Genomic DNA, 220952 nt, shown 5'->3' with positions numbered 1-220952 from the left:
CGTTTCGGCCCCTTGCCGCGCGAGGTGAACACGCTTTTGCTGGTCATCCGCATCAAGGCCATGGCCAAGCGGGCGAATATCGCCCGGCTGGATGCCGGGCCCAAGGGCGCGACCATCCAGTTCCACGGCGACAAGTTCCCGAACCCCCGGCCGGGCTGGTCGAGTTCATCCACGACCAGCGCGGTCAGGCCAAGGTGACGGATAACCGCATCGTCGTCCTGCGCGACTGGCCGACCGACGCCGAGCGCATCAAGGGCAGCTTCGCCATCGCCAAGGAGCTGGCGGCGAAGATCAAGGAAGGCAGGGCCAAGGGGTAGAAGGCCGGGGCGGTCGGGATCGGGCCTTGCGGAGGATCGGGTGCGGCCGCGCCGGGGGCGCTGCCCCCGGACCCCCGGGATATTTCCACACGGAAGAAAAGCCGGGCGGCCCCTGCGACGCAGAGGACTTGCGGCGCAGAGGAAAGGCGGCGCGAGGAGTGCGCCGCCTTTGTCTTTCGGGGCCGGGGATCAGTCCGCCGTCAGCAGCGGCGGCTTGGAGTTGCTGATCCTGGGCGTCTCGGGGCCGGTGATGTCGAAGACGGGCTTGTCGTCCTCGATCCGCACCCGGACCACGCCGCCCTTGGTCAGGCGGCCGAACAGGAGTTCCTCGGCCAGGGGCTTCTTGATCGATTCCTGGATCACCCGGCCCAGGGGGCGCGCGCCCATCTTTTCGTCATAGCCGCGTTCGGCCAGCCAGTCGGCGGCCTCGGGGCTCAGCTCGATATGGACGCCGCGGTCGATCAACTGGGCCTCGAGCTGGAGGACGAATTTCTCGACCACCTGCACGATCACCTCGCGCGAGAGCGGCGCGAAGCTGATGACCGCGTCCAGCCGGTTGCGGAACTCGGGCGTGAAGGTGCGCTCGATGGCGGCGGTATCCTCGCCCTCGCGGCGTTCGCGGCCGAAGCCGAAGGCGGCCTTGGCCTGGTCCGCCGCGCCCGCATTCGAGGTCATGATCAGGATCACGTTGCGGAAATCCACCTGCCGGCCGTTATGGTCGGTGAGCTTGCCGTGGTCCATGACCTGCAGCAGGATGTTGTAGACGTCCGGGTGCGCCTTTTCGATCTCGTCGAGCAGCAGCACGCAATGCGGATGCTGGTCCACCCCGTCGGTCAGAAGCCCGCCCTGGTCGAAGCCGACATAGCCCGGAGGTGCGCCGATCAGCCGGCTGACCGCGTGCTTTTCCATGTATTCCGACATGTCGAAGCGCAGCAGTTCCACCCCCAGCGTCGAGGCGAGCTGCTTGGCCACCTCGGTCTTGCCGACGCCGGTGGGGCCGGCGAAGAGATAGTTGCCGATCGGCTTTTCGGGTTCGCGCAGTCCCGCCCGCGCCAGCTTGATCGCCGAGGACAGCGCCTCGATCGCCGCGTCCTGGCCGAAGACCAGCCGCTTGAGCGTCGCGTCCAGATCCTTCAGCACCGCCGCATCGTCCTTGGAGACGCTTTTGGGCGGGATGCGGGCGATCTTGGCCACCACCGCCTCGATCTCCTTGGGGCCGATGGTCTTGCGGCGCTTGCTTTCCGCGACCAGGTGCTGCGCCGCGCCGGCCTCGTCGATCACGTCGATGGCCTTGTCGGGCAGCTTGCGGTCGTGGATGTAGCGCGCCGAAAGCTCGACCGCCATCTTGATCGCGTCATTGGTATAGCGCAGGTCGTGGTGCTTTTCGAAGCTGGGCTTCAGCCCCATCAGGATCTTGATCGTGTCGGGCACGGTCGGCTCGTTCACGTCGATCTTCTGGAAGCGGCGCGACAGCGCCCGGTCCTTTTCGAAATGCTGGCGGAACTCCTTGTAGGTGGTCGAGCCCATGCAGCGCAGCTTGCCGCCGGCCAGCGCCGGCTTGAGCAGGTTCGAGGCGTCCATGGCGCCGCCGGAGGTGGCACCGGCGCCGATCACCGTATGGATCTCGTCGATGAAGAGGATGGCGTCGGGGTGGTCCTCGAGTTCCTTGACGACGGCCTTCAGCCGTTCCTCGAAATCGCCGCGATAGCGGGTGCCGGCCAGCAGCGCCCCCATGTCGAGCGAGAAGATGGTCGAGCCGGCCAGCACGTCCGGCGTCTCGCCGCGGGTGATCTTGAGCGCCAGCCCCTCGGCGATGGCGGTCTTGCCGACGCCGGGATCGCCGACCAGCAGCGGGTTGTTCTTGCGACGCCGGCACAGCACCTGGATGCAGCGCTCGACCTCGTCGGCGCGGCCGATCAGCGGGTCGACATCGCCCTTGGCGGCCTTCTTGTTCAGGTCGACGCAATATTTCGCCAGCGCCGATTCGTCCTTGGGCTGGGCGGTTTCGGCCTGGGCCTGCTCGGCCTGCTGCTCGGCGCCCTGGACCGGGCGGTTTTCCGAGAAGGAGGGGTTCTTGGCGACGCCATGGGCGATGAAATTCACCGCGTCATAGCGCGTCATGTCCAGCTCTTGCAGGAAGAAGGCGGCGTTGGATTCGCGCTCGGCGAAGATGGCGACAAGGACGTTCGCCCCCGTCACCTCGGTCCGGCCCGAGCTTTGCACATGGATCGCGGCGCGCTGGATCACGCGCTGGAAGGCGGCGGTGGGGACGGCCTCGGAGCCCTCGACATCGGTGATGAGGGTCGAAAGGTCGTCCTCGATGAACTCGACCAGCATGCGGCGCAACTCGTCCAGATCGACATTGCATGCCCGCATCACCTTCACGGCATCGGGTTCTTCCGTCAGCGCGAGCAGGAGGTGTTCAAGCGTGGCAAGCTCATGGCGATGTTCGTTGGCCAGCGCAAGCGCGGCATGGATGGCCTGTTCCAGCGAGGTCGAAAAGGACGGCACTTCAAGCTCCTGTCAGTCGGCTGGCGGTATGGGCCGCCAGATTTAGCGGTCCACCTGACCAGACTGTCACGATACAGTTAAGATTTGGTGGATTGCGGCGCAGTTCAAGCGGTATTTGCGTCCGCCCCTGCCGAATTTCCCGTGGTTGAGGCAGATGTGATGTTCCCCTGGCCGAATTTCAAGCATGTCGCCCTGGGCGAACGCCATGGCGGGACAGGGGGCCGGTTCCGGCCCTTTGTCCTTGCTGCGTTGCGAAAACACCTCAGAACCGATCCTTCCTGGCGCGCAGCTCGGCAAAGACCGCGGCCTCGGGCGCGCCGGCAAGGCCAAGGGAATCCGCCAGTTCCGCGACCCGCAGGAAGGGGTTGGTCGCCCGTTCCTCGGCCAGGGTCGAGGGGGCGCAGGGCCGGCCGCCGGCCGCCGTGTCGGCCAGCCTTTCGCGCAGCGCCGCATTGCCGGGATCGACCGACAGGGCGAAGGCGCCGTTGCCGCGGCAATAGTCATGCCCCGAGCAGACCAGCGTTTCCGCCGGCAGGGCGTTCAGGCGCGAGAGGCTGGCCCACATCATCGCGGCATCGCCCTCGAACAGCCGGCCGCAGCCAAGCGCCATCAGGCTGTCGGCGGTAAAGACCATGGCCGAGCCGGGCAGGTGGAAGGCGACATGGCCGACGGTATGGCCCGAGACGTCGATCACCTCGGCCTCCTCGCCGCAAAGCGCGAAGCGTTCGCCGGGCCGCACGGCCTGGTCCAGCGGCGGCAGCCGGGCGGCATCCTCGGCATTGCCGATCACCGCGGCGCCGGTCTGCGCGACCAGTTCGGGCACCGCCTGGATGTGGTCGGCATGGTGGTGGGTCAGCGCGATCTGGTCCAGCGACCAGCCGCGCGCCGCCAGTTCCGCCAGGATGGGCGCGGCCTCGGGCGCATCGACCAGCGCGGTCCGGCCGTTGCCATGCACGAGCCAGGCATAGTTGTCGGTCAGGCAGCGGACGGGGACCAGTTCCAGCGGCATTGGCAAATTCCTCTCTTTGCCGCAGTCTGGCCTCGCGAGGCGGGAGGCGCAATGCATCACGACGTCTATGAGCTGCGGAAATTCTATTACAACCGCCCCCTGGGCCGGGTGGTGCAGCGGGTGCTGCGCGACCGGCTGACCGGGCTGTGGCCGACCGAGCAGGTGCAGGGCATGACCGTGGCCGGCTATGGCTTTGCCGCGCCGCTGCTGCGGCCCTGGCTGGGGCGGGCGCGGCGGGTCGTCTCGCTGATGCCGGGGCCGCAGGGGGTGATGGCCTGGCCGGCCGGACTGCCCAATTGCTCGGTCCTGTGCGAGGAGACGGCCTGGCCGCTGGATACCGGCAGCGTGGACCGGCTGGTGCTGCTGCATGCGCTGGAGACGGCGGACCATCCCTTCGTCCTGCTGGACGAGGCCTGGCGCGTGCTGGGTCCGGGCGGGCGGCTGCTGGTGATGGTGCCGAACCGCGCCGGGCTGTGGGCGCGGTCCGAGACGACGCCCTTCGGCTTCGGGCGCAGCTATACCGCGGGGCAGCTGGAGGTGCAGGCCCGCGAGGCCGGCTTCGTGACCGAGCGCACGGGGGCCGCGCTCTACATCCCGCCCTCGGACCGGCGGTTCTGGCTGAAGAGCGCGCAGATGTGGGAACGCGCCGGGCTGCGCATCAGCCAGGTCCTGGTCGCGGGCGTGGTGCTGACCGAGTTCAGCAAGCAGGTGCAGGCCCCGGTCGGGCCGGGGCGGCGCGTCAGCGTGCCCAGCCCGCTCGACGTGCTGGGAGGCATCGCCCGGCCGCGGCCGGCGGGGCAGGGCGCCGGGCGCACGGCGCGGGGCTCGGGCTGAGCGGGCGGGCGGGCGAATCCCCCCACCTGCCGCGCGTCTGCCGGCACCGCGTCGTGGCTCTGCGCACGCGCGAGCGGCCGGAGGGGCGGGCTGTTTGCGCAATCGGTCGCAGGCTGTCCTCGGCCAAGGGCCGCAAACGCTCATTTTTCCGTGTTCAAGGCGGTTGCGGCAGGGAAAATCACCTGCTAGAGACGCCGCAGATTTCGGGAAGGCTCCAGCCGTATTGTGCCAGGGCCTGCCCTTGACCCGCGCTCCGCGACAGACCGGCCCGCCCGCCGGCCCGCCTGCGGAGCTTGCGCTAACCGGAAGGATGACCGTGGCCAATTCCGCTTCGATTTCCGCTGATATCGCCGGGCGTTACGCGCAGGCCCTGTTCGATCTGGTCAGGGACTCGGGCGGCATCGACGCCTTGTCCGCCCAGATCGACGATCTGGCCTCGGCCTATGACGCCAGCCAGGATCTGCGCGATCTGACCCTCTCGCCCCTCTACGACCGCCAGCAGCAGGAAACTGCGATCGGCGCGCTTGCCGGCCGCATGGGGCTTTCGCCCGAACTGGCCAACACGCTGCGCCTGATGGCCCGCAACCGCCGGCTGTTCGCGCTGCCGCAGCTGCTGGCCAAGCTGCGCAGCCTGATCGCCGATGCGAAGGGCGAAGTCACCGCCGACGTGGTCAGCGCCCAGGCGCTGACGGACGAACAGAAGGCCCGCCTTGCGGATACGCTGGCCGCGAAATCGGGCAAGAAGGTGAAACTGAACGCGCGTGTCGATGAAAGCCTCATCGGCGGCATGATCGTCAAACTGGGCTCGCAGATGATCGACAGCTCGATCCGCTCGAAGCTCGCCTCCCTCCAGAATGCTATGAAAGAGGTCGGATAATGGGAATCCAGGCAGCCGAAATCTCGGCCATCCTCAAGGATCAGATCAAGAATTTCGGTCAGGACGCCGAGGTGGCCGAGGTCGGGCAGGTGCTGTCCGTCGGTGACGGCATCGCCCGCGTCTATGGCCTGGACAAGGTTCAGGCCGGCGAGATGGTCGAGTTTCCCGGCGGCATCCGCGGCATGGTGCTGAACCTTGAAACCGACAACGTCGGCGTCGTGATCTTCGGCGACGACCGCGACATCAAGGAAGGCGACACCGTCAAGCGCACCGGCGCCATCGTGGAAGTCCCCGCCGGCAAGGAACTGCTGGGCCGCGTCGTGGACGCGCTGGGCAACCCGATCGACGGCAAGGGCCCGCTGAACGCCTCCGAGCGCCGCGTCGCCGACGTCAAGGCCCCCGGCATCATGCCGCGCAAATCGGTGCACGAGCCGATGGCGACCGGCCTGAAGTCGGTGGACGCCATGATCCCGGTCGGCCGCGGCCAGCGCGAGCTGATCATCGGCGACCGCCAGACCGGCAAGACCGCCATCGCGCTGGACACCATCCTGAACCAGGCGAACTACAACGGCCGCGAGGCCGACGGCATGAAGACCCTGCACTGCATCTATGTCGCCGTCGGCCAGAAGCGCTCGACCGTGGCCCAGCTGGTGAAGAAGCTGGAAGAGACCGGCGCCATGGCCTACACCACCGTCGTGGCCGCGACCGCCTCGGACCCGGCGCCGATGCAGTATCTCGCGCCCTATTCGGCGACCGCCATGGGCGAATATTTCCGCGACAACGGCATGGATGCGCTGATCATCTATGACGACCTGTCCAAGCAGGCCGTGGCCTATCGCCAGATGTCGCTGCTGCTGCGCCGTCCGCCGGGGCGCGAAGCCTATCCGGGCGACGTGTTCTACCTGCACTCGCGCCTGCTGGAGCGTTCGGCCAAGCTGAACGAGGCCAACGGTGCCGGCTCGCTGACCGCGCTGCCGATCATCGAGACCCAGGCGGGCGACGTGTCGGCCTATATCCCGACCAACGTGATCTCGATCACCGACGGCCAGATCTTCCTGGAAACCGAACTGTTCTTCCAGGGCATCCGCCCGGCCGTGAACACCGGCCTTTCGGTGTCGCGCGTGGGCTCGGCCGCCCAGACCAAGGCGATGAAGTCGGTCGCGGGCCCGGTCAAGCTGGAGCTGGCGCAGTATCGCGAGATGGCGGCCTTCGCGCAGTTCGGCTCGGACCTCGACGCGGCGACGCAGAAGCTGCTGAACCGCGGCGCGCGCCTGACCGAGCTGATGAAGCAGCCGCAATATTCGCCGCTGACCAATGCCGAGATCGTCATCGTCATCTATGCCGGCACCAAGGGCTACCTGGACGGCATCCCGGTCCGCGACGTGACCAAATGGGAGCAGGGGCTGATCCAGTATCTGCGCAACCAGAAGGCCGATCTGCTTGAGGACATGACCAGGAACGACCGCAAGGTGGCGGGCGAGCTTGAGGATGCGATCAAGGCAGCGCTGGACGGCTACGCCAAGACCTACGCCTGAGAGGAGGGATAGATGCCCAGCCTCAAGGATCTCAAGAACCGGATCGGCAGCGTCAAGAACACGCGCAAGATCACCAAGGCGATGCAGATGGTCGCCGCCGCGAAACTGCGCCGCGCGCAGGAAGCGGCGGAGGCTGCGCGTCCCTATGCCGGCCGGATGGCCTCGGTGATGGCCGGGCTGACCGCTGCGGCGGCGGGCTCGGACATGGCGCCGCGGCTGCTGGCAGGGACCGGCGAAGACCGCCGCCACCTGCTGGTGGTGATGACCTCGGAGCGCGGGCTTGCGGGCGGGTTCAACTCGTCCATCGTCAAGCTCGCCCGCCAGCGCCTGCAAGAGTTGCTGGCGCAGGGCAAGCAGGTGTCGATCCTGACCGTCGGCAAGAAGGGCCGCGAGCAGCTGAAGCGCGAATACAGCGACCTCTTCGTCCATCACGTCGACATGAGCGAGGTCAAGCGCATCGGCTACGAGAACGCGCGCCAGATCGCGGACGAGATCCTCGACCGCTTCGACGCCGGCGAGTTCGACGTGGCGACGCTGTTCTACAACCGCTTCGAAACGGTGATCAGCCAGGTTCCGACCGCAAGGCAGATCATCCCCGCCGTGGTCGAGGAGGGCGAGGCCGCGGCCTCGGCGCTCTACGATTACGAGCCGGATGAAAGCGCGATCCTGAACGACCTTCTGCCGCGCTCGGTCGCGACGCAGGTCTTTGCGGCGCTGCTGGAGAATGCCGCGTCCGAACAGGGCGCGCGGATGACCGCCATGGACAACGCCACGCGCAACGCCGGCGACATGATCGACAGGCTGACGACGGAATACAACCGTTCGCGTCAGGCCGCGATCACCAAGGAACTGATTGAAATCATCTCGGGCGCAGAGGCGCTCTGACACGTAGAGGTAGAGACATGGCAGAGGCCAATGGAAAAATCACGCAGGTGATCGGCGCCGTCGTCGACGTGCAGTTCGACGGCCAGCTTCCTGCGATTCTGAACGCTCTGGAAACCGAGAACAACGGCAAGCGCCTGGTGCTGGAAGTGGCCCAGCACCTGGGCGAGAACACCGTCCGCACCATCGCCATGGACGCGACCGAAGGTCTGGTCCGCGGCCTGCCGGTGCGTGACACCGGCGGCCCGATCATGGTTCCGGTCGGCGACGTGACGCTCGGCCGCATCCTGAACGTCGTCGGCGAGCCGGTGGACGAAGGCGAGCCGCTGGTCGCCACGGACAAGCGCGCCATCCACCAGCCGGCCCCGGACTTCGCCGCCCAGGCGACCGCGTCCGAGATCCTGGTGACGGGCATCAAGGTGATCGACCTGCTGGCCCCCTATTCCAAGGGCGGCAAGATCGGCCTGTTCGGCGGCGCCGGCGTGGGCAAGACGGTTCTGATCATGGAACTGATCAACAACATCGCCAAGGTTCACTCGGGCTATTCGGTGTTCGCCGGCGTCGGCGAGCGGACCCGCGAAGGCAACGACCTTTATCACGAGATGGTGGAATCGGGCGTCATCAAGCCGGACAACCTGGCGGAATCGCAGGTGGCGCTGGTCTATGGCCAGATGAACGAGCCTCCGGGGGCGCGGATGCGCGTGGCGCTGACCGGCCTGACCCTGGCCGAGCAGTTCCGCGACGCGACCGGCACCGACGTTCTGTTCTTCGTCGACAACATCTTCCGCTTCACCCAGGCGGGTTCGGAAGTGTCGGCGCTTCTGGGCCGCATCCCCTCGGCTGTGGGCTACCAGCCGACGCTGGCCACGGACATGGGCGCGATGCAGGAACGCATCACCTCGACCAAGAACGGCTCGATCACCTCGATCCAGGCCGTCTATGTTCCGGCCGACGACCTGACCGACCCGGCGCCGGCCACGACCTTTGCCCACTTGGACGCCACGACCGTTCTGTCGCGCGCGATCTCGGAACTGGGCATCTATCCGGCCGTGGACCCGCTCGACTCGAACTCGCGGATCCTCGATCCGGCGATCGTCGGCGAAGAGCATTACCAGGTCGCCCGCGACGTCCAGGGCATCCTGCAGAAATACAAGTCGCTGCAGGACATCATCGCCATTCTCGGCATGGACGAACTGTCGGAAGAGGACAAGCTGACCGTGGCCCGCGCCCGGAAGATCCAGCGTTTCCTGTCGCAGCCCTTCGACGTGGCCAAGGTCTTCACCGGCTCGGACGGGGTGCAGGTGCCGCTGGAGGATACCATCGCCTCGTTCAAGGCGGTCGTGGCCGGCGAATACGATCACCTGCCGGAAGCGGCCTTCTACATGGTCGGCGGCATCGAGGAAGTGAAAGCCAAGGCTCAGCGTCTCGCCGCTGACGCGGCGTAAGGGGGCGACATGGCCGACACGATGCAGTTCGACCTCGTCTCGCCGGAACGGAACCTGGTTTCCGTCCCGGTGCGCGAGGTGCGCCTGCCCGGCGCCGATGGCGACCTGACGGCGATGCCCGGCCATGCGCCGGCCATCGTCAACCTGCGCCCCGGTCTGGTGACCGTGGTGGCAGGGGACGGGTCCGCGACGGAATTCGCAGTGACCGGCGGCTTCGCCGAGATCAACAACGACTCCGTCACCCTGCTGGCCGAACGCGGGCATCCCCGCGCCGAGATGACGCAGGCGGTCTTCAACGAGATGATGGCCCAGGCCCGTCGTCGCGTCGAAGTCGCCAAGGAACGCGAAACCGCCGGCGAGGAATTGGTCGCCGCGGCGGTCAAGCTTCTGGCCGACATGGAGGCGCTTGGCACGCATATCGGGCTTGACCCGAACCAGGCGAATTTCCCGCACTGACCGGGAATTGATGAAAACTATGGTAAGCCCCGGTTTTCCGGGGCTTTATCTACTTGTGCCATCGTTTTTTCATGGCACGGGGGAGGGGTAAGGGGTGCGACGTTTCGGATATTTCGCCGTCGGTGTCGCCAATGGCTCGACCGAGATGTTCTCGGCCTTCGAGAGCGGCGGGCCGATGTGGACAGGGCAGGGGCCGCGGGTCGAGCTGCGTTCCGTGCGCTTCGACGAACGCTTCGTCGAGCCGCCCGTGGTGCATGTCTCGCTGAGCATGTGGGACGTGGATGGCAATGCCAACCAGCGCGCCGACATCCAGGCGGTGAACATCACCGCCGAGGGGTTCGAGCTGCAGTTCAGCACCTGGGGCGATACCCGCGTCGCCCGCGTGCGCGCCAGCTGGATGGCCATCGGCCCCTTGCGGCACGAGGACGACTGGGATCTGGACTGAACCCGGTCAGGCGCGGTCCAGGTTCAGCCCGATCAGCTCGGCCACCTGCCGCGGATGGGTGATCGGCAGCATATGGCCGGCGCCGGGAACGCGGGCGCGCGCGACATCGGGCAGCCGTGCCGCCAGCGCATCGGCGATGGCCGGGATCACGGCGGGCGAATCCTCGCCCATGACGATCAGCACCGGCGCGTCGATGGCCTCCAGCCCCTCGGGCCGCAGGATATTGGCGCTGTCCTGGCGCAGCGCTTGGTTGCTGGCCTGGACCAGGTGGATCTGCCGTGCCAGGCGGGCCTTGCCCGCGGCGGTCTGCGAATCCCAGTCGATCCCGCCCCAGATGCCAAGAAAGGCGCGCGCCGCCTCGGTATCCTCTCCGGCGGCGAGCCGGGCCGCGACATCCTCCATCAGCGCGTCGTTCTGTGCCTCGGGGGCGGCGGCGAACAGCACAGGCTCGATCAGGGTCAGGCTGCGCACGGCCTCGGGTGCGGCGACGGCGATGCGCAGCGCCACGGTCGCGCCCATGCTGTGGCCGATCAGGTCCAGCGGCCGGTCGATCAGCGCCGCGGCCGCGCGGGTGACGGCGGTGTAATAATCCGGCGTGCCGCCCGGCCAGTCCGGGCTTTGCCCATGGCCCGGCAGGTCCGGCGCGCTGATCCGCACCCGGTCGCGCAGCGCCTCGGCGATCGGCCCCCAATAGACCGCGTTGCCCATCATGCAATGCAGCGCCAGGGCCGGGCGGTCCTCGTTGCCCGGCCAGCGCCTCAGGTGCAGCGCGCTCACAGGCTTGCCAGGTGCCGGTCGAGGAAATCCAGCCGGTCCTGGCCCCAGAACCGCTCGCCCGTCTCGCGCACGATATAGAAGGGCGCGCCGAAGGCCCCGGCCTCGACCGCCTGTTCCAGGTTGCGGCCGAAGGTCTCGGCGCCGACGAACAGGCCCTTGTCGGCCAGGTCCGGGTCGAAGCCCGCCGCAGCCAGCGTCCGGCGGATCACCGCGTCGTCGGCGATGTCGGCGTCCTCGGCCCAGACGGCGCGCAGAAAGCCCTGCACCAGCCCGGCCAGGTCGCCGCCGCCCGCCTCTTGCGCGGCGATGATGGCATAGGACGAGGGCGCGGGATTCACCGGCCAGAAGGCGGGCTTCAGGTTCAGCGCCATGCCCAGGTGCTGGGACCAGCGGCGTAGTTCCTGCGCGCGGTATTCCATGCGCGAGGGGTGGCGGTTCGCGGGGCGCACCCCGCCGGTGCGGTCGAAAAGTTGCAGCAGATCGACGGGCTTGTAGCGGATCGTCGCCCCATGGCGGGCGGCGATTTCCTCCAGCCGGTTGCCGGCAAGATAGCTCCAGGGGCTGGGTGTGCCGAAGTAATAGTCGATATGCGCCATGGTTTCGTCCTCGGGGTTTGCGGGCAGGCTAGCCCGGTGCTAAGCGGGGTGCAATCGCACGAATCCAGACAGGGAAAGCCCATGCCGGCCATGACCGAACCCAAGCTCATCGCGGGAAATGCGAACCGGCCTCTGGCCAATGCCATTGCCCGGCGCATGTCGATGCATCGCGGGATGAACGTCGCCCCCGTCGAGGCGCGGGTCGAGCGTTTCAACGACCAGGAAATCTTCGTCGAGGTCTATGAGAACGTCCGCGGCGAGGACATGTTCATCATCCAGCCGACCTCGAACCCGGCCAATGACAACCTGATGGAACTGCTGATCATGACCGATGCGCTGAAGCGGTCCTCGGCGGCGCGCATCACCGCGGTCATCCCCTATTTCGGCTATGCCCGCCAGGATCGCCGCGCCAAGGCCCGCACGCCGATCAGCGCCAAGCTGGTCGCGAACCTGCTGACCGAGGCGGGCGTGGACCGGGTGCTGACGCTGGACCTGCATGCGGCGCAGATCCAGGGCTTCTTCGACATCCCCGTGGACAACCTTTATGCCGCGCCGGTCTTTGCGCTGGACATCAAGCATCACTTCCGCGAGCGGCTGTCGGACCTGATGGTGATCTCGCCCGACGTGGGCGGGGTGGCGCGGGCGCGGGAACTGGCGCAGCGCATCGGCGCGCCGCTGGCCATCGTGGACAAGCGCCGCGAAAAGCCGGGCGAGGTGGCCGAGATGACGGTGATCGGCGACGTGACCGGCAAGACCTGCATCATCGTCGACGACATCTGCGACACCGCCGGCACGCTGTGCAAGGCGGCGCAGGTGCTGACCGAACACGGCGCGACCGAGGTGCATGCCTATATCACCCATGGCGTCCTGTCCGGCCCCGCGGTCGAGCGGGTGCAGGCCTCGGTGATGAAATCGCTGGTCATCACCGATTCGATCGAGCCGAGCGACAAGGTGAAATCCGCCTCGAACATCCGCATCGTGCCGACGGCGCCGATGTTCGCCCAGGCGATCCTGAACATCTGGAACGGCACCTCGGTCAGCTCGCTGTTCGAGGTGGACACGCTGGGTCCGATCTACGAAGGGCTCTATTCCGGCGTGTGATCGCCGGCAGCTCAAAAGAAAGGCCCCGATCCTCTGGACCGGGGCCTTTTTCGTATCGCCATGGCCTTAAAGAAAGCGCGGGAACTCGATCTTCGGGCAACGATCCTCGATTACCGTCAGGCCGCGGGCGCGGGCGCGTGCGGCCGCCTGCGGATGGCGGACGCCCAGCTGCATCCAGATCGTGCCAGGCCGGGGCAGATGCGCCAGCGCCTGGTCGACGATGGCGGGCACGGCCTCGGCCCGGCGGAAGATGTCCACCATGTCCACCACCACCTCGGGCGGAATCGCCCGCAGGTCGGGATAGACCCGTTCGTCCAGGATGGTGCTGCCCGCATGGCCCGGATTGACCGGGATGATGCGATAGCCCTGCGATTTCAGGTAGCGGGCCACGCCCCAGGATGGTCGCGCCTCGTTCGGCGACAGGCCCACGATGGCAATGCAGCGCACCGTGCGGGCGATGCGCGCAATGTCGTCGTCGACCGGCGAGGTGCCGATGTCGCGAAGTACTGCCAGGTTCATCTGATCCTCCCCCAGATCTCAACCGAAAGTGGCATGGAAAAAGCGCCCGGTCCAGAGGTCTGGCCGGGCGCAAGTCGCGGAACGAGGGACAGTGATCTGAACATGACCGTTCCGTGGCCATGTTCAGTAAATAAATGGGAACCGTGGCTAAAAAGTTCCACCCCGCTCGCAAAAAAGTGAAATTTTAGGGATTCATGCGGGTCCAGACGGCCTTGGCGCGCATCAGGATCTGCTGCGGATCGGCAAGAAGCCGCTCACGTGCGCGTTCCGAGCGCAGGAAATAGGTGCGCTGGCCGATCACCACGAAATAGCGCGGATTGCCCGGCTCGGAGCGGCCTTCGGACAGGGCCAGGACGCAAAGCCCGCCCAGGCCGGGGGCGTAAGCCTTTGGATTAGCCTCGAAAAGGTTGCGGTTCTGTTCGCTGGCGAAATGCCAAGCCTGGCCGCGCCAGACCGTCACCAGGTCGGTGCGCCCCGGCACCGCGGCGTTTTCGGTGCCGTATGAGACCGGATCCATGCCGTCCAATGCCCAATCCTGCGCCAACGCCGCCGAAACGGGCAGGGCAAGCATCAGGCTGGCGAGAATCGGACGAATCATGGCGCGGCGGGGGTTGGTTGGACTGCTTTCGATCTGGCAAATCGGTTGGCGATTCTCAACCGGGGCGGGCGGGTTCTAGCGCCGATGTGAAGGCCGGGTTCAACTCTGTGAAGCCGCGTAAAGCGCCACCGCCGCCGCGTTCGAGACGTTGAGCGAGCCGAAATCCGCCGCGAAGGGAATGCGCAGGATACGGTCGCAGGTCTCGCGCGTGCGTTCGCGCAGGCCGGGGCCCTCGGCGCCGAGGACCAGGCAGATCGGCCGGCCCGAAAGTTCCGCCAGCGCCTGCGGCAGGGTTTCCGTGCCGGTGCCGTCCAGGCCCAGCACGACATATCCCATGGATTGCAGCTCGATCAGCGCATCGGCCAGGTTGACGATGCGCAGGTAGGGCTGCCGTTCCAGCGCGCCCGAGGCGGTCTTGGCCAGCGCCCCGGTCTCGGGCGCGGAATGGCGCGCCGGCGCGATGACCGCGCGCGCGCCAAAGACCTCGGCCGAGCGCAGGATGGCGCCCACGTTATGCGGGTCCGTCACCCGGTCCAGCGCCACCAGCAGCGGCCGGCCCGGCCCGGACAGCGCCAGGTCGGCCAGGCTGTCCCATTTCAGCGGCCTGACCTCCAGCGCCGCGCCCTGGTGGACGCTTTCGGGCGACAGCGGCACGGTCCGGTCGAAGACGCGGGCATCGATGATCTCGGGCGTCAGCTCCGCGGGCAGGGGGCCCAGCCGGTCCAGCGCGTTGCGCGTCACCACCAGCCGCAGCTTTTCGCGCCGGGGGTTGGCCAGCGCGTCGCGCACCGCATGCAGGCCGAACAGCCAGACGGTTTCGGCCGCGGCGGCGCGGCGGGCGCGTTCCTTGTCGATGACCCAGGCGGGTTTCTTGGATTTCTGTGGTTTCTCGGCCATGTCGCATTCCCGGTTGCTGTTTCGACTGCGCAGAAAATGTCGCCGAATGCAACCTTGGCGACGGGGTGGCGGCGGGTTGGCGGTGGGGCAAGGAACTGCGACTTTTCCGCGGTTCCCTGCTTGACGCCCCCCGACGGTCGGGATAATCACCGCTTCACGCCGAAAGCGCTCGGCGGGCGACGTGCTGCAAGGTGCGGCAGCGGACTGTAACTCCGCCGGGGAGACCCATGCCTGGTTCGATTCCAGGGTCGCCCACCACTTCTTCTGAAAACTGAACGAAATCAACGAAGTGGTGTCCCGCATTCGTGCAATGCGGTAACATGCAAATCAATAGGTTATGACGCAGGTGTCCCGCAGTTTTACGGCTTGCCCCCTGCGCAAAAGAAAGCCGCCGGAGGAGCTGGCACTCCATCCGACGGCACTGTCAAAGGTCTTCTGACAAAAGAATATGTCACAGCTTCCCGCCGCGCAACCCCGTGGGGAGGTGCAGCATGAGCTGGAAGGTCGCGAATCTTTGCGCCGGGCGGCGCTTCGGTAGTCCGGTCCGAAAGCAGATCATCATGTTTCTGGCCGACAAGGCCAGCGATGACGGGTCGGGCATCTGGTGTTCCAAGGGAACGATCCAACGCCACACCGAGCTTGGCGAAACCACCGTCAAGCGCACGATCAACGAATTCCTGAACGAAGGCATCCTGATCGAGACTGGCCGCCGTGCCTGCAAGAACGGTTTTACCGTCGTCTATCGCATTTCCCTTGCCGCCGTCCGCACCCTGGAGGGCATTGCCGAACCCGATGATGAGACGGGGTCCACAGAGGACGGGGTCTACCGTGAACCCGGAACGGGGTCCGCTGCGGACCCGGTACCCCGTCCACAGCGGACCCCAAACCATCCTGAAACCATCCATAAACCACCTTCGCGCGCAGGCGCGCGCGAGGCGGCGGCTGAATCTCTTGAGATATTGAAGGCCTATCCAACCGACCGATGTCGCAACGAAGCGGCCTGCCTGCACCACGTTGAGGCTGCCATGCAGGAGGTCGGGTATGAAAAGCTTCTCTCGGCTGTAAAGCGCTATGCGCTGGAGACCGCAGGCTATACGCGCTCAAAGGTCTGCTTCTCGGATAACTGGTTCAGGGTGGGCCGCTGGCGCGATTACATCGAGGACGAGCCGGAATCGCCTCAGGTGCCCACCCCGGCGCATGTGGCAAAAACTGCCGACTGGATCAAATCCCGTCACCCTTTGTGTCGAACGCTCAGCGTCGGGCAGGTCCGTATGGCGCTGGACCTGGAGCTGGTTTCCCGCAGCCAAGTGCGCGCCGCGGGCTTCAGCGAGGGATTGCGTTATGTCTGATCGCGGCGGGAAATCCATCTTCGCGCATAAGCAGACCTATTCGCGCAAGGGCAACAGCAAGAGCAGATCCGTTAGCGAGGTCGCGGATGAGGCCGAGCGGCTGGACGGGGCCTGCCCGCATGTCGAGAACCCGCAGCCGCCCACCATCCTCGAAGGCATCCGGCCTTCGGAGGTGGTCGCGCTGATCGAGCAGCGCATCACCGAACAGAACAGGCTTTTGCGTCAGCTGCGCAAGGAGCAGCCGGATCGAAAGGAGTCGCTGCGGGGCATCCGCAGCGACACCCACGTGATGATCGGCAGCGTCTTTAGTTTTCCCGACCCGGTCGAGGATATGGATGAGGCCGATTATCTGCGCTGGCGCAAGGACGTGATCGCCTTCGCCAGGGACGATGCCGCGCGCAACGGGGCCGAGGTGCTGAGCATCGTCGAGCATCGCGACGAAGCTCACCCACATGTGCATGTGCTGGCCGTGCCCCTATGTGCAGAAGACAATATGCGCATGGACGCCAAGCGCTGCCACGAGGGTCATCGCGAGCAGGACCGGCACAAGGATCACGGCTGGTCCGGTTCGCCGTCGCGCAGCTACAAGCAGGCGATGCGCGGCTGGCAGGACCGCTATCATGCCGAGGTCGGCGCGAAGCATGGCCAAGCCCGGACGGGGCCGCGCCGCCGCCGTCTGGACCGGGCGGCGTGGAAGGCCGAACAGGAGCGGCTGAAGGCGCAGAAGGACGCAGAGATTGCCGTCGAACGTGCCGCACAAGCCCGTCGCCTTGCCGACGAGGAAGAGCGCCGCCGCGACGCAGTCATGCAGGACACCGTCAGCAGGCGGCTTCAGGAGGCCGAGACGGTGCATACCATCGCCACCGGCGGGCTGATCGCCGCCATCCGGCAGATCGATCCCAATCCGGTGCTGCTGGAACGGCTGGAGACCCCCGGGCAGATGGGCAGCTGGACGAGCCACGACGCGGATCGCAACCGCGAGATGTCCCTCGCGCTGGCGCCGGTGCTCAGCGACGGATTGGAGGCCTTGCGCCAGCCGCCGACAGTACCGGGGTTGCTCGGAGGGCTCTCCGGCTTCCTGCGCGGGATCGCGGGTTGGGTCAATCGCCTCGCCGGTGCCAGTCCGCGCTGGCTGAAATGGCCGGAAACCGTGGCCCATGCGGCGCAGGGAGCGAAGCAGGCCTTCGGCACGACTTATACGGCCTCGACCCTCGCCGGGGTCATCGAGAGCTCTCCGGCATGGCAGTCCTTCGCCGGCGAGGCCAGGGCGCGGCTGGATCAGGCGCGGGCGGTGCAGGCGCTGACGAATCCGCACGACTCTCGGCCAGACGCTTCATCGCAAAGGGGCATATGACAGCATGCGCTTATGCCAATATGCACATCCGGCGGCGGAGAGCCGGCAATTGCGGCTGATACGATTTTTTGGTAATATCCGGTATCGACGCACAGGAGGCCCGCATGTCCCGCAACACATCGGTTTCGCTCGGCGATCACTTCGTCAGCTTCATCGACGCGCAGGTGAAGGGCGGCCGCTATGGCTCGGCCAGCGACGTGGTGCGGGCAGGGCTGCGGCTTCTGGAGGAACACGAGGCCAAGGTAAAGGCCCTCCAGGACGCCCTGATCGCCGGAGAGGACTCCGGCTGGGCGGAAGGCTTCGACCTCGACCGGTTCATTGCCCGCAAGATGGCCGGTCGCAACGCATGAAGGCATTGGCCTTCAGCGTCGCGGCAACAGTCGATCTGGAGGATATCTGGGATTATACGGAAGGCGAATGGGGCCTCGCGCAAGCCCGGCGCTATGCGGAGGAGCTGCGCGACACCTGCCACGCGCTGGCATCAGGCGAAAGGCGCAGCAGAAAAGTTGACGTTCGGCCCGGCTATCTGAAGTGCCTGAGCGGATCGCATGTCATCTTCTTCGGGGATCTGGGCGACACGCTGGAAATCGTCCGCATCCTGCACGGCGCGCAGGACGTCGAGCGGTATCTGTAGCGGCATGGGTTTGTGCGATGGCACGATGCTCGAAGGGTAAAATTGCAATATTGGCATATGCGCCCCTTGGGCGTGGAGAACTTGGTGATGTCTTATCTGCTCAGCGATTATCCGGTCCTGGCGCGGCTCGCGGCCGGCAGAACCAAGGCCACGCGGCTTGACGTCCGCGCCTGCCGGCGACTCTACGCACTGGCGACGGTCGCCGATCTGGGCGCGATGAGGCCGGAAGAGCGCGGGTTTTACGACAGCTTGGCCACCAGCGAGCCGGTGCCGGGCTCCGGCGTGCTGATTGCAGCGCTTCAGGCGCAGGTCAAGGCCGATGGCTTCCGGCGCATGGCCGACGAAAAGGCCTTCATGGACGATCTGTCCGGCGAGCCGGACATGGTCCCCGGTCCCTTCAGGGTGAAATGTCTGCTTTGCGATAGCGTCGTTGAAAGCTGGCATCGCGACTTTCCCGCCCCCGCAAAGGCAAGGATTGGCATGGCCAGTTGTGCATGCGGGAATGTCAGCGCCGATTCGATGGGGTTTCTCGGCTATGGGCGCATCCTGTCGCGCCAACCCGATAGTTTCGAGGTCCTGGATCTTGCCTGATCCGGGCGGTGCAAAGCTGTCCTGCGCCGGCTGTAGGCCATGGCCCAGAGTGGCCTACTTTTCGCGATTTCGCCAAATATTAGTGACCGACTATTATTTTGCGGGGCCCGGTGCAAAGCACCACCCGCAAAATGTCGGACCAGGCGCTGCGCCCCGGTACCCCGCTTTCTCCGCCCAGGAAGAAGATCGATCCCCGACGCCGCCCGATGGGCGGCCGCATTGCTTACGGATGAAGCGCCAGCAGATCCTGCCCGAACTGGTGCAGCGACATGACCTCGATGCCGTTCGGCAGCGGGAAAGCCTCGTCCCCCGGATAAACCACGATCCGCCGCGCAGGTTGCAGGTCTTCGCAGGCCGAGTGAAAGCCGCGCTCGACCTTCGGCGCCAGATTGCGCTTGACCTCGACGGCCCAGACCGCGCCGCCCGGCAGGGTCAGCACCAGATCGACCTCGGCCCCCGCACCGCTGCGATAGAACTGGGCCTGCGTCCCATCCGGCATCAGGGCATGGGCGGTCTCGATGATCAGACCTTCCCAACTGGCGCCCGCGACGGGGTGGCCGAGAACGTCGTCCAGCGTCGTCAGTCCCAGCAGGGCATGCAGGATGCCGGTGTCGCGCACATAGATGCGCGGGGACTTGACCAGCCGCTTGCCGATATTCGCGTGCCAGGGCTCCAGCCGGCGCACCAGCATCAGATCGACCAGCAGGTCGAGATAGGAGGCGACGGTCTTGGCATCGACCCCGAGCGCGCGGGCAAGCTCGGCGGCGTTCGACAGGCCGGACTGCCGATGCGCCAGCATGGTCCAGAAGCGCCGCAGCGTCTCGGCCGCGATGCGGGGGCCGAGTGCGGGAATGTCGCGTTCCAGATAGGTGCGGATGAAGTCGCGCCGCCAGCGCAGGCTGGCCTGATCGCCCTTGGCGAGGAAGCTGTCGGGAAAGCCGCCGCGCAGCCAGAGCCGGTCCAGATCGGCGGCGGGAACCTCCAGCGCATCGAGGGGGGTGAGTTCGGCATAGGCGATCCGGCCCGCCAGCGTCTCGCCGGATTGCCGCAGCAGCTCGATGGAAGCCGAGCCGAGCAGCAGGAACCGGCCCGCCCGCAGCCCCTTGCGCCGCCCCCGGTCGATCAGGCCGCGCAGATTCTGGAACAGGTCCGGCACCCGCTGGACCTCATCGAGGATGACCATCTTGTCCTCATGCGCCGAAAGGTAGAGTTCCGGGTCCGAAAGCTTCGCCCGGTCGGCACTGGATTCGAGGTCGAGATAGAGCGAGGGGCGCGCATCGCCCAGCTCCTGCGCCAGTGTGGTCTTGCCCACCTGGCGCGGCCCCAGCAGGGCAACGGCAGGACTGTCGTCCAGCAGGGACTTTACGGTTGCGGTGATACGGCGCTCGATCAACATCCTTGCAATTATGGAAATTGATTCCCGATTTGCAAGATTAATTGGGGGCATGTCTTCGGGCTTGTGCATGACAACCAACAGTGCGGCGCATGCACAGTCAAAGCGCGATGGAGATGTAGGGTATCTTGACCGGCGGCAGCTTAAAGGGTGCCGCCCGACGGGCGGCAGCAAACCCCATTCCGCCCCAGCCTCGTGGAGGGCGGTCGGAATGTGGTTTGCGCGCAGCCTGACCCCGGCCCGCTCGCATCACGACGGGCCGTAGGGACGGGGTCAGGCGAATTCGTTTTCCCAACAGGCCATCATCCAGCGCTCGTCGCTGTCGGGCAGGTCGATGCCATAGAATTCCAGCACCTGGGTCAGGTCGTAGATGCGCTCTTCCTGCTCCGGTTCGGTCAGCGCGGTCCACCAGTTGCGAGCCTTGACCTCATCCGGCTCAAAGATCGATGCGGGCAGTTCGCCTTTGAACGGTTGCGGGGTCATCAGGTGTTTCCTTTCATCTGTCGCTGGGTCGTATCCAGCGCAGCCGCTGATCCGGCGAGGCGGTGGCGGTGGCCGGAACCCCGCCTGAGTAATTCCTAGGCGGGGACCCCGTTCAGCGCACGAGGTTCCCGCCCTCAGCCCTTGAACCGGGAAGCGCCCGGAGGTTCCGGGAGATACCGCAGGGCTGCCAATGCCATCTCCGCATTCACGCCTGCCGGCAGATCGACGGTATCTCCCTCAGCAATATGCATCAGTCGCGCCCGCAGCGTGTTCCAGCTGAGGGGGCGGCCGGTCGTCATCTTGGCCATCACGACCCGCCCGATGGTGAAGGCAACCATGTCCGGGCTGTTCAGGTAGTCAGGCCCTTTGCGCCGATATCCGCTGGTTGCGTGCATGGTCCCATGGGAGGTCACCGCTTGCCTCCTGTCATCCATGGCCGGATCGCGTCCAGAGCCGCCGCCGATCCGGCGAGGCTGAAGCGGTGGCGCTTGTCGCCGAAGCCGATCTCGACCCATTCCGCCCGCCGGACATTGTGGACGAAGAGATTGGTCGCGCCCATGCCGGCGGTGTCGAAATTGCTCAGCAAGATGTCGCCACCATCAGCGACGAAATTCAGCTTCTCGCCATTCGAGAACAGGATGCTGACCCGCTCGCCCGCCTCGGCGTTGCGGCCGTCCAGCGTCACGCTGACGCGGCAGTTGTTGAAGTCGCAAGTGCCGTTGGCGTCGAGGTCGTTCATCTGGTCGGTGCGGGTGATCCAGATCTCGTTGCCGCGCACCCGGCGCGGGCTGACCTCGCCGGTCTCGTTGGTGAAGGTCCAGTATTCCGCGCCGCCCTCGACGGAGGCCTCGAAATACCAACCGGCAGCGAAGGCCGGGCTGGCAAGGGCGATCAGCGCGGCCGTGAACAGGTGCTTCATGCTTCCAAATCCTCCGGGGGAATGTCGATGCCGGCATCCGCCAGCGCCTATGCGATCAACTGGCTCATGGTGATGTCGCGCCGCAGTGCCTGCGATCCGCAGGGATCTGTGCGCCTCGGCGCTGAGGCAGATCGAGGTGCGCTTCGGGCCGCCGGTTGGTTTCCGCTTCGCGGCTCTCATCGATACCAACCCTCCTGCATCCGGGGGATCACGTAGCGCAGGAACAGGCCGACACCGCCGGCGAACAGCATGAAGGGCGACAGGAACAGGAAGGCGATCAAGCCGTCGAATGCCGTCGTTTGGTCATCGACTGATGCAACCCAGGTGCCAAAGACTATACCGGCAAGAACGAAGAATGCGGCCACGCCGAGCATGAAGGTCGATGCCTGGCGCCAGCTTTCGACCGAGCGACCCCACACCCCGCGGATCGCCCCGCAGGCGTGGCAGGTGGAGGCCTCGGCGTGAATCTCGGTCATGCAATGCGGACATTGTTGGGGCATGAAGGGCTCCTGGATGTCGAATGAATGTTAAAACAGGTAGAGTTAAAAGCGTCGACGCACAATAGCATTGTGCATGAAGACGACGCCCAAGAGCCCTCTGCGAGACATCGTGGCGCGCAACATGCGCAGGCTGCGGGCCGAGCGCGGCTGGTCGCAGGAGTATTTGGCGCACGAATGCGGGTTGAACCGAACCTATCTCAGCGCGGTGGAGCGGTCGGAGCAGAACATCTCCATCGACAACATATATCGCGTGGCACAGGGTTTAGGGGTGGAGAGTTGGACATTGCTGAAGGCCGAGTAGTCGGTGGTAAGGGCGGAAAGCAGACATTCACCGCGCCTCGAACCAACAACGGCGATGCGCATTAGCCGACATCCGGGATTTCCTGATGGTATCGCACTGAGGCAGTACGTATCCCAGCGCTCCCATTGAAAGTAGACACAATTGCGATCTGCGCAGCATTTGCCACTGGCGGCCTATCTCGGCCGAACTAACTGAGCCTATACAGGGGATTCCCATTGGACAAATGCGATCACCAATTAGCCGAGTGTGATGCCTAACATCCGTAGCGCCGCAATCTCTACAGTTGGGAGGATGGCTAAAATCGCCGCATCGCCATCGGTAAAGTTTTCAAAGATCATGTCCTTCTCTCCTGCATGAACAACAGCGCAGCGAATCTGATAAATGAGCGCGGCACCGCTCTGCCACTTACCTTGGCCATTCGCCTTTTTATTATCCAATCGCTTAAAGAGAGCTGTCACAAAGCGATTAGTATTTTTAAGATCATTAAGGTTTGTCCAGCATTCTTCGAATAGTTCCTTGTGGGGCTCGGCAAGCGCGACGATCTGGCTGAGTTCTGACTGAAGAGCGTTCGATGCAGCGCTCAATGCTAAGGCTGGCTCTGCGTCGAAGTTATCTAACAACCTTTTTTTCACATCCGCGAGGAAAAGCGCCTCCATCACGCGATAAAGTTCCAGAAAGCGAAATTTCAGGGGAGAGGTGGCATAGGAGTTCAATAGGCAGTCCAACGCGACTCTCGCACCCCTCCCTGCTCCTGGTGCAATGAACGCGCTTGCGGCATCATCGAATACGGTCGTCTCTCCGACCATCGGGTTTTCCGCGGCGGCGGCAGCCTTTCGAAAATCTGCGCAGGCGTTTGCAGAACCGATTATTAACTCGTTACCTCCAGCCAGGACCGCAGCGTGATGCTCCGGCGAGAGGCCAGCGATTGCTCTGACTAGTGCCTTCTCCATGTCGGTAGGCAGCTTATCCTTCCAGCCTACTGGGAAACCAACAATCTCAGCACGACCTTCAATTGCGTGTTCTACGGTCCAGTACACAGGCCGCCGGAATTCCCGGACTGTTAGGGTAACAACAGGCGGATCTTCGTCCCCGGCGAGAATGGCCGCCGCCACAGCTGCTGCCTCTTCTCCAAGCTCGATAGAGCCAATGACAATGGGCCGTGTAGGATCAATGTCACCGACGCCCCCCAAAGCGTCACGAAGGTGCATGTTTCACGCCACGCTGGCTGATTGGACCCAGCAGTCCATCATGCTGCTGGTCCCGTCCTGCATAATGTACTCACGGACGGCTCGGAACACGAGCCCACGGGTCCACTCACCGACGTTGCTGCGTTTGGTGTCGACCGTCCTTCGCACCTGCTCGAAGGTTTCGACACCGAGAGCTTTAGCCGCGTCGCCCTGGGCCTCCTCGATCAGCTTGGCCATGGCCGTCGGCAGACGCTCGTTCAGTGTTTCATTTTTGTGGGCGAACCCGATTGCAGCAGCGAAGCCAAGCACTACGGTGTCATTTCCGAAGAAGCGATGCTGTTCATCTCCAAGAGCTTGGTCAAGTGCAAGTAGCCATTCTACAAACTGCCGGAAACCGTCTCTCTGATTACCGTCTTCAGATGTCAAATCGATACCGAGAGATTCCAGGGCTTCGTCGACCACCATAGTCTCGACGACAAGGTTGGTTCTGTCGACGTTGGGGCTTCGCTGCATCCAAGCCTGAAAAGCCTGAGCAAGTGTGGAGAGGTGGTACTGCCCAGGACGGACTCGACGCTTGTGATCCTTGACACGAAAAATCTCGATGCCGTTCAGATCCTGAAGATCGTTGGCAAGACCCCCTGATAGAATGTCGATCTGGTGCTTCATCGACATCGGACGCTGGCCCGCGTTGAGCAGCAACATGCGGTAAGCAAGCGGGAAAAATGCAATGTTGACCCAGATCTCTAACCTAAGGGATCTCTTCAGGAATGGCTCGCGCTCCTCTGGACCGAGTTCGTCAAAAGTCTGACGGAGTGCATTGGTGCGCTGAAGGCCGTCGATGATGTCGAAGCTATCCGGATCACTCCGAGATATTACCCCCTGCAATGCATTTAGATCCTCTTGCGTCGCTTTAATAAACCCTATGTTCATATCGTATTTATCCAAAGCTGATTGGTCGACACCCCTGACCGCGAGCACGATAGTGGGCAGGATGCAACCGAGTTTTAGATCTGCACGAAGGTTCTTGTAGGGCTTGGATCCCCGGATAATATCTCTCTGGATCGCGAGGTTCTCTTCCGAGCCGAGTGTCTTTTCGAGATACCATTCATAGTCTGCGCGAGCGCTTACCATAAAGTTCTGAATCCGGTTGTCGTAATCTATTCCGATCACTTCAAACTGCATGAAATCACCCGCTCGCCACTAGTGGTGTTTGAATAGTCGACGCATACTGATGCGCCATCTTTTTTGCACCATGCCCCGTGCCGTACGAAAGGTCCAGTTGCGCATACCTTTTGCCGTTTCGAATACCGTTTGTCGAGGGTAGTCTGCACCACCTCGTCACCGGCGGAGTGCTCCGTAGCTACACCTAGCACAACTGACCGCTCAGAGACGCCTACAAATCTTCCCCGCGTTGTGCAGCAACGGCGGCTTTGGGCCGGGGATTGTTCGCGCTCGCTACGAGGCTGAGCAGCAGCAGTCCCCTCGGGTGGCGTTCTACCGACCGTCATCGGGCTCTTCAGCGAGAGCACGCCGATAACGCAGGCTGTACTCCGTGTGCTCCCAGACCGCATCGGCAATATCCCCTCGTGTGTACTGGGCAGAGGGATTTCCGGTAAGCTGCCGTCTTTCTTCACGCTCGGCAAGCACCCTGATGACAACTTCTTGGATGTCGTTGTAGGAGAGCCGTTCCTCACCGGCGTAGATATGCTTCGCAAGGTGCTCCGCCAGCCGAAATGCGTCGTCAAGGATCGGTTCATGGTCGATGCAGCGTGTGCGCCCGGTCAGGATGAACTCGGCATCAACGTCTGTTGTTGCCGCGATTCGTCTCAGTACTTCGGCGGGCACCTTGGCTGTTTCCTGCGTTTCGTAGGATATGTAAGTGCGCTTCGGGATGCCTAGCCGCTTCGCCATCTTTTCTTGGGAGATACCTTTAGGCCCGATCTGTTGCCTTACTTGCCTGAGGATAGCGCCGACCGGCGCGACAGGTGCGCGCTCACTCTGCACGTCTGGCGAATCAAAATCGGCGGTTATCCAATCGTCCCAGTCGAGATCGTCATCATCAAAGCTGAAATCCACGGCTGCTTCTGGCAGTTTCCCGTCCATCTCGCGACATCTCCCTGCAAAAGGTGCAAGTTTCTGCACTAAAATAAGGACCATTTTCCAAAGTCTTGACCAAAGCGAACCTTGCGTGGTTTCCAGCCTACAGGAAAGGAGACCTGCCATGTCGAAAATTTTCGATCTGGGCCGCACCCCCGAGGAGTGGTCGGCAAAGCTTCGCCCGCGCGGTGTCGAGCTGTCGCCACGGACGCTAAGGTCCAAGGCGCGGGAACACGGACAGTATTTTTCCATCGGGCGCGCCATCTTCATCACCCCCGATCAGATGGATGAGATCCTGCTGCGGGAAGCCGACCGCACATCGCGCTTTGCAGAGCTTCAGCACAACAGCGGTCCGAAGGGGGGATGACATGCCGGCACCAACTACGACTCAGGCTGCAATCCGCCGGGCGCTGGAAGCGGCTAAAGATATCGGGCTGAACGTCGCTGGCTATACTGTGGCGAAAGACGGTACGATTTCAGTGACGTTAGCCGGGGCCGAAGCCGGGCAACATGCACGTCCTGCGCTCCGTCAGACCGCCCCGAAATCCTGGGCAACGAGGTAAACCGTGAGAGTGGACTTCCCCGGATTGTTGATCGAAAGCCATCGCAACGGCTCTCCTCGCTATCGCGTCCGCGTCGAGGGTCGGAAGCATGTTCGTATTCACCTTCCGGTCGGACCGGAGGACAAGGACTTTGCCCACTACTATCACGCTGCGCGAGCAGGCGAGAGATGGTCTCCGTCTGAGCCGAAGGCGGTCAAGGGCTCGATTGACTGGCTCTGCGCCGAATACCTGTCCTTTGTCGCGCGGATGGTCGAGGCCGGGCAGATGTCGCCCGCAACGCTGAAGCAGCGGCGCAGCGTCTTGCGCCGTCTCTGCGACTATTCGGGTGAGGGCAGCGTGCGCTATGGCGATTTCGACATGGATGCCCCCGCTGCCGCTTTCATCGAAATCCGGGATGCCTGGGCTACGCATCCGGGCGCCGCGGATAATCTCATCAAGACTGTTCGGGCGGTCTATACGTGGGCGCAGGAGCGCGAGTACATCAGGCACAATCCGGCGGCGGCGATAAAGGCCATCAACGTCAATCCTGCTGGTGGCGCCGTCCCTTGGTCCGTCGCCGACCTGAAGAAATTCCGCGAACATCATCCGAAGGGAACGGCCGCGCATCTGTGGCTCACGCTGCACGCCTTTACCGCTTGCAGGATAGGAGATGCGATCTGGCTCGGCCGTGCACAGGAGGTGATGCGCGACGGACAGCTCTGGCTGGACTGGCAACCCAGAAAGCGCGGTTCAGCCTTCGTTTCCATTCCTATGATGCCGCCCCTGATCGCAGCCACACGTTCATGTGATGGCCCGGCATACCTTCTGAACGACAAGGGCAAGCCCTTCGCCAGCGTCGAGGCTCTACGCGTACGGGTCCAGCGTTGGTGCAGCGCGGCAGGGATACCGGATCGCTCGTCGCACGGCATCCGCAAAGCGGTGGGAGAGATGATGGCCCAGAACGGGTGCTCGCAGTATCAGGTCATGGCGGTCATGGCTCATACCCAGGCCAAGACCAGCGAAATCTACACCAAGGGTGCTGAACGACAAATTCTTGCGGCGGATGGCGTTAAGGTGCTGGCCGCGCTAGACTGGTGAGTGTCCCGCAGCATGGATTTGCGGGACACATATGGCAACAATCGCTGAGGGAAATGAGGGAATGGGATTCCAGGGTCGCCCACCACTTCTTCCAGATCAGCGACTTGGGTGGTGAGCTTCGCGGCTTGGGCATGATGCCGGCTGCGGCGCGCAGGGCAGCGGCCGGCCGGTGGGCCACAAGGCGCCCCCTGGCCTTGCCAGGACGCTTTTGCGGTCCCGAAAATGCGGCGCAAATCCCCTGCCGGCAGAAAATCCTGAAGCGGATTTGAACTTTTCTCACAGAACTGTATAGTATCGCCCACCGAAATCGGGGCGCATGCCCCATTCCACGCAACAGGGTCGCAATCGACCCGCGGAGGTGACCGGCGTCGCGCGTCGGTTGGTTTCGCCCCCTGCGCCGCGTCACGCGTGCGCGTTGAAAATCCGGAGATCATGTTTGATGGGCAAATTTCTTGCTTCGACTACGCTTGCCTTCGTGGCGCTGACCGTCCCCGCGCTTGCTGCGGATGAAGAATGCGGCAGCATCACCGTCGCCGAAATGAACTGGGCCTCGGCGGGATTGGCGGCTTGGGTCGACAAGATCATTCTTGAAGAGGGCTATGGATGCGACGTGGGGCTGGTCGCGGGCGATACCATGCCGACCTTCGCCTCGATGAACGAAAAGGGCGAGCCGGACATGGCGCCCGAACTGTGGGTCAACGCGGTCAAGGAACCGCTGGACCAGGCGGTGGAAGAGGGGCGGATCGTCATCGCCTCGAAGATCCTGTCCGACGGCGGGGTCGAGGGCATCTGGGTGCCGACCTGGCTGGCCGAGGAACACGACATCCGCACGCTCAAGGACGCGCTGGAGCATCCCGAGCTGTTCCCCGGTGCCGAGGACGGCAGCAAGGGCGCCTGGTTCGGCTGCCCCTCGGGCTGGGCCTGCCAGGCGATCAACCGCAACCAGTTCATCGGCTCGGGCGCGGCGGAAAAGGGGTTCGAGCTGGTCGATTCCGGCTCGGCCGCGGCGCTGGACGGCTCGATCGCGCGGGCGGCGAACCGCAACGAAGGCTGGCTGGGCTATTACTGGGCGCCCACCGCCATCCTGGGCCAGCATGACATGACCCGGCTGGAGCTGGAGGCCGATTTCGACCGCGAGCGCTGGGACAGCTGCATGGTCAAGCCCGATTGCGCCGAGCCCGAGGTCACGGAATGGCCGGTCTCGGACGTCTATACCGCCGTGACCAGGGAATTCGCCGACAAGGCCGGCGTGGCCATGGACTATGTCGAGTCCCGCGCCTGGAGCAACGACACCGTCAACGAGATGCTGGCCTGGATGGTCGAGAACCAGGCCAGCAACGAGGACGCCGCCTATGAGTTCCTGGAACGGCACGAGGAGATCTGGACCCGCTGGGTGCCCGCCGAGGTCGCCGACAAGGTCAAGGCCGCCCTGTAACCCGCGCCTTCGCGCCTGACGGGCAAGGCCGCCGCCGCGGTCTTGCCCCTTTCCATTTCCAAAGGACGAACGACATGGACCTGATCCGTTTCCCGGAGATGAGCCGCGGGAGCCTGCGCGCGATGCGCCAGACCATCGACGGCGGCTTCCGGGACTTCACCCGCGCCTGGGGCGACACGCTGGAGGCGATCTTCGCGCCGCTGCAAGACCTGCTGACCCTGATCGAGAACCTGCTGATCCGCTCGCCCTGGATCCTGGTGCTGGCGGTGCTGGCGGCCGGGATCTGGCTGCTGAGCCGAAGCTGGAAGATCGCGCTGGGTTCGGTGCTGGCGCTGCTGGTGGTCGGCTATTTCGGCATGTGGGAGGACACAATGCGCACCATCGCCATGGTCGCGGTCTGCACTCTGATCGCCGTGGTGGTGGGCATTCCCATCGGCATCCTGATGGCGCAGTCGAACCGCATGAACGCCATGGTGACGCCGATCCTCGACATGATGCAGACCATGCCGAGCTTCGTCTACCTGATCCCGGTGGTGATGATCTTTGGCCTGGGCAAGGTGCCCGGCGTGATCGCGGTGGTGATCTATGCCATCCCGCCGGTGATCCGGCTGACCAACCTGGGCATCCGGCAGGTGGCGGCGGATGTGCTGGAGGCGGCCGAGGCCTTTGGCTCGTCGAGTTGGCAGAAGCTGCGCGACGTGCAACTGCCGCTGGCGCTGCCGACGATCATGGCGGGCGTCAACCAGACCATCATGATGAGCCTCGCCATGGTCGTCGTCGCCTCGATGATCGGGGTGCGAGGCCTGGGCCAGCCGGTGCTGCAGGCGATCAACCAGCAATATTTCACCATGGGGGTGATGAACGGCCTGGCCATCGTCGCCATCGCCATCATCATGGACCGCACCACGCAGGCCTATGGCAAGCGGCTGCAAAAGCACACGGAGGCCGGCAAATGACCGAGGCGGGCACGCATGACATCGAGATCCGCGACCTTTACAAGATCTTCGGCCCCGAGGCCGGCCGCCATGTCGAGGCGGTCAAGGCCGGGCTGACCAAGACCGAGCTGAACGACCGGCACAATCACGTCCTGGGCCTGCAGGACATCAACCTGACCATCCCGCATGGCCGGATCACGGTCATCATGGGGCTGTCGGGTTCGGGCAAGTCGACGCTGATCCGGCACATCAACGGGCTGATCCGGCCGACGGCGGGGCAGGTGCTCTATGACGGGCTGGACGTGGTGACGATGACGCCGGCGCAGCTGCGCGACTTCCGCCGGCAAAAGACGGCGATGGTGTTCCAGAAATTCGCGCTGCTGCCGCATCGCACCGTGCTGCGCAACGTGGCCTATGGGCTGGACATCCGCGGCATCGCCGAGGCCGAGGAGCGCGCCCGGCACTGGATCGGCCGCGTCGGCCTGCAGGGCTACGAGGAATATTATCCCCGCCAGCTTTCCGGCGGCATGCAGCAGCGCGTGGGCCTGGCGCGGGCCCTGGCCAACGATGCCGAGATCCTGCTGATGGACGAGGCGTTTTCGGCGCTGGACCCGCTGATCCGCATGGACATGCAGTCGATCCTGCTGGAATTGCAGCAGGAACTGCGCAAGACCATCATCTTCATCACCCATGACCTCGACGAGGCGCTGCGGCTGGGCGACAAGATCGCCATCCTGCGCGACGGCGCCATGGAGCAGGTGGGCGACGGGCAGGAGATCGTGCTGCGCCCCGCCAACGCCTATATCGCCGAATTCGTGCGCGAGGTGAATCGCGGCCGCATCATCGAGGCGCGCACCATCGCCGCGCCCGCCGCCGAGGGGCGCGAACTGCCCGGCTTTGCCGTCAAGGCGCGTTCGCGGCTGGACCTAGTCGCGCGCCGCATGACCAAGGCCGGCGTGTCCGAGGCGCAGGTCCGCGACGGCGACAGGCTGGTCGGGATCATCGACCTGCCCTCGATCCTGGAGGCGATGGTCAACCCGGCCGATGCGGCCAGCGACGACTGAGGCCCTGCGCCCCTGACCCAGGCCCGCGGCAGGGTGGAAATCCTGCCGCAAGCCTGGCCTGCTGCCCCACCTGCCGCGCCTCCCGCGTCGATTTTATATCAGATTTTAAGTCAGCATATAGCTTTCTGTAAAAGTCACCCCCGGCTTATCCCGATAAGTTCCGCCAATCTTGAGGGGAGAGAGCCTGCTTGCGAGGAGAGAAGGGGGAGACGACCATGCAAACGGCAACGAATGCAGAAGCGGGGCCGGTCCGGCCCGAGGACGAACGGCTGGGCCTTGCCGCCAACCTGGCCTATGGCATGCAGCACATCCTGACCATGTATGGCGGCATCGTGGCGGTGCCGCTGATCGTCGGCCAGGCCGCCGGCCTGTCGCCTGCCGACATCGGGCTGCTGATCACGGCATCCCTGTTCGCCGGCGGCGTCGCGACCATCCTGCAAACCATCGGCCTGCCATTCTTTGGCTGCCAGCTGCCGCTGGTGCAGGGGGTTTCCTTTGCCGGGGTGGCGACGATGATCGCCATCTCGGGGAATGGCGGCATACAGGCGATCTTCGGCGCGGTCATCGTCTCGTCGCTGCTGGGCCTGCTGATCACGCCGATATTCTCGCGCATCACCCGCTTCTTTCCGCCGCTGGTGGCGGGGATCGTGATCACCACCATCGGCCTGACGCTGATGCCGGTCGCGGGTTCCTGGGCGATGGGCGGCGACCGCAACGCGGCCGATTACGGCAGCCCGGCCAACATCCTGCTGGCGGGCCTGACGCTGGCCATCGTGCTGCTGCTCAGCAAGGTCGGCAATGCCGCCATATCCCGGCTGTCGATCCTGCTGGCGCTGGTGATCGGCACGGCCATCGCCTATGCGACCGGCATGACCGATTTTTCCCAGGTCGGGCAGGGGCCGGTCTTCGCGCTGCCGCAGATCTTTCATTTCGGCTATCCGACCTTCGGCGTCGCGGCCACCATCTCGATGTTCATCGTCATCCTCGTGACCCTGGTCGAGACCTCGGCGGATATTTTCGCCGTGGGCGAGATCGTCGAGACCAAGGTGGACGGGCGGCGGCTGGGCGACGGGCTGCGCGCCGACATGCTGTCGAGCATGCTGGCGCCGGTCGTCGGCTCGTTCACGCAAAGCGCCTTTGCCCAGAACGTCGGCCTGGTGGCCGTGACCGGCGTCAAGAGCCGCTATGTCGTGGCGACGGGCGGGCTGATCCTGGTGGCGCTGGGGCTGTTCCCGGTCATGGGCCGGATCGTCGCGGCGATTCCCAGCCCGGTGCTTGGCGGCGCCGGCATCGTCCTGTTCGGGACGGTCGCGGCAAGCGGCATCCGCACCCTGTCCAAGGTCGATTACGCCAACAACATGAACCTGATCATCGTGGCGACCTCGATCGGCTTCGGCACCATCCCGATCGTGCTGCCGACCTTCTACCACCAGTTCCCGGCCTGGGTCGAGACGATCTTCCATTCGGGCATCAGCTCCTCGGCGCTGATGGCGATCACGCTGAACCTTCTGTTCAACCATTTCACGGCCGGCAATTCCGACCAGCCCTCGGTCTTCGGTGCCGCGGCGGAACGAACGATCCGCTACACCGACATCGCCCAGCTCGAGGACGGGGATTATTTCATGGACGGCCGGCTCTACGACGCGAATGGCAATGAGGTGCCGCTGGTCCGCCCGGCCAGCCACTGACTGCGAGGCGGGCCGCCTTGCCGGCGGCCTGCCTGAACCGCCGCCTCTTCGCGGCATGTTCCCGGCCACCCACGGGCGCGCGCCTGCATCGGGCGGGCGGCATCAGGCTAGCCGTGCAAGGGGATCAAAGGCAAAGGGGGCGATGGCAGCCCGTAGGGGAGTCGAACCCCTCTTTTCAGGTTGAAAACCTGACGTCCTAACCGATAGACGAACGGGCCATGCCTGCGCCTGCGCTTCGGCCGGCGACACGGCTGCTCTTAGGCCAGCTTCGGCGGCTGCGCAAGGGGCCGCGGCGCATTCCCCTGTGGGTAACTCGCGGCCGGCGCCGTCAGCCCTCGCGCACGCCGCGCATCAGCATCAGCGCGACCGCCGAGCAGACCAGCGTCGCCAGCACGATCGGCCGCGCCGTGCCGTCGTAAAGCAGCCCGACCGGCGCCGCGATCAGCACCGCCCCCAGCGTCGAAAGCGCGCCGACGACCGAGGCCGCCATCCCCGCCACATGGCCCATGCGCTGCAAGGCCATGGCGTTGAGGTTGCCGAAGGTCACGCCGGCCATGAAGAACACGCTGACCGCCCAGAAGAAGAAGGCCGGAAAGCGCAGCGCCTCGGGCAGCAGGTCGCAAAACACCAGCACCGTCATTGCGCCCGAGACCACGACCTGCATGGCATAGGCCCAGCCCACGATGCGCCGCATGCCCAGCCGCACGACATAGCGCGCGTTCAGCACCGTGCCGCTGCCCGACAGCAGGGCCATGGCGGCGAACCACAGCGGGAAGCTTTCGCCCTTGCCGTAGGTGTCGACGAAAAGCTGCTGGGCCGAACTCAGCAGCGCGAACATCTGCCCGAAGCCCAGCGTCATCACCACCGTCACCAGCTGCACCTGGCCGTTGCCCATCACCTCGCGCGCCGAGGCTGCCAGGCTGCGCAGGTTCAGCGGCCGGCGCGCGGCCTCGGGCAGGGTCTCGGGGCGGCGCAGGTTCAGCCACAGGCTGCCGATCAGCGCCAGCACCACGAAAGAGCCGAACACCCCGCGCCAGCCGACGAAATGGATCACCACCGCCCCGATCGAGGGCGCCACCGCCGGCACCAGGATGAAGACCATCATCACGAAGCTGGTGATCCGCGCCATCTCGCGCCCCTGGTACAGGTCGCGCACCATGGCCAGCGCCACGATGCGCGGCGCGGCGGCGCCGATGCCCTGCACGAAACGCGCCGCCAGCAGCAGGTCCAGCGAATCGGCAAAGATCGCCGCCACGGCGGCCAGCGCGTAAAGCGCGAAGCCGGCGGTGATGACCGGCTTGCGCCCCAGCGCGTCGGAAAGCGGCCCGCCGATCAGCAGGCCCAGCCCCAGCCCGCCGACGAAGGAGGTCAGCACAAGCTGCGCACGGTTGACGTTCTGGGGCGTCAGGGTGGCCGCGATCTCGGGCAGGGCCGGCAGCATGGAATCGATCGAAAAGGCGATGACGGCGAAGATCAGCGCCAGCATCGCGATGAACTCCGGCAGGGGCTGGCCGCGGGTCGGTTGGGGATTGGGCATGATGTCTTCCATCGGTGGACCTTCGGGGCGTAACCTCGCAAGCCCCTGGGTTCAACCCCTGCGGGCACCCCGCCTGATCCCGGCCCTTTCGCCTACAGGAAGCGGATTTCCCCCGTGGCGGTGCCGTGCATCGCGGCCACCACCACGATTTCGCCGGCATGGCCATGTCCTTCAGCGTCGGGCTTTCCGCAAGGATATTGGCCACGGTCAGTTCGGCATTCTTCTCGGCCACCTGCTGCACCAGCGCCTTGTCCTTCGAGGTGCGATTGGCCGGGGCGACCGCCGCGATGGCCGGTTCGATCCTCTGCAGCACATGCGTCAGATTGCCCAGTTCGACCTTGTCGATGGCGCCCTTGGCCGCGCCGCAGGCGCTGTGCCCCCAGCACGACGATGGCCCTGGAGCCCGAGACCTTGCAGGCAAATTCAAGGCTGCCGATGATGTCGGTGTTCACATAATTTCCGGCGATGCGCGCGGTGAACAGGTCGCCGACCTTCTGGTCGAAGACCAGTTCCGGCGGCACGCGGCTGTCGATGCAGCCCACGACCGCGGCAACGGGATATTGCCCTTCCGAGGTTTCGCGCGCCATCGCGTTCAGGTCGCAATGCTGCACCGCCCCGGCGGCAAAGCGGGCATTGCCCTCTTGCAGCGCGGCGATGACATCGCGGGGGTCATGTCGGCCTGGCGCTCCTTCGTCGGCATGACGCAGGCGGTTTCTGCCATGCCCGCGCCGGCGGAGGCCGGCGTGAACGAAGCGGTGGTGCAAAGAAACATGCGGCGGTTCATCATGGGGTAACCGCCCGGTTGCGACCATCTGCCTGAGTTTGGGCGGATCGGCTATGGGAGGTGCATAACGACGTCGTTAACGACGTGTCTTATGCGGGGTTGAGGATGCGTGGCGATGTCCTTGGGTTGGAACGGCGGCGGCGGTGGGATGACGAGGAGAAGCTCGGGATCGTGCTGTCGGTTGGCGCCGATGGCGCGACGGTCACGCAGGTGGCGCAGCGCCATGATGTGACGCGCCAGCAGATCTACGCCTGGCGGCCCGAGCTGAAGAAGAAGGGGCTGCTGTTTCCGACCGCCGATACGCTGTTTCTGCCGATCTCGGCGCCTGAGCCGATGGAACCGGCTTTGCCGGAGGCGGCGCTGGCCAGTCCGACCGCACCCGATCCGCAGGTCGAGTTGGTTCTGGCCAATGGCCGCTGCCTGCGCTTCGCGCCAGATCTGGAGCCTGCTGTTCTGGTGCGGCTGATCCGGGTGTGGAGGCGGCATGATCGGCCCCGGAACCGGTGTCAGGGTCTATCTGGCCTGCGGCGTGACCGACATGCGCAAGGGGATCGAGGGGCTGGCGGCGCTGGCCCGGGACGTGCTGCGCCAGAAGCCTGCCAGCGGCGCGGTCTTCGCCTTCCGCGGCCGTCGCGGCGACAGGCTGAAGCTGCTCTATTGGGACGGCCAGGGCTTCTGCCTCTACTACAAGATCCTGGAGCGGGGCTGCTTCCCTTGGCCCGGCAGTAGCGAAGGATCGATGCGCCTGACTTCGGCGCAGCTTGCCATGCTCTGGGAAGGAATTGATTGGCGCAGGCCGGATTGGGGCGCGCCGCCTGCGCGGGTCGGATGAACCGGAAGACGTTGTTTTTATGGCTGTTCGGACCGATCCGTGTTATCAGATCGCATGTCGAGCATGGCCGAACATCTGCCGGATGATCCTGCGCTTCTGAAGGCGCTGATTGCGGCCTTGCAGGCCGGGAATGCGCAGATATCGGCGACCCTGCGCGCCCCTGACCATCTGATCCAGACCCTGCGGGCGCGGATCGCCAAATTGCGCAAGCAGGTCTTCGGCCAGTCATCGGAGAAGATCGAACGCGAGATCGCACAGCTGGAACTGGCGCTTGAAGACCTCATGGTCGCGACAGCCGAAAGCAGCGCGGCCGCCGCCGAGGATGCCCCGGAAGTCAAGACCATCGCCGAGCCCGATACAGAGGACCGCCCCACACGCCGCCGCCCGCGGGTCTCGGCGGATACGCCGCGCGAGCGTCAGGAACTCGACCCCGGCAGCTGCTGCCCCGATTGCGGCGGCGACCTACGACTGGTGGGCGAAGACACCAGCGAGATGCTGGATCTGGTTGCGGCGCAGCTGAAGGTCGTGCAGATCGCCCGGCTCAAGAAGTCCTGCCGCCGCTGCGAGCACAGGGTGCAACCGCCCGCGCCCAGCCGTCCGATCCCCGGCAGCATGGCGGGCGCGGGGCTGCTTGCGCATGTGCTGGTCTCGAGGTTCGACGATCATCTTCCCTTGTATCGCCAGAACGAGATCTTCGCCCGCATGGGTGCGGACATCCCCGACAGCACTCTGGTCGACTGGTGCGGCCGGGCGATGCGGGTGCTGCAGCCGCTGATCGATCGCATCGAGATGTCGGTGATGGCCAGCGATCTGCTCCATGCCGATGACACCCCGATCCGGGTGCTCGACCGGTCCTTGCGCGACCGCGGCCTCGGCAAGGGGGTGAAGAAGGGTCGGATCTGGGCCTATGTCCGCGATCAGCGGCCCTGGTCCGGCTCAGCGCCACCCGGCGTGACCTGTCACTTCGCGCCGGACTGGAAGGAAGAGCATGTCCGCCATCACCTGCGACGGTCCAGCGGCATGCCTCACAGGCAGATGGCTACAAGGGCTACGCCAAGCTCTACCTTCCCGAACCGGACGGCAGCTCGGCCCGCTTCCGCGAGGCCGCGTGCTGGGCGCATCTGCGACGGGACTTCCATGGCGTCTGGCAATCCACCAAATCCGAGATCGCCCGCGCAGCCCTTGATCGGATCGGGGCGTTCTACGACATCGAGCGCGACATCACCGGCCAGACTGCCAAGGCGCGCCATGCGGCCCGCCAGACGCTGAGCAAGCCGCTGGTCGAAGCGTTCTTCGACTGGTCCGGGGTGCAGCTACGCCGGCTCCCCGGCAAGAGCGATCTCGCGAAGGCCTTCCGCTATGGCCTTAGCCGCCGCGCGGGCTTCAGCCTGTTCCTCGACGATGGCCGCGTTGTCATCGACAACAATCCGGCCGAGAGGGCCCTGCGGCCCATTGGAATCGGCAGGAAAAACTGGCTCTTCGCGGGTGCCGAGACCGGCGCCGCGACTCTCGCCCGCGCCATGACCCTGATCGAGACGGCCAAGATGAACGGCCTCGATCCGCAGGCCTATCTGGCCGACATCCTGGACCGCATCCACGACCACAAGATCAACCGGCTCGACGAACTGCTCCCCTGGAACTGGGCGCCACCGGCAGCACCGCGGGCGGCAGCCGCCTGATCATCGGCAAGCCGAGGCGGTAGAAACCGAGCGGTTACATCATAGGTTACTCCTCCCGTTGTGTTCATGGGCTCACAGCCCAAGGAGGTCGGGCGCGCAGACTGCACCGGACCAGACTGCACCGGACCAGACTGCACCGGACCAGACTGCACCGGACCAGACTGCACCGGACCAGACTGCACCGGACCAGACTGCACCGGACCAGACTGCACCGGACCAGACTGCACCGGACCAGACTGCACCGGACCAGACTGCACCGGACCAGACTGCACCGGACCAGACTGCACCGGACCAGACTGCATTGCTTTGCAAAATTTTTCCTGAATGATCGCTTTCTGGCCAAAGAATCGGATTCGGCCTAGCGTCCATGTTGTCGCAGGGTGGTCATCGCCTCGGGGGAAATCAGCAGGCCCCGGCCCGTCGCTGGGCCGGTCCTGCTTGCCCGGCCGCTGCGCTGCGGTCATGGCGGCTTGGCGCACAGGTCCATTGCGCCCGCCCGTCACAGAGCTATATCTGGCACATGAGCGCGTCCCTGAACCTGATGAAACTCTGCGTCGGCTGCGACGATCCCGCCGAACTCGCCGCCTGGCAGAAGCACCGTTTCGGCGGCGGCCCGGCCCGCCATGTCACCCGCATGTGGCCCAAGCGCGAGGCCGAACTGCTGGACGGCGGCTCGATCTACTGGGTGTTCAAGGGTGTGATGCAGGCCCGCCAGCGCATCCTGGAGCTGCATGAGGTGCAGGGCGAGGACGGCATCCGCCGCTGCGCGCTGATCCTTGCCCCCGAGTTGGTGCGTGTCGCGGCCGTGCCGCGCCGTCCGTTTCAGGGCTGGCGCTATCTGCCCGGCGCCGAGACCCCGCCCGACCTGCCGGCAGGCCGCGGGGCCGAGCCGGACCTGCCCCCCGAAATCGCCAGGGCGCTGGCCGAGATGGGCCTGCGCTGAGCCATCCGGGAAGGCATGCCGAAAGCCGGCAATGCGCTTTCCCTAGGTGGCGCGGCAAAAATTTCCCATGGCGGGGCGGAAAACCCTCTCGACAGGCGCGTCGGGCTTTCGCAGTCTCCAGGTCTCCAGGTCTCCAGGTCTCCAGGTCTCCAGGTCTCCAGGTCTCCAGGTCTCCAGGTCTCCAGGTCTCCAGGTCTCCAGGTCTCCAGGTCTCCAGGTCTCCAGGTCTCCAGGTCTCCAGGTCTCCAGGTCTCCAGGTCTCCAGGTCTCCAGGTCTCCAGGTCTCCAGGTCTCCAGGTCTCCAGGTCTCCAGGTCTCCAGGTCTCCAGGTCTCCAGGTCTCCAGGTCTCCAGGTCTCCAGGTCTCCAGGTCTCCAGGTCTCCAGGTCTCCAGGTCTCCAGGTCTCCGAGGGGGCTGTTGTATCCCACCCCAGCTTCCTGCGTGACCAGGTCCTGCCAGCACATTCCAGCGTCTTGGGCACCCGGAAACCTCACCTGGGATCCCGCGCCGACAGGCTTGACCCGGCAGAGCCTCGCCGTTTCCGGTGGCGTGGCGTGGCGTGGCGTGGCGCTGGAATCCGCTGCCAAATCCTGCGGCTGCAAGCCCTGGCGGGTGTTCCCTGCCGGGCAGAGCGTGCCAATCCGACGCAAGCGGGCACAGAAACCCCACCGGGCGCAGTGGCGTATCGCCCATCGCGGCCGAGGCGCGGTCCACGGCATGGCTCTGCAGGGGCCGGCAACCGACTGGGGAACCCTGATCAGCGTCTCGGGCGGTCCGCCCATCGCGGTTGCCGCGCCCGCACCCGACGCGGTCGGGCCTGGTGCCGGTTTTCGCCAGCAGGGCGGTCGCGATCCGCGCGTCCGGCCGGCTCGGGTCGTCCCGGCGCGCCTGTCGGCCCCGCGACCTGCACTCGGATCATCTGCCCTGGTCATGGCGCCGGCCGGCGCGCACCGTTTCATTGCGCACAAGCCAGAGGCCGTAGAAAAACATCGGCAGGACGAAGCCCACGGAAACGCCCAGTCGATGCAGAAAGGGCAACGCGACAGCCGGGTCTTCCGGCGCGCCGAAGCCGCCGAAGCCGCCGAAGCCGAGGACCAGGATGTTCCACAGGCAATGCAGCGCCATCGCCGGGACAAGCGACCGGCACCGGATGCGAAGGGCCAGCCAGCCGGTCCCGGACAGCGCGGCCGCGACGGACTGCACGATGCCGCCCTGCATGTCCCCAGTGCCGGCGACATCGGCCATGTGGGCGATTCCGAAAATCCCGGAAACGGCCAGAAAGGCCGGCCAGAACGGCATCGCCTGGCGCGCCGCGCCCCATAGCACGCCCCGAAAGGCAAGCTCCTCTGCGATGCCGATGGCGGTCATGTTGACCACTACATGGATCGCCGCCGCTTGCATTCCCTGGCCCGCCGCCCCGACCAGGGCCGCCATGGCGGCGAGATGCAGAAGCGGAAACCAGAGGAGCCGCCCGAGGGTGCGCCAGTCGGGCCACCGCAGCCCAGGCCGATCCAGCGCAGCAGCCGCACGGCAAGCAGCAGGAATGCCAGCGCCGCAAGGTTTTTCATGGCAGGGTGGTGGTCGTCGCCTGTTTCCGCGAAACCGGGGCATCGCGCGGCATCAGGCCGATGCTGGTCGTCAACACCAGCCGGGCCGCAACGACGCAAAGCGCGACGGCAAGGCGGCCGAGCCCGCCGGATCGCGACCCGGTCTCAAAAGCCTGGGTCAATCCTTTGTCCTTTCCCCGATCCGCCCTGCCGTGGCCGGTCGATCCGTCCCGACCTGCATCGCATCCGTTCTCTCCCGCCTGGAAGTCGATCCGCAAGGCGGCTGTGACCGCATGGTCCCCTCCGTTCCGTGTGAGCGCCCGGCATAGCGGGCGCCGATCGTCGCCGTCGGGCTGAGCGGCATCTCGAAACCGGCTTCGACAAGCAGGCGGCGCGCGCGACGAGGCTGCCGGCGACGGCAAAGGCATCGCCGGCGGCAAATCCGTGGATCGAGCGCGGCACCGGATCGCCGAAGACATGCTGCCAGCCGATCATCCCGCTGGTCCTGACGCGGAACCTGTCCAGGTCATGCGCGGCCTCGGTCCGCTGGCCCAGGGTCAGGACGGTGGCGGAGAGGGCGGCGGCCCGGCCCGCAAGCGCGCTCTCGCCGCCGGATTCGGCGAACCCGTCCCCGCACGTCCGCAGGTGGGCCAGGCCGAGGAAGGGCTCATGGCGGATGGTGCCGCGATCGAGCCTGTAGGCCAGTTTCCCGACGGCCTGGAGGGTGCTTCCTCCATAGGTGGCATGCAGGGTTTCGGACAGGTCCGGCAGCACGACCGCGCGCCCCGTCTGGATGCGGTGTCCGGCACGCAGCAGGCCAAGCCGCAGGTCCAGCCCGCCCCATTCGCCGCCGGCATGGAGGCCGGCATGCCAGGTTCGGGCCCTGGCGGTCGAGGCGCGTCCGGCGGCCGTCGCGCCGGTCCGGCTCCAGCCGGCCATGACGCCGACCCGCCAGTCGCCCAGCGGCCCGTCGAGCCCAAGAAGCAGCCCCTCGCTGTCCTGTTCAAGCGCGGCGGCATTGCGCCCGCCCTGCCGAGCGGCCGATGATCCATGGCCCCGCGCCCAGAACGCGCTGCCGGGATATGTGCCGGCCGCAAGGCGGAACCTCTCGGCGAAGGCGAGGCGGGAAAACGGCCCTCCTCGAACAGCAGGTCCAGCGCCGAGGCATGGATTTCTCCCGACAGAAGGTCCAGCCCGCGGCGCACCGCATTCTCGTCGCTCATCAGCGCGACCGTGTTCCATACCGCGTAGCCGCGGGGCAGGGCATCGATCCCCCGGCCGGTCGCGGACTGGTTGGCCGTGCGCGCGAGCGATGCGAAGGAGACGTCGTTTCGCACCAGCTCCAGCGTGACGTCATTGCCGTCCCCGCCGGCATGGTTCAGCTGCGGGTCAAGGAACAGGAGGTTCCTGTCCACCGCGGCGAAGGTTCCGCTTACGGCGCCGGTCCCCTGGTTGTCGATGATGGTGAAGGGGTGGGCGATTGCGCTCCAGCCCTCGGCCGCAGCGGGCGAGAAGCGCGGCTCGATGGTCGATCCGGCAATGTCGACGCGGCCCTGCACCACCGACCCGCCCACGGCCTCCGGGGCGCCGTCGATCTGCAACGTGCCGCGCAGGACATAATCGCCCAGGACCGCCTGCCGGCCCAGGCCGTCGCCCGGAGCGTGGACGCCCCCGGGCGGCGATGGTGACGGCGGCTCCCGCGTCGCCGAGCGTGCCCGAGCCGCCCAGCGTCCCGCCCGATTGCACGCTGATCGGGCCGCCCAGCCCGCCGGCGCCCACGGTCAGCCGGCCATCCGTGACCGTGGCGCTGCCGGCGAAGCCCGCATTGTCGCCGGCCAGCGCCAGCGTGCTCGCGCCGAGCTTGTAGAGCTCTCCGCCGCCAAGGATGCCCCGGCCCAGGGTAAAGACGTGGCCGGCCGCGGCGATGTCGAACCCGCCGCCGTCGACGCCCACCAGGACGGTGCGGTCCGTGGCCCGGTAGCTGTCGCCGGTCACGCGCAGGACGCCGCCGTCCAGGGTCAACGCGCCCCCGGCCTGGCCAAGCGCGCCGTCGGCGGCGACCGCGACCACGCCGTCCTCGATCCTGGTGCCGCCGGCATGGGTGTTGGCCCCGGTCAGGACCAGCGTTCCGCCCTGGGTCTTGACGATGGCTTACCTTAGCCACAGGGTCATTTCGCATCGTAATGGACCGTAACGTCCGGTGGAGCTTGGAGTGACAGGCATGGCCTGGGATTTTCAGAGCCTTTTCCGGCGGCACGCGCCGGGGATCGCCCGCTCGCTGCGCAGGCGAGGGCTGGATGCCGAAGCTGCGGCGGACCTGACCCAGGACACCTTCGCGAGGGTCATCGCCAGGGGGCCCGCCCAGGATGTTTCCGACTACCTGTCGAGGGCCTATCTTTACCGAGTGGCGCGCAATCTGGGCATCAACCACGCAAAGCGGCAGGCCTTGGTGCTTTCGCTGCCGCTGGAGCAATCTGAAGCCCAACGGGCACTCGCCCGCGAGCCCGACGCAGAAACGATCCTGGCCTCTCGTGAGCAGTTGCGGCTGGTGGCTGCCGTCCTGGCCGAGTTGCCGGAACGCCAGCGGTGCGCATTCCTTCTGCACCGGGTCGAAAATTGGCCCATCGCGCGCATCGCCGAGGAGATCGGGTTGTCCCCGACCCGCACATGGGAGTTGGTCCGTGATAGCTATCGCCGGATCGTGCTGCGGACAGGGGGGCTCTGAGATGGCCTCCGCATCCGAGAAACGGCCGGAACTGGACGACCGGACATCCCGCCTGCTGGACGAGGCCATCGACCTGGTGATCCGACGGCAGAACGCGCAGGAGAACTTTGTGACGCTTCAGACGATTTCGGCCTGGCGCGGGCGCAGCGCAGAGCACGAGCGCGTCTGGCAGTGCGTGGCCGAGGCGCATGGGTTGAGCGGTGCCGCCTTGGCCGAACCGGCGAAGCCCCGGCTGACCCGGCGCAATCTGGTGCTTGCGGGGACGCTCGGCCTGGGGGCTGGAGTGTTGGGTGCCTGGGGCTTGCCTTATATGCGATTGCGGTTGCAGGCGGACCAGTTGACCGCCACGGCCGAATTGCTGCCCGTGGAGTTGCGCGATGGCACGCGGATCACCCTGGGTCCGGCCAGTGCCATCGCAATGCCGGACCATGGCGAAACCCGCGCCGTGCGCCTGTTGCGGGGCATGGCCTGGTTCGATGTCGCACCCGATCCGACGCACCCCTTCGTCCTGGAATTGAACGGCGGCGTCGAGACGCGGACGGCAGGGGCATCCTTCGAGGTCTCGCAGGATGCGGGTGTCGTCAACCTTGCCGTTGCAAGGGACGAGGTCGAGTTGATCGGCACATCCCGTTACGGTATCGGCGCCGGGCGCTGGATCCGTCTGGATACCGAGACCGGCCACCCGGAGACCGGCAGCCGCGACGGGGCCATGGCTGGGGCTTGGCGGACGGGGATGGTCGTGGCGGAGGCCGAGCCGCTGGAAACGCTTGTCGCGCGGATCGCACGCTGGTTGCCCGGCCGTGTGATCGTCGCGGACGCTGCGATCGGTCGCGCGCGGATCAGCGGCCTTTTCGACATCTCCGACCCCGAGCGAGCGCTCGAGGCCGCCGTCCGCCCGACCGGCGGCCGGTTGCGCCGGGTCTCGGGTCTGTTGGCGGTCATCTCCAGCGTCTGAACTTTTTTCGATAATCGACCGAATGAATCGCCTGCCCGATTGTATCAGTCATAGGGTCGGGCAATACCCAATGCGCTCCGGCGAGCGAAGGCACGGCACACCCTCCAGTCCAGTTTGACCGAAGGAGAGGCTCGCCATGGCCGAAAGCTCAGTTTACTCAATGCTATATCCAACCGCGATCCGGCCGGCGCGGATGCTGGGGCACTGTTGCTTTCCACGCTGGTCCTGGCGGGCGGAACCATCGTGATCAGCCAAGCGGCATCGGCGCAGGAAAGCGCGCAAAGCGTGGAGTTCTCGATTCCGGCCGGGCCGCTGAGCCAGGCGCTGATGGTCTGGGGACGGCAGGCGGGGGTCCAGATCTCCTATCTGGATGCCGTCACGTCCGGCAAGAGCACGTCGGGCCTAGAGCACGTCGGGCCTTACGGGCAACCTGCGACCGGAACAGGCGCTGGCGCGGCTGCTGTCGGGCTCGGGCCTGCATTACAGCTTTTCCGATCCCCGCAGCGTCGTCATTTCAGGCCGTTCCGCCTCCGCCGGCATGACGGCGCCGGACGGCTCGATCCTGCTGGATACGATCACGCTCAACGCATCCGGTGCGGCGACCGAGGGCAGCGGTTCCTAGGGGGCCTGCGAGGCCAGCATCGCCAGCGGTGCGCAATCGCTAAAGGACGTGCCGCAGTCGGTCACGGTCGTCACGCGGCAGGCGATCGAGGACCCGAACCTGACCACGATGAAACAGGCCATGGCCCGGACGCCCGGCATCGTGGCAACGCGAGAGGCGACCAGCCTTCTATGCGCGTGGCTTCAAGATCAACAACTATCAGATCGACGGCATGGGCTCGGCCTATGAATCGTCCTTCCGGCCGGATTTCGACATGGCGATCCATGATCGCGCCGAGGTGCTGCGCGGCGCCGAGGGGCTGTTTTCCGGCAGCGGAGAACCGGGCGGCAGCGTCAACCTGGCCCGCAAGCGGCCGTCCGAACGGCTCCAGTCCAGCATCGCCCTGTCCTATGGCAGTTGGCAGAATCGGCGGATCGAGGCCGATATCGGCGGCCCGCTGACCCGCGACGGCGCGCTGCGCGGTCGCCTGGTCGCCTGGCAGGACCGGGACTTCTTCTACTCCCCGGGCGATGAGAAGAAGCATGTCCTGTATGGCGTGCTGGAATACGACCTGACGCCCGACACGACCGTCAGCGCCGGGGTCAGCTATCAGCGGCAAAAGGGCAACAAGTGGTTTCTGGGGCTACCGACCTGGGACGATTTCCAGCTTATGGACATTGACGCAGCCGGGCGCTGACCACCGACTGGGCCTATGTCGACCACAGGATCAAGGATGTCTTCGCCACGGTCGAGCATCGGATCAGCCCCGACTGGACGCTGAAGCTCTCGGCCATGCGGCAGAGTTTCGAATCCGACACCATGCGGATCAACCCGACCGGGCCGATCGACCGCGAGACCGGGAATTTCGCCGGTGTCTTTTCCCGCTACGAGGAAACCGGGAACCATTCCAAGGCGGCGGACCTCAGCCTGCAGGGCCAGTTTGGCCTGTGGGGGCGCCAGCACAAGCTGCTGATCGGCGCGGATTGGCGTGAAAGCAATGCGCATCAGTGGATGTATTCACTGGATCAGGTGCTTTATCCCGGCATGGTGGGGCTGGATAATTTCGACACGCTGAACGGCATCGACCCGACCATCCTGTATCCCTGGTATCTGTGGCCTGCTTAACCCGCGACCTGATTCCACGTCTTGCGCAGATCGCGGGAAAGCTGGGCGGGAGAGACCCAATAAACGGCGCAGACAAGCATCGCCTCGGGAGGCAATACCGCGTCGGGATCAAAGAGCCATTCCTCGACACGGGAATGGCCCCACAGCCACGCTTGCGCTTCCTCGTAGCTCGACACCGACTGTGGCGCAAAGACACGACCACGACGCATGTCAGCCCCCGAGTGGGAAGGAGATGCCGGGAAGGACAACACCGCCACAGACGGCGGCATGATAGGCCGGGAACATGGTCGCGGCCACGGCACCAGCCGCACCGAGGACGGGCGGCAGAACCGCTTTGACGATCAACGGGATAAGGGGTTTCACTGTGGACCTCGCAACTGAAAACGACGGAAGGCCCGTCGCAGCCAGTGTTCCTAGATCCCCCTATGGTTGAATTTCCCCGATAACCGGAGTTATGTAATCAAATATACCCCAACTCCCGCCATCACCATCCGGCCTCAGCCGCACAAATCCGCCGTTCCCCGGCTGATCCACCTTCATGATGGCGTGATCGTCGGTTGCGCCGTATTCCCACCCGGCAAGCAACCGCTCGAGCTGTCAAGGAATGCCCGGGCGCGGGCGGCCCTGTCGGAGCCGCTACAACCAGACGGCTCCTAAAAGCACCATCTCGTAGCGGTCCGATTATCATGCGCCCGAGGGCCAGGACAGGCCGCATCGACGCGCAGGCGCGGCATGACGCAAAAGCGCATGCGAACGGATCGGGCCAAGGGAAGCCGGCCCGATCAAGGGCTTCAGGCCATGTTCAGGGCCTGCTTGTAGATTTCCAGCACCGCCTCTTCTTCGGCGACCTGGTCCTTGTCCTTCTTTCTCAGCGAAATGATGGACCTCAGCGCCTTGGTGTCGTAGCCGCGCCCCTTGCTCTCGGCGTAGACCTCCTTGATCTGCTCGGCGATGTCCTTCTTTTCCTGCTCCAGATGCTCGATCCGCTCCACGAACTGACGCAGTTCGTCCGCAGTCACCTGATACGAATCCATTTGCTGCTCCATTTGCTGTTGCGGATCGCGATGCGCGGCGCGCAAGGCCGCGACACCATCTCCATGCTTTCCGCCGCGGGTCTAGGCGGTCTTGCGGCCGGGTGCAATCGCCGCTAGGCCGTCGCTGGCAGACGGAGGCGGAAGATGACGATCTGGGACGGGCTGATCTGGGGCGGAACCGGGCTGACGGTGATCGGGCTCGTTGCGCTGGCATGGTGCATCGTCACCGCCGCGCGGGCCAAGGCGCGGATCTCGGACGACGACCAGATGCGCGCCACCATGCGCAAGGTGGTCGCCGTGAACATGGCCGCGCTGGCCGCGTCGGTCCTGGGGCTGATGCTGGTCGTCCTGGGCATCATGTTGGGCGGCTGAGATGCGGGCCCTGGTCCAGCGCGTCGCCGAGGCCCAGGTCACGGTCGCGGGCCGCAGCATCGGCCGCATCGGGCCGGGCCTGCTGGTGCTGGTCTGCGCCATGCGCGGCGATCCCGAGGACGCGGCGGCGAAACTGGCCGCGCGCGTGGCCAAGCTGCGCATCTTCCGCGACGAGGCCGGCAAGATGAACCGATCGGTCCAGGACATCGGCGGCGCGGTTCTGGTGGTCAGCCAGTTCACGCTCGCCGCCGACACCAGCACCGGCAACCGCCCCGGATTTTCCACCGCCGAGGCGCCCGAGCGCGGCGAGGCGCTGTATCTGCGCTTTGCCGAGGCGCTGCGCGCACTCGGCCTGCCGGTCGAGACCGGCTCCTTCGGCGCCGACATGCAGGTGTCGCTGGTCAATGACGGCCCGGTGACGATCTGGATGGATTCCGCAGACCGCGCTTGACTTTCGCGGCAGGAAGCCTCATTTGCGACGGGTTGCCGCCCGCTGCCGCGTGAGCAGCCGGCGCCCTTGCGCCAAGGTCGGCACCGATTTTCCAGTTTCCCATTCACGCGGGGAGGCTGCGGGCATCACCGTATCCACGCCCGCCCCTCGCAACCAGCCGTGCGATCCGCGCGGCCCCAGCCATGCGCGCCGATACGCGGGCGACCTGGCCGAAAGACGACATGACGAACGAAACCACCCGCCCGAACCGTTCGGGCAATCCCCGCGCCCAGCAAGGCGGCAAGCCGCGCTTCCGCAGCGACAAGCCCAACACCAACCACCGCCGTCACCGCGCCGAGCCGGAAGAGAAGTTCATCCGCCGCGCCATCCCCGAGATGGACACCGCCTTCACCCGCATGGGGATCGACCCGCGCGTGGCGATCAACCTGCCGGGCCTGGGGATCGAGACCCCCTCGCCCATCCAGGAGAAATCCATCCCCGGCATCGTCGCCGGCCGCGACCTTCTGGGCCTGGCGCAGACCGGCACCGGCAAGACGGCGGCCTTCGGCCTGCCGATGCTGACCCGGCTGCTGAACATCGGCCGCAAGCCCGAGCCCCGGACCTGCCGGGCGCTGATCCTGGCGCCGACGCGGGAACTGGCGACCCAGATCGCCGAGAATATCGACAACTATGCCATCGGCACGCCGATCCGGCAGTTCCGCGTCGTCGGCGGCGCCTCGATCAACGTGCAGACCCAGCGGCTGGAACGCGGCGTCGACGTGCTGATCGCGACGCCGGGCCGGCTGATCGACCTGATCGAACGCGGCGCCGTGGACCTGTCGCAGACCAAGTATCTGGTGCTGGACGAGGCCGACCAGATGCTGGACATCGGCTTCATCCACGCGCTGCGCCGCATCGCCAAGATGCTGCCGCGCGAACGCCAGACGCTGCTGTTCTCGGCCACCATGCCGAAGCTGATGGAGGAGCTGGCCGACAGCTACCTGAACGATCCCCTGCGCGTGGCGGTGAACCCGCCCGGACAGGCGGCGGAAAAGATCGACCAGGGCGTGCATTTCGTCAACCAGGGCGACAAGGCGACCCTGCTGGCGGAATACCTGTCCAAGCATGTGGACGAGCTGGCCATCGTCTTCGGCCGCACCAAGCACGGTTCGGAAAAGCTGTCGAAGCTTCTGGAGAAATGGGGCTTCAAGGTCGCCGCGATCCACGGCAACAAGAGCCAGGGCCAGCGCGAGCGGGCATTGGCGAGCTTCCGCGCCGGCGAGACCAAGGTGCTGGTCGCGACCGACGTGGCGGCGCGCGGGCTCGACATTCCGCAGGTGGCGCATGTCTATAACTACGACCTGCCGAACGTGCCGGAAAACTATGTCCACCGCATCGGCCGCACCGCCCGCGCCGGGCGCGACGGCCGCGCCATCGCCTTCTGCTCGCCCACCGAGATCGGCGAGCTGCGCGCCATCGAAAAGGCGATGAAGGCCAAGATCGCCGTGGTCGGCGGCGAGGAACCCTTCGAGGCGGCCAAGATCCGCGAGCGCGGCGGCCCGGCCGGCCGCCCGGCCCAAGGCGCGGCGCGCAAGCGCCCTGCCCGGCGCCCCTCGCGCGCGCCGAAATCGACGCAGCGCAGCTGATCCCGCCGATATACGCGCAAACGTGAGCCGCCGCCCCGTCGCGGCGGCTTGCGACCATCGGGCCGTCGCGGCTATCTGCCGGCATGGCCAAGCTTTACTTTCATTATTCCACGATGAACGCCGGCAAGAGCACGCTCTTGCTGCAGGCGTCCTACAACTATCGCGAGCGCGGCATGGCGACGCTGCTGCTGACCGCGGCGCTGGACGACCGCGCCGGCAGCGGCCGCATCGCCAGCCGCATCGGCATCGCCGAGCCCGCGCTGGGTTTCACCCCCGAGGCCGATCTTTTCGCCCTGATCGAGGCCGAGGGCCGCGATGCCGCCTGCATCTTCGTCGACGAGGCGCAGTTCCTGACCGAGGACCAGGTCTGGCAACTGGCCCGCGTCGCCGACGATCTTGGCCAGCCGGTGATGTGCTATGGGCTGCGGGTCGATTTCCGCGGCCGGCTGTTTCCCGGCTCGGCGGCGCTGCTGGCCTTGGCCGACGACCTGCGCGAGGTGCGCACCATCTGCCATTGCGGGCGCAAGGCCACCATGGTCGTGCGCCAGGACGAAGGGGGCCGCGTGCTGCACCAGGGCGCCCAGGTCCAGATCGGCGGCAATGAAACCTATGTCTCGCTCTGCCGGCGCCATTGGCGCGAAGCGATGGGGGAAATCCGATGAAGGCCAGCAATACCGACCGCGCCTATGGCTGGGTCGCCCGCTTCTTCCACTGGACGGTCGCCGTCCTGATCCTGGCCGCGATCGCCGTCGGGCTTTACGCGGACAACCTGCCCGAGGGCGGCGACGCGCAGATGCAGGCGATCTTCGCCGCCTATTCCCTGCACAAGACCCTGGGCATGGCGGCGCTGGCCCTGGTGGCGGCGCGGTTGCTCTGGACGCTGGGGCAGCCGAAGCCCGGCCCCCTGCACCCCGAGCGGCGGCTGGAGACCCTTGGCGCCGAGGCGGTGCATTGGGCGCTGTGGATCGGCATGATCGTCATGCCGCTGTCGGGTTGGCTCTTGCATTCCGCGGCGCCGGGCGGCTTTGCCCGCATCCTCTGGCCCTTCGGCCAGCGCCTGCCCTTCGTGCCCGAGGACGCGGCCCTGTCCGAGCGTTTCGGGGTCTTTCACGAATTGGGCTGGTGGCTGCTGGCCGGGCTGATCCTGCTGCATGTCCTGGGCGCGCTGAAACATGCGGTCATCGACCGCGACGGCACCATGCACCGCATGGCCGGCGATCCCGCGCTCGCGCCCGAACCGACCGCCCCGGCCTCGGGCATCCTGCCGCATCTGCTGGCGGCCGTGGCGGGGCTGGGGCTTTGGGTCGGCATCGCCCTGGTGCCGGCCTTGGTGTCGACCTCGATTCCGGCCGACGCGCCCGCGGCGCAGCAGCCGGCGGCATCCGTGCCTGCGACCGCCTCGGGTGCGGGCTGGGCGGTGGAGCAGGGCAAGCTGGAGATCGAGGTCGCCCAGGCCGGCAATCCGGTCGCGGGCCAGTTCGGCCAATGGCAGGCCGATATTTCCTATGACCCGGACAGCCGGACCGGGCAGGTGCGGGTCGAGGTCGACATCGCCTCGCTGACGCTGGGCGCGGTCAGCGACGCCGCCAAGGGACCGGATTTCCTGGATGCCGCCGCCCATCCGACCGCCGTCTTCGAGGCCGAGATCCTGCCACCCGCGGCCGAGGGGCAGCCGCATGTCGCGCAGGGCCTGCTGACCGTCGCCGGCCAGGCGGTCGAGGCCGCCCTGCCCTTTGAGCTGGTCATCGAGGGCGACGTGGCGCAGGCGCAGGGCCGGATGCAGCTCGACCGCCGCGATTTCGGCATCGGAGCGAGCTATGCCGACGAAGGCACCGTGGGCTTTGCCGTGGCCGTGGGGTTCGAGCTGAGGGCCAGGCGGCAATAGGGCAAGGGCCGCCTCGACGGGCGGCCCTGCCTTGGGTATTCGGGAAACGGTGACGGCGCGGCAGGAAAAAGGCCGCCTCGGTGGGCGGCCTTTTCCGATGGGTATTTGGGGAACGAAGAAGCCGGGCTCAGCCGACCAGTTCGAGGCCCGAGAAGAAGAAGGCGATCTCGCGCGCCGCGGCTTCGGGGCTGTCCGAGCCATGGACCGAGTTTTCGCCGACCGAGAGGGCGAATTCCTTGCGGATGGTGCCCTCGTCGGCATTGGCCGGGTTGGTCGCACCCATGACTTCGCGGTTCTTCAGGATGGCGCCCTCGCCTTCCAGCACCTGCACCACCACCGGCTCGGAGGTCATGAATTCGGTCAGCTCGCCGTAGAACGGGCGTTCCTTGTGTTCGGCATAGAACTGGCCGGCTTGCGCCAGCGTCAGCTGGATGCGCTTTTGCGCGACGATGCGCAGGCCGGCTTCCTCGAACTTGGCGTTGATCTTGCCGGTCAGGTTGCGCTTGGTGGCGTCGGGTTTGATGATCGAAAGCGTGCGTTCGATGGCCATGGGATCGTCCTTTTCCTTGTTCCGGCCGCAGGTGGCGCGGAAATCCGCGCCCCGTTAGCATGGGCGGCGGCGCTTGAAAAGCCGGCGCGGCCCCGGCCCGCGCCTGGGCACGGGGCTTTGATGACGGCATTGACGGCGCGCGCGGCTTGCGCCATGCGGGGGCGCATGCTGCGCATCGACGACATATCCTATTCCATCGCCGGACGGCCGCTGTTCGAGCACGCCTCGGCCACCATCCCGGACGGCCACAAGGTCGGCCTGGTCGGCCCGAACGGCGCCGGCAAGACCACGCTGTTCCGGCTGATCCGGGGCGAGCTGGGCCTGGACGGCGGCGCCATCACCCTGCCGCCCCGCGCCCGCATCGGCGGCGTCGCGCAGGAAGCGCCCGGCACCGCGACGAGCGTGCTGGAGACGGTGCTGGAGGCGGACGCCGAGCGCGCCGCCCTGATCGCCGAATCCGCAAGCGCCGCCGATCCCGCCCGCATCGCCGAGATCCAGACCCGGCTGGCCGACATCGACGCCTGGTCCGCCGAGGCGCGGGCCGCGACCATCCTGCGCGGCCTGGGCTTTTCGACCGAGGACCAGGCCCGGCCGACCAGCGACTATTCCGGCGGCTGGCGCATGCGCGTGGCGTTGGCCGGCGTGCTGTTTTCCCAACCCGACCTGCTGCTGCTGGACGAGCCGACCAACTACCTGGACCTGGAAGGCGCGCTGTGGCTGGAAAGCTACCTGGCGAAATATCCCCATACCGTCATCGTCATCAGCCATGACCGCGACCTGCTGAACCGCGCCGTCGGCCATATCCTGCACCTCGAGGATCGCAAGCTGCTGCTTTACTCCGGCGGCTACGACACCTTCGCGCGGACCCGGGCCGAGAAGCGCGCCCTGCAGGCCGCCGAGGCCAGGAAGCAGGACGCCCGCCGCGCCCATCTGCAAAGCTTCGTCGACCGTTTCCGCGCCAAGGCCACCAAGGCGCGCCAGGCCCAGGCCCGCATCAAGATGCTGGAAAGGATGGAGCCGATCACTGCCCCCGAGGAGGCGAAGTTCCACCGCTTCGGCTTTCCGCAGCCCGACCAGCTGTCGCCGCCCATCGTCTCGCTGGACGGGGTTTCGGTCGGCTATGACGGGCGCGCGGTGCTGCGGCGGCTGAACCTGCGCATCGACCAGGACGACCGCATCGCGCTTTTGGGTCGCAACGGCCAGGGCAAGTCCACGCTGTCCAAGCTTCTGGCCGGGCGGCTGGAGGCGATGGAGGGGCGGATCGCGCGTTCGGGCAAGCTGCGCATCGGCTATTTCGCCCAGCACCAGGTCGACGAGCTGGAACTGATGGACACGCCGCTGGACCATGTCCGCCGGCTGCGCCCGGACGAGCCGCCGGCCCGGCTGCGCGCCCGACTGGCCGGCTTCGGGCTGATGGAGGCCCAGGCCGAAACCCGCGTCGGCCAGCTGTCCGGCGGGCAGAAGGCGCGGCTGTCGCTGCTGCTCGCGACCATCGACGCGCCGCATCTGCTGATCCTGGACGAGCCGACCAACCACCTGGACATCGAATCGCGCGAGGCGCTGACCGAGGCGCTGAACGACTATACCGGCGCCGTGGTGCTGGTCAGCCACGACATGCACCTGCTGAACCTGGTGGCCGACCGGCTGTGGCTGGTGGACCAGGGCGGGGTCAGCCCCTGGCAGGACGACCTGGACGACTATCGCCGCATGCTGCTGGCCGGCGAGGAGAAGTCCGAGCCGAAGCCCGAGGCGAAACCGGCGCCCAAACGCCCCGCGCGCGAGAAGGTTCTGGAGCTGCGCGCCGAGGCCCGCCGGGCCGAGGAGCGGGTCGAAAAGCTGACCGCCATGCTGGAAAAGCTGGATGCGATCATGGCCGATCCCGCGACCTATGACGACGCTCAGAAGGCCGAGGCCTGGGGCCGCAAGCATGCCGAGGCCAGCGAGGCGATGCAGCGCGCCGAGGGGCTGTGGATGGAGGCGCTGGAGCGGCTGGAGGAAGCCCAGCGGGCCTGAGCGCAACACCCGCGAATTATTGTCTAAAATTCGCTAGACTCCGCTTGCCCTGATGCCGGGTTTCGACGCAGGGTGCCGACCGATTTGATAAGGATTCGCCATGACCCGGATTGCCGCGCTTGCGCTTCTTGCCGCCACCGCCCTGACCTCGCCCGCCGCGGCGCAGTCGCTGGGGCTTGGGCGCGGGCTTTCGGTCGATGCCGGGCTGGGGGTGAAATACAGCCCCGAGTTCATGGGGTCGGACAACCTGGACGCCTCGCCCTGGATCATCCTGCGCAACGGCGATGCCGACCGCGGCAAGAAGGACGGGATCTCGATCCTGCCCTCGCTGAACTATGTGGGCAAGCGCGATGCCGACGATCACGAGGATCTGCGCGGCATGCGCGACATCGGCCGCGCCGGCGAATTCGGGGTGAAGCTGTCCTGGCGCATGGGCGACATGACCAGCTATGGCGCCATCCGCAAGGGTTTCGGCGGCCATCACGGCGTGGCGGGCGAACTGGGCGCGAAATACCGCTATGAGGTCAACGACAGGCTGACGCTTTGGACCGGGGCCGAGCTGGGCCTGGGCGACCAGGATTTCGTCGGCACCTATTTCGGCGTCGACGGGAACGAATCGCGGCCGGGCCGCGCCGCCCACAGCCCCGACGGCGGCGCCTATATCGCCCGCGTCAGCGTCGAGGCGCGTTACGAATTCATGCCCGACACGGCGCTGATGGGGCGGCTGACCTATGGCCGGCTGCTGGGCGATGCCGGCGATTCGCCCCTGGTGCAGACCCGCAGCCAGCCCTCGATCAGCATCGGCGTGGCGCGGCGGCTGAACTTCCGCTTCTAAGCGGCTCTGGACCCCGGAAGGCACAAGTCCTATATCATTGCCAAGATTTTACAGGACACGCCGCATGAGCACCGAGAATCTCAAGGAAGGCGACCCGCTGATCGCGCCTTCGACGACCGACCATCCCCTTTACGAAAGCGTGGTCGAGGCCTGCAAGACGGTCTACGACCCGGAAATCCCGGTCAATATCTTCGACCTGGGGCTGATCTATACCATCGCCATCGACAACGAGAATGCGGTGCGCATCGTCATGACCCTGACCGCGCCCGGCTGCCCCGTCGCGGGCGAGATGCCCGGCTGGGTCGCCGATGCGGTCGAGCCGCTGCCCGGCGTCAAGCAGGTCGATGTCGAGATGACCTTCCTGCCGCAATGGGGCATGGACATGATGTCCGAAGAGGCCCGCCTGGAGCTTGGCTTCATTTGACGGCGCGCGAGGACATGCTGGCCGGCCGGCCCTACAATCCCGGCGATGGCGAGTTGGTGGCGATGCGCAAGGCCGCGCAGGGATTGATGCGCGACTACAACGCCACCATCATCGGCGACAAGACCCGCGCCCGCACCCTGACGCAATTGCTGGGCACCTGGAACGGCGCGGTGATCCGCACGCCCTTTCATGTCGATTACGGCAAGCACATCCATTTCGGGCCGGATTGCTTCGTGAATTACGGCTGCTTCTTCATGGACATCTGCGAAATCCGCATCGGCGCGCGCTGCCAGTTCGGCACCGCCGTGCAATTGCTGACCGAGGATCGCCCGCGCGAGCGCGACAGCCGTGCCAAGGGCGTCGAATGGGGCAAGCCCATCACCATCGGCGATGACGTCTGGGTCGGCGGCGGCGCGGTCGTGCTGCCGGGCGTCAGCATCGGCGACGGCGCCATCGTCGGCGCCGGCGCGGTCGTGACCCGCGACGTGGCAGCCGGCGCGACCGTGGTCGGCAACCCTGCCCGTCCCTTGCCGGCGAAATCCTGAGCGTCAGAGAAACATCCGGTGCCGGCCGCGGCTGACCAGGTGCAGCCCGCCCTGGCTGACCGGCATTTCGGCCAGCCGCTCCAGCGGCAGGTCCATGGCTACAAGCCGCAGCATGCGCAGGGTGATGCCATGCGTCACGATCAGCGCCGGGCCGTCCAGGTCGTCCAGGAATGCGCGCACCCGCGCCTCGAGCCCGGCGAAATGCTCGCCCCCCGGCGCCATGTCATACCAATCCAGCGGCCCTCGGGCGAAGGCTTCCGGGTGCGCCGCGTGCAGTTCCGACGAAAGCCGGCCGCTGAAATCGCCGATATCGATTTCATGCAGGCGCTCGTCCAGGGCAAAGCCCTGCCCGCCAAAGGCAATGCGCGCGGTCTGCTGCGCCCGCCCCGCGGTGCTGGCAAGCCGCGCCATGCCGCGCAGATCGCGCACCAGCCAGGCCAGCCGCCGCGCCTGCGCCTCGCCCAGCGGGGTAAGCGGAGAATCCAGCCGGCCCTGCATCCGCCCCTCGGCGTTCCAGACCGTCTGGCCGTGCCGCATCAGGTAAAGGTCCGGCCAGTCCGGCATCAGGCCCATTTCGCCATGGGCGGCAGGCTCATCAGCACCGCCTCGGGGTCGTGGCCGGTGGCCAGGCCGAACTTGGTGCCGCGGTCATAGACCAGGTTGTATTCCGCATAAAGGCCGCGATGGATCAGTTGCGCGTCCTTGTCCGCCTCGTCCCAGGGCCGGGCCATGCGCTTTTCGGCCAGGGGCAGGAAGGCGGGCAGGAAAGCCTCGCCCACCGCCCTGGTAAAGGCGAAATCGGCATGCCAGTCGCCGCTGTTCAGGTCGTCAAAGAAGATGCCGCCGACGCCCCGCGCCCTTCCGCGATGCGGGACAAAGAAATACTCGTCCGCCCAGGCCTTGAAGCGGTCGTAGTAATCGGCGCCATGCGGGGCGCAGGCAGCGCGCAGGGTGGCGTGGAAATGCGCGGTATCCTCGGCATATTCCAGGCAGGGGTTCAGGTCGGCGCCGCCGCCGAACCACCAGGCGCCCGGCGTCCAGAACATGCGCGTGTTCATGTGCACCGCCGGCGCATGCGGGTTCTGCATATGCGCGACCAGGCTGATCCCCGAGGCCCAGAAGCGCGGGTCCGCCTCGATCCCCGGCACGCCGCGGGCCGCCATGGCCTGGCGGGCGGCAGAAGACAGTTCGCCATGCACCGCCGACCAGTTCACGCCGACCTTCTCGAAGACCCGGCCCCCGCGCATGACCGACATCAGCCCGCCGCCGCCATCCTCGCCGCGCCGGGTCTCGCGGACCTCGAAACGGCCGGGCGCGGCGCTGCCGGGGCCGCGATCCTCCAGCGCCTCGAAGGCGGCCACGATGCGGTCGCGCAGCTCGCGGAACCAGGCCGCCGCCTTCTGTCGCTCATCGTGCATTTCCATGGGCTTGCCTCCGCATTCGTGAATTGCCCCACCTGGGGGACGGGCTTATGCTTCGGACGAAACAACTAGAGATCCCGGCCATGACCCGCAACATCCTGCTTGCCCTGATGCCTGTTCTGGTTGTCGCATCCTGCGGAACCCCGCAAGAGCAATGCATCAGCCGCAACACCCGTGAATATCGCACCGTCTCGAACCTGCTGGCCGAGGTCGAGGCCAACCTGGCGCGCGGCTATGCCTGGGAAGAGCGCACGGTGATGCGCACCCAATGGGAAGATTGCCGCTATGTCTGGGTGGACAAGGACGGCAACCGCCGGCTGGGCTATCGCCCCTGCCTGCGCGACGTCGCCGATACCGAGCGCTACCGGGTGCCGATCGACCCGGCGGCCGAGACGCGCAAGCGCGACAACCTGCTGGCGCGCAAGCAGGCGCTGATGCCCGCCGCCCGCGCCGCGGTCGACGCCTGCAAGGCCGCCTATCCCGAAAAGGACGGATAACGCTCAGTAGACGCCGGGCGCCAGCGGGTCGCCCAGGCTGCGGCCGCCATCGACGCGCAGGATCTGCCCGGTGACAAAGCTCGACGCCTCGCTGGCCAGGAACTGCACCGTCGCCGCCAGTTCGTCCGCCCCGGCGATCCGGCCCAGGGGCGTCGCCGCGATCATGCGGTCGCGCAGGCCCGGATCCTCGCGCAGCTTCAATTGCAGGTTGTTCGACATGATGCTGGCGAAGGCCACGCCGTTCACCCTGATCCGCTTGGGCGCCAGGGCCGAGGCGAGCGAGCGCGTCGCCTGCGCCTGCGCCGCGCTGGCGATGGAATAGGCCAGCATCTGCGGCTGCGGCCAGTCGGCGGCCAGCGAGGTGACGTTGACGATGGCGCCGTGCTGGATCGCCTCCTCGCCCGCCTCCTCGGCCTGGGCCATCATCCGCTTGGCGACCATCTGCGACAGGCGCAGGCCGGAACTCATGTTCTGGCGCAGCATGTCGCCCAGCAGGTCGTCGTTCACCGTCAGCGGGTCGCAGCCCTGCACCATGCGATGCGCATTGACCAGGATGTCCACCCGGTCGAAGGCGTCGATGGTGGCCGAGACCAGGTTCGCCAGCGTCAGCTTCTGCCCCAGGTCGCCGGCGAAGGCGCGCACCGGCCCCTCGGCCGCGGCCTGGTCGCCCAGTTCGGTCATCAGCGCCGCCTCGTCGCTGTCGGCGAACATGACATTGGCGCCCGCCTCCTCGAAATGGCGGGCGATGGCCAGGCCGATGCCGCGGGCGGCGCCGGTCACGATGGCGGTCTTGCCCTGGATGGACAGGCTCATCTTTTCCTCGCTCTCGACAGGGGGGCTTTCGACTGCGGGCCTTTCGACTGGGGCCGCCCGGCCCCGCCGCGCCGTGCGCCCGAGGCGGTCAGGATCTTGAACCGCGCGTCGCCGCCCAGCTCGGTGACTTCGGCAAAGCATTCGCGCAGCGCCTGCTCATAGGGCAGGTGGCGGTTGGCCACCATCCACAGCCGCCCCGCCCCGGTCAGCAGCCCCGCCGCCGCGCGGATGAAGCCGGCGCCGAGCCTCGGGTCGGCCGCCCGCCCCTCGTGGAAGGGCGGGTTCATGATCACGCCGTTCACCGGCTCGGGCAGGCGGAAATCCAGCGCATCCGCCCAGTGAAAGCGCGCGCGCGGATCGGCAATGTTGCGCCGCGCGCAATCCAGCGCCGCGGCATCGGCCTCGACCAGGTGCAGCAGCTCGACGCCGGGATGGGTCAGGATCTGCGCCGAAAGCCAGCCCCAGCCCGCGCCCAGGTCGACGATGCGGGTCGGCAGTTTCTCGGGCAGCGCCGCCGCCAGCGCCTGCGAGGCGGGGTCCGGCCCATCGGCCGAGAACACGCCCGGCCGCGTCACCATGCCGGGCGCGGCCAGGTGATCCTGCGCCGCCCAGCCCTCGGGCAGCCAGCCCGGCTGGGGCAGCGTCACCCGGAAGATCTTGCCATGGGCGCGCGACTGGACCTCGTCCACCGGGGCCAGGGCGCGCATCTCCTTCATCACCGCATCGACGCCGTCGGTCTTTTGCCCGTCGATCCACAGCGAGGCGCCCGGCGCCAGCCGCGCCGCGGCCTCGGCGATGCGCGCCCGCGCCTCGGCCCGCGCCCGCGGTAAAAAGACCACGGCGCCGTCGAAATCGCCCGAGGCCGCCGTCTCGACGTCGTAGCCTCGCGATTTCAGCGCCCGGTGGTCGGGATAAAAGCCCTGCACGATCTGCACGCGGGCGGGATCGAAGGACGAAAGATCGGTCGCGGCGCCCGCGCCGATCAGCAGCATGCGCCCTTCGGGCGGCGTGCCGCCAAAGACAAGTTCCAGCCGTGATCCAGCCAATTTCTACTCTTTTTCCATGGTGCATTGCAGCGGATGCTGCTGGCGGCGGGCCAGTTCCATGACCTGCGCCACCTTGGTTTCGGCGATCTCGTGCGAGAAGACGCCGACGACGGCCACCCCCTTGCGATGAACCGTCAGCATGATCTCGATCGCCTGGGCGTGGTTCATGTTGAACAGCCGCTCAAGCACATGCACGACGAATTCCATCGGCGTGAAATCGTCGTTCAGCAGCAATACCTTGTACATCGGAGGCCGCTGCGTGCGGGGTCTGGTCTTGACCCCCAGTTCGACCTCTTCGCGGTCCCCAGGTCGGTTGGTCATCTGCGGTTTGGTCACGACGCTCGTATCAGGATATGGACGGTTCTGGGACCGAATATAGAGCCTTTCCCCGCGCTTGATAAGCCCCGCCCCCGCCGCCGGGATGCGAAAGCCCCGGCAACCTGCGGCAGATTGCGCGGCATGGGCGCAAACTTGCGGTTTCCGAACACGGGAATGCGTGTTATTGTCATTTCATTAATGAAGGGCCCGCATAATGAACGGACCCTCAGAGGCAGAAGAGACCGGGACAGTGAGCAGAATCACCAGAAAAGTCCGCTTGGGACTGATGATCCTATTCGCCTGGGCATTGCCCATGGCGGTGGCCGCCGCCCCCTTCGCGGCCTTCGTCATGGATGCGCGCACCGGGCAGGAAATCTATGCGCAGAACGCGGATACGCGGCTTCATCCGGCCTCGCTGACCAAGATGATGACGCTCTACATGGCCTTCAGCGCCGTCGAGCGCGGGCAGGTGCGGCTGGACAGCAAGTTCCTGGTGTCCAGCCATGCGGCCGCGCAACCGCCCTCGCGGCTGGGGCTGAAGCCGGGCCAGCGGATCGAGCTGCGCTACCTGATCCGCGCGGCGGCGGTGAAATCCGCCAATGACGCGGCCACGGTGATCGGCGAGGGGCTGGCGGGGTCCGAGGCGAAATTCGCCGCGCAGATGACCCAGATGGCCCGTGCCCTGGGCATGCGCAACACGCATTTCCGCAACGCCAACGGCCTGACGGCCGAGGGGCATTATTCCACCGCCCGCGACATGACGGTCCTCGGGCGGCGACTGTTCTACGATTTCCCGCAATATTACTCGATCTTCTCGCGCCGCTCGGCCGATGCGGGGATCGCCACCGTCGCCAGCACCAACAAGCGCTTCCTCGACAGCTACGAGGGCGCGGACGGCATCAAGACCGGCTATACGCGGGCGGCCGGCTTCAACCTGACCGCCTCGGCCAAGCGCGGCTCCAAGCGGATCATCGCCACGGTGCTGGGCGGCACCTCGACGGCGCATCGCAACCAGGTCATGGCCCAGCTGCTGGACGCCGGCTTCGGAAAGGCCCCCACTCGTGTGCGAGAGGTGAAGCCCGCGCCGCCGCAGCTGGTGGCCGAGAAGAAGGTGCGCCGCACCGTGCAGGTCGCCCGCACCGAGCCGCAGCAGGCGGCGACCGTGCGGCTTGCCAGCTCGGACCGTCCGGTGGCGCGAGCCTCGACCGTGGCGGTGGTGACGCCGGCGGCGATCTCGGCCGCGGTCTCGCGCGCCCAGGCGGCCGCGGCACCGGCCCCTGCCCGCAGCGGCAGCGCCCTGGCCGCCAGCGCCCGGCCGGCGCGCAAGCCCGGCACCGGCCAGTTCGCCAATGTCGCGACCGATCCCGAACTGCTGGCCCGCGCCGCCCGGCCCGAGGCGCGGCCGGAAGAAGGCGATGCCTCGGAACCCGCGGCCGTGCCGGTGAATGCCGTCCGCCCTGCCCCGGCACCGCGCGACGACCGTTCGGCCGGGCTTTCCGCGCCGGCGGCGGGCTCGCCCTCGCTGTTCGTGCAGGCGACCCAACCGCAGCCGGAAAGCATGGCGCTGTTGGCCTCGCCGGCCCCGGCGCAGCGGTCCGAGACGATCATCCTCGCCTCGCTCGACCCCGAAGAGGATGCCGCGCCCGCGCCGACCGAGATCGTCGCCCGCGGATCGGATTCGGGCGGCAAGGGCTGGGGCGTCTCGCTGGGCCTGTTCCGTTCGCAATACGAGGCCGAGCAGATGCTGCTGAAAACCGCGCTTCAGGAAAGCGGCGCGCTTGGCAGCGCGCTGAGCCGCGTCGCCAATACCAAGCGGGGCTTCGAGGCGAATTTCGTCGGGATGAACCGGGAAACCGCGGAACTCGCCTGCGGCCGGATCGCCGCGCGGCAGCAAAGCTGCCGGATCCTCGGCCCCTGACCCCACCGGCCGAGGGGTTCGCCGCCACCAAGCAACAAGGGCGCCATGGTCCGGCAGGACCAGGCGCCCTTGGCATTCCGCCCTCCCTGCAAGCCGGACCGCTTGGGCAACCTGTACCGCTGCATAGCGGGCGCGCGGCCGCGCGCCTGGTTGCATCCCCGCGGCAGGCCTGCGTTTCCAGATGCGCGGGCCCGACAGCCGCCGGGCTAAAACGGCCCCGGCCGGCGTTCTTCGGAAAGCATGACGTTGGCCTCGACCTGGCCCACGCCGGGCAGGGTCATGATGCGGCGGCGCAGGATGCGCTCGAAATCGGCGATGTCGCGGGCATGGATGCGCAGGCGGTAGTCGAACTGCCCCAGCACATGCTGCACCACCTGCACCTCGGGGATCGCCGTCACCGCGCGCTCGAAATCCTCCAGGCTGACACGGCCCTTGGCGGCCAGCCGGATGCCCAGGAACACGGTGACGCCGAAGCCCAGGGCGGGCTTGTCCACCACCACCCGGCGCCCGGCCACCACCCCCGCCTCGGTCAGCCGGCGGATGCGCCGCCAGGCCGCGGGCTGGGTCAGGCCCAGGATCCGGCCGATCTCGGCCGCGCCGCGCGTCGCATCCTCGGCCAGAAGCCGCAGGATCGCCAGATCCGTCGCATCGGGGTGAAAGCTCACAGCGGCAGCTCCTGCACGTCCTTGATGGTCGAGACCAGCATCAGCGCATCGCTGTCGGCCACATGTGGCAGGGTCAGGATGCTTTCGCGATAGAGCTGCTGCCAATGCGCCATGTCGCGGGCGATCACCGACAGCCGCAGATCGACCGAGCCCAGGAAGGTCTGGATCTCGGTCACTTCGGGCACGCGCCGGGCGGCGGCGATGAACTCGTCGAAGGCGCGGGGATGGGTCTTGTCCAGGGTAAAGCGCAGGCTGACCTGCACCTCGTAGCCAAGCCTGCGCCAGTCGATGCGGGCCTCGGTGGCGCGGATCACCCCCGCCTGGCGCAGCCGTTCCAGCCGGCGCCACAGGCTGGCCGGCGTGACCCCTGCCCGCTCGGCCAGCTCGGCGTTCGCGATGTCGGGATCGGCCAGAAGCTGGCGCAGGATGCGGCGGTCGGTCGCGTCTGGCATGAATTTTTCACCTTTATGGTATTTTTGGCATGATTATCGCCAAACTTCCAGCACATCCGCGAAGATTGCACAGAACTGCCGTCGGAACGCTGCTAGAACCCTCGCATCGAAACGAGGGAGATCCCGATGCGTGTCTATTATGATCGCGACTGCGATGTGAACCTGATCAAGGACAAGAAGATCGCCATGCTGGGCTATGGCAGCCAAGGCCATGCCCATGCGCTGAACCTGCGCGATTCCGGCGCCAAGAACCTGGTCGTCGCCCTGCGCGAGGGTTCCGCCTCGGCCAAGAAGGCCGAAGCCGAGGGGCTGAAGGTCATGGGCATCGCCGAGGCCGCCGCCTGGGCCGACCTGATCATGTTCACCATGCCCGACGAGCTGCAGGCCGAGACCTATCGCAAATACGTGCATGACAACCTGCGCGAAGGCGCGGCCATCGCCTTTGCCCACGGGCTGAACGTGCATTTCGGCCTGATCGAGCCCAAGCCCGGCGTGGACGTGATCATGATGGCGCCCAAGGGCCCCGGCCACACCGTGCGCGGCGAATATGTCAAGGGCGGCGGCGTGCCCTGCCTGGTCGCGGTGCATCAGGACGCCACCGGCAAGGCCATGGACATCGGCCTGAGCTATTGCTCGGCCATCGGCGGCGGCCGCTCGGGCATCATCGAGACGAACTTCCGCCAGGAATGCGAAACCGACCTGTTCGGCGAGCAGGCGGTGCTGTGCGGCGGCCTGGTCGAGCTGATCCGCATGGGCTTCGAAACCCTGGTCGAGGCCGGCTACGAGCCGGAAATGGCCTATTTCGAATGCCTGCACGAAGTGAAGCTGATCGTGGACCTGATCTACGAGGGCGGCATCGCCAACATGAACTATTCGATCTCGAACACCGCGGAATATGGCGAATACGTCTCGGGCCCGCGCGTGCTGCCCTATGAAGAGACCAAGGCGCGGATGAAGGCGGTGCTGACCGACATCCAGACCGGCAAGTTCGTGCGCGACTTCATGCAGGAGAACGCCGTGGGCCAGCCCTTCTTCAAGGCGACCCGCCGCATCAACGACGAACACCAGATCGAGAAGGTCGGCGAGAAGCTGCGCGGCATGATGCCCTGGATCTCCAAGGGCAAGATGGTGGACAAGGAGCGCAACTGAGCGCGATGCCATGGAAAGCCCCGCCCCGGCGGGGCTTTTCCATTTCGCGGGCGCAGAGGCGCGCGGCGGGAGCCGGCATATCGCGTCGGGCGAGCTTTCCCGATCGCGGAGGCCGCAGGCCACGCCGCCCTTGGCCGGGCATGCGCTAGCCCGGCAGGCCGGGCGTTTTCAGGGCAAGGAACATGCGGATCATCGACAGGCAGGCCGTGCGGGCCATTCTGCTGACGCCCGAGGACCGGGTGCTGCTGATGCGGGTCGATTACGGCGGCGGCGACTGGTGGATCACCCCCGGCGGCGGCATCGAGCCGGGCGAGACGCCGGAACAGACCCTGCGCCGCGAATTGGCCGAGGAGCTGGGCTTCGCCCTGCCCGCCCTGGGCCCGCTGGTCTGGCGGCGCCGCGTGACCATGACGCTGCACCGGCAGCGCTGGCGGCAGTCCGAGGATTATTTCCTGGTCGAGACCCCCGGCTTCACCCCGGCGATCCAGGACGCGCCCGAAGCCGCCACCATCCGCGAATTCCGCTGGTGGAGCCTGGCCGAGATGCGCCACACCTTCCAGCGCCTGGCCCCGGCCGGACTGGCGCGCATCGTGCTGGACTATCGCGAAAGCGGGCCGCCCGGCAGCCCGCCCGAGATAGAAATCATCGAGGGTTGATCGCTAAGCAGCGAAAACATCGTCGAAAAACGCCAGTTCCAGCGTGACGGCGCGGCGGAAGAAGTCCCGCGCCTGCTCTGCGGCCTCGGGGCCCGCCCGGTCGAATTCGTCGCGCAGGAAGCCGACGAAATCACGGAAGAAGGGATTGTCGTGCAGCGTGATCCATTCGGCATGGACGAAATTCGCCGGCAGCGGCTGGGTCGCGCGCATGGCCCAGTCGAGATAGAGCCCCTCGGCCACGTTCAGCACCGCCAGAACGGCGGGATAGGCGCGCGTCTCGGCCGCCTCGCGCATCAGTGCCTGGAAACCCGCGGTAGGGGCGCTGTCGGGAATGGCGGCGCGGTCCGCCTCGCCTACGCCAAGCGCGGCAAAGGCGCGCAGGAAATAGTCGTTCTCCTCGCCCGAGACCATGCCGGCGAAGCGGCCGAAGCGCAGCCGCGATTCGAAACGGTCGGCCGAGGCGATGGCGGCGCCCAGAAGCGTCAGGAAGGCGTCGAGGAAACGGTGGTCCTGCACCAGGTAGCGCGCCATCGCCGCATCCGCGATGCTGCCGTCGCAAACTTCGCGCACGAAGCGGTGGCCGACGGCGGCGGACCATTCCGTCGCGCATTCCCGGCGCAGGGTCTCAAAGAAGCTTTCGGTCATCATGCCCTCATGGCTTGGGGGCGAGACCGTCGGTGCGGCGGCCTCGCGGTGAGGCCGGCAAAAGGCAGGTGCGTCATTCCCATTCCTCCGCCGGCATGATCCGGGTCAGGTTCAAAGGGTCACCGCGCCGCCCGTTGCAGGTCGCGCCGGGCCAGCGGTTTCTCAGCCCCTTGCCGGGGCTCCCCTTGGTGGCGCCAGGTTAGCGCGGATGGCCGCGGCTGTCACGCGCCGCCCACAGGATCGTGAGCCGGGAAATCCGGGAGCGGCCGGGCCCGAGGCGGCATTCCGTCTTGCAGCCGGGGGCCAGATGTTATCTCGTTGCGACAGGGCGGGCGCGCGAGCCGCCCGCAGTCAGGACCGGGAACCATGACGACAGGCGAAATGCCGAAACCCACGACCACGACCGAGCCGAACCCCGCCGCCGCTGCCCTGCAGCAAAGCCCGAAACAGGTCGGTCTGCGCCTGCACCGGCCGCCCCTGCTGACCAATATCTCGGCCGCGCGCTGGCTGCTGCTGGCCATCGTGGCGGCCTCGATCTACTTCTTCCACGGCTTCCTGGTGCCGGTGCTGGCGGCCATGGTGATCGCGCTGGCCAGCTGGCCCCTGCGCGAGCGCGCGGCCCACCAGCTGAACCTGGGCCGCACCGGCGCGGCCACGCTGCTGGTGCTGGTGCTGGTCTGCTTCCTGCTGATCCCCATCGCCATGGCGCTGATCTATGCCTTCCGCGAGCTGCGCGACTGGATCAACTGGGCGATCGTGGTCAACAGCTCGGGCGCGCCGACGCCGGGCTGGATGGTCGAGCTGCCGCAGGTCGGCGACTGGCTGGACGAGAACTGGCAGACCTATGTCGGCCGCCCCGGCGGCATCAGCGAGATCGTGCAGCTGGTCAGCGGCTCGAACATCGGCGCGATCTATCGCGGCGCGGTGACGGCGGGCACGCTGGCCTTCCACCTGGCGCTGACGCTGCTGTTCATGCTGATCACGCTGTTCGTGCTATACCGCGACGGCGACAGGATCGTGGCGCAGATCGACCAGGTCGGCCGCCGCATCCTGCCCGACCGCTGGAGCCGGCTGTCGCGCGTGGTGCCCGCCACCATCAGCTCGACCGTGACCGGCATGACGCTGATCGCCATCGGCGAGGGGGTGATCCTGGGCATCGCCTATTGGCTGGCGGGCGTGCCCTCGCCGGTGACATTCGGCGTCATCACCGGCTTCATGGCGCTGATCCCCGGCGGCGCGCCGCTGTCCTTCACTCTGGTCTCGGCCTATCTGGTGGCCAGCGGCACGCCCTTTGCCGGGGCGGCGCTGTTCATCTGGGGCACCTGCGAGCTGTTCGTGGTGGACAAGACCATCCGCCCGGTCCTGGTCGGCGGTCCGGTCAAGCTGCCCTTCCTGCCGACCTTTTTCGGGTTGATCGGCGGGGTCAAGACCATGGGCATCGTCGGGCTGTTCGTCGGTCCGGTGCTGATGGCGCTGCTGGTCTCGATCTGGCGGGAATGGCAGCGCGAACTGTCGGAAGAGGAACAGCGGCAGGACAGCAAGCTCATCGGCCTGGAGTGACCGTCGGCCCCCGGCATGAAAAAGGCGGGACGCAAGCCGCGTCCCGCCTTTCCTTTTGCGCTGTTCGTCCCGCGGATCAGTCGGCCGGCGCCGGCGTCGCGGCGGGCGGCACCACCGGCTCTTCCTGCGGCGGGCTGGCCAGCGATTCCGGCAGCGGCGTCAGCGTCACCCCGGCGCTGGAGCCCAGGGGCTGGCCGGTGCGGTCGGTTTCGGCCGGCGCCGGGGTCTCGCCCGGTTGCAGCGCGCCTTCGGTCTGCGGCTCGTCCTCCGACTCGGACTCCGACTCGGGCTCGGTGGCGGCGGGCGTCGGCACCGGCACCGGATTGGCCCGGTCCGCGCCGTCATTGCGCAGATAGTCGAAGAACTCGCCCTGGGGCTGGATCACCAGCGAGCTGTTCTCGCCCTTCAGCGCCCGCTCATAGGAGGTCATCGAGCGGGTGAAGGCAAAGAACTCGGGATCGCGGCCGAAAGCGTCGGCATAGATGGCGTTGCGGCGGGCATCCGCCTCGCCGCGCACCACCTCGGCCCGCTTGCGCGCTTCCGAGGTCAGCTCGACCACGGTGCGGTCGGCGGCGGCGCGGACGCGCTGCGCGGCCTCGCCACCGCGGGCGATCTCGTCGGCGGCCTCGCGCTCGCGTTCGGCGCGCATCCGGGCATAGGTCGCGGTCAGGTTCTGCTCGGGCAGGTCGGTGCGGGTCAGGCGCACGTCGATGACCCGGATGCCCAGGTCGCGGGCGTCGTCGCGGGCCAGGTCGCGGATGCGGTTCATCAGCGGCGTGCGGTCGTCCGACAGCACCGTGGTCGAGGGCACCGAGCCCAGCACCTGCCGGATCGCATTGGTCACGATCGGCTCAAGCCGGCGCTGCGCGAATTCGATGCCGCCCGAGCCCACCGCGCGGCGGAACTGCACCACGTCGGTGATCTGCCAGCGCGCGAAGGCATCGACCACCAGGCGGCGGTCGTCCAGCGGCGTGACCTCCATCGGCGGGGTCGGCAGGCCCAGGATGCGGGCATCGTATTTCACCACGTTGTCGAGGAAGGGCACCTTGATGCCCAGGCCCGGCTCCTCGCGCACCTCGACCACCTCGCCGAAGCGCAGGACAAGCGCCTTTTCGCGCACGTCGACGATATAGAGCGCGGCGATGACCAGGACCGCCACCACGACCAGGAAGGGCAGCGCCAGAAGCGAGATTGCACGGTTCATCACTGGTTCCCCCCGCCGGTATTGGTGTTGCCGGAGCCCGAGGCCCCGCTGCGCAGCTGATCCAGCGGCAGATAGGGCACCACGCCCTGCCCGGCCTCGCCATCGAGGATGACCTTGTTCACCCCGCCCAGAACCTTCTCCATGGTTTCCAGATACATCCGGCGGCGCGTGACCTCCGGCGCCTTGACATATTCGTCATAGACCGAGTTGAAGCGCGCGGCCTCGCCCTCGGCGTTGTTCACCGCCTCGGCGCGATAGGCCTCGGCGCGTTCGATCACGGCGGCGGCCTCGCCTCGGGCGCTGGCCAGCACGCGGTTGGCATAGGCGTCGGCCTCTTTCTCCAGCCGGTCGCGTTCCTGCTGGGCGGCCTGCACCTCGCGGAAGCTGTCGATCACCTCGCGCGGCGGGTCGGCGCGGTCCAGGTTGACGCGCAGCACGTTGATCCCGGCCTCGTAGTCGTTCAGCGTGTTCTGCACCGCCAGCTTCAGGTCGTCGGCGATGGCGCCGCGGTCGCGGTTCAGGATCGGCGCCAGTTCCGAACGCGCCACGATGTCGCGCATGGCGGATTCCGAGACGGCGCGGATGGTGTCGTCGGGATCGGCCAGGTTGAACAGGAATTTCTCGGGGTCCGAGATGTTCCAGACCACCTGATAGGCCATGTCCACGATGTTCTGGTCGCGGGTCAGCATCAGCCCCGAATCCATCGGCCCGGCGCGGCCGGTGCCGATTTCCGTGGTCCGCTCGCCCGAGACCTGCACCACCTCGGCGGTGACGACGGGCCAGGGCGCGAAGTTCAGGCCCGGCTCGCCGGTGCCCACGGGCTTGCCGAACAGCAGCTCGACCGCGCGTTCCTCGGGCTTGACGGTGTAGAAGCTGGAAAAGGCCCAGACCGCCAGCACGGCCAGCGCCGCGATGCCCCAGGTGCCGCGGCTCATCTGGAATTGGGGGCCCTGCGGCCGGCGCGGGCCGCCGCCGCGGTTGCCACCGCCGCCGCCCTTGCCGCCCATCAGCACCCGCAGCCGGTCCTGGCCCTTGCGCACCAGTTCCTCGATCTCGGGGATCTGGTCGCCGCGGCGCGGACCCTGCGGCCGGTCGTCCCTGCCGCCGCCCGGACTGCCCCAGGGGGGCTGGCCGCCCCCTTGCGGCGGCTGCTTGCCGCCCTTGCCGTCATCTCCGCCGCCGCCCCAGGGGCCTTGTCCTGCCATACCTCTCGTGCCTCGCTTGATGTCTGTCTGGTTGAAACTGGTGCCTTCGGCCGGAAAATCAAGCCGATGCGGCGGGTTTGTCCATTTTTGCCGCCCCCACGCGGCGCGAAGGCTTGCGCATGGTCACAAGCTCTTCCGCCAGCGTCGGATGCACGGCGATGGCGGCGTCGAAATCGGCCTTGGTCGCGCCCATGCCCAGCGGGATCGCGATCATCTGGATCATCTCGCCCGCCTCGGGGCCGAAGATGTGGCAGCCCAGCACCTTGTCGGTCTCGCCGTCCACCACCAGCTTCATCACCGCCCGCGCATCCGAGCCGGCGAAAAGCGAGCGCATGGGCCGGAAGCTGGCGACATAGATGTCGGCGGGACCGCAGGCCTCGGCCTCTTCCTCGGTCAGGCCGATGGTCGCCACCTCATGCGGGCGGGTATAGACGGCGCTGGCCACCAGCCGGTGGTCGACCTTGCGCGGCCGGGCGCCGAAGACCGTGTCGGCAAAGCTGTGCCCTTCGCGGATCGCGACCGGGGTCAGGTTCACCCGGTCGGTCACGTCGCCCACGGCATAGATCGACGGCACCGAGCTTTGCGACCATTCGTCCACCGCGATCTCGCCCTTGCGGCCCAGCCGGACGCCGGCCTCCTCGAGCCCCAGCCCCTTGGTATAGGGCGCGCGGCCGGTGGCGAACATCACCGCGTCGAAGATCTCGCTGCCGCCATCCTCGAAGGTGACGCGGACGCCCGCCCCCTCGCGGTCCAGCCGCGCCGGGTTGGTGCCCAGCCGCACGTCGACGCCGATGGCGCGCAGCTGCTCGGTGGCATGGCGGCGCATCTCGGCGTCGAAGCCGCGCAGCACCGCATCGCCGCGATAGGCCAGCACGGTGGCGCTGCCCAGCCCTTGCAGGATGGTGGCGAATTCGCAGGCGATGAAGCCGCCGCCCACCACCAGCACCCGGCCCGGCAGCCTGTCGAGCGTGAACAGGTCGTCCGAGATCAGCCCCAGTTCCTTGCCCGGAATGTCGGGGCGCTGCGGCCGGCCGCCGACCGCGATCAGGATATGCTTGGCGCTCAGGCGCTGGCCGTCGGCCAGCTCGACCGTATGCGCGTCGTGCAGCCGGGCGCGCTGCATGTGGACCTCGACCCCGGCATTCACCAGCCCCGAGGTATAGGCGCCCTCGAGCCGGTCGAGTTCGCGCAGGAGCTTCCCGTGGAACTCGGCCCAGTCGAAGCGGCCCTCGCCCGCGCCCTGCCAGCCGTAGCCGCGCGATTCGGTCGCCGCGGCGCCGGCCTGCGAGGCGAAGATCATCAGCTTCTTGGGGACGCAGCCGCGGATGACGCAGGTGCCGCCCATGCGGCTTTCCTCGGCCAGGCCGACGCGGGCGCCGTATTCGCTGGCCGCGATCCGCGCCGCGCGCACCCCGCCCGAGCCGCCGCCGATGACGAAAAGGTCGTAGTCGAATTTCATGCCATGTCCTCGCGCCGCAACTCCACCACCGACCCGTCCGGGCAGCCGATGATCGCCAGCTCGCAGATATTCAGGAACAGCCCGTGTTCAACCACCCCGGCGATCGCGGACAGCTCGGCCGCCAGCGCCTCGGCATCGGGGATCGATTCCAGCGCCAGGTCCAGCACCAGGTTGCCCTCGTCGGTGCGCAGGGGCGCATCGGCCCGCTTGCGCAGCAGGATCGGGCGCTGGGTCAGCTCCAGCCGGTCCAGCGTGCGCTGGATCAGCGTCCTGGTCGCCTGCCAGCCAAAGGGAATCACCTCGACCGGCAGGTGAAAGGCGCCCAGCCGGTCCACCACCTTGCCCTGGTCGGCGATGACCACCATGCGGTCCGAGGCGGTGGCGACGATCTTTTCGCGCAGATGCGCCGCGCCGCCGCCCTTGATCAGGTTCAGGTCCGGGTCCACCTCGTCGGCGCCGTCGATGGTCAGGTCCAGCCAGCCGATGGCGTCCAGGTCCTCGACCGTCAGCCCCAGCGCGGTCGCCAGCTCCGCCGTCGCCTTCGAGGTCGCGGCGCAGCGCAGCGCAAAGCCTTCCTCCTGCACCCGCTGCGCCAGGCGGCGCACGAAGATCGCCGCGGTCGAGCCGGTCCCCAGCCCCAGCCGCATCCCCGGCTCGACCAGCGCCACCGCGGCGCGGGCGGCGGCATCCTTGGAAAGATCGGTGACGGCGGGATCGGTCATGACGGGAATCCTTGGCTGAATGGCAGGCGGCACATGGCCGTCCTTATAAGCACAAGCCGCGCCATGGGCCACTACCGGCTGCGTCTTTTGGCCGCGACGAAACGCCTGACCGGCGGCGATTGCCTCGGGGCGGCGGCTGACCTACATCTGGCGGCCATGACGATACCCGCCACATATGCCGCCATCATCACCGCCGCGGGCCGCGGCACCCGCGCAGGCGAGGGCCTGCCCAAGCAATGGCGCGGCCTGGCCGGGCAAAGCGTGCTCGAGCGCAGCATCGCCGCTTTTTCCGGTTTCCCGCGCATCGTGGTGACGCTCGCGCCCGAGGACATGGCGCGCGGCCTGGCCGAGCTTGCCGGCCCGGTGGTGCTGGTCGCCGGCGGCGCGACGCGCAGCGACAGCGTGCGCGCGGCGCTGGAAAGCCTGGAAGGCAGCGGCGTGACCCATGTGCTGATCCACGACGGCGCCCGGCCGCTGGTTTCGCCCCGCGTGATCGACGGCGTGGTCGCGGCGCTTGCCGCCGGTGCGCCCGCCGCCGCCCCAGCCCTGCCCGTCACCGATGCGCTGTGGCGGGCCGCGGACGGCCGCGTCACCGGCACCGCCAGCCGCGAGGGGCTGTTTCGCGCCCAGACCCCGCAGGGCTTTGCGCTGGACGCCATCCTGGCCGCGCATCGCGCCCATCCCGAGGGCGCGGCGGACGACGTGGAACTGGCGATCCGCGCCGGCCTGCCCGTCACCGTGACGGCGGGGGACGAGGACAACCTGAAACTGACCTGGCCCGAGGATTTCGCGCGGGCCGAGCGTATCCTGGGGGACGCGATGGACATCCGGCTTGGCAATGGTTTCGACGTGCATGCCTTCACCACAGGCGACCATGTCTGGCTGTGCGGGGTAAAGATCCCGCATGACAAGGCGCTGCTGGGCCATTCCGACGCCGACGTGGGGATGCACGCGCTGACCGACGCGATCTATGGCGCCTTGGCGCAGGGCGACATCGGCCGGCATTTCCCGCCCTCGGACCCGCAATGGAAGGGCGCGGAAAGCCACATCTTCCTGCGCCATGCCGCGATGCTGGCGCGGCAGATGGGCTATGAGATCTCGAACGCCGACGTGACGCTGATCTGCGAGCGGCCCAAGGTCGGGCCCCATGCCGGCGCCATGGCGCTGCGGCTGTCCGAGATCGTCGGGGTCGAGCCCGACCGGGTCAGCGTCAAGGCCACCACCTCGGAACGGCTGGGCTTCACCGGGCGCGAGGAAGGCATCGCCGCCATTGCCACCGTCACTTTGGTCAAGGGGTAATCATGGACAAGTTGATCGCGACATTCTTCGGCATCGGCCACCTGCGGCCGGCGCCCGGCACCTGGGGCTCGGCCGCCGCCGTGGTGCTGGGGGTCGCGGCCTATGAATGGCTGCATCCGATGCTGGTGCCGGCGGGTTTCGTGCTGGCGACCGTGCTGGGCTTCTGGGCGGTGCCGCGCGTGCTGGCGCAAAGCGCCGACGGCGACCCGTCCTGGGTCGTCATCGACGAGGTGGCGGGGCAATGGCTGGCCATGTGCTTCACCGTGATCCCGCTGGCGCAGAAGGGCGTCTCTATCCTGGCGGCCTGGCCGGGCTTCGTCGCGCCCTTCCTGCTGTTTCGGCTGTTCGACATCTGGAAACCCTGGCTGGTCGGGCGCGCGGACCGGCGCGGCGGCACGCTGGGCGTGATGGCGGACGACCTGTGGGCGGGGCTGTTCGCCGGCGTGGTCTCGGTCATCCTGGCCGGGCTTTACCATGCCGTGCTGGAGCCGATGCTGTGACCGACCCCGCCGAAGTCCTGGACCTGGCGCGCAGGCGCGGGGTGATGATCGCCACCGCCGAAAGCTGCACCGGCGGGCTGATCGCCGGGCGGCTGACCGACGTGCCGGGCTCGTCGGACGCGGTGGACCGGGGCTTTGTCACCTATTCCAACGCCGCCAAGGTCGAGATGCTGGGCATCCGCCCCGAGACGCTGGAGGCCCACGGCGCGGTCAGCGAGGAAATCGCCGCCGAGATGGCCTCGGGCGCGCTGGCCCGTTCGCAGGCCGGCGTCGCTGTCGCCGTCACCGGCATCGCTGGCCCCGGCGGGTCCGAGCACAAGCCCGAGGGCCGGGTCTGCTTCGGCATCGCCGATGCCGGCGGCGTCAGCACCGAGACGGTGGATTTCGGCCCCCGCGGCCGCGCCGCGGTGCGCGCCGCCACCGTGGACCACGCGCTGGCTTTGCTGAAGGCCGCCCTGGCCTAGGGGCGCGGCAATGCGGGGGCGAATGCCGGACGGTATACCCACACAGCAAGATCAGGTCGCGCCCGCCGGGCTGCCCAAGGCCAAGGCGACGCCGCCGCCTGCCGGGCGGCGTCAGGCCAGGGCCTGCAAGGCGCCGGTCACGTCCTCGAGCCGCGTGTCCCAGCCGCAGACCAGCCGGACGCCGACCGGCTCGTCATCCTCGGCCTTCTGGCTGTGCGGCCAGAGGTGATAGCAAAGGCCGCCGGCGCAGGCGCGGCGATGCAGATCGGCCGGGATGGTGGCAAAGACCGCATTCGATTCGACGCGCTGGTCGATGCGCACGCCGGGCAGCCGCGCCAGACCCAGCGCCAGTTCATGCGCCATGGCATTGGCGTGGCGCGCCAGTTGCAGCCACAGGTCGCCCTCGAGCCAGGCCAGCACCTGCGCCGCCAGATAGCGATGCTTCGAGACCAGCGCCCCGGCCCGCTTGCGGCGGAACTCGAACTCCTCGGATTTCGCGGGGTCGAAGATCAGCACCGCCTCGACCCCCATGCAGCCGTCCTTGGTGCCGCCCAGCGACAGGATGTCCACGCCCGCCCGCCAGGTCAGGTCGGCCGGCGCCACATCCAGCCCGGCCAGCGCATTGGCAAAGCGCGCCCCGTCCATATGCAGCCCCAGCCCGGCATCGCGGGCGACGGCGGCAAGGGCATCGACCTCGTCCGGAGTATAGACCGTGCCCCATTCGGTCGCGTTGGTCAGGGTCAGCGCAGCGTTCCGCCCGGCATGGACCGAATCGCGGCCATGGACCACCAGCGCCTCGGCCAGCGCCTCGGGGGTGATCTTGCCGCCGGCGCCGGGCACCGGGACAAGCTTGGCGCCGCCGGTCATGAACTCGGGCGCGCCGGTCTCGCTGGTCTGCACATGGGCGTCGGCATGGCAGAAGACCTTGCCCCAGCCCGGCGCCAGCAGCGACAGGGACAGCGCATTGGCCGCGGTGCCCGAGGCCACGAAATGCACCGCCGCCTCGGGCGCGTCGAACAGTTCGCGCAGGCGGTCCTGGGCGGCGCGGGTGATGCTGTCCTGGCCGTAGGAGGGCACATGGCCCTCGTTCGCGGCGGCAAGCGCGGCCATGATGCGGGGATGCACGCCGCCCGCATTGTCCGAGGCGAAATTCATGAAAGATCCTCGATGATATGCTCGTCCCAGTCGTCCTCGGTCACGGAAAGCTCGCTGACGGTCCAGCCGCGCACCGAGGCGCCGGCGCGATGCACCGATTCGCGATCGCCCGAGATCAGATAGTGCCAGTCGTAAAGCGGCTTGCCCTCGGCGCGCAACCTGTAGGCGCAGGTCGAGGGCAGCCACCAGGCGATCTCCTTGAGCTTTTTGGGCGTCAGGACGACGCAATCGGGAACGAAATCATGGCGGTTGGCATAGCTGGAACATTGGCAGGTCTCGCCGTCCAGCAGCCGGCAGGCGACGCGGGTAAAGGCCAGCTCGCCCGTATCCTCATATTCGATCTTGTTGAGGCAGCACTTGCCGCAGCCGTCGCAAAGCGCCTCCCATTCCTCCTTGTCGAGGCGCGCCAGCGGCAGTTCCCAGAACCGTTCGCGCATCAGCGGGTCGCCAGGATCTCGCGGGCCTGGGCACTGTCGCGGTCCATCTGCGCGACCAGCGCATCGAGCGTGTCGAACTTGGCCTCGGGGCGCAGGTATTCGACCAGGGCGACCGACAGGTGCTGGCCATAGAGGTCGGCGGCGAAATCGAAGACATGCACTTCCAGGTTGGGCCGGTTCTCGCCGAACATCGGCCGCACGCCAAGGCTGGCCACGCCCTTGTAGCTGCCGCGGTCCGGCCCGGTCAGCACGTCGACCAGCACGGCATAGATGCCGAGCGCCGGCAGGTGCAGCCCCTCGACCGCCATGTTCGCGGTCGGATAGCCCAGGTCGCGGCCGCGCTTGTCGCCATGCAGCACCTCGCCGTCGATGCGGTGCCAATGGCCCAGCATGCGCTCGGCGTCGCGGGTGCGGCCCTCGGTCAGCGCCTGGCGGATCGCGGTCGAGCTGTATTGCACCGCGCCGTCGCCGATCAGCGGCGCCACGGTGACGCCGAAGCCCATCTCGCGGCCCAGCCGGGCCAGGGTCTGCGCATCGCCCGACCGCTTGCGGCCGAAGCAGAAGTCGGAGCCGACGGTGACATGGCGCACGCCCAGCCCCTCGACCAGCACCTCGCGCGCGAAGGCCTCGGGCGCAAGCCCGGCCAGCACTGCGTCGAAGGGCAGTTGGTAAAGATGGTCCACCCCCAGCCGCGCCAGCCGGTTCGCCCGCGATTCCACGTTCATCAGCCTGAAAGGCGGCGCGTCTGGGGCGAAGAACTCGCGCGGATGCGGCTCGAAGGTGATGACGCCCAAGGCCGCGTCGCAGGCGGCGCGCGCCGCGTCGATCACCGAGCGATGGCCCAGGTGGACGCCGTCGAAATTGCCCATGGCGACGGTGGCCCCGCGGGCATCGAGCGGCAGAGCTTTCCAGTCGTGATGGATGCGCAATCGGGCCCCCGGTGGGCCGGCGGCCGGCCCTGTCAGTCGAATTTGCGGCTTGGCGCCAGAACGACCGCCTCGCCTTTCAGGACGACCGTATCGCCGACGAGGCAGCGGGTTGCAAGGGTCACGCGGCGCTTTGCGTGGTCGATCGCCTCGACCGCGACCTCGGCGCGCACCATGTCGCCGGGCCGGACGGGGGCCATGAATTTCAGCGTCTGGCCCAGGTAGACCGTGCCGTGGCCGGGCAGCTGCTCGCCGATCACGGCCGAGATCAGCCCGGCGGTCAGCATGCCATGGGCGATGCGCCCCTCGAAGATGGTGTCCTGCGCATAGGCCTCGTCCAGATGCACCGGATTGCGGTCGGTCGAGACCTGGGCGAACATCTCGATATCCTCGTCGGTCACTACCTTCTGCAGGTAGCGCATCATCCCGACCTCGAGATCCTCGATGACGATCGTGCCGCGCGGAAGGTTGTCCAGCATCATTCAATGCTCCCGATGAGTGGCTTCATGCTGCATAGCAGCAAAAGCATGGGCGCGCAACAAAATAACACGGGCACCATCCGAAAGGACGGATTGTTACCGAACCGTTCAGCGCAGCCGGCCGATGGCATAGGCCGGGTTCTGCGACCGCAGCGCCAGCCATTCCCCAAGCCGGGCCGGGTCGGGGTTTTCCACATCCGCGCCGAACTGGTCGAAGGCAAGGCCGCCGGTGATGAACAGCGCATCCAGCCCCTCGCCCGTCGCGCCGGCGATGTCGGTGGCGATGCCGTCGCCGATGGCCAGGATGCGGGCATCCTCGCCCAGCCCCAGCCGGCGGCGGGCAAGGTCATAGATCGGCGGATGCGGCTTGCCGAAATACAGCGAGGTGCCGCCCAGATCCTCGTAAAGCTCGGCCAGGGCGCCGGCGCAGTAAAGCCGCTTCTCGCCCAGGTCCACCACCACGTCCGGGTTGGCGCAAAGCAGCTTGAGCCCGCGTTCGCGCGCCAGCATCAGCCGGGCGCGGTAATCCTCGGGCACCTCGACCAGGTCGTCGAAAAGCCCGCAGCAGACGATGCCCTCGGCCTCGTCCAGCGCGACGCGGGAAATGGCCGGGGCATCGCGCCATTCCTCGGGGATGTCGGTGAAGAATCCCTCGTCCTTGGGCTGGGCGATGGCCCAGACCCGGCGGCCGACGGCGCCGGCGAACATCGCGTCCTGCGCCGCATCGCCCGAGCTGACGATGGCGTCCCAGGCATCGCGCGGCACGCCCATGGCGTCCAGCTGCGCCGCCACATAGCGGCGCGGGCGCGGCGCATTGGTCAGCAGCACCACCCGCCCGCCGCCGGCGCGAAAGCCCTGCAAGGCGGCGACCGCGGCCGGGAAGGCCGCGACGCCATTGTGCAGGCAGCCCCAGAGATCGCAGAACAGGACGTCGTAATTCGGTGCGATCTCGTCGAGCGAGCGGATGATCTGCGTCATGGAACTGCCCTTCGGTCAGACGGCCAGAGCCGGGATGATCTGCTTCTTGCGCGACATGACGCCGGGCAGCACCACGCTGTCGCCCGAAACCGTGGCGTTGAAGCTTTTCTCGGCCACCTGCCGGACGAAATCGTTCGGCACCAGCAGGGTGGCTTCCTCGTTCAGGATGTCGACGATGAACAGCAGCACCTCGTCGGCGCCATCGGCGGCCGCAACGGCGGGCATGGCGGCCATCAGCGCCGCCTTGCGGTCCAGCAGCACCTGCGGCGCGGTCGTCTCCAGCACCGAGACGCGCAGCTGCTTGCCGCCCAGCTCGTATTCCTTGCTGTCCATGCGCAGCAGGGCTTCCTCGGTAAAGGCCGACACGTCCGACTTGGCCGCGAACATCTCGGCCGCGTATTCGGGGATCGAGACGCCCAGATCCTTTGCCAGCTTCTCGGCCACGAAACGGTCGTGGGGCGTGGTGGTCGGGCTGCGGAACTCCAGCGTGTCCGACAGGATGCAGGTCAGCATCGCGCCCTTGATGGCGCGCGGCGCGCGGGCCAGATCCTCGTCGCCGATCAGGTCGTGCATGATCGTCGCGGTGCAGGCCAACGGGCGGATGGTGATGTTGATCGGCAGGCGCGTGCGGATGCCGCCGGCCAGCAGGTGGTGGTCGATGATCTCGATCACATCGGCCTCGGCCAGCGAATCGGGCAGTTCGGCGGGGTTGTTGGTGTCCACCACCACGCATTGCTCGCCCGGCGCCACGTCGGCGATGATCTGGGGCTGGTCGAGGCCCCATTTCGCCAGCATCCAGGCGGCCTCGGTGTTCGGCTCGCCCTGAAGCACGGCCTGCGCGGGGGTCTTGCGCACCTCGGACAGATACCAGGCCCAGATGATGGGCGAGCCGGTCGAATCGGTGTCGGGGGCCTTGTGGCCGAAAACCTTGATCATGGGGATCCCCTGAAGCTTGGGCGGAAAATTCGCCGGGGTTATAGGGGCGCGGCCCGGCAATGTCTATCAACCCGGCGAGACGGCCGCATTCACCGCCAGCGCCAGCAGCACGGTGTTGTAGAAGAACGAGAAGGCCGAATGGAACAGCGTCACCCGCCGCATCCGCGTGCTCAGCGCCGTCACGTCCGCGGTCTGCGCCGCCATGCCCAGCGTGAAGCTGTAATAGAGGAAATCCCAGATCCCCGCATCCGCGTCCGGGGCCAGGCCCGGAAAGCCCAGGCCTCGCGCCTCGGTCCCGTCCGGGCCGGGCGCATACCACAGGCTGGCATAGTGGAAGGCCATGACGGTATGGATCATCGCCCAGCCCAGCGGCACCGAGGCCAGCGCCAGCACCGGGCGCAGCGCGATCCCGGCATGGGGGTCGCGGATCGTCAGCAGGATGGCGGCCAGGCTGATCGCCACCGCGCCGACGGCCAGCGGCACGATCAGGATCATCCCCTCGTCGTCGCGGTCGGCCTGGCCGCGCAGATCCTGCGCACTGATGCCCCGCATCAGAAGCCCGGTCAGCAGCAGGTAGCCGGTGCAGAACAGCACGGAAAAAACCAGCAGCCGGTCCACCAGCTGCATGCGGTAAAGCGCCAGCCCCGCGGCAAGTCCAAGCGCAAAGCTCAGCAGGAAGCGCAGGTGCCTGCGCAGGTCTTGCAGCATCAGACCGGGGTCTGCTGGTGCTGCAGGATGCGCCAGTCGCCGGCGCGGCGGATCCAGGTCGTGGTGCAGAGCGCGCGATAGGTCTCGGCCCCGGCGCGGCGCGCGGTGGCGCGATAGGCCAGCACGCAGACCTCGTCGGTTTCGATGCTGGCGCGGTCGGCCATGGTCACTTCCTGCCAGCGCGGGGCGGATTGCAGCGCGGCGATCACCGCGGCGCGGTTCATGATGCCCCTGGGCTGAAAGGCCATCAGGCAGGAGCCGTCAAGCTTGCGCGCCGCCTCGGCCACCCCGGCCAGCCAGAATTCGCGTTCCTCGCGCCAAAGCTCATCCGCCATCGCCCGTCCCCTCCTCCAGCATGATCGGGCTGATGCTCCAGCCCCTTTCCTCCAGCAGCCGCAGCACGCCATGCTCTCCCGGCAGGTGCAGCGCGCCAAAGCCGATCACCACGCCCTTGCCCTGCCCGGCCGCCTCGGCCGCCGCCTGCTCAATCGGTTCGATCCAGCTTTCGTTCCGCCGGTCCATCAGCTTTTCCTGCGCCAGCCGCATCTGCTCGTCGACCGCGGCCCGGCTCAGGCCGGAATGGTCATAGGCGTCGAAACGGCCGAATTCCCAGATCAGCCAGCTGTCGCCGGCGAAATAGGTATCGGCCAGCGTCACCGCGTAATCGTCGGCATATTCGGCGGCGGGCATGGCGGCACGGATCATGTCCTCTTCTTCCCTGGGGGTCATGTCCGCGAACAGGGTCAGGACGGTGTCCCAGGGCTCCAGCGCGCGGACCGGCACCCCGGCGGCCTGGGCGCGTTCCACCAGCAGGTGATCGAGCCCGCCGGGATCGCCCCTTTCCTCGATCAGCCGCATCATGCAGGGCGAGACCCCCAGCATGACCGCCACATACCAGGGCCGCAGCCGGCTGGCGATCACCGCCGGCAGGCCCCGCGCCTCCAGCGCGGCCGCCAGCGATTTCCACTCGGCATCGGTGAAGCGCTCGGGCAGGGTCGGCCCCTCGGGATCGACCAGCAGGGACGGGTCCGCGGCCATGGCCTGGGTCAGCCGCGCCTCTTCCTCGGGGCCGGCCTCGACCATCAGCAGGGCGGCTTCGTCGAGCTCGGGGCCGAAGCGGTCCATGGCGAGGCCGTGGCGCGGATCGGCGAAGTGATAGGTGCCCAGCAGCGTCACCCGCCGCTCGCCCTTTTCGGCCCGCCAGAACAGGCCCTGGCGATAGGGCACGCCCTCGGCTGCCGCGTGCAGCTCGGCCAGCCGCGCGGGCGGCATGCGCTCGAACAGGTTCTGCCCCACGCAATCCTGCGCCGCCGCCGGCAAGGCCAGAGTCGCGGCGGCGAAAAGGGCGGTCAGGATCGGCTTGAGGCGCATGGGATCGGTTCCGGCATCGAGGATGGCGGCAGCATGGCACGGGCGCGCGCAGGGCGCCAGCCTAGCGCGGCAGCGGCAGCTCCTGCGGCGGGGGCGCCCCGGCCGCGACCGCGCGCCAGATGCGCTCGACCTGCGCGGCCTTGGCGGTCCAGGTGAAATCGCGCATGACGCGGGCCTGTCCCGCCGCCGCCATCGCGGGCAGCACCGCCGGATCGGCGGCGATGGCATCCAGCCGGGCGCGCAGCCCCGCCACCAGATCGGCGCGGCGGCCCATCGGAATGCGGAAACCCGTCGCGTCGTCGACCAGCTCGCCCGGTCCCGCGTAATCGGCGATCACCGGCACCACGCCAAGCGCCATCGCCTCCAGCACCACGCCGCCGCCGAACTCGCGCACCGAGGGGAACACCAGAAGCTGCGCCTGCGCCGCGACGCCCTGCACCTCGGCATGCGGCAGCCAGCCGTGGAAACGCACCGCCTGCCCCACCGCTTCGCGGGCGACCAGGTCGCGCAGCGCCTCGGCCTGCGGGCCGTCGCCGACGATGTCCAGCACCATCCGGCCGTCGCGCAGCAAGGGCAGCGCCGCCTCGATCGCCATGTCGGCGCCCTTGTAGGGCACCAGCCGGCCGATGAAGCAGCCGCGCAGCGGCAATGTGCCGGGCTGCGGCGCGGTCAGGCTGAAGCGCGAGGGCTCGATGGCGTTTTCCGGCAGCCAGACGGTCTTGGCCCGGTAGCGCGCCGGGATCTCGCCCAGCGTGTGCAGCGAGCCGCAGAGGATGGCCGAGGCATGGCGCAGCATCGCGCCGCGGCCCGGCAGCGCCTTGTAGGCGCCGCGGACATAGGACAGCCATTCCCTTTCCCGCCGCCGCTCGCTGTCGAATCCCCTGGGCCAGGGCACGCCGCCGTTCAGCGGCCCCAGGACGAAGGGCACGCCCGCGCGGGCGCAAAGCGGCGCGATGCGGCTGTTCGCCGTCGGCGTCAGCGGCGTCACCCGATGCACGACATCGTAGTGCCCTGCGCGGATCGCCGGGCCGAAGGCGCGCCAGACCAGCCGCTCAAAATAGCCGTAGCCCAGGGTCGAGACCGCGGTCTTCATCGTCCAGCCCACGCCCTTGCCCATGCTCAGCCGCTCGGCCAGCCGCCACATCGGCGCGGCCAGCTTCTCGCTGTCGATGGCGGTGAAATCGCGCCCCTCGACCAGGCCGGCGCGCAGGATCGCCTCGCGGTTGCGGACCTGGGTGACGATATGCACATCGGCCACCCCGCGCAGCGCATGGGCCAGCGACCAGCCGACCAGCGGCACCGAGACCCATTCCGGGTTCGCCGCCTCGGCGATGACAAGGGCCTTCAGACGCCGTTCCACCATAAGCTCCGCCCCCGCTGCTTTCCCTTCGGCCTAGCCGCGCCGCGGAAAGCCCGTCAAGCGGATTTCATGGCGGATTTCGCGATTGCAGACCGTTGACAGGCCGCGGGCAGGCGCCTAGATGGTTCGCCATTGGCACTCACCCGATCCGAGTGCCAACAGCTGCAACACTGCAACCTGAAACACCGGAGTGTTCTACAATGGCTTTCAAACCGCTGCACGACCGCGTTCTGGTCCGTCGCGTCCAGTCGGACGAGAAAACCAAGGGCGGGCTGATCATCCCCGACAGCGCCAAGGAAAAACCCGCCGAGGGCGAGATCATCGCCGTGGGCGAAGGCGCGCGCAAGGATTCGGGCGAGCTGATCGCGCCCGCGGTCAAGGCCGGCGACCGGGTGCTGTTCGGCAAATGGTCGGGCACCGAGGTCTCGGTCGATGGCGAAGAACTGCTGATCATGAAGGAAAGCGACATCCTGGGCATCATCGCCTGATCGTCCCCTTCCGATAACCCATTCAAGGAGCAGAACAGATGGCTGCGAAAGAAGTTAAGTTCAACAGCGACGCGCGTGACCGGATGCTGAAGGGCGTGAACATCCTTGCGGATGCGGTCAAGGTGACGCTGGGCCCGAAGGGGCGCAACGTGGTGATCGACAAGTCCTTCGGCGCGCCGCGCATCACCAAGGACGGCGTTTCGGTCGCCAAGGAGATCGAGCTTTCCGACAAGTTCGAGAACATGGGCGCGCAGATGGTGCGCGAAGTGGCCTCGCGCACCAATGACGAGGCCGGCGACGGCACCACCACCGCCACCGTTCTGGCCCAGGCCATCGTGCGCGAGGGCCTCAAGGCCGTGGCCGCCGGCATGAACCCGATGGATCTCAAGCGCGGCATCGACATGGCCACCGCCAAGGTCGTGGAAGCCATCAAATCCGCCGCCCGCCCGGTCAACGACAGCTCGGAAGTGGCGCAGGTCGGCACCATCTCGGCCAATGGCGAGGCCTTCATCGGCCAGCAGATCGCCGAGGCGATGCAGCGCGTCGGCAACGAGGGCGTGATCACCGTCGAAGAGAACAAGGGCATGGAGACCGAGGTCGAGGTCGTCGAGGGGATGCAGTTCGACCGCGGCTATCTCTCGCCCTATTTCGTCACCAACGCCGACAAGATGATCGCCGAGCTGGAGGATGCCTACATCCTGCTGCACGAGAAGAAGCTGTCGTCGCTGCAGCCGATGGTGCCGCTGCTCGAGGCCGTGATCCAGTCGCAAAAGCCGCTCCTGATCGTGGCCGAGGACGTCGAGGGCGAGGCCCTGGCGACGCTGGTCGTGAACAAGCTGCGCGGCGGGCTCAAGATCGCCGCGGTGAAGGCGCCGGGCTTCGGCGACCGCCGCAAGGCCATGCTGCAGGACATCGCCATCCTGACCGGCGGCCAGGTCATCTCGGAAGACCTGGGCATGAAGCTGGAGAACGTCACCATCGACATGCTGGGCCGGGCCAAGAAGATCTCGATCAACAAGGACAACACCACCATCGTCGACGGCGCCGGCGAGAAGGCCGAGATCGAGGCGCGCGTCGCCCAGATCCGCCAGCAGATCGAGGAGACCACCTCGGACTACGACCGCGAGAAGCTGCAGGAGCGCGTGGCCAAGCTGGCCGGCGGCGTGGCGGTGATCCGCGTCGGCGGCATGACCGAGATCGAGGTCAAGGAGCGCAAGGACCGCGTGGACGACGCGCTGAACGCGACCCGCGCCGCGGTGCAGGAAGGCATCGTGGTCGGCGGCGGCGTGGCGCTGGTGCAGGGGGCCAAGGCGCTGGAAGGGCTGGCCGGTGCGAACTCGGACCAGGAAGCCGGCATCGCCATCATCCGCCGTGCGCTGGAGGCGCCGATGCGCCAGATCGCCGAGAACGCCGGCGTCGACGGCGCGGTGGTTGCCGGCAAGGTGCGCGAATCCTCGGACAAGGCCTTCGGCTTCAACGCGCAGACCGAGGAATATGGCGACATGTTCAAGTTCGGCGTGATCGACCCGGCCAAGGTGGTTCGCACCGCGCTGGAGGATGCGGCCTCGGTCGCCGGCCTGCTGATCACCACCGAGGCGATGATCGCCGAGAAGCCCGAGCCCAAGGCCCCCGCCGGCGGCATGCCCGACATGGGCGGCATGGGCGGCATGATGTAAGCCGACCCGCCTTCGGCTAGGACCGGGCCGCCCCGCAGGGGGCGGCCTTTTTCGCGGGCGGACCGCGCCAGAACAAGGGCCTTGCCGCGCACCGGGGCCGCTCTGGGCCGCACCGGGGCCGCACTGGGCCGGGCTGGGGCCGCACCGGGCCGGGGTGGGCCGGGCTGGGGCCGGGGTGGGGCCGGGAACCCGTCGGGAAAGGACGGGCCGGGCCAGGGCCCATGCAAGGCCATGCGCTTTTCCTGGCAGAGGCCACAGCCCTCCCCCGGTCCTTTACCCGAAGATTTTCATGCCCGGGAAGACGGAGACGGCCTGGCGACCGCAGGCCGCGCCCTGTCGGGCCTTCAGCACCCTTCCGGCTGGTCGTAGAGCCCGGCGAAGCGCTGGCGCAGCAGGTTCTTTTGCACCTTGCCCATGGTGTTGCGCGGCAGTTCCTCGACGAAGAGCACGCGCTTGGGCTGCTTGAACCTGGCCAGCCGCCCTGCCAGCGCCGCCAGCACCCCCGCCTCGGCCAGCGCCGGACTGCCGCTCCCAACCACGACCGCCGTAACCCCCTCGCCGAAATCGCCATGTGGCAGGCCGATCACGGCGGATTCGACCACGCCGGGCAGCGCGTCGATCTCGGCCTCGACCTCCTTGGGATAGACGTTGAGCCCGCCGGTGATGATCAAATCCTTGCCGCGGCCGAGGATGTGCAGATAGCCGCGCTCGTCGAATTTCCCCAGGTCGCCGGTGATGAAGAAGCCGTTGTCGCGCAGCTCGGCGGCGGTCTTTTCCGGCATGCGCCAATAGCCCTTGAACACATTCGGGCCGCGCACCTCGATCATGCCGAACTCGCCCCGCGGCAGTTCCACGCCGGTTTCCGGGTCGGTGACGACGATCTCGGTGCCGGGCAGCGGCAGGCCGACGGTGCCGGCGATGCGCGCGCCTTGTCTTTCCAATCGAGGAGGACCAGGCACGGCTGACAGTCGGGATCGCCGATAGACGAGGGTGAAAAATCCTCGAAATGACTGAAGATATTTATCTCAAAATATTATTTGCATGAATCAATTTACCTAAAAATCATCAACCTCTCCGGCAGGTCGCGACGGGAAACGCGATGGCCGACACGCAAAATTCTCTGCCAGAGGCACTTTATCTCCCGTTCCCGGCCGCGGGCTTGCGGGCGGGCATGACGAAGCGCAGGCGCTTCGCGATGCGGTCCTCGGCATCGATGACGATCCTGAAGATGTGGCCGTCGTGATGGAAGGTCAGGCGGTGCAGGCCGATGTCGCTGCCTTCGCCGCGCTCGGTGCAGCTGGTGGTGCCGCCGTCGCGCATCAGGGCTTGGGTGGCCTCGGCCGGCTGCCGAAAGCCGTGGCAAGCAGGTCCGCGCCGACGACGAAGCGGCCGTCGGCAATCTCGATCCGCTCGGCTTGCTCAGCTTCGGCCGCAGGGGCGCCGTGCCCGCCTTCCCCCTCGTCGCCGGTCATCAGGACGCGCCATGCCGCCCCATCCAGACCCTTGAACTCGCGGTTGCGCAGCGCCCACAGGAAAGCCGCAAGCCCCGAAAGGCCCATGGCCAGCGAAAGCGGGATCAGCAGGGCCAGGCTCATGCCCGATCCCCCAGGATGGCACGGAACAGGTGCCAGGTGCCGTGGCCCAGGACAAGATCAGGATCAGCTCCAGAAGCCCGGTCGCGACGCTGTGCGCGATGCCCTGCGTGACGATCGCGCCCCAGGCCAGCGAGGGGCCGGGATTGCGCGCCAGCATCGCAAAGCTGAACCCCGGCGCGGTCAGCGCATCGCGCCGCTCGGACATCAGCATCGGCAGGGCATAAAGGCTGATGGCGAAAGCAAAGCCTGCGAACAGCCCACCGACCAGTCTGCCGGTCAGCAGCAGCATCCAGCCGCGCAGGGTGGTGAAGGTGTCGGCCAGCGCCTCGCCCGCCCCCGGATAGGATCGCAGCCAGAAGAACAGCGCGTAAAGCAGGTCCGCCGTGCGCAGCCAGAACAGCAGCAGGCACCGAAGCAATCCCGCACAGGCAAGCTGCGCGCCCGCAGCGGCGCGGGAATGGCGCATGTCGGCCAGATACGCGCCTTCGCCCCGTGCCAGCGCGCGAAAGCCCGATGGCCAGGACAGGCCCCAGGATCATGCGCCCGCCAGCGCGGGCAGCACCAGGTATATCAAGCCGAAGTGCCACAGGGCCCAGACCGCCGCGACCGAAAGCAGGAACAGCGCTACCCCAAGGTTGGCCAGGGGGTTGCGGCGGAAATCGCGCCAGCCCGCCGCAAGGCAGTCCAGCGCCACCCGCGCGGACAGGTTGCGGACTAGGACGTCCTGGGGCCGCGGGGACGTGCGTCGCATGGGAAGGGGTTCCAGCATTAACGCCCCTAACAGTTGTGCCGGTCGGGCGAGATCGCGGCGCATTCGGGCTGCGAGCGAAAGGCCACGGCGACCAGATGGACATTGGCGGCGGCAAAGACCAGCAGCGCCACGGCCGCGGCACAGATCGCCAGCCGCCTTTGCGACCCCGGCAGGCCGGCGACGTAAAGCGCCAGCAGGTTGCGCTCGGCCTCGGTCAGCCGGCCTTCCCATGTCGGCAAGACCCCGGCGCGGCCGTTCATCAGCGTGGCGCAGATGGCGGCGGGCGTGCCGCCATAGATCCATTGCTCGTCGGCCTATGAGGGCGCACCGATGCTCATGCCGCCCTCGCCCCGCTCGCCATGGCACGAGGCGCAGTTGTCGGCGAACAGCGTCGCGGCGGGGATGTCGGGATCGGCGGTGCCGTCGAAGGCGATGACATAGGGCACCAGCTGCTCGATCTCTGCGCGCGACAGCATCCCGTCGCGGCCGAAACCCATGATCTGGACGCTATTCGTCTCGGGGTGGTTGTTGTTGACGCCGACGCAGATCAGCTGGGCAATATCGGCGGGCTCCGTGGACCGCAGCCAGTCGCCGTCGTCCAGCGCCGGGAAACCCGTGCCGCCATGGCGGTCCCTGCCCTGCCCCTCGGCGCCGTGGCAGGCGGCGCAATTGTCGGCAAAGAGCCGCGCTGCCGCCGGGCGGGCCACGGTCATCAGACCGGCATCCGCCGCCAGCGCCTTGAAATCGCCCGTGGCGAAGCGGTCCTTCCAGCCCGCGCACAGGGCGGTCATGCGGGCATGGCCGGCCTCGGTCTCGGTGGCCTTGGTCGATGCCCAGTAGGCCGCGGGTATAGTCGCGGCCCAGGGGCCGGGCGGGCAGCAGCACCCAGGCGACGATCGAATAGGCGAAACTCAGCGCCGGCGCCCAGATCACGATGCGCGGAAAGGGCGTGTTCAGCTCCTTGATGCCGTTCCAGTCATGGCCGGTGGTTTCGTGGCCGGTGACGGGGTCGATCTCTTGCTTGCCGCTCATCCCCGGCCCCCTGCCGCGCCGAGGGGCGCCAGGCCAGCCACAAAGCCACGCCGAAGAAACCCATCATCCAAAAAGCCCGAAGGTCTTGGCCATCAGGACCAGGAAATCATGCAGCGCCATCACCCGCCCTCCCCGCTGGCGACCCCGGTCAGCCGGCCCAGGGATTGCAGATAGGCGGCCAGCGCATCCATCTCCGTCAGCCGCCCCGGATCGCCGTCGAAGGCGCGGATGGGCGGCCGCTCGCCGTGGCGTTCCGCGAAACCCGCCGCGTCGCCGTCGGGCATGGCCTGTCCGGCGGCGTCGCGGGCGGCATGGGCGACCATCCCGTCGTCATAGGGCACGCCGAGCCGCGCCAGCACGGCGATCTCCAGCGGCCGCATCAGCCAGGGACAGGCCGGCATGATCGAGGCCGGCACCACCTCGCGCGCGCGACGCGCCAGTCGTCGGAATACTTGCCCCCCAGCCGGGCAATGTCCGGTCCCGTGCGCTTGGAGCCCCACGGCATCGGGCAATCCCAGGCGCTTTCGCCCGCGACCGAATAGGGGCCGTGGCGGTCGATCTCATCGGCCGGGGTGCGGATCATCTGGCTGTGGCAGGCAATGGCAGCCCTCGCGCATGTGGATCTCGCGCCCCAGTTCCAGCGGCGTCGGCGGCGCAGATCCGCGGGGATCTCGACCGTGCGCTGGATGGTGAAAAGCGGCGCGATCTCGACGATGCCGCCGGTCGAGGCCGCGACGATGATCCCCGCCACCAGCCCCATGGACAGCTTTTCCAGGCTGCAATGCAGCCTCAGCATCGCGCTCCTCCGCCGCCATGGTCGCGTGGACTTGCTCCCGCGCGCGGCGCTGGCGGAAGGTGGCGAGGGTATTGGCCACGCAGATCAGCACCCCAAGCAGGAACAGCGCGCCGCCGAAGGTGCGCAGCAGGTCATAGGGCGCCATCGCCATCACCGATTGCAGGAAGCCGTGGGACCGCGCGCCACCTGCGTCATGGTGCGCCACATCAGCCCCTGGGGGACGCCCGCGTTCCACATGGCGACGACATGGACCAGCGTCGCCGGCACCCCCAGCCGGAAATGCCGCTCGACCGCCCGCGGCCAGCGCATCCCGTCCTGTCCGGCCAGATGGGGCACCAGCGTATAGAGCGAGCCGAAGACGATCATCGCCAGCCAGCCAAGCGTGCCGGAATGGACGTGCCCCACAGTCCAGTCGGTGCAACGCGACAGCGCGTTGACCGGCCGGATGGCCAGGAACGAGCCCTCGAAGGCCAAGAGCCCGTAGAACGCCGCCGTGACGGACATGAAACGCAGCGTGGCGTCGTCGCGCACCTTGTGCCCGGCGCCGTTCAGCGTGGGTTGCGCCCGTCAGACAGCCCGTGACCGCCCGGCAGCAGAACAGGTTGTAGCCCAGCAGCAGCACCCAGGGGCCCCGGCAGCCGCGCGCGCGTTGCGCTGGACGACATGGAACAAGGCCGCGATCAGCGCATTGCCGCCAAAGCCGAAGAGAATGCCGGTGGCATGGGCCGGCCGCTGCGGCCCGAAGCGGGTGGCGGGCCAGGGCGGCGTCGCCTCGGGCCAATAGAGTAGCCCCGCCGCCGTCAGGCTGGCGCAAGGTGCCGCCTTCGCGGCAAGATAGCTCCGCCGGCCCGGACCGGCGACGCACGCGTGTCCGGCCGGGGCAACCCCCCGCCGCGCTAGGCGGGCGCGCATGTCAGCCGGATCACCTCTCCGCCGATGCGGTCGCTGGCGACAAGGCGCAGCGGTGGCCGGGGGCCGGCGAAGAACGGCTTGCCGCGGCCCAGCACGACCGGGTGGAAATAGAGCCGATATTCGTCGATCAGCCCCCACTCGCCCAGGCTTTGCGCCAGCTCCGGCCCGGCGACGTCGATCTCTCCGACGGGTTCCGCCTTGAGGCGGCGGATCCGCGCCTCGATGTCATCCGAAACCAGCGCCGCATTGGGACCGACCGAGGTCAGCGAGCGCGAGACCACCCATTTCGGCTGGCGCCGCCAGGCATCCGCGAAGGCGCGGTCCTCGGCGCTCCATTCGGGATGGTCCTCGTCCCAATAGCGCATCACCTCGTAGATGCGGCGGCCGTAGAGGCTGCCGGCCAGGCCGCGCACCTGCCCGGTCCAATGGTGAAACAGCACCGGATCGGGCGCGAAGGCGTCGTGATCGACATAGCCGTCCAGCGACAGGTTCATTCCGAAGACGAATTTCGCCATGCTGCATATCCTCCCTGGCCGTTGGTTCAGCCCGCCGTGATCCTGCCGCAAGCGGTCCCTGCTCAGCCATTCGATGCCGTGAACACCGCCCGCTGCGCGTCGAAGGCGCGCTGATAGGCGGGACGCGCCTTGCCGCGCGCGACATAGGCGCAGAGGTTCGGAAATGCGTCCAGCATGCCGCTGCCCTCCAGCCTGCGCAGCACCGTCACCATCAGCAGGTCGCCGGCGCTGAAGGCGCCGTCAAGCCAGTCGGCATCGCCGAGCCGGTTGGACAGTTGTTCCAGCCGGCCATGGATGCGTTTTTCCAGCAGGGGAAGGCGGGCCCGGTGCCAGGGCTTGTCGTGTTCGTGGTAACGCGCCTGTTCGTGCTCGACGATGGGCGGCTCCATGGTGTTGAGCGCGGCGAAGATCCACATGATCGCCCGCGCCCGCGCATTCGCGTCCTCGGGCAGCAGGCCCGCATGGCGGCCGGCGATGTGCAGCACGATCGCGCCCGACTCGAACAGGGCCAGATCGCCCTCCTCATAGGTCGGGATCTGCCCGAAGGGGTGAAGCGCCAGATGCGCGGGCCGCTTCATCTCGTCGAAGGACACCAGCCGGGTGTGGTAGGGCTGGCCGACCTCCTCCAGCGCCCAGCGGACGCGCATGTCCCGCGCCAGCCCTTGGCCGCGATCCGGGGATTGCGCAAAGGCGGTGATGGTGGGCGTCATCGGAAGGCTCCGCGTGATGGGATCGCCGGGCCGGGCGGCCCGCGCCTATTGGTTGATTTCGGGCTCGACCAGCTTCGCCAGCTTGCGCAGCGAATCCTGCCAGCCGAGATAGCAGGCCTCGGCGGGGATCACGTCCGGCACGCCCTGCTGCTCGATGGTGATCTCGGTGCCGACGGAGACCTGTTTCAGGTCCACCGTGACCTTCATCTCGCCCTGCAGGTTGGGGTCGTCGAACCCGTCGGTATAGACGAGGCGCTGGCCGGGGATCAGTTCCAGATAGGTGCCGCCAAAGGAATGGCTCTGGCCGGTGGTGAAGTTGCGAAACGACATCCGGTAGCGACCGCCGACCTTCGCCTCCAGTTCGTGGACGGTGCAGAGAAAGCCGTAGGGCGGCAGCCAGCTTGCCACCGCGTCGGGCTCGAGGAAGGCGCGGTAGAGCTTTTCGGGCCTGGCCGCGATGACGCGGTGCAGTCGGATGGTGCTGGGCATGGTGTCCTCCGGTGTCTACCTTGGATATTCCAGTTGCATGGCCACCGCGTCGGCGGTGCCTGCACCGTAACGCGCGGCGATCGCGGCAAGGGTCCGGTCGAGGGCCTCGGCGGGCGGGCTCTCGGGAAAGATGGGGACGCGCCGCGCCTCCGGTCCGTCCGTGCCCTGCCGGTCGGGGATGAGGCGGATGCCGTTCCGAGTCTCGACCGTGCCGCTCGGGGCATATGCCGTCACCGTCGACCGATAGGTCCGCGACCAGGCATCGGCTGCCAACGCCAGCGAGACCTCGTCCATGCCCGGTGCAAGGGCGATGCCCAACTCCTCATGGTTCCAGAAAGCCAGCCGGTTGGCCAGAACTGTCACCGCGAAAGGCCGGCTCAGCGCGAAGGCGCCGCTGGCATGGCGTGCGTCCCATCGGGCGATGCCGAGATCGCGGGCGACCGCTTCCGCCCTAGGCCGGCCGGCGATGGCCTCGATCAGGGTCAGCATCATCGGCATCGAGGCAGTGATGCCGGTCGTCGTCACCACGCCGCCATCCGCGACCATCCGCCGGTCGGGGGCATGGGCGATGGTCGGGTCGATCTTCCGCAGCCGGTCCAGATAGTACCAATGCGTCGTCGCGCGCTTGCCCTTCAGCAATCCGGCGGCGGCCAGGGCCTTGGCGCCGGCGCAGATGCCGACGATCACCGCGCCCTTCCTCGCCTGATCCCGCAGCCAGCCCGTCACCACGGGGTCGTCGTCGCGGCTCATGGCGGGGACGATCACGTAGTCCGCGCCGCGCGGATGGGCGGCGTCGAATGCCGCGATGGTCGCGTCGGGCTGGACGGTCAGCGCGGGAAACAGCCGCACCGGGCCGGGTCCGGTGGCAAGCGACACCACCTCGGCCACATCGGCGCGCTTCAGGATGCCATGGGGCAGCAGGTAATCGGTGGTCTCGGTCGCATCGTTGATCCCGACGATGGCGATCAGGGGACGGGGGCGCTTCGGCTTCAGCGCCGCGAGCAGGGCGCCCCTTTCCGCTTGCGGCACCGGCGGGGCCAGGGCCACGGATGCGGGCGGCAACGAGGCGATCCAGAGGCCGAAGCCCGCCGTCGAGAGAACGGCCAGTCCCAGGATGGCCCCCAGGACGAGGCGACGTTTCATCGGCTTGCTGGGCCGTGCCGGGCGGTCAGGCTGCAGATCGCTCATGCCGGTTGCTCCTTCCTGCGCGGTGGCGGTCAGCTTTCGGCGATGGGGCAAGGATAGCAAGGCGCGCCTCTGGCAGAAATGACAGAAATGCCGTATTTTCGGCCAATGCACCAGGTCGCCTTCATCCTTTATCCGGGTTTCGAACTGCTGGACATCTCGGGGCCGGCATCGGTCTTCAACGGCGCCAATCGCGCCCTGGGCCAACGCGGCAGGCCGGCATTCTACAAGGTCGTGCCCCTGTCGGCCCAGGGCGGGGCCGTCGACAGCAGCAGCGGCATCGCCCTGGAAACCCGCCCCATCGCCGAACTGCCGGGGAAAGCCGGGACCGTGCTGGTGGTGGGCGCCGAACGGGAGCCCCTGCTGCAGGCGATGGCCGACCCCGTCCTGCGCTCCATGCTTCCGCGGCTGACGGCAGAGGCCGGGCGCTTCGGCTCGGTCTGCACCGGCGGCTTCGTCCTGGCCGCGTCGGGGCTGCTCGACGGGCACCGGGTCGCCACGCATTGGGACGCCTGCGAAGCCTTCGCGCGGGCCTTTCCCAGGGTCGCGGTCGAACCCGAGGCGCTTTACCGGGCCGAAGGCAGGCTCTGGACCTCGGCGGGGGTGACGACGGGCATCGACATGGCGCTGGCGATGGTGGCGCATGACCTCGACGCGGGGATCGCCGGCGAGGTGGCCAAGCGGCTGGTCCTCTATGCCCGGCGGCCCGGCTACCAGTCGCAGTTCAGCCCCCTTCTCAGGGCCCAGGCGCGGGGCGACAACCCGTTCGGGGATCTGATCGGCTGGATGCAGGCGAACCTCGACGCGCCCCTGGACGTGCCGTCGCTGGCCGCCCGCGCCGGGCTGTCCGAGCGCAGCTTCCACCGCAAGTTCACCGCGGTGACGGGCCAGACCCCGGCCCGCTTCGTCGAGACCGCCCGGCTGGATGCCGCGCGCATGCTCCTGTCCCGCGGGCTGCCGCTGAAGACCGCCGCCGCGCAGGTCGGCCTGTCCCCGGCCCCGCGGTTCGTGCAAGCCTTCGAGCGCCGCTTCGGCATCACCCCGCGCCTGTTCCGGGACATGCATATGGACCCGCCGGCCGAAGCGGACACGGTCGGCTGAACCGTCGCCATGCCGCAGATTTGCTGACCCGCGCATCGGTCCCTCGATTGTAGGAGTTTCGAGGGTTTGTAGGGCAAATTATTGATATTAATTGCTCCTAGCGCTCCATGGACGCTCCCGAATGCGGAAGGGTATCGAGCCCTCCGCGGCGGCCGGAGCTATGCCCAGGTATCGCCGACGGTGAAGCCTTCGGTGAAGGGATCGTCATGATCCAGCACCAGCGTGTTGAGCCCGTAGATCCAGCTGGTCCCCGAGATTTCCGGCACGACGGCGCGCCGGCCCGCGATCTCGGTCTCCTCGACCAGCCGCCCGGTATAGACATTGCCCAGGATGCTCTGGTGGCGGAAGCTCTGGTCCAGCGGCAACTCGCCCTTGGCATGCAGCACCGCCATCTTGGCGCAGGTGCCGGTGCCGCAGGGGCAGCGGTCCAGCGCGCCGGTCCAGGTCGCGGGATTGTCCCAGGAGAAATCCCCCGAGGCCATGGTGACGGCGTTCCTCCAATCCGCGTTCGGATCGTCCGTCGGCCCGGAAAGCTGCGAGATGGTGATGCCCACGCCCGGATAATCGGGATGCTCGACCGGAAGCTGCTCGATCGCCGCCTGCCGGATCATCGCCGAGATGCGGGCGATCTCGCGGCCATGCTGGGGGATGAGCTCGAGGCCGGGAAACTGCCGGACATCGGCAATGGCATAGAACATGCCGCCCCAGCCGACATCGACGCGGACCTTGCCCAGGTGCGGCACCTCGATCTCGACGTCCAGATGGGCGGCGAAGGCCGGCACGTTGCGGAATGTCACGCTCTTGACCTTGCCGCCCGCGCATTCGGCGCGGACCCGGATCAGCCCCGCAGGCGCCTCCAGCACCAGTTCGGTCATGGGCTCCTTCATCGGCAGCAGGCCCATTTCCAGCAGCACCGTGACGACCGAGATGGTGTTGCCGCCGGACATGACCGGATATTCGATCTGCTCCATGATGATGTATCCGGCATCCGCCTGGGGATGCGAGGGCGGCACGATGATGTTGCAGCAATGCGCCGAATAGCCGCGCGGCTCGCGCAGCATCAGCTTGCGCAGCTGGTCGTCGTTGGCCTCCAGCCATTTCATCTTCTCGTAGACCGAGTTTCCGGGGATATGCGGAACGCCCCCGGTAATCACCCGCATCGGCGTTCCGGCATGCGTATCGACGGCATGGATCATTCGCTTGAACGCCATTCCTGTTTCTCCTGAGGCAATTGTGTCGGGATGGGCTGGGACAGAGAGGGTTCGGTTCGCCCGAGGAATGTCCGGGCGAACCGAGGGGTTTTCATTCGCGGCCCTTGATCGCCCCCGCCGCTCGGCGCGGCCGGACGGCGGGTGTGAGTGCGAGTGCGATCAAAGCGCGGCTTCGATCTTTTCCGCGACCTCGGCCGGCACCCATTTCGTCCACATGTCCTTGTTTTCCTCAAGGAAGTGGATCGCGCCATCCTCGCCCATGGCCTGGCTCTCTGCCTGCCAGGCCATCAGCTTGGCCACGGTTTCGTTGCTCCAGCCGCGGGTGTTGAAATAGTCCAGGATCTGGGGGCTGGTGCGGTCGGCGAAATCCTTGGTCAAGACCGTCATCACCGTATCGACCGGCCAGGCCGTGACCTTGGGATCGGGGCAGTCGAGGCTGGTGATGCACCGCTTCCATTCGGCCGGATCGTGTTCCTGCGAGGCTTCCAGCAGCACCAGCTCGTATTTGCCCAGCAGCGCGGTCGGCGCCCAGTAATAGGTGATGAAGCCCTCCTGCCGCTCATAGGCCCTGGCGATGGCGCCATCGAGGCCGGCGGCCGAGCCCGGCCGCATCAGGTTGAACCCCTTGCTTTCGGCCTCGTAGGCCTTGAACAGCTGCGCGGTGACGACCGTGGCGCCCCAGCCTTCGGCGCCGTTGAAGATCACGCCCCTGTCGGGGTTTTCCGGGTCCGGGAAAAGCTCGGGATGGGCCAGGGCATCCTCGACCGTCTTGATGTCGGGATGCGCATCGGCAAGGTATTTGGGAATCCACCAGCCCTGGATGCCGCCGTCGGGCAAGGCCGGCGCGCCATAGACGATCTTGCCCTCCTCCAGCCCGCGCGGCACGATTTCGGGCAGCAGGTCCACCCAGGTCTCGGACGAAACGTCGGGCGAGCCCTTCTCGACCATCGAGGTGGTCGAGGGCACGGTGTCGCCGGGGATGGTCTCGACGCTGCAGCCATAGCCGTTCTCAAGGATGAACTTGTCGACATAGGTCAGCAGCTCGGCGCTTTGGACGTTGTGGAGCGCAAGCGTCACGTTGCCGCAATCCTGCGCCGAGGCCGACCAGGCCCCGCCAAGGAAGCCGGCGGCCAAAACGGTGGAAGCGAGTAGTCTTTGCACGTTCTTTCTCCCTGCATGCGGCGATTGATCGGGACAGGGCGCCGCTTGGTTCTGTCCCGTATGGGCGGCTGCATCTTCCCCAACAGGCTCGGGTGCGTTGGGGTCTTATTTTCGTATACGATATTTCAGATACGAAATCTTGCTGTCGCGCGCGATTCTGTCAAGCCGTTTTCCGGCCTGCCCGCCGCAGATCCCTTCGGCCGGCCCTTGACCTTCCGGGGGTGGAAAGCCCTATTCCTGTAGGCTGGAACGCAACGCAGGAGGGTTTTCCCATGAACTTCGCGCGTCAAGGCCATCACCCCCACCCGACGCGGCCGCAGGAGGGTCGGATGAACCGGCTGGCACCGATCCTTGCCGCGGGCGTCCTCGCGATCTCGGCCGGGCTTGCCCTTGCGCAGGATGGCGACGCCCATGGCGATCACATGCACGCCGATGCCGACGGCGCCGCGACCCAGGCCTATGTCGCGGCGATGGAGCGGATGCATGACGACATGATGATCGAGCATACCGGCGATGCCGATGTCGATTTCATGCGCGGCATGATCCCGCATCACCAGGGCGCCATCGACATGGCCAGGATCGTGCTTGAGCACGGCTCGGACCCCGAGGTGCGCAAGCTGGCCGAAGAGGTCATCAAGGCCCAGGAGGCCGAGATCGCCATGATGCGCAAATGGCTTGAGGAGCGCGGCGAGTAAGGCGCCGGACCGTGCCCGCCCTGCGACGTCACCCGGCCCGGACCGCGAACAGGGGCTGCCCGCCCGATCGCAGGGCGCGGGGGGCGTTCGGGGGGACGAAGAAGCCGCCGCCGGGCCGGACCCGGCCCGAGCCGTCCTTGCGGAACTGGCCGGGCGAGAGGACCGGGTAGGTCTCCTCGGGCGCGTGCCGGTGGTCGGGATAGCGCGTGCGCGGGGCGACCAGGCCGAGGCCCGGCCACAGGCCGCAGCGCTCGTCGATGCTGCCGGGGCGCAGCCGCATGGCATTGGCGGGGCTGTCTGAGACATTTGCGCTGGCGCTGGGGGCGCCGTTGTGCCGGCACCAGCACAGCAGCGGCGACAGCGCCCGGAGGGCGGCCACGTCCGCCTTGGCAACGGGTGGTCCCGCGCCGGCGCCAGCCAGCTGCGGGCCGGCTGCGCCGCCGGGCCGGCGCCGGCCTGGCCCTCGGCCCCAAGCGCCCCGGCGATGCGGCAGAGCGAAGCGGATGCCTGAATCGCCGGTTGGGCCGGATCGCGAAAGTCCCGCAGGGCTTGGGCTCGTGCCATGCTGATATCCCCCGTCGCTGTCGCCATCTTCCGGCCGCGCCGCGAAGCCGGTCGCGGCCGGATGCCTCGCCTCACAGATCCTTGACCAGCCGCAGCGCGTCGTAGATCGCCGCATGGGTGTTGCGCGCCGCCACCGCGTCGCCGATGCGGTAAAGGCGGAAACGGCCCTCGGGGTTCTTGCGGACCTCTTGCAACCCGCCGGTGGTCAGGGCCTCGTAATCGACCTCGCCCAGGTTCGAGGCCAGCGGCTTCAGCTCGAAATACAGGTCGTCCAGCGGCCTTGTGCCATGGTTGACGACGACCTGGTCGACGATGCGCTCGCGGGTGAAATCGCCATAGTCGCTGCCCAGGCGCGCACGCAACTGGTTGCCCTCGCGCGCCACCGACCTCAGCCGCCAGGTGACGGTGAAGGTGGTGTCGCGCTTTTGCAGGTTGCGCATATAGGGCACCAGGTTCATCGCCATCACCTCGGGCGAGAAGCTGCGGTCCGGGGTCACGATCTCGACCGCGGCGCCGGTGGCCGAGATCAGGTCGGCGGCCTGCAGCGCCGCATGGTCGCCCGCGTCGTCGAAGATCAGCACGTTGCGGCCCGGCTTCACGTCGCCCGCCAGGATGTCCCAGGCGGAACAGACAAGGTCGTTGCCCTGCTCCAGCACCTCGGTATGCGGCAGGCCGCCGGTGGCGATGACGACCTCGTCCGGCTCGGTGGCCAGCACATCCTCCATCTCGGCGAAGGTGTTGAAGCGGAACTGGACGCCGTGCTTGTCGCACATCGCCTGCCGCCAGGCGATGATCGAGATCATCTCGCGCCGGCGCTCGTCCTGCGCGGTCAGGCGGATCTGGCCGCCGGGCTGGTCGGCGGCCTCGAAGACCGTCACCGCATGGCCGCGCTCGGCGGCGACGCGGGCGGCCTCCATGCCCCCTGGACCGGCGCCGACGATGGTGATGCGCTTCTTGACCGGCGCGGCGGGGATGCTGTGCGGCATGGTCTCTTCGCGCCCGGTCGCGGCATTGTGCAGGCAAAAGGCCATGCCGCCCTGGTAGATGCGGTCGAGGCAGTAGTTCGCGCCGACGCAGGGGCGGATGTCGTCCTCGCGCCCCTCGATCACCTTGCGGACCAGGTGCGGGTCGGCCATATGCGCCCGCGTCATGCCGACCATGTCCAAGAGCCCGGCGGCGATGGCATGGCGCGCGGTCGGCACGTCGGGGATCTTGGCCGCGTGGAAGGTGGGGAAATTCGTGGCCTTGCGGATGGCGCCCGCGAATTCCAGGTGCGGGGCGTTCCTCATGCCCTGGATCGGGATGGTGTCGGTGATGCCCGCATCGGTGTCGATATGGCCCTTGACCACGTTCAGGAAATCCACGAGCCCGCTGTCCTTCAGCCGGCGCGAGATCTCGATCCCGTCCTCGGCGGTCAGCCCGCCGGGCAGGTCCTCGTCGCCGGTATAGCGCACGCCCAGGATGAAATCCTCGCCGCAGCGTTCGCGGATGCCGCGCAGCACGTCGAAGGTGAAGCGCAGCCGGTTGTCCAGGCTGCCGCCATAGGGGCCGTCCAGGTCATTGGTCAGCGGCGACCAGAACTGGTCCATCAGGTGGCCATAGGCCTGGATCTCGATCCCGTCCAGCCCCGCCGCCTTCATCCGCTCGGCCGCATCGACATAGTCGCCGATGACCCGTTCGATGTCCCAGTCCTCCATCTTCTTGGGAAAGGCGCGGTGGGCCGCCTCGCGCTCATGCCCCGGCGAGATCACCGGCAGCCAGTCGGCCTTGTCCCAGCGCGTGCGCCGGCCCAGATGGGTCAGCTGGATCATCACCGCGCAGCCATGGTCGTGGCATTCGTCGGCCAGCTTCTTCATCCAGCCGACCACCTCGTCCTTCCAGGCCAGGATGTTGTTGAACACCGGCGGGCTGTCGCGCGCGACCGAAGCCGAGCCCGCGGTCATGGTCAGCGCCACGCCGGCCCTGGCGCGCTCGACGTGATAGGCGCGGTAGCGGTCCTTGGGCATGCCGTCCTCGGGATAGGCCGGCTCGTGGCTGGTGATCATGATGCGGTTGCGAAGCGTCAGGTGCTTCAGCCGATAGGGCTGCAGGAGGGGATCGTTCGACATCGGATCTGCCTGTGAAAGGTGGGGAGTCGCATCTCAGGATCAAAGTAATGTTCATCTGTGTCAATTAAAAAATCAAACATGAACATGCCGGGATCATTCCAGGACATTTTTTCTTGCAGCGAATCGCGGGGCGGGCTAGGGCTGGGACATGAGAAATCGTGCAGCAACGGCGGAAACTGGATGGCGCGGGTCGCGCGAGGGCTGGCTTGAAACCGGCTATCAGGCGCTGATCGACGGCGGCATCGACGCGGTCAAGATCCAGCCCCTGGCCAAGCATCTGAACCTGTCCCGCACCAGCTTCTACTGGTTCTTCGAGGATCGCGAGGCGCTGCTGACCGCGCTGATCGACGGCTGGGAGGAAAGGACGACCGCGCCGCTGGTCCGCGCGACGCAGGAATATGCCGAGAGCCCGGCCGAGGCGATGCTGAACGTGCTGGCCTGCTTTCTTTGCGGCATCTTCGACAGCAAGCTGGAATTCGCCGTGCGCAGCTGGGCCTTGCAGGACGACAAGGTCGGCGCCCGCGTCGCCGCCGCGGACGAAACCCGGCTGTCGGCCCTGCGCGAGATGCTGATGCGCTGGGGCCACCAGGAACAGGGCGCCGACGTCCGGGCGCGCACCATCTACCTGACCCAGATCGGCTATATCTCGATGCGCGCGCAGGAAGAGGTGGATACCCGGCTTGCGCGCATCCCCACCTATGTCGAAATCTATACCGGGCAGGCTGCCGAGCCGCGCGAGATCGCGCGCTTCAATGCTCGGGTGAAAAGCTCGGCCAACCCGCCGTCATAAGAGCGGTCCGTCACCGATAAGGGGCGCGCGCGCCCCTTCCAGCCCCCGGTTTGCGCGACGGCTGGGGTTTGGGGGCCATGTTCGCGCCAGGGAGAAAGAGAATGGGAAGACGGTTTGTTTCCTGCGGTGCGGCGCTTTTGCTTGTGGGCTTTTCGGGCGCGGCCTGGGCGGATTGCGGCAGTCCGACGATTGCCAGCATGAACTGGCAGAGCGCCGAGCTTGCGGCGGCGCTGGATGCCTTCATCCTCAACCAGGGCTACGGCTGCAGCGCCGAGGTGATCCAGGGCGACACGGTGCCGACGCTGACCTCGATGGTCGAGAAGGGCCAGCCCGAGATCGCCCCCGAGGGCTGGGTCGACCTGGTGCCCGAAGTCATCCGGTCCGGCCTGGCCGAGGACCGGATCGTCGTCACCGGCGACATCCTCAGCGACGGCGCCGTGCAGGGCTGGTGGATCCCGAAATACCTCGCCGAGGCCAACCCCGAGCTGAAGACCATCGAGGACGTGCTCAAGCGCCCCGACCTCTTCCCCGATCCCGAGGATCCCGCGAAGGGCGCCATCTTCAACGGCCCGGCCGGCTGGGGCGGCACGGTGATCACCAGCCAGCTCTACAAGGCCTTCGGCGCCCGGGAGGCGGGCTTCAACCTGGTCGACACCGGCTCGGCCGCCGGGCTCGACGGCTCGATCGCGCGCGCCTATGAACGCCAGCAGGGCTGGGTCGGCTATTACTGGGCGCCGACCGCGCTGCTGGGCCGCTACGAGATGGTCAAGCTGGAGCACGGCGTGGCGCTCGACATGGACGAATGGCAGGGCTGCACCTCGAACGCCGATTGCGCCGAGCCCAGGAAGAACGACTGGCCGGCCGACAAGGTGCAGACCGTCGTCGCCAAGCGATTCGCCGACAGCGCCCCGCCCGAGGTGATGGACTACCTTTCCAAGCGGAGCTGGACGAATGCGACGGTGAACGCGCTGATGGCCTGGATGACCGAGAACCAGGCGCAGGGCGAGGAGGGCGCGCGGCAGTTCCTGCGCGAGAACGAGGCGACGTGGACCGAATGGGTCACGCCCGAGGCGGCCGAGAGGATCAAGGCCGCGCTCTGACCGCGCCCCCCGCGGCCGGGCTGGGTGGGCCGAAAGTCCGCCCCGGCCCGCCCTCCGGCTCTCGGGTCCGGGCCGGGCTGCCCGTCGGGCCGGCTTTCCGGTCCGGGCCTTGGCCCAGCCGGTTCTGCGGTCCGGCCTTGGTCTGGCGAGGCTCTCGGCTCTCGGGCCCGCGGTCGCGATCCGGCTCTCGGTCCGGGCCCTGGCTGCCCGTCGGGCCGGCTCCGGTTCCGGTTCCGGCCCAGGTCGGATCCAGGCCTGACCCCGCTCCGGCTCTCGGCTCGGGGGCCCGCTCCGGCTCCCGGTTCCGGGCCCTGGCCTGGCCCAGCCGGTTCTCCGGGCCGGCCTTGGCCTGGCGAGGCTCCGGCTCTCGGTCCCGCGGTCGCGGTCCGGCTTCGGTTTCGGCCCAGGACTGGCCCAGGTCGGACCCAGGCCTGGCCCCGCTCCGGCTCTCGGTTCCGGGCCCTGGCCTGGCCCAGCCGGTTCTCCGGTCCGGTCTTGGCCTGGCCACGCTCCGGCTCTCGGGCCCGCGGTCGCGGTCCGGCTTCGGTCTGGGCCCTGGCTGCCCGTCGGGCCGGCTCCGGTTTCGGCCCAGGACTGGCCCAGGACTGGCCCCGCGGAGCGGCTCTCGGGCCCGCGGACCCGCTCCCGGTTCCGGTCCCTGGCCCAGCCGGCGCTCGGGTCCGGGCCCTGACACCCCTTCGGTCCGGCTCTCGGGTCGGGCCCTGACCACCCCTCGGTCCGGCCTCCGGGCCGGTCCGCGGGACCGCCCCGACCCCCGGCCCGGCCCGATGCCGCCACCCTTTCCCGGTCCCGGCCGCCCAGGCCGGCCCCCAGCCCCATGCGCGAGGATCCCATGACCTGGCTCACCTCCTTCCCCCAATTGAAAAGCGCCTGGCTGCGCGAGTTGCAGCGCGTCATCGACGACGGCTTTCGCAGCTTCACCCGCAGCCACGGCGACATGATCGAGGGCCTCTTCAGCCCGCTGCAGACCATGCTGATCTGGTTCGAGCGATTGCTTCTGGGCACCCCCTGGCTGCTCGTCCTGGCCGTCGTCGCCGCCCTGGCCTGGGGCGCCAGCCGCAGCCTGCGCGTGGTGATCGGCTCCGTGCTGACCCTGGTGCTGATCGGGCTCTTCGGCATGTGGGACGACACCATGAAGACCATCTCCATGGTGCTGGCCGCGACGCTTTTGTCCATCGCCATCGGCCTGCCGCTCGGCATCCTGATGGCGCGCTCGCAGCGGGTGCAGCGCATCGTCAGCCCGATCCTCGACATCATGCAGACCATGCCCAGCTTCGTCTACCTGATCCCGGTGGTGATGCTGCTGGGCATCGGCCGGGTGCCCGGCCTGATCGCGGTGGTGATCTATGCCCTGCCGCCGATGATCCGGCTGACCAACCTCGGCATCCGCCAGGTCGACCGCGAGGTGCTGGAGGCGACCGACGCCTTCGGTTCGTCCTCGTGGCAGAAGCTGGTCAAGGCGCAGCTGCCGCTGGCGCTGCCCACGATCATGGCCGGCATCAACCAGACCATCATGATGGCGCTGGCCATGGTGGTGATCGCCTCGATGATCGGGGTGCAGGGGCTGGGCCAGCCGGTGCTGCGCGCGATCTCGAACCAGTATTTCACGCTCGGGCTCTTCAACGGCTTCGCCATCGTCGGCATCGCCATCCTCTTCGACCGCATCAGCCAGGCCTGGGGCAAGCGGCTGCAAAAACACCAGGAGGCCAGCCATGACTGATCCCGCCACCACGGATCCCATCGGCATCGAGATCAAGAACCTCTACAAGATCTTCGGCGCCAATCCCGAGGCGCATGTCGCGGCCGTCCGCGCCGGCATGACCAAGGCCGAGCTGCAGGCCCGCCACCAGCACGTGCTGGGGCTGAGCGACATCAACATCCAGGTCGCGCCGGGCAGCATCCAGGTCATCATGGGCCTGTCGGGATCGGGCAAGTCGACGCTGATCCGCCACATCAACCGGCTGATCGAGCCCACCGCCGGCGAGATCGTGATCGAGGGCCGCAACGTCGTCGCCATGTCGCAGGCGGAGCTGCGCGCGTTCCGCCGCCACAAGACCGCGATGGTGTTCCAGAAATTCGGCCTGCTGCCGCATCGCACCGTGCTCGACAACGCCGCCTACGGGCTCGAGGTGCAGGGCATCCCGCAGGCCGAGCGCTACCGCACCGCCATGCGCTGGATCGAGCGCGTGGGGCTTTCGGGCTTCGAGAAGAGCTATCCGAGCCAGCTTTCGGGCGGCATGCAGCAGCGGGTGGGCCTGGCGCGCGCGCTGGCCAACGACGCGCCGATCCTCTTGATGGACGAGGCCTATTCGGCGCTCGACCCGCTGATCCGCTACGACATGCAGACGGTGCTCTTGGACCTGCAGCAGGAGGTCAGGAAGACCATCGTCTTCATCACCCACGACCTCGACGAGGCGCTGCGCATCGGCGACCGCATCGCGCTTCTGCGCGACGGCTCGGTGATCCAGCAGGGCACGGCGCAGGACATCGTGCTGCGCCCGGCCGACGATTACGTGGCGAATTTCGTCCAGCATGTCGACCGCGGCAAGGTGCTGAAGGTCGGCGCGGTCATGCAGGCCCGGCACGGTTTCGACGCCCCCGAAGCCGCCCCGCCCGACGCCGCCCTGCCCGAGGCCGCCATCGCCCCCGAGGCCAGCATCGCCGAGGCGCTGCAGCAGATGGCCGCCAGCCGGCTGCAGGCGCTGCGGGTCCAGGATCCCCAGGGCCGGGCCATCGGCGTCATCCCCTTCCAGGCCGCGATCAACGCCTATACCGGCCAGCATGGCGGCCAGTATGGCGGCCAGCATGGCGGGCAGCATGACGGGCGGCAGGCATGAGGGTCGGCCTGATCGGCGCCACCGGCTGGCTCGGCTCGGCGCTCGGCGCGGGGCTGCTCGCGCGCGGCATCCTGGCGCCGGGCGAGCTGGTGCTGCTCAATCGCAGCGCCCCCCAGCCCAACTACCACGGCCATGCCGACGTGACATGGGCCCGGGACGCGGCCGAGCTGGTGGCGCAAAGCGACGTGATCGTGGTCTCGGTGCGGCCCGAGGACTGGCCGGGGCTGGACCTGCGCGCCGGCGGCCGGCTGGTCCTGTCCTTCATGGCCGGGATCGGGGCGCCCACGCTGGCGTGCTGCGGCGGCCGGATCGTGCGGGCGATGCCCAATGCCGCGGCCGAGATCGGCGCCTCCTATTCGCCCTTCTGGGCCGGGCCGGGCGTGACCGCCGCCGACCGCGCCACGGTGCGCCGCCTGCTCTCGGCCATCGGCAGCACCGACGAGCTGGAGACCGAGGCGCAGATCGACCTGATGACCGCCCTGCCCGGCTCGGGCGCGGCCTATCCGGCGCTGATGGCCACGGCGATGGCCGCTTTCATGCGCGCGCGCGGCATCCCCGAGGCCATCGCCTGGCGCGCGGCCGAGGCGGCGGTGGTCGGCGGTGCCCGGCTGCTGGAAGACCGCATCACCGAGGCCCCCGCCCTGCTCGCCGCCTACCGCGCCTATCGCGGCACCACCGCCGCCGGCCTCGACGCCGCCGAGGCCGCAGGCTTCCCCCAAGCCATCGAGACCGCCCTCGCCGCCGCAACCGAAAAGGCCCGGACCATGACGCAGACCACGGCCCCCACATGACCCGCAAGACGATCGAAACCCTCCACGACACCGACTACGACACCATCGTCATCGGCGCCGGCGCTGTCGGCTGCGCCACCGCACGCCAACTCGCAGCACGCGGCTTTCGCACCCTGCTCGTCGACCGCGGAGACTTCGGCGCAGGAACCTCGTCGCGATCCAGCCGGATGCTCTATTCCGGGCTCGGCTATCTCGCCGCGCGCTATCCCTTGTGGCAGATGCCATTCCGGCCCGCCGACATGATCCGGCGGCTGCTCTATACCCGCGAGGTCATGCGCTGCCGGGCCGAGCTGGTGCGCGACATGCCGGGCCACCTGACGAAACATCGCTTCCACTACCCGTTCCGCAGGGGCGACCGCTATCCGCCCTGGCTGGTCGACCTGGGCTTTCGCCTGGTCGAGGCGCTGGACGGCTGGCGGGTGCCGCTGGCCTATCGCCGGCTTGCCCCGGCGCAGGCGGCCGCGGACAGCGCCATGGCCGCGGCCCTGGGCGGACCGCTGCGCGGCGTGAGCGTGTTCGAGGAATACATGTATGCCTGGCCCGAGCGCATCTGCGTCGATACCGCCCTGGATGCCGAGCGGCGCGGCGCCACCATCCGCACCTATGCCGAGGTGACAGCGATTGCGCGCGACGGCGAGGACTGGCTGGTCACGCTGGAGGAACGCGCGCCCGAGATGCAGGGCCGGGCGCAGGTCCGCGCCCGCATGGTGGTGAACGCCGCCGGCCCCTGGATCGACCGGGTGCCGGGCGGCGGCTCGGGCCGGCGGCGGGTGATCGGCATCAAGGGCGTCAACGTCATGGTGCGCCTGCCCGAGGCGTTCCGCGGCCAGGGGCTGGAAGCCTTTTCCCGCAAGGGCGAGCCCTATTACGTCTTTCCCTGGCGCGATTTCCACTTCATCGGCCCGACCGAGACCGAAGTCACCGCCAACCCCGACGACATCCGCGTCGAGGAGGCCGAGATCGACTATATCCTGGGCGAGGCCAACCACCTGTTCCCCGGCCTGCAGCTGACGCGCGCCGACGTGCTGCATTGCTGGTGCGGGGTGCGGCCGACCTCGACCCGCGACGGCCGCACCACCAGCCTGCCGGTCGAGGTGGCCGAAGACCCCGCGATGCCCGGCCTGCTGGCCGTCACCGGCTCGACCATCATGCTGCATCGCCACGCGGCGCGGCAGGTGGCGCGCCGCGTCGAAAGGCGCCTGGGCAAACGCGGCCCGGCGCCGGAGGGGATCATTTCGCCGCCGCAGGACCAGGGCATCGGCCAGATGGCGGCCGCCGAACATGTGGTGCGGCTTGCCGACCTGATCCGCCGGCGGCTGCCCGACGGGCTGGAGCCCGACCTGGGCCGGGCCCGTGCCGAGGCGCTGTCGCGCATCGCCGCCGCCAGCCTGGGCTGGTCCGAGGCCCGCCGGCAGGACGAGTTGCGCCATTTCGAGGAGGACACGGCCCGGGTCTATCGCCAGCCCTGACCCGGCTCAGCCCGCCGCCAGCCAGTCTGCGAACAGCCTTGCCTTTGCGGAGGCGCGGGGATTGATCCTGAGCGAGAAGGCGGCGGGCGAGGGGATGCTCTCGGGCACCAGGCTGACCAGGCGGCCGGCTTGCAGGACGCGGGCCATCAGCCCCTCCCAGCCCAGCACCGCGCCGACATCGTCCTCGGCCGCCTGCAGGGCGATCATGTGGTTGTTGACGAAGAGGCTGCGCCCGGAGGGCGGCGGATGGCCGAGCTCGCGAAACCAGTCGGCCCAGCCTGTCCAGGCATTGTGGTCGTCGTTCATGTGGACCAGCGGCGCGCGCAGCAGATCCTTGATTCCCCGGATGCCGTGTTCCCTGGCGAAATGCGGCGTGCCATAGGCCAGGATGCGGTCGCGGAAGATTTCCCGCCATTCGTCGCCGTCATCGCCGGGAACCGCATAGCCGATGTGCAGGTCGTGCCGGCTGGCCGCCGTGGCCACGTCGCTGATGATCTGCGAGACGGTGATGCCGGGGTGGATCTTCCAGAAGGCGGTGATCTTGGGGGTCAGCCACAAGGCGCTGACCGCCGTGGTGGTGCGGATGGTCACGTCCACGGCATCGGGCCGGTCGCGCAGCCGGCTGACGGCGTCCGAGATCGTCTCGAAGCCGCGTTGCAGCGCAACCAGCAGGAAGGCGCCCTTCTCGGTCAGCTCGACCCCGCGGTGCCGGCGGATGAACAGCGCGCAGCCCAGGTTCCGCTCCAGCGCCTTGATCTGGTGGCTGATCGCGGCGGGGGTGACGTTCATCTCCTGCGCGGCGGCCTTGAAGCTCATGTTGCGGGCCGCCGCCTCGAAACAGATCAGCGCGGTCATCGAGGCGAAGTCATGGGGATTGGGCATGCCGGGCCGTATTCAGGTTACTTCACCTAATCCAGGATGAATTTTTATGCCGTTGTCAACGGGAAACGAGTCGGCGGAATATTAGGCCAGTTCAACCTCAGCGTGGAAGCCGACAATGACAGCCACCCAACCGAACATCCATGACCTGCTTGCGCGCCGCCGGCCCGGACATGCGCTGGAACAGCCCTTCTACACCTCGGCCGAGATCTATCAGCTCGACCTGGAGAATATCTGGTATCGCGAATGGCTCTATGCCATCCCGGCCTGCCAGCTGGCCAGGGCGGGCAGCTACGTCACCCTGAAGATCGGCGATTACAACGTCATCATCGTCAAGGGCCGAGACGGCGAGATCCGCGCCTTCCACAACTCCTGCCGGCACCGCGGCTCGATCGTCTGCAAGGCCCGCGAGGGCCAGGTGGCCAAGCTGGTCTGCCCCTATCACTCCTGGACCTACGACCTCGACGGCCGGCTGGTCTGGGCCGACAAGATGAATGCCGATTTCGACCCCTCGCAGCACGGGCTGCGCAGCGTCCATCTGCGCGAGGTCGGTGGCCTGGTCTATATCTGCCTGGCCGGGAACCCGCCGAACTTCGAAACATTCGCGCAAAAGGCGGCGCCTTATCTGGACGTGCACGACCTCGGCGACGCCAAGGTGGCCCATACCTCCTCGATCATCGAGAAGGGCAACTGGAAGCTGGTGTGGGAAAACAACCGCGAATGCTATCATTGCAGCGCGAACCATCCGTCGCTGTGCCGATCCTTCCCGCTGGACCCGGAAATGTCCGGCATCATGCCCGACGGCAGCGTCTCGGAAAAACTGCAGGCGCATTTCGACCGCTGCACCGCGGCGGGCGCACCCGCGCAGTTCTACCTGGGCGAGCACGGCCAGTTCCGGCTGACCCGCGCCCCGCTGGAAGGCGATGCGGTCAGCTATACCATGGATGGCAAGGTCGCGGTGCAAAAGAACCTGGGCCGGGTGCCCTTTGCCGACGCCGGCCCGCTGATGGTGTTCCACTACCCGACCACCTGGAACCATTTCCTGCCCGATCACTCGCTGACCTTCCGGGTGATGCCGATCAGCCCGACCGAGACCGAAGTGACCACCACCTGGCTGGTGCACAAGGATGCCGTCGAGGGGGTGGACTACGACCTCAAGCGCCTGACCGAGGTCTGGATCGCCACCAATGACGAGGATCGCGAAGTGGTCGAGACCAACCAGCTTGGCGTCAGCACGCCCGCCTTCGTCCCCGGTCCCTATTCGGACTATTGGGAAAGCGGCGTCATCCAGTTCGTGGACTGGTATGCGGATGCCATGGAGCGTGCGCTCGGCCCCAGCCGCATGGCGGCCGAGTGACGATGAACGCTGCGCTGAAACCGACGCTGGCCTTCTGGACCGACGCCGAGGAGCTGGAATGCGTCTCGTTCCTGCCCGAGGCGCCGGATGTCATGACCTTCTGCTTCCGCAGCCCCTCGGGCGCGCTCTTCAGCCATGAGCCGGGGCAGTTCCTGACGCTGGAGCTGCCCCTGCCCGACGGGGTGCTGCATCGCACCTATACCATCTCGTCCTCGCCCTCGCGGCCGACCTCGCTGACGGTGACGGTCAAGGCGCAAAGGGATTCCATCGGCACGCGCTGGATGTTCGACCACCTGCGGCCGGGGATGCGCATCCGCGCCAGGGGTCCGGCGGGCAAGTTCTCGATGATGCGGGATCCGGCTGCGAAATACCTGTTCATCTCGGCAGGATCGGGCATCACGCCGATGATGTCGATGACGACCTTCCTTTACGATTCCGGGCGGGCGCCGGACATCGTCTTCGTCAACTGCGCCCGCCGCCCCTCCGAGATCATCTTCCGCGAGCGGCTGGAGCACATGGCGACGCGCGTCGCCGGCATCGACCTGAAATGGATCGTCGAGGAACCCGACCCCTATCGGCCCTGGACCGGCTATCGCGGCATGGTCAACCAGCTGGTGCTGGGCCTGGTCGCGCCCGACTACCTGGAGCGCGACGTCTATTGCTGCGGCCCCGAGCCCTTCATGCAGGCGGTGCGCGACATCCTGCACGGGCTGGGCTACGACATGGCCCGCTATCACCAGGAAAGCTTCGGCGCCCCGCCGGCCGAGGCCGAGGCGGTGCCCGAGGACGTGGTGCCGCAAGAGGACGCGCTGGCCGAGGTCAGCTTCGCCGCATCCGGCAAGACCGCCCGCTGCGCGCAAACCGAGACCATCCTGGCCACGGCGCGGGCGGCGGGCATCCCGATCCCCTCGGGCTGCGGCATGGGCATCTGCGGCACCTGCCAGGTGCTCAGGCTCTCGGGCCAGGTCCACATGGTCCACAACGGCGGCATCACCGACGAGGATGTCGAGGCGGGCTATATCCTCGCCTGCTGCTCAAGGCCCATCGGAAACGTTACCATCGATCTGTGACGGGTTTCGGGGGCCGCCGGTCCCCGGAAACGCATCGCTCAAGCAACAAGCAAAATGACAGGGACAGGCCATGAAGATTGCCGAAATACACGTCTATGCCCATGACCTGCCGGTCAGGGACGGCCCCTATGCCATCGCCAGCTCTACGGTCTGGTCGCTGCAGAGCACGCTGGTCAAGATCGTCGCCGACAACGGGCTGGTGGGCTGGGGCGAGACCTGCCCGGTCGGCCCGACCTATGCGCCCAGCCATGCGCTTGGCGCCCGTGCCGCGCTGGCCGAGATGGCGCCGGGCCTGATCGGCGCGAACCCGCTGCAGCCGCTGGTCCTGCACCGCCGCATGGACGGGCTGCTTTGCGGGCACAATTACGCCAAGGCGGCCATCGACATCGCCGCCCATGACCTGATGGGCAAGCATTACGGCGTCCGCGTGGCGGACCTGCTGGGCGGCGTCGCGGCCGAGCGCCTGCCCTCCTATTACGCCACCGGCATCGGCCAGCCCGACGAGATCGCCCGCATCGCCGCCGAGAAGGTCGCCGAGGGCTTCCCGCGCCTGCAGATCAAGATCGGCGCGCGCCCGGTCGAGATCGACATCGAGACCGTGCGCAAGGTCTGGGAGCGCATCCGCGGCACCGGCACGCGGCTGGCGGTGGACGGCAACCGCAGCCTGCCCGCCCGCGACGTGCTGCGACTCAGCCGCGAATGCCCCGAGATCCCCTTCGTGCTGGAACAGCCCTGCAACACGCTGGAGGAGATCTCGGCCATTCGCGGCCGCGTCCAGCACGGCATCTACCTGGACGAGAGCGGCGAGGATCTGTCCACGGTGATCCGCGCCGCCGGCCAGGGGCTCTGCGACGGGTTCGGCATGAAGGTGACGCGCATCGGCGGGCTGCAACCGATGGCAGCGTTCCGCGACATCTGCGAGGCGCGCGCCCTGCCCCATACCTGCGACGACGCCTGGGGCGGCGACATCATCGCCGCCGCCTGCACCCATGTCGGCGCCACCGTCCAGCCGCGGCTGAACGAGGGCGTCTGGGTCGCCCAGCCCTATATCGCGCAGCCCTACGACCCGGAGAACGGCATCCGCATCACGGGCGGCCATATCGACCTGCCCAAGGGTCCGGGCCTTGGGGTCATTCCCGAAGAAAGCCTGTTCAACCCGCCGATTGCATCCTTTTCCTGAAGCGGTTTCACCAGCGACGCGCGCGGCCACCTGCCGGTCATGTCTCACGGGCCACGATCATCCGCCGGGTGGGGGATATGCGCGGGAAAGGACCGGCCGCGTATTGCGGCCGGTTTCCCCCTTGGCCGCAGGACCGGGCCGATGGACACCCCGGCCCGGCGGCTAAAGCCCGATGGCCTTGTAGGCCTGTGCCACCTCGTCGATGGCCAGCACGTAGGCGGCGGTGCGCAGGTCCGGGTAGCTGCCGTCGGGGCGGTTCCACAGCGCGCTCATCCGGCGATAGGCGGCGCGCATGATGTCGTCGAGGCCCGAGCGGACCAGCGCGATCTCGCTGCGCGCCTCCAGGAAGCGGGCATGCTCGCTGGGAAAGTCCCGGCCGGTCATCTGCTCGAGCGAGCGCGCAAGCAGCCGGTGCTCGTCCTCTTCCAGCCGCCGTTCCATCAGGCCGAAGGGGATGTGGCTGAGGTTCTTCACCCATTCGAAATAGGACACCACCACGCCGCCGGCATTGGCGAAGAGGTCGGGCAGGATGATCTTGCCGGCCTGGCGCAGGATGGTGTCGGCGGCCTTGGTCGTGGGGCCGTTGGCGGCCTCGACGATCAGCGCCGCCTTGATGGCGGCGGCATTTTCGCCCGTGATCGCGCCCTCGGCCGCGGCGGGGATCAGGATGTCGCAATCGTCGGCCAGCGCCCCCATGTCGGGCGGGCTGACCGCGCCGCCGGCAAAGCCCTCGACCGAGCCGGTCTGGACCAGATGCGCCTTGAGCGCGTCGATGTCGATGCCGTCGGGGTTGCGCACCACGCCCGTCCGCTCGATCACCGTGACGATGCGCACCCCGTCCTCCTGCGACAGGAACTTGGCGGCGTGGAAGCCCACGTTTCCAAGGCCCTGCACCACGCAGGTCAGGCCGGACAGGATCTCGGACTGGAAGCCGGCGCGGGCGCGGTCGGCGGGGTGGCGGAAGAATTCGCGGATCGCGTATTGCACGCCGCGGCCGGTGGCCTCGGTGCGGCCCTCGATGCCGCCGCCGCCGACCGGCTTGCCGGTGACGCAACCCAGCGCGTTGATGTCCTGCGGGCGGGCGCGGCGGTATTCGTCGGCGATCCACATCATGTTCAGCTCGCCCGTGCCCATGTCCGGTGCCGGCACGTTGGCGGCCGAGCTGAGGAATTCATGCGCCATCAGCTCCTGCGCGAAGCGGCGGGTGATCTTTTCCAGCTCGGTCTCGGTCCAGTCGGCGGGGTCGATCTTCAGCGCCCCCTTGGAGCCGCCGAAGGGCAGCCGCACCAGCGCGCATTTGTAGGTCATCAGCGCCGCCAGCGCCTCGACCTCGTCCTGGTCGGCATTGGGGGCAAAGCGGATGCCGCCCTTGGCCGGGCGGCTATGCGTAGAATGGACGGCGCGCCAGCCGGTGAAGGTATGCATGCGCCCGCGCAGCCGCACGCCGAAGCGGGTGACATAGGTCGCGTTGCAGACCTTGATCTTCTCGGCCAGCCCCTCGGGCAGGTCGCAGCGCGAGGCCGCGACGTCGAACATCTCGTTCACATCGGCCAGGAATGATTGATTGCTCATGGAACGCCTCCTCCGGGCTCTTTCTGGAAAACAGGGGGCCGCGGCGGGCCCCCTGCGGTCATCTCAGCCGGCCAGCAGCGCGGCGTTGCCGCCCGCGGCGGTGGTGTCCACGCAAAGGTGGCGTTCATGCGCGACATGGGCGAGGTCGGGCATGGCGCCGATCAGCGGCACGATGGCGCCTGCACGCCCAGCCAGCGCGCGGGCATAGGCGCGGCCCTGCGCCTCGTCGCCCCACCACAGCACCGCCGAAAGCTGCGGCAGCCGGGTCAGCGCCTCGGGCGGCAACTCGCCCTCGGCGCCGACGGCCTGGCCACCGAGCGCCTGGACCGCCGCCACCTGCGCCGCCACCGCCTGCGGGCCGGGGCCGAGGCAAAGGACCGGCGGCCGGCTATGCGCGGAAAGCCGGTTCAACTCGCCCGTGGGGCCGGGCATCAGCCGCTCGTCGATCCTTGTTGGGACGGTGGCGAACAGCGCGCCGCGCAGCCGCGCCTCGTCGGCCGGGCCCCGCCAGCCGCCCGCCGGGGCCGCGGGCTCGGCCGGCGCGAAGAAGCGCGGCAGGTAAAGCGGGCCGCCCGCCTTCGGCCCGGTGCCCGACAGCCCCTCGCCGCCAAAGGGCTGGCTGCCCACCACCGCGCCGATCTGGTTGCGGTTGACGTAGATATTGCCGGCATGGATGGCGTCCGACACCTCCTGCACGCGCGAATCGATGCGGGTGTGCAGCCCGAAGGTCAGGCCGAAGCCGCGCGCGTTGATCGCGGCGACGACGCGCTCCAGCTCGCCGGCACGGAAGGTCGCGACATGCAGGACCGGGCCGAAGACCTCGCGTTCCAGGTCGTCGATGCCCTCGACCCGCAGCAGCACGGGGGCGATGAAATGGCCCTGCTTCGGTGCCCAGATGCGATGCAGGATGCGGTTCGCCTTGCTCTCCAGGTAGCGCTCGATGCCGGCCTGCGCCTCGGCGTCGATCACCGGGCCGACATCGGTCGAAAGCCGCCAGGGATCGCCCAGCCGCAGCTCGTCCATGGCGCCCTTGATCATGGCGATCAGGTGCGGGGCGATGTCCTCCTGCACGTAAAGGCAGCGCAGCGCCGAGCAGCGCTGCCCGGCCGAGCGGAAGGCCGAGGCGACGATGTCGCGCACCGCCTGTTCCGGCAGCGCGGTGGAATCGACGATCATCGCGTTCAGCCCGCCGGTCTCGGCGATCAGCGGCGTGCCGGGGGCCATGTGCTCGGCCATGGCGCGGGCGATGGTCTGCGCCGTCTCGGTCGAGCCGGTGAAGACCACGCCGTTGATCCGCGAATCCGCGGTCAGCGCCGCCCCCACCGTGCCGCCCTGCCCCGGCAGCAGCTGCAGCGCGCCGGCCGGAACGCCGGCCTCGTGCAGCAGCCGCACGGCGATGGCGGCGACCAGCGGCGTCTGCTCGGCCGGCTTCGCCAGCACGGCATTGCCCGCCATCAGCGCCGCGGCGATCTGGCCGGTAAAGATCGCCAGCGGAAAGTTCCAGGGGCTGATCGCCGCGATCACGCCGCGCGGCCGGCCGGTCGCCCCTTCGCCCTCGGCGGCGTAATAGCGCAGGAAATCGGCGGCCTCGCGCAATTCGCCCACGCAATCGGGCAGGGTCTTGCCCGCCTCGCGCGCCAGGGCGGCGAAGATCGGGCCGAAATGCGCCTCGTAAAGGTCGGCGGTACGGCGCAGCACCGCGGCGCGGGTGGCGGCGGGCGCGTCCCAGGGCCGGGCGTCGTCGATGGCGCGGGCGACGGTCTCGGCATCGGCCTCGGTCACATGGGCGACCAGCTCGCCCGTGGCCGGGTTCGCGACCGCGACCCGCGTGCCCGAGCCGGCAGAGACGGTCAGCGGCGCCGTATCCGGCACCGGGCCGTTGCGGGCGGCCTCGATCCGGGCCAGCGTCGCCTCGTCGCTCAGGTCGAAGCCCTGCGAATTGCGCCGGGCCTCGCCGAAGATCGCCGCGGGCGCGGCCAGCCCGGCTGGCGGACGGGCGCCGGCCAGCGCCTCGAACGGGTCGCGCGCGACTTCCTCGGGCGAGACGGATTCGTCCACGATCTGATGCACGAAGCTGCTGTTCGCGCCATTCTCTAGCAGGCGCCGCACCAGATAGGCCAGCAGGTCGCGATGCGCGCCGACCGGGGCATAGATGCGGCAGCGGCCGTTATAGTCGCGCAGCACGATGTCGTGCAGCCGCTCGCCCATGCCATGCAGGCGCTGGAACTCGAAGGGGATGTCGCCGGCCATTTCCAGGATCGCCGCGACGGTCTGGGCGTTATGGGTGGCGAATTGCGGATAGATGCGGTCGGCATAGCCGATCAGCTTGCGGGCATGGGCGATATAGCTGACGTCGGTCGCGACCTTGCTGGTGAACAGCGGGAAGCCGTCGAAACCCTCGACCTGGGCGCGCTTGATCTCGGTGTCCCAATAGGCGCCCTTGACCAGCCGCACCATGATGCGCCGGTCCAGCCGCTCGGCGGTGGTGTAAAGCCAGTCGATGACCTGGCCCGCGCGCTTGCCGTAAGCCTGCACCACCACGCCGAACCCGTCCCAGCCGGCCAGCGAGGGGTCCGACAGCACCGCCTCGATCACCTTCAGCGAGATCACCAGCCGGTCCTGTTCCTCGGCGTCGATGTTCATGCCCATGCCGGCGGCCTTGGCCTGGCGGGCCAGCGACAGCACCACCGGCACCAGCTCGGCCATGACGCGGGTTTCCTGCGCCACCTCATAGCGCGGATGCAGCGCCGAAAGCTTGATCGAGATGCCGGGGTTCATCTCGACCGAGCCCTTGTCGCAAGCCCTGGCGATGGCGGCGATGGCGTCGGCATAGGCGCGGGCATAGCGCGCGGCATCGAGCCCGGTCATCGCCGCCTCGCCCAGCATGTCGTAGCTGTAGGTAAAGCCCTGCGCCTCGCGCTGCCTGGCGCGCTCCAGCGCCTTCTGGATGGTCTCGCCCAGCACGAACTGCCGGCCCATTTCCTTCATCGCCCGGCCGACGGCGGCGCGGATCACCGGCTCGCCCAGCCGCCGCACGGCGCCGCGCAGGGTGCCGGCGATGCCGCCCTGGTCGTCGTCCAGCACCTTGCCGGTCAGCATCAGCGCCCAGGTCGAGGCGTTGACCAGCGACGAGGACGCCTCGCCCAGGTGCCGGCCCCAGTCCGAGGGCGCGATCTTGTCCTCGATCAGCGCGTCGATGGTCATGCGGTCGGGGACGCGCAGCATCGCCTCGGCCAGGCACATCAGCGCCACGCCCTCGCGCGTGGACAGGCCGTATTCGGCCAGGAAATGCTCCATCATCGTCGGCTTGGCCTCGGCGCGGATGCGGCGCACCAGGTCGGCGGCGCGACCGGTGATGGCGGCGCGGGCCTCGGGGCTCAGCGCGGCCTGCGCGACCAGCCGGTTCAGCAGTTCCGCCTCGTCGGCGAATTTCGCCTGGGTGGAAAACGCGTCGGAAAGCTCGGTGGGGTTGACACGTATCATGCCGATCTCCTTATTCGATAGGACAGGAATACCAGATGGCTGCCAGGCGGTGCGCCTGAATATCGGCCACCGGGTAGGCCGATGGAACAAATTCGAGGCGATTTTCAGTATGGACCCGGATCTGGACACGCAGGACCGCAAGATCCTGGCGGAGCTGACGCAGAACGCGCGCATCCCCATCGCCGAACTGGCGCGCCGGGTCGGGCTGTCCAAGACCCCGGTGGCGCAGCGCATCCGGCATCTGGAAGAGATCGGCCTGATCACCGGCTATCGCGCCATCCTGTCGCCCCTGAAGCTGGGCCTGACCCATGTGACCTATGTCGAGGTCAGCATGAACGACACCCGCGAACATGCGCTGCAGCAGTTCAACGCCGCCGTCCGCGCCATTCCCGAGGTCGAGGAATGCTACATGATCGCCGGCGGCTGCGACTACCTGATGAAGGTGCGCTCGCGCGACATGGCCGATTTCCGCCGCATCCTGGCCGAGAAGATCTCGACCCTGCCCCATGTCAGCAACACCTCGAGCCATGTCTCGATGGAGGCGGTGGTCGAGCAGAACTTTCGCCTGGGCTGACCGCTTACGCCGCCATCACCCGCGCGATCCAGGACGCGATCATCAGGTCCAGATGCGCGCCGCCGCCGTTCTTGAACACGGTGATCTCGTCATCCGAGCGGCGCCGGCGGGCACCGGGGCGCAGCAGGTCGTAGAAGTCGCCCAGCACGCTTTCGGCCGTGATCGCGCCCGAGGCGATGGGCATCGTCAGCTCGCCGATATGGCCCAGCGTGGTCGCGCGGCTGTCCACGAACAGCGCGGCCTTGGCCATCAGCGCATCGTCGGCCTCGCGCATGTCGGCCTTGAAGGCGCCGATCAGGTCGACATGGGTGCCGGGCCGGACCCAGTCGCCCAGGATCACCGGCTGCCGCGCCATGGTGGCGGCCGAGACGATGTCGGCCTGCCCGACCGCCGCGCGCAGGTCCGGCACCGGCTGGAGATCGGCTGTGACGCCGCCCAGCCCGGCCACCAGCGCCTGCGCCTGCTCCGGCCGGCGCGACCAGACCGAGACGCGCTCGATCCCCGGCAGCACCGCGGTATAGGCCCTGACCAGGCTGGCCGCGACCGTGCCCGCGCCGACGACCAGCAGGTGCCGGCTGTCCGGCCGCGCCAGCAGGCTGGCGCCCAGGACGGAATCGGCGGCGGTCTTGATCTCGGTCACGAGCGGGCTGTCCACGATGGCCTGCAGCGCGCCCGTATCCTTGTCGAAGACCAGCATCGCGCCCTGCACCGTGGGCAGTCCCTTGGCCGCATTGCCGTCGCAGACGGTGAAGGTCTTGGCCCCGTAGCCCAGCCCCTCGATGAAGGCCGAGCGGCTCATCATCGTGCCGGTCGGCGGGCCCAGGAACACGTCGCGGATCTCGGCCAGGGGCAGCGCATGGCCCTGCCGCAGCGCCTCGACGGCATCGGCCCAGCTTAGCCGGCCGATCGCGGCCGCGTAGGACAGGAATTGCGGAACCTTCGCGCCCGTCATCGTGTCATGCCTCCGTCACATGTCCATCGGCCAGGTATCCGACAGGCGATAGCCGCCCTGGAAGGGGTCGGCGGGATCGACCATCAACTGCCGGGTGCCCACGACCCAGGCGAGGCCCGAGATGGTCGGGCTGATCGCCGGCCTGCCGTTCACCTCGGTTTCGCCGTCGATGCGGCAATGGAACTCGGTCCCGGACCGTCTCGCCGGGCGGCGGGGCCACCCCGCCGACGATGACGTCGCCGACCTCGCCTTCCGCATGGCAGGACACGACATGCACGAGTCTGGAGCTGCGCATCTTTTCCTCGATCCGGGGAACGGGTTTGGGGTTGTATTTTGTATACCATATTCCAAACCCAGCCTGCCGGTTCCGCCCCGACCTGTCAAGCGGCTGGGGCGCGCCCATCCCTTGCGGCCGAATATCGGCTACCATATCTTTCGCGGGCGGCCGAGGCCGCGGAATTGCGGGAGAGCGGAATGCCATTCAAGGACGCAGAGGTTCCCAACCTTGGCAAGGCGCCCACCGCCTCGGACATCATCCTGAAATTCATCCGCGATTCCATCGCCGACGGCTCGCTGGACGAGGGCGAGCCGATCCGCCAGGACGATGTCGCCAGGATGTTCAACGTCAGCAAGATCCCGGTGCGCGAGGCGCTGAAGCGGCTGGAGGCCGAGGGCCTGGTCGAGTTCCAGCGCAACAAGGGCGCCATCGTCACCGCGGTCTCCGAACCCGAGATCGCCCAGATCTTCGAAACCCGCGCCATCCTCGAATCGAACGCCATCCGGCTGTCGGTGCCGCATATGACGCCCGAAACCTTTGCCGAGGCCCAGGCTTTCTGCGACGCCTTCGCCAGGGAAACCGATGTGGCGCAATGGTCGGCGCTGAACTGGCAGTTCCACAGCCGCCTCTATCTGGATGCGCAGCGCCCGTTCCTGGTCAGCACGATCCGCGCGGTGAACGACCGGCTGGAACGCTATCTGCGCATCCAGCTGTCCCTGTCGCACGGGCAAGGCACCGCCGACCGCGAGCATCGCGAGATCCTTGCCGCCTGCCGGGCCGGCGATGCGGAAAGGGCGGGCGAGCTGGTCTATGCCCATATCATGGGCGCCTGTTCCTCGCTGCTGCACCACCTGCCGGCCGGCAAGGGCGCAAGCTGACGGCCACGGCACGGCTTGCACATGGCCGGGCCGGGAACGCCCCGGCAGCTTCGGCCGCCTATTCCTCCAGCACCTCCAGCACGCCGGGGATCACGCGCAGGGCCTGGCGGGCGGGCGTGGTCAGCGGCACGTCCTCGGCGATCTCGATATCCACCAGGTCGGCCCCGTCCTTCAGCCGCAGCGCGATGGGGCCGCGGGCGCGCGGCGGCACGTTCAGCTCGGCCAGGATGCGCTCCAGCGCCTCGGCGACGGCGGGGACGGCGTCCAGCCCGGCGATCTCGACCGCCAGGCGGTTCGCGCCGGCATCGGCCACCGCCTGATCCAGCGGCATGACCGAGCGCGCCAGCAGCTTGACCTGGTCGCCCGAAGGCTCGACCTGCACCTGCAAGACCACGTTCTCGCCCGGCTCCAGGTGCTGGCGATGCGCATCCAGCGTGTCGGAAAACACCGTGACCTCGTAAAGCCCGGTCGGGTCGGACAGGCCGACAAAGGCGAAACGGGTGCCGCGGGCGGATTTCTTTTCCTGCCGGTGCGCCACGGTGCCGGCCAGTTGCGCCACCAGCGCGCCGTCCTGCGCCGCCTGCGTCACCTCGGCGAGCGTCTGCACCCCCTTGCGGCGCAGCGCCGGCTGGTAGTCGTCCAGCGGATGACCGGACAGGTAGAAGCCCACGGCCGCATGTTCCTCGGCCAGTTTCTCGGCCGGCATCCACACGGGCGCGGCGACCGGGCGCGGCGGCGGCAGATCCTCGCCCCCGCCGAAAAGCGAGGACTGGCTGGAGGCCGCCGCCTCCTGCACCGCCGCCGACCAGGCCACCAGCCCGTCCAGCGCCTTCAGCACGCGGGCGCGGTTCGGCTCGAGCGCGTCGAAGGCGCCGGCGCGGGCCAGCATCTCCAGCGGCCGCTTGCCGACGCGGCGCATGTCCACCCGGCGGGCAAAGTCCTGCATGTCGGCAAAGGGCCGGTCGCCGCGGGCCTGCACGATCAGGTTCATCGCCTCGACCCCCACGCCCTTCAGCGCGCCAAGGGCATAGACGATCTTGCCCTCCTTGACGCTGAACATGGCTTCGGAGCGGTTGACGCAGGGCGCGACCGTCTCGATCACCATGCGGTCGGCCTCGCGCTTGTAGACGGCGAGCTTGTCGGTCAGGTGGATATCGCAGTTCATCACCGCGGCCATGAACTCGACCGGGTGGTTCGCCTTCAGCCAGGCGGTCTGGTAGCTGACCACGGCATAGGCCGCGGCATGGGATTTGTTGAAGCCGTAGTTCGCGAATTTCTCAAGCAGGTCAAAGACCTCTCCGGCCTTCTTCGCGTCGATTCCCTGCGCCTTGCAGCCTTCGACGAACTTGGGCCGCTCCTTGGCCATCTCTTCGGCGATCTTCTTGCCCATCGCGCGGCGAAGCAGGTCGGCGCCGCCCAGCGAATAGCCGGCCATGACCTGCGCGATCTGCATCACCTGTTCCTGGTAGACGATGATGCCCTGGGTTTCGGCCAGGATATGGTCGATGGAAGGATGAATGGATTCAAGGGGTCGCAGGCCGTTCTTCACCTCGCAATAGGTCGGGATGTTCTCCATCGGGCCGGGGCGATACAGCGCCACCAGCGCCACGATGTCCTCGATGCAGGTGGGCTTCATGCGCCGCAGCGCGTCCATCATGCCCGAGCTTTCGACCTGGAACACCGCGACCGTGCGGGCGCTGGCGAACAGGTCGTAGCTGGGCTTGTCGTCCAGCGGGATGGCGTTGATCTGGTTCTCGGCCCCTTTCGCCGGCTCGTAAAGCACCCGACCGTCGGCCGCGACATGCAGCGGCCGGCCGCCCGCGTTGATCAGGTCCACGGCGTTCTGGATCACCGTCAGCGTCTTGAGGCCCAGGAAGTCGAACTTGACCAGCCCCGCCTGCTCGACCCATTTCATGTTGAACTGCGTGGCCGGCATGTCGGAGGCCGGGTCGCGGTAAAGCGGCACCAGCCGGTGCAGCGGCCGGTCGCCGATCACCACGCCGGCGGCATGGGTCGAGGCGTTCCTGAGCAGCCCCTCGATCTTGGCGGCATAGTCCAGCAGGCGGCCGACGACCTCTTCGCGCGCGGCCTCGCGCAGGCGCGGCTCGTCGGCCAGCGCCTTGGTGACGCTGACCGGCTTGACCCCTTCGACCGGGATCATCTTGGAAAGCCGGTCCACCTGTCCGAAGGGCAGCTGCAGCACCCTTCCCACGTCGCGCACCGCCGCCTTGGACAAAAGCGCGCCGAAGGTGATGATCTGGCCCACCTTGTCGCGGCCGTATTTCTCTTGCACGTATTGGATCACCTCCTCGCGGCGATCCATGCAGAAGTCGATGTCGAAGTCGGGCATCGACACCCGCTCCGGGTTCAGGAACCGCTCGAAGAGCAGGCTGTAACGTATTGGATCAAGGTCGGTAATCGTCAGAGCATAGGCGACGAGCGAACCCGCGCCCGAGCCCCGGCCGGGCCCCACCGGGATGCCGTGTTCCTTGGCCCATTTGATGAAATCGGCCACGATCAGGAAATAGCCGGGAAAGCCCATCTGCTCGATGATGCCCAGCTCGAAGCGCAACCGCTTCTCGTATTCCTCGACCGAGGCGGAATGCGGGATCACCGCCAGCCGGGCGCGCAAGCCGTCCCAGGCCTGGCGGCGCAGTTCCTCGACCTCGTCATCCGCAAAGCGCGGCAGGATCGGCTTGTGCTTCTTGACGGCAAAGGCGCAGCGGCGGGCGATCTCGACGGTGTTCTGCACCGCCTCGGGCAGGTCGGCGAACAGGGTCGCCATCTCGGCCGCGGACTTGAAGTAATGCTGCGGCGTCAGCCGGCGGCGCGGCGCGGTCTGGTCGACATAGGCGCGTTCTGAGATGCAGATCAGCGCGTCATGGGCGTCGAAAAGCTCGGGCTTGGGGAAATAGACGTCGTTGGTCGCGACCAGCGGCAGGTCCAGCGCATAGGCGATGTCGATCATGCCGCCTTCGGAACCCGCCTCTTCGGGGACCGGCTGGCCCTCGGCGTCGTGATGGCGTTGCAGTTCGACGTAAAGCCGGGTCGGGAAGGCGGCGGCGAGCCTTTCCGCCAGCGCGCGCGCCTCGGCCTGCCGGCCTTGCAGCACCAGCTGGCCCAGCGGGCCGCCGGCGGCGCCGGTCAGGCAGATCAGCCCCTCGGCATGGGCTTCCAGTTCCTCGACCGTCACATGCGGCAAGGCGTGGTCGTCGCGCAGGTAAAGGCAGGTCGAAAGCGCCATCAGGTTCAGCCAGCCGGCCTCGTTCTGCGCCAGCAGCACCACCGGGCCGGTGACATCAGCCGCCAGCGTGACCTGGCAGCCGATGATCGGCTGCACCCCCGCGTCCTGGGCCTTGACCGAAAATTCCAGCGCCGCGAACAAGGCGTTGCTGTCGGTCAGCGCCACGGCGGGCATGCCGTTCTGCGCCGCGAGATCGGCGAGTTTCTTGACCGGCACCGCGCCTTCCAGCAGCGAATGTTCGGAATGGGTGCGCAGGTGGATGAATCGGGGGGAATTTTCAGGCATGGCGCCAATCTAGGGGCGACCTGCCCAACTGTGCAATTGCCCCTCGGCGGAAAACCGCTAATCTTGCGCAAAAAGCAGCGAGGCGCGCGACAGTGACGAATGTTTTCCGGGCCGAGGGCCTGGGCAAGACCTATCCCGGCGTGCGCGCCAATGACGACATCTCGTTCGGGGTCGAGGCGGGCGAGATCCACGCCCTTCTGGGCGAGAACGGCGCGGGCAAGTCCACGCTGGTCAAGATGATCTATGGCCTCGTGCGGCCGGACGAGGGGCAGATGGCGCTGCTGGGCGCGCCTTACGCGCCGCATGACCCGCGCGCGGCCCGTGCCGCGGGCGTCGCCATGGTGTTCCAGCATTTCAGCCTGTTCGACGCGATGACGGTTGCGGAAAACATCGCGCTGGGGATGGAGAATCCGCCGCCCCGGCCCGAGCTTGCCCGCCGCATCGCCGAGCTGTCGCAGGGCTACGGCCTGCCGCTGAACCCCGCCCGCCGCATCGCCAGCCTTTCGGCGGGCGAGCGGCAGCGGGTCGAGATCCTGCGCTGCCTGCTGCAGAACCCGCGGCTGCTGATCATGGACGAGCCGACCTCGGTCCTGACCCCGCAGGAGGCCGAGATCCTGTTCGCCACCCTGCGGCAACTGGCCGGGGCCGGCACGGCGATCCTGTATATCAGCCACAAGCTGGAAGAGATCCGCAGCCATTGCGACCGCGCCACCATCCTGCGCCAGGGCAAGCTGGTGGGCACGGTCGATCCGCGCGCCCATTCCGCCCGCGAACTGGCGGCGATGATGGTCGGGGCCGAGATGCGGCTGGTGGACCGTTCCGGCCGCAAGCCCGCCGCCCCGGTGCTGGAGGTCCGCGGCCTTTCGACGCCGGGCGGCGAGGGCATGGCGCTGAAGCAGATCGGCCTGACCCTGCGCTCGGGCGAGATCCTGGGCATCGGCGGCGTCGCCGGCAACGGGCAGGAGGAACTGCTCTCGGCGCTGTCGGGCGAGACGCTGACCGCCCCCGGCACCGTCGCGCTGGAGGGCCGCGACCTGTCCCGCGCCGGCCCCGAGGCGCGGCGCCGCGCCGGCCTGCTGGCCGCGCCCGAGGACCGGCTGGGCCATGCCGCCGTGCCCGAGTTCAGCCTGGCGGAAAACACGCTGCTGACCGCAGGCGCCCGGCAGGGCCTGATCCGCCGCGGGCTGATCGACCGCAAGGCCGCCACGGGTTTCGCGCAAGAGGTGATCCGCGCCTTCGACGTGCGCACCCCCGGCCCGGATACCGCAGCCGGCGCGCTGTCGGGCGGCAATCTGCAGAAATTCGTCATCGGCCGCGAGGTGCTGGGCCGGCCGCGGGTGCTGGTCGTCAACCAGCCGACCTGGGGCGTCGATGCCGGCGCCGCCGCCGCCATCCGCCAGGCGCTGCTGGACCTGGCGGCGCAGGGCGCGGGGCTGATCGTCATCAGCCAGGACCTGGACGAATTGCTGGAGCTTTCGGACCGCTTCTGCGCCCTGAACCAGGGCCGGCTGTCCGCGCCCCGCCCGACCGAGGGGCTGACGGTCGAGGAGATCGGGCTGATGCTGGGCGGCGCCCATGGCATGGAGGTGGCGCATGTTCCGGCTTGAGCCCCGCGCCAGCGCCCCGCTGCTCTGGCAGGTCGCGACGCCCATCCTGGCCGTCCTGGCCACGATGGTGGTCGGCGGCGGGCTGTTCGCCGCCATGGGCTTCGACCCGCTGGCCGCGATCCGCACCATCTTCTGGGATCCGCTGTTCGGCCCCGCCGCCGGCTATTCGCGTCCGCAGCTTCTGGTCAAGGCCGGGCCGCTGATCCTGATCGCCTCGGGCCTGGCGCTGGGGTTCCGCGCCGGGATCTGGAACATCGGCGCCGAGGGGCAATACATCATCGGCGCCATCTGCGGCGCGGCGGTGGCGCTGGCCGCCTATCCGCTGGACGCCTTCTGGATCTTTCCGGCGATGATCCTGGCCGGCGCGGCGGGCGGCTGGGCCTGGGGCATGGTCCCGGCGCTGCTGCGCAACTGGTTCGGCGCGTCCGAGATCCTGGTCTCGCTGATGCTGGTCTATGTCGCGCAGCGCATCGCGGCCTGGATGGCCTTCGGCCCGATGAAGAACCCCGAGGGCTTCAACTTTCCCGGCTCGCGCAACCTGCAGCAATACGAGCCCGCCTCGAACCCCGAACTCATCGCCAATTCCGGCCTGCATTGGGGCGGCGTGGCGGCGATCCTGGCCCTTGCGGCGACCTGGTTCGTCATGTCGCGCCATGTCCTGGGCTTTCACATCCGCACCGCCGGCGCCGCCCCCCGCGCCGCCCGCTTTGCCGGCGTCCGCCCCGAGCGGCTGGTGGCGCTGTGCCTGGGCGTCTCGGGCGCGCTGGCGGGGCTGGCGGGTCTCTTCGAGGTCGCGGGCCCGGCCGGGCAGATCACCGAAAGCTTCGGCTCGGGCTACGGCTTTACCGCGATCATCGTGGCCTTCCTGGGCCGGCTGCATCCGCTGGGCATCCTGCTGGCGGGACTGCTCATGGCGCTGACCTATATCGGCGGCGAGCTGGCGCAGATGATGCTGAACCTGCCCGCGGCGACGGTGCAGGTCTTTCAGGGGATGCTTCTGTTCTTCCTGCTCGGCTTCGACCTTCTGACCCGCTACCGCATTCGGAGGCGCGCATGATGATCGACCCGCTTTCCGTCTTCATCCTGCTGCTCGGCGCCGCGACGCCGATCCTGTTCGCCGCGCTTGGCGAATTGGTGGTCGAGCGCGCGGGCGTGCTGAACCTGGGCGTCGAGGGCATGATGATCACCGGCGCGCTGGCCGGTTTCGCCGCCGCCCATGCCAGCGGCAGCCCCGCCCTGGGCTTCCTGGCCGCGGCCCTGGCCGGTGCGGTGGTGTCCATGACATTCGCGGCGCTGACCCAATTCCTGCTGTCGAACCAGGTGGCGACGGGGCTGGCGCTGACGCTGTTCGGCCTGGGCCTGACCGCGATGTTCGGCAAGCCCTATGAGGGGATGAAGGCCCCGGCGATGATGCCCGGCCCGCTGGGCCTGAACTGGATGATCTGGCTGGGCATCGCGCTGGTGCCCGCGGTCTGGTGGTTCCTGGCCCGCACCCGGCCGGGCCTGATCCTGCGCGCGGTGGGCGAAAACCACGACGCCGCCCATGGTCTGGGCTATCCGGTGCGGCGGATGCGCGTCCTTGCCATCGGCTTCGGCGGCGCGCTGGCCGGGATGGGCGGCGCCTATATCTCGATCGCCACCGTGCTGCAATGGACCGAGGGCATGACGGCCGGCGCCGGCTGGATCGCGCTGGCCATCGTGGTCTTTGCGCAATGGAACCCCTGGGGCGTGCTGGCCGGAGCCTGGCTCTTCGGCGGCGTCACCGTCTTGCAGCTGCGGCTGCAGGCGGCCGGGGTCGCGGTGCCGGTGCAGCTGCTGTCCATGGCGCCCTATCTCGCCACGATCTTCGTGCTGGTGCTGATCTCGGCCCGGCAGAAATTCGGCCGCTCGGGCGCGGGCGCGGCCCCCGCCAGCCTGGGTCGGCCCTTCCACGCATTGAAATAGGCACAACCTGCAAGGAGCATGACATGAAACGCAGAACCCTTCTTGGCAGCGCCGCGGCGCTGGTGGCCAGCACGGCCCTGCCCGCCTTCGCGCAAGAGGAAAAGCTGAAGGTGGGCTTCATCTATGTCGGCCCGGTGGGCGACGGCGGCTGGACCTATCAGCACGACCTGGCCCGGCAGGCGGTGGAACGCGAATATGGCGACCGGGTCGAGACCACCTATATCGAAAGCGTCCCCGAAGGCGCCGATGCCGAGCGCGCCATCACGCAACTGGCGCTGTCCGGCCATAAGCTGATCTTCACCACCAGCTTCGGCTTCATGGACGCCACGATCAACGTCGCCAAGAAGTTCCCGGATGTGAAATTCGAGCACGCCACCGGCTACAAGACCGCCGAAAACGTCGCCACCTACGACGCCCGCTTCTACGAAGGCCGCGCGGTGCTGGGCACGATTGCCGGCCGCATGACCAAGTCGAACAAGATCGGCTATATCGGCTCCTTCCCGATCCCCGAGGTCGTGCAGGGCATCAACTCGGCCTATATCCACGCCAGGAAGGTGAACCCGGATGTCGAGATGAAGGTGGTCTGGGCCTATACTTGGTTCGACCCCGCGAAAGAGGCCGATGCCGCCGCCGCGCTGATCGCCGAGGGCGTGGACGTGTTCATGCAGCACACCGACTCGACCGCGCCGCTGGCCAAGGCGCAGGAAGCGGGCGCCTTCGGCTTCGGCCAGGCCTCGGACATGGCGAATTTCGCGCCCCAGCCCCGGCTCGCCTCGATCATCGACAATTGGGAGCCCTATTACATCAAGCGCGTCGGCGAGGTGCTGGACGGCACCTGGAAATCCCAGGGCGTCTGGCTGGGCATCGGCGACGGCGAGGTGGTGATCGGCGAGATCACCGATGCCGTCCCCGCCGAGGTCAAGGCCGAAGCCGAGGCGCTGCGCGACAAGATCGCCGCCGGCGAATACCACCCCTTCACCGGGCCGCTGAACAAGCAGGATGGCTCGGCCTGGCTGGCCGAGGGGCAGACGGCCAGCGACCAGGAACTCTCCTCGATGAACTTCTATGTCGAGGGGATCACCGCGCCGATGCCGAAATAGGCCGCGGCGCAAGCGGCACACCGGGGCCTCGGCCCCGGTTCACCTGGCGGAAAGCCTATTCCAGGTGGCTTTCCAGGAACCACAGGTCCTTGTCCGCCGTGCGCGAGGCGGCGGTGAATAGGTCGGCGGTATCGGCATCGCCGGCCTCGTCGGTCGCGTTGATGGCGGCGCGCACCTTCTCGCCATAATCGCGCATGCGCTCGCAGACGGCCTTGATGTGGTCCTCGGCCTTGGTCAGGTCGGTCGGGTATTCCTTGAGCGTGCTGGCCTTGGCCACCTTCTCGACCGTGCCGACGGCGACGCCGTCCAGCACCTGCACGCGCTCGGCCATCATGTCCACATGCTCGTCCAGCCGCGCCTTCACGGTGTCGAACAGCTCATGCACGGCGATGAAGTTGCGGCCCTTGACGTTCCAATGCGCCTGCTTGATCGCCGCCGACAGCGCCAGGGCGTCGGCCAGGCGGACATTCAGCTCGGCGATTGCGGTCTTGCGGGCATTGTCGCTGAGCCCTTTGACATTCACGGCCATGAAACTCTCCTTCGTCAGGTCCGCCCTTGAAACGACATGGGCCTTGCGGCGGTTCCCCGCGACGCTGGGTCAAACCGCCGCAGGCAAAGAAAAAGGGCGGCGCTTTCCACCGAAAGCACCGCCCCGAAAGCTGGTCAGAGCAGGATCAGACCGCGCCCTGGATGAATTTCACGGCATCGCCGAAGGTCTGGATGGTCTCGGCCGCATCGTCCGGGATCTCGATGCCGAACTCTTCCTCGAAAGCCATGACCAGCTCGACGGTGTCCAGCGAATCGGCGCCGAGATCGTCGATGAACGAGGCGGTCTCGGTGACCTTCTCTTCATCGACACCCAGGTGCTCGACGACAATTTTCTTCACGCGATCAGCGATATCGCTCATGTCTCTTCCTCGTTTTCGCGGGCAATCCGCCCAGATGTTCCAGCGATTGCCGGTCAGAGCCCAGGGCGGTTCCCCTGCGGCCTTGTTTGCGGGATATAGCACGGGAACGTGATCTTGCAACCCGCATAAACCACGTTCAGATCATCGCCATGCCGCCGTTGACATGCAGCGTGGCGCCGGTGACATAGCCCGCCTCGGGGCTGGCCAGATACAGCACGGCGGCGGCGATTTCCTGGGCGGAACCCATGCGCCCTGCGGGGATCTGCGTCAGGATCCGGCCCTTCTGCTCGTCGTTCAGCTTGCCGGTCATCGCCGTCTCGATGAAGCCGGGGGCGACGCAGTTCACGGTGATCCCGCGCGAGGCGACCTCATAGGCCAGGCTCTTCGACATGCCGACCAGCCCGGCCTTGGCGGCGGCGTAATTGCCCTGCCCCGGATTGCCGGTGGTGCCGACGATCGAGCCGATGTTCACGATCCGGCCCCAGCGCGCCTTCATCATGCCGCGCAGGACGCCCCGGCACAGCCGGAAGCTCGAGGTCAGGTTGACCTCCAGCACCTGCGCCCATTCCTCGTCGGACATGCGCATGAACAGGTTGTCGCGGGTGATCCCGGCATTGTTGACCAGGATGTCGACCGAACCCATCGCCTCGGCCGCCGCCTTGGGCAGGGCCTCGACCGCCGCCGCATCGGCCAGGTTGGCGGTGACCACATGCGCCCGCCCGCCCAGCCTCTCGGCCAGTTCGCGCAGCGGGGCCTCGCGCGTGCCCGACAGCGCCACGGTGGCGCCGGCGGCATGCAGCGCCTCGGCCACGGCGCCGCCGATCCCGCCCGACGCCCCGGTCACCAGCGCATTCCTGCCCGTCAGATCAAACATCACGCTCTTTCTCCGTTGTCCAAATACCCCGGGGGAATCCCGCAGGGATGGGGGCAGAGCCCCCTCATGCCTTCAGCGCCGCAATATCCGCCGGGACACCGATATTGCGCACCGCCGCATCCTTGGCGATGCGCTTGATCATGCCCGACAGCGCCTTGCCGGCGCCGATCTCCCAGAACTCGGTCACGCCCGCGCCGGCCAGGAACTCGACCGACTCGCGCCAGCGCACGGCACCCGTCACCTGCTCGACCAGCAGCCGGCGGATGGCGCCGGGCTCGGTCACCGGCTCGGCGCGGACATTGGCCACCAGCGGCACGGCCGGCGCGGCGATCTCGACCGCGGCCAGGGCCTCGGCCATCACCGCCGCCGCCGGCTGCATCAGCGCCGAATGGAACGGGGCCGAGACCGGCAGCATCAGCGCCCGCTTGGCGCCCCGCTCCTTGGCCAGCACCGCGGCGCGCTCGACCGCCTCCTTGTGCCCCGAGATCACCACCTGCGCCGGATCGTTGTCATTGGCGGCCTGGCAGACCTCGCCCTCGGCCGCGTCGCGCGCGATCTGGTCGACCGCGGCGAAATCCAGGCCCAGGATCGCCGCCATGGCGCCCTGCCCCACTGGCACCGCCTCCTGCATGGCCTGGCCGCGCAGGCGCAACAGCCGCGCGGTGTCGGCCAGGCTCAGCGCGCCCGCCGCGCAAAGCGCCGAATATTCGCCCAGCGAGTGGCCGGCGACGAAATCCGCGTCCCGGATGCCGAAGCCCTCGGCCTCCAGCGCCCGGAAGGCCGCGATCGAGGTCGCCATCAGCGCCGGCTGCGCGTTCCGGGTCAGGGTCAGCGTCTCGATGTCGCCGTTCCAGACCAGGTCGGACAGGCTCTCTCCCAGCGCCTCGTCGACCTCGGCAAAGACCTCGCGCGCCGCCGGATAGGCCTCGGCCAGCTCGCGCCCCATGCCGACGACCTGTGCGCCCTGCCCCGGAAATACGAATGCCCGCATCGCGGAATCCCTTCTGTCCTATGTCCTTGCGACAGCCTTAGCCCGCGACGCCCCTTGCCGCAACCGCGGCCGTCAGCGCGGAATCACGATCTCGGCCCGCAATCCCCCCAGCCGCTCGCCCTGGCCCAGCCGCAACTGCCCGCCATGGGCGCGGGCGATGTCGGCGGCGATGGACAGGCCCAGCCCCACGCCCTGGCCGCGGTTCTGGTTGCGCGCGGGGTCGAGCCGGGTAAAGGGCTTCAGCGCCTCCTCGCGCCTCTCGGGCGGGATGCCGGGCCCGTCGTCCTCGACCGAAATGCGGAAATAGCTCGGCCCCAGCGCCGCCTCGACCTCGGCGCGCTCGCCGTAGCGCACGGCATTGCCGATCAGGTTCTCGACGGCGCGGCGCAGGCTGTCGCGGCGAAAGGTGGCGCGGCCGGCGCCGTCGCCCGCGACCGAATGCAGGACCACCCGCTGCCCGCCGCGCTGCGCATCGGCGACGATGCCGCGCACGAAATCCAGCGCCGGCACCGGCTCGGGCGGGGCGTCCTGCGCCGCGTCGCGGGCATGGTCCAGGAAGGCGTCGACCATGGTGCCCATGGCCGCCACGTCGCTTTCCAGCGCCGCGATCTCCTCGGGTTCGGGCGGATAGTCCGGGCTCAGCATCGACAGGCCCAGCCGCAGCCGCGTCAGGGGCGTGCGCAGGTCGTGGCTCACGCCCGAGAGCATCTGCTTGCGCTGCTCGTTCTGGCGCTCGATGCGGGCGCGCATCTCCAGGAAGGCGGTGCCGGCGCTGCGGATCTCGCTGGCGCCGGCCGGGCGGTAGGAAATGATCCGCCCCTTGCCGTATTCCTCGGCCGCGCGTGCCAGCCGCCGGATCGGGCGCAGCTGGTTGCGCAGGAAGATCGTCGCGATCGCCGTCATCAGAAGCGAGGTGCCCACCATCAGCACCAACAGCTGGTGCGGGTTCGAGGCGCTGACCCGCAGGCGCGGAAACACCAACTGGTAATGCCCCCAGCGACCCTGCAGCGTCACCCGCACCTCGCGCCGGTGGCTCAGGTCGACGGCGCGCACGGCGGGCACGCGCTCGTGCAGTTCGGCGATGACGATGCGGCCCGACAGGTCGTAGAAGGCCCGCCATTCCACGCCCGGCTCGGCCGGCAGCTGCAGCTCCAGCCCCAGCGGCACGACCACCTCGCCGGCCGAATCGCGCGCCGCCTGGACATCGGGCGCCGCCTCGATCCGGGCCGCGACCAGCGCGACCTCATGCGCCATGCCCGAGGTCATCTGCCGCGTCACGTCCTCGAAATGGCGCTGCAGGAACATGATGGTGACGACGATTGTCACCACCACGACCGGCAGGAACAGGATCAGCGCCGCCCGTCCGTAAAGCCCGCGCGGCATGGTCCGCTTCAGCCAGTCGAAATTCATTGCCTCATGCCCCACCCGGCCCTTGGAATACGGGCCCTGCCATGGCTAGGTTAGCCCCATGACAAGCGCCGAGAAAGCCCTGCGGATCATCACCGCCGACAATCCCTCGCCCTTCACCGGGCCGGGCACCAACACCTTCCTGCTGGGACGCGAGCGGATCGCGGTGATCGACCCCGGCCCGGACCTGGCTGCGCATCGCCGGGCGATCCTGGCCGCCGCGGGGCCGGGCCGCATCAGCCATATCTTCGTCACCCATGCGCATCTGGACCATTCCGGCGGCGCCCGCGCCCTGGCCCAGGCGACCGGCGCGCCGATCCTGGGCTTCGGCCCCGCCGAATCGGGCCGCTCGGCGGTGATGGAGCGGCTGGCGCGCGAAGGCGCCATCGACGGCGGCGAGGGGCTGGACCGCGGCTTCGCCCCCGATGTCGCCCTGGCCGACGGCGCGGCGGTCGAGACCGACGAATGGCGCCTGACCGCCCTGCACACGCCGGGCCATTTCGCCGGCCACCTGGCCTTTCGCCAGGACGAGACGATCTTTTGCGGCGACGTGGTGATGGGCTGGTCCTCGACCATCATCTCGCCGCCGGACGGCGATCTGGCGGATTACTTCCGTTCGCTCTCGCGGCTCGATTCGGCGGGGGCGCGAGTGCTGCTGCCCGCGCATGGCGATGCGGTGCGCGACCCGGCGGCGCGGCTGGCCGAGCTTGCCGCGCATCGGCGCGAGCGCACGGTGCAGATCCTTGCCGCGCTGCGCGACGGCCCGGCCACGGCCGAGGCGCTGGCACGGCGAATCTACCGCATCCCGCCGGCGATGATTCCGGCGGCGATGCGCAACGTGCTGGCGCATCTGATCGCCCTGTCCGAGCTTGGCGCGGTCTCGACCCCCGGCCCGATCGGCTCGGATTCGGTCTTTTCCGCGCATTGACCGGGGCCGGCGGGGGATTTTCCGGATGGGTGAAAAAAATGCGCAAACCCCTCTGGACGACCCCGAAGAGCGCGGCTATACACCGCCCCGTGTTCCGGCGTAGCTCAGCGGTAGAGCAGTTGACTGTTAATCAATTGGTCGTAGGTTCGATCCCTACCGCCGGAGCCATAAAAATCAAGGTGATGAAGGGCGTCCTTCAGGTGTTGCGGACAGTTGTCCGACGCCAGGGATGAGGCCAGCATCCGCGGCGATTGCGAGATCGTTTCGAGCGGTTTCGGGGTGGCGCATTGCGCCCCGCGTCATCCGAGCTTCCGCATTCGATCAGGCGCCTTCGGGCAAGGCCGTCAGCATTGCCAAGTGCCGGCCCGTGGAAAACACCGCCGACGGGATAGCCAGCGGGACCGAGGCCGCGAACCGTGAAACCGGCGGCCTGCCCCGTTCATCCGCCAGGATGAAGGCACCTGGGCCCGCGTCGTCCTCAAACCTGCGTCTCGACGGCCAGCCCCGCCGCCTTCCATTCGGCGAAACCATCCTCCAACCGCATCGCCCTGAAGCCCCTGGCGCGCAGCGCGGCCACGGCTTCGACCGAAAAGACGCAATAGGGGTCGCGGCAATAGGCGATGATCTCGGTATCCTTGGGCAGCTCGTTCAGCCGCCGGTCCAGTTCCGAAAACGGGATATTGCGCGCGCCCGGAAGATGGCCCTGCGCGAACTCCTCGGCGGGACGGACGTCCAGCACCGTGACCAGACCGGCCTCGATCCGCTGGGCCAGATCTTCGCGCGACACCGCCTCCATCGAGTCCCGCGCATGGAAATAGTCGTCCAGCAGGCGGTTGACCTCGGCGATATTGCGCTCTCCCACCCGGCTGAGCGCGCTGACGAGCGCCACCGCCTCGGCATCGCCGGCAAGGCTGTAGATCACATGCTTGCCGCGCCGCTCGATCTCGACCAGCCGCGCGCGCCGCAGGATCTGCAGACGCCGCGAGGTGTTGGCAAAGGACATGCCCGACAGCGCGGACAGTTCCTCGACCGGACGGCGGCCCTGCGTCAGGTATTCCAGCAGTTCCAGACGATGCGGATGGCCGAGCGCCTGCGCCACCTCGGCCAGGCTTGCGTGCCGGGAGTGTGGATCGCCGCGAAATAATGTTTCGATCCGGTGCGGGCCTGGATTTCCTCCCGGCCGAGCCAGCGGTGCTCCTTGCCGATCTGCTTCAGCGCCACCGACATCTCGGTCAGGCATTTCTGCCCGCGCTCGGTCGCCGCGGCGTGGTATTTGCCCGAAGGGTCCCAGTCGCAATCGACCCCCAGTTCCTCGACCGCCTGGCGAAGATAGTCGATCCCCTCGCTGTTGACGTGGAACTCCTCCTCGTTGCCCTTTTTATCCTCGGCGAAGTGCTTGTTGCGCGGATTATGCGCCAGATCGATCGCAAAACCGGCGCAACGGCCGGCCGCGCCGTCGCCGATGCGACCGGCATCGACAAGAACGACGCGTGCGTCGGGGGCGAGTTCGCCCAGCCGGCGGGCACAGTGGAGCCCCGTCCAGCCGCCTCCGACGACGAGATAATCGCATGCGATATCAGTATTCAACCGATTGGCTGCGGGCCGTGGACCCAGGGCGGCAAACCAACCGGAACGGGTCGGCTCCATATGGACAGGCATGATTTTCATGGATGGACCGGGATGATGTTTCTGGTCCGGGCCTACATCAACGGGCCAGCCGGCGTGATGCTGGAAATTTCCCGCTCCGTATAGAATGGATTTATGAATGCTCCCTGCATGGACAGGGGTCGCCGCATCGCGGCCAACGCCCACCTCGGCTGAACTGGCCGCTAGTAGATCGGCGGAGAGACGATCCAGATGGCGATGGCGGGTTCGTCGCCATCGTTGCGCCAGGCATAGTCGGTCTCGCGGAACTGGAAGCTGTCGCCGGGCTCCAGCCGGATCTCGCGGTCGCCGATGATCAGGGTCAGGCGGCCCGAGATCAGGACGCCGCCATCCTCCTTCGGCCGCGCCTTTCGCCGTCCGCCGCTGGACGAGCGCGGCGCGAAGGTCGACTTGATCATTTCGAACGAGCCGCTGAGCGTCGGGGACAGCAGCTCCTCGACCAGCCCGCTTTCCTGCGAGCCGATGGGCGTCCGGTCCGCCGCGCGCAGGACCAGCCCGCGTTCCTCGGGCGCCCGGCTGGCAGAGCGGAAGAAGAAGCTGATGTTCACCCCCAGCCGGTCCGAGATCTGCCCCAGGTCATGGACGGACGGCGTGGTCTGCCCGCGCTCGACCTGGCTCAGCCAGCCGACCGAGCGCCCGACATCGCCCGCAAGCTCCAGCAGCGTCATGCCCCGCGACTTGCGCAGCGACCGGATGTCTTCACCCACATGATGGCTCATCGGCTCTCCTTCAGAGGATGCCGGCAAGGTGCAGCAATTCCGCTGAAATCTCAACACGACCGCAGCCGGTAAATGAAATTCCCGGATAGCTCTGCCTAAAAATGAAATTTTTAATTGAAATTTCATTCTCGCCATGGATAGTTCCACCCTATCGGAAAGAACGGAATCGCCCCTCCTTCCCCGGCGACCCCCCGGCCCTGCACAGCTCACCCAGTCCAACAGCGGATAACCATCATGGTCGAACTTCCCAGCCAAGCCCGCGTCGTCATCATCGGCGGCGGCATTTCGGGCTGTTCCGTCGCCTATCACCTTGCCAAGCTCGGCTGGACCGACATCGTGCTGCTGGAACGCAAGCAGCTGACATCCGGCACCACCTGGCACGCGGCGGGGCTGATCGGCCAGCTGCGCGCCAGCCAGAACATGACCCGGCTGGCGAAATATTCCGCCGACCTCTACACCAAGCTGGAGGCCGAGACCGGGCTTGCCACCGGCCTGCGGCAATGCGGCTCGATCACCGTCGCCCTGACCGAAGAGCGGCGCGAGGAGATCCTGCGCCAGGCGGCGCTGGCCCGCGCCTTCGGCGTGGACGTGAACGAGCTTTCGCCGCGCGAGGTGCTGGAGCTTTATCCGCATCTGGAGATCTCCGACGTGGTTGCCGGCGTCCACCTGCCGCTGGACGGCCAGGCCGATCCGGGCAATATCGCGCTGGCGCTGGCCAAGGGCGCGCGGATGCGCGGCGCCCGGATCGTCGAGCAGGTCAAGGTCACGCGCATCACCACCGCCAATGGCCGCGTGACCGGCGTCGATTGGGAAGCCGGCGGCGAGCGCGGCCATATCGCCACCGAAAACGTGGTGAACTGCGGCGGCATGTGGGGCCGCGACCTTGCGGCGCAAAACGGCGTCACCCTGCCGCTGCACGCCTGCGAGCATTTCTATATCGTCACCGAGAACATCCCCGACCTGGCCCAGCTTCCGGTCCTGCGCGTGCCCGACGAATGCGCCTATTACAAGGAGGATGCGGGCAAGATCCTGCTCGGCGCCTTCGAGCCCAAGGCCAAGCCCTGGGGCATGGCGGGCATCCCCGAGGATTTCTGCTTCGACCAGCTGCCCGAGGACTTCGATCATTTCGAGCCGATCCTGGAAAAGGCGGTGGCCCGCATGCCGCTGCTGGGCCAGGCGGGCATCCACACCTTCTTCAACGGCCCGGAAAGCTTCACCCCCGACGACCGCTATTACCTGGGCGAGTCGCCCGAGCTTGCCGGCTACTGGGTCGCGGCCGGCTACAATTCCATCGGCATCGTGTCCTCCGGCGGGGCGGGCATGGCGCTGGCGCAATGGATGGAGGACGGCGAGCCGCCTTTCGACCTGTGGGAGGTCGATATCCGCCGCGCCCAGCCCTTCCAGCGCAATCGCCGCTATCTGAAGGAACGGGTCAGCGAGACGCTGGGCCTGCTTTACGCCGATCATTTCCCCTATCGGCAGATGGCGACCTCGCGCGGCATCCGCCGCTCGCCCCTGCACGAGCATCTCAAGGCGCGCGGCGCGGTCTTTGGCGAGGTCGCGGGCTGGGAACGCGCCAACTGGTTCGCCGCGGACGGGCAAGAGCGCGAATACCGCTATGGCTGGAAGCGCCAGAACTGGTTCGACAACCAGCGCGCCGAGCATATGGCGATGCGCGAGGGCGTGGGCCTGCTGGACATGACCAGCTTCGGCAAGATCCGGGTCGAGGGGCGCGATGCGCTTGCCTTCCTGCAGCGGCTTTGCGCGAATGACATGGACGTGGCGGCGGGCCGCATCGTCTATACGCAGATGCTGAACCACCGCGGCGGCATTGAGTCCGACCTGACGGCGACGCGGCTTTCCGAAACCGCCTTCTTCCTGGTCGTGCCCGGCGCGACCTTGCAGCGCGACCTGGCCTGGCTGCGCCGGCATCTGGGCGATGAGTTCGTCACCATCACCGACATCACCGCGTCGGAAGCCGTGCTGCCGCTGATGGGCCCGCGCTCGCGCGAGCTTCTGTCGCTGGTCTCGCCCGATGATTTCTCGAACGAGGCGCATCCCTTCGGCACCGCGCGCGAGATCGAGATCGGCATGGGCCTGGCCCGCGCCCATCGCGTGACCTATGTCGGCGAATTGGGATGGGAGCTTTACGTCCCGACCGACCAGGCCGCGCATGTGTTCGAGACCCTGGCCGGGGCGGGCGAGGCCGTCGGCCTGAAACTCTGCGGCCTGCACGCGATGGATTCATGCCGCATCGAGAAAGCCTATCGCCATTTCGGCCATGACATCACCGACGAGGACCATGTGCTGGAGGCGGGCCTGAGCTTCGCGGTGAAAACCGACAAGGGCGACTTCATCGGCCGCGACGCGGTGCTGAAGAAGCGCGAAACCGGGCTGGAGCGCCGCCTGGTCCAGTTCCGGCTGAAGGATCCCGAGCCGCTGCTGTTCCACAACGAGCCGGTCCTGCGCGACGGCAAGATCGTCGGCTTCCTGACCTCGGGCAATTACGGCCACGCGCTCGGCGCCGCGATCGGCCTGGGCTATGTGCCCTGCCGGACGGACGAGACCGCGGCCGAGATGCTGGCGTCGGATTATACCATCGACGTGGCAGGCCGGATCGTGGCTGCCGAGGCCAGCCTGGCGCCCCTCTACGATCCCAAGTCGGCGCGGGTGCGCGGCTGAAACCGAACTCGTGGAAGGACGGAAGCCATGACGCTCCTGGTCCCCGTGAAGCGGGTGATCGACTACAACGTGAAGGCCCGCATTCCGGCGACAGCATCCGGCTGAACTTCTCGCAGGACCATGCGGCGGCGGCGGCCGCGGTCGAGCGCCTGGCGGGGCTGGTCGAACGGTATCGCGCATGAGCGCGGCTCCCGGACAGGGCAACCCGGTGCCGCAGGGCGATTACGTCGCGGCAACGCGGCACGGATCGCTGATCTTCACCGCCGGGATGACCCCGCGCGCGAACGGCCGGCTGATGTTCAGCGGCCCGGTCCGCAGGGACCAGCCGCTGGAAACCTGGCGCGAGGCGGTGGTGCTGGCCTGCAGCAACGCGCTGCGGGCCGCGCGCGCGACCCTGGCGCCGGGCGAGGATCTGGCGGCCGTCCTCAGCCTGACCGTCTATGTCGCCGCGGAAGCGGGGTTTGCCGCGCATTCCGCGCTTGCCGATTTCGCCTCGCAGTTCCTCAAGGAACAGCTGGGCGCAGGTGGCATCGGCAGCCGCTGCGCGGTGGGCGTGGCGACGCTGCCGGGGAATGCGCCGGTCGAAATCCAGATGGTGGCGGCGGTCTGATCTGCCGCGCCGCGCGTGTGGGCGCCGGGCTTTTGCCTTGGGGCGGGCTGCGGACATTGAAGGAGAATGGCTTATGGGTGCAAGGATCATCGACGGGCGGGGCTTTGCGGCCGGGTTGCGGGCGCGTGTTGCCGAGGCTGTGGGCCGGCTGCGGTCTGGGCACGGGTTGGTGCCCGGGCTTGCGGTTGTTCTGGTGGGCGAGGATCCTGCGAGCCAGGTCTATGTCAGGAACAAGGCGGTCCAGACGCGCGAGGCGGGGATGGCGAGCTTCGAGCACCGGCTTGCGGCCGAGACGCCGCAGGCGGCGCTGCTGGCGCTGGTCGCGCGGCTCAATGCCGACCCGGCCGTGCACGGCATCCTGGTGCAGCTGCCGCTGCCCGCGCATATGGACGCCGGGGCGGTGATCGCCGCCATCGACCCGCGAAAGGACGTGGACGGGTTCCATGCGCTGAACGTGGGGCTGCTGGGGACCGGGCAGAAGGCGCTGGTGCCCTGCACGCCCTCGGGCTGCCTGATGCTCTTGCGCGAGACGCTCGGGGATCTGTCGGGGCTGGAGGCGGTGGTGGTGGGGCGCAGCAACATCGTGGGCAAGCCGATGGCGCAGCTCTTGCTGGCCGAGAACTGCACGGTGACCATCGCCCACAGCCGCACCCGCGAGCTGGCGGCGGTCTGCCGGCGGGCGGACATCCTGGTGGCGGCGGTGGGCCGGGCGCGGATGATCCGGGGCGAGTGGATCAAGCCCGGCGCCACGGTGATCGACGTGGGCATCAACCGCATCGAGGAGGAGGGCCGGTCGCGGCTGGTCGGCGACGTGGACTTCGCGGGCGCGGCGCAGGTGGCGGGCGCGATCACCCCGGTGCCGGGGGGCGTGGGGCCGATGACCATCGCCTGCCTGCTGGCCAATACGCTGGTGGCCTGCTGCCGGGCGCATGGCCTGCCCGAGCCGGATCCGGGCCGGGCCGAAGGCGCGGCGGCCTGAGGGATGGCGCGGGACGGCGGGGGGCGCTGCCCCCCCGCTCCTGCGGCCCCTCGAGGGGGCCGCAGGAGCGTCCCCCCGGGATATTTGCACACGGAAGAAACCAGGGCGCTTGCCCTTTCAGTGGAGAGCCAGATGAAGAAATACACGCTGACGGTCGCCTGCCCCTCGACGCGCGGCATCGTCGCCACCGTGGCCGGCTTTCTGGCCGAGCATGGCTGCAACATCACCGACAGTTCGCAGTTCGACGATACCGAGACCGGGCGCTTCTTCATGCGGGTGAGCTTCGTCTCGGAGGAGGGCGTGGGGCTGGAGGCGCTGCGCGCGGGCCTGGCCGGCCCGGCCGAGCCCTTCGGCATGGACCATGCCATCCATGACGAGGCCGAGAAGATGAAGGTGGTGATCATGGTCAGCCGCTTCGGCCATTGCCTGAACGACCTGCTCTATCGCTGGCGCATCGGCGCGCTGCCGATCGAGATCGTGGCGGTGATCTCGAACCACATGGACTACCAGAAGGTGGTGGTGAACCACGACATCCCCTTCCACTGCATCAAGGTCACGCGCGAGAACAAGCCGCAGGCCGAGGCGCAGCTGATGGCGGTGGTCGAGGATTCGGGGGCCGAGCTGGTGGTGCTGGCGCGCTACATGCAGGTGCTGTCGGACGCATTGTGCCGCAAGATGTCGGGGCGGATCATCAACATCCACCATTCCTTCCTGCCGAGCTTCAAGGGCGCCAACCCCTACAAGCAGGCCTTCGAGCGCGGGGTGAAGCTGATCGGGGCGACCAGCCATTACGTGACCGCCGACCTCGACGAGGGCCCGATCATCGAGCAGGACACCGTCCGGGTCACCCATGCGCAATCGCCCGAGGACTACGTCAGCCTCGGCCGCGACGTCGAAAGCCAGGTCCTGGCCCGCGCCATCCACGCCCATATCCACCGCCGGGTGTTCCTCAACGGCAACAAGACCGTGGTCTTCCCCGCCTCGCCAGGAAGCTACGCATCCGAAAGAATGGGGTGAAACAGCGCCCCCCACCCCCAGCCCCCGCCCCGGTCTTCCGTGGACAAATATCCCCGCCGGAGGCAAGCAGCGGGGAAGACGGTGCCCCGCGTGCAGGATCGCTATGACCCGTGACGCCGGCGCAGCGCCTCGTCGACCGTAGGTGCGTAATGCACCAGCGGGCGGCGCAGCCCATGCGTCAGCAGCACCCGGCGGATATCGCGACTGGTGCCGGTCAGCCACAGCGCGATGCCGCGGCGCTGTGCCTTGTGCGCCAGCCCCTCGATCATGTTGGCGCCGGTGGAATCCAGGAAGGGCAAGGGGCTCCTTTGCGGACAGGCAACGGATCCTGCGCACGGCGGCGGAGAATATCAGCGCGGCATGGGTGCGGTCCAACCCGCAGCGATGGCCCGGATGAGTTCGGGGTCAGCATGGCCCTGCGCGATCGGCACGACCGCTCCCTGCGTGGCGGATTGGCCGCGACGCCCCGAAGCTCGTGCGCCTTGCCGGCGACAAGCCTGGGGCAAGGCTCTCGACAACCGGCCGTTCCGACGGGCGGCTCTAGGTCGCCATCGTTTCCCTTGCGCGCTGGACCAGCCCGCGCAGGTCGTCGAGGCTGTATTCGCCGAAAGCGCCTTCATCGCCGGCGACGAAGGTGGGGGTGCCGATCAGCCCCATGTGCTCGGCCAGCATATGGCTCATGGCGATGTGACGCTCGACCGGCTCGGCTGCCATGTCGCGCTCCAGCCGGACGGTGTCGAGGCCGATGTCGCGGGCGGCGCGCATCGTGGCGGCCTCGGTCACTCGCCCCCTGGTGCGGAACAGCGCGGTATGGAACTGCCAATACCGCCCCTGTTGCAACGAGGCCAGCGAGGCCCGCGCCGCGAAATCCGAATCCTCGCCGAAGACCGGCCATTCGCGAAACACCACCCGCAGCTTCGGGTCCGAGGTGATCAGCCGGTGCATCGGCTCGACCATCTTGCGGCAGAAGGGGCAGTTGTAGTCGAAGAACTCGGACAGGGTGATGTCGCCCTGCGGGTTGCCCAGAACCGGGGCGGTCGGGTCGCGTTCCAGCGACTGGCGCAGCGCCTCGGGCATCGGGTTGGCGCGCTCTTGCGCCAGGCCCGTGCGGGGCAGGACCGGCAGGGCCAGCAGGCTCGCGCCCGCAAGGACGAGGTGACGGCGTTGCATGATCTCTCCTTCATGGTTCCGCCCCCGGCGGGTGCGCCGGGAAGCGATGGCGGCGGGGATGTCCCGCCCTTTGTAGACCATCCTGCTCAGGACGTCCGCCGTGCCTGGGCGATGGCACCGCGCAGGCGCGTCTCGTCCAGCGCACCGGGATGGATCGTCCGGCCGATGATGAAGGCCGGCGTGCCGCGCAGCCCCAGCGCCGCCGCCTGCGCCGAGTTGCGCGCCAGCAGCCCGTCCCATTTGTCGCGCTCGGCGCGATAGGCGGCCAGCGCCGCGCCGGTGTCGATGCCGCCGTCGCCCAGCACCTGCCGGATCCGATCCTCGGAGAGCCTGGCTTCGGTCGCCATCAGCGCCTTGTGGGCCTGCGCGTAATCGCCCATCGCGGCCGCCCCGAGGACCAGCTGGCTGGCCAGGACCGAGGGCGCGCCGAAGATCGGCCAGTCCTTCATCACCAGCCGGATGTCGCCGTCCTCGCCGACCACGCGGGTCAGCATGGCATGGCCTAGCTTGCAGTAGGGGCATTGGTAATCGAAATATTCGACGATGGCCAGCGTGCCCTCGGGGTTGCCCAGCACCGGATTGTCGGGATCGTGCAGCACGTCGTTGGCGGTCATTTTGGCCGCGGCGGTGCCGCTGGCGCCGTTCCCGCCTCCCCTGCTCCGGGTCAGCAGGACGGCTCCTCCGACAAGGCCCGCCAGGCCAAGGCCGGCTGTTCCGGCCAGGACGTGACGTCGGGTGATGCTCATGTCGTTCCTCCTGTCTGAACGGGGCCGGCAGCCAGCGCATCCGCGGGCGCGGGTTGCGGCAAGGGCTGGCCCGGCGGCACCGTGCCCTTGCCGGATTCCGCCTCGCTCAGCACGACGACCTTGGTCATGCTGCCGGTCTGTCCGGCCAGGTGGATGATGTCCTGATTGAACAGCCGGATGCAGCCCGCCGAGGTCGCCTGCCCGATCGAGGCCGGGTCCATGGTGCCGTGAATGCGGTAATAGGTATCGCCCCGGCCGTTGTGCAGATAGAGCGCGCGGGCGCCCATCGGGTTGTCGATGCCGCCTTCCAGCCCCTGCTCGACCGGGCCGTAAAGCTCGGGCTGGGTCGCGACCATGTTGTCGGTGGGCTTCCAGCTTGGCCAATCGCGCTGATAGGGGATATGCGCCTCGCCGGTGAAGCCATAGCCGGCCGCGCCCACGGCGACGGCATAGCGCATCGCCTGGTTGCCGGGCCGGACCTGATAGAGATAGCGGGCATGGGGATCGACGATGATCGTGCCGGGCTTTTCGTCGCTCCAGTAATCCACCACCTGCCGCGCCTTGTCCCCGGTCAGCAGCTTCGGATCGACGGCAGGGATATGGTGGCCGTTATCCTCCATCGCGCCATACATGGCCGCCATCTCGGGACTGACGGCGGGCGGCGGCTCGGCGGGCGGCTCGGTCGAGGCGCAGGCGGCCAGGGCCAGCAGCATCGCGCCCGCCCATGCGGCATGTCTTCTCATCGCGAATCTCCCGTCGCCTGCGCGATCATCCGGGTCAGGGCGGCGCGCGAGATCTCGCCCGTCTGCGCCGCGACCAGCCGTCCCTTGGCGTCGAAGACCAGCGTCGAGGGCAGGCCGACCGCACCCAGCGCCCCCATCAGCCGGCCATGCGGATCGCGGATCATGCCTTCGCGGGGCAGGTTCTCGTCTCGCAGGAACGCCATGATCCGGGCCGCTTCCTCGCCCTGGTTGGCAAAGACGAACTCGACGCCGGGCGTGTTCGCGGCCAGGTCGGTCATCATCGGCATCTCGCGCCGGCAGGGCGGGCACCAGGTCGCCCAGAGGTTCAGCACCATCGGTCGCTCGCGCCCGGCCAGCTGCACCCCGCCCCCGTCCAGCGCGATCAGCTGCATGTCGGGGATGGTGACGGAGGGGCGCGGCAACGCGGCGATGACGGCCTGATGCCCGGCCAGCGCCGCCGCGCCGCCCAGGACCAGCGGCAGGACTGCGCCCCGCACCCGGCGCAGCAGCGCCAGCGACAGGACGGCGATGCCCCCGGCCCAGCCGGCAGCGGGCAGGAAACCGCCTTGCCAGAGCTTGAGCGCGTCCAGCGGATGCGCGGCGAATGCAGGCCAGTTGGCGATGACGAAGCCCACGCGCGCCCCGACGATCCAGGCCAGCACGGCGATGCCGGCCCATCGGCCCGCGTCGCCTTTTTGCAGCCGCGCCGCGATCTCGATTACCGCGAAGAACAGCAGCAATGCCACGACTGCGGCGAAACGCGCGCCGTCGAAGACCAGCGGGCCGATCGAGATCGCGTTCATCGGGCCACCTTCCCGATCGAGGCCAGCAGCGCGGCGCTGTCCATTGCGCCGACGAGGCGGCTGCCCGCGGCCTCGGCGCGGCTGGCGTCGAGAAAGACCATGGTCGGCGGCCCGGCGGCGGCAAGATCCCGCATCAGCGCCTGCGCCTCGGCGTCGAAGGTGCTGACATCCAGCTTGATCGCCGCCAAGCCGGCCAGCGCGGCATGGACGGCGGGATCGGCCAGAGGCCCGCGCTCGATGGCGCGGCAGGTCACGCACCAATCGGCGGTGACGTAAAGCAGCGCCGCCCTGCCCTCGGCCAGCGCCAGCGCCCGATCCAGCCCTGCGCGAGTGGTGACGGGGGCGAATTGCGCCTCGGCCGGCGCGACGCCCGCCAGCGGTGCCAGCGGCCGCAGCGGATCTTGCGCCCCCAGCGCCGCGCCGAAGCCCTGCATCAGCCCGGCGAACAGCAGCAGCACCGCCAGCGTCGCGCCAAGCCGGCGGCCCCGCGAAGCATCGCCCTCCAGCCGGTCCAGCGCACCCAGGAAGACCGCCGTTCCGACCAGCAGCACGGCCCAGAGCGCCAGCGTGACCGGCCCCGGCAGCACCCGCCCCGCCAGCCAGATCGCGAAGCCGAGGAAGATCACGCCGAAGGCCCGCTTCGCGCCCTCCATCCAGCCACCGCCGCGGGGCAGGATGCGCGGGCCGAAGAGCCCGATGGCCAGCAGCGGCAGCCCCTGCCCCAGCCCCAGCGCGAACAGCGCCGCCGCGCCCAGCATCACCTCGCCGGTCTGCGCGATATAGAGCAGCGCCCCGGCCAGCGGCGCGGTCACGCAAGGCCCGACGATCAGCGCCGAGGTGAAGCCCAGCAGCATCGCCCCGCCGACCGAGCCGCGGCGGCCGCCGATACGGCCCAGGCGGGCTTGCAGCGCCTGCGGCAGCTGCAGGTCGTAAAACCCGAACATCGACAGGGCCAGCGCCACGAAAAGCGCCGCGACGACCGCGGTGGCGGCGGGCGATTGCAGCACTGCCTGAAGGTTCGCCCCCGACCATGCCGCGGCAACGCCCAAGCTGCCGAAGGCCGCCGCCATCGCCAGCACATAGGCCCCGGCCAGCATGAGCCCGCGGCGGGCCGTCAGGCTTTCGCCCTGCCCGGCCAGCATGCCCGCGACGATGGGAAACATCGGAAAGACGCAAGGGGTGAAGGCCAGCAGCAGCCCGAAGCCCAGGAAACCGGCGATCACCAGCGCCCCGCCGCCGCGCGCGGCCAGGCCCTGCACCAGCCCCTGATCCTGCGCCAGGGTCAATCCCGTATTCGTTTGCGCCGCGCCGGCTGGATCGGACGCACCCTGCGTCTGAGGGCTCCAGCCCGAACCGCCGGTATCCCCGTCGGCCAGCACCCTGCCCTCCGCATCCAGCCGCACGCTTTGCGGCGCATAGCAGATGCCGTCCTGCTGGCAACCCTGCCAGCGCAGGGTGACGGGCTGGCCCGCGCGTTCCAGCCGCGCCTCGACCGCGCCGCGATAGATCTGGCCTTCGCCGAAATAGGGATCGTCATGGCTCTCGCCCTCGGGCAGGGACAGCGGCAGGCTGCGATCTCCCGCCTCTGCCGCGAAGCCGCTGCGATAGAGGTAATAGCCCTCGGCGATGCGCCAGTTCAGCACCAGCGCGCCATCCTCGGCCGGGCTGGCGCTCAGCGCAAAGGCGTCCTGGGGTTGCAGGGGCCGGGCCTGCGCCGCCGCCGGAAATCCGGCGAGCAGCAGCGGCAGCGCGGCCATCAGGAAAGCAAACAATCTCGTCATCATGCCGGGCTGGCTAGGGACGCGACCTTAAGCCCAGCTTAAGCTCCGCCGACGAAAGCGTGATCGTCAAGCCAAGGGAGAACGCCATGCGCCTGCTGATCGTCGAGGACGACCCGGTCCTGTCCGATGGGCTTACCGTCGGGCTGGGGCTTTCGGGCTTCAATGCCGATGCGGTCGGCACCCTTGCCGATGCCCGCGCGGCGCTGGCGGGCGGCGGTTTCGCGGGCGTGGTCCTGGACATCATGCTGCCCGACGGCTCGGGGCTAGAGCTGCTGGCCGAATTGCGACGGGCGGGCGAACGGCTGCCGGTGCTGCTGCTGACCGCCCGCGACCGGGTGCGCGACCGGGTCCTGGGGCTGGACGCGGGGGCGGACGACTACCTGGGCAAGCCCTTCGACCTCGACGAACTCGCCGCCCGGCTGCGCGCCATGCTGCGCCGGCAGGAAGGCCGCGCGGCGGCGGTGATCGAGTGGAACGGGCTCAGCCTCGACCCCGCCACACAGGCCGGGCGGATCGGCGGGCGCGAGCTGCGCTTTTCGCGCCGCGAGTTCACCATCCTGCACGCCCTGGCCGAGCATCCGGGCCGCATCCTGTCCAAGACCCAGCTGGAAGAGCGGCTCTACGGCTGGCAGGAGGATGTCGAAAGCAACACGGTCGAGGTCCATGTCCACCACCTGCGCGCCAAGCTGGGCCGGGCGTTCATCGAAACCGTCCGCGGCGCGGGATACCGGCTGGCGGCGGCAGAGGAAGGGCAGCGGACATGATCTCGATCCGCAGGCGGCTGCTGACCATCCTGCTGCTGGCGACCGGCGCGATCTGGCTGTCCGCCGTCATCTGGATCCAGCATTCGACCCGGACCGAGGTCGGCCATGTGCTGGACCGGCGCCTGCAGGAATCGGCGCAGATGGTCGCCTCGCTGATCCGCCGGGGCGGCGGCATCGCCGGGCCGGAGGCGGCGGCGCTGGCCGAGGCCGCCCCGGCCCTGGCCGAGACCGGGCGCGGTTTCGCCCGCCAGCTGATCTGCCAGGTCTGGGGCTTCGACGGCCAGCTGAAAAGCCAATCCGACGGCGCGCCCGCGGGGCAGCTGGCCCGGCAGGAAGGCTTCAGCGAGCGCGAAGTCGATGGCGAGGTTTGGCGCGTCTATACCCATGTCGACCGGGATCTGGGCATCCGCGTCATGGTCGGCGATGCGCGGTCCATGCGCGACCGGCTGGTGCATGGCGTGGCGATGGGGCTTCTGGCCCCGGCCATGCTGGTCCTGCCGCTGCTGGCGGCGCTGATCTGGCTGGCGGTGCGCAGCGGGCTTGCGCCGCTGGACCGGCTGGCGCAGGCGCTGTCGCGACGCCCCGCGACCGACCTCAGCCCCTTGGGAGAGACCCGCGCGCCCACGGAACTGCGCCCGATGATCGAGGCGCTGAACGGGCTCTTCCACCGGGTCGAGGGGCTGCGCGAGCGCGAGCGCAGCTTCACCGCTTTCGCCGCCCATGAGCTGAAGACGCCGCTGGCCGGGCTGAAGACCCAGGCGCAGGTCGCGACGCTGGCCCCCGATGCCGCGACGCGCGACCGGGCGCTGGCGCAGATCGCGCAAGGCGTCGACCGCACCGACCGCATGGTGCGCCAGCTGCTGGACATGACCGCGGCCGAGAATGCCGTCGACGGCACGGCTCCGGCCGAGGACGGCGCAAGGATCCTTGCCGATGTGGCCGGCGAACTGGCCGGGCTGGCGCAGGCGCGCGGCGTCGCGCTGCGGCTGGAAACCGGCGGGACCGAATGGTGCAGCACGCAGGGGCCGCTGCTGGCGCCGGCGCTGCGCAACCTGCTGGAGAATGCGATCCTCGCCTCGCCCAAGGGGGCGAGCGTCGAGGCGCGGCTGACGCGCGAGGGCGAAAGGGTCCGCTTCAGCGTGCTGGACCGCGGCCCCGGCATCGCCGAGACGGATCGCCCCCATGTCACCGAGCGCTTCTACCGCGGCGCGGCCAGCCCTTCGGGCGGCGGCAGCGGGCTGGGCCTCGCCATCGTCGCGGCGGCCGTCCAGGCGATGGGGGGCGAGCTGCGCCTGTCGCCGCGCAAGGGCGGCGGCGAGCAGGCCGAAATCATCCTGCCCGCCGCGCCTGCTTGAGCCTCCCACGCTCTCCAGAGCGGCATCCCCTGCTTGAGGCGCTGCGCGAAAGCTCCGAAAGCCGCGGTTGACCGGCAAGCGGACCGTCGCGGGGCGGTTCCTGGTCCCGCCGGCCATCCGGCGGGACCATCTGCGACGCATCATCGTCGCGAAGGTCGAAGGCCCGGCCCTCGCGGCGAAGTCACGCCCCTGCCCGCGTCAGCTTCTCGATCTCATCCGCACCCAGCGTCAGCGCCGCGGCCTTGGCGAAGCTTTCGACCTGCGCCACCGTCGTCGCGCTGGCGATCGGCGCGGTCACGCCGGGCTGCGCCATCAGCCAGGCCAACGCCACCTCGGCGGGCTTCGCACCATGCGCGCTGGCGACTTCGTCCAGCGCGGCAAGGATCGCCATGCCCTTCGGCGTCAGGTATTTTCCCGCCCCGCCGCCGCGGGCCGATTGGCCCAGGTCGGCCGCCGAGCGATATTTCCCCGACAGGAACCCGGCAGCGAGGCTGTAATAGGTCACGACGCCGATCCCCTCGGCCAGGCAGAGATCGCGCAGCGGCCCCTCGAACCCGTCGCGGTCATAGAGATTGTATCCCGGCTGCAGCACCTGGTAGCCCGGCAGGCCGGCATCCCGCGCGGCCCTGAGCGACTCCCCAAGCTGCGCCGCATCGACATTGGACACGCCGATGGCGCGGATCTTGCCGGCCTGCCGCAGCTTGTCGAAGGCCCCCAGCGTTTCCTGATAGCTGGTGCCGAGCGGATCGGGCCAATGCGCGAAGTAAAGGTCGATGGCCTCGATCCCCAGCCGCTGCAGCGAGGCGTCGCAGGCGGGCAGGATATGCGCCTCGGTCAAGCCGCCCTCATGCGGGGCCCCGGTGATCGAGCCGACCTTGGTGAAGATCGTCACCCGGTCGCGCATGCCGGGACGGGCCTTCAGCCAGTTGCCGATGATCGTCTCGGATTCGCCACCCCTGTTGCCGGGCGCCCAGGCGGAATAGCAATCCGCCGTGTCGATGGCGTCGAAGCCGTGATCGACGAAAGCGTCCAGCACGGCGAAGCTCTGCGCCTCGTCGATGGTCCAGCCGAAGACATTGCCGCCGAAGACCAGCGGCATGATCCTCAGCCCGCTCCTGCCCAGATCGCGACGTTCCATGGGGGCCTCCATCCGATGTTGGTTCCGAAGGCCAGTTCCACCACGTCCGCGCGCCGGCGGCAAGCGCGGCAGGAAGGCCGGCGGCTTTCATGCGCGCCTTCGCAAGGGGCTAATCGCCCCTGGGCAACGGCGACAGCCGGCCCATGGGTCGCGATGGCGCCGGATCGCTCCGGCGCCATCCCAAGTCCCCGTCAGTGCGACCGCCCGTGGACGATGCCGTTGGGCCGATCACCGACCGGGATCGTCCGAATGACCGTGCCGCTTGCCGCCTCGATCACCGAGATGCTGTCCTCGGCGGTGTTGGTCACGAAGACATGCGCCCCATCGGCCGAGGCCGACACGCCATGGGCGCCCTTGCCGGCGGTGACGGTCCGCACCACCCGGCCGGTCGCCGTGTCGATCACCGAGACGGTGTCGTTGGGCTCTGCCTCGCTGCCCTGGTTGGCCACGTAGACCCAGCGGCCGTCCGCGGTCGCCAGGACCTGGATCGGACCCGGCCCCACATCCACCTTGCCGGTGACCTGGCGGGACCGGGTGTCGATGACCGCCACCCGGTTCTCGTCGCGAAGCGAGACATAGACCTGGTCGCCCGAAGGCGTGAAGCCGACCTGAACCGGCCCGGCGCCGACCGGAATGCGGGCGAGTTCGGCCAGCCCGGCCGTGTCGATCACGGACACCGACCCGTCCCGGACATTGGCGACGTAGAGCTGGGCCTCGTCCGGGCTGAGCCGCAGGCCGTGCGGATAGCCGCCCGTCGCGATGCGCGCGACCACCTTGGCCCGTGCGAGGTCGACCACGGCGATCGCGTCGCCGCCGGCCAGGGACACATAGGCGCGCCCCAGCCGGTCGGCGACCACATGGGCCGGATGCGGCCCCACCGCGACCGCCGCCGCCGGCGCCGCAAGGTCTTGCGGATCCAGGATGACGAGCAGCCCTTCGCCTGCGTCTGCGCCAACGCCCGCGCCATGCCCGTGGCCCTGCGATCCGTGGTCGCCCTGGGCCGCGGGATCGCCGACCGCCAGCAGCAGCCCGCCGTCCGGCGTCAGATCGACGTTATGCGGGGCGATGGGAAGCGAGACCGTGGCGGCCGCCCCGGTGTCCAGGTCGACGGCGCTGATGGAATTGCCGCCTTCGTTGGCGGAATAGACGGCGCCCCCCAAAGGCGCGGCGGCGGCCACTTCCCCGCCTGCCCTGGCCTCCAGCCAGGCCTGCATCTCGGCGATCTCGCGTTCCTGCGCCTCGATGATCTGGGCGGCCCATGCCTGCGTCTGCGGATCGTCCCCGTATTGCCGGACGATCCGGGCCATGTCGATCGCACCCTGATGGTGCGGGATCATGCCCTGGACAAAGGCCAGGTCGGGGTCATCGGCCATGATCCCCTCCATCATCGGCCCATGCATGTCGTTCATCGCCGCGACATTGGCCTTGGTGAAATCGGAAAGGTCGTCGGCGGCGGGCGACACCGCGGTCTGGGGCGCCTGCCCGATTTGCGCCGGGGGGTTCCCGGAGTGATGGGCGTCATGCCCGGCTTGCGCCAGGGCAAGGCCCGGCAGCCCGGCCAGCAGCCCGACGGAAAGGGCGATTGCGGCTTGTCTCATTGTTGTCATCCTTTGGCAGCGCGGAACCGGCGCCGCCTTGGGGCGCGGGATTCCGCCTTCGTCTGATTGGACCGGCAGAGGGGGGACGCCCTCTGCCATGCGCGATTCAGGCAGTCGCAATCGGACGTGGCGGCCTCAGGATGCCCGCGGGGATGCGCCCCTGGCGGTCCGGCCCCCTGACGCCAAGGTGGCCGTTTTCCGGCGAGGGCGGCAGGGCCTGGGTTTCGGGAAGGATGGCAGCCGCCAGGCAGGCCTGGCAGCAATCGAACAGGCCCGGTCCGGCCGGGTCGGGATCGCAATGATCAGCGGCAGCCCCGTCGCCCGGTCCATGGGCATGCGGGCAAGGTTGCGCCATTGCCGCGGCGGCGACGTCATGATGCAGGGAATACCCGTGCGGACCGGCATGCGCCACCGGCAGCAAAAGGACGCCGCCCAGGGCCAGCAGCAGGAGCGCGACCGACAGAAGGCGCAACCGGAACGCCGCCCGCAGGCGCGGGCCGGAACAGGATCGGGGCGGTCTGGTCACGGGGCGGGCGATCATGGCGGCCTTCGATCAGATCTCCTTGGCGCCGTGGAAGCGGGCATAGGTCTTGCGGCCCGAGGCGTCAAACAGCAGCACGTCGTAGGATTCGGGCTCGGTGCCGGGCAGGTCCATGCCGGGCGAGCCGGCGGGCATTCCCGGCGCCGCAAGGCCGATGGCCTGCGGCCGCTCGGCCAGAAGGCGGCGGATGGCCGTTGCCGGGACATGGCCCTCGATCACGTAGCCCGCGACCTCGGCCGTGTGGCACGAGGCCAGGTCGGGCGGCACGCCCAGCCGCTCCTTGAGGGCGAAGACCTCGTCCGAGTTCACCGCGCGGACCGGAAAGCCAGCGGCGCGCATGTGGTCGATCCAGCCGCCGCAGCAGCCGCAACCGGGATCCTTGGTCACTGTCACCAGCGGCAGCGTCTCGGCCCGCAGCCGGCCAGGCAGGGCGAACGCCAGGGGAAGGACGGCCGCGGCCATCAGGACGGCGCGCCGGCTCAGGGTGTGATTTCGCATCGTCAAACCTCGCTTGCGGATGGCATTCTTCCGCCATGCCGCGCGGGACGCCAGCCACGATAAGGTGAACGGGCGCCCGCATTCCGCGGCATGGTGTCGCGAGCGCCCTGGGGCCGGCGGTCCCGCCCGATCCCCAGGGCCTGGGGCCGGCGTGGCCCGAGGGGCGCGCGGCGGCCGCCGTCATTCGCCTGCGCCGGCCTGGGCCATCGCTTCCAGCAGTTCGGTGCCGTTCTTGCCGGCGGCATCCATCTCGGCCGCCCATTCCTGCGCCGCCTTCAGCAGCCGCTCGCGCCATAGCTGGACCTCGGCCTCGGGCAGTTCCGACACGGTCAGCTCGCCGCTGGCGATCAGGCTTTGGCGGATGTTCTCGTCATCCTCGTCCGTCCAGGCGCAAAAGCTCTGCTGCACGGGAAGGCCGGCCGCGGTGATCGCCTGCTGCACGTCCTCGGGCAAGGCCGCAAACCGGCTTTCGCTCATCCCGACGAACCAGCTGGAGACGCCGAACTTCACCCCGCCGACCTCATGCCTCAGCTTGCCGCCAAGCTTGTAGGCGTTGGTGCTGGAATAGGGGAAAAGCGCCCCGTCGACGGTTCCGCGCGACACGGAATCGTAAAGCTCCGACGCGGTGATGCTGATCGGGATGCTGCCCACGGCCCGCAGCGCCCTGGGCAGGGCGGAGCCCGCGGCATAGATCTTGAGCCCGCCCGCGTCGCCAAGCGAGGCGACCGGCTTCGATGACGTCATGTAGCGCTGCGGCGCCGTGGTCATCGCAAACACCACCCGCAGGCCCTGCGCGCCATATTCGGCCGCATCCAGGGCGCCGCCGGGTCTTGCCAGTTCCCAATATTTCTCGGCCGCCTCGCAGGTGGTGTCGTAGAAGCTGGAGAACTCGGTCACGCCGGTCAGCGGGAACTTGTCGGGCGCGTAAAGCGGCACGATCATCGCCATGTCGGCGATCCCCGAGCGCAGCAGCCCATAGGCATCCCGGCCCAGCTGGTTGGCGGGATAGACCTCGAACTGCACGCGCCCGTCGGTCGCCTCGGTGATGGAATCGAGCATCTTCTTGATGCCCAGATCCCAGGAATAATGGGTCTCGGGCAAGGGGTGCGCCACTTTCAGCGTGATCGTCTCTTGCGCCACGGCGGGGATGCCGCCCAGGGCAAGGGCCATCGCCGCGACGCGAAAGGCGGGGAAAACAACCGATCTCATTCATTCCTCCCTATGAGCTGGTCTTGTGGTCAAGCGCGCGCAGCACGGAAAAGCCGCTTGCGCGCTCGATGATCTTGCCCGCGGCCAGCAGGACGTCCTCGCGGAACCACCGCGCGACCAGCTGGACGCCCACCGGAATGCCATCCGCCAGGCCGGTCGGCACCGCCAGGCCCGGCAGGCCGAGCGTGGCCACCGTGGTCAGGCAGGACAGGTCGCGGATCATCTCGCGATAGCGCTCGGGCGTGTGCTGGTCCTCGTCCAGCGGAATGCGGTGGCGCCACGAGACGGGGGTCAGCATCAGGTCATGATCGGCAAGATGCAGCGACCAGGCGCGCGCGATGGCAAGCTTGCGCTGGTAGGCGGCAAGCGCCTCGTCCGTGTCGCGCGGCGCCGACATCTGCAGGATGTTGTCGAACACCTTGCGGGCCATGCGGTCCCCGGTCTTGTCGATGCCGGCCTGCGCCCGCCGGCTGTCGTCGACGGCCATGCGGTTGCGCATCTCTTCCAGCTCGTCGAAATGCGGCGGCATCCCCTCTTCGACGATGCAGCCCGCCTCGCTCAACGCCGCCGCCGCATGGTCCAGCGCCGCCGCCACCGCCGGGTCGGCGCCGCGGCCCCCCCAGCGGCGGAACAGCGACACCCGCAGGGGCGCGGGGATTGCCTGCTCCAGGGGCGCCGGAACCCATTGCGGATCGCGCGGATCTGGCTGGCCGAAGACCGCCAGCGCCAGTTGCGCATCGCGCACCGTGCGCGTGATCGGCCCCCAGACCGAGGTCAGCTGGTTGGTCAGGTTCCGCTCGGCCCTTTCGCTGGCGTTGCGGACCGCGACCCGCCCCGCCGTCGGCCGCAGGCCCACGACGCCGCAGGACCAGGACGGCAGCCGAATGGAACCGCCCCGGTCGCTGGCGACATGGATCGGCCCCAGCCCCAGCGCCGCAGCCGCGGCCGCCCCGCCGCTGGAGCCGCCCGCCGAGGCGGTCGCGTCGAAGGGATTCAGCGTCCGGCCGTAAAGCTCGTTATCGGTGAAGCCGCGCATCGAGAAGCACGGCGCATTGCTTTTCCCGATATAGATCGCACCGGCGCGGCGCAGGTGGCCGACAGCCGGGGCATCCTCGGCCGCCAGGTTGTCGCGCATCGCCGCCGAGCCGAAATCGGTGATCTTGCCGGCCACGTCGGTATCCAGCTTGACGGTAAAGGGAACCCCGTGCAACGGCCCCGCCGGCCCATCCTGGGCCAGCCGCCAGTCGGCGTCGCGGGCCATGGCGCGGGCCTCGTCGGCCTCGACCGAGGTCAGGGCGTTATGGGCCGCGTTCACCTCTTGCACCCGGTCCAGGACCGAATCGACGGCCTCGGCGCAAGAGATTTCGCGCCGGCGTATCCGGTCGGACAGTTCAGCCGCATCCATCATCCAGAATGGAAGCATGAATCACTCCTCCGCTGTGGCTAAGCGATGAAAACGCGTTGCAGGATCGACGAGATCGCAGAGGGGTGGCCGGTTCCTCCGCGATGTCCTGACTTCTTTCGGCGCCCTTGCGCCATCCCAGGCATCATCTACGGCGGTCAGGCTATTGCCCGGCCCCGGTCTCTTCAATTTCCTTTTCCGAAAGCCGCGATTTTGCAGGACAGAATTCGGCTTGGCCGCATGAGTGCGGGCCAGCTCGACATGGCCGATGTCAATGCCGCGCAATGCCGCCATGGGTGTCGACATGGACCGGCACCAGGACGGCGGCGAAGATGATGAAGATCATGCGCCCGCCGGATCCGGGGCAACCCGCAGATCAGCGCCGAGAGCCCCGTCCTGCGGGCGCCCTTGGATATGGCGCTGCGACCAGCGCCGCGGGCCGGTCCGGCAACAGCCCGGCCGCCCCGCCCCGCCTTGGGAAACCGGCTTCTACGACGCCAGCCAGCTCTGCGCCGCTGCCGGGCGGCGGTCCCGGCCAAGGGTCGCGGGCGTCATATGGTCTTCGATGTCGAGCCGTCTCAGCGCCGCGAGTGCGCTTTTCGCCATTTCGGGGGAAACCCGGCCGGTGGAATCGCCACCGGCAATTCGGATCAGCGCCTGGGTGATGGTATCCGCGCCGATCGGCGTTCCGGCCCGCGCAAGACGCAGAATCACCCGGCCGAGCGTGAAGGCAATCATGTCAGGGTTATTAGTGTAAAGCAAATCGTCACCCTCCCAATAATGTCAACCGCTTGCAAAGAATCTCCAAGCGAGAACCAATCTATAGTTGCATGTTTGCCAATCCATTCATCCAAGGCAACCATGCTGAATGCCGGGAAACCTGGAGAAAAAGGCAAGTCGCGCGCAAGGTTGGGGGAAAATGTTCATGCCGGCACAACCCAGGCGATAGCCGGGCGGGCATCCAAGGGGCCGCAGGATGCGCAAGGGCGATGTTTACTTGACGTCACGCCTGAACCACTCGGTGGATCGAACCTGGCATTTATGGTATTCGGCGCCCCGAACTGTTAGCGGAAACTCTCAGCATATGTTGGCATACATCCTGGCCGGCGTCATCGGAGGCATGACGTCGGCGGTCATCACTCTTGCACTCGGCTGCGCCTGGGTTGCGGCACTCTTGTGTTACGTCGGCTTCGGCATTGCCGGGCTTACCCTGGCGGTGCTTCCGCGGATGGCGGTCCCGTCCTGGGCAAATGGCCGGACCGGGTCGCCGGAATGCGGCCCGATGAACGATCTGGGACGGGCCGGATAATCGCCCCCCTGCGATGACGGGCGGATGGCGCCCTTGGATCGCGCCGAATCCCGCCGATCCCAATACAACCGGAAAGATATACATTTAGCCAGCTACACGCTTCGGGAGACAGGAGCATAATGGATCTATTCATTATGCTCCGTTTCACCGTGTCGTGGTTTCCGATTCTCGCGAACTGGCTGTTATTGGAGTAGACCATGACCTACCAAAACCGCGGCAGCAGGAATCTCTGCACGGATGCGACCAGCGCCTTTCGCAAGCTGCTGACCAAAACCGGCCGCCCGCCCAGCCTTGACGAGGTGGCGGCGGCGCTCGAGATCCCGCCCGAAACCCTGGCTTCCGTCTTTCGCGACGAGGCGCATCTGATGGAGATGGCGATCGAAAGCGCGCTGCTGCGCCTGCACGACCGCTGCATCCGGGCGACGACGGTGATCGACGGCGCCGACCCGATGGCGCAGCTCAAGGCCCTGGCCGACGCCTATATCGACTGGGCCATCGACCATCCCGGCGTGTTCCTGGCCCTGCATTCGCCGACGCTGGGCGCGCTGCGAAAGAACGCCCGCGTCACCCGCTTCGAGCAGGCGGTGATCGCGCTGATGCAGCGGCTGATCGCCCGCGCGCAGCAGGACGGCCTGCTGGCCGGGCGGGACGATCCGGGGATGCTTGCGGAACTGATCCGCTCGTTCATCTGCGGCGCGCTGCACAAGGCGATGCTGGAACGGCTGCCGGGGGAAAAGCCCGGTCCGGGGGATCTGGCCGAGATGCGCGAAAACCTGCGGCTGCTTCTGCAGCGGCTGACCGCCTAGCCCGACAATCGACGCGCCGGGCGCGATCTAGGGCAGCCGCGCCTGGATCAGGCGCCACCAGCACTCGATGCTGGGCTCCTGCAGCAGTTCCCGCGTGCCAAGCGTGACGCCCGCCTGCTTCAGCTCCCCACCAGCGTCATCACGGAAAGCGAATCCAGGCCCGGAAACAGCAGGTTCTCGTCGGCCGGGCTTGGCGCGGTTGAGGAACCCGAGGGCTGCTATTTCGACTACCTGGGCCGGCTGGGCCCCGACCCGGCCGAGGCGGCGGACCGCGGCTGGTGGCGCGCGCGGCTGCGCGACCTGCCGCCCCCGCCATCCCTGCCGCTGAACGACGCGGCGCCGGAGCCGGAAAGCACCCGGCTTTCGGCCCTGCTTTCGCCGGCGCAGGCCGCTGCGCTGCGGGGCCTGGCGCGGGAATTGCGGGTCACGCAAACCTCGCTTTACCTGGCGGTCTTTGCCGCCGTTCTGGCGCGGGCGACGGGCGACCGGGCCTTTCGCCTGACGCTGCCGGGCTTTTTCCGCGCCCCGGTGATGCGCGGCGCCTCGCGGCTGGTCGGGGATTGCACCGATATCCTGCCGCTCGGCCTGCGGGTGGGACCGGGGGCCATGCGGGCCGGGCTGGCGCGCGAGACGGGGCGCGAGATCGCCGAGGCGCTGTCGCACCAGGCCTGCCCCGGCGTCGCCGTGCTGCGCGAGATGTCGCGCGGCGGGCAGGGCGTGGATTCCGCGCCGGTGGTCTTTACCAGCGGGCTCGACCTGGACGGGGCGCAGCGCCGGCTGCTCAGCCCCCGCGTCGGCCGGCTGTTCGGGCGGCTGGTCTGGAGCGTCTCGCAGGCGCCGCAGGTGGCGCTGGACGTGCAGGTGGCCGCGCGGGTCGCCGGCCGCGCCCTGCCCGAGCCGGCGGCGCTGCGCGCCTTCCTGCGAAAGCGGCTGCCGCAATCGCACCTTCCCGACCGCATCCTTGCGGTCCCGGCCCTGCCGCTGTCGGCCAATGGCAAGCCCGACCGCCGCCGCGCGCGCCAGATCGCAGCCGAGCCCGGCCCCGAGCCCGCCGCGCCGCGCCGGACACCGGGCGACGCGCCCGCGGACGCGGACGAACTGGCGGGCCTGATCCTTGACGCCTTCCGCGAGGCGCTCGGCGCGCCGGGGATGGGGCCCGAGGACGATTTCTTCGGCCATGGCGGGCATTCGCCGGTCGCGACCCGCATCATCGGCAAGTTGCAGGCCGAATACGGCATCATCCTGCACTTCATCGACATCTTCCGCCATCCGACCGCCCGTGCGCTGGCGGATATCGCCACCCGCAGCGCGCCGGCCGCACCGATGCCCGCAGCCGGCGAGGACGCCGCCAAGGCCCAGGCGGCGCCGCTGTCCTTGGCCCAGCAATCGCTGCGGAAGGCCTATGCCGCCTTCGGCCATGGCGGCATCTTCAACCTGCCTTTCGCCTTGCGTTTCCCGACACCGGTGGACGAGACGGTCTTCGGCCTGGCTTTCGGCGACCTGATCCGCCGCCATCCCGTCCTGCGCAGCCATTTCCGCGAACGGGACGGCCAGCCGCTGCAAGAGGTGGTCCCGGTCGAGCGGCTGGGCGACTACCGCGGGTTCTGGACCAGCGCCGAGGCCGGCGATGCCAGCCGCCGGATCGAGGCCGGCCATGTCTTCGACCTTGCCCGCGAATTGCCGCTGCGGCTGCGCTTCTTCCGCGAGGGGGACGAGCAGGTGCTGTCCATGCTGTTCCACCATATCGTGCTGGACGAATGGTCGCTGAACCTGCTGATGGACCAGCTTGGTCACGCCTATCGCCGGCGGGCGGCGGGGCTGGCGCCGGAATGGCCCGACCAGCCGCCGGGCTTCCACCGCTTCGCCACCGCGCAAAGGGCGGCGCAGGCGGACCGCGCGCATCTGGACCATTGGCTGGATCACCTGCGCGGCGCGCCTCGCGCCCGGCCGATCCTGGGCGATGCGCCGGGCGGACGGGATCCGCAGGGCGGCTGGACCCGGATCGACCTGCCGGCCGAAATCGCGCGCGGGCTCTCTGCCACGGCGCGGCGAAACGCGGCTTCGCTCTTCGCCACCGCCTATGCGGCGATCGGCGTGGCGCTGGGGCGCCTGGGCGGCATCGGCGACCTGGTAATCGGCACCTCGGCCTCGGGGCGCAACGATCCGGCTTGGTTCGATACCGTGGGCTATTTCACCACCATGACCGCGCATCGCCTGGCTTTGGGGGCGCAGGACACGCCCGCCGCGCTGATCGCGCAGGTGCGCGACCGCATCGCCCGGTCGCTGCCGCACTCCGAGATTCCGCTGGATCAGGTGGCCGAAGCGCTGACCGGCCATCCCGTCACCCAGCTGGACGAGATGTTCGAGGTCTTCATCCAGATCCACGCCCGGAACCGGATGAACGGCGCCATCGCGTTGATGGACGGCAAGTCGCGTCGAATACCGGCAGATCGACCCGGACAAGGCCGAGACGCTTCTTGGCCTGCAATTCGAGATCGTCGAGGACGTGGCGGGCGAGACCGCCGGCCTGCGCATCATGATGAGCCATCGCGCCGACCGCCACGGCCCGGCCAAGATCCGGCAGATCACTGCGGCGGTCCAGGCGATGCTGGCCCGCTTTGCGCAACCCCAGGACGATCAGCCGCTGGCCGCCGGCCTGGCAGACCCCAGTGGCGCGGCCAGCGCCCCGCCGGCATGGGCCTCGCGGGATCGTATGGGGGCCGCGGACCTGCAACTCGCCCAGCTCGCCGATGGCGGCCTCGCGCCTGTCGGGACGGATGATGCGCAACTCGTCCCAGGGCGACATCGGCCGGCCCTGGGTGTTCACGATGCGCTCTTCGCTGTCGGTCGGCGCGGTAAAGCAGACCAGCCCCTCGACCATGCCGAAGACCTGCTGCAGCTGGCAGCCCAGCCCGGGCCGGATGCGCCGGGCGCTGGACGGGTTCAGCTTGGCGCCACCGACCTGCAGCAGCCGCAGCGAGCACAGATCCGCCCCCAGCCCGGCCTGCGCATCCAGCCACAGCAGCGCCAGCGGCGGCACCAGTGCGGTCGCCGTGACGCGATGGCGGGCGATCAGGTCGAAGCAGATCCCGGCCTCGGGCTCGGGTGCGACGACCACCGTTCCCCCGGCCATCAGCGTGCCCAGAAAGCCCGGACAGGCCATCGGGAAATTGTGCATCATCGGCAGCACGCAGAGATAGCGGGTGTCGCCGTCGAGCCCGCCGGCCGCCACCGCCATGCGGATATCGTAGAGATATTCCATGTGCCGGCGCGGGATCAGCTTGGGCACGCCGGTCGTCCCGCCCGAGATCTGGAAGCAGGCCACGTCCTCGCAATTGAGCCCGGCGGGCAGCGGAACATCGGCGCGAAACAGGCTGTCGAAGGGCGTTGCGCCCCGGCTGTCGCCCAGCACCACCACATACCGGACCGAAGGGCACCTGGCCTGCACCCGCCGGGCCAGCCCGACCATGTCATGGCCGTCGGGCTCTTGCACTGTCAGGACCGCACGGGCGCCGGTGAAATCGGCGAACTGGCCGATCTCGAGGTCGCGATGGCCGGGCAAGGCCAGCACCGGGACCACCCCCAGCCGGCAAAGCGCAAAGAACAGCGTGACGAATTCGGCGCGGTTGGGGAATTGCACCACCACCCGGTCGCCCCTGACCAGCCCCAGCGCCGCAAGCCCGCCCGCCAAGGCCAGCGCATCGCGGTGCAGCCGGTCGTAGCCGATATGGCGCGCCCCGTCGATCAGGGCCGTCCGCCCACCCAGCCGCCCGGCCTGCCGGGCCAGAAGGTCGAAGAAGGTCTCGTATCGCCAGATCCCGGCTTGGCGGTAACGGTTTGCAACATCCTGGGGCCAGAATGGGCATCGGGCCTGCCAGTCCAGAGCGTGGTCTGCCACAGCGATCTCCTTTCGCAAACCTGCCGGCGAAGCGCCGAACAGACCTTCCGCAAGAAAGACCGCATCCGCTCAGCCTGGATTCCGACCGTGGCGACTGGCGGAGGACTGAACGCACGGTATCCGAGTTTTTGTCGGATTACCGTCGAGCAACCGCAGATAGGTGTAAAGCGGACCGGGGGCGCGGGTTCCGGCGCCCTGATCACGTCTCGGGTTGCGGGACGGTCCCGATTCCCGCCGCCAGCGCTTCCAAGGGCTTAGCCTGCGCCGCGTTTCGGCGGATTTCAGCTGCTGGCACGGGAATCACATCTGGCAGCCAGCACCCGCCAGCCCGCAGCTTCTCAAGAGGGTTTGGAGATGAATGGACGCAAGATCCCGGCATGGGTCGGCACGGCCGCCCTGCTGGCATTGGCCACCGCCCCGGCGCTTGCCCAGGACGGCCAGGGCGCGACCGAGACGATGCGGCTGGACGAAATCGTCCTGACCGGCGAAAAGCAGGCGCGCAGCGTCAAGCACACCGCCTCTTCCGTGGCGATCCTGACCGCGCGCGACCTTGAGGAGAACGGCGGGCAGGACAGCGTCGCCGATGCGACCACGGGCATCGCCAACGTGACCTATGCCGCCTCGGGCGGACAGGGCGGCGCGCCCACCATCCGCGGCCCGGACGGCGAGGGCCCGAATTCCGGCACGGTCGCCTTCTTCGGCGGCACGGCTCCGCGGCTGGCCTTCAATCTGGACGGGCATTATCTGGGCTATAAGGAGATCGTCTGGGGCAGCCAGGCGTTGTGGGACGTGGAATCCATCGGGGTCTTCCGCGGCCCGCAGACGGCGGGCCAGGGCGCGAATTTCGATCGCCGGGGCGATCATCGCCAGGACCAAGGATCCGACCTTCCAGCCCTAGGGCGCCGCGCAGATGGAATACGGCAGCCACAGCCGCCTGATGGCCTCGGGATCCTTGTCCGAGGATCTGGCCGGGCGCATCGCCGTTGATGACTGGGCGCGCGACAACTGCATCGACTATACCAATCCCGCCTTCGCGGTCGGCTCGACCGACCGGGACCATGAATCGCACACCATTCGCGCCAAGCTGCTGTGGCAGCCGCAAGAGATCCCCGGATTCCAGGGCAAGCTGACCTTCTTGCACGGCATGACGAACCGGCCGAACTGGGAGGCCGTGACCGAACCCTATGAGGACCTGGAAAGCGCCACCGCCTCGAACCCCAGCTGGCGGCTGCGCACCAACACCACGATCCTGGACCTGAGCCACGATTTCGGCAACGGCTGGACGCTGTTCAACCAGCTGCAATATTCCGACATCCGGATCAAGCGCTCGACCGAGCCGGTCAACTCGGGCACGGTGGTCCTGGACCAGGACGTGACCTCGAACGAGACGCGCGCGACCTTCGGCACGCCCGAGGACCGGATCAGCGGCGTGACGGGGCTGTTCGTCTCGCACACGGATTCGGACGAGCTGCTGGATTACCGCGGCACCACCCCCTATGACGACCGCAAGGACAGCCTGGGCCTGTTCGCCGAAGCCACCTGGCGCCTGGCCGACCGCCGGAGCCTGACCGGCGGGCTGCGCTATCAGCGCGACGACATCACCCGGCGCGGCGTGTCGAGCTTTACCCCCAACCTGCTGGACGACGACGAAAGCTTCGACGCCTGGCTGCCCAAGCTGGCGCTGGCCCATGACCTCGACCGGTCGAGCCGCATCGGCGTCATGGTCAGCAAGGGCTACAACCCCGGCGGGGTGACGCTGAACCTGACCAGCGGCGAATACGTGCCCTTCGATGCGGAGACCTCGTGGAACTCCGAGATTTCGGCCGCATCCGGTTGCTCGACGACCGGATGGAACTGACCGGGAACCTGTCCTGCACCCGGCTGCACGATGCGCAGCGCTATGTCGTGACCAGCCTGCCCGAGAACATCGGCAGCGCGATCACCGTCAATGCCGAGCGCACCAGGTCCCATGGCCTGGAACTGGGGATGGACGATCTGCTGCGCGACAACCTGCGGGTCAAGGCGGGGCTGGGCCTGCTGCATGCCGAGATCGGCCGCTTGACCAGCGCGGCGGCGGAATACCAGGGCCACCGCTTCGGCCGCGCGCCCGACTATACGCTTTCGCTGGCGGCCGATTGGGACATCACGCCGGAATGGCAGCTCAGCGGCCAGCTGCGCCATACCGACGGCTATTATTCCGGCGACAACAAGGACCGAGAGACCTGGATCGGCCCATATACGGTGGCCAATGCCCGCCTGACCTGGCAGCCGCACGAGAACCTGCAGGCCTTCGCCTATGTCAGCAACCTGTTCGACGACCGCTCGGTGACCTCTCTGCGGGCCAGCCGCTCGATCGGCGGCTTCGAGGCCACCGTGGTCGAGCCGCGCGAGCTGGGCATCGGCCTGAAGATGACGTTCTGATGCGAAGGGTGCCCCGGCAGCGACCGGGCCGCCCTGCCCCAGGGTCGCGCTGCGGCAGGCGGGTCAGGCGCCGTCCAGCCCGCCCAGGCGGCGGATCTCGGCCACGACCTCGGCCACGCCCTCGCCGGTGCGCAGGGAGCAGAAGCGCACCGGGCGCGCGCCGCGTTGCCGGGCCGCATCGCGCGCCATGCGGTCGCGGTCGCAGCCCACCGCCTCGGAGATGTCGATCTTGTTGACGACCAGCAGGTCCGAGCGCGTGACCCCCGGCCCGCCCTTGCGCGGGATGTCGTCGCCCATGCCGCAGTCGATCTGATAGACCGTCAGGTCCGCCAGTTCCGGCGAGAAGGTGGCCGACAGGTTGTCGCCCCCCGACTCGATCAGGATCACGTCGAGGTCGGGAAAGGCCGCCGTCAGCTCTTCGACGGCGGCAAGGTTGATCGAGCAATCCTCGCGGATCGCCGTATGCGGGCAGCCGCCGGTCTCGACGCCGCGGATGCGCTCCAGCGGCAGGGCCTGCACGCGCATCAGGTATTCGGCATCCTCGCGCGTATAGATGTCGTTGGTGATCGCGGCGACGGACAGGTCTTGCGACAGCGCCCGGCAAAGCGCCTCGGTCAGGCGGGTCTTGCCCGCGCCGACCGGGCCGCCGATGCCGATGCGAAGCGGGCCGTTCGGGCTGGTCATGTGCGATAGATCCTTGGTTGCAGCGTTTCGTGGCGGATGGCGGCCAGGTCGCCGCGCAAGGTGCAGCCGCCCAGCTCGTCCAGCGTCGCGACCTCGGCCTCGGCGGCGATCTCGTGGATCAGCGGCATCAGGGCGGCCAGCACGCGCTGGCCCTGGGTCGGGCCGATGGGCACGGACTTGACGCAGGCCGTGACCAGGTTCGAGGCAAAGGCCTGCAGGAAGAGCGCCAGCGTTTCGGCAAGCGGCACCCCCGCACGGGCGGCCGCCATGCCGATGGCGACGGGATAGGGGGCGGGTTGCAGCGCGCCCTCGACGGCCGAGAGGGCGCGGGCGAAGCTTGCCCCCTGCTCGGCCGCCTCGCGGCGACGCTCGGCGCAACCGGACAGCGCCAGGGCAAGCTCGGCCACATCCTCGCCCCGCCAGGCATGGGCCAAGAGGATCGCGTCATTGCGGCCCGCGCCGTGGCGCAGGATGTCGGCGATCCAGTCCTGCACCGCGTCCGGCCCGGTCAGCCAGCCATCGGCGATGGCCTGCTCGATGCCGTGCGAATAGGCAAAGCTGCCCACCGGCCAGGCGGGCGACAGCCAGGCAAACAGCCGTTGCAGCGCGGCAAGCTCAGCCATGGGGGTGGGGGTGGCCATGCGCATGCTGGTGCCCGTGCCCGTCCCCATGTCCATGCCCATGTCCATGCCCATGCGAATGGCCCATGACCTGGGCCGGGCCATAGGCGCCGCCTTCGGGGGTAAAGGGGCGCCGCGCCTCGGTCACGGTCGCGCCCAGGCCCTGCAGCATGGCGCGCAGGACGTGATCGGCGCGGATGACCAGGTGGAAGGGCTCGATCTGGCAGGGGGTGTGGCGGTTGCCGATATGCCAGGCCAGGCGCGGCAGGTCGCCGGTGACGATCAGCACCGGCTCGGCTGCGGCGACAACCTCGACCGGGCCGGCATCGCTCAACAGCGCGTCGCCATGGGCCAGCGCGGTGACTTTCGGCAGATCGACCAGCAGGTCGGCGCCCGAGCGGGTGCGCAGCAGCTTGCGGCGCAGGAAGCGGGCATCGTAGTCCAACTCGACCCGGTCGATGGGCGGGGCGGCAAGCGGCGGGTGAAGGACAACGGTGGCTTTCATCGTCAGAACAGGAAATAGCGTTGCGTCATGGGCAGGCTTTCGGCGGGCTGGCAGGTCAGCAACTCGCCATCCGCGCGCACCTCGTAGGTTTCGGGGTCGACATGGATCTCGGGGGTGGCGTCGTTCAGCACCATCTGCGCCTTGCCGATGCCGCGCGTGCCGCGCGCGGCGACCGTGTCCTTGGCCAGCCCCAGATGGCCCAGCTCGGCATCGCGGCTGACGAAGGTCACGGCGCTGCGTTCGACCGAGCGCCCGAAGGCCCCGAACATGGGCCGCGAATGCACCGGCTGCGGCGTCGGGATCGAGGCGTTGGGATCGCCCATCTGCGCCATGACCACGGTGCCGCCCAGCAGCACCATCTCGGGCTTGACGCCGAAGAAGGCGGGGTTCCACAGCACCAGGTCGGCACGCTTGCCGGGCTCGACCGAACCGATCTCATGCGCCAATCCATGCGCGATGGCCGGGTTGATGGTGTATTTCGCGACATAGCGGCGGACGCGGAAATTGTCGGCCGGGCCATCGCCCAGCACGCCCCTTTGCACCCGCATCTTGTGGGCGGTCTGCCAGGTGCGGATCAGCACCTCGCCCACCCGGCCCATGGCCTGGCTGTCGGAGGAGATGATCGACATGGCACCGATGTCGTGCAGGATGTCCTCGGCCGCGATGGTCTCGCGCCGGATGCGGGATTCGGCAAAGGCGATGTCTTCCGGGATCGAGCGGTCCAGGTGATGGCAGACCATCAGCATGTCCAGATGCTCTTCCATCGTGTTGACGGTGAAGGGCCGCGTCGGGTTGGTCGAGGACGGGATCACGTTCGCCAGCCCCGCCACCCGGATGATGTCGGGCGCATGGCCGCCGCCCGCGCCCTCGGTATGGAAGGCATGGATGGTGCGGCCGGCGATGGCGGCGATGGTGTCCTCGACAAAGCCGCTTTCGTTCAGCGTGTCGGTGTGGATCATCACCTGCACGTCCATGCGGTCGGCGACGGAAAGGCAGCAGTCGATGGCGGCGGGGGTGGTGCCCCAGTCCTCGTGCAGCTTCATCGCGCAGGCGCCGGCGCGGATCTGTTCCTCCAGCGCGGCGGGCAGCGAGGCGTTGCCCTTGCCCGCAAACGCGAGGTTCATCGGGAAGGCGTCCGCGGCCTGCAGCATCCGGCCGATATGCCAGGGCCCCGGCGTGCAGGTGGTGGCCAGCGTGCCATGCGCCGGGCCGGTGCCGCCGCCCAGCATGGTGGTGATGCCCGAATGCAGCGCGTCGTCGATCTGCTGGGGACAGATGAAATGGATATGCGCGTCCATCGCCCCGGCGGTCAGGATACGGCCTTCGCCCGCGATGATCTCGGTCCCCGGCCCGATCAGCACGGTGACGGCGGGCTGGGTATCGGGGTTGCCGGCCTTGCCGATCACCGCGATGCGCCCGTCCCGCAGACCCACATCGGCCTTGTAGATGCCGGTCGCATCCACGATCAGCGCGTTGGTGATGACGGTGTCCATCGCGCCCTCGGCGCGGGATTTCTGCGACTGGCCCATGCCGTCGCGGATGACCTTGCCGCCGCCGAACTTGACCTCCTCGCCATAGGTGGTCAGGTCGCGCTCGACCTCGATGACCAGTTCGGTGTCGGCCAGGCGCACGCGGTCGCCGGTGGTGGGGCCATAGATCGCCGCGTAATCGGCGCGGGACAGCGTGGCGGGCATCCTACAGCTCCCCCATGACGGCGGCGCGAAAGCCGAAGACCCGGCGGTCGCCCGCAAAGGGGATCAGGCCCACGTCGCGGGTCTGCCCCGGCTCGAAGCGGATCGCGGTGCCGGCGGCGATGTCGAGGCGCATCCCCCGCGCGGCCGCGCGGTCGAAATCCAGCGCCGGGTTGGTTTCGGCGAAATGGTAATGGCTGCCGACCTGCACCGGGCGGTCGCCGGTATTGGCGACGGTCAGGACCAGGCGGGGGCGGCCGGCGTTCAGCACGATCTCGCCCTCGGCGGGGATGATCTCTCCGGGGATCATCTCAGGCCACCGCCAGCGCAAGGCCCGCCGCGGCGGTCGCAGCGCCCAGCCAGCGCGCCAGCGGCAGGCGCCCCAGCGCGATGCCGATGCCGTGCAGGCCCGCCGTCGCCAGCGCAAAGCCCGCGGCATAGGCGGCCAGCCCCTGCGCCGGGCCTTCGATCCCGTGCGCATGGCCGTGCATCATGCCGAAGACCGCGATCACCGGCAGCACCATGGCCAGGCCCGGCCGCAGGGCCAGCGCGATCGCCGCGCCGATGACGATGGAAGAGGCCAGGATCACCGGCTCGACCAGCGGCAGGCCGACCCCCGCCGCACCCAGCGCGCCGCCCGCGACCATCGCCGCCACGAAGGCCAGCGGCAGCGCCCAGATCGCGCGTCCGCCGATGCCGGCCGCCCACAGGCCCACGGCCAGCATGGCCAGCAGGTGATCGGCCCCGCCCAGCGGGTGGGACAGGCCCGCCACCAGGGGCGCGCCCCCGCCGTGGCCGGTGTGGGCAAGGGCCGCGGTCGGTGCCAGCAGCAGGGCGGCAAGAAGCTTTTTCATCGCGAAGTCCTTCAGCGGATGGGATGGTGGACCGTCACCAGCTTGGTGCCGTCGGGAAAGGTGGCCTCGACCTGGATCTCGGGGATCATCTCGGGCACGCCTTCCATGCAATCCTCGGCGCGCAGGATCTCGGCGCCCCAGGACATCAGGTCGGCGACCGAGCGGCCGTCGCGGGCACCCTCGACCACGGCGTCGGTGATGATGGCGACGGCCTCGGGGTGGTTCAGCCTGACGCCGCGCGCCATGCGGTTGCGGGCGACGATGGCGGCCATGGCCACCAGCAGCTTGTCCTTTTCGCGGGGTGTCAGGTTCATCTTTCGCCTCACAATTGCCAGACGCGCGGCGGCGGGCCGGCGCGGAAATGCGCGATGAGCGGCACCAGCGCCGCCCGCAGGGCCTGGGCCGAGGGTGCCAGGAACCGCGCCACCAGCAGGCCCGGCAGCGCGCTGACCCCGGCCTCGGCGCCCTGGGGGATCGCCGCGCGGGCCGCGTCCAGCCCATGCTCGGCCCCCGGCGCGGCAAGGATCATGGTGGCGGCGGCGCGCACCCCCGCCAGGGTGGCGGGCCCCGTGGGCATCCCGTCCAGCCGCATCGCCTCGGCATGGATCAGGCGGTCGCCGCGGCGGATGCGCCAATGGTCGCGCAGATGGAACCGGCGCAGCGTTTCCCCATGCGCCGCGCGCCCGAAGACCACGCTTTCGGCGGCCAGCAGCGTCGCGCCCGGCGCCATCTCCACGGTCAGCCGCCGTTCGAGGGCCGAGCCCTCGAACAGGATCGTCTCCTGCGGCAGCCAGTCGATGCGGGCGCCTTCGTCAAGCGTCAGGAGGTTCGACACCTGCCCTGCCCCGCCGGCGCTGCGATAGACGCGCTCGGCCGCCTGCGTCGTCACCGTCAGGCTTTCGCCCCGGCCCGCATGGATGCCAAGCGCCAGCCGGTCGCCGCCGGTGATGCCGCCGGCGGTATTGACCACCACCGCCTCGCAGCGGTTCCGCGGCATCAGGATCTTGAGGCAGCCTTGCTGGTGCAGGCGCCGCAGCCGCCCTTCGGCACGCGACAGCTGCGCCGCGCCGTGGCTGCGCGGCAATGCCTGAACCGAACTGGAGATGTCCAAAGCCATGAGCGGATCCCGATGCGTTGCCCCGACCTCGGCCATGAAACAGGGCGGCGATCAACCGATGGGCAGCCGCCGCCAAGCGGCCGGGGCAAAACGCCCGGCAACCTGCCCGGATATTCGCCACGGCGACGGGTTTTTGGGCAATCGCCGAACGCCTGCCGCCCTTTGGCCGCCGGTGCCGGACCTGGGCCGGGAAAACCGACCGCCCCGGCCCTGCTTCGATCCATTTCTGCCCGTTCGGCAAGCGATCGCCCGCGGAACTGGCTGAAACTTCATCACCGCATGTCGCCCGGCGCCGCGCCGCGGCATGGGATTTGGCGCGGTGCCGCCGATGGCCTCTAGTGCCCCTGAACCCGCTGCCAATGACACAGGGAAGGGAAGACAGGGATGAAGAGGATTATCAGCGCAGCCGCCGCACTGGCCGTTTCGACCGGCCTTGCCGGCACCGCGCAGGCGCAGGCGCAGGAAGGCGAGCCGATCAAGATCGGCGTGCTGCATTCGTTGTCGGGCACGATGGCGATTTCGGAAACCACGCTGAAGGACACCGTCCTGATGATGGTCGAGCGCCAGAACGCCAAGGGCGGCCTTCTGGGCCGCCCGCTGGAGGCGGTGGTGGTCGATCCCGCCTCGGACTGGCCGCTCTTTGCCGAGAAGGCGCGCGAACTGCTGACCGTGTCCGAGGTGGACGTGATCTTCGGCTGCTGGACCTCGGTCTCGCGCAAGTCCGTGCTGCCGGTGCTGGAGGAACTCAACGGGCTGATGTTCTATCCCGTTCAATATGAAGGCGAGGAAAGCTCGAAGAACGTCATCTATACCGGCGCCGCCCCGAACCAGCAGGCGATCCCGGCGGTCGATTACATGACCGAGGAGCTGGGCGTCGAGAAATGGGCGCTGCTCGGGACCGACTACGTCTATCCGCGCACGACGAACAACATCCTCGACGCCTATCTGAAGGGCAAGGGCGTGGCAGAGGGCGACATCTTCGTCAACTACACGCCCTTCGGGCATTCCGACTGGTCCAAGATCGTCGCGGACGTGGTGGCGCTTGGCGCCGACGGCAAGAAGGTCGGCGTGGTCTCGACGATCAACGGCGACGCCAATGTCGGCTTCTACAAGGAGCTTGCCGCGGCGGGCGTCTCGGCCGAGGACATCCCGGTCATCGCCTTCTCGGTCGGCGAGGAAGAGCTTTCGGGGCTGGATACCACGAACCTCGTGGGCCACCTGGCCGCCTGGAACTATTTCCAATCCGCCGACACGCCGGAAAACGCCGCGTTCATCGAGGACTGGCACAAGTTCATCGGCGACGCCAAGCGCGTGACCAACGACCCGATGGAGGCGACGGTGATCGGCTTCAACGCCTGGGTGGCGGCGGTCGAAAAGGCCGGGACCACGGATGTCGATCCGGTGCTGGACGCCATCGTCGGCGTCGAGGTGCCGAACCTGACCGGCGGCACGGCGACGGTCCTGCCCAACCACCACCTGACCAAGCCGGTGCTGATCGGCGAGATCCGCGAGGACGGGCAGTTCGACATCGTCAGCCAGACCGAGCCGGTGCCCGGCGACGCCTGGACCGACTTCCTGCCCGAATCCGCGGTGCTCGAGGCCGACTGGCAGGACAGGAAATGCGGCATGTTCAACACGCAGACCGACAGCTGCGTGCAGATCCAGTCGAATTACTGACAGATTGCGGGGGCGGTTCCGCCGCCCCCTTCCTTGGACGGGAGCGCCCATGACCTGCCGCCTGATCGCCCTTTTGCTGACGCTGCTTCTGGCCCTGCCTGCCGCCGCCAACCCGGCGCTGGAAGCCGTCGTCGCCGACAACCTCGACCAGATCGAAAAGCCCTCGCGCCGCACGGTCGGGCCGCTGGTCGCCGAGATCGCCGCCACCGGCCCCGAGGGGCTGGCGCTGCTGTCGGCCTGGGCGGGCCGCGCGCTTGGCCTGGCCGGCGGGCGGCTGGTGATCGTGGACGGCGACGGCGCCACCGATGCGGTGACGGGACAGCCTGTCGCGGACGCGGAGCCCAGGATGCTGCGGCCCAATTCCGGCGTGCGCGGCGTCATCGAATCGGCGCTGGTCGCGGGCGAGATCGCCAGCCCCGACCGCGCCCGCCGCGCCGCCGCGCTGGCCAGCATCGCCCGCGACGGCACCGCCGCGCATCTGGCCGCCCTGCGCTCGGCCGCGCCCGAGGCCGATCCCGTCCTGGCCGCGCGCCGCGACCGGATCGAAAGGCTGCTGACCATCCGCTTCGATACCGACCCCGCCGCCCGCGTGGCCGCCATCCAGCTGATGGCGGGCGATGTCGGGCTGGATTTCCGCGCCGCGCTGAACCCGCTGCTGGCGACGCGCCGCCTGGCCGCGGCGGAGGAGCCGCAAGCCAATATCGCCCGCGAATTGCGCCCAGGCTCGGATGATTTCCCGCGCGAGGCCGCCGTCGCCCTGCTGACCGCCGAGGGGCTGATCCAGCCGCGCCTGACGCCCGCCGACCAGCGCGCTGCGCTGGCCGCGCATGTCGCCCAGGGCCGCGTGGGCGGCGTTCCCGTCGCAGAACTGTCCGACCCGCAGGCCCGCGACCGCGCCTATGAGGCGCTGGAGGCCGCGGGCGCCGTCCCCCCTGCCGCGACCGAGTCCGAGACCGAGGCGGCGCTGGCCGGCACCCGCTTCTTCGAGGTCTATGCGGAGGCCGACCCCGACGTGACCGACGCCGCCCGCGCCGCGCAAAGGGGCGCGGAATGGCGGCTGGCGGCGATGTCCGGCATCGACCTGGGGCTGGACGCGCTGTCCCTGGCCTCGATCTATTTCCTGGCCGCCATCGGGCTGGCGATCACCTTCGGCGTCATGCGCGTCATCAACATGGCGCATGGCGAATTCATCATGATGGGCGCCTATACCGGCTATGTCACCCAGACCATGATCGCGGATCGCACCCTGTCGCTGGTGGTGGCGCTGCCGCTGGCCTTTGCGGTGACTTTCGCGGCCGGGGTGGCGCTTTACCGGCTGGTGATCCGGCATCTGGCGCATCGCCCGCTGGAGACGCTGCTGGCGACCTTCGGCGTGTCCATCGCGCTGCAACAGCTGGCCAAGAACATCTTCGGCACCCAGGCCCGGCCGCTGACCGCGCCGGCATGGCTGGAGGGGGCGATCACCGTGAACGACGTGATCTCGATCTCCTCGATCCGGGTGGCGATCCTGGTGCTTGCGGTGCTGTTCCTGGGGCTGTTCCTGTTCATCATGAAGCGCACCCGGCTGGGGCTCGAGGTGCGCGCGGTCACGCAAAACCCCGGCATGGCCGCCAGCATGGGCATCAACCCTGACCGCATCGCCATGATGACCTTTGGCCTCGGCTCGGGCATCGCCGGGATCGCGGGGGTGGCCATCGGCCTTTTTGCGCAGGTCACGTCCGAGCTGGGCCAGCAATACATCGTGCAAAGCTTCATGACCGTCGTGGTGGGCGGCGTCGGCAATATCTGGGGCACGCTGGCGGGCGCCGGGCTGATCGGGGTGCTGTCGAAGGTGATCGAATCCTTCAACCCCTCGAACACGCTGGCGGCGCAGACCTTCATGATCCTGTTCATTGTGATCTTCATCCAGTTCCGTCCGCGCGGCATCATCCCGCAGCGCGGCCGTGCGGCGGAGGCCTGACATGACCCGGCAACCCCTGATCCTGCGCAACCCCTCGGTGCTGGTCGTCCTGGCGCTGCTGGCCGTCTTTACCCTTGCCGTCACGCTGCTGAGCCAGGCCTACGGCTCGGGCGTCGTGCCGACCTCGACCGTCAAGATCCTGGGCAAGACGCTGTGCCTGGCGCTGGCCGCCCTGGCGATGGACCTGGTCTGGGGCTACCTGGGCATCCTGTCGCTGGGGCAGATGGCCTTCTTCGCGCTTGGCGGCTACATGATCGGGCAATGGCTGATGTATGCCAGGACCGAGGCCATCGTCGCGGCCGCGATGGCCGGCAACCCGATCCCGCCCACCGCGCAGGAACTGCGCGAGGCCGTCGCCAACCAGATCTTCGGCGTCGTCGGCTCGTCCGAGCTGCCGCTGGCCTGGGCCTTCGCCCACAGCCTGACGGCGCAGCTGGTGCTGGTGGTCGCGGTGCCGGGGCTGCTGGCGCTGGCCTTCGGCTGGCTTGCCTTCCGCTCGCGCGTGAACGGGGTCTACCTGTCCATCCTGACCCAGGCGATGACGCTGGCCCTGGCCTTGTGGCTCTTCCAGAACGACAGCGGCTTTCGCGGCAACAACGGGCTGTCGGGCCTGCAGAACATCCCCGGCCTGGACGGCGTCCCGCAGGCCACGCTGTCGGTCTGGTTCCTCTGGGCCTCGGCCGCGGCGCTGGCGCTTTGCTACGTGCTGGCCGCCTGGCTGGTCAGCGGCAAGTTCGGCAGCGTCATCCGCGCCATCCGCGACGACGAGACGCGGGTGCGCTTCCTCGGCTATCCGGTCGAGGGCTTCAAGCTGGTCGTCTTTACCCTGGCCGCGATGATCACCGCCGTCGCCGGCGCGCTCTATTACCCGCAGGCCGGCATCATCAACCCGGCCGAGCTGATGCCCATCGCCTCGATCTACCTGGCGGTCTGGGTGGCGATCGGCGGGCGCGGCCGGCTTTACGGCGCGATGATCGGCGCCATCGCGGTGTCGCTGCTGTCCAGCTGGTTCACCGGCGGCCGCGCGCCCGACCTGCCGCTGCCGGGCTATACGGTCAAATGGGTGGATTGGTGGCAGGTGGCGCTGGGCCTCAGCTTCGTGCTGGTCACGCTGTTCGCGCCCAAGGGCATCGCCGGCATCTTCGACCGGCTGGCGGGCGTGCTGCCGCCGCGCCGGCACGGCCGCGACCTTGGCCCCGGCCAGGGCGCCTTGCAGGAAAAGGAGGCCAAGGCATGAGCGCGCTTCTGGAGGTCGACGGCATCTCGGTCAGCTTCGACGGGTTCCGGGCGATCAACAACCTGTCCTTTGCCATCGGCGCGGCGGAACTGCGCGCGGTGATCGGCCCGAACGGCGCCGGCAAGACCACCTTCATGGACATCGTGACCGGCAAGACCCGGCCCGATTCCGGCGATGTCCGTTTCGGCGAGACCTCGCGCTCGCTCTTGCGGATGAACGAGGCGCAGATCGCCCGCGCCGGCATCGGCCGCAAGTTCCAGCGCCCCACCGTCTTCGAGGACCAGAGCGTCGCCGCCAACCTGACCATGGCGCTGAAGGCGGGCCGCGGCCCCTTTGCGGTGCTGTTCTGGAAACCCTCGGCCGCGTCAGTGGCGCGGGTCGCGGAACTGGCGGCCGAGGTCGGGCTGGCCGAACACACCGGCCGCAAGGCGGGCGAGCTGAGCCACGGCCAGAAACAATGGCTGGAGATCGGCATGCTCCTGGCGCAAGAGCCGCGGCTGCTGCTGGTGGACGAGCCGGCGGCGGGCATGACCCTGGCCGAGCGCGAGCAGACCACCGCGCTGCTGGTGCGGCTGGCGCGGACCCGCGCCGTGGTGGTGGTGGAACATGACATGGATTTCGTGCGCCGGCTCGACTGCAAGGTGACGGTGCTGCACCAGGGCTCGGTCCTGGCCGAGGGCACGCTGGACCACGTGACCCGCAATCCCGACGTGATCGAAGTCTATCTGGGGCGCTGAGAGATGCTGGAAGCCAGGAACCTGACCCTTCACTACGGCGGCAGCCAGATCCTTCACGGCATCGACATCGACGCCCGCCCCGGCGCGGTGGTCTGCGTGATGGGCAACAACGGCGTGGGCAAGACCTCGCTGCTTGCCCTGCTGGCCGGGCGGCATCCGCGTTCGGGCGGCACGATCCGCCTGGACGGGCGCGAGCTGGGCCGCGTCAGCGCGCAGCAGATGGCGCGGATGGGCGTGGGCTACGTCCCGCAGGGCCGGGCGATCTTCCCGATGCTGACCGTGCGCGAGAACATGGAGACCGGCTTCGCCTGCCTGCCCCGCGCCGAGCGCCGCATCCCCGACGAGATCTTCGACAGCTTCCCGGTGCTGGCCGAGATGGCGCATCGGCGCGGCGGCGACCTTTCGGGCGGCCAGCAGCAGCAACTGGCCATCGCCCGCGCGCTGATCACCCGGCCGCGCCTTTTGCTGCTGGACGAGCCGACCGAGGGCATCCAGCCCAACATCATCGCCCAGATCGGCCGGGTGATCGCCGCGCTGCGCGACCGCGGCGACATGGCCATCGTGCTGGTCGAGCAGTATTTCGACTTCGCCTGGGATCTGGGCGACGACTTCCTGGTGCTGGAGCGCGGCCGGGCGGTGGCGCAGGGGCCCAAGGCGCGGCTGCGGCGCGAGGATCTGCACGCGCGGCTGGCCGGCCACGCGGCCGCCTGACGGGTCCAGGGCCGCCCGGCCTGTCCATGCGGCGCCATGGGACGGGGTTCGCGGTGCCATGCCGGCCCGGTTTTGCAAAGGCGCTCCGGTCCTCTCGCATCAACGCCGGCCGTCCTGCGCAGGACATGCGGTTTCGGGACGCGACAGTCAGGCCGGCCCCACCGGCACGGCGTTCCGGCCGGCCGGGAAAGGCGTCGGGACGAGCAGGAATTTCTGGCTGGATTGCGCGATTTGGACTATCATCGTCCCATTGCAACGGGGGCGGCAAAGATGCGTATCCTGGCCCTAACTCTCTCGACAGCAGCAATCGCGCTCGTTTCCGGCTGTGAGGAGGTTCCCACTTCCTCCGCAACCGGCCAGCAGGCGCAGCCGGCCGTTTCCTCGGCCGGGTCAACGGGCGGAACCGGCGGCGGCCGGGCAAATGAATCCGGCGGCGGTGGCTCGAGCGGCGGCAACAGCGGCGGCTCGGGTGGCGGAACCGGCGGCGGCGGTTCAGGCGGCGGCTCGGGTGACGGTTCGGGCGGCGGCGACAGTGACGGTGGCGACAGCGGCGGAGACGGCGGCAACGACGGCGGCGGCAACGATGGCGGCGATGACGGCGGAGGGGGCTGGGGCTAGCGATGTCGGCCGGGCGACCAGCTAGGTCTCTGCTGCTGGCTGCGGCGGTGTCGCTGGGCCTGACCACCCTGGCCGGGGCCGAAGGCGCCCGCATCGCGCTGGTCGTCGGCAACGGGGACTATCAGCGCGCGCCCTCGCTGGACAATGCCGTGCGCGACGCCCGCGACATCGCCGACATGCTGCGCGGCTTCGGCTTTACCGTGCAGGAATCCCACGACCTCGACCGGACGGGCTTCGAATCCTTCCTGCGCACGGCCTTGCTGAACATCCCCGAGGGATCGGAGCTGGTCTTCTTCTATGCCGGCCATGGCATCCAGATCGGGCGGCGCAACTATCTGCTGCCGACCGACGTGGCCTTCGAAAGCATCTACGACCTGCCGGTGCAGTCCATCACCCTCGACCGGGTGGTCGAGCTGCTGTCGGCCCGCGGCTCGACCCATGTCGCCATGATCGACGCCTGTCGGGAAAACCCCTTTCCGAACCTGCGCCTGGCGGCCAATCTTGATGCGACGCTGTTCGAGACCAAATCCGGCTTCGAGGTCTTCTCGACCCCGATCAATTCGCTGGTCGCCTTTTCGACCTCGCCCGGACAGGTGGCCTATGACGGCGAGGCGGGCGGGAACGGGCCCTATGCCCAGGCCATCCTGGACGCGGCCGGGCAATATTCCGATGAAAACATCCTGACCATGCTGGCCGACGTGCGCCAGCGCGTCTATCAATCGACCAGCGGCCGGCAGGTGCCCTGGGAAAGCTCGACCCTGGTGCAGCCCTTCTACCTGGTCCAGGGCGGGACCGTCGCCACCCCGCCGTCCGCGGAATCCGCCATCTCGCAGCCCAACCGCAGCGCCGCGCCCGCGCGGGAACAGGCGGTCGACCTGACCCTGCCCTTCGCGCGCGAACTGCCGCTGGGCGAGCGGCTGGCCGAAGGGATCGGCGGCCCTCTGGGCGATGTCTCGGTGATCGAGGCGCCGCAGCATGGGCAGATCGACCTTGCCGGCGGCGCCCCGACCTATCGCCCGCACCTGGCCGAGACCCCGATGGCCGGCAGGACCGAGCATGTCGTCCGGGACCGCTTCACCCTTGGCATCGGCGGCGCCGAGCCCGGCGTGCTGAAGGTCTCGGTCCAGATGCCCGCCCTGGCCTGCGACGTGCAGGCGGGCGATGCGCTGGACCTTCAGGGCGTGGGCCTTTACCGCCTGCCGAACCAGATCGAGCCCCGGCGCGCGCTGGCCGATTGCATGCAGGCCGTGGCCGAAAACCCCGGCGTCCCGCGGCTGCTCTACCAGCTGGGCCGCGCACAGCAGGCGTCGGGCGACCTGAAAGCGGCCTATGACAGCTTTCGCGCCGCCGCCGCGGCCGGCCATGTCCGCGCCGGCCATGCCGCCGCCATGCTGCTGCTGAGCCCGCGCGTGGACCGCGCCGCGGTGCCGATCCCGCTGGACGAGGCGCAGGGCAACGCGCTGCTGGAGCAGGCCATCGCCAGCGGCGATCCCTTTGCAATGCACAGCCGCGGCCTGCGCCTGCTGCGCAACGGCCCCGCCGAAGCCGACCGCCAGCGCGGCTTCGAGCTGCTGGAGCGCGCCGCAGAGCTTGGCCATACCTATTCCATGAACGAGCTGGGCGCCTATTTCCTGGACCCCGACAGCCGCTGGTTCCGGCCCGAGCGCGGGCTGACCTATCTGCGCGCCTCGGCCGAGCGCAAGGACATCTACGGCTATAACAACCTGGGGCTGGTGGCGCTGCGCGGTCATGGCGACGTGAAGCCCGATCCCGCCGCCGCCCGCGACTGGTTCGAGCGCGCGGCCCAGGGCGGGCATCCCTTTGCGCCCGCGAACCTGGGCCGGATGATCATGCGCGGCCAGCTGGGCAAGCCCGATCCGCGCGCGGCGCTGCGCTGGTATGACATGGGGCTGGCGCGGGGCGACGGCTGGAGCGGGGCCAACGGCGCCGGCATCATCCTGGGGGGCGACGCCCGGCCGCTGGGCCCGGCCGATGCCGCCCTGCGCGCCGCCAAGGCGCTGCACCTACCCTCTGCCGAGGCGGCCGCCCGCGCGCGCGAACTGCTGGAGGGGGTGGCCGCCGCCGACCTGGACCGGGCGGCGCAGATGATCCTGAACGAGCTGGGAGAAGCGGTCGCCGTGGACGGGCAGGCCGGGCCCGCCACCATCGCGGCATTGGCGCGGGCGGGCAGCCGCACGGGGCTGGAAGCCTTGCCGCCCCGCGCCGGCCCGCGGGAGCGGCTGCTGATGGCAGCCCGCGCCTGGTGGGCGCAGAACCCGCCCCGTGTCGATCTGTTCTGAGGCGACCGGGACGGGCAAGCACCCCGCCCCGCCGGTCCTGGCTTTTCTGCCGGTGCGCTGCGTCCGCCTGCCCCCCAGGCCCAGCCGACGGCTGCCCCGTCAGCGCATAGCTCGTTTGCAATCTCATGCGTTGCGGCGAATTGGTTTGGATGCCATCTATTTCTGCATCACAGCAGGATCTCCCCGATGTCCGAAGACGACGAGCAGGGCCGGCCGCCCCGACTGGGCAGGCTGATCGGCCAGGCCAGCCGCCGCTGGCGGCAAGCCATCGACCACAGGCTGCAGGGCTGCAAAGTCACCGATGCCGGCCTGGCGCCGCTGGTCCAGCTGGCCCGCGCAGGCGAGCCGGTCCGGCAAAAGGAACTGGCCGCGGCGCTGTCGCTGGACAGCTCGTCCCTGGTCCGCATCCTCGCCCGGCTCGAGGCCGACGGGCTGGTGCGCAGCGCGCCCGACCCGCGGGACGGCCGCGCCAAGGCCCTGAGCCTGACCCCGGCCGGAGAGGCTTTGGGCCGCCGCGCCCTTGCCGTCTCGCGCGAGCTGGAGGCCGAGGTGCTGGCCGGCATCGACGAGGACCGGATCGCCGCCGCCCGCGACGTCCTGCAACGCATCCTTGACCGGCTGGCGCCGGAACGAACCGACAAAGGCAACGCCCCATGACCATGGCCACCTGTCACGAGCCGCAAGGCTGGCGAACCGCCCCGGCGCCCGCGCCGCTGTGGCTGCTGGCCATGCTTACCCTGGGCGGCACCATGGCGATCCACATCTTCGTGCCGGCACTGCCGATGGTGGCCGCGGCCTTCGGCACCACCGCCGGCGCGGCGCAGATGACGCTCAGCGCCTATGTCGTCGGCCTGGCGCTGGCGCAGGTCGTCTACGGGCCGATAGCCGACTGTTTCGGGCGCCGCCCGGTGCTGATCGCGGGCATGGTGATCTATGCCCTTGCCGGGGCGACGGCATTCCTGGCCCCGACCATCGAGATGCTGATCGTCGCGCGCTTCTTCGAGGCGATCGGCGGCGGCTCGGGCCTGGTTCTGGGCCGGGCGATGCTGCGCGACGGCCATTCGCACGAAGAGGCGGCAAGGAAGCTGTCGCTCATGAACCTGATGGTCATGGTCGGGCCGGGCCTTTCGCCGCTGGTCGGCGCGCTTCTGGCCGAGGCGACCGGCTGGCGCTCGATCTTCCTGGTCCTCTGTGCGCTGGGGCTGGTAAACCTGCTGCTGGTCTGGCGCCGCCTGCCGCATGGCCCCGACCTGCACGGCCGGGATCTGGGCCGGGTGATGCGCAGCTATGCCGGGCTTCTGGGCTCGCGCCGCTTCCTGGGCTATGCCATCGGCGGCGGTTTCGCCACGACGGCGATCTATGCCTATCTCGGCGCCGCCCCCTTCATCTTCGTCGACCAGCTGCACCGCCCGGCCAGCGAGGTCGCCTTCTACCTGGCCTTCAACGTGCTGGGCGTATGGTTCGGCAGCCTTGCCGCCAGCCGGCTGGCGGGCCGCATCCGCATGGGGCGCCTGATGGTGGCGGGCAACCTGATCAGCTGCCTGGGGGCCGTGCTGTTCCTGCTGGCGGTCCTGAGCGGCACGCTGAGCGTGGCCCTGGCGGTCCTGCCGATGCTGGTGCTGAGCTTCGGCGCCGGGCTCGCCTCGCCCATGGCGCTGTCCGAGGCGCTGAGCCTCGATCCGGCTGCCTCCGGCTCGGCCTCGGGACTTTACGGCTTCATCCAGATGGTGATCGGCGCGGCCTGCGCCGCGCTGAGCGGCATCGGCGGCAATCCGGCCCTGGCCGCGGCGCTGGTGCTGACGGCGGCGGGCATCCTGGCGCAGCTGTCGTTCCACATCGCGCATCGCAGCCGGGCCTGACGCGGCGATCCCGGACCGAGCCGGCGGGGCGGCCGGCCCGCGCGGCCTTGCCGGGGGCCGGCTCAGGACGTGCTCAGGACGTGCTCAGGACGTGCTCAGGACGTGCCCTGGCGCTTCAGGATCGACACGAGGTCAAGCGCGTTCGTGGCACGGCCGGACAGGTCCAGGTCGCGCTTGATCTGGGCCAGATGCTCTTGCATCAGGCGCGCGCCTTCCTCGGCATCGCGCCGGCGGATCGCATCGACGATCCGGGAATGATCGTGGTCGCGGCAATCGGTCATGTCCTGCGCGCCGAAAATCCCGATGATCAGCGAGGTGCGCGTGATCAGCTCGCGCATCATCCGCAGCATCACCGAATTGCCCGCCACCTGCGCCAGAAGGCCGTGGAACTGGCCCGACAGGCGGATGGCGTCGCGGCGCCTGCCGATGTGGTGGGCTTCGTGCTCGCGCTCGATATGGGCGGCGAGCATGGCGATTTCGGCATCGGTCGCGCGCTGCACCGCAAGGCGGGTGATCGAGGGTTCCAGCATCAGCCGCGCCTCGAAGACCTCATGCGCCTGTTCCGCGGTCGGGCTGGCGACGAAGGCCCCGCGATTGGCCTGCAGATCGACGATCTGGCGGCTGGCCAGCAGCAGCAGCGCCCGGCGGATCCGCATCCGCCCGACGCCGAACGCATCGCACAGGGCCGATTCGGAAAGCTTGGTGCCGGGGGGCAGGCGCTGTTCTATGACTGCTTCGAAAATATGCTCGACGATGTCTTCTTCACCAATTTCGGTGCTTTCGTCCTGTGCTGCTGCGAACTCCATCGACAGTCAATTCCCCGGCAATGCCCTTCTGTTCCCCCGAAAATAGGGTCTAACCCAGGCTACAACAAGAATCCGACGCGATCCAGATTGTTAACATAATTGTTGACATATCTGTTAACGGGTTCACGATGGGCCTTGTCGAAAATCGCAAAAGCACCCGTGCGGCGGCCTGGAGCCGCTGCCCGGACAGTCAACAGACAGGGAGAACTGAACTCATGCTGCGTCGTAGCTTTCTGAAATCCACCGCATTGGCCGCCGTCGCCACCCTGGCGCTGATCCCGGCGGCCCATGCCGAGAATGCCAAGCTGAAGATCGGCTTCGTGGGCGTGACCTCGGGCCCGGCGGCCGCCTGGGGCATTTCCAACCAGCGCTCGATGGAGGCCCGCGCGGCCTGGCTGAACGAACTGGGCGGGGTGCAGATCGGCGACACGACCTATGACGTGCAGATCGTCGCCTTCGACGACCAGAAGGATCCCAAGCGCGCCATCGCCGGGATGGAAAAGATGGCGCAGGACGGCGTGCATTACGTCGTCGGCCCGAATGTCGACGACGGCGCGGCCGCGGTCCGCCCGGTCGCCGAGCAGAAGGGCATCATCTATTTCCCCTATGCCTTCCCCAAGACGCTCTATGTCGCCCCCGCCTCGAACGCCATCCTGGGCATGGTCGCGAACTATCAGTCCGGCCCGGCGATCTACAAATACCTGATGGAGAACAAGGGCGTGAAGAAGGTAGCCTTCGTCGCCGCCAATGAATCCGACCCGCTGAGCCAGCGCGATTCCGGCATCGAGGCGGCCAAGGCGCTGGGGCTCGAGGTGGTGTCGGACAAAGTGACCTACCAGGTGGACACCACCGACTTCACCCCGGTCCTGCTGCCGGTGCTGCAGGCGCAGCCCGACCTGCTGGTGCTGTCGGGCGTGTCGCCCGCCAACGCGCCGCAGCTGATCCGTTCGGCGCGCGAACTGGGCTACGAGGGGCTGATCTCGACCGAGACCGCGCAGGATGCCAGCGTGCTGGCCGAGGGCGCGGGCGACCTGGCCGAGGGCTTCATCTCGGTCGGCGGCGCCTCGACCGAGGAGCTGGCCTCGGACGCGATGCGCGAATTCGTGGAGCGCTATACCAAGATGTTCGGCGAATATAACGACGAGTCGAATACCAAGGTCTATGCGCTGGAATACATCATCGAGACGCTGAAGGCGAACCCCGCCGCGATCAGCGACGTCGAGGAGTTCAAGAAGACCATCGACACCTTCGAGGCGCCCAACCCCTTCATGGTCGGCGATGCCAAGCTGCGCTATGTCGGCGAAAGTTCCTTCGGACAGAAGCGGCAGCTTTCGGTGCCGCTGGTCGTGAACGAATACCGCGGCGGCAAGTTCGAGACCCTGTTCGTGGCCGAGGTCGACTGACGCCGCATCGCGTCGGGGGCCTCGCGACCGCATGGCCCCGGTTTCACACACGAGGACGGGATGGAACAGATCATCGCAAACGGCCTGTATCTGGGTGCGCAATACGCCCTGATCGCCCTGGGCCTGACACTTATCTTTTCACTGATGAACGTGCTGAACTTCGCGCATGGGCAGATGTATGTCCTGGGCGGCTTCGTCTGCTACACCGTCGTAGCGCAGCTGGGGATGCCGTTCATCGTCGGGCTGGTCGCCTCGGCCCTGGTGCTGGCGGTGCTGGGCGGGCTGATCGAGCGGTTCCTGTTCCGCCCCGTCATCCGCCGCTCCAAGCGCGACGAATCCACCATGCTGCTGGCGGCGGGGATCGCCTTCTTCCTGGATGCGGTGATCCTGCTGCTGTTCGGCGAAAAGCAGCGCGGCGTGCCCAAGGTGGTCAACGGGGTATTCAACTGGGACTTCCGCATCATCATGCCCTATGACCGCATCCTGATCGGGATGCTGGCCATCGGGCTGATCGTCGCCTTCATCCTGTTCATGCAATATTCCAAGGCCGGCCGCGCCATGCGGGCCCTGGCGCAGGACCGGGTGGCGGCGCAGCTGATGGGCGTCGACGTGGACCGCTATTCCATGATCGGCTTTGCCATGGGCGCGATGCTGGCCGGGCTGGTCGGGGCGCTGCTGGTCACGATCACCGGCGTCAACCTGGGCATGGGCGGCCCCACCTCGATCAAGGCCTTCCTGATGATCATGATCGGCGGCGCCGGGGTGATCTCGGGCGCCATCGCCGGGGGCTTCATCCTGGGGATGATGGAAAGCGTCGGCCTGTCGGTCTTGTCCTCCTATGGCGACGTGACCTATCTGGTGATCTTCGCCACCCTGATGATCTTCCTTGCCATCCGGCCGCAGGGCCTGATGGGCAAACCCTGGGGCTGAGGCGATGACGATGCAAAACCAACCGCACGCCGCGCCCTTGGCGGCCGGCAAGGGGCTGACGATGCCCAAGATGCTGGGCGTGGCCGCCTTCCTGGCCTTCGTCTTCGCAGCCGTGCCCATGTTCATCGCGGCGACCGGCCGCTGGGACTTCTACTATACGCTGACCTCGGTGGCGCTGCTGTCCATCGGGGCGGCGGGGGTCTGGCTGACCTTCTATATCGGGCGGATCAACATCGGACAGGGGGCCTATGCGCTGGCCGGCGGCTATGTCTCGGCCGTGCTGATCACGCAGGCGGGCGTCAGCTTCTGGCTGACCCTGCCGCTGGCGGGGCTGTTCTGCGCGCTGATCTCGGTGCTGATCGGCCTGCCGATCCTGCGGCTGCGCGGCGTCTATTTCGCCATGGTCACGCTGGTGCTGACCGAGGTGGCGCGGCTGACCGCGCTGGCCCTGCCGGTGACGAACGGGGCCAAGGGCATCACCTCGATCCCGCTGCCGGGGGGCGTCTCGGTCTTCGGCATCACCCTGATCCCCGATTTCGCCACGCTGCAAAACCCGCGCCAGGCGTTCTATTTCGCCGCCATCGGCCTGATGATCCTGGTCTACGTGATCCTGTGGCGGATCGTGAACTCGCGCCTGGGCCACCTGTGCCGCAGCCTGCAGCAGAACGAAGAGCTTTCGGCCTCCATCGGCGTCAACACCGCATGGCTGCGGATCATGGCCTATGCCATCTCCAGCTTCTTCGGGGGCGTCGCGGGGGCGATGTTCGTGTCGATCTCGCAATCCATCTATCCCTCGTCCTTCGTGGTGCAGGACAGCGTGAACTTCATGCTCTACTGCTTCCTCGGCGGCCTGGGCTATGTCTTCGGCCCGATGCTGGGCACGCTGCTGCTGTATTTCGGCTGGGATCTGCTGTCGGTGGCCGGGAAATACCAGCTGCTGATCTATTCGGGGGCGATGATCACGCTGATGCTGGTGCTGCCGAACGGCGTGCTGAGCCTGTTTGACCGGAAGGGGGGCGGCAAATGAGCCCGATCCTGGAAATCCGCAACGTCACCAAGAAATTCGGCGGGCTGACGGCGAACAACGACATCAGCTTCGACGTCGCACCCGGCGAGATCCTGTCGGTGATCGGGCCGAACGGCGCCGGGAAATCGACGCTGTTCAAGCAGATCGCCGGTTTCGAGAAGCCGACCACCGGCGAGGTCCGCTTCAAGGGCGAACGCATCTCGGGGCTGGCGCCGCACAGGGTGGCGCGGCTGGGCGTGGTGCGCACCTTTCAGGAAACCACCATCTTCCGGTCGATGACCGTGCGCGAGAACGTCATCGTCTCGCATCACCTGCGCTCGCGCGCCAGCCTGCTGGGCTATTTCCTGGGCACCGCCACCGCGCGCGCGGACGAGGCAGAATTCGCCCGCTCGGCCGACGAGATCATCGACTTCCTGGGCCTGGGCGCCATCCGCGACGAGCTGGCCTCGAACCTGCCGCAGGGGCATCTGCGGGCGCTTGGCATGGCCATCGGCCTGGCCACGCAGCCGCAGGTCATCCTGCTGGACGAACCCTTCGCCGGCATGAACCACGACGAAACCATGCGCATGGTCGCCCTGGTCCGCAGGCTGCGCGACGAACGCGGCGTGACCGTGCTGCTGGTCGAACACGACATGCCCGCGGTGATGAAGATCTCGGACCGGATCGTCTGCATCAACTTCGGCGAGAAGATCGCCGAGGGCAGCCCCGCCGAGATTCAGGCCAACCCCCGCGTCATCGAAGCCTATCTCGGCTCGGAAGACGCGGCCATCGGGATGTAAGCGCATGACCAGGATGCTCAGCTTCGACAATGTCGAGCTTTACTACGACCATGTCTATGCGCTGAAAGGCGTGTCCATCGAACTGAACGAGGGCGAGACCGTGGCGCTGATCGGCGCGAACGGGGCCGGCAAGTCCTCGATCCTGCGGGCGATCACCGGCCTGCGCAAGATCAAGTCCGGCCAGATCACCTACATGGGCGAGCGGCTGGACGGCACCTCCGCCCCCGAGGTCGTCAGGAAAGGCATCGCCATGGTCCCCGAGGGACGGCGCGTCTTTCCGCTGATGAGCGTCAAGGACAACCTGCTGATGGGGGCCTTCACCCGCAGCGACAAGCCCGGCATCGAACAGACGCTGGAAAGCATCCTGACGCGGTTTCCCCGCCTGCGCGAACGCTTCAACCAGCAGGCCAGCACGCTTTCGGGCGGAGAGCAGCAGATGATGGTGATCGGCCGCGCGCTGATGGCCAAGCCCAGGCTGTTGCTGCTGGACGAGCCCTCGCTGGGGATCGCGCCCAAGCTGGTGCAGGACATCGCCCGCGCCATCGTCGCCATCAGCCGCGACGAGGGGGTGTCGGTCCTGCTGGTCGAGCAGAACAGCCGCATGGCGCTGTCCATCTCGAACCGGGCCTATGCGCTGTCCCTGGGACAGGTCGTCCTGTCGGGCAATTCGCGCGAGCTGCTGAACGACCCGCGCGTCAAGGCCGCCTATCTGGGCGGGGATGTCTGAGGAAAACATGCGCATTCTGGTTCTGAACCCCAATACCACCGCTTCGATGACCGAAAAGATCGCCGCCGCCGCCCGGCGCGCGGCCTCGCCCGGAACCGAGATCGTGGCGGCCAACCCCGCCCGCGGCCCGGCCTCCATCGAGGGTTTCTATGACGAGGCGATGAGCCTGTCGGGCCTGTTGCAGGTGATCCGCGAGACCCCCGATGTCGATGCCGTAGTGATCGCCTGTTTCGACGACACCGGCCTCGATGCGGCGCGCTGCCTGACCGACATTCCCGTGGTCGGCATCGGCGAGGCCGCCTATCACATGGCCTCGCTGATCTCGAACAGGTTCTCGGTGGTCACGACGCTGGCGCGCTCGGTCCCGGCGCTGGAACACAACCTGCACCGCTATGGCCTGTGGTCGCGATGCGGGCGGGTGCGCTCGTCCGAGGTCGCCGTGCTGGAGCTGGAAGAGCCGGGCAGCAACGCCAGCGCCCGCATCGGCCGCGAGATCGCCCGCGCCATCGCCGACGACCGGGCCGAGGCCATCGTGCTGGGCTGCGCCGGGATGACCGACCTGACCGAGCGGCTGGCCGCCGAACATGGCGTCCCCGTGCTGGACGGGGTCAGCTGTGCCGTGACCCTGTGCGAGGCGATGGTGCGGCTGAAGCTGCGGACGTCCCGCCTGGGCGGCTATGCCCCGGTGCCGCAACACAAGCTGGCCCCGGCCTGACCCTGGCGCGCCCCGCGCATCCTGTTCCCACGGAGGTAAGACAGATGAAACACCGCACCCATCCGGTTTTGGCCGCGCTGATGCTGACCCTGGCGACCGCCCCCCAGGCGTTGGCGGAAACGCCCGCCATCGTGCTGATCAACCCCAATTCCAATGCCGAGGCGACCAGAAGCATGGCCGATCTGGCCCGCGGCGTCGCCGGCGACCGCGCCACCATCGTCGAGCGGACGAATGCAGGCGTTCCCGCGCTGCTGACCACGCCCGAGGACATGGCGAATGCCGCCAGGGGCGTCGCCGCCATCGGGCAGGAGGTTGCAGCCGAGCCCGGCGTCGCCGCGGTCATCGTGGCCGCCTTCAGCGATCCGGGCCTGCCGGAACTGCGCCAGGCCGTGACCGGGATCGGTGTCTTCGGCATCGGCGAAGAGGCGTTCCACGAGGCGGCGCGGGATGGCCGGCCTTTCTCCATCGTGACCATCACCCCCGACGAGGGGCTGCTCGAATCCTTCCGCCTGCGGGCCGAGGAGCTGGGCTATGCCGACCAATACCGGGGCGTCACGGTGACGGAGGGGGATCCGAACGAGCTGGTCAAGGATGCCGATGCGCTGGACGCCGCGCTGGCGGATGCGGTCGAACGGGCCATCGCGGAAAAGGGCGCGGCGGCGATCATCATGGGCGGCGGCCCGCTGTCGGCCCCCGCGATGCGCATCCAGGACAAGTTCCAGGTTCCGCTGGTCGTGGCGGTGGCGGCAGCGACAAGGGCCGCCCTGGCCGGGATCGACTAGGGACCGTCGCCGGCCGCGGCCGGGTGATCCGCACGGCAAGCCGGCCGCGGCCTGGCCGCCCGTGATGCCGGCCAGGCAAGGCGGATCGCCGTCGCGGCAAGCCTGCGGAACGGCCGGACCTGGCGCCGCTCAGGCGCCGGCGGGCCTGCGGGTCATGCCAAGCGCCCGCCGGTGCCGCATCGAGCGGACGAGGACCGCGATGGTCGTGCCGTTATGCAAGAGCGCCGTGGTCGCGGGCGCAAGCAGGCCCGTCGTCGCCCCGGCCAGGATCGCCGAGTTCACCCCCACCGCGACGCGGAAGTTCGAGCGGATCAGCGCCATCGTGTCCTGCGCGATCTCCAGCACGTCGGCCAGCGCGTCCAGCCGGTCCTCGACCAGCAGCACGTCGGCAGTCGCCCGCGCGATGTCGGCCGCGCGCGGCATGGCAAGGCCCACATCGGCCACCATCAGCGCCGGCCCGTCGTTCACCCCGTCGCCGACATAGGCGACCTTGGCGCCCCGCGCCTTGAGCGCGGCGATCAGGCTGGCCTTGTCCTCGGGCTGTTGTTCGTAATGCACCTCGTCCATGCCCAGCACGCGGCCGAAGGCCAGCGCCTTTTCGCGCGCGTCGCCGGTGATCATCACCATGCGCCGGATGCCCATCGCCCGCAGCCGCGCCAGCACCGGCGCCGCCTCGTCCCGCAGCCGGTCGCGCAGCGCGAACATCGCCAGCGGGCGGTCGTCCTGCGCGGCATAGAGCATCGACTTGCCCTCGGCCTTCAGCGCCTCGACCCGCGCGCGTTCGGCGGCGAAGGAGACATGCTCGTCGTCTTCCAGGAAATGCCGGCTGCCGAAGCGGATCACGTTGCCGCCGATCCTGCCCTCGACGCCGTGGCCGACGATGAAGTTCACCTCTTCATGCGCGACATGGGCCAGATGCCGGGCCTGCGCCAGTTCCACCACCGCGCGGGCGATGGGATGGGCGGTGTGTTCCCCCAGCGAGGCGACCATGGCCACGGCCCGCTCTTCGTCCACGCCCCTGGCCAGCGGCACGATGTCGGTGACTTGCAGCGTATTGTGGGTCAGCGTCCCGGTCTTGTCGAAGACCAGGGTATCGACGCCCGCCAGCGCCTCCAGCGCCTGGCCGGACTTGATCAGGCAGCCCTGTTTCGCGGCGCGATACATCGCGCTCTTGATGGCGATGGGGGTGCCCAGCTTCACGGTGCAGGAATAATCGACCATGAAGACCGATTCCATCCGCCGCCAGTCGCGCGTCGCGGCAAAGACCCCGGCCGCCGAGGCCAGCGTGATGCCGATGCGCTTGTCGGCAAGCTGCTCGGACACGGTCTCGATCTCGGCCGGGCGCTCCAGCGCCTCCTGGATATAGCGGGTGATGCGGCCGGTGGTGGTGGCGTCGCCCACCCGGTCGGCGCGGATCACCAGCCGGCCGTCGGTGACGATGCTGCCCGACAGCGCCACCTCGCCCGGCATCCGCGACAGGGGCAGGCTTTCGCCCGTCACCGCCGACTGGTCGACATAGCCCGCGCCCGCCAGCACCAAGCCGTCGACGGGCACGGTCTCGCCCATGCCGACCACGACGCTTTCGCCGCCCTGCAGGCTGTCGAAGGGGACGCGGACGGTCTGGCCGCCGCGCTCGACCCAGACGTCGTCGGGGCGGCGGTGCAGCAGCGTGCGCAACAGCTCGTCCGAGCGCTGCTCGGTGCCCGCCTCGATGTAATTCGCCAGCTCCATCAGGAAGCGGGTGAAGTTCGCCGTGCCGTATTCGCCGCGCAGCGCCGGCAGGCCCATGGCGATGGCGTCCAGCACCTCGACCTTCAGCCCCTGGGTCAGCGCCGCCCCGGCGCCGGTCAGGACCGGCCGGGCGACATTCGCCCAGGTGGCCAGCGCGGCCAGGGGGCGCGGCAGGGCGAAGGCCCCGGCGACCGAGCCAGCCGCCAGCGCCAGGTCCAGCCCGTCCGCCCCCTCGGGCGGCACGAAGCCCTCGGCATGGGCGGGCGGGTTGGCGGCGGTGGCGAGGATGCGCGCGCGCAGGCCGGGGCGGGCGTCATGAAGGACCACGACCGAGCCGCCCCGCCGGTTCACCCGCAGCCCGGTCACGCCCGGCAGGGCGCGGATCGCCGCCCCCGCCCGCGCGATCAGCGCGGCATCGGCCGGCAGCCGCAGGCGCAGGCGGCCGGGCAGTTCATGGGCGATCCGCATGGCCTAGCCGTTCACCGGGCGCGGGCCGCTGCGGTCGGCCTGGGGATCGACCGCCGCCTGGGGCTCGGCGGGGGCCTCGGCGGGGGCTTCGGGCGTCGCCGCGGCTTCGGCGGCCGCTTCGGCCTCGGCGTCGTGATAACGTTCCTTCAACTCCTCGATCCCGCCCTGCAGCGTCGCCCAAAGCTGCACCGCGGTGCGCATGATGACGCGCTGCGCCGGCTCGCTGGTCAGAAGCCAGGCCGCGCCGGCTCCGACCGCCAGCCCCTTGACCAGCGAATCCGCCTGCGGATGCGGGTGCGGATTGGCCATGCCCGGTGCGGGCTGGCCGTGCTGACCGCGATAGCCGGAAAAGGCCGGCGGGCCGGCCCAAGGCTGGGGTTGCGGCTGCGGGACCATCTGCTGGGCCGGATCGGGCGCCGGCCAGCCCTGGCTGCCATAGAAGTGATAGTGATAATGCACCCCGCCGTTATCCTTGCTCGACATGCTCACCCCTCCTGACCGGGCTTGTGAAAGACGTGCGAGACGACCTCGCGCAGTTCCGGCTTGCAGGCCAGGACCACCACGCCGGCGCCGATGGCCGCTCCGAGCCAGAATTTCGAGCCGCTGGCCCGCGCGATCCGGCCGAGGTTCGACAGGCTGAGCCCGTCCTGCATCACCCCCTCCAGCACGTCCAGCAGATCGACCCGGCGCGGACCCGGTCCCGGACCCGGACCATAGCCATAGGGCCCGCCCTGCGGCCCCTGGCCATAGCCCCAGCCGTGGGGCTGGCCGGGGCCGGATTGATAATCGTTGCTCATGGGATGCTCCTTTGCGACTGGTGCGGGGACGCGCCGTCCCCAAGCTGGCGGTTCAGGGTCGCGGCGATCTCCGCGGCCCCTCCGTTCAAGATGACCTGCCAATCCGCCGCGCCGATCACCTGCGGATCGTATTCCACCACCACCGACAGCGCCGCCGGGTTGAGCCGCGCGATCCGCACCGGCAGGCGGCGCAGCAGGTCGAGGAACGGCGCCGGATCGGCCGAGGGCATGTCCCTGAGCGCCGCGGGCGCCAGCTTCAGCCGGATGCGGCCGGCAACGTGATGGGCCACGGTGACATGGCGGCGCAGGTGCAGGAAGGGGGCCAGATCGGGCATGGGATCAGCCATGGGGCACCTCGCGCGGGATCCATTCCCAGACCTCGGGCAGCATCTCGGCCACCGGGCAGGTGCAGCAAACGGGCCCCTTGCCGCAGGAACCGCAAGCATCGGCCACCAGCCGGGCGCGACCCTTGGCGGCCCAGATCTGCATCATCGCATGGGCGTTGTCGCGGCTGGTCTCCAGCGCGATAGACAGGTCGGTCAGGCTGGCGCGATGCGCGCGCTCCATATAGTCGCGAAGGGCGGCCAGCGTGGTCATGCAGCACCTCCGATCCGGTCCGGCAGCGGCGGGCGTTCGGGCAGTCGCCTGCGCGCGACCGAATGGCCCACCGCCCAAAGCGCGGCCATCGACCCGGCCAGCAGCGCCAGGCAAAAGGCGATCCAGAGCGTCGCCTGCGCCGGGTCGCGGCCGAAGCGCGCGCCCTGGTAGAACAGCGTCGCCGCCGTCCAGCCCAGCCCCGTGGTCCAGCCGGCCGAGAACGCGGTCCAGCGCCAGCCGACCTCGTGCCAGATCGCGCCCACCGCGGCCACGCAGGGCATGTAGAGCAGGATCATCAGCAGATAGGCGAAGGCGCCGGCCTGCCCGTCGAAACGCGCCTCCATCGCGCGAAAGGCGGCGGGGGCGACCTCAAGCTCCTCGGCCACCGCATCCTCGCCCTCGGCCGTATAGGAGACGTCGATCCCCAGCGGATCGCCGGCCGAGCCGAAGGCATCGGCCAGGTTCGCGGGAATGGTGGCAAGGGCGGTCGCGATCTGTTCGCCGATGCCGGGCGCCTCTTCCTCGGCCGCCTCGCCGCCGGCTTCCGCGACGCCAAGCTGGGTGTAAAGCGCGTTCAGCGTGCCGATCACCGCCTCTTTCGCCAGGATGCCGGTAAAGACGCCCACGGCGGCGGGCCAGTTGTCGTCGGTCATGCCCATGGGGCGGAACACCGGCACGATGCCGCGCCCGATGGCGGACAGGACCGAATCCGTCTCGTCCTGGTGGCCGAAGCTGCCGTCGGTGCCGACCGAATTGAGGAAGTTCAGCACCACGACCACCGGCACGATCACCCGCCCGGCCTTGACGATGAAGGCCTTGAGCCGGTCCCAGGCGCGCAGGATCACCGTGGTGAAGGTCGGCAGGTGATAGGGCGGCAGTTCCATGATGAAGGGCGAGGCATCGCCTTTCAGCACCGTGTTCTTCAGCAGAAGCCCGGTCAGCACCGCCGCGGCGATGCCGATGACGTAAAGCAGGAAGACCAGGTTCTGCCCGGTTTCGGGAAAGAAGGCGGCGGCGAACAGCGCATAGACCGGCAGCCGCGCCCCGCAGGACATGAAGGGCGCCATCATCACCGTCAGCAGCCGGTCGCGGCGGCTTTCCAGCGTGCGCGTGGCCATGATCGCGGGCACGTTGCAGCCGAAGCCAACGATCAGCGGCACGAAGCTTTTTCCCGGCAGGCCGATGAAGCGCATCGCCCGGTCCATGACGAAGGCCGCCCGCGCCATGTAGCCCGAATCCTCCAGCACCGACAGGAACAGATAGAGAAAGGCGATGATCGGGATGAAGGTCGCCACCGTCTGGATGCCGCCGCCCACCCCGTCGGCCAGCAGCACCACCAGCCATTCCGGCAGGCCGATCGAGGACAGAGCCCGGCCGAAGCCGTCGACCGCCACCGCGCCCACCGCGATGTCGAAGAAGTCGATGAAGGCGCCGCCGATGGAAATGGTGAAGAAGAACATCAGATACATCATCGCCAGGAAGATCGGGATCCCCAGCCAGCGGTTCAGCACCACCCGGTCGATCCGGTCCGACATGGTGCGCGAGACGTCATGCGGCCGGGTCAGCACCGCAGAGACGATCCCGGTCACGAAGCCGAACCGGGCATCGGCGATCAGGATGTCGCTGTCCTCGCCCAGCGCGCGCTCCAGCCCGTCGCGGGCGGCGGCGATCTGCGATTCCAGTTCGCCCCCGGTCCCGGCCAGCGTCGGCGGGTCGCCCTCGATCAGCTTCAGCGCCCGCCAGCGGCTGCCGGCATGGGGCATCAGCGCGGCGACGGCGGCCTCGATCTCGGGCGCATAGCGCGGCTCGGTGCCTGGGCCGGGGGCGGCGGTGATCGCGCGCTTCAGCGCCTCGATGCCGGTCCCGCGCGAGGCCACGACCTCGATCACCGGGCAGCCGAGCGCGCGCTCCAGCCCCGCCCGGTCGATGGCCAGCCCCCGCCGCGCCGCGATGTCGACCATGTTCAGCGCGACCACGATGGGCACCTGCATCTCCAGCAGCTGCGTGGTCAGGTAGAGGTTGCGCTCCAGGTTCGAAGCATCGACGATATTGACGATCACCTGCGCCGCGCCCGACAGCACGAAGTCGCGCGCGACGCGCTCGTCCTCGGACACCTGCACGGTCGCGCCCAGCGAATAGACGCCGGGCAGGTCGACCAGCTCATAGACCCGGTTCTGGTGGCGGAAGCGGCCGGTCTTTTTCTCGACCGTCACGCCGGGCCAGTTGCCCACCTCCTGCCGCGCGCCGGTCAGGATGTTGAAAAGCGTGCTCTTGCCGCAATTGGGGTTGCCGACGACGCCGATGACGATGGTCATTGCAGCTTCTCCACCGACAGAAGGGCGGCCTCGGCCTTGCGCAGGCTCATGGCAAAGCCGCGCAGGCTGATCTCGACCGGATCGCCAAGGGGCGCGACGCGGGTGATGGCGAATTCGACGCCGGGCGTCAGGCCCATGGACATCAGCCGCTGGCGATAGCCTGCGGCGCCATGGCCCAGCCCGAGGATCCGCGCCCTGTCCCCCGGCACCAGGTCGGAAAGCGTCAGCGCCGGCATCGCCGGCTCCAGCAGCCGCACCTTGACCCGCCGCGCGGTGTCGAGGTCCAGCGTCAGCCGCGCATCCTCGTTGATGGACACCAGCAGCCCTGCCCCGCTGCGCTGCACCACGCGCAGGCGGCAACCGACATGCAGGCCAAGATCGGACAGGCGAAGCTGTTCTTCGGGCGGGGCCTCGATGGCGCGCACCCCAAGCGCGACGTCCGGGGCTTCGTCAAGGGATACCGCGCACATGGATGACCTCGTTGGCAAGGAGGAAACGAGCTGGCGGCGGCTTGCCCAGATTATTTGATCCTAGCCCGATTCGCCCCTGCCGTCCTTGATCCGCATCAATCCAGGCGCGCCGTGCCCGGCCCGGCCCGGCCACGGCTCAGCCGTTTCCGGGTGGCGGCGCCATGCCCATGCCGCGCCTGGCGGCGAAATCGACCGGGATCGCCAGCCTTCCCGCATAGCCGCCCGCGGGATCGCCGCTCGGCACCACGGTCTGCCGCCCGCGGCGAGCCGTTCCTCTGCACCCGTCCCCGCGCCTGAGCCGACGGATCGCATCGCCGAGACCGCGTTTCCCAACAGCCCCCAGATGCCGCCCCGCGCCGCAGGCGAGAAACCGCTGCCAGCCTTTCCTTTGAACCTGTCCCGGTGCCGAAGCCGACGGATCGCCGCCAAGGCACGGTTTTCCAGCAGCCCCCTTGGGGCACCGACCTCCGTCGCCCGCGCCGAGGCGAGATCCGGCTTCTCGTCAACGATCCGGGCGCCCTGCGCAAACAGCAGGACGATCGAGATCGTCGCAGGCAATCGCAAGCCGGCTTGGCCCGACACTCGACACCGACGGGGCCAAGGGCCGCCCCCGCCCTTATTCCGCGGTCCCCGCCTGGCTCGCCTGCAACTCCCCGATCAGCGCCTCGATCCTGCGCTTTCGCTGCCGCGCCTCGGCGATCAGCGCGTCCACCGCATCGCGCTTTGCGCTCAGCAGGCGGATCGCCTCGGCGCAGGAGATCGGATGCGGGCCGGAACGGACCTCGACGCTGGCGATCTCGCGCAGGGTGAAGCCCAGCCCCTGCGCCTGCTCGATGAAACGCAAAAGCGCGACCAGTTCCTCGGGGTAGTCCCGATAGCCGTTCGGCCCGCGTGCGGCAGGCGCGATGATGCCGCGCCTCTCGTAGAAGCGGATGCGCGAGGTCGTCACGCCTGCTGCTTTCGCAATCTCACCGATCTTCATTCTGGCCCCTTGACCTTAAACCTAGGTTCAAACCCTATATCCCGATGCGACACGACAAGAAAGGATCGCGCCGCATGCCGGATATGTCCCAATCCCTGCTGTTCCAGCCGCTTCAGCTGCCCAGCGGCCAGACCATCCCCAACCGCATCGCCAAGGCGGCGATGGAGGAGAACATGGCCGACCTGCGCCACCTGCCGGGGGAACGCCTGGGCCGGCTTTACCGGCAATGGGCCGAGGGTGGCGCCGGGCTGATCGTCACCGGCAATGTCATGGTCGCGCCCGATGCGGTGACGGGGCCTGCCGGGGTTATCCTCGACGCAAGCCAGCCGCTGGCGCCGTTCAAGGACTGGGCGGCGGCGGGGCGCGTGAACGGGGCGCGGCTCTGGATGCAGATCAACCATCCCGGCCGCCAGGTCTTTGCCCGCACCACGCCCGAGGCCATCGCCCCCTCGGCGGTGCCGATGCGAATGGAGGGCGCCTCGCGCCTCTTCGCCAAGCCCCGCGCCATGACCGGCGCAGAGATCGCCGAGGTGATCCGCCGCTTTGCCGAGACCGCCGCGCTGGCCGAACAGGCGGGCTTCGACGGGGTGCAGATCCATGCCGCGCATGGCTATCTGCTGAGCCAGTTCCTGTCGCCGCTGACCAACCTGCGGACCGACGAATGGGGCGGCAGCCTGGAGAACCGTGCCCGGCTGCTGGTCGAGATCGTCCGGGCGGTGCGCGCGCGGGTCTCGCCCGGCTTCGGGCTGGGGGTCAAGCTGAACTCCTCGGATTTCCAGAAGGGCGGCTTCGGGGCCGAGGATGCGGTCGCCGTGGTGCGGATGCTGAACGACCTGCCCGTCGACCTGGTCGAGCTGTCGGGCGGCAGCTACGAAAGCCCGGCCATGCATGGCCGCCCCGCCGCCGCCAGCACCGTGGCGCGCGAGGCGTATTTCGTAGATTTCGCCCGCGACGTGGTGGCGGTGGCGCATATGCCGGTGCTGGTCACGGGCGGGATCCGCCGCCGCGCCACGGCCGAGGCCGCGCTGGCCCCCGATGACGGCCGCCCCGGCGTGGCCATGGTCGGCCTTGCGCAGGCGCTGGCCTGGGCGCCCGACCTGCCGAACCGCTGGCGCGCGGGCGAGGCGGTGGCCGAGGTGCCAAGGGTCCGCTGGAAAAGCCGCCCGCTGGCGAGCCTCGCCACCATGGCGCTGGCCAAGCTGCAACTGCGCCGCATGGGTGCGGGCAAGGCACCGACGCCCCGCGCCTGGGCGCCCGGCGTGGCGGTCCTCGACCAGGTCAGGACCGCTTGGCGCAGCCGCCGCTATCGCGCCTGGTTGCAGGCACGCCGTCAGGCGTGAGAGGATCGGCCATGAAACGCATCCTGCATGTCGTGACCAATACCGCCCATTACGACGACCCGCGCCACCCCACCGGGCTGTGGCTGTCGGAACTGACCCATGCCTGGGACATCTTTGCCGCCCAGGGCCATGCCCAGCACCTGGCCAGCCCGCAAGGCGGCCGCGCGCCGCTGGAACCGCGGGCGCTGAGATGGCCGCTGCTGGACGCCTCGGCACGGGCCTGGCGGGACGATCCGACCCGGATGGCGCTGCTGGAGGACACCGCCGCGCCCGACCGGATCGACCCGGCCGATTACGACGCCATCTATTTCACCGGCGGGCATGGCGTGATGTGGGATTTCCCCGACAGCGCCGGATTGCAGCGCATCACCCGCGAGATATGGGAGCGGGGCGGCATCGTCGGCGCGGTCTGCCACGGCTATTGCGGGCTCTTGAACACCCGGCTTTCGGACGGCCGGCTGCTGGTGGCGGGCCGCCGCGTCACCGGGTTTTCATGGCGCGAGGAGATCCTCGCCGGGGTGGCCAAGGCGATGCCCTTCGATGCCGAGGCCGAGATGGCCCGGCGGGGCGCGCTCTACCGCAAGGCTCTGCTGCCCTTCGTCCCGCATGTCGTCGCCGACGGGCGGCTGGTGACGGGCCAGAACCCCGCCTCGGCCAAGGCCACTGCCCGGCACATCGCTCGGCTGCTGCGGGAATGATTGGGGAAGCGCCACGCTATGCCGCTGGGCCGGTCGGTCATGGCGAATGTCCCGCGACCCTCATTCCGCCGCAGCGGCGCGGCGAGGCTGTCCTGCGGAAGCCAGGCGCTTCAGCGCCTCGGACACGTCCACCCGGCGGTAGGTCTCGGTCGCCAGCCCCTCGGGCGAGCGCAGGGCCTGCCGGGTCTGCAGCGCCCTTTCCCGCTCTTCGGGGGCGATCTCGGCGTCGCAGGCGACCAGCCAATGCGCATAATCGTCATCGGCTTCCTTGATCGGGATGCCGCTGCTCGAGACCGCGCCGGGCGCACGGCGCATCGCAACGATCTCGGAAACCGGGCGCAGCACCTGCGCAGGATTGAACTCGGTGCGCCTGTCGGTCCCCGCGATCTCGACATCGCCACCCGTCACCCGCCCCGACGCGTCATAGACGAAGGCAGAGGCGATGCGGTCGAGCGCGGCCTCGACCTCTTTCGGGCGATGCACCACCTCGCGCAAGGGGCGGTCGGGAACGGCGAGGCGGGTGATGCCGCGGTCGTTGATCGCATCCAGCACCTCGCGGTGATCGTCGGTACGCAGGATCACCTCGCGCCGGGCGGGCCAGAAATCATAGGGCGCATGGGCACCGTGGCACTTGCCGATATGGAAGGCATAGATCTCGGGATAGACGGCGCGGCTGCTGCGGCGCGAGGCCTTGGCGTCGTAATAGGCCATCATCGCGGATTGCAGCAGGTGGGTGGCGCCGACCCCGCCCACGGGCTCGTCGATCACCAGGCCGAAACGGTCAAGCTCGGTCCAGCCGGGGAAAAGCTCGTCCAGCCCTGCGGGCCTGCCGCCGATCCGGATCGCGAACATGTCGGTGCGAAGCAGCGATACAACATGCATGATTCATCCTCCTGCACTGCGCTGGACCACTATAGGCGGCGCGAGCGGCCTGTCATCGGACAATGAGGTAGCACGGGGCAAGACCGCGAGAGCCAGCTCAGCCCGCGAAACCGCCAGCGGGAGCGGATCGCATGGTCCCGATCGGCGCTCGCACTGTTCACGGTCCCCGTCTGGGCGGCCTGTCACCGGACGATGAGGCCGCACGGGGCACGACCGCGACCGGCCCGCGAAACCGCCAGCGGGAGCCGGATCGCTGTCCCGATCCTGCACTCGCGCAGTTTGCGGCCGGGCGGCCGGTCATTCCTCCAGATGGCCGCGCAGGGTGTCGGCCGAGTATCGCGGCCGGAACAGCCCCTCCTGCACCAGCCGCGGGATCAGCGCCTCCAGCAGCAGGTCCAGCGAGCGGATCGAGCCGCCCGGCACGGCGATGAAGCCGTCGATGGCACCGGCGCGGAACCAGGCGGCGATCTCCCGGACCGCATCCTCGACCGTGCCGATCACCTGCCAATGCACCGAGGCCAGGATCTCGGGCCGGGCCAGCAGGTCGGCGGGCGTCGGGCGCTGGTCGCGCAGGATGCGGCGCAGCGCCTCGCAATGGCTGGCGCAGCGGGACGAGCGGTGGTCGGCCGGCAGGTCCGCCGGGGTGATCGGCCGGTCCTCGGGCCAGTCCCGCAGGTCGAGGCCCAGGAATTCCTGCGCCAGCCGCATGCGCTGGCGGCGGTCGATCCGGGCATGGGTGGCCAGGAACAGCGCCCGCGCCTCGTCCCGCGTCTCGCCCAGGTAAAGGCTCAGGCCCGGCAGCAGCCGCACGTCGCGCGGCTGGCGGCCATGGGCCAGCGCGCGTTCGGACAATTGCCGCCGCATCTCCAGCGCGGTCGGCATGTCGGGCGTCATGCCGAAGACCATGTCGGCGACCTGTCCGGCGAAATCCACCCCCAGGCTTGATCCGCCGGCCTGCATCAGCGGAATGTCCGGGCCGGGATATTGCGGCAGGTTCATCGGCCCGCTGACCTGGAACTGCGGGCCGTGGTGGTCAATGGGCAGGATCAGGTCGGTATCGGCATAGCGGCCGTTCTCGCGGTCGACCAGCAGCGCCTCGGCCGGGAAGCTGGCCCAGAGCCGGCGCACCACCTCGGTGAACTCGGCCGCGCGGGCATAGCGCGCCTGGGACGAGGGCATCTCGGGCAGGCCGAAATTCTCGTTTCCCTGCAAGGCGGTGACGACGTTCCACCCCGCCCGGCCCCGGCTGAGCCAATGCAGCGACATCAGCTGGCGCGCGGCGTGATAGGGATGGCCGAAGGTGGTCGAGATGGTCGTCACCAGCCCGATCCGGCGGGTTTCCCGCGCGATCGAGGCCAGAAGCAGGGTCGGGTCCAGGCTGGAAAAGCCGAAGGACTGCGCCATCACCGGCAGGGGCAGGAAGCTGGCGTCGGGGCGAAAGACGAAATCCATATGCGCCGCCTCGGCCCGCCGGGCCACGTCCAGCGCCAGGTCGCTGGAATAAAGCCCCTCGATGCCGCTGTCCCTGTGCCGCCAGCCTTCGCCGCTGAGCCATGTGGGCGCAACGGACATGCCGATGCAAAGTCTTGGTCGGAGCATCATTCGCCCTGCCTGCCTGTCAAAGAAGACCGGCGCCACGGGGGCGCCGGCCGGAATTGCGCGGTGCAGCCGCCTAGAAGGTGCCGCGGATGCCGATGCCGACCATGCGCGGCGAGGTCATGCTGCCCTGGGTAAAGACCACATTCCCCCGCGCCGCTTCAAGCAGCGTCGGCGTGCGTTCGTCCAGAAGGTTGTTGACATAGCCGTAAAGCTCGACCCGGTCGTTGACACGGTAGCTGGCATTGACGTCGACCAGGGTAAAGCCGTCCACCGCATAGGCCGGGGTGTTGGCGGTGTTGGAATAGTAGCCGTCGATATAGCGCAGCTGCCCGCCCAGGTTCAGCCGGTCGGTCGCATCCCAGCTGGCGCCCAGCGTCAGCATCTTGCCGGGGGCGCGGGCGAATTCGTTGCCCTCGTAGGCGGGCATCTGGTCGAAGCGCTCGAACTTGGTATGCAGCAGGCCCATGCTGCCGCGCAGGGTCAGCGCATCGGTCGCGCGCCAGTCCGCGGCCAGCTCCAGCCCGTAGGCGCGGGCATCCTGGGCGTTCACGGTCTGCAGATAGGTCACGCCATTGACCAGATGCGCGATATTGTGCTGCGCATCGCTGTAATCCATGTAGAACAGGTTGCCGGTCAGCATCAGCCGCCCTTCCAGCAGTTCGGCGCGGGTGAACAGTTCGTAGTTCCAGACGGTCTCGGCGTCGAACTCGGTCCATTCCTTGGAATAGCCGAAGTCCAGCGAGATGCCGCCGGGGTTGTAGCCCTTGCTGACCAGCGCGCCGACGCTCCAGCCCGGCGTCGCCTGATAGGCCAGGGTCAGCCTGGGCAGCAGCGCGTCGAAGGTGTGGTCGTAATCCACGTCGCTGTTGGCGAACAGCGGCGAGACGTCGCCCTGCCGGCGGATGTGGTCGCGCTGATAGCGCAGGCCCGCCGACAGCGTCCAACGCTCGTCCATGCGCCAGTTCACCTCGCCGTAAAGGCCCAGGTTCGACTTCTCGTCGCGGAAGGTCGAGATGCCGCCCTGGTTCAGCCATTCGTCCTGGTCGGTGAAGGCGACATAGATGCCGGCCACACCGCTGAGCCCGTCGGCCGGCGTGCCGAAGGTCAGCTTGCTTTCGTTCGAGTAATTGTCCTGCGCGACATTCGCGTCGCCCATGGTCGGCGTGCCGACGCGGCGCTCGACATCCGAGGTCGAATATTGCGTCTTGCTGCTCAGCACCATGCCGTTGCCGATGTCGTAATCCACGTCGAGGATCGCGGTGTCGGTGGTCTGGTCCCAGCCCGGCATCCAGGTGGCGATCGATTCCAGCTCGTCATAGGGTTCCGAGGCGCCCTCGGCGCTGGGGCGCTTCATCCGGCTGTGGCTGTAGGTCAGCTTGGCGGACAGGCCCGGCAGTTCGGCCGGCTGCCACAGCAGCTTCAGCCGCGCATTGGCATTCAGGAAGTCCTGCCCGATCTCGTTCTGGATGAAGTTCGAGCCGACATAGTCGATGAAGGTGTCGCGGGCCGAATAGTCCAGCGAGACCCGCGCGGCCAGTTCCTCGGTGATCGGCCCCGACCACATGAAGGATGCGGCGCGCTGGTTGTAGTTGCCGCCTTCCAGCCGATACGCGCCCTCGGGGGTGAAGCTGGGATCCTTGGTGTTGACGATGATCGCGCCGGCGATGGCGTTCGCGCCCTGCGCGGTGGTCTGCGGGCCGCGGAACACCTCGACGCCGTCCACGTCCCAGGTCGAGGTCGCGCCGAAGTAAAGCTCGTTATAGCTGAGATAATGGCCGTCGAGGTTGATGGTCGCGCGCGGCACCGATCCGGCGAAGAAGGCGTTGGCGCCGGTATGCGGCCCCTGCGCGTCCTGGCCGCGGATGACCGGCGTGCTGACGTTGTCGGTATAGAGCACGTTCGGCGTGCCGGCGATGACGCTGCGGACCTCGGCCTTGCCGGGCTTTTCCTTTTCCAGCTCCTCGGCCGTCACCACGGAAACCGAACTGGGGGTCTCCATCAGGTCGCGGGTGATGGTGTCGCCGGTGATGATGACCGTCTCCAGCGTGATGGCTTCGGCGGGGGCTTCCTGCGCCTGCAGCGGCGCTGCGACCAGAAGCGTGACCAGGCTGACCCCTTGCGTCAGCCGCCTGCGATGATTCTTGGGCATGGGTTCCTCGGGCTTGTCGGCAAAAGCGCGGGCTGGCAGGGGAACCTTGCTGGCGGCATGCGTGCCACATTGCGCAATGCATTCCGCATGTCAATCACATAGCGCGCCCGCCCCTTTGCCATCGCCGCCGCGCCGCGCTAGTGTTGCGCCGCTGCCGCACGCCCGATCCGCGAGCCAGCCGCAAGCGCAGGAGAAACCGCCCATGATGGAGTTCGAGCCCTTCCTTGACGAGGATGCGAAGCTCTCGGGGCAAAAGCGGTCGGGGACGATCCAGTCGATCACCATCGCCATGCGTTTCCTCAACATCCTGGCCGGGGCCGAACGCGCCCTGCCGCTGGCCGAGATCGCGCAGCTGTCGCGCACCGGCCGCTCGACCGCGCATCGCTACATGCAGAGCCTGGTGAAAGAGGGGCTGGCGGTGCAGGATCCCGCCTCCAGCCGCTATGACCTTGGCCCGGCGGCGCTGAGCCTGGGCGTCGCCGCGCTGCGCCGGGTCGATGCGGTCGAGATCTCGGGCACGCAGATGAAGCAGCTGACCGAGAATCACGGGCTCAGCTCCGGCGTCTGCATCTGGACCGAGCGCGGCCCGACCATCGTGCGCTGGTATCGCAGCGCGCATTTCGCCATCACCGCCGTCAGCCTTGGCGACGTGCTGCCGGTGGACAACACCGCCTGCGGCCTGGTCTTCCAGGCCTTCCTGCCCCGCGCGCAGATCGAGGCCGCACGCCGCCTGCAACCGGCCAGCTTCCGCGGCACGCCGCCCGGCAAGGCGGCGATCGACCGCATCCGCGCCGAGGGCTGGGCGGAACTGACCAGCCACCTTCTGTCCAACGTCACCGGCCAGGCCGCGCCGGTCCTGGATGCGCAGGGCGAGCTGGTCTGCGTCGTGACCACGGCCGGCAACCTGGGCAAGCTGGATTCGCCGCAGGCGGGGCTGGCGCTGCGCGACGCGGCGCGGCTGATCAACCGCGCGACCGGCGGGCAAAGCACCTTCGACTGATCAGCCGCCGCCCAATTCGCCGCGCGGACGCGGGATCACCATCGGCCGCCCGGTCAGCGGATCGGGCTGCACCAGCGCATCGAGGCCAAAGACCTGCCGCATCAGCGCATCGGTGACGATCTGGTCGGGCGCGCCCTCGGCCACCACGGCGCCATCGTTCATCGCCACCAGATGCGAGGCATAGCGAAAGGCCAGGTTCAGCTCGTGCAGCACCGCGACCACGGTGCGGCCCTGCGCGTTCAACCCGGACAGAAGCTCGAGCAATTCGACCTGATGCACGATGTCCAGGAAGGTCGTCGGCTCGTCCAGCAGCAGGATGCCGGTTTCCTGCGCCAGCGCCATGGCGATCCAGACGCGCTGGCGCTGGCCGCCCGACAGCTCGGCCACCGGGCGCCCGGCCAGGGACAGCGTGCCGGTGGTTTCCAGCGCCGCGCGCACGGCCCGCTCGTCCTCGGGCGACCATTGCTGCAGGAAGCCCTGGTGCGGAAAGCGGCCGCGGGCCACCAGCTCGGCCACGGTCAGCCCGTCCGGCGCCACCGGCGACTGCGGCAGCAGCCCCAGCCGCCGCGCCACCTCGCGCGAGGGCAGGCCCAGGATCGCCTTGCCGTCCAGCACCACCTGCCCCGCATCGGGCACCAGCAGCCGCGCCAGGGCGCGCAACAGCGTCGACTTGCCGCAGGCGTTGGGCCCGACGATGGCGGTGAACGACCCGTCCGGTATCGCCAGCGACAGGTTTTCCGACACCACCCGCGCCTGGTAGCGCAGCGTCACCGCATCGGCATGCAGGCGATGGGACATTCCCGTTCCTTCCCTTGGGCCGCCTTTTTCCGGCGGCATGTGTATTGCATTGCGGAATGCGCTCTGCAATATGGTTTCAGCCATTGCGCCGGAGCCCGGTCCGGCGATCAGCCATCCCTGCTTTTCAGACCAGCGCCCGCGACATGCTGCAGGCGGAAAGGATGCCATGGCCAGCCCGAACACGGAATCCGTCGAAGATCCTGACGACCTGCTGTCGCAGCAGGATCACATGCGCGACATGGATCGCGTCCAGCTGGAGGTGGCCGAGATCCGCCGCCCCTTTCCCTCGGTCGCGCGGGTGGTCGGCCGCATCGACGCGGCGGACCCCGCCGCCTGGCTGCCCGCGAACCTGGCCGTCCGCATCGAGGTCGAGACGCCCCAGGGCCAGCGGCCGGTCTCGCGCATCTACACGATCCGCAGCTTCGAGCCCGCCAGCGGCACGGTCGAGATCGACTTCGTGCTCCATGACGACGACAGCCCGGCGATGCGCTGGCTGAAGGCCGCCCGCGCCGGCACCCGCGCCTGGATGATCGGGCCGCGCCAGCACCTGGTCCCCGGCCACGCCCCCGGCAAACGCGCGGCGATCTTTGCCGACGAAACCGCGATCCCCGCCGTCCACGCCATCCTGGGCGCATGGCCGCAGGACACCCCCGGCAGCCTGTGGATCGAGACCGCCGAGCCCGGCGCGTTCGAGGAACTGCCGCGCCTGCCCGGCATCGACTATCACCTGATCCGGCGGGACCGGCCCGCGGGCACCACCGGCGCGCTGCTGGCCGCCGCGCGCAACGCCATCACCACGCCCCAGGGCTGGACGCTCTGGGCCGCCGGCGAGCGGCAGGAGATGCGGGATCTGCGCAGCCATTTCCGCGCCCTCGGCCTGGCCCGAGAGGACGCGCGCGTCTTCGGCTACTGGAAGCACGGCGCCAGCAGCTCCGAGATCGACCGCATCCGGCTGCGCGAATATGCCGAGATCCGCAAACGCGGGCTGCGGCTGGAAGACCTTGACGACGCCGAACTGCCGATCTGAGGAATGCCCATGCCCACACGCCTCGCTCCGCTGCTCCTTGCGCTGATCCTGCCCGCCGCGGCGCTTGCCGACGAAGGCTGGCCGCGCAGCATTCCCGACGCCCTGGGCGAGGCGACGGTGGCAGCGCCTCCGCAGCGCATCGTCTCGACCTCGCCCAGCCTGACCGGCATCCTGCTGGCCATCGACGCGCCGCTTGCGGCCACCGCCTCGGCCATGGTCGGGCCGCTGACCGACGACAAGGGCTTCTTCACGCAATGGGCCGCCACCGCCGACCAACGCGGGGTCGAGGTGCTGTATCCGAACCTGAATTTCGACATCGAGGCGCTGATCGTGCAGGAGCCCGACCTCGTCGTCGCCTCCTCCGTCGGCGGCGACAGCATCCTGCCCTATCTCGACCAGCTGCGCGCGCAGGAGGTGCCGGTGATCGTGCTGGACTACGCCAACGACGGCTGGGAGGAACTGGCCCACAGCCTGGGCCGCGCCACCGGGCACGAGGCCGACGCCGCCCGCATGACCCAGGATTTCGCCCGCCGGGCGGCCGAGGCGAAGGCGGGGCTGTCCCTGCCGCCGGGCGATGTCAGCATCGTGTCCTACAATTTCTCGGGCACCTATTCGGTCGGCAAGCCCGAAAGCCCGCAGGCGCGGGTGCTGGCGGCGCTGGGGCTCTCGGTCGCGGGCCTTCCCGACGAGATGCGGGGCGAGGTCTCGCGCTCGGCCGATTTCGATTTCGTCTCGCATGAGAACCTGCCCGCCGCGATCACCGGCGACAGCGTCTTCCTGCTGAACGGGACCGAGCAGACGGTGCGCGAATTCAGCGCCGATCCGGTGCTGGCCAACCTGCCCGCGGTGCGCGAGGGCCGGGTCTATCCGCTGGGGCCGAACTCGTTCCGGGTGGATTATTACTCGGGCCTGCAGATCATCGAGACGGTCGCGCCCTATTTCGCCAAATGACGCCGCTCTTGCGCCCGGCGCCGGCAGGGCGGCAATACGCGGCCGGAGCGGCGGTGCTGGCGCTTCTGGCGCTGGCAAGCCTGGCCGTCGGCTCGCGCCCGGTGCCGCCCTCGCAGGTGCTTTCGGCGCTGTTCGGCTTCGACCCGGCGAACGACCTGCATCTGGTGGTGCGCGCGCTGCGGCTGCCGCGCACGCTGCTGGCGATCTTTGCCGGCGCGGCGCTGGGGCTGGCCGGGGCGGTGATGCAATCGGTGACACGCAACCCGCTGGCCGAACCGGGCCTGCTGGGGGTGAATTCGGGCGCGGCTATCGCGGTCGTCTTGGGGGCCTCGGCCTTCGGGCTGACGCAGATGGCGCAATATGTCTGGTTCGGCTTTCTGGGCGCCGGGCTGGCGGGGGTCGCGGTCTTCCTGCTGGGCCGGGCGCATGAAAGCGGCACCGACCCGGTCCGGCTGGTGCTGGCGGGGGCCGGGATCTCGGTCCTGCTGGGCGCGGCGGCGAGCCTGGTGATCCTGAACTCGGGGCTCGAGGTGCTGGACCTGTTCCGCAACTGGGGCTCGGGCGCGCTCGAGGGGCGCGGGCGGGCCGTGGCGGCGACCATGGGCGTGGCGCTGGCGCTTGGCGGCGGGCTGGCGCTGGCGCTGGCGCCGGGGCTGAACGCCATGGCGCTGGGGCATGACAGCGGCCGGGCGCTGGGGCTGCGGCCGCAGCGGTTCTGGGCGCTCGCCTGCCTGTCGGTGATGATCCTGGCCGGCGCCGCGACGGCCGCGGCCGGGCCGATCGGCTTTGTCGGGCTGGTCGCGCCGCATCTGGCGCGCGCCGTCACCGGGCCGGACAACCGCCGGGTGCTGCCGCTTTCGGCGCTGTTCGCGGCCTCGGTCCTCTTGGGCGCGGATATCATCGGCCGCGTCGTCGCGCCGCCGGCCGAGGTCGCGGCCGGCATCGTCGCGGCGATCCTGGGCGGGCCGTTCTTCGTCCATGTCGTGCGCCGCTTCCGGCTGGCGCGGCTATGATCCTGCCCGAGACCCGCGTCCTGCGGCTGGGCCGCGCCTCGCTGCTGTGGCGGCCGCGCGCGCTGGCGGTCTGCCTGGCGCTGCTGCTGCTGTGCCTGGTCCTGGCGCTGCTGCTTCTGGGCACCGGCACGGTGCGGCTGTCGTCAGCGCAGGTGGTCGAGGGGCTGGCCGGCACCTCGGGCGAGACCACGGTGACGCGGGTGCTGCGCGGCATCCGCCTGCCGCGGGTGCTGACGGCGGCGCTGGTCGGCGCCTCGCTGGGCATGGCCGGGGCGGTGTTCCAGTCGCTGTCGCGCAATGCGCTGGGTTCGCCCGACGTGATCGGCTTCACCACCGGGGCGGCGACCGGGGCCATCGTGCAGATCGTCCTGTTCAACGCCGGCACCTTCCAGGTCGCCTCGGCGGCGGTGGTCTCGGGCCTGGCGACGGCGGTGGTGGTGCTGGCGCTGGCGCGACGCCGGGGGACCGAGGGCGGCTATCGCCTGATCCTGGTCGGCATCGGCGTGGGCGCGGTCCTGACCGGGGTCAACAACATGCTGATGGTGATGGGCAATCTCGACCGCGCCATGTCGGCGCAGATCTGGCTGGCCGGATCGCTGAACGCGCGCAGCTGGTCGCATGTCTGGCCGGCCCTGGCGGGGCTGGCGCTGTTCGCACCGCTGCTGGTGCTGAACGCGCGCCGCCTGGCCGTCCTTGAGCTGGGCGAGGGCATGGCGGCCCAGCTGGGCCTGAACATCGCCCGCACCCGCGTGCTGCTGGTCATCGCCGCCGTCGGGCTGACCGCCGTGGCCACCGCCAGCGCCGGCCCCATCGCCTTCATCGCGCTGGCCGGGCCGCAGATCGCCCGGCGCCTGACCCGCGCGCCGGGGGTGCCGCTGCTTTCCGGCGCATGGACCGGCGCGGCGCTGCTGCTGGCGGCGGACCTGATCTCGCAGCGCGCGCCGCTTGGCCTGCTCTTGCCCATCGGCAGCATGACCGGATTGTGCGGCGGGCTCTACCTGGTCTGGCTGCTGGGACAGGGTGGCGCGGGGGCCGGCAAGCGGTGAACCTTTGTCCGGCCATCCGCAGAAACAGGGGATCTCCTCATGCACGAGGCGCGGGCAACGCGCGCGGCCGTTGCAGCAAGGCTTGACCCTTTCTCGATGATGGACAAGCCTGTGGCGGGCGCCTTGCGCGCCGTTCGATACCGGGAATTTCATGCAAGTTGCTGTTTCCATGGCCGAGTGCCGGCAGACCCTGCTGTCGTTTGGCTGGCTGGCGCAAAAGCCGGGCGCGTTCCAGTCCGCCCTTCTCGACGAGGCGAGGCTGCGCCATTACGAGGCCGGCCAGTATACCCATCACATCGGCGACGGCCTGGGCGGATTCTACGGGATCGTCCGGGGCAGCTTTGCCGGGCTTGGCCCGACCCCGGATGCCGGCATCGCCATGGGGCATATCTTCCGGCGCGGCGACTGGGTGGGGGAAGGGCCGATGGTCTCTCGCCAGCCGCGGACCCTGTCCTTTCGCGCCATGGAGCCGGCCGCGGTGCTTTACGTCTCGCTTGCGGCCGTGGACAGGATTTGCCGGCGCCTGCCCGAGGCGGCGCTGCATTTCGGCTCTCTTTCGGAATACAACCTCGACATAGCGGTCCGCTGCATGGCCGACCTGCTGATCCGGCGGGCGGATCGCCGGACGGCGGCGGTGCTTTTGCGCGTGGCCGGCACGGGCCCCTGCGAGGACGCGCCCGAGACCTGCCGGCTGACGCAGAACGACCTGGCCGAAATGGCCAACGCCTCGCGCCATATCGTGAACGAGACGCTGAAGAAGCTGGAGGCCCTCGGCTGCATCGAGGTCGGCTATGGCCGGATAACCGTGCTGAGGCCGCAGGGCCTGCGCGCCTATGTCACCGGGACCGAGGGCTGATACCCCGGCCATCCGCTCTCGGGCCGGGCCTTCTCAGGCCCTGTCCTTTCAGGCCACGTCGCGCATTCGCCCGCGCTCCAGGCCCTCGGTGCCGGAAAGGGCGTCCTTGGCCATCTCGGGCGTCACCCGGCCTTCGGCGCGGCCCGCAGCGATCTGGCGCAGCCTTCCCTTGATGGTCTTGATGTCGGTGGGCAGGTCGTCGTGGATAAGCTGCAGCACGACCCATCCGATGGTAAAGGCGATCATGTCGGGATTCCGGGTATGGCGAAGGTTTTTGCTCATAATCGCGCCTATGCAAATCTGGTGGGGACAAGGGGCGCCCGTGGGCGCCGTCTCCGGGTATAAGCGGACGGCCGATGGCCGGAATGTTGAGAATTCGACATTTCGGAAAATATGCGGCCGCCGCCCTGCCCGGTTCCTGCCCGGCTCCTGCCCCGGCCGCGGGCGATGCGGCCCGCGGAAGCCCGTCCAAACATTGGGGAAAACGGTGCGGCTCATGCAACTGCATGTTGAAAAGGCCGAACGCTCGGGCCATGGTGGTCCCATCTTCCTGCTCCCGGCGATCCTGCGAGGCGTCCATGACCGGCAAGGCCAATCCCGACCTGATAGATTCGCTGGACCGGATCGCGCGGGAGGGGACGGGGCTGTTGGGCGCGGCCGGGGTCGCGCGGGCGGGCGCGCTGCCGGCTTGGTTCCTTGGCCCCAAGGCCGAGAACGAGGCGGTGCTGCGCGAACTGGTCGGGATGGCGATTTCCGGCCATGTCGCCGCCCGGCGGGACTATGCGCCGCAGGATCCCCGGCTTGGGCCGGACCGCGTCTTCGAAAGTGACGCCTATCGCGCCACGGTCGAGCGCATGCGCGCCTGTCTTGCCGAGATGATCGGCAAGCTGGCCGGGTCCACGCCGCTTTCCAGCTATCGCAACCAGTCGCACATGTATTGGGACATCACCCTGCCGGGGGTTGCGGGCTATATCGCGGCGCTGCTCTTCAACCAGAACAATGTCGCGGCCGAGGCCTCGCCCGTCACCACCTTGCTGGAGATCACCGTCGGGCGCGAGTTGTGCCGGATGGCCGGCTTTGACGATGCGCAGCGCCCGCCCTGGGGCCATGTCACCTGCGACGGCAGCGTGGCCAATGCCGAGGCGATCTGGGCGGCGCGCAACCTGAAATACCTGCCCTTCGCCGTGGCGGAGGCGCTGCGCGAAGTGCCGGCCCTGGCGGCGGCCCGCGAGCTGGAGGTGCGGACCGGACAGGGGCAGGCCCGGCTGCTGGAGCTGGACGCCTGGGGGCTGATGAACCTGCCGGTGCGGACGGTGCTGGACCTGACCGGCGATCTTGCCCGGTCGGCCGGGGTCGAGCCCGAGGCGGCAGTCGCCGCGCTGGCAGGCCGCACCGTGCAGGATCTGGGCCTGGCCGAGATGCACCGCCGCCATGCCCCCGACCTGCCGGTGCCTCTGATCCTTGCCCCGGCGACGGCGCATTATTCCTGGCCCAAGGGCGCGGCGCTGCTGGGCCTGGGACGCACCGCGCTGCGCAGCGTGCCGGTGGACGACAACGGCCGCATGGAGATCGGCGCGCTGGAGCGGATGCTGGCGGAATGCCTGGACCAGCGCCGGCCGGTCATGCTGGCGGTCGCCGTGCTGGGCACCACCGAGGAGGGCGCGGTCGATCCGCTGGACCGTATCGCCGCCCTGCGCGAGGCTTTCGGCGGCCGCGGCCTGGGCTTTGCGCTGCATGCCGACGCCGCCTGGGGCGGCTATTTCATGTCCATGCTGCGCCAGCCGCCGTTGGGCAGTTCGGACCCCAACCACATGCTGGACATCGACGACGACGACGCGCCGCCCGGCATGCACCTGAACCCGCGGGTCGAGGCGCGTCTCAACGCCGCGCGGCATTGCGAGACGCTGACCGTGGACCCGCACAAGGCGGGGTTCATCCCCTACCCCGCCGGCGCGCTTTGCTATCGCGACGGCGCGATGCGCGATCTGGTCAGTTTTGCCGCGCCGGTGGTCTTTCACGACGGCGTGGTGCCGACGGTCGGCATCTATGGCATCGAAGGCTCGAAGCCCGGCGCCGCGGCGGCCTCGGTCTGGCTGTCGCATCGGGTGATCCCGCCCGACCAGTCGGGCTATGGCCGGTTGCTGGCGAAATGCATCTTTGCCAGCCGCCGCTTCTATGCCGCGCTGCGGGCCGGGTTCCCGGCCGACGGGCCGGTCGCCGTCACCCCCTTCCAGCGCCTGCCGGCCGAGCGCCGCGGCCTCGACCCCCAGGCCGTGTCCGAGCAGGAGCGGCGGCTGCACGACGAGATCGCCTGCCTCGACAACGATGCGCTGGTCGACCGGCTGCTGGCCGATCCGACGCTGATGGCGTTGTTTCGCAGCATCGGCTCGGACACCAGCATCGTGCCCTATGCCTTCAACTTCCGCAGCGAGCGCGGGCTCAACACGGACCTGGGGCTGATGAACCGGCTCAACGACGCCATCTTCCGCGCGCTGAGCCTGGAAGAGGCGCCCGTTTCGGGACCGCCGCCGAAGCCGATGTTCGTCACCGCCTCGGAATTCGATCCCGCCGTCTATGGCGAGGGGTTCGTCGCGCGCTTCGCCCGGCGGGCCGGGGTCGAGCCGCAGCCGGGCATGGGCGTGCGCTTCCTGATCTCGACCCAGCAGAACCCGTTCCTGACCGCGACCGAGGACGGGGATTTCATTCCGCGGCTGATCGCGATCCTGCGCGAAACCGCCACCGAGGCTGCCGGGGAAATCTGCCGGGCCGCCGGATTGCGTCTGAAGAAAGGATGAAGATGGATCATTGCCCCGAACACGATCCGGCCGGGCCGCCGATCAGCAACATGGCGCATCAGCACGCCTTCACCATCGTCGGCGCCGAGACGCTGTTCGGCGTCCACATGACGCAATACCATACCGAGATGCACAAGTATCAGCTGGTGCTGCGCTTTTCGGTCCCGGCCGAGGTCGCCGCCGCCCTGCGCGAGATCCGGGCGCGCTATCCGCGCGACATCTTCGTGCTGGCCAACGACGAAAGCGACGAGTTCAACATCCCCTCGGTCGCCGCCGGGCTGAAGCCCACCTTCACCGGCAACATCTTCCAGGGCATCCCGCCCTTCGGTCCCGAGGACGAGAAGGACCCGCATTTCTTTCCCTGGCAGCTGACGCGGGTGCGCCCGGTCTTCGGCAAGATCCCGGTCACGGTCGAGCGCGTGGTGTATTTCCGGTCCTTCTCCCATGCCGAGCCCCTGCCCGAGGTCGCGCATTACCTGATGTTCGGCCGCGGCGCCGAGGCGCATATGACCGACCTGCAGACCGCGCCCGTCGCCCTGGCCGCGGACGGCGGCATGCTTTTCGGCCCCGGCTACGACCATGTGCTGAGCCTGGCGGGGACGCCCGGCTGGATCGCGCCGGACATGCTGGAGGCGGGGATCGTCGTCACCCTGCCCTCGATCCCCTTGCGCGGCCCGGACGGGCGGCCGCATATCCCCTGCGCCATCCCCATGGCCGAGGGCGCGGCGGTGGTGCTGGATTATCGCGGCCTGCCGCGCGACCCGCCCCTGACCGCCGTCGCCGGCCCCTCGTTCTTCTGCGCCACCGCGGTCTGCAACAGCGAGGGGCTGGACGTCTGCCCCGAGGATCAGTCGATGCACGCCTCCGAAACCCCCGACGAATACCTGGTGAGGCCCGATGTCCGATAGCGCCTCGCAGCCCGAATTCGGCAACGAGCAGCTTTGGCTGCAGATCTTTCGCGACGGCCACCCGGTGCTGATGGGCAAGCAGCGGCGCTACCGGCGGCTGCCGGGCCTGCCGCGCTGCAAGCTGTGCTTCGCGCCCTTCGGCGGCTGGGGCGGCTGGGTGGCCCGGCGGATCGGCCTGCGCCCGTCGAACCGCAACCCGCGCTTCTGCAACGCCTGCGACAGGTTCATCGAGCAGTTCCCCGGCGGTGCCGAGGTGCCGATCAGCATCCTGTTCTGCGACCTGCGCGGCTCGGTCGCATTGGGCGAAAGGCTGGGCGCGGCCGCCTATGCCGCGACGGTGGCGCGGATGCGCGACACGGTGGTCGCGGCGCTGTGGCAGCATGACGGCTTCGTGCTGGAGTTCCAGGGCGATTCAGTGATCGGCGTCTGGCCGCCCGGCTTTTCCGGCAAGGACCATGCGCTCAAGGCCGTCGCCGCCGCCCGCAGCATGGCCCGGACGCTGGCGCGGCAGGAGGATGCCGGCGACGACCCGATCCGCGCCGGCATCGGCCTGCATACCGGCACGGCCTTCCTGTGCACCTTTTCCGCGGCCAGCGGCCTGCTGCAAGAGGTCGGCGCCTTCGGCCAGGCGATGAACATCGCCGCCCGCCTTTCGGCCCTGGCCGAGCCGGGGCAGATCCTGGCCACCAGGGCCGTCTGCGACGCCGCGCGGCAGGCGCCCCCGCCGCTGCGCCAGGTCACGCTGAAGGGCATCGACGAGCCGGTGGAGATCACGGCTCTGGCCTGATCTGCTCGCCCGTGTCCAGCGCGGCGGCCAGCCTGCCGCGCGAGGGCACGTGCAGGCTGCGGCCCCGCCTTTCCAGCACCCCCAGCCGGGCAAGCCGGCTCATCTCGCGCGAGACCGCCTCGCGATGGGTGGCGATGCGGGCGGCCAGTTCCATATGGCTTGGCGCCGGGTCCAGCAGATGCGGCCCGTCGCCCGGCGCGGCCAGCAGGCGCAGCAATTCGCGCACCAGCCTTTCGCGCACCAGGAGCGTGCCGAATTCATAGACCCGCTCGGACAGGCCGCGGATGAGGCCGACGAAATGCAGGTGGATCGCACCGGCAAAATCCGGCTCTCGCATCAGCCGCTGGAAATCCTGGGGCGAGACCCATGCCGTGCGCCCCGCATCCCGCGCCACCACGCTGGTCGAGCGCGCGCCGCCGTCGATGGCGGCCAGGATGCCGACCAGGTCGCCGGGCACGACGCGGGAAAACAGGACCATGCGCCCCTCGGGCGAATGGGCCAGAACGTCGGCCTCGCCCGCCAGCATCAGGAAGACGCGCCGGTCCCGGTCGGCCTCGCGGATCAGTTCGGCGCCGGCCGGGTGGCTGCGCTGATGCGCGGACGCCATGAACATCGCCCGCGCCTCGCCGCTCAATTGCATCGCCTCTCTCCCATCGCGCGAATGATCCACAACCGGCGCGATTATTCCCCGGCGCTGTGGCAAATGCCACTGCGTCGATTCGCGGAATGCGCGAAACAGGTCTTACCCAAGGCGGCAACGCCGCGGACCATTTCAGACCCGCGATTTCGGAGGAAAATCATGTCTCTGCAGAAAGTCGGCAATTTCAGCCTGCACAATGGCGGCGGCTTCGTCGCCCGGATGAAGTTCGCCTATATCGACGACGAGGGCCAGAAGAAGAGCACGCGGGAAACCGGCGACATCCTTCTGGGCCAGACCAAGACCGCGAAACTGGAAGAGTTCGACATCCCGGACGGTGCGCTCGTCTATCTGCATGTCGACGTGGTCTGGGGCAAGGACAACGAGGCCGCGCGCGCCTTCACCTACGAGCGCGGCAATACCTGCACGGCGGCGTATACGATCACCGGCACGACGCTGTCGAACACGCTGGGGCTGATCGACGTGAACTGCTGAGCCCTTCCTTCAGGAGGATTTTCCATGACGCTGCAATATCTCGACACGCTTGGGCTTGGCGCCATCATCGTGGATGCCTGGCAAAATCACCTTGAAACCGAGAAGGACCCGGCCGGCGGCCAATGGTTCGCCAACGGTCCCGGCAACAACGGCGGGCTGTTCGGCAAGCTGACGGACACGCTGGCATCCGAACTGGTCTTCGACGTGCCGGCGCAGACCTTCAGCGTCTACCAGTCGGCGGCGGCGACCGGGATCGTGGACAACCGCAACGGCCTGACGCCCGAGCAGACGGTCGGCCTGTCCTGCACCTTCCAGGACACGGTGACGACGACGCATTCGGTCAGCAAGGCGGTCAAGACGGGCACCACGGTCTCGATCAAGGGCACTATCGACGCCAAGGTGGTGAAGAAGGAATTCGGCATCAGCTTCACCGCCGAATATTCGCATTCCTGGACGGATGCGACCGCCGTGTCGAAATCCGAGTCGCGCAGCTTCAGCGTCTCGGTGCCGGTGCGCAACGTGCCCGCCGGCCGGGTCTGGCAGGTCGTGCTGATGGCCAACAAGAAGGAACTCAGCATGCCCTATCGCGCCGACATCGTCCTGAAGGGCAGCACGGTGGCGAATTTCCTGTCGCCGATCCGTGGCCAGAAGATCTGGCAGGCCGATGCCGGCACGCTGTGCGAATGGATCAACCGCCATGGCTCGGCGGGCGACGAGTCCTGGAGCTATGGCCGCGATCCCGCCGATCCCACGCAGGGGCGCATTTCCCTGCTGGGGACGCTGAAGGCGGTCCATACGGTCAATTTCACCGTGCGGACGCTGGATGTGACCGAAAGCTTCCGACCCGATGGCGACGGTGGTCTGGTCCTTGCGACCAACGCCGGGTCGGAAGCGCCTGTTGTTGACGAGGTTCTGGTTACCGAGCTTGCCGCTGCCTGAATCTCCTGGCAGGCCGCGGCGGCCCCGCCCCTTTCCGCAGATGGCAGCTGCGGAAGAGGCGGGGCTTTCCCCTTTCGCCGGGCTCGGGTTTCCCGGCCCGCCGCCTTGCCGCCGGTCACGGCTCGAGCGGAAAGAACATCGGCAGGACGACGATCCCGACCAGCAGAAGCGCCCAGCAGGCGCGCGGGAACCATATGGCCAGCAAGACCCTGCGCCGCGCATCCCTTGCCGGGACCAGCGTCAGCCAAAGCAGGGCCGCGCCAAACGCATAGGCGGCATGGACCACCCAGTCGCGCACGTGGACGACCCGCCCCGCGGGCCAGTTCGCCTCCTGATAGGCGGTCGTATGCGCGACCAGCAGGATGAAGGCCAGCGACCCGAGGCTGTTCATTGCGGCGGCAAGGGGCAAGGCGTCGTCTCCGTTGCAAGGCGATGAGAACCCGGAGCCTTACGGCCTGTGCGCCCGGGGCGCAATCCGCCCGCAGCGGTCGCCGCCTGCGATGCCGATGTAAAGCATACTTGACATCCGCAGCCTGCGGCCCGACTGTAAAGCATGCTTTACATCGAGGACATGAAATGAGCCGGATAGCCCCATCCTTCATCCTGAGCATGCTGGCCTATATGGTCACGCTGGCAGTCTCGTTGCGCCTTTTGAACGGCAACGGCCGGGGCCAGACGATGCAGATCGTCGTTTCGATGGCGCCCATGGTTCCGGCCGTCCTTCTGTGCTGGTCGGTCGTTCGCGCCATCCGCGCACTGGACGAATTGCAAAGGCGCATCCAGTTCGAGGCATTCGCGCTGGCCTTTGCCGGCACGGCATTGCTGACCTTCAGCTACGGGTTCCTGGAAAATGCCGGCATGCCTCGGCTGTCCATGTTCGCGGTCTGGCCGCTGATGTGCGCGCTCTGGACCCTCGGGCTGGTCATCGGCCGGCTGCGCTACAAATGAACAACCGCGTGCAGCAGCTGCGCCAGGAGAAAAGCTGGTCGCAAGCCGAACTTGCCGCGAAACTGAATGTCTCGCGCCAGACCGTCAATGCGATCGAGCGCGAGAGATACGATCCCAGCCTCGAACTTGCCTTCAGGATCGCACGTCTCTTCGACCGGAAGATCGAGGAGATCTTTCTGCCCTGATCCCGGTTCGGCAGGCCACGGCGGCCTGATCCAACCGGGCCTGGTGCCTGACCGGATGCCTGGCGGGGCAGGCCGGGAGCGCTGCCGGTCGGCACGCCGCGTTGCAGCGGATCACGCACCCGCCATCCGGTGCCGCCCGATGGGCAGCATCATCGGGCGCCCCGAGGTCGGGTCCGCGATGATCCGGCTGTTCAGCCCGAACACCGCCCGCACATTCGCCGCCGTCAGCACCTCGTCCGGGCTGCCCGACACATGCAGCCGCCCCGCCGCCATCGCCACCAGGTGATCGGCATAGCGCGCGGCAAGGTTGAGGTCGTGCAGAACCATCACGATGGTCGTGCCGCGGCGCTGGTTCAGGTCGCACAGCAGGTCCAGCACCTCGACCTGATGGGCGATGTCCAGGAATGTCGTCGGCTCGTCCAAGAGCAGCAGGTCGGTTTCCTGCGCCAGGGCCATCGCGATCCAGACGCGCTGGCGCTGCCCGCCCGACAGCTCGTCCACGGCGCGCTCGGCCAGGTCGGCGGTGCGCGTGGCCTCCAGCGCGGCGGCGACGGCCTGGTCGTCGCTGCGGCTCCATCGGGACAGGATGCCGTGATGCGGATGGCGGCCCCGGCTGACCAGATCGGCCACAGTGATCCCCTCGGGCGCCGTGGGCGATTGCGGCAGAAGGCCCAGCACCTGCGCCAGCTTGCGCGGCGCCATGCGATGCACCGCCTTGCCGTCCAGCAGCACCTGGCCGCCACGCGGCGCAAGCAGCCGCGACATCGACCGCAGCAACGTCGATTTCCCGCAGGCATTGGCCCCGACGATCGCCGTCATCCGGCCCGGCAGCACGTCGAGGTCCAGCCCCTCAAGGATCAGCCGGTCGCCATATCCGGCCGACAGCTGCTGCACGCAAAGGGTATGGGCGGTCACAGCGAGCCTCCGGTGCGGTTGACGCGGATGATGAGATAGATGAGGTAAGGCGCGCCCAGGGCCCCGGTCACGACGCCCACGGGATAGCGCCCCGGCAGCAGGAACTGCCCGGCGTAATCGCCGGCCAGCACCAGCGCCGCGCCCACCAGTGCGGCGGGCAGCAGGGCCGAACCGTTCGGCCCGACGATCCGCGCCGCAATCGGCCCGGCAAGGAAGGCGACGAAGGAGATCGGCCCGACCACCGCCGTCGCCACCGCGATCAGCCCGACCGCCGTGACCACCACGAGGGCGCGCGTCCGTCCGACATCGGTGCCCAGCGCCGAGGCCGCATCGTCGCCCAGCCGCAGCGCCTCGAGATCGCGCGTGCGCAAGACCAGCAGCCCGCCGAAGACCAGCAGCGACAGCAGCACCGGCACGGCCTGCGCCAGCTGCGCGCCGTTGAGGCTGCCCGCCAGCCAGCGGATCGCCTCTTGCAGATCCCACGAGGGCGCGCGCGACAGCGTGTAGGAGATGAAGCTTTGCATCATCGCCTGCACGCCGATGCCGACCAGGATCAGCCGCGTGCCGGCGACGCCGCCGCGAAAGGACAGCGCATAGATCGCCATCGCCACGCCCAGCCCGGCAAGGACGGCAAAGACCGACACCGCCGCGCCGTCGAGGCCCATCACGACGATGGCAAAGACCGCCGCGGCGCTGGCGCCCGAGCTGATGCCGATGATGTCGGGGCTGGCCAGCGGGTTGCGCAGCATGATCTGGAACGCCGCGCCGCCAAGGCCGAAGGACAGGCCCGCCAGGATCGCCATGACCGCGCGCGGCAGGCGCAACTGCCCGACGGTGAAGGAGGCGCCCGGCACCTCGTGCCCGGCCAGCACCCGCAGCACGTCCTGCGGCGGGGTGAAGCTTTGGCCCAGCATCAGCGTGACGGCGAACCCCGCCGCCAGCAGCACGAGCGCCGCCCAGATCACCCGGCTGCGGTAACGCGCGCGGCGCAGGCGCCCTGCGGTGACGGCATCGGCGATCATAGCTCGCGGACCCTCTGGCGGCGGACGATCCAGATGAAGAAAGGCGCGCCGATGAAGGCGGTGACGATGCCGACGTCCAGCTCTCCGGGGCGGGCGACGATGCGGCCGACCACGTCGGACGCGACCAGCAGCGCCGCGCCGGTCAGGGCCGAGAACGGCAGAAGCCAGCGATGATCGACGCCCACCAGCAGGCGGCACAGATGTGGCACGATCAGCCCGACGAAGCCGATGGGGCCGCAGACCGCGGTTGTCGCCCCGCAAAGCAGGATCGCCGACAGCGCAGCCGTTGCGCGCGCGACCGCGACACGCTCGCCCAGTCCCGCCGCCATCTCATCCCCAAGCGCCAGCGAGTTCAGCTTGCGCGCGGATGCCATCGCCAGCAGCAGCCCGACGGCAAGGAAAGGCAGCACCGGCCCCATCCGCGCGAATGTCGCCCCGCCGACGCCGCCGATCTGCCAGGCCTGCAAGCCCCCGGCGATGTCGCCGCGCGTCAGCATCACCGCCACCACCAGCGAGTAGAAGGCGATCGAGGTCGCCGTCCCCGCCAGCGCCAGCTTCAGCGGCGTCGCGCCGCCTCGGCCGAGCGAGCCGATGGCATAGACGAAGACCGCCGTCGCGCCGGCGCCGCAGATCGCGACCCAGATGAAGCTGTGCGCGGCGCTGATCTGGAACCACGCGACCGCGATGACCACGGCCAGCGCCGCCCCGGTATTCACCCCCAGGATGCCCGGATCGGCCAGCGGATTGCGCGTCACCCCCTGCATCAACGCGCCCGAAAGCCCAAGCGAGGCCCCGGCCAGCGCCGCAAGCATCGTGCGCGGAATGCGGGCCGAGACGGCGGCATGGGCAATCGTTCCGACCTCTCCGCGCAGCCCGGCCAGGATGTCGTCAAGCCCCACCTGCCGGGTGCCGATGGCCACCGACAGCGCGCCAAGCAGCAGCAGCGCGGCCAGGACCACCGCCAGCCACAGCAGCCGCGCCCGCGCGGCGCGCCGCGGCAAGATGGTCGCGGATTCGGTCATTCGGCTTTCTGCGCGGCCTCGGCCAGCATGGCGACGTAATCGTCCAGCACCCATGCGATGCCCAGGGGCGTGGGATTCGCCGCGTTCCCGACCGGATCGTTCTTCAGCATGACGATGCTGCCATGGGCGACGGCGGGCATGTGGCTGACCAGCGGATCGGCCTTCATCGCGGCCAGCAAAAGCAGGTTGCCATAGGTCACGACGATGTCCACATCTTCGAAGGCGTCGATATTCTCGGCACTGACCGAGCCCGCGAACTTGCCCGGCTGCGTGGCATCCACGACGCTTTTCGGCATCGACAGGCCAAGATCCTGGAAGAACTTCACCCGCGTATCGTTGGCCGTGTAGAAATTCACGACGCTGAGGTTCGTGGTGTCCAGATGGGTCACGAACATCGCGGTCTTGCCCTGCAGGGCGGGATGCGCGGCAAGCGTGTCGGCGATCTGCGCCTCCATCCTGGCGATCAGCGCATCGCCTTCGGCCCCCATGCCCATGCCGGCGCTGTTCATCTGGATCATCCGCCGCCAATCGGTCGTCCAGGGCGAATCCGGGTAGGCGACGACCGGCGCGATTTGGCTCAGCGTGTCGTAATCGGACTGCGTCAGCCCGGAATAGGCGGCAAGGATCACGTCGGGGTCCACCGCCGCGACGGCCTCGAAATCGATACCGTCGCCTTCGTCGAACAAGGCCGGCGTGTCCGCGCCCAGTTCGGCCAGCTTTTCCTCGACCCAGGGCAGCACGCCGTCGCCGTCGTCGTCGCCGTAGTTCGCCGCCGCCATGCCCACCGGCACGACCCCCAGCGCAAGCGGCACCTCGTGATTGCCCGAGGCGACCGTCGCTACGCGGCGCGGTTTTTCCGTGATCGTCGTGGTGCCGAACGCATGCGGGATGCTGACGGGAAACCCGGCCTCATCCGCAAGGGCGGGGGCGGCGGCCGTCATCAGGACCAGCATCGCAGGGCGCAGAATCCGCATCGTCATGGCCTTTCCTGGCAGGTTCGCCTGCGGATTTCCCGCGCAAGCGGGCATGCGTCAACCCGTGCCGACCAAGGTATCCGCTTTTTCCCAAAGATTCCGACAAAAAAAGTGGGATTCTACAAGACAGGTTCGCGCCATCGGCCCTAGAAGCCCCGCCAGCATGACCGCCACGCCATCCCTGCCCCAGCCTCGGGCACCGGGGGGCTGCCGTCATTCCAAGACCAGCCAGCCTCGGCCCCTCCTCTGATCCGCAGGCAGCCAGCAGCAACAACAACATCCATGCGGGACCTTGAACCATGGCACATGACATCCGGCGCGGCCCCCGCCGCCACCTTACCGCCCTTCTGCTGGGCTGCACCGCCCTGATCGCATCCCCGGCCCTGGCCCAGGATCCCGCGCCGCCGGATTCCGGGGCGGGAACCGAGGAATCGCCCTATCGCCTTTCCCCGATCATCATCAACGCCAGCGGCCCGTTCGACGACGACGCGAACACGATCGTCGCCAGCGAATTGTGGGTCGGCGGCAAGGTGGCGACCAGCATTCTCGACACCCCGGCCTCGGTTTCGGTGATCACCGAAAAGGAGATGCGCGACCGCAGGGCCACCACGCTGGAAGAGGTGCTGAGCTATTCGGCGGGCATCCACACCGACTATTGGGGGACGGACGACCGCAACGAATACTATCTCGTGCGCGGCTTCCAGGCGACGACCTATCGCGACGGGCTGACCCTGGGCTCGATGCGCGCCACGCGCGAAGAGCCCTATGCCTATGAGCGGGTCGAGGTCATCCGCGGCGGCAACTCGACGCTCTTCGGGACCTCAGATCCGGGCGGCACGATCAACTTCGTGACCAAGCAGCCGCGCTTCGAGCGTTTCGGCGAGGTCTATGGCTCGATCGGATCGCCGCGGAACGCGGAATACGGCTTCGACGTGGGCGACACGCTGAACGCCGACCAGACGCTGGCCTGGCGCCTGACCGCCAGGGTGCAGGACGGCGAGCGGGAATACGACTATTCGCGCAACGATTCCACCTTCGTCATGGGCGGCCTGTCCTGGCAGCCCACCACGGCGACCAAGCTCAGCGTGATCGCGGATTACCTGAAGCGCGAGAACACGCCCAACAGCGGCGGCTATCCGCTGGACCGCGAATACGACCGCAGCGACTTCTTCGGCGAGCCGGACTTCAACTATCAGAACGTGGAGCGCTCGAGCATCAGCGCCCTGTTCGAGCATGAGTTCGACAGCGGCCTCAGCCTGCGTGCGAACCTGCGCTACAGCGACCTGAAAAGCGATTTCGGCTATGTCTATCTGTCGGACAGCGCGGCGCGGACCGGCACCATGGTGGACCGCTGGTATTTCGGCGGCAACTCCACGGCCAAGGAACTGATCGGCAACGTCATCCTGCAATACGACCGCAGCTTCGAAGCCTTCGACAGCAGCACCGTGGGCGGCATCGAGTTCCGCGACGCATCGACCACCAGCGCCCCGTTCTATGGGCTTTACACACCCATCGACGTGGCCAATCCGGTCTATTCGGGCGCACCCGGCGCGCTGGCAGCGCCCTACGAACTGCGCGACAACGACTACAAGACCCAATCGCTGTTCGTGCAGCAGAACCTGTCCTTCGACGACAAGATCATCGCAACGGTAGGCCTGCGCCACGACTGGCTGGACATCGAGGAAACGCTGAACGGCGTGCGCTCCAGCGGCGATTACTCGGAAACCTCGATCCGCGGCGCGCTGACCTACAAGATCAACAGCGAAATCTCGGCCTATGCCAGCTATGTCGAATCCGTCGCGCCTCCGGGCGTTGGCGCCGAGCCGGAACGGGGCGAACAATACGAAGTCGGGGTGAAATACCAGCCGCTTGGCACCAATGCGCTGATCTCGGCCTCGGTCTATGACCTGCGCAAGAACAACGTCACCGTCGCCGTGGTCCAGCCCGACGGCAATATCACCCGCGAACTGGTGGGCGAGCAGCGCGTGCGCGGCTTCGACCTGGAAGGCAAGGCCGAGCTGGCGAACAACCTCGACCTGATCGCGTCCTATTCCTACATGGATTCGGAAGTCGTGCGATCCGCGCCGATCCGGGGCGTGGACGTGGAAGGAAACGAGTTCTCCGAGGTTCCCAACCACATGGCGTCGCTGTGGCTGAACTATACCCTTGAGGGCAATGAGACCCGCGGCGACATGACCTTCGGCCTGGGCGCGCGCTATGTCGGTTCGTATTTCCACACGATCTCGAACAATACGGGCAAGGCCGATGCCTCGGTCACGCTTGATGCGGCCTTCAACTACAAGGTGCTGGAAAACACCAGCCTGGCGGTCAATATCAGCAACCTGCTGGACGAGCAGCATGTCGTCGGGCGGGGCACGGCGGATTACTACAATCCGGGCCGCACCGTCGCGGTGACGCTGCGCCGCACCTGGTAAGCCGGCCGCCCGGCCGTCGTCGCGACGGCCGGGCCCCTAGCTGACCAGCTGCATCCGCCGCCAGGCGGCGGGCGTTTCCCCGGCGACCTGGCGGAACACGCGCGTCAGATGCGCCTGATCGGAAAAGCCGACCTGGGCCGCGACATCGGCGACGGTCAGGTCGGTTTCGACCAGCAGCTTCTGCGCCTGGCCGATGCGTTGCGCCATCTGCCATTGCAGCGGCGTCTGCCCGGTCGTCTGCTTGAACACCGTCGCAAACCAGCTTTCCGACAGCCCCACCGTCGCGGCCATCTCGGCCACGGTCAGGCGGTGATCGCCCGCCTTTTCAAGACGCGCGGCCAGGCGGTTCATCTGCGCCGGGGTCAGCCCGCCGCTTGCACGCTCGGCCCCCTCATGCGGAATGTCCAGAAGCCCGGTCACGATGCTGCCGACAAGGCTTTCGGCGAAAACCCCGTGGCGCGAGGGCTGCGCGACCTCTCCGACCAGCAGCCCGGCCAGGGTGTGGATCGCATCGGCGTCCTGGATCTCGACCGGGCGGCGCAGCGCGGCCAGCGCGGCGGATGCCCCCACCGTCGGCGTCAGGAAGCGCATCATCCGGTCCTTGTGGATATGCAGGTCCAGATGCGCAAAGACGTGATGGCCGGTAAAGCGCGACCACATCGGCACGCCCGCCGGGACATAGAGCGCCCGCATCATCGGCCGCCCGCTGCGTCGCATTTCGTCGTCGCGGTTCGAGATTAGGATATGCGAGGACACGTCGTCGAAGAAGAACATGATGCGCGGGTCGGGCGACAGGTAATAGCCATGCGCGCCGGCCTGGCCTTCGGCCTGCCAATAGACGCTGACCAGCCCGTCCAGCCCGCGCCATTGCACCGGCGACACGCAGCTGATGCCTTGGGTATAACAGATCATCGAGTGACGATAGCTCATCGTCCGAAAGCCCCGCTCGTGCTGAGTATTCCAGATGGCATGCCTGTCAGGCGCGGCGCAGCAGGGCGCGAGGCGTCATCTCTGGGAAGCGATCCATTGTCGACCACGCATGATGCGGGAAACGGCCCGCCTTGGCAATATGCCGGGCCCCAACGTCGTTTCGGCCGGCCCAGGCTGGTGTATTTTCGCGACGCAGCGCGGGCGGGCCGGCGGGACCGCCCGGCCCCTCCCGCCCATGGCCGCGGGATGATCATGACCGGCGCGCAATGTGGCTGAAACGCCGCGACATCCGACAAGAATACCAGGGAAGCGGCTTGCGCTCCCGGAGTGGGTCATGACAGTGCGCTCGCCCGCAATCTGGTGATAGACCACGAGTGCCGGCGGCGCTCTGTCACCATCCACCAGGTCGGCGACGACGCGCGGCGGCAGGTCCCCGACCCGTCGCCGGGCGCGGAAACCATCGTCCATGACCGGCAGCGCTTCGCATCGTCAGGCGCGCGCGGGCGGACCTGCCGCCGCGCACGCGGCTGGCATTCGAACAGCATCGGCTGGGAGGGGCTAGGCAATGCCGAGATCGGGCAGCGCATCGGCCTGTCGACGACGCAGACATGGATACTGATCCGCGATGCAGCGCCTTCGGGAGACCATGGACATCGGCTTCCTCCACGCACCGCACTCGGAATCGCTGCAGGCCCTGTCGCCCGACCTGTTCCTCGGCGCTTTCGGCATCGGCGGCAGTCGCGGCGCTGGAGCGGATCGCGGCGGTCATCTCGATGCCGATCCACGCGGCGGGATCGACAGCTTCTCGACCACCGAGGCGCCTTGCGCCGAGCCGGCGCAGTCACCGGCTCGATCATGCGGCGACCGATGTCGACCGCGAAGACGACCCCGCGCCCGCCAGCGTCATCTCGACAGCTTCCCGCTTGACGTCCCAACTGCGGCTAGGCAACCCGTCCGCTCATCACCG

The 220952-nt window shown here is 68.4% G+C and carries 222 protein-coding genes, 3 tRNA genes, 7 pseudogenes and 1 riboswitch (1 of these 233 only partly in view); of the genes and pseudogenes, 113 read left to right on the top strand and 119 right to left on the bottom strand.

Translation table 11 applies throughout. The annotated features are described in order from the left end of the window. Positions 1 to 317, top strand: a pseudogene (mfd, locus tag KF941_RS05860) (transcription-repair coupling factor); it begins 3150 nt to the left of the window's first position. 189 nt (positions 318 to 506) lie between these two features. Here mfd and clpA read toward each other — a convergent pair. Further along, positions 507 to 2828 (bottom strand): ATP-dependent Clp protease ATP-binding subunit ClpA, encoded by a 2322-nt coding sequence (gene clpA, locus KF941_RS05855; RefSeq protein WP_036756693.1) that lies wholly within the window; start codon positions 2826 to 2828, stop codon positions 507 to 509. Positions 2829 to 3090: 262 nt separating this feature from the next. Beyond that, complete coding sequence (gene gloB, locus KF941_RS05850; RefSeq protein WP_214272796.1) at positions 3091 to 3837, bottom strand: hydroxyacylglutathione hydrolase; 747 nt, start codon at positions 3835 to 3837, stop codon at positions 3091 to 3093. A gap of 51 nt (positions 3838 to 3888) precedes the next feature. Here gloB and KF941_RS05845 point away from each other — a divergent pair, with 51 nt between their 5' ends. The 7 genes from KF941_RS05845 (at position 3889) to KF941_RS05815 (ending at position 10311) form a co-directional block, all read left to right on the top strand. Next, positions 3889 to 4671 carry a methyltransferase domain-containing protein gene (locus KF941_RS05845; protein WP_036756690.1) on the top strand — a complete coding sequence of 261 codons (783 nt, stop codon included), beginning with the start codon at positions 3889 to 3891 and terminating at the stop codon, positions 4669 to 4671. 316 nt (positions 4672 to 4987) lie between these two features. Continuing rightward, positions 4988 to 5548, top strand: a complete 561-nt coding sequence (locus tag KF941_RS05840) for a F0F1 ATP synthase subunit delta (protein WP_175562332.1) — start codon at positions 4988 to 4990, stop codon at positions 5546 to 5548. Then, positions 5548 to 7083: a F0F1 ATP synthase subunit alpha gene (gene atpA / locus KF941_RS05835; RefSeq protein WP_036756687.1), complete on the top strand. Its 1536-nt coding sequence runs from the start codon at positions 5548 to 5550 to the stop codon at positions 7081 to 7083. The genes KF941_RS05840 and atpA overlap by 1 nt, the downstream gene beginning before the upstream one ends. A 12-nt stretch (positions 7084 to 7095) precedes the next feature. Further along, entirely contained in the window at positions 7096 to 7968 is an 873-nt protein-coding gene (locus KF941_RS05830) for a F0F1 ATP synthase subunit gamma (RefSeq protein WP_214272795.1), read from the top strand. Between the two features lie 17 nt (positions 7969 to 7985). Beyond that, positions 7986 to 9410, top strand: a complete 1425-nt coding sequence (gene atpD / locus KF941_RS05825) for a F0F1 ATP synthase subunit beta (protein WP_036756685.1) — start codon at positions 7986 to 7988, stop codon at positions 9408 to 9410. Positions 9411 to 9419: 9 nt separating this feature from the next. Continuing rightward, positions 9420 to 9866: a F0F1 ATP synthase subunit epsilon gene (locus KF941_RS05820; RefSeq protein WP_036756682.1), complete on the top strand. Its 447-nt coding sequence runs from the start codon at positions 9420 to 9422 to the stop codon at positions 9864 to 9866. A 94-nt stretch (positions 9867 to 9960) separates the two neighbouring features. Continuing rightward, positions 9961 to 10311: an H-type lectin domain-containing protein gene (locus KF941_RS05815; protein ID WP_072461945.1), complete on the top strand. Its 351-nt coding sequence runs from the start codon at positions 9961 to 9963 to the stop codon at positions 10309 to 10311. Positions 10312 to 10317: 6 nt separating this feature from the next. Here the strand turns inward: KF941_RS05815 and KF941_RS05810 are convergent, their stop codons facing one another. Together KF941_RS05810 and KF941_RS05805 are read right to left on the bottom strand one after the other, a co-directional pair. Further along, positions 10318 to 11088 carry an alpha/beta hydrolase gene (locus KF941_RS05810; protein WP_214272794.1) on the bottom strand — a complete coding sequence of 257 codons (771 nt, stop codon included), beginning with the start codon at positions 11086 to 11088 and terminating at the stop codon, positions 10318 to 10320. Then, the gene (locus KF941_RS05805) at positions 11085 to 11684 is read right to left on the bottom strand and encodes a 2-hydroxychromene-2-carboxylate isomerase (RefSeq protein WP_214272793.1); all 600 of its coding nucleotides are present in this window, start codon (positions 11682 to 11684) and stop codon (positions 11085 to 11087) included. The genes KF941_RS05810 and KF941_RS05805 overlap by 4 nt, the downstream gene beginning before the upstream one ends. Positions 11685 to 11765: 81 nt before the next feature. Between KF941_RS05805 and KF941_RS05800 the strand changes: the two genes are divergently transcribed. Next, on the top strand, positions 11766 to 12785 hold the full coding sequence (locus tag KF941_RS05800) for a ribose-phosphate pyrophosphokinase (RefSeq protein ID WP_036756670.1): 1020 nt from the start codon (positions 11766 to 11768) through the stop codon (positions 12783 to 12785). 66 nt (positions 12786 to 12851) lie between these two features. Here the strand turns inward: KF941_RS05800 and KF941_RS05795 are convergent, their stop codons facing one another. The 3 genes from KF941_RS05795 to rlmB form a co-directional block, all read right to left on the bottom strand. After that, positions 12852 to 13304, bottom strand: coding sequence for a CoA-binding protein (locus tag KF941_RS05795; protein ID WP_036756667.1), 453 nt, complete (start codon positions 13302 to 13304; stop codon positions 12852 to 12854). 184 nt (positions 13305 to 13488) lie between these two features. Further along, positions 13489 to 13830 (bottom strand): YHS domain-containing (seleno)protein, encoded by a 342-nt coding sequence (locus KF941_RS05790; protein WP_275600366.1) that lies wholly within the window; start codon positions 13828 to 13830, stop codon positions 13489 to 13491. Positions 13831 to 14001: 171 nt separating this feature from the next. Further along, positions 14002 to 14799: a 23S rRNA (guanosine(2251)-2'-O)-methyltransferase RlmB gene (rlmB, locus tag KF941_RS05785; RefSeq protein ID WP_214272792.1), complete on the bottom strand. Its 798-nt coding sequence runs from the start codon at positions 14797 to 14799 to the stop codon at positions 14002 to 14004. 174 nt (positions 14800 to 14973) lie between these two features. Here rlmB and KF941_RS05780 point away from each other — a divergent pair. From KF941_RS05780 to KF941_RS05755, 6 genes are all read left to right on the top strand, one after another. Continuing rightward, positions 14974 to 15057, top strand: a tRNA-Tyr gene (locus KF941_RS05780). Positions 15058 to 15290: 233 nt separating this feature from the next. Beyond that, positions 15291 to 16148 (top strand): hypothetical protein, encoded by an 858-nt coding sequence (locus tag KF941_RS05775; protein ID WP_214272791.1) that lies wholly within the window; start codon positions 15291 to 15293, stop codon positions 16146 to 16148. Positions 16149 to 16320: 172 nt separating this feature from the next. Then, positions 16321 to 17502 carry a plasmid recombination protein gene (locus KF941_RS05770; RefSeq protein ID WP_346428963.1) on the top strand — a complete coding sequence of 394 codons (1182 nt, stop codon included), beginning with the start codon at positions 16321 to 16323 and terminating at the stop codon, positions 17500 to 17502. A 104-nt stretch (positions 17503 to 17606) separates the two neighbouring features. Then, positions 17607 to 17852, top strand: coding sequence for a type II toxin-antitoxin system ParD family antitoxin (locus tag KF941_RS05765; RefSeq protein ID WP_214272790.1), 246 nt, complete (start codon positions 17607 to 17609; stop codon positions 17850 to 17852). Continuing rightward, entirely contained in the window at positions 17849 to 18136 is a 288-nt protein-coding gene (locus KF941_RS05760) for a type II toxin-antitoxin system RelE/ParE family toxin (protein WP_214272789.1), read from the top strand. The genes KF941_RS05765 and KF941_RS05760 overlap by 4 nt, the downstream gene beginning before the upstream one ends. 87 nt (positions 18137 to 18223) lie before the next feature. After that, positions 18224 to 18727, top strand: coding sequence for a hypothetical protein (locus tag KF941_RS05755; RefSeq protein ID WP_214272788.1), 504 nt, complete (start codon positions 18224 to 18226; stop codon positions 18725 to 18727). A 223-nt stretch (positions 18728 to 18950) separates the two neighbouring features. Here the strand turns inward: KF941_RS05755 and KF941_RS05750 are convergent, their stop codons facing one another. The 5 genes from KF941_RS05750 to KF941_RS05730 all read right to left on the bottom strand — a co-directional run bounded on the left by KF941_RS05750 (position 18951) and on the right by KF941_RS05730 (position 21998). Further along, positions 18951 to 20123, bottom strand: a complete 1173-nt coding sequence (locus tag KF941_RS05750; protein ID WP_214272787.1) for an ATP-binding protein — start codon at positions 20121 to 20123, stop codon at positions 18951 to 18953. Positions 20124 to 20393: 270 nt separating this feature from the next. Next, positions 20394 to 20603, bottom strand: coding sequence for a hypothetical protein (locus KF941_RS05745; RefSeq protein ID WP_214272786.1), 210 nt, complete (start codon positions 20601 to 20603; stop codon positions 20394 to 20396). Between the two features lie 134 nt (positions 20604 to 20737). Further along, positions 20738 to 20998: a hypothetical protein gene (locus KF941_RS05740; RefSeq protein ID WP_240540238.1), complete on the bottom strand. Its 261-nt coding sequence runs from the start codon at positions 20996 to 20998 to the stop codon at positions 20738 to 20740. 14 nt (positions 20999 to 21012) lie between these two features. Next, positions 21013 to 21522, bottom strand: a complete 510-nt coding sequence (locus KF941_RS05735; RefSeq protein ID WP_214272784.1) for a hypothetical protein — start codon at positions 21520 to 21522, stop codon at positions 21013 to 21015. Between the two features lie 176 nt (positions 21523 to 21698). Beyond that, entirely contained in the window at positions 21699 to 21998 is a 300-nt protein-coding gene (locus tag KF941_RS05730; protein WP_240540237.1) for a zinc ribbon domain-containing protein, read from the bottom strand. A 97-nt stretch (positions 21999 to 22095) separates the two neighbouring features. On the opposite strand from KF941_RS05730, the gene KF941_RS05725 reads away from it, so the two are divergent. Then, the gene (locus KF941_RS05725; protein ID WP_214272782.1) at positions 22096 to 22323 is read left to right on the top strand and encodes a helix-turn-helix transcriptional regulator; all 228 of its coding nucleotides are present in this window, start codon (positions 22096 to 22098) and stop codon (positions 22321 to 22323) included. A gap of 236 nt (positions 22324 to 22559) precedes the next feature. Here the strand turns inward: KF941_RS05725 and KF941_RS05720 are convergent, their stop codons facing one another. From KF941_RS05720 to KF941_RS05710, 3 genes are all read right to left on the bottom strand, one after another. Then, positions 22560 to 23531, bottom strand: coding sequence for a hypothetical protein (locus KF941_RS05720; RefSeq protein ID WP_214272781.1), 972 nt, complete (start codon positions 23529 to 23531; stop codon positions 22560 to 22562). A gap of 3 nt (positions 23532 to 23534) precedes the next feature. After that, positions 23535 to 24692: a hypothetical protein gene (locus KF941_RS05715; RefSeq protein ID WP_214272780.1), complete on the bottom strand. Its 1158-nt coding sequence runs from the start codon at positions 24690 to 24692 to the stop codon at positions 23535 to 23537. Between the two features lie 312 nt (positions 24693 to 25004). Continuing rightward, on the bottom strand, positions 25005 to 25613 hold the full coding sequence (locus tag KF941_RS05710) for a helix-turn-helix transcriptional regulator (protein WP_214272779.1): 609 nt from the start codon (positions 25611 to 25613) through the stop codon (positions 25005 to 25007). A gap of 118 nt (positions 25614 to 25731) precedes the next feature. On the opposite strand from KF941_RS05710, the gene KF941_RS05705 reads away from it, so the two are divergent. The 6 genes from KF941_RS05705 to KF941_RS05680 all read left to right on the top strand — a co-directional run bounded on the left by KF941_RS05705 (position 25732) and on the right by KF941_RS05680 (position 32369). Next, positions 25732 to 25974 (top strand): hypothetical protein, encoded by a 243-nt coding sequence (locus tag KF941_RS05705; protein ID WP_240540236.1) that lies wholly within the window; start codon positions 25732 to 25734, stop codon positions 25972 to 25974. A gap of 199 nt (positions 25975 to 26173) precedes the next feature. Further along, on the top strand, positions 26174 to 27247 hold the full coding sequence (locus KF941_RS05700) for a tyrosine-type recombinase/integrase (protein WP_214272778.1): 1074 nt from the start codon (positions 26174 to 26176) through the stop codon (positions 27245 to 27247). Between the two features lie 439 nt (positions 27248 to 27686). Beyond that, positions 27687 to 28682, top strand: a complete 996-nt coding sequence (locus KF941_RS05695; RefSeq protein ID WP_214272777.1) for an ABC transporter substrate-binding protein — start codon at positions 27687 to 27689, stop codon at positions 28680 to 28682. Positions 28683 to 28756: 74 nt separating this feature from the next. Next, positions 28757 to 29638, top strand: a complete 882-nt coding sequence (locus KF941_RS05690; protein WP_036756655.1) for a proline/glycine betaine ABC transporter permease — start codon at positions 28757 to 28759, stop codon at positions 29636 to 29638. Then, positions 29635 to 30681 carry an ATP-binding cassette domain-containing protein gene (locus KF941_RS05685; RefSeq protein ID WP_036756652.1) on the top strand — a complete coding sequence of 349 codons (1047 nt, stop codon included), beginning with the start codon at positions 29635 to 29637 and terminating at the stop codon, positions 30679 to 30681. Before KF941_RS05690 ends, KF941_RS05685 begins: the two co-directional genes overlap by 4 nt. 215 nt (positions 30682 to 30896) lie before the next feature. Next, positions 30897 to 32369: a nucleobase:cation symporter-2 family protein gene (locus tag KF941_RS05680; RefSeq protein WP_036756650.1), complete on the top strand. Its 1473-nt coding sequence runs from the start codon at positions 30897 to 30899 to the stop codon at positions 32367 to 32369. Positions 32370 to 32512: 143 nt separating this feature from the next. Here the strand turns inward: KF941_RS05680 and KF941_RS05675 are convergent. Together KF941_RS05675 and KF941_RS05670 are read right to left on the bottom strand one after the other, a co-directional pair. Further along, positions 32513 to 32587: transfer RNA gene (locus KF941_RS05675), tRNA-Glu, on the bottom strand. Positions 32588 to 32697: 110 nt separating this feature from the next. Then, the gene (locus KF941_RS05670; protein WP_214272776.1) at positions 32698 to 33906 is read right to left on the bottom strand and encodes a Bcr/CflA family efflux MFS transporter; all 1209 of its coding nucleotides are present in this window, start codon (positions 33904 to 33906) and stop codon (positions 32698 to 32700) included. 158 nt (positions 33907 to 34064) lie between these two features. Between KF941_RS05670 and KF941_RS27855 the strand changes: the two genes are divergently transcribed. Continuing rightward, on the top strand, positions 34065 to 34700 hold the full coding sequence (locus tag KF941_RS27855; protein ID WP_240540235.1) for a hypothetical protein: 636 nt from the start codon (positions 34065 to 34067) through the stop codon (positions 34698 to 34700). Positions 34701 to 34795: 95 nt separating this feature from the next. Next, positions 34796 to 34915, top strand: a pseudogene (locus KF941_RS27850) (transposase); the annotation flags it as partial. Between the two features lie 20 nt (positions 34916 to 34935). Here KF941_RS27850 and KF941_RS27845 read toward each other — a convergent pair. After that, a complete protein-coding gene (locus KF941_RS27845) occupies positions 34936 to 35100 on the bottom strand; it encodes a hypothetical protein (RefSeq protein ID WP_240540429.1) in 165 nt (54 codons plus the stop codon). 74 nt (positions 35101 to 35174) lie between these two features. Between KF941_RS27845 and tnpB the strand changes: the two genes are divergently transcribed. From tnpB to KF941_RS05640, 3 genes and pseudogenes are all read left to right on the top strand, one after another. After that, positions 35175 to 35522 carry an IS66 family insertion sequence element accessory protein TnpB gene (gene tnpB / locus KF941_RS05655; protein ID WP_214272774.1) on the top strand — a complete coding sequence of 116 codons (348 nt, stop codon included), beginning with the start codon at positions 35175 to 35177 and terminating at the stop codon, positions 35520 to 35522. Positions 35523 to 35576: 54 nt separating this feature from the next. Beyond that, positions 35577 to 37201: pseudogene (locus tag KF941_RS05650) on the top strand (IS66 family transposase). A 520-nt stretch (positions 37202 to 37721) separates the two neighbouring features. Beyond that, a complete protein-coding gene (locus tag KF941_RS05640) occupies positions 37722 to 38144 on the top strand; it encodes a DUF1489 domain-containing protein (RefSeq protein WP_072461952.1) in 423 nt (140 codons plus the stop codon). 915 nt (positions 38145 to 39059) lie between these two features. On the opposite strand, the gene KF941_RS05635 is transcribed toward KF941_RS05640, so the two are convergent. The 4 genes from KF941_RS05635 to KF941_RS05620 all read right to left on the bottom strand — a co-directional run bounded on the left by KF941_RS05635 (position 39060) and on the right by KF941_RS05620 (position 41761). Continuing rightward, entirely contained in the window at positions 39060 to 39545 is a 486-nt protein-coding gene (locus tag KF941_RS05635; RefSeq protein WP_276315859.1) for a CPBP family intramembrane glutamic endopeptidase, read from the bottom strand. Between the two features lie 163 nt (positions 39546 to 39708). Next, positions 39709 to 39873 carry a hypothetical protein gene (locus tag KF941_RS05630; protein WP_214272772.1) on the bottom strand — a complete coding sequence of 55 codons (165 nt, stop codon included), beginning with the start codon at positions 39871 to 39873 and terminating at the stop codon, positions 39709 to 39711. Beyond that, positions 39857 to 40933 (bottom strand): autotransporter outer membrane beta-barrel domain-containing protein, encoded by a 1077-nt coding sequence (locus tag KF941_RS05625; RefSeq protein WP_214272771.1) that lies wholly within the window; start codon positions 40931 to 40933, stop codon positions 39857 to 39859. The genes KF941_RS05630 and KF941_RS05625 overlap by 17 nt, the downstream gene beginning before the upstream one ends. A 147-nt stretch (positions 40934 to 41080) precedes the next feature. Further along, on the bottom strand, positions 41081 to 41761 hold the full coding sequence (locus KF941_RS05620; protein ID WP_214272770.1) for a hypothetical protein: 681 nt from the start codon (positions 41759 to 41761) through the stop codon (positions 41081 to 41083). Between the two features lie 151 nt (positions 41762 to 41912). Here KF941_RS05620 and KF941_RS05610 point away from each other — a divergent pair, with 151 nt between their 5' ends. From KF941_RS05610 to KF941_RS05585, 4 genes and pseudogenes are all read left to right on the top strand, one after another. Next, entirely contained in the window at positions 41913 to 42416 is a 504-nt protein-coding gene (locus KF941_RS05610) for a sigma-70 family RNA polymerase sigma factor (protein WP_214272769.1), read from the top strand. A 1-nt stretch (position 42417) separates the two neighbouring features. Continuing rightward, the gene (locus KF941_RS05605) at positions 42418 to 43371 is read left to right on the top strand and encodes a FecR domain-containing protein (protein WP_214272768.1); all 954 of its coding nucleotides are present in this window, start codon (positions 42418 to 42420) and stop codon (positions 43369 to 43371) included. 782 nt (positions 43372 to 44153) lie between these two features. After that, a pseudogene (locus tag KF941_RS05590) lies at positions 44154 to 44669 on the top strand (TonB-dependent receptor plug domain-containing protein); the annotation flags it as partial. Positions 44670 to 44764: 95 nt separating this feature from the next. Next, positions 44765 to 45097, top strand: coding sequence for a hypothetical protein (locus KF941_RS05585; protein WP_214272765.1), 333 nt, complete (start codon positions 44765 to 44767; stop codon positions 45095 to 45097). Here the strand turns inward: KF941_RS05585 and KF941_RS05580 are convergent. Both KF941_RS05580 and KF941_RS05575 read right to left on the bottom strand, forming a co-directional pair. Continuing rightward, complete coding sequence (locus tag KF941_RS05580) at positions 45094 to 45306, bottom strand: hypothetical protein (protein ID WP_140846973.1); 213 nt, start codon at positions 45304 to 45306, stop codon at positions 45094 to 45096. The genes KF941_RS05585 and KF941_RS05580 overlap by 4 nt on opposite strands. 582 nt (positions 45307 to 45888) lie before the next feature. Beyond that, the gene (locus KF941_RS05575; RefSeq protein WP_083539266.1) at positions 45889 to 46131 is read right to left on the bottom strand and encodes a DUF2312 domain-containing protein; all 243 of its coding nucleotides are present in this window, start codon (positions 46129 to 46131) and stop codon (positions 45889 to 45891) included. A 144-nt stretch (positions 46132 to 46275) separates the two neighbouring features. On the opposite strand from KF941_RS05575, the gene KF941_RS05570 reads away from it, so the two are divergent. The 5 genes from KF941_RS05570 to KF941_RS05550 all read left to right on the top strand — a co-directional run bounded on the left by KF941_RS05570 (position 46276) and on the right by KF941_RS05550 (position 50464). After that, positions 46276 to 46503, top strand: coding sequence for a hypothetical protein (locus KF941_RS05570; protein WP_083539265.1), 228 nt, complete (start codon positions 46276 to 46278; stop codon positions 46501 to 46503). A 1-nt stretch (position 46504) separates the two neighbouring features. Further along, positions 46505 to 46954 (top strand): D-aminoacyl-tRNA deacylase, encoded by a 450-nt coding sequence (gene dtd, locus KF941_RS05565; RefSeq protein ID WP_214272764.1) that lies wholly within the window; start codon positions 46505 to 46507, stop codon positions 46952 to 46954. Positions 46955 to 47175: 221 nt separating this feature from the next. After that, positions 47176 to 48579, top strand: coding sequence for a DEAD/DEAH box helicase (locus tag KF941_RS05560; RefSeq protein WP_240540234.1), 1404 nt, complete (start codon positions 47176 to 47178; stop codon positions 48577 to 48579). Positions 48580 to 48662: 83 nt separating this feature from the next. Further along, on the top strand, positions 48663 to 49241 hold the full coding sequence (locus KF941_RS05555) for a thymidine kinase (protein ID WP_036758515.1): 579 nt from the start codon (positions 48663 to 48665) through the stop codon (positions 49239 to 49241). Further along, positions 49238 to 50464 carry a cytochrome b/b6 domain-containing protein gene (locus KF941_RS05550; RefSeq protein WP_214272763.1) on the top strand — a complete coding sequence of 409 codons (1227 nt, stop codon included), beginning with the start codon at positions 49238 to 49240 and terminating at the stop codon, positions 50462 to 50464. The genes KF941_RS05555 and KF941_RS05550 overlap by 4 nt, the downstream gene beginning before the upstream one ends. 127 nt (positions 50465 to 50591) lie before the next feature. Here KF941_RS05550 and ndk read toward each other — a convergent pair whose 3' ends face one another. Next, the gene (ndk, locus tag KF941_RS05545; protein WP_011748041.1) at positions 50592 to 51014 is read right to left on the bottom strand and encodes a nucleoside-diphosphate kinase; all 423 of its coding nucleotides are present in this window, start codon (positions 51012 to 51014) and stop codon (positions 50592 to 50594) included. A gap of 165 nt (positions 51015 to 51179) precedes the next feature. Here ndk and KF941_RS05540 point away from each other — a divergent pair, with 165 nt between their 5' ends. From KF941_RS05540 to KF941_RS05525, 4 genes are all read left to right on the top strand, one after another. After that, positions 51180 to 53027 (top strand): ABC-F family ATP-binding cassette domain-containing protein, encoded by a 1848-nt coding sequence (locus KF941_RS05540; protein ID WP_214273656.1) that lies wholly within the window; start codon positions 51180 to 51182, stop codon positions 53025 to 53027. A gap of 100 nt (positions 53028 to 53127) precedes the next feature. Then, the gene (locus KF941_RS05535) at positions 53128 to 53862 is read left to right on the top strand and encodes a MipA/OmpV family protein (RefSeq protein ID WP_114535534.1); all 735 of its coding nucleotides are present in this window, start codon (positions 53128 to 53130) and stop codon (positions 53860 to 53862) included. A 64-nt stretch (positions 53863 to 53926) separates the two neighbouring features. Beyond that, positions 53927 to 54286: a DUF59 domain-containing protein gene (locus KF941_RS05530; protein WP_036758506.1), complete on the top strand. Its 360-nt coding sequence runs from the start codon at positions 53927 to 53929 to the stop codon at positions 54284 to 54286. Continuing rightward, positions 54283 to 54831, top strand: coding sequence for a sugar O-acetyltransferase (locus tag KF941_RS05525; RefSeq protein ID WP_208021383.1), 549 nt, complete (start codon positions 54283 to 54285; stop codon positions 54829 to 54831). Before KF941_RS05530 ends, KF941_RS05525 begins: the two co-directional genes overlap by 4 nt. A 3-nt stretch (positions 54832 to 54834) precedes the next feature. Here the strand turns inward: KF941_RS05525 and KF941_RS05520 are convergent, their stop codons facing one another. Together KF941_RS05520 and hemF are read right to left on the bottom strand one after the other, a co-directional pair. Beyond that, the gene (locus KF941_RS05520) at positions 54835 to 55395 is read right to left on the bottom strand and encodes a histidine phosphatase family protein (RefSeq protein WP_240540233.1); all 561 of its coding nucleotides are present in this window, start codon (positions 55393 to 55395) and stop codon (positions 54835 to 54837) included. Beyond that, on the bottom strand, positions 55395 to 56249 hold the full coding sequence (hemF, locus tag KF941_RS05515) for an oxygen-dependent coproporphyrinogen oxidase (protein ID WP_214273655.1): 855 nt from the start codon (positions 56247 to 56249) through the stop codon (positions 55395 to 55397). Before hemF ends, KF941_RS05520 begins: the two co-directional genes overlap by 1 nt. Positions 56250 to 56335: 86 nt before the next feature. Between hemF and KF941_RS05510 the strand changes: the two genes are divergently transcribed. Further along, on the top strand, positions 56336 to 56749 hold the full coding sequence (locus KF941_RS05510) for a hypothetical protein (RefSeq protein ID WP_036758498.1): 414 nt from the start codon (positions 56336 to 56338) through the stop codon (positions 56747 to 56749). 3 nt (positions 56750 to 56752) lie between these two features. On the opposite strand, the gene KF941_RS05505 is transcribed toward KF941_RS05510, so the two are convergent. Genes KF941_RS05505 through clpS form a run of 3 tightly spaced genes read right to left on the bottom strand, consistent with a single transcriptional unit; the run spans position 56753 to position 58929 of the window. Continuing rightward, positions 56753 to 57562 (bottom strand): SDR family oxidoreductase, encoded by an 810-nt coding sequence (locus tag KF941_RS05505; RefSeq protein WP_036758495.1) that lies wholly within the window; start codon positions 57560 to 57562, stop codon positions 56753 to 56755. Then, positions 57559 to 58608: a methyltransferase gene (locus KF941_RS05500; RefSeq protein ID WP_214272761.1), complete on the bottom strand. Its 1050-nt coding sequence runs from the start codon at positions 58606 to 58608 to the stop codon at positions 57559 to 57561. The genes KF941_RS05505 and KF941_RS05500 overlap by 4 nt, the downstream gene beginning before the upstream one ends. Before the next feature lie 3 nt (positions 58609 to 58611). Further along, positions 58612 to 58929 carry an ATP-dependent Clp protease adapter ClpS gene (clpS, locus tag KF941_RS05495; RefSeq protein ID WP_024845416.1) on the bottom strand — a complete coding sequence of 106 codons (318 nt, stop codon included), beginning with the start codon at positions 58927 to 58929 and terminating at the stop codon, positions 58612 to 58614. 283 nt (positions 58930 to 59212) lie between these two features. On the opposite strand from clpS, the gene KF941_RS05490 reads away from it, so the two are divergent. Beyond that, positions 59213 to 60844: a serine hydrolase gene (locus KF941_RS05490; protein ID WP_240540353.1), complete on the top strand. Its 1632-nt coding sequence runs from the start codon at positions 59213 to 59215 to the stop codon at positions 60842 to 60844. A gap of 206 nt (positions 60845 to 61050) precedes the next feature. On the opposite strand, the gene KF941_RS05485 is transcribed toward KF941_RS05490, so the two are convergent. Next, complete coding sequence (locus tag KF941_RS05485; RefSeq protein ID WP_214272760.1) at positions 61051 to 61509, bottom strand: Lrp/AsnC family transcriptional regulator; 459 nt, start codon at positions 61507 to 61509, stop codon at positions 61051 to 61053. Continuing rightward, positions 61506 to 61961, bottom strand: coding sequence for an Lrp/AsnC family transcriptional regulator (locus KF941_RS05480; RefSeq protein ID WP_036758485.1), 456 nt, complete (start codon positions 61959 to 61961; stop codon positions 61506 to 61508). Before KF941_RS05480 ends, KF941_RS05485 begins: the two co-directional genes overlap by 4 nt. 126 nt (positions 61962 to 62087) lie before the next feature. Between KF941_RS05480 and ilvC the strand changes: the two genes are divergently transcribed. Further along, a complete protein-coding gene (gene ilvC, locus KF941_RS05475) occupies positions 62088 to 63110 on the top strand; it encodes a ketol-acid reductoisomerase (protein ID WP_036758482.1) in 1023 nt (340 codons plus the stop codon). 182 nt (positions 63111 to 63292) lie between these two features. Then, the gene (locus KF941_RS05470; protein ID WP_214272759.1) at positions 63293 to 63766 is read left to right on the top strand and encodes an NUDIX hydrolase; all 474 of its coding nucleotides are present in this window, start codon (positions 63293 to 63295) and stop codon (positions 63764 to 63766) included. 3 nt (positions 63767 to 63769) lie between these two features. Here the strand turns inward: KF941_RS05470 and KF941_RS05465 are convergent, their stop codons facing one another. Then, positions 63770 to 64414 carry a TenA family protein gene (locus tag KF941_RS05465; protein WP_240540232.1) on the bottom strand — a complete coding sequence of 215 codons (645 nt, stop codon included), beginning with the start codon at positions 64412 to 64414 and terminating at the stop codon, positions 63770 to 63772. 62 nt (positions 64415 to 64476) lie between these two features. Further along, positions 64477 to 64607: riboswitch (TPP riboswitch) on the bottom strand. Between the two features lie 170 nt (positions 64608 to 64777). Between KF941_RS05465 and KF941_RS05460 the strand changes: the two genes are divergently transcribed. Continuing rightward, complete coding sequence (locus tag KF941_RS05460) at positions 64778 to 65971, top strand: AI-2E family transporter (protein WP_139294095.1); 1194 nt, start codon at positions 64778 to 64780, stop codon at positions 65969 to 65971. 76 nt (positions 65972 to 66047) lie between these two features. On the opposite strand, the gene KF941_RS05455 is transcribed toward KF941_RS05460, so the two are convergent. From KF941_RS05455 to rpiA, 4 genes are read right to left on the bottom strand one after another with little or no spacing between them, the layout of a single operon-like run. Further along, a complete protein-coding gene (locus KF941_RS05455; RefSeq protein WP_214272758.1) occupies positions 66048 to 67175 on the bottom strand; it encodes a protease modulator HflC in 1128 nt (375 codons plus the stop codon). Then, a complete protein-coding gene (gene hflK, locus KF941_RS05450; RefSeq protein ID WP_036758471.1) occupies positions 67175 to 68380 on the bottom strand; it encodes an FtsH protease activity modulator HflK in 1206 nt (401 codons plus the stop codon). The genes KF941_RS05455 and hflK overlap by 1 nt, the downstream gene beginning before the upstream one ends. A 58-nt stretch (positions 68381 to 68438) precedes the next feature. Then, complete coding sequence (gene gorA / locus KF941_RS05445; RefSeq protein ID WP_214272757.1) at positions 68439 to 69839, bottom strand: glutathione-disulfide reductase; 1401 nt, start codon at positions 69837 to 69839, stop codon at positions 68439 to 68441. Further along, positions 69836 to 70561: a ribose-5-phosphate isomerase RpiA gene (rpiA, locus tag KF941_RS05440; RefSeq protein WP_214272756.1), complete on the bottom strand. Its 726-nt coding sequence runs from the start codon at positions 70559 to 70561 to the stop codon at positions 69836 to 69838. The genes gorA and rpiA overlap by 4 nt, the downstream gene beginning before the upstream one ends. Before the next feature lie 156 nt (positions 70562 to 70717). Here rpiA and KF941_RS05435 point away from each other — a divergent pair, with 156 nt between their 5' ends. The 3 genes from KF941_RS05435 to KF941_RS05425 are packed head-to-tail and all read left to right on the top strand — an operon-like array spanning position 70718 to position 72824. Then, complete coding sequence (locus KF941_RS05435) at positions 70718 to 71860, top strand: bifunctional 2-C-methyl-D-erythritol 4-phosphate cytidylyltransferase/2-C-methyl-D-erythritol 2,4-cyclodiphosphate synthase (protein WP_214272755.1); 1143 nt, start codon at positions 70718 to 70720, stop codon at positions 71858 to 71860. Positions 71861 to 71862: 2 nt separating this feature from the next. Next, entirely contained in the window at positions 71863 to 72360 is a 498-nt protein-coding gene (locus KF941_RS05430; RefSeq protein ID WP_072463621.1) for a phosphatidylglycerophosphatase A, read from the top strand. Continuing rightward, positions 72357 to 72824 (top strand): CinA family protein, encoded by a 468-nt coding sequence (locus KF941_RS05425; protein ID WP_214272754.1) that lies wholly within the window; start codon positions 72357 to 72359, stop codon positions 72822 to 72824. Before KF941_RS05430 ends, KF941_RS05425 begins: the two co-directional genes overlap by 4 nt. A gap of 111 nt (positions 72825 to 72935) precedes the next feature. Here KF941_RS05425 and KF941_RS05420 read toward each other — a convergent pair whose 3' ends face one another. The 10 genes from KF941_RS05420 to KF941_RS05375 form a co-directional block, all read right to left on the bottom strand. Further along, on the bottom strand, positions 72936 to 73979 hold the full coding sequence (locus KF941_RS05420; RefSeq protein WP_214272753.1) for a low specificity L-threonine aldolase: 1044 nt from the start codon (positions 73977 to 73979) through the stop codon (positions 72936 to 72938). Continuing rightward, on the bottom strand, positions 73976 to 74416 hold the full coding sequence (locus KF941_RS05415) for a YcgN family cysteine cluster protein (RefSeq protein WP_036758454.1): 441 nt from the start codon (positions 74414 to 74416) through the stop codon (positions 73976 to 73978). Before KF941_RS05415 ends, KF941_RS05420 begins: the two co-directional genes overlap by 4 nt. Further along, on the bottom strand, positions 74416 to 75345 hold the full coding sequence (locus KF941_RS05410) for a bifunctional riboflavin kinase/FAD synthetase (RefSeq protein WP_036758451.1): 930 nt from the start codon (positions 75343 to 75345) through the stop codon (positions 74416 to 74418). Before KF941_RS05410 ends, KF941_RS05415 begins: the two co-directional genes overlap by 1 nt. A 32-nt stretch (positions 75346 to 75377) precedes the next feature. Beyond that, entirely contained in the window at positions 75378 to 75821 is a 444-nt protein-coding gene (locus KF941_RS05405; protein WP_072463637.1) for a MaoC family dehydratase, read from the bottom strand. A gap of 108 nt (positions 75822 to 75929) precedes the next feature. Continuing rightward, on the bottom strand, positions 75930 to 76799 hold the full coding sequence (locus tag KF941_RS05400; RefSeq protein ID WP_036758447.1) for a TIGR01459 family HAD-type hydrolase: 870 nt from the start codon (positions 76797 to 76799) through the stop codon (positions 75930 to 75932). Between the two features lie 15 nt (positions 76800 to 76814). Continuing rightward, a complete protein-coding gene (locus tag KF941_RS05395; protein WP_036758444.1) occupies positions 76815 to 77735 on the bottom strand; it encodes a manganese-dependent inorganic pyrophosphatase in 921 nt (306 codons plus the stop codon). A 66-nt stretch (positions 77736 to 77801) separates the two neighbouring features. After that, entirely contained in the window at positions 77802 to 78443 is a 642-nt protein-coding gene (locus KF941_RS05390; protein ID WP_036758441.1) for a DUF1345 domain-containing protein, read from the bottom strand. Then, positions 78443 to 78778 (bottom strand): DUF4440 domain-containing protein, encoded by a 336-nt coding sequence (locus KF941_RS05385; protein ID WP_036758438.1) that lies wholly within the window; start codon positions 78776 to 78778, stop codon positions 78443 to 78445. Before KF941_RS05385 ends, KF941_RS05390 begins: the two co-directional genes overlap by 1 nt. Then, entirely contained in the window at positions 78768 to 79814 is a 1047-nt protein-coding gene (locus tag KF941_RS05380; protein WP_116222759.1) for a TraB/GumN family protein, read from the bottom strand. The genes KF941_RS05385 and KF941_RS05380 overlap by 11 nt, the downstream gene beginning before the upstream one ends. A 61-nt stretch (positions 79815 to 79875) precedes the next feature. Then, a complete protein-coding gene (locus KF941_RS05375) occupies positions 79876 to 81177 on the bottom strand; it encodes a glycosyltransferase family 4 protein (protein ID WP_214272752.1) in 1302 nt (433 codons plus the stop codon). A gap of 197 nt (positions 81178 to 81374) precedes the next feature. Here KF941_RS05375 and groES point away from each other — a divergent pair, with 197 nt between their 5' ends. Together groES and groL are read left to right on the top strand one after the other, a co-directional pair. Beyond that, entirely contained in the window at positions 81375 to 81662 is a 288-nt protein-coding gene (groES, locus tag KF941_RS05370) for a co-chaperone GroES (protein ID WP_036758429.1), read from the top strand. Positions 81663 to 81700: 38 nt separating this feature from the next. Then, positions 81701 to 83338, top strand: a complete 1638-nt coding sequence (gene groL / locus KF941_RS05365) for a chaperonin GroEL (RefSeq protein WP_036761420.1) — start codon at positions 81701 to 81703, stop codon at positions 83336 to 83338. A 344-nt stretch (positions 83339 to 83682) separates the two neighbouring features. On the opposite strand, the pseudogene KF941_RS05360 reads toward groL, so the two are convergent. From KF941_RS05360 to ccoS, 3 genes and pseudogenes are all read right to left on the bottom strand, one after another. Beyond that, a pseudogene (locus KF941_RS05360) lies at positions 83683 to 84267 on the bottom strand (AMP-binding protein); the annotation flags it as partial. A gap of 205 nt (positions 84268 to 84472) precedes the next feature. Next, the gene (locus KF941_RS05355) at positions 84473 to 84658 is read right to left on the bottom strand and encodes a DUF6522 family protein (protein ID WP_036760646.1); all 186 of its coding nucleotides are present in this window, start codon (positions 84656 to 84658) and stop codon (positions 84473 to 84475) included. Beyond that, positions 84658 to 84933, bottom strand: a complete 276-nt coding sequence (gene ccoS, locus KF941_RS28520; protein ID WP_036760647.1) for a cbb3-type cytochrome oxidase assembly protein CcoS — start codon at positions 84931 to 84933, stop codon at positions 84658 to 84660. The genes KF941_RS05355 and ccoS overlap by 1 nt, the downstream gene beginning before the upstream one ends. A gap of 29 nt (positions 84934 to 84962) precedes the next feature. Between ccoS and KF941_RS05345 the strand changes: the two genes are divergently transcribed. Continuing rightward, entirely contained in the window at positions 84963 to 85157 is a 195-nt protein-coding gene (locus KF941_RS05345) for a hypothetical protein (protein WP_214273705.1), read from the top strand. 311 nt (positions 85158 to 85468) lie between these two features. Here KF941_RS05345 and KF941_RS05340 read toward each other — a convergent pair whose 3' ends face one another. The 9 genes and pseudogenes from KF941_RS05340 to KF941_RS05300 form a co-directional block, all read right to left on the bottom strand. Continuing rightward, complete coding sequence (locus KF941_RS05340; RefSeq protein WP_214272751.1) at positions 85469 to 85684, bottom strand: hypothetical protein; 216 nt, start codon at positions 85682 to 85684, stop codon at positions 85469 to 85471. A 26-nt stretch (positions 85685 to 85710) separates the two neighbouring features. After that, entirely contained in the window at positions 85711 to 85944 is a 234-nt protein-coding gene (locus KF941_RS05335) for a hypothetical protein (protein WP_214272750.1), read from the bottom strand. A 54-nt stretch (positions 85945 to 85998) separates the two neighbouring features. Beyond that, positions 85999 to 86475: a c-type cytochrome gene (locus tag KF941_RS27835; RefSeq protein ID WP_240540231.1), complete on the bottom strand. Its 477-nt coding sequence runs from the start codon at positions 86473 to 86475 to the stop codon at positions 85999 to 86001. A gap of 360 nt (positions 86476 to 86835) precedes the next feature. Continuing rightward, positions 86836 to 87476: pseudogene (locus KF941_RS05325) on the bottom strand (cbb3-type cytochrome c oxidase subunit II). Between the two features lie 186 nt (positions 87477 to 87662). Further along, positions 87663 to 88043 (bottom strand): cbb3-type cytochrome c oxidase subunit I, encoded by a 381-nt coding sequence (locus KF941_RS27830; protein WP_346428962.1) that lies wholly within the window; start codon positions 88041 to 88043, stop codon positions 87663 to 87665. A gap of 365 nt (positions 88044 to 88408) precedes the next feature. After that, positions 88409 to 88939: a dihydrofolate reductase family protein gene (locus tag KF941_RS05315; protein ID WP_214272748.1), complete on the bottom strand. Its 531-nt coding sequence runs from the start codon at positions 88937 to 88939 to the stop codon at positions 88409 to 88411. Positions 88940 to 89001: 62 nt separating this feature from the next. Beyond that, positions 89002 to 89649 carry a glutathione S-transferase family protein gene (locus KF941_RS05310; RefSeq protein WP_214272747.1) on the bottom strand — a complete coding sequence of 216 codons (648 nt, stop codon included), beginning with the start codon at positions 89647 to 89649 and terminating at the stop codon, positions 89002 to 89004. A gap of 45 nt (positions 89650 to 89694) precedes the next feature. Next, the gene (locus KF941_RS05305) at positions 89695 to 90138 is read right to left on the bottom strand and encodes an SRPBCC family protein (RefSeq protein ID WP_214272746.1); all 444 of its coding nucleotides are present in this window, start codon (positions 90136 to 90138) and stop codon (positions 89695 to 89697) included. A gap of 15 nt (positions 90139 to 90153) precedes the next feature. Next, a complete protein-coding gene (locus KF941_RS05300) occupies positions 90154 to 91326 on the bottom strand; it encodes a DJ-1/PfpI family protein (RefSeq protein ID WP_240540230.1) in 1173 nt (390 codons plus the stop codon). A gap of 87 nt (positions 91327 to 91413) precedes the next feature. On the opposite strand from KF941_RS05300, the gene KF941_RS05295 reads away from it, so the two are divergent. Further along, complete coding sequence (locus tag KF941_RS05295) at positions 91414 to 92424, top strand: helix-turn-helix domain-containing protein (RefSeq protein WP_240540229.1); 1011 nt, start codon at positions 91414 to 91416, stop codon at positions 92422 to 92424. Between the two features lie 158 nt (positions 92425 to 92582). Here KF941_RS05295 and KF941_RS05290 read toward each other — a convergent pair whose 3' ends face one another. Beyond that, positions 92583 to 93635, bottom strand: a complete 1053-nt coding sequence (locus KF941_RS05290) for a proline racemase family protein (protein ID WP_114537296.1) — start codon at positions 93633 to 93635, stop codon at positions 92583 to 92585. 159 nt (positions 93636 to 93794) lie between these two features. Continuing rightward, entirely contained in the window at positions 93795 to 94796 is a 1002-nt protein-coding gene (locus tag KF941_RS05285; RefSeq protein ID WP_036760660.1) for a glycine betaine ABC transporter substrate-binding protein, read from the bottom strand. Between the two features lie 329 nt (positions 94797 to 95125). On the opposite strand from KF941_RS05285, the gene KF941_RS05280 reads away from it, so the two are divergent. Then, positions 95126 to 95491, top strand: a complete 366-nt coding sequence (locus KF941_RS05280; protein WP_036760661.1) for a DUF305 domain-containing protein — start codon at positions 95126 to 95128, stop codon at positions 95489 to 95491. A 28-nt stretch (positions 95492 to 95519) separates the two neighbouring features. On the opposite strand, the gene KF941_RS28515 is transcribed toward KF941_RS05280, so the two are convergent. Both KF941_RS28515 and hpbA read right to left on the bottom strand, forming a co-directional pair. Beyond that, positions 95520 to 95870, bottom strand: coding sequence for a dimethylsulfonioproprionate lyase family protein (locus KF941_RS28515; protein ID WP_214272745.1), 351 nt, complete (start codon positions 95868 to 95870; stop codon positions 95520 to 95522). A gap of 256 nt (positions 95871 to 96126) precedes the next feature. Further along, the gene (gene hpbA / locus KF941_RS05270; protein ID WP_214272744.1) at positions 96127 to 98163 is read right to left on the bottom strand and encodes an N-methyl-L-proline N-demethylase HpbA; all 2037 of its coding nucleotides are present in this window, start codon (positions 98161 to 98163) and stop codon (positions 96127 to 96129) included. 148 nt (positions 98164 to 98311) lie between these two features. On the opposite strand from hpbA, the gene KF941_RS05265 reads away from it, so the two are divergent. From KF941_RS05265 to KF941_RS05240, 6 genes are all read left to right on the top strand, one after another. Continuing rightward, entirely contained in the window at positions 98312 to 98953 is a 642-nt protein-coding gene (locus tag KF941_RS05265; RefSeq protein WP_036760664.1) for a TetR/AcrR family transcriptional regulator, read from the top strand. Between the two features lie 101 nt (positions 98954 to 99054). Then, complete coding sequence (locus KF941_RS05260; RefSeq protein WP_214272578.1) at positions 99055 to 100053, top strand: glycine betaine ABC transporter substrate-binding protein; 999 nt, start codon at positions 99055 to 99057, stop codon at positions 100051 to 100053. Between the two features lie 853 nt (positions 100054 to 100906). Continuing rightward, positions 100907 to 101794, top strand: coding sequence for a proline/glycine betaine ABC transporter permease (locus KF941_RS05255; protein ID WP_072464446.1), 888 nt, complete (start codon positions 100907 to 100909; stop codon positions 101792 to 101794). Continuing rightward, complete coding sequence (locus KF941_RS05250; protein ID WP_214272577.1) at positions 101787 to 102911, top strand: glycine betaine/L-proline ABC transporter ATP-binding protein; 1125 nt, start codon at positions 101787 to 101789, stop codon at positions 102909 to 102911. Before KF941_RS05255 ends, KF941_RS05250 begins: the two co-directional genes overlap by 8 nt. Next, on the top strand, positions 102908 to 103702 hold the full coding sequence (locus tag KF941_RS05245) for a pyrroline-5-carboxylate reductase dimerization domain-containing protein (RefSeq protein WP_214272743.1): 795 nt from the start codon (positions 102908 to 102910) through the stop codon (positions 103700 to 103702). Before KF941_RS05250 ends, KF941_RS05245 begins: the two co-directional genes overlap by 4 nt. Continuing rightward, positions 103699 to 105171 carry an FAD-dependent oxidoreductase gene (locus tag KF941_RS05240; protein WP_214272742.1) on the top strand — a complete coding sequence of 491 codons (1473 nt, stop codon included), beginning with the start codon at positions 103699 to 103701 and terminating at the stop codon, positions 105169 to 105171. The genes KF941_RS05245 and KF941_RS05240 overlap by 4 nt, the downstream gene beginning before the upstream one ends. A 6-nt stretch (positions 105172 to 105177) precedes the next feature. On the opposite strand, the gene KF941_RS05235 is transcribed toward KF941_RS05240, so the two are convergent. Further along, positions 105178 to 106053, bottom strand: a complete 876-nt coding sequence (locus KF941_RS05235; protein ID WP_214272741.1) for a LysR family transcriptional regulator — start codon at positions 106051 to 106053, stop codon at positions 105178 to 105180. Positions 106054 to 106168: 115 nt separating this feature from the next. Here KF941_RS05235 and KF941_RS05230 point away from each other — a divergent pair, with 115 nt between their 5' ends. The 3 genes from KF941_RS05230 (at position 106169) to hpbD (ending at position 109657) form a co-directional block, all read left to right on the top strand. Beyond that, a complete protein-coding gene (locus KF941_RS05230) occupies positions 106169 to 107407 on the top strand; it encodes an aromatic ring-hydroxylating dioxygenase subunit alpha (RefSeq protein ID WP_214272740.1) in 1239 nt (412 codons plus the stop codon). A gap of 2 nt (positions 107408 to 107409) precedes the next feature. Further along, positions 107410 to 108477 carry a hybrid-cluster NAD(P)-dependent oxidoreductase gene (locus KF941_RS05225; protein ID WP_214273651.1) on the top strand — a complete coding sequence of 356 codons (1068 nt, stop codon included), beginning with the start codon at positions 107410 to 107412 and terminating at the stop codon, positions 108475 to 108477. A gap of 70 nt (positions 108478 to 108547) precedes the next feature. Beyond that, entirely contained in the window at positions 108548 to 109657 is a 1110-nt protein-coding gene (gene hpbD, locus KF941_RS05220; RefSeq protein ID WP_214272739.1) for a 4-hydroxyproline betaine 2-epimerase, read from the top strand. A gap of 162 nt (positions 109658 to 109819) precedes the next feature. Here the strand turns inward: hpbD and KF941_RS05215 are convergent, their stop codons facing one another. Together KF941_RS05215 and putA are read right to left on the bottom strand one after the other, a co-directional pair. Further along, entirely contained in the window at positions 109820 to 111229 is a 1410-nt protein-coding gene (locus tag KF941_RS05215) for a Glu/Leu/Phe/Val dehydrogenase dimerization domain-containing protein (protein WP_116222737.1), read from the bottom strand. A gap of 63 nt (positions 111230 to 111292) precedes the next feature. Further along, a complete protein-coding gene (putA, locus tag KF941_RS05210) occupies positions 111293 to 114712 on the bottom strand; it encodes a bifunctional proline dehydrogenase/L-glutamate gamma-semialdehyde dehydrogenase PutA (RefSeq protein WP_214272738.1) in 3420 nt (1139 codons plus the stop codon). A gap of 109 nt (positions 114713 to 114821) precedes the next feature. On the opposite strand from putA, the gene KF941_RS05205 reads away from it, so the two are divergent. After that, positions 114822 to 115286, top strand: coding sequence for an Lrp/AsnC family transcriptional regulator (locus KF941_RS05205; RefSeq protein WP_036759560.1), 465 nt, complete (start codon positions 114822 to 114824; stop codon positions 115284 to 115286). Between the two features lie 4 nt (positions 115287 to 115290). Here the strand turns inward: KF941_RS05205 and KF941_RS05200 are convergent, their stop codons facing one another. Together KF941_RS05200 and KF941_RS05195 are read right to left on the bottom strand one after the other, a co-directional pair. Further along, positions 115291 to 116238, bottom strand: a complete 948-nt coding sequence (locus KF941_RS05200) for an ornithine cyclodeaminase (RefSeq protein WP_214272737.1) — start codon at positions 116236 to 116238, stop codon at positions 115291 to 115293. A gap of 15 nt (positions 116239 to 116253) precedes the next feature. Next, a complete protein-coding gene (locus tag KF941_RS05195; protein WP_346428961.1) occupies positions 116254 to 116496 on the bottom strand; it encodes a proline racemase family protein in 243 nt (80 codons plus the stop codon). 216 nt (positions 116497 to 116712) lie between these two features. Here KF941_RS05195 and KF941_RS05190 point away from each other — a divergent pair, with 216 nt between their 5' ends. Then, the gene (locus tag KF941_RS05190) at positions 116713 to 117393 is read left to right on the top strand and encodes a GntR family transcriptional regulator (RefSeq protein ID WP_036759597.1); all 681 of its coding nucleotides are present in this window, start codon (positions 116713 to 116715) and stop codon (positions 117391 to 117393) included. 58 nt (positions 117394 to 117451) lie between these two features. Here KF941_RS05190 and dnaE read toward each other — a convergent pair whose 3' ends face one another. Next, a complete protein-coding gene (gene dnaE, locus KF941_RS05185; protein ID WP_214272735.1) occupies positions 117452 to 120922 on the bottom strand; it encodes a DNA polymerase III subunit alpha in 3471 nt (1156 codons plus the stop codon). Positions 120923 to 121014: 92 nt separating this feature from the next. Between dnaE and KF941_RS05180 the strand changes: the two genes are divergently transcribed. From KF941_RS05180 to KF941_RS05165, 4 genes are read left to right on the top strand one after another with little or no spacing between them, the layout of a single operon-like run. Continuing rightward, positions 121015 to 122529 carry an ABC transporter ATP-binding protein gene (locus tag KF941_RS05180; protein ID WP_116222731.1) on the top strand — a complete coding sequence of 505 codons (1515 nt, stop codon included), beginning with the start codon at positions 121015 to 121017 and terminating at the stop codon, positions 122527 to 122529. Continuing rightward, positions 122516 to 123586, top strand: coding sequence for an ABC transporter permease (locus tag KF941_RS05175; RefSeq protein WP_072462719.1), 1071 nt, complete (start codon positions 122516 to 122518; stop codon positions 123584 to 123586). The genes KF941_RS05180 and KF941_RS05175 overlap by 14 nt, the downstream gene beginning before the upstream one ends. Next, positions 123583 to 124473, top strand: a complete 891-nt coding sequence (locus KF941_RS05170; protein ID WP_214272734.1) for an ABC transporter permease — start codon at positions 123583 to 123585, stop codon at positions 124471 to 124473. The genes KF941_RS05175 and KF941_RS05170 overlap by 4 nt, the downstream gene beginning before the upstream one ends. A 23-nt stretch (positions 124474 to 124496) precedes the next feature. Further along, positions 124497 to 125573, top strand: coding sequence for a BMP family ABC transporter substrate-binding protein (locus tag KF941_RS05165; RefSeq protein ID WP_036759571.1), 1077 nt, complete (start codon positions 124497 to 124499; stop codon positions 125571 to 125573). 55 nt (positions 125574 to 125628) lie between these two features. Here KF941_RS05165 and dps read toward each other — a convergent pair whose 3' ends face one another. The 5 genes from dps to KF941_RS05140 all read right to left on the bottom strand — a co-directional run bounded on the left by dps (position 125629) and on the right by KF941_RS05140 (position 129756). Further along, the gene (gene dps / locus KF941_RS05160) at positions 125629 to 126102 is read right to left on the bottom strand and encodes a DNA starvation/stationary phase protection protein Dps (protein ID WP_214272733.1); all 474 of its coding nucleotides are present in this window, start codon (positions 126100 to 126102) and stop codon (positions 125629 to 125631) included. 145 nt (positions 126103 to 126247) lie between these two features. Further along, positions 126248 to 126481: an acyl carrier protein gene (locus KF941_RS05155; protein WP_011748063.1), complete on the bottom strand. Its 234-nt coding sequence runs from the start codon at positions 126479 to 126481 to the stop codon at positions 126248 to 126250. Positions 126482 to 126617: 136 nt separating this feature from the next. Continuing rightward, the gene (gene fabG / locus KF941_RS05150) at positions 126618 to 127355 is read right to left on the bottom strand and encodes a 3-oxoacyl-ACP reductase FabG (protein ID WP_072462722.1); all 738 of its coding nucleotides are present in this window, start codon (positions 127353 to 127355) and stop codon (positions 126618 to 126620) included. Positions 127356 to 127419: 64 nt separating this feature from the next. Beyond that, positions 127420 to 128346 carry an ACP S-malonyltransferase gene (fabD, locus tag KF941_RS05145; RefSeq protein ID WP_214272732.1) on the bottom strand — a complete coding sequence of 309 codons (927 nt, stop codon included), beginning with the start codon at positions 128344 to 128346 and terminating at the stop codon, positions 127420 to 127422. 72 nt (positions 128347 to 128418) lie between these two features. Further along, positions 128419 to 129756, bottom strand: coding sequence for an ATP-binding protein (locus tag KF941_RS05140; protein ID WP_036759578.1), 1338 nt, complete (start codon positions 129754 to 129756; stop codon positions 128419 to 128421). Positions 129757 to 129814: 58 nt separating this feature from the next. Here KF941_RS05140 and KF941_RS05135 point away from each other — a divergent pair, with 58 nt between their 5' ends. Together KF941_RS05135 and KF941_RS05130 are read left to right on the top strand one after the other, a co-directional pair. Next, positions 129815 to 130681: an MBL fold metallo-hydrolase gene (locus KF941_RS05135; RefSeq protein ID WP_214272731.1), complete on the top strand. Its 867-nt coding sequence runs from the start codon at positions 129815 to 129817 to the stop codon at positions 130679 to 130681. A 93-nt stretch (positions 130682 to 130774) separates the two neighbouring features. Then, positions 130775 to 130849, top strand: a tRNA-Asn gene (locus KF941_RS05130). Positions 130850 to 131159: 310 nt separating this feature from the next. Here the strand turns inward: KF941_RS05130 and KF941_RS05125 are convergent. From KF941_RS05125 to KF941_RS05115, 3 genes are all read right to left on the bottom strand, one after another. Beyond that, positions 131160 to 131780 (bottom strand): metalloregulator ArsR/SmtB family transcription factor, encoded by a 621-nt coding sequence (locus KF941_RS05125; protein WP_346428960.1) that lies wholly within the window; start codon positions 131778 to 131780, stop codon positions 131160 to 131162. Further along, positions 131729 to 132349: an FAD-dependent oxidoreductase gene (locus tag KF941_RS05120; RefSeq protein ID WP_240540227.1), complete on the bottom strand. Its 621-nt coding sequence runs from the start codon at positions 132347 to 132349 to the stop codon at positions 131729 to 131731. The genes KF941_RS05125 and KF941_RS05120 overlap by 52 nt, the downstream gene beginning before the upstream one ends. Before the next feature lie 161 nt (positions 132350 to 132510). Beyond that, positions 132511 to 133065, bottom strand: a complete 555-nt coding sequence (locus tag KF941_RS05115; RefSeq protein ID WP_072462771.1) for an XRE family transcriptional regulator — start codon at positions 133063 to 133065, stop codon at positions 132511 to 132513. Between the two features lie 234 nt (positions 133066 to 133299). Between KF941_RS05115 and KF941_RS05110 the strand changes: the two genes are divergently transcribed. The 4 genes from KF941_RS05110 (at position 133300) to purU (ending at position 138353) form a co-directional block, all read left to right on the top strand. Next, a complete protein-coding gene (locus tag KF941_RS05110) occupies positions 133300 to 135747 on the top strand; it encodes an FAD-dependent oxidoreductase (protein ID WP_214272730.1) in 2448 nt (815 codons plus the stop codon). Between the two features lie 178 nt (positions 135748 to 135925). Further along, entirely contained in the window at positions 135926 to 136357 is a 432-nt protein-coding gene (locus tag KF941_RS05105; protein WP_114537313.1) for a RidA family protein, read from the top strand. Between the two features lie 73 nt (positions 136358 to 136430). Next, positions 136431 to 137336 carry a bifunctional methylenetetrahydrofolate dehydrogenase/methenyltetrahydrofolate cyclohydrolase FolD gene (folD, locus tag KF941_RS05100; RefSeq protein ID WP_214272729.1) on the top strand — a complete coding sequence of 302 codons (906 nt, stop codon included), beginning with the start codon at positions 136431 to 136433 and terminating at the stop codon, positions 137334 to 137336. 132 nt (positions 137337 to 137468) lie between these two features. Next, on the top strand, positions 137469 to 138353 hold the full coding sequence (gene purU, locus KF941_RS05095) for a formyltetrahydrofolate deformylase (protein WP_214272728.1): 885 nt from the start codon (positions 137469 to 137471) through the stop codon (positions 138351 to 138353). Between the two features lie 101 nt (positions 138354 to 138454). On the opposite strand, the gene KF941_RS05090 is transcribed toward purU, so the two are convergent. From KF941_RS05090 to dsbD, 6 genes are all read right to left on the bottom strand, one after another. After that, positions 138455 to 138652, bottom strand: a complete 198-nt coding sequence (locus KF941_RS05090) for an STAS domain-containing protein (protein ID WP_240540226.1) — start codon at positions 138650 to 138652, stop codon at positions 138455 to 138457. 241 nt (positions 138653 to 138893) lie between these two features. Then, positions 138894 to 139523 carry a DsbA family protein gene (locus KF941_RS05085; protein WP_214272727.1) on the bottom strand — a complete coding sequence of 210 codons (630 nt, stop codon included), beginning with the start codon at positions 139521 to 139523 and terminating at the stop codon, positions 138894 to 138896. Positions 139524 to 139609: 86 nt separating this feature from the next. Then, positions 139610 to 140269 (bottom strand): DsbA family protein, encoded by a 660-nt coding sequence (locus KF941_RS05080; RefSeq protein ID WP_214272726.1) that lies wholly within the window; start codon positions 140267 to 140269, stop codon positions 139610 to 139612. Then, entirely contained in the window at positions 140266 to 141012 is a 747-nt protein-coding gene (locus KF941_RS05075) for a L,D-transpeptidase (RefSeq protein WP_214272725.1), read from the bottom strand. Before KF941_RS05075 ends, KF941_RS05080 begins: the two co-directional genes overlap by 4 nt. Beyond that, the gene (locus KF941_RS05070) at positions 141009 to 141815 is read right to left on the bottom strand and encodes a TlpA disulfide reductase family protein (protein WP_214272724.1); all 807 of its coding nucleotides are present in this window, start codon (positions 141813 to 141815) and stop codon (positions 141009 to 141011) included. The genes KF941_RS05075 and KF941_RS05070 overlap by 4 nt, the downstream gene beginning before the upstream one ends. Next, a complete protein-coding gene (gene dsbD / locus KF941_RS05065; protein WP_240540225.1) occupies positions 141812 to 143599 on the bottom strand; it encodes a protein-disulfide reductase DsbD in 1788 nt (595 codons plus the stop codon). Before dsbD ends, KF941_RS05070 begins: the two co-directional genes overlap by 4 nt. Positions 143600 to 143682: 83 nt before the next feature. On the opposite strand from dsbD, the gene KF941_RS05060 reads away from it, so the two are divergent. Both KF941_RS05060 and KF941_RS05055 read left to right on the top strand, forming a co-directional pair. Next, positions 143683 to 144360, top strand: a complete 678-nt coding sequence (locus KF941_RS05060) for a response regulator transcription factor (protein ID WP_214272723.1) — start codon at positions 143683 to 143685, stop codon at positions 144358 to 144360. Next, on the top strand, positions 144357 to 145715 hold the full coding sequence (locus tag KF941_RS05055) for an ATP-binding protein (protein ID WP_214272722.1): 1359 nt from the start codon (positions 144357 to 144359) through the stop codon (positions 145713 to 145715). The genes KF941_RS05060 and KF941_RS05055 overlap by 4 nt, the downstream gene beginning before the upstream one ends. Positions 145716 to 145896: 181 nt before the next feature. Here the strand turns inward: KF941_RS05055 and KF941_RS05050 are convergent, their stop codons facing one another. The 6 genes from KF941_RS05050 to KF941_RS05025 form a co-directional block, all read right to left on the bottom strand. After that, complete coding sequence (locus KF941_RS05050; protein WP_240540224.1) at positions 145897 to 146853, bottom strand: aldo/keto reductase; 957 nt, start codon at positions 146851 to 146853, stop codon at positions 145897 to 145899. 191 nt (positions 146854 to 147044) lie between these two features. Then, positions 147045 to 148451: a DUF305 domain-containing protein gene (locus KF941_RS05045; RefSeq protein WP_240540223.1), complete on the bottom strand. Its 1407-nt coding sequence runs from the start codon at positions 148449 to 148451 to the stop codon at positions 147045 to 147047. A gap of 553 nt (positions 148452 to 149004) precedes the next feature. Beyond that, positions 149005 to 149490, bottom strand: a complete 486-nt coding sequence (locus tag KF941_RS05040) for a DUF411 domain-containing protein (RefSeq protein WP_072462587.1) — start codon at positions 149488 to 149490, stop codon at positions 149005 to 149007. 180 nt (positions 149491 to 149670) lie between these two features. Next, positions 149671 to 150699, bottom strand: coding sequence for a hypothetical protein (locus KF941_RS05035; protein ID WP_214272719.1), 1029 nt, complete (start codon positions 150697 to 150699; stop codon positions 149671 to 149673). Positions 150700 to 150709: 10 nt separating this feature from the next. Then, positions 150710 to 152122, bottom strand: a complete 1413-nt coding sequence (locus tag KF941_RS05030; protein ID WP_214272718.1) for an amidase — start codon at positions 152120 to 152122, stop codon at positions 150710 to 150712. A 468-nt stretch (positions 152123 to 152590) separates the two neighbouring features. Next, the gene (locus KF941_RS05025) at positions 152591 to 152839 is read right to left on the bottom strand and encodes a hypothetical protein (RefSeq protein WP_214272717.1); all 249 of its coding nucleotides are present in this window, start codon (positions 152837 to 152839) and stop codon (positions 152591 to 152593) included. Between the two features lie 768 nt (positions 152840 to 153607). On the opposite strand from KF941_RS05025, the gene KF941_RS05020 reads away from it, so the two are divergent. Both KF941_RS05020 and KF941_RS05015 read left to right on the top strand, forming a co-directional pair. Next, the gene (locus KF941_RS05020; protein WP_036755167.1) at positions 153608 to 154216 is read left to right on the top strand and encodes a WHG domain-containing protein; all 609 of its coding nucleotides are present in this window, start codon (positions 153608 to 153610) and stop codon (positions 154214 to 154216) included. A 42-nt stretch (positions 154217 to 154258) separates the two neighbouring features. Next, positions 154259 to 156577: pseudogene (locus KF941_RS05015) on the top strand (condensation domain-containing protein); the annotation flags it as partial. A gap of 10 nt (positions 156578 to 156587) precedes the next feature. Here KF941_RS05015 and KF941_RS05010 read toward each other — a convergent pair. Beyond that, positions 156588 to 158114 carry an AMP-binding protein gene (locus KF941_RS05010; RefSeq protein WP_346428959.1) on the bottom strand — a complete coding sequence of 509 codons (1527 nt, stop codon included), beginning with the start codon at positions 158112 to 158114 and terminating at the stop codon, positions 156588 to 156590. Between the two features lie 354 nt (positions 158115 to 158468). Between KF941_RS05010 and KF941_RS05005 the strand changes: the two genes are divergently transcribed. The 3 genes from KF941_RS05005 to KF941_RS28285 are packed head-to-tail and all read left to right on the top strand — an operon-like array spanning position 158469 to position 160535. Further along, positions 158469 to 159101, top strand: a complete 633-nt coding sequence (locus KF941_RS05005; protein ID WP_214272715.1) for a Plug domain-containing protein — start codon at positions 158469 to 158471, stop codon at positions 159099 to 159101. Next, the gene (locus KF941_RS28290; protein ID WP_214272714.1) at positions 159025 to 159972 is read left to right on the top strand and encodes a TonB-dependent receptor; all 948 of its coding nucleotides are present in this window, start codon (positions 159025 to 159027) and stop codon (positions 159970 to 159972) included. Before KF941_RS05005 ends, KF941_RS28290 begins: the two co-directional genes overlap by 77 nt. After that, on the top strand, positions 159918 to 160535 hold the full coding sequence (locus KF941_RS28285) for a TonB-dependent receptor (protein ID WP_214272713.1): 618 nt from the start codon (positions 159918 to 159920) through the stop codon (positions 160533 to 160535). Before KF941_RS28290 ends, KF941_RS28285 begins: the two co-directional genes overlap by 55 nt. A gap of 63 nt (positions 160536 to 160598) precedes the next feature. On the opposite strand, the gene ureG is transcribed toward KF941_RS28285, so the two are convergent. Genes ureG through KF941_RS04955 form a run of 8 tightly spaced genes read right to left on the bottom strand, consistent with a single transcriptional unit; the run spans position 160599 to position 166006 of the window. Further along, entirely contained in the window at positions 160599 to 161219 is a 621-nt protein-coding gene (ureG, locus tag KF941_RS04990) for an urease accessory protein UreG (RefSeq protein WP_214272712.1), read from the bottom strand. Then, complete coding sequence (locus KF941_RS04985) at positions 161216 to 161866, bottom strand: urease accessory UreF family protein (RefSeq protein WP_214273648.1); 651 nt, start codon at positions 161864 to 161866, stop codon at positions 161216 to 161218. Before KF941_RS04985 ends, ureG begins: the two co-directional genes overlap by 4 nt. Continuing rightward, positions 161835 to 162344: an urease accessory protein UreE gene (locus KF941_RS04980; protein ID WP_214272711.1), complete on the bottom strand. Its 510-nt coding sequence runs from the start codon at positions 162342 to 162344 to the stop codon at positions 161835 to 161837. The genes KF941_RS04985 and KF941_RS04980 overlap by 32 nt, the downstream gene beginning before the upstream one ends. A 2-nt stretch (positions 162345 to 162346) precedes the next feature. Continuing rightward, positions 162347 to 164038: an urease subunit alpha gene (gene ureC / locus KF941_RS04975; protein WP_214272710.1), complete on the bottom strand. Its 1692-nt coding sequence runs from the start codon at positions 164036 to 164038 to the stop codon at positions 162347 to 162349. Position 164039: 1 nt separating this feature from the next. Beyond that, entirely contained in the window at positions 164040 to 164345 is a 306-nt protein-coding gene (locus KF941_RS04970) for an urease subunit beta (protein ID WP_072462575.1), read from the bottom strand. Between the two features lies 1 nt (position 164346). Beyond that, on the bottom strand, positions 164347 to 164889 hold the full coding sequence (locus tag KF941_RS04965) for a HupE/UreJ family protein (protein ID WP_214272709.1): 543 nt from the start codon (positions 164887 to 164889) through the stop codon (positions 164347 to 164349). A gap of 11 nt (positions 164890 to 164900) precedes the next feature. Next, positions 164901 to 165203 (bottom strand): urease subunit gamma, encoded by a 303-nt coding sequence (locus tag KF941_RS04960; RefSeq protein ID WP_036755147.1) that lies wholly within the window; start codon positions 165201 to 165203, stop codon positions 164901 to 164903. An 8-nt stretch (positions 165204 to 165211) separates the two neighbouring features. Further along, positions 165212 to 166006 (bottom strand): urease accessory protein UreD, encoded by a 795-nt coding sequence (locus KF941_RS04955; protein WP_036755143.1) that lies wholly within the window; start codon positions 166004 to 166006, stop codon positions 165212 to 165214. Between the two features lie 384 nt (positions 166007 to 166390). Between KF941_RS04955 and urtA the strand changes: the two genes are divergently transcribed. The 9 genes from urtA to KF941_RS04910 all read left to right on the top strand — a co-directional run bounded on the left by urtA (position 166391) and on the right by KF941_RS04910 (position 177105). Next, the gene (urtA, locus tag KF941_RS04950) at positions 166391 to 167683 is read left to right on the top strand and encodes an urea ABC transporter substrate-binding protein (protein WP_214272708.1); all 1293 of its coding nucleotides are present in this window, start codon (positions 166391 to 166393) and stop codon (positions 167681 to 167683) included. Between the two features lie 49 nt (positions 167684 to 167732). Continuing rightward, on the top strand, positions 167733 to 169643 hold the full coding sequence (gene urtB, locus KF941_RS04945) for an urea ABC transporter permease subunit UrtB (protein WP_036755139.1): 1911 nt from the start codon (positions 167733 to 167735) through the stop codon (positions 169641 to 169643). A gap of 1 nt (position 169644) precedes the next feature. Beyond that, positions 169645 to 170880: an urea ABC transporter permease subunit UrtC gene (urtC, locus tag KF941_RS04940; RefSeq protein ID WP_036755136.1), complete on the top strand. Its 1236-nt coding sequence runs from the start codon at positions 169645 to 169647 to the stop codon at positions 170878 to 170880. After that, positions 170877 to 171617, top strand: a complete 741-nt coding sequence (urtD, locus tag KF941_RS04935) for an urea ABC transporter ATP-binding protein UrtD (RefSeq protein ID WP_036755135.1) — start codon at positions 170877 to 170879, stop codon at positions 171615 to 171617. The genes urtC and urtD overlap by 4 nt, the downstream gene beginning before the upstream one ends. A 3-nt stretch (positions 171618 to 171620) precedes the next feature. Further along, positions 171621 to 172328 (top strand): urea ABC transporter ATP-binding subunit UrtE, encoded by a 708-nt coding sequence (urtE, locus tag KF941_RS04930; RefSeq protein WP_036755132.1) that lies wholly within the window; start codon positions 171621 to 171623, stop codon positions 172326 to 172328. Between the two features lie 270 nt (positions 172329 to 172598). After that, a complete protein-coding gene (locus tag KF941_RS04925) occupies positions 172599 to 172946 on the top strand; it encodes a hypothetical protein (protein WP_214272707.1) in 348 nt (115 codons plus the stop codon). 2 nt (positions 172947 to 172948) lie between these two features. Continuing rightward, positions 172949 to 175246, top strand: a complete 2298-nt coding sequence (locus tag KF941_RS04920) for a caspase family protein (RefSeq protein ID WP_214272706.1) — start codon at positions 172949 to 172951, stop codon at positions 175244 to 175246. Positions 175247 to 175432: 186 nt separating this feature from the next. Further along, on the top strand, positions 175433 to 175903 hold the full coding sequence (locus KF941_RS04915) for a MarR family transcriptional regulator (RefSeq protein ID WP_036755127.1): 471 nt from the start codon (positions 175433 to 175435) through the stop codon (positions 175901 to 175903). Beyond that, positions 175900 to 177105 (top strand): multidrug effflux MFS transporter, encoded by a 1206-nt coding sequence (locus KF941_RS04910; RefSeq protein WP_240540222.1) that lies wholly within the window; start codon positions 175900 to 175902, stop codon positions 177103 to 177105. Before KF941_RS04915 ends, KF941_RS04910 begins: the two co-directional genes overlap by 4 nt. A 95-nt stretch (positions 177106 to 177200) precedes the next feature. On the opposite strand, the gene KF941_RS04905 is transcribed toward KF941_RS04910, so the two are convergent. Then, entirely contained in the window at positions 177201 to 177911 is a 711-nt protein-coding gene (locus tag KF941_RS04905) for a GntR family transcriptional regulator (protein WP_072462566.1), read from the bottom strand. A 215-nt stretch (positions 177912 to 178126) separates the two neighbouring features. Here KF941_RS04905 and KF941_RS04900 point away from each other — a divergent pair, with 215 nt between their 5' ends. From KF941_RS04900 to KF941_RS04870, 7 genes are read left to right on the top strand one after another with little or no spacing between them, the layout of a single operon-like run. Continuing rightward, a complete protein-coding gene (locus tag KF941_RS04900) occupies positions 178127 to 179314 on the top strand; it encodes an ABC transporter substrate-binding protein (protein WP_036755121.1) in 1188 nt (395 codons plus the stop codon). Between the two features lie 60 nt (positions 179315 to 179374). After that, positions 179375 to 180244 carry a branched-chain amino acid ABC transporter permease gene (locus KF941_RS04895; protein WP_036755119.1) on the top strand — a complete coding sequence of 290 codons (870 nt, stop codon included), beginning with the start codon at positions 179375 to 179377 and terminating at the stop codon, positions 180242 to 180244. 10 nt (positions 180245 to 180254) lie between these two features. Further along, a complete protein-coding gene (locus KF941_RS04890) occupies positions 180255 to 181271 on the top strand; it encodes a branched-chain amino acid ABC transporter permease (RefSeq protein WP_240540221.1) in 1017 nt (338 codons plus the stop codon). Then, positions 181268 to 182050 carry an ABC transporter ATP-binding protein gene (locus tag KF941_RS04885; RefSeq protein ID WP_036755116.1) on the top strand — a complete coding sequence of 261 codons (783 nt, stop codon included), beginning with the start codon at positions 181268 to 181270 and terminating at the stop codon, positions 182048 to 182050. The genes KF941_RS04890 and KF941_RS04885 overlap by 4 nt, the downstream gene beginning before the upstream one ends. A 13-nt stretch (positions 182051 to 182063) precedes the next feature. Next, entirely contained in the window at positions 182064 to 182777 is a 714-nt protein-coding gene (locus KF941_RS04880) for an ABC transporter ATP-binding protein (protein WP_208021360.1), read from the top strand. A 7-nt stretch (positions 182778 to 182784) separates the two neighbouring features. Beyond that, on the top strand, positions 182785 to 183492 hold the full coding sequence (locus KF941_RS04875; RefSeq protein WP_072462565.1) for an aspartate/glutamate racemase family protein: 708 nt from the start codon (positions 182785 to 182787) through the stop codon (positions 183490 to 183492). Positions 183493 to 183536: 44 nt separating this feature from the next. Then, positions 183537 to 184274, top strand: a complete 738-nt coding sequence (locus KF941_RS04870) for an aspartate/glutamate racemase family protein (protein ID WP_214272705.1) — start codon at positions 183537 to 183539, stop codon at positions 184272 to 184274. 129 nt (positions 184275 to 184403) lie between these two features. Here the strand turns inward: KF941_RS04870 and KF941_RS04865 are convergent, their stop codons facing one another. The 8 genes from KF941_RS04865 to KF941_RS04830 all read right to left on the bottom strand — a co-directional run bounded on the left by KF941_RS04865 (position 184404) and on the right by KF941_RS04830 (position 191634). Further along, positions 184404 to 186473 (bottom strand): heavy metal translocating P-type ATPase, encoded by a 2070-nt coding sequence (locus KF941_RS04865; RefSeq protein WP_214272704.1) that lies wholly within the window; start codon positions 186471 to 186473, stop codon positions 184404 to 184406. 3 nt (positions 186474 to 186476) lie between these two features. Continuing rightward, positions 186477 to 186956: a hypothetical protein gene (locus tag KF941_RS04860; protein ID WP_214272703.1), complete on the bottom strand. Its 480-nt coding sequence runs from the start codon at positions 186954 to 186956 to the stop codon at positions 186477 to 186479. A gap of 2 nt (positions 186957 to 186958) precedes the next feature. Then, positions 186959 to 187270 carry a hypothetical protein gene (locus tag KF941_RS04855; RefSeq protein WP_214272702.1) on the bottom strand — a complete coding sequence of 104 codons (312 nt, stop codon included), beginning with the start codon at positions 187268 to 187270 and terminating at the stop codon, positions 186959 to 186961. Then, complete coding sequence (locus tag KF941_RS04850; protein ID WP_214272701.1) at positions 187267 to 187617, bottom strand: hypothetical protein; 351 nt, start codon at positions 187615 to 187617, stop codon at positions 187267 to 187269. Before KF941_RS04850 ends, KF941_RS04855 begins: the two co-directional genes overlap by 4 nt. Next, positions 187610 to 187867, bottom strand: coding sequence for a FeoC-like transcriptional regulator (locus tag KF941_RS04845; protein WP_036755104.1), 258 nt, complete (start codon positions 187865 to 187867; stop codon positions 187610 to 187612). The genes KF941_RS04850 and KF941_RS04845 overlap by 8 nt, the downstream gene beginning before the upstream one ends. Then, entirely contained in the window at positions 187864 to 190182 is a 2319-nt protein-coding gene (feoB, locus tag KF941_RS04840) for a Fe(2+) transporter permease subunit FeoB (RefSeq protein ID WP_214272700.1), read from the bottom strand. The genes KF941_RS04845 and feoB overlap by 4 nt, the downstream gene beginning before the upstream one ends. Further along, positions 190179 to 190652: a FeoA family protein gene (locus tag KF941_RS04835; RefSeq protein WP_214272699.1), complete on the bottom strand. Its 474-nt coding sequence runs from the start codon at positions 190650 to 190652 to the stop codon at positions 190179 to 190181. The genes feoB and KF941_RS04835 overlap by 4 nt, the downstream gene beginning before the upstream one ends. Positions 190653 to 191268: 616 nt before the next feature. Then, positions 191269 to 191634, bottom strand: a complete 366-nt coding sequence (locus tag KF941_RS04830) for a MerR family transcriptional regulator (protein WP_214272698.1) — start codon at positions 191632 to 191634, stop codon at positions 191269 to 191271. A gap of 74 nt (positions 191635 to 191708) precedes the next feature. Between KF941_RS04830 and KF941_RS04825 the strand changes: the two genes are divergently transcribed. Together KF941_RS04825 and KF941_RS04820 are read left to right on the top strand one after the other, a co-directional pair. Next, complete coding sequence (locus KF941_RS04825; protein ID WP_214272697.1) at positions 191709 to 192974, top strand: NADH:flavin oxidoreductase/NADH oxidase family protein; 1266 nt, start codon at positions 191709 to 191711, stop codon at positions 192972 to 192974. Between the two features lie 11 nt (positions 192975 to 192985). Continuing rightward, positions 192986 to 193672, top strand: a complete 687-nt coding sequence (locus KF941_RS04820; protein WP_214272696.1) for a type 1 glutamine amidotransferase domain-containing protein — start codon at positions 192986 to 192988, stop codon at positions 193670 to 193672. Between the two features lie 60 nt (positions 193673 to 193732). Here the strand turns inward: KF941_RS04820 and KF941_RS04815 are convergent, their stop codons facing one another. From KF941_RS04815 to KF941_RS04805, 3 genes are all read right to left on the bottom strand, one after another. Further along, a complete protein-coding gene (locus KF941_RS04815; RefSeq protein WP_214272695.1) occupies positions 193733 to 194554 on the bottom strand; it encodes a hypothetical protein in 822 nt (273 codons plus the stop codon). A 297-nt stretch (positions 194555 to 194851) separates the two neighbouring features. After that, on the bottom strand, positions 194852 to 196126 hold the full coding sequence (locus KF941_RS04810) for an NtaA/DmoA family FMN-dependent monooxygenase (protein WP_240540220.1): 1275 nt from the start codon (positions 196124 to 196126) through the stop codon (positions 194852 to 194854). Positions 196127 to 196226: 100 nt separating this feature from the next. Further along, positions 196227 to 198302, bottom strand: coding sequence for a TonB-dependent receptor (locus KF941_RS04805; RefSeq protein ID WP_214272694.1), 2076 nt, complete (start codon positions 198300 to 198302; stop codon positions 196227 to 196229). A gap of 202 nt (positions 198303 to 198504) precedes the next feature. Here KF941_RS04805 and KF941_RS04800 point away from each other — a divergent pair, with 202 nt between their 5' ends. Next, positions 198505 to 199302: an IclR family transcriptional regulator gene (locus tag KF941_RS04800; protein WP_072462555.1), complete on the top strand. Its 798-nt coding sequence runs from the start codon at positions 198505 to 198507 to the stop codon at positions 199300 to 199302. On the opposite strand, the gene KF941_RS04795 is transcribed toward KF941_RS04800, so the two are convergent. Continuing rightward, positions 199303 to 200100, bottom strand: coding sequence for an ABC transporter ATP-binding protein (locus KF941_RS04795; protein ID WP_214272693.1), 798 nt, complete (start codon positions 200098 to 200100; stop codon positions 199303 to 199305). 166 nt (positions 200101 to 200266) lie between these two features. On the opposite strand from KF941_RS04795, the gene KF941_RS04790 reads away from it, so the two are divergent. The 5 genes from KF941_RS04790 to KF941_RS04770 all read left to right on the top strand — a co-directional run bounded on the left by KF941_RS04790 (position 200267) and on the right by KF941_RS04770 (position 204993). Then, positions 200267 to 201127, top strand: a complete 861-nt coding sequence (locus KF941_RS04790; RefSeq protein ID WP_214272692.1) for a siderophore-interacting protein — start codon at positions 200267 to 200269, stop codon at positions 201125 to 201127. Positions 201128 to 201136: 9 nt separating this feature from the next. After that, on the top strand, positions 201137 to 202078 hold the full coding sequence (fepB, locus tag KF941_RS04785) for a Fe2+-enterobactin ABC transporter substrate-binding protein (RefSeq protein ID WP_214272691.1): 942 nt from the start codon (positions 201137 to 201139) through the stop codon (positions 202076 to 202078). A gap of 53 nt (positions 202079 to 202131) precedes the next feature. Next, positions 202132 to 203091: an iron ABC transporter permease gene (locus tag KF941_RS04780; RefSeq protein WP_255469731.1), complete on the top strand. Its 960-nt coding sequence runs from the start codon at positions 202132 to 202134 to the stop codon at positions 203089 to 203091. Next, complete coding sequence (locus KF941_RS04775) at positions 203088 to 204137, top strand: iron chelate uptake ABC transporter family permease subunit (RefSeq protein ID WP_214272689.1); 1050 nt, start codon at positions 203088 to 203090, stop codon at positions 204135 to 204137. The genes KF941_RS04780 and KF941_RS04775 overlap by 4 nt, the downstream gene beginning before the upstream one ends. A 151-nt stretch (positions 204138 to 204288) precedes the next feature. After that, on the top strand, positions 204289 to 204993 hold the full coding sequence (locus KF941_RS04770) for a Crp/Fnr family transcriptional regulator (protein ID WP_083539140.1): 705 nt from the start codon (positions 204289 to 204291) through the stop codon (positions 204991 to 204993). Between the two features lie 48 nt (positions 204994 to 205041). On the opposite strand, the gene KF941_RS04765 is transcribed toward KF941_RS04770, so the two are convergent. Then, complete coding sequence (locus KF941_RS04765; RefSeq protein ID WP_116222684.1) at positions 205042 to 205275, bottom strand: hypothetical protein; 234 nt, start codon at positions 205273 to 205275, stop codon at positions 205042 to 205044. Positions 205276 to 205571: 296 nt separating this feature from the next. Between KF941_RS04765 and KF941_RS04760 the strand changes: the two genes are divergently transcribed. The 3 genes from KF941_RS04760 to KF941_RS04750 are packed head-to-tail and all read left to right on the top strand — an operon-like array spanning position 205572 to position 209483. Beyond that, the gene (locus KF941_RS04760) at positions 205572 to 207788 is read left to right on the top strand and encodes a pyridoxal-dependent decarboxylase (RefSeq protein WP_214272688.1); all 2217 of its coding nucleotides are present in this window, start codon (positions 205572 to 205574) and stop codon (positions 207786 to 207788) included. Continuing rightward, positions 207785 to 208696 carry a hypothetical protein gene (locus KF941_RS04755; protein ID WP_214272687.1) on the top strand — a complete coding sequence of 304 codons (912 nt, stop codon included), beginning with the start codon at positions 207785 to 207787 and terminating at the stop codon, positions 208694 to 208696. The genes KF941_RS04760 and KF941_RS04755 overlap by 4 nt, the downstream gene beginning before the upstream one ends. Further along, the gene (locus tag KF941_RS04750; RefSeq protein ID WP_036755059.1) at positions 208686 to 209483 is read left to right on the top strand and encodes an adenylate/guanylate cyclase domain-containing protein; all 798 of its coding nucleotides are present in this window, start codon (positions 208686 to 208688) and stop codon (positions 209481 to 209483) included. Before KF941_RS04755 ends, KF941_RS04750 begins: the two co-directional genes overlap by 11 nt. On the opposite strand, the gene KF941_RS04745 is transcribed toward KF941_RS04750, so the two are convergent. Continuing rightward, a complete protein-coding gene (locus tag KF941_RS04745) occupies positions 209467 to 210123 on the bottom strand; it encodes a Crp/Fnr family transcriptional regulator (RefSeq protein WP_072462546.1) in 657 nt (218 codons plus the stop codon). The genes KF941_RS04750 and KF941_RS04745 overlap by 17 nt on opposite strands. 159 nt (positions 210124 to 210282) lie before the next feature. On the opposite strand from KF941_RS04745, the gene KF941_RS04740 reads away from it, so the two are divergent. Together KF941_RS04740 and KF941_RS04735 are read left to right on the top strand one after the other, a co-directional pair. Continuing rightward, positions 210283 to 210615 carry a hypothetical protein gene (locus KF941_RS04740; RefSeq protein ID WP_036755057.1) on the top strand — a complete coding sequence of 111 codons (333 nt, stop codon included), beginning with the start codon at positions 210283 to 210285 and terminating at the stop codon, positions 210613 to 210615. A gap of 24 nt (positions 210616 to 210639) precedes the next feature. Beyond that, a complete protein-coding gene (locus KF941_RS04735; protein WP_214272686.1) occupies positions 210640 to 211554 on the top strand; it encodes an ETX/MTX2 family pore-forming toxin in 915 nt (304 codons plus the stop codon). 115 nt (positions 211555 to 211669) lie between these two features. Here the strand turns inward: KF941_RS04735 and KF941_RS04730 are convergent, their stop codons facing one another. Next, a complete protein-coding gene (locus KF941_RS04730) occupies positions 211670 to 211963 on the bottom strand; it encodes a hypothetical protein (protein ID WP_214272685.1) in 294 nt (97 codons plus the stop codon). A 167-nt stretch (positions 211964 to 212130) separates the two neighbouring features. Here KF941_RS04730 and KF941_RS04725 point away from each other — a divergent pair, with 167 nt between their 5' ends. Continuing rightward, positions 212131 to 212502: a hypothetical protein gene (locus tag KF941_RS04725; protein ID WP_240540219.1), complete on the top strand. Its 372-nt coding sequence runs from the start codon at positions 212131 to 212133 to the stop codon at positions 212500 to 212502. Next, a complete protein-coding gene (locus KF941_RS04720) occupies positions 212499 to 212687 on the top strand; it encodes a helix-turn-helix transcriptional regulator (protein WP_036755046.1) in 189 nt (62 codons plus the stop codon). The genes KF941_RS04725 and KF941_RS04720 overlap by 4 nt, the downstream gene beginning before the upstream one ends. A 111-nt stretch (positions 212688 to 212798) precedes the next feature. Here the strand turns inward: KF941_RS04720 and KF941_RS04715 are convergent, their stop codons facing one another. From KF941_RS04715 to KF941_RS04700, 4 genes are read right to left on the bottom strand one after another with little or no spacing between them, the layout of a single operon-like run. Further along, complete coding sequence (locus KF941_RS04715) at positions 212799 to 213602, bottom strand: ABC transporter ATP-binding protein (protein WP_214272684.1); 804 nt, start codon at positions 213600 to 213602, stop codon at positions 212799 to 212801. Then, entirely contained in the window at positions 213599 to 214624 is a 1026-nt protein-coding gene (locus KF941_RS04710) for an iron ABC transporter permease (protein ID WP_214272683.1), read from the bottom strand. Before KF941_RS04710 ends, KF941_RS04715 begins: the two co-directional genes overlap by 4 nt. After that, positions 214621 to 215646: an iron ABC transporter permease gene (locus KF941_RS04705; protein WP_214272682.1), complete on the bottom strand. Its 1026-nt coding sequence runs from the start codon at positions 215644 to 215646 to the stop codon at positions 214621 to 214623. Before KF941_RS04705 ends, KF941_RS04710 begins: the two co-directional genes overlap by 4 nt. Continuing rightward, positions 215643 to 216626 carry an iron-siderophore ABC transporter substrate-binding protein gene (locus KF941_RS04700; RefSeq protein ID WP_214272681.1) on the bottom strand — a complete coding sequence of 328 codons (984 nt, stop codon included), beginning with the start codon at positions 216624 to 216626 and terminating at the stop codon, positions 215643 to 215645. The genes KF941_RS04705 and KF941_RS04700 overlap by 4 nt, the downstream gene beginning before the upstream one ends. A gap of 293 nt (positions 216627 to 216919) precedes the next feature. Between KF941_RS04700 and KF941_RS04695 the strand changes: the two genes are divergently transcribed. Further along, the gene (locus KF941_RS04695) at positions 216920 to 219055 is read left to right on the top strand and encodes a TonB-dependent siderophore receptor (RefSeq protein WP_214272680.1); all 2136 of its coding nucleotides are present in this window, start codon (positions 216920 to 216922) and stop codon (positions 219053 to 219055) included. Positions 219056 to 219091: 36 nt separating this feature from the next. On the opposite strand, the gene KF941_RS04690 is transcribed toward KF941_RS04695, so the two are convergent. After that, a complete protein-coding gene (locus KF941_RS04690; protein ID WP_181180866.1) occupies positions 219092 to 219985 on the bottom strand; it encodes an AraC family transcriptional regulator in 894 nt (297 codons plus the stop codon). Between the last annotated feature and the right edge of the window lie 967 nt (positions 219986 to 220952).

Source organism: Paracoccus sp. pheM1 (assembly GCF_018499825.1).
GTDB lineage: Bacteria > Pseudomonadota > Alphaproteobacteria > Rhodobacterales > Rhodobacteraceae > Paracoccus > Paracoccus versutus.
This window is presented reverse-complemented; position numbering and strand designations above follow the sequence as displayed.

Bases quoted from the DNA above. Each gene is read 5' to 3' on its own strand.
- gloB (WP_214272796.1), bottom strand. From the start codon at position 3,837: ATGCCGCTGGAACTGGTCCCCGTCCGCTGCCTGACCGACAACTATGCC.
- KF941_RS05845 (WP_036756690.1), top strand. From the start codon at position 3,889: ATGCATCACGACGTCTATGAGCTGCGGAAATTCTATTACAACCGCCCC.
- atpA (WP_036756687.1), top strand. From the start codon at position 5,548: ATGGGAATCCAGGCAGCCGAAATCTCGGCCATCCTCAAGGATCAGATC.
- KF941_RS05830 (WP_214272795.1), top strand. From the start codon at position 7,096: ATGCCCAGCCTCAAGGATCTCAAGAACCGGATCGGCAGCGTCAAGAAC.
- atpD (WP_036756685.1), top strand. From the start codon at position 7,986: ATGGCAGAGGCCAATGGAAAAATCACGCAGGTGATCGGCGCCGTCGTC.
- KF941_RS05820 (WP_036756682.1), top strand. From the start codon at position 9,420: ATGGCCGACACGATGCAGTTCGACCTCGTCTCGCCGGAACGGAACCTG.
- KF941_RS05805 (WP_214272793.1), bottom strand. From the start codon at position 11,684: ATGGCGCATATCGACTATTACTTCGGCACACCCAGCCCCTGGAGCTAT.
- KF941_RS05800 (WP_036756670.1), top strand. From the start codon at position 11,766: ATGCCGGCCATGACCGAACCCAAGCTCATCGCGGGAAATGCGAACCGG.
- KF941_RS05795 (WP_036756667.1), bottom strand. From the start codon at position 13,304: ATGAACCTGGCAGTACTTCGCGACATCGGCACCTCGCCGGTCGACGAC.
- rlmB (WP_214272792.1), bottom strand. From the start codon at position 14,799: ATGGCCGAGAAACCACAGAAATCCAAGAAACCCGCCTGGGTCATCGAC.
- KF941_RS05775 (WP_214272791.1), top strand. From the start codon at position 15,291: ATGAGCTGGAAGGTCGCGAATCTTTGCGCCGGGCGGCGCTTCGGTAGT.
- KF941_RS05765 (WP_214272790.1), top strand. From the start codon at position 17,607: ATGTCCCGCAACACATCGGTTTCGCTCGGCGATCACTTCGTCAGCTTC.
- KF941_RS05760 (WP_214272789.1), top strand. From the start codon at position 17,849: ATGAAGGCATTGGCCTTCAGCGTCGCGGCAACAGTCGATCTGGAGGAT.
- KF941_RS05755 (WP_214272788.1), top strand. From the start codon at position 18,224: ATGTCTTATCTGCTCAGCGATTATCCGGTCCTGGCGCGGCTCGCGGCC.
- KF941_RS05750 (WP_214272787.1), bottom strand. From the start codon at position 20,123: ATGTTGATCGAGCGCCGTATCACCGCAACCGTAAAGTCCCTGCTGGAC.
- KF941_RS05745 (WP_214272786.1), bottom strand. From the start codon at position 20,603: ATGACCCCGCAACCGTTCAAAGGCGAACTGCCCGCATCGATCTTTGAG.
- KF941_RS05740 (WP_240540238.1), bottom strand. From the start codon at position 20,998: ATGCACGCAACCAGCGGATATCGGCGCAAAGGGCCTGACTACCTGAAC.
- KF941_RS05735 (WP_214272784.1), bottom strand. From the start codon at position 21,522: ATGAAGCACCTGTTCACGGCCGCGCTGATCGCCCTTGCCAGCCCGGCC.
- KF941_RS05730 (WP_240540237.1), bottom strand. From the start codon at position 21,998: ATGACCGAGATTCACGCCGAGGCCTCCACCTGCCACGCCTGCGGGGCG.
- KF941_RS05725 (WP_214272782.1), top strand. From the start codon at position 22,096: ATGAAGACGACGCCCAAGAGCCCTCTGCGAGACATCGTGGCGCGCAAC.
- KF941_RS05720 (WP_214272781.1), bottom strand. From the start codon at position 23,531: ATGCACCTTCGTGACGCTTTGGGGGGCGTCGGTGACATTGATCCTACA.
- KF941_RS05715 (WP_214272780.1), bottom strand. From the start codon at position 24,692: ATGCAGTTTGAAGTGATCGGAATAGATTACGACAACCGGATTCAGAAC.
- KF941_RS05710 (WP_214272779.1), bottom strand. From the start codon at position 25,613: ATGGACGGGAAACTGCCAGAAGCAGCCGTGGATTTCAGCTTTGATGAT.
- KF941_RS05705 (WP_240540236.1), top strand. From the start codon at position 25,732: ATGTCGAAAATTTTCGATCTGGGCCGCACCCCCGAGGAGTGGTCGGCA.
- KF941_RS05695 (WP_214272777.1), top strand. From the start codon at position 27,687: ATGGGCAAATTTCTTGCTTCGACTACGCTTGCCTTCGTGGCGCTGACC.
- KF941_RS05690 (WP_036756655.1), top strand. From the start codon at position 28,757: ATGGACCTGATCCGTTTCCCGGAGATGAGCCGCGGGAGCCTGCGCGCG.
- KF941_RS05685 (WP_036756652.1), top strand. From the start codon at position 29,635: ATGACCGAGGCGGGCACGCATGACATCGAGATCCGCGACCTTTACAAG.
- KF941_RS05680 (WP_036756650.1), top strand. From the start codon at position 30,897: ATGCAAACGGCAACGAATGCAGAAGCGGGGCCGGTCCGGCCCGAGGAC.
- KF941_RS05670 (WP_214272776.1), bottom strand. From the start codon at position 33,906: ATGCCCAATCCCCAACCGACCCGCGGCCAGCCCCTGCCGGAGTTCATC.
- KF941_RS27855 (WP_240540235.1), top strand. From the start codon at position 34,065: ATGGCCATGTCCTTCAGCGTCGGGCTTTCCGCAAGGATATTGGCCACG.
- tnpB (WP_214272774.1), top strand. From the start codon at position 35,175: ATGATCGGCCCCGGAACCGGTGTCAGGGTCTATCTGGCCTGCGGCGTG.
- KF941_RS05640 (WP_072461952.1), top strand. From the start codon at position 37,722: ATGAGCGCGTCCCTGAACCTGATGAAACTCTGCGTCGGCTGCGACGAT.
- KF941_RS05635 (WP_276315859.1), bottom strand. From the start codon at position 39,545: ATGCAAGCGGCGGCGATCCATGTAGTGGTCAACATGACCGCCATCGGC.
- KF941_RS05625 (WP_214272771.1), bottom strand. From the start codon at position 40,933: ATGGAACACGGTCGCGCTGATGAGCGACGAGAATGCGGTGCGCCGCGG.
- KF941_RS05610 (WP_214272769.1), top strand. From the start codon at position 41,913: ATGGCCTGGGATTTTCAGAGCCTTTTCCGGCGGCACGCGCCGGGGATC.
- KF941_RS05605 (WP_214272768.1), top strand. From the start codon at position 42,418: ATGGCCTCCGCATCCGAGAAACGGCCGGAACTGGACGACCGGACATCC.
- KF941_RS05585 (WP_214272765.1), top strand. From the start codon at position 44,765: ATGCGGCAGAGTTTCGAATCCGACACCATGCGGATCAACCCGACCGGG.
- KF941_RS05580 (WP_140846973.1), bottom strand. From the start codon at position 45,306: ATGCGTCGTGGTCGTGTCTTTGCGCCACAGTCGGTGTCGAGCTACGAG.
- KF941_RS05575 (WP_083539266.1), bottom strand. From the start codon at position 46,131: ATGGATTCGTATCAGGTGACTGCGGACGAACTGCGTCAGTTCGTGGAG.
- KF941_RS05570 (WP_083539265.1), top strand. From the start codon at position 46,276: ATGACGATCTGGGACGGGCTGATCTGGGGCGGAACCGGGCTGACGGTG.
- dtd (WP_214272764.1), top strand. From the start codon at position 46,505: ATGCGGGCCCTGGTCCAGCGCGTCGCCGAGGCCCAGGTCACGGTCGCG.
- KF941_RS05560 (WP_240540234.1), top strand. From the start codon at position 47,176: ATGACGAACGAAACCACCCGCCCGAACCGTTCGGGCAATCCCCGCGCC.
- KF941_RS05555 (WP_036758515.1), top strand. From the start codon at position 48,663: ATGGCCAAGCTTTACTTTCATTATTCCACGATGAACGCCGGCAAGAGC.
- KF941_RS05550 (WP_214272763.1), top strand. From the start codon at position 49,238: ATGAAGGCCAGCAATACCGACCGCGCCTATGGCTGGGTCGCCCGCTTC.
- ndk (WP_011748041.1), bottom strand. From the start codon at position 51,014: ATGGCCATCGAACGCACGCTTTCGATCATCAAACCCGACGCCACCAAG.
- KF941_RS05540 (WP_214273656.1), top strand. From the start codon at position 51,180: ATGCTGCGCATCGACGACATATCCTATTCCATCGCCGGACGGCCGCTG.
- KF941_RS05535 (WP_114535534.1), top strand. From the start codon at position 53,128: ATGACCCGGATTGCCGCGCTTGCGCTTCTTGCCGCCACCGCCCTGACC.
- KF941_RS05530 (WP_036758506.1), top strand. From the start codon at position 53,927: ATGAGCACCGAGAATCTCAAGGAAGGCGACCCGCTGATCGCGCCTTCG.
- KF941_RS05520 (WP_240540233.1), bottom strand. From the start codon at position 55,395: ATGCCGGACTGGCCGGACCTTTACCTGATGCGGCACGGCCAGACGGTC.
- hemF (WP_214273655.1), bottom strand. From the start codon at position 56,249: ATGCACGATGAGCGACAGAAGGCGGCGGCCTGGTTCCGCGAGCTGCGC.
- KF941_RS05510 (WP_036758498.1), top strand. From the start codon at position 56,336: ATGACCCGCAACATCCTGCTTGCCCTGATGCCTGTTCTGGTTGTCGCA.
- KF941_RS05505 (WP_036758495.1), bottom strand. From the start codon at position 57,562: ATGAGCCTGTCCATCCAGGGCAAGACCGCCATCGTGACCGGCGCCGCC.
- clpS (WP_024845416.1), bottom strand. From the start codon at position 58,929: ATGACCAACCGACCTGGGGACCGCGAAGAGGTCGAACTGGGGGTCAAG.
- KF941_RS05490 (WP_240540353.1), top strand. From the start codon at position 59,213: ATGATCCTATTCGCCTGGGCATTGCCCATGGCGGTGGCCGCCGCCCCC.
- KF941_RS05480 (WP_036758485.1), bottom strand. From the start codon at position 61,961: ATGCCAGACGCGACCGACCGCCGCATCCTGCGCCAGCTTCTGGCCGAT.
- ilvC (WP_036758482.1), top strand. From the start codon at position 62,088: ATGCGTGTCTATTATGATCGCGACTGCGATGTGAACCTGATCAAGGAC.
- KF941_RS05470 (WP_214272759.1), top strand. From the start codon at position 63,293: ATGCGGATCATCGACAGGCAGGCCGTGCGGGCCATTCTGCTGACGCCC.
- KF941_RS05465 (WP_240540232.1), bottom strand. From the start codon at position 64,414: ATGATGACCGAAAGCTTCTTTGAGACCCTGCGCCGGGAATGCGCGACG.
- KF941_RS05460 (WP_139294095.1), top strand. From the start codon at position 64,778: ATGACGACAGGCGAAATGCCGAAACCCACGACCACGACCGAGCCGAAC.
- KF941_RS05455 (WP_214272758.1), bottom strand. From the start codon at position 67,175: ATGAACCGTGCAATCTCGCTTCTGGCGCTGCCCTTCCTGGTCGTGGTG.
- hflK (WP_036758471.1), bottom strand. From the start codon at position 68,380: ATGGCAGGACAAGGCCCCTGGGGCGGCGGCGGAGATGACGGCAAGGGC.
- gorA (WP_214272757.1), bottom strand. From the start codon at position 69,839: ATGAAATTCGACTACGACCTTTTCGTCATCGGCGGCGGCTCGGGCGGG.
- rpiA (WP_214272756.1), bottom strand. From the start codon at position 70,561: ATGACCGATCCCGCCGTCACCGATCTTTCCAAGGATGCCGCCGCCCGC.
- KF941_RS05435 (WP_214272755.1), top strand. From the start codon at position 70,718: ATGACGATACCCGCCACATATGCCGCCATCATCACCGCCGCGGGCCGC.
- KF941_RS05430 (WP_072463621.1), top strand. From the start codon at position 71,863: ATGGACAAGTTGATCGCGACATTCTTCGGCATCGGCCACCTGCGGCCG.
- KF941_RS05420 (WP_214272753.1), bottom strand. From the start codon at position 73,979: ATGAATTTCGCCTCGGACAATGCGGGCGGCGTGCATCCCCGCATCATG.
- KF941_RS05415 (WP_036758454.1), bottom strand. From the start codon at position 74,416: ATGCGCGAACGGTTCTGGGAACTGCCGCTGGCGCGCCTCGACAAGGAG.
- KF941_RS05405 (WP_072463637.1), bottom strand. From the start codon at position 75,821: ATGCTGGACAACCTTCCGCGCGGCACGATCGTCATCGAGGATCTCGAG.
- KF941_RS05400 (WP_036758447.1), bottom strand. From the start codon at position 76,799: ATGACGCAGATCATCCGCTCGCTCGACGAGATCGCACCGAATTACGAC.
- KF941_RS05395 (WP_036758444.1), bottom strand. From the start codon at position 77,735: ATGATCAAGGTTTTCGGCCACAAGGCCCCCGACACCGATTCGACCGGC.
- KF941_RS05390 (WP_036758441.1), bottom strand. From the start codon at position 78,443: ATGCTGCAAGACCTGCGCAGGCACCTGCGCTTCCTGCTGAGCTTTGCG.
- KF941_RS05385 (WP_036758438.1), bottom strand. From the start codon at position 78,778: ATGGCGGATGAGCTTTGGCGCGAGGAACGCGAATTCTGGCTGGCCGGG.
- KF941_RS05380 (WP_116222759.1), bottom strand. From the start codon at position 79,814: ATGCGCCTCAAGCCGATCCTGACCGCCCTTTTCGCCGCCGCGACTCTG.
- KF941_RS05375 (WP_214272752.1), bottom strand. From the start codon at position 81,177: ATGGTGGAACGGCGTCTGAAGGCCCTTGTCATCGCCGAGGCGGCGAAC.
- groES (WP_036758429.1), top strand. From the start codon at position 81,375: ATGGCTTTCAAACCGCTGCACGACCGCGTTCTGGTCCGTCGCGTCCAG.
- groL (WP_036761420.1), top strand. From the start codon at position 81,701: ATGGCTGCGAAAGAAGTTAAGTTCAACAGCGACGCGCGTGACCGGATG.
- KF941_RS05355 (WP_036760646.1), bottom strand. From the start codon at position 84,658: ATGCGCGACGGCGGCACCACCAGCTGCACCGAGCGCGGCGAAGGCAGC.
- ccoS (WP_036760647.1), bottom strand. From the start codon at position 84,933: ATGAGCCTGGCCCTGCTGATCCCGCTTTCGCTGGCCATGGGCCTTTCG.
- KF941_RS05340 (WP_214272751.1), bottom strand. From the start codon at position 85,684: ATGCGACGCACGTCCCCGCGGCCCCAGGACGTCCTAGTCCGCAACCTG.
- KF941_RS05335 (WP_214272750.1), bottom strand. From the start codon at position 85,944: ATGAACGGCCGCGCCGGGGTCTTGCCGACATGGGAAGGCCGGCTGACC.
- KF941_RS27835 (WP_240540231.1), bottom strand. From the start codon at position 86,475: ATGACCGCCCTGTGCGCGGGCTGGAAGGACCGCTTCGCCACGGGCGAT.
- KF941_RS05315 (WP_214272748.1), bottom strand. From the start codon at position 88,939: ATGGCGAAATTCGTCTTCGGAATGAACCTGTCGCTGGACGGCTATGTC.
- KF941_RS05310 (WP_214272747.1), bottom strand. From the start codon at position 89,649: ATGACGCCCACCATCACCGCCTTTGCGCAATCCCCGGATCGCGGCCAA.
- KF941_RS05305 (WP_214272746.1), bottom strand. From the start codon at position 90,138: ATGCCCAGCACCATCCGACTGCACCGCGTCATCGCGGCCAGGCCCGAA.
- KF941_RS05300 (WP_240540230.1), bottom strand. From the start codon at position 91,326: ATGAGCGATCTGCAGCCTGACCGCCCGGCACGGCCCAGCAAGCCGATG.
- KF941_RS05295 (WP_240540229.1), top strand. From the start codon at position 91,414: ATGCCGTATTTTCGGCCAATGCACCAGGTCGCCTTCATCCTTTATCCG.
- KF941_RS05290 (WP_114537296.1), bottom strand. From the start codon at position 93,635: ATGGCGTTCAAGCGAATGATCCATGCCGTCGATACGCATGCCGGAACG.
- KF941_RS05280 (WP_036760661.1), top strand. From the start codon at position 95,126: ATGAACCGGCTGGCACCGATCCTTGCCGCGGGCGTCCTCGCGATCTCG.
- hpbA (WP_214272744.1), bottom strand. From the start codon at position 98,163: ATGTCGAACGATCCCCTCCTGCAGCCCTATCGGCTGAAGCACCTGACG.
- KF941_RS05265 (WP_036760664.1), top strand. From the start codon at position 98,312: ATGAGAAATCGTGCAGCAACGGCGGAAACTGGATGGCGCGGGTCGCGC.
- KF941_RS05260 (WP_214272578.1), top strand. From the start codon at position 99,055: ATGGGAAGACGGTTTGTTTCCTGCGGTGCGGCGCTTTTGCTTGTGGGC.
- KF941_RS05255 (WP_072464446.1), top strand. From the start codon at position 100,907: ATGACCTGGCTCACCTCCTTCCCCCAATTGAAAAGCGCCTGGCTGCGC.
- KF941_RS05250 (WP_214272577.1), top strand. From the start codon at position 101,787: ATGACTGATCCCGCCACCACGGATCCCATCGGCATCGAGATCAAGAAC.
- KF941_RS05245 (WP_214272743.1), top strand. From the start codon at position 102,908: ATGAGGGTCGGCCTGATCGGCGCCACCGGCTGGCTCGGCTCGGCGCTC.
- KF941_RS05240 (WP_214272742.1), top strand. From the start codon at position 103,699: ATGACCCGCAAGACGATCGAAACCCTCCACGACACCGACTACGACACC.
- KF941_RS05235 (WP_214272741.1), bottom strand. From the start codon at position 106,053: ATGCCCAATCCCCATGACTTCGCCTCGATGACCGCGCTGATCTGTTTC.
- KF941_RS05230 (WP_214272740.1), top strand. From the start codon at position 106,169: ATGACAGCCACCCAACCGAACATCCATGACCTGCTTGCGCGCCGCCGG.
- KF941_RS05225 (WP_214273651.1), top strand. From the start codon at position 107,410: ATGAACGCTGCGCTGAAACCGACGCTGGCCTTCTGGACCGACGCCGAG.
- hpbD (WP_214272739.1), top strand. From the start codon at position 108,548: ATGAAGATTGCCGAAATACACGTCTATGCCCATGACCTGCCGGTCAGG.
- KF941_RS05215 (WP_116222737.1), bottom strand. From the start codon at position 111,229: ATGAGCAATCAATCATTCCTGGCCGATGTGAACGAGATGTTCGACGTC.
- putA (WP_214272738.1), bottom strand. From the start codon at position 114,712: ATGATACGTGTCAACCCCACCGAGCTTTCCGACGCGTTTTCCACCCAG.
- KF941_RS05205 (WP_036759560.1), top strand. From the start codon at position 114,822: ATGGACCCGGATCTGGACACGCAGGACCGCAAGATCCTGGCGGAGCTG.
- KF941_RS05200 (WP_214272737.1), bottom strand. From the start codon at position 116,238: ATGACGGGCGCGAAGGTTCCGCAATTCCTGTCCTACGCGGCCGCGATC.
- KF941_RS05195 (WP_346428961.1), bottom strand. From the start codon at position 116,496: ATGCGGAAGGCGAGGTCGGCGACGTCATCGTCGGCGGGGTGGCCCCGC.
- KF941_RS05190 (WP_036759597.1), top strand. From the start codon at position 116,713: ATGCCATTCAAGGACGCAGAGGTTCCCAACCTTGGCAAGGCGCCCACC.
- dnaE (WP_214272735.1), bottom strand. From the start codon at position 120,922: ATGCCTGAAAATTCCCCCCGATTCATCCACCTGCGCACCCATTCCGAA.
- KF941_RS05175 (WP_072462719.1), top strand. From the start codon at position 122,516: ATGTTCCGGCTTGAGCCCCGCGCCAGCGCCCCGCTGCTCTGGCAGGTC.
- KF941_RS05170 (WP_214272734.1), top strand. From the start codon at position 123,583: ATGATGATCGACCCGCTTTCCGTCTTCATCCTGCTGCTCGGCGCCGCG.
- KF941_RS05165 (WP_036759571.1), top strand. From the start codon at position 124,497: ATGAAACGCAGAACCCTTCTTGGCAGCGCCGCGGCGCTGGTGGCCAGC.
- dps (WP_214272733.1), bottom strand. From the start codon at position 126,102: ATGGCCGTGAATGTCAAAGGGCTCAGCGACAATGCCCGCAAGACCGCA.
- KF941_RS05155 (WP_011748063.1), bottom strand. From the start codon at position 126,481: ATGAGCGATATCGCTGATCGCGTGAAGAAAATTGTCGTCGAGCACCTG.
- fabG (WP_072462722.1), bottom strand. From the start codon at position 127,355: ATGTTTGATCTGACGGGCAGGAATGCGCTGGTGACCGGGGCGTCGGGC.
- fabD (WP_214272732.1), bottom strand. From the start codon at position 128,346: ATGCGGGCATTCGTATTTCCGGGGCAGGGCGCACAGGTCGTCGGCATG.
- KF941_RS05140 (WP_036759578.1), bottom strand. From the start codon at position 129,756: ATGAATTTCGACTGGCTGAAGCGGACCATGCCGCGCGGGCTTTACGGA.
- KF941_RS05135 (WP_214272731.1), top strand. From the start codon at position 129,815: ATGACAAGCGCCGAGAAAGCCCTGCGGATCATCACCGCCGACAATCCC.
- KF941_RS05120 (WP_240540227.1), bottom strand. From the start codon at position 132,349: ATGAAAATCATGCCTGTCCATATGGAGCCGACCCGTTCCGGTTGGTTT.
- KF941_RS05115 (WP_072462771.1), bottom strand. From the start codon at position 133,065: ATGAGCCATCATGTGGGTGAAGACATCCGGTCGCTGCGCAAGTCGCGG.
- KF941_RS05110 (WP_214272730.1), top strand. From the start codon at position 133,300: ATGGTCGAACTTCCCAGCCAAGCCCGCGTCGTCATCATCGGCGGCGGC.
- KF941_RS05105 (WP_114537313.1), top strand. From the start codon at position 135,926: ATGAGCGCGGCTCCCGGACAGGGCAACCCGGTGCCGCAGGGCGATTAC.
- folD (WP_214272729.1), top strand. From the start codon at position 136,431: ATGGGTGCAAGGATCATCGACGGGCGGGGCTTTGCGGCCGGGTTGCGG.
- purU (WP_214272728.1), top strand. From the start codon at position 137,469: ATGAAGAAATACACGCTGACGGTCGCCTGCCCCTCGACGCGCGGCATC.
- KF941_RS05085 (WP_214272727.1), bottom strand. From the start codon at position 139,523: ATGCAACGCCGTCACCTCGTCCTTGCGGGCGCGAGCCTGCTGGCCCTG.
- KF941_RS05080 (WP_214272726.1), bottom strand. From the start codon at position 140,269: ATGAGCATCACCCGACGTCACGTCCTGGCCGGAACAGCCGGCCTTGGC.
- KF941_RS05075 (WP_214272725.1), bottom strand. From the start codon at position 141,012: ATGAGAAGACATGCCGCATGGGCGGGCGCGATGCTGCTGGCCCTGGCC.
- KF941_RS05070 (WP_214272724.1), bottom strand. From the start codon at position 141,815: ATGAACGCGATCTCGATCGGCCCGCTGGTCTTCGACGGCGCGCGTTTC.
- dsbD (WP_240540225.1), bottom strand. From the start codon at position 143,599: ATGATGACGAGATTGTTTGCTTTCCTGATGGCCGCGCTGCCGCTGCTG.
- KF941_RS05060 (WP_214272723.1), top strand. From the start codon at position 143,683: ATGCGCCTGCTGATCGTCGAGGACGACCCGGTCCTGTCCGATGGGCTT.
- KF941_RS05055 (WP_214272722.1), top strand. From the start codon at position 144,357: ATGATCTCGATCCGCAGGCGGCTGCTGACCATCCTGCTGCTGGCGACC.
- KF941_RS05050 (WP_240540224.1), bottom strand. From the start codon at position 146,853: ATGGAACGTCGCGATCTGGGCAGGAGCGGGCTGAGGATCATGCCGCTG.
- KF941_RS05045 (WP_240540223.1), bottom strand. From the start codon at position 148,451: ATGAGACAAGCCGCAATCGCCCTTTCCGTCGGGCTGCTGGCCGGGCTG.
- KF941_RS05040 (WP_072462587.1), bottom strand. From the start codon at position 149,490: ATGCGAAATCACACCCTGAGCCGGCGCGCCGTCCTGATGGCCGCGGCC.
- KF941_RS05035 (WP_214272719.1), bottom strand. From the start codon at position 150,699: ATGAGATCGGTTGTTTTCCCCGCCTTTCGCGTCGCGGCGATGGCCCTT.
- KF941_RS05030 (WP_214272718.1), bottom strand. From the start codon at position 152,122: ATGCTTCCATTCTGGATGATGGATGCGGCTGAACTGTCCGACCGGATA.
- KF941_RS05025 (WP_214272717.1), bottom strand. From the start codon at position 152,839: ATGATTGCCTTCACGCTCGGCCGGGTGATTCTGCGTCTTGCGCGGGCC.
- KF941_RS05020 (WP_036755167.1), top strand. From the start codon at position 153,608: ATGACCTACCAAAACCGCGGCAGCAGGAATCTCTGCACGGATGCGACC.
- KF941_RS05005 (WP_214272715.1), top strand. From the start codon at position 158,469: ATGAATGGACGCAAGATCCCGGCATGGGTCGGCACGGCCGCCCTGCTG.
- KF941_RS28290 (WP_214272714.1), top strand. From the start codon at position 159,025: ATGGAATACGGCAGCCACAGCCGCCTGATGGCCTCGGGATCCTTGTCC.
- ureG (WP_214272712.1), bottom strand. From the start codon at position 161,219: ATGACCAGCCCGAACGGCCCGCTTCGCATCGGCATCGGCGGCCCGGTC.
- KF941_RS04985 (WP_214273648.1), bottom strand. From the start codon at position 161,866: ATGCGCATGGCCACCCCCACCCCCATGGCTGAGCTTGCCGCGCTGCAA.
- KF941_RS04980 (WP_214272711.1), bottom strand. From the start codon at position 162,344: ATGAAAGCCACCGTTGTCCTTCACCCGCCGCTTGCCGCCCCGCCCATC.
- ureC (WP_214272710.1), bottom strand. From the start codon at position 164,038: ATGCCCGCCACGCTGTCCCGCGCCGATTACGCGGCGATCTATGGCCCC.
- KF941_RS04970 (WP_072462575.1), bottom strand. From the start codon at position 164,345: ATGATCCCCGGAGAGATCATCCCCGCCGAGGGCGAGATCGTGCTGAAC.
- KF941_RS04965 (WP_214272709.1), bottom strand. From the start codon at position 164,889: ATGAAAAAGCTTCTTGCCGCCCTGCTGCTGGCACCGACCGCGGCCCTT.
- KF941_RS04960 (WP_036755147.1), bottom strand. From the start codon at position 165,203: ATGAACCTGACACCCCGCGAAAAGGACAAGCTGCTGGTGGCCATGGCC.
- KF941_RS04955 (WP_036755143.1), bottom strand. From the start codon at position 166,006: ATGGCTTTGGACATCTCCAGTTCGGTTCAGGCATTGCCGCGCAGCCAC.
- urtA (WP_214272708.1), top strand. From the start codon at position 166,391: ATGAAGAGGATTATCAGCGCAGCCGCCGCACTGGCCGTTTCGACCGGC.
- urtB (WP_036755139.1), top strand. From the start codon at position 167,733: ATGACCTGCCGCCTGATCGCCCTTTTGCTGACGCTGCTTCTGGCCCTG.
- urtC (WP_036755136.1), top strand. From the start codon at position 169,645: ATGACCCGGCAACCCCTGATCCTGCGCAACCCCTCGGTGCTGGTCGTC.
- urtD (WP_036755135.1), top strand. From the start codon at position 170,877: ATGAGCGCGCTTCTGGAGGTCGACGGCATCTCGGTCAGCTTCGACGGG.
- urtE (WP_036755132.1), top strand. From the start codon at position 171,621: ATGCTGGAAGCCAGGAACCTGACCCTTCACTACGGCGGCAGCCAGATC.
- KF941_RS04925 (WP_214272707.1), top strand. From the start codon at position 172,599: ATGCGTATCCTGGCCCTAACTCTCTCGACAGCAGCAATCGCGCTCGTT.
- KF941_RS04920 (WP_214272706.1), top strand. From the start codon at position 172,949: ATGTCGGCCGGGCGACCAGCTAGGTCTCTGCTGCTGGCTGCGGCGGTG.
- KF941_RS04915 (WP_036755127.1), top strand. From the start codon at position 175,433: ATGTCCGAAGACGACGAGCAGGGCCGGCCGCCCCGACTGGGCAGGCTG.
- KF941_RS04910 (WP_240540222.1), top strand. From the start codon at position 175,900: ATGACCATGGCCACCTGTCACGAGCCGCAAGGCTGGCGAACCGCCCCG.
- KF941_RS04905 (WP_072462566.1), bottom strand. From the start codon at position 177,911: ATGGAGTTCGCAGCAGCACAGGACGAAAGCACCGAAATTGGTGAAGAA.
- KF941_RS04900 (WP_036755121.1), top strand. From the start codon at position 178,127: ATGCTGCGTCGTAGCTTTCTGAAATCCACCGCATTGGCCGCCGTCGCC.
- KF941_RS04895 (WP_036755119.1), top strand. From the start codon at position 179,375: ATGGAACAGATCATCGCAAACGGCCTGTATCTGGGTGCGCAATACGCC.
- KF941_RS04890 (WP_240540221.1), top strand. From the start codon at position 180,255: ATGCAAAACCAACCGCACGCCGCGCCCTTGGCGGCCGGCAAGGGGCTG.
- KF941_RS04885 (WP_036755116.1), top strand. From the start codon at position 181,268: ATGAGCCCGATCCTGGAAATCCGCAACGTCACCAAGAAATTCGGCGGG.
- KF941_RS04880 (WP_208021360.1), top strand. From the start codon at position 182,064: ATGCTCAGCTTCGACAATGTCGAGCTTTACTACGACCATGTCTATGCG.
- KF941_RS04875 (WP_072462565.1), top strand. From the start codon at position 182,785: ATGCGCATTCTGGTTCTGAACCCCAATACCACCGCTTCGATGACCGAA.
- KF941_RS04870 (WP_214272705.1), top strand. From the start codon at position 183,537: ATGAAACACCGCACCCATCCGGTTTTGGCCGCGCTGATGCTGACCCTG.
- KF941_RS04865 (WP_214272704.1), bottom strand. From the start codon at position 186,473: ATGCGGATCGCCCATGAACTGCCCGGCCGCCTGCGCCTGCGGCTGCCG.
- KF941_RS04860 (WP_214272703.1), bottom strand. From the start codon at position 186,956: ATGTCGAGCAAGGATAACGGCGGGGTGCATTATCACTATCACTTCTAT.
- KF941_RS04855 (WP_214272702.1), bottom strand. From the start codon at position 187,270: ATGAGCAACGATTATCAATCCGGCCCCGGCCAGCCCCACGGCTGGGGC.
- KF941_RS04850 (WP_214272701.1), bottom strand. From the start codon at position 187,617: ATGGCTGATCCCATGCCCGATCTGGCCCCCTTCCTGCACCTGCGCCGC.
- KF941_RS04845 (WP_036755104.1), bottom strand. From the start codon at position 187,867: ATGACCACGCTGGCCGCCCTTCGCGACTATATGGAGCGCGCGCATCGC.
- feoB (WP_214272700.1), bottom strand. From the start codon at position 190,182: ATGACCATCGTCATCGGCGTCGTCGGCAACCCCAATTGCGGCAAGAGC.
- KF941_RS04835 (WP_214272699.1), bottom strand. From the start codon at position 190,652: ATGTGCGCGGTATCCCTTGACGAAGCCCCGGACGTCGCGCTTGGGGTG.
- KF941_RS04830 (WP_214272698.1), bottom strand. From the start codon at position 191,634: ATGAAGATCGGTGAGATTGCGAAAGCAGCAGGCGTGACGACCTCGCGC.
- KF941_RS04825 (WP_214272697.1), top strand. From the start codon at position 191,709: ATGCCGGATATGTCCCAATCCCTGCTGTTCCAGCCGCTTCAGCTGCCC.
- KF941_RS04820 (WP_214272696.1), top strand. From the start codon at position 192,986: ATGAAACGCATCCTGCATGTCGTGACCAATACCGCCCATTACGACGAC.
- KF941_RS04815 (WP_214272695.1), bottom strand. From the start codon at position 194,554: ATGCATGTTGTATCGCTGCTTCGCACCGACATGTTCGCGATCCGGATC.
- KF941_RS04810 (WP_240540220.1), bottom strand. From the start codon at position 196,126: ATGTCCGTTGCGCCCACATGGCTCAGCGGCGAAGGCTGGCGGCACAGG.
- KF941_RS04805 (WP_214272694.1), bottom strand. From the start codon at position 198,302: ATGCCCAAGAATCATCGCAGGCGGCTGACGCAAGGGGTCAGCCTGGTC.
- KF941_RS04800 (WP_072462555.1), top strand. From the start codon at position 198,505: ATGATGGAGTTCGAGCCCTTCCTTGACGAGGATGCGAAGCTCTCGGGG.
- KF941_RS04795 (WP_214272693.1), bottom strand. From the start codon at position 200,100: ATGTCCCATCGCCTGCATGCCGATGCGGTGACGCTGCGCTACCAGGCG.
- KF941_RS04790 (WP_214272692.1), top strand. From the start codon at position 200,267: ATGGCCAGCCCGAACACGGAATCCGTCGAAGATCCTGACGACCTGCTG.
- fepB (WP_214272691.1), top strand. From the start codon at position 201,137: ATGCCCACACGCCTCGCTCCGCTGCTCCTTGCGCTGATCCTGCCCGCC.
- KF941_RS04775 (WP_214272689.1), top strand. From the start codon at position 203,088: ATGATCCTGCCCGAGACCCGCGTCCTGCGGCTGGGCCGCGCCTCGCTG.
- KF941_RS04770 (WP_083539140.1), top strand. From the start codon at position 204,289: ATGCAAGTTGCTGTTTCCATGGCCGAGTGCCGGCAGACCCTGCTGTCG.
- KF941_RS04765 (WP_116222684.1), bottom strand. From the start codon at position 205,275: ATGAGCAAAAACCTTCGCCATACCCGGAATCCCGACATGATCGCCTTT.
- KF941_RS04760 (WP_214272688.1), top strand. From the start codon at position 205,572: ATGACCGGCAAGGCCAATCCCGACCTGATAGATTCGCTGGACCGGATC.
- KF941_RS04755 (WP_214272687.1), top strand. From the start codon at position 207,785: ATGAAGATGGATCATTGCCCCGAACACGATCCGGCCGGGCCGCCGATC.
- KF941_RS04750 (WP_036755059.1), top strand. From the start codon at position 208,686: ATGTCCGATAGCGCCTCGCAGCCCGAATTCGGCAACGAGCAGCTTTGG.
- KF941_RS04745 (WP_072462546.1), bottom strand. From the start codon at position 210,123: ATGCAATTGAGCGGCGAGGCGCGGGCGATGTTCATGGCGTCCGCGCAT.
- KF941_RS04740 (WP_036755057.1), top strand. From the start codon at position 210,283: ATGTCTCTGCAGAAAGTCGGCAATTTCAGCCTGCACAATGGCGGCGGC.
- KF941_RS04735 (WP_214272686.1), top strand. From the start codon at position 210,640: ATGACGCTGCAATATCTCGACACGCTTGGGCTTGGCGCCATCATCGTG.
- KF941_RS04725 (WP_240540219.1), top strand. From the start codon at position 212,131: ATGAGCCGGATAGCCCCATCCTTCATCCTGAGCATGCTGGCCTATATG.
- KF941_RS04720 (WP_036755046.1), top strand. From the start codon at position 212,499: ATGAACAACCGCGTGCAGCAGCTGCGCCAGGAGAAAAGCTGGTCGCAA.
- KF941_RS04710 (WP_214272683.1), bottom strand. From the start codon at position 214,624: ATGATCGCCGATGCCGTCACCGCAGGGCGCCTGCGCCGCGCGCGTTAC.
- KF941_RS04705 (WP_214272682.1), bottom strand. From the start codon at position 215,646: ATGACCGAATCCGCGACCATCTTGCCGCGGCGCGCCGCGCGGGCGCGG.
- KF941_RS04700 (WP_214272681.1), bottom strand. From the start codon at position 216,626: ATGACGATGCGGATTCTGCGCCCTGCGATGCTGGTCCTGATGACGGCC.
- KF941_RS04695 (WP_214272680.1), top strand. From the start codon at position 216,920: ATGGCACATGACATCCGGCGCGGCCCCCGCCGCCACCTTACCGCCCTT.
- KF941_RS04690 (WP_181180866.1), bottom strand. From the start codon at position 219,985: ATGAGCTATCGTCACTCGATGATCTGTTATACCCAAGGCATCAGCTGC.